This is a genomic window from Bacillus sp. MAG717A, from assembly GCF_036884855.1.
Taxonomy (GTDB): Bacteria; Bacillota; Bacilli; order Bacillales; family Bacillaceae; genus Bacillus; species Bacillus safensis.
In genome coordinates this window covers 3,212,334-3,443,019 of sequence record NZ_CP145733.1, presented here as the reverse complement: position 1 = coordinate 3,443,019, position 230,686 = coordinate 3,212,334, and the positions used below count along the sequence as shown (strand labels likewise).

General features: G+C 40.9%; 212 protein-coding genes and 9 pseudogenes (1 of these 221 running past the window's edge). 93 read left to right on the top strand and 128 right to left on the bottom strand.

The annotated features are described in order from the left end of the window. On the top strand, positions 1 to 362 hold the 3' portion of the coding sequence (locus V6Z54_RS17860; RefSeq protein ID WP_269103494.1) for a hypothetical protein. The gene continues 256 nt to the left of window position 1, outside the view; the window shows 362 of its 618 coding nt (coding positions 257-618); the start codon falls outside the window, past its left edge; its stop codon occupies positions 360 to 362. A 67-nt stretch (positions 363 to 429) separates the two neighbouring features. Here V6Z54_RS17860 and V6Z54_RS17855 read toward each other — a convergent pair whose 3' ends face one another. Continuing rightward, positions 430 to 1,188, bottom strand: coding sequence for an N-acetylmuramoyl-L-alanine amidase (locus V6Z54_RS17855; protein ID WP_041084765.1), 759 nt, complete (start codon positions 1,186 to 1,188; stop codon positions 430 to 432). A gap of 320 nt (positions 1,189 to 1,508) precedes the next feature. On the opposite strand from V6Z54_RS17855, the gene spoVK reads away from it, so the two are divergent. From spoVK to glnA, 5 genes are all read left to right on the top strand, one after another. Further along, entirely contained in the window at positions 1,509 to 2,468 is a 960-nt protein-coding gene (gene spoVK / locus V6Z54_RS17850; protein WP_024424083.1) for a stage V sporulation protein K, read from the top strand. A gap of 121 nt (positions 2,469 to 2,589) precedes the next feature. Continuing rightward, positions 2,590 to 3,861: a GTPase HflX gene (gene hflX / locus V6Z54_RS17845; protein WP_269103489.1), complete on the top strand. Its 1,272-nt coding sequence runs from the start codon at positions 2,590 to 2,592 to the stop codon at positions 3,859 to 3,861. Between the two features lie 6 nt (positions 3,862 to 3,867). Further along, on the top strand, positions 3,868 to 5,148 hold the full coding sequence (locus V6Z54_RS17840; RefSeq protein ID WP_269103488.1) for an aminotransferase class I/II-fold pyridoxal phosphate-dependent enzyme: 1,281 nt from the start codon (positions 3,868 to 3,870) through the stop codon (positions 5,146 to 5,148). A gap of 90 nt (positions 5,149 to 5,238) precedes the next feature. Next, a complete protein-coding gene (locus V6Z54_RS17835; RefSeq protein ID WP_039178801.1) occupies positions 5,239 to 5,649 on the top strand; it encodes a MerR family transcriptional regulator in 411 nt (136 codons plus the stop codon). A 60-nt stretch (positions 5,650 to 5,709) separates the two neighbouring features. Continuing rightward, positions 5,710 to 7,044, top strand: a complete 1,335-nt coding sequence (gene glnA / locus V6Z54_RS17830; protein WP_025093273.1) for a type I glutamate--ammonia ligase — start codon at positions 5,710 to 5,712, stop codon at positions 7,042 to 7,044. A gap of 251 nt (positions 7,045 to 7,295) precedes the next feature. Here glnA and V6Z54_RS17825 read toward each other — a convergent pair whose 3' ends face one another. Then, a complete protein-coding gene (locus V6Z54_RS17825; RefSeq protein WP_257218371.1) occupies positions 7,296 to 7,523 on the bottom strand; it encodes a hypothetical protein in 228 nt (75 codons plus the stop codon). A gap of 429 nt (positions 7,524 to 7,952) precedes the next feature. Between V6Z54_RS17825 and V6Z54_RS17820 the strand changes: the two genes are divergently transcribed. The 18 genes and pseudogenes from V6Z54_RS17820 (at position 7,953) to V6Z54_RS17735 (ending at position 22,344) form a co-directional block, all read left to right on the top strand. Then, entirely contained in the window at positions 7,953 to 8,420 is a 468-nt protein-coding gene (locus V6Z54_RS17820; RefSeq protein WP_338527558.1) for a hypothetical protein, read from the top strand. 177 nt (positions 8,421 to 8,597) lie between these two features. Continuing rightward, a complete protein-coding gene (locus V6Z54_RS17815; RefSeq protein ID WP_305960466.1) occupies positions 8,598 to 9,083 on the top strand; it encodes an SMI1/KNR4 family protein in 486 nt (161 codons plus the stop codon). Positions 9,084 to 9,562: 479 nt separating this feature from the next. Then, the gene (locus tag V6Z54_RS17810) at positions 9,563 to 9,745 is read left to right on the top strand and encodes a hypothetical protein (protein ID WP_041084758.1); all 183 of its coding nucleotides are present in this window, start codon (positions 9,563 to 9,565) and stop codon (positions 9,743 to 9,745) included. Positions 9,746 to 9,836: 91 nt separating this feature from the next. Beyond that, positions 9,837 to 10,106 carry a structural protein gene (locus tag V6Z54_RS17805; RefSeq protein ID WP_241768876.1) on the top strand — a complete coding sequence of 90 codons (270 nt, stop codon included), beginning with the start codon at positions 9,837 to 9,839 and terminating at the stop codon, positions 10,104 to 10,106. A gap of 228 nt (positions 10,107 to 10,334) precedes the next feature. Then, positions 10,335 to 10,499 carry a hypothetical protein gene (locus V6Z54_RS17800; protein WP_157840085.1) on the top strand — a complete coding sequence of 55 codons (165 nt, stop codon included), beginning with the start codon at positions 10,335 to 10,337 and terminating at the stop codon, positions 10,497 to 10,499. Between the two features lie 482 nt (positions 10,500 to 10,981). Next, positions 10,982 to 11,350, top strand: coding sequence for a nuclear transport factor 2 family protein (locus V6Z54_RS17795; protein WP_041084757.1), 369 nt, complete (start codon positions 10,982 to 10,984; stop codon positions 11,348 to 11,350). Positions 11,351 to 11,936: 586 nt separating this feature from the next. Next, a pseudogene (locus tag V6Z54_RS17790) lies at positions 11,937 to 12,844 on the top strand (phage minor head protein). Positions 12,845 to 12,886: 42 nt separating this feature from the next. Next, positions 12,887 to 13,561 carry a hypothetical protein gene (locus V6Z54_RS17785; RefSeq protein ID WP_052468173.1) on the top strand — a complete coding sequence of 225 codons (675 nt, stop codon included), beginning with the start codon at positions 12,887 to 12,889 and terminating at the stop codon, positions 13,559 to 13,561. 5 nt (positions 13,562 to 13,566) lie between these two features. Continuing rightward, positions 13,567 to 14,109, top strand: a pseudogene (locus tag V6Z54_RS17780) (XkdF-like putative serine protease domain-containing protein); the annotation flags it as partial. 295 nt (positions 14,110 to 14,404) lie between these two features. After that, a complete protein-coding gene (locus tag V6Z54_RS17775) occupies positions 14,405 to 14,617 on the top strand; it encodes a hypothetical protein (protein ID WP_338527557.1) in 213 nt (70 codons plus the stop codon). A gap of 244 nt (positions 14,618 to 14,861) precedes the next feature. Next, positions 14,862 to 15,479: a hypothetical protein gene (locus V6Z54_RS17770; protein ID WP_131245214.1), complete on the top strand. Its 618-nt coding sequence runs from the start codon at positions 14,862 to 14,864 to the stop codon at positions 15,477 to 15,479. Between the two features lie 336 nt (positions 15,480 to 15,815). Next, positions 15,816 to 16,661 carry an SMI1/KNR4 family protein gene (locus tag V6Z54_RS17765; RefSeq protein ID WP_041084755.1) on the top strand — a complete coding sequence of 282 codons (846 nt, stop codon included), beginning with the start codon at positions 15,816 to 15,818 and terminating at the stop codon, positions 16,659 to 16,661. A 533-nt stretch (positions 16,662 to 17,194) separates the two neighbouring features. Next, positions 17,195 to 18,286, top strand: a complete 1,092-nt coding sequence (locus V6Z54_RS17760) for a Rap family tetratricopeptide repeat protein (protein ID WP_041084754.1) — start codon at positions 17,195 to 17,197, stop codon at positions 18,284 to 18,286. A gap of 2 nt (positions 18,287 to 18,288) precedes the next feature. Further along, positions 18,289 to 18,423, top strand: coding sequence for a hypothetical protein (locus tag V6Z54_RS17755; protein WP_269103477.1), 135 nt, complete (start codon positions 18,289 to 18,291; stop codon positions 18,421 to 18,423). Between the two features lie 124 nt (positions 18,424 to 18,547). Continuing rightward, positions 18,548 to 20,476 (top strand): T7SS effector LXG polymorphic toxin, encoded by a 1,929-nt coding sequence (locus tag V6Z54_RS17750; RefSeq protein WP_338527556.1) that lies wholly within the window; start codon positions 18,548 to 18,550, stop codon positions 20,474 to 20,476. Between the two features lie 3 nt (positions 20,477 to 20,479). Then, complete coding sequence (locus V6Z54_RS17745; RefSeq protein ID WP_041084752.1) at positions 20,480 to 20,965, top strand: immunity protein YezG family protein; 486 nt, start codon at positions 20,480 to 20,482, stop codon at positions 20,963 to 20,965. Between the two features lie 170 nt (positions 20,966 to 21,135). Continuing rightward, positions 21,136 to 21,864: pseudogene (locus tag V6Z54_RS17740) on the top strand (DNA/RNA non-specific endonuclease); the annotation flags it as partial. A 3-nt stretch (positions 21,865 to 21,867) separates the two neighbouring features. Continuing rightward, positions 21,868 to 22,344, top strand: coding sequence for an immunity protein YezG family protein (locus V6Z54_RS17735; protein ID WP_075611430.1), 477 nt, complete (start codon positions 21,868 to 21,870; stop codon positions 22,342 to 22,344). 65 nt (positions 22,345 to 22,409) lie between these two features. On the opposite strand, the gene V6Z54_RS17730 is transcribed toward V6Z54_RS17735, so the two are convergent. Further along, positions 22,410 to 22,871: a macro domain-containing protein gene (locus V6Z54_RS17730; protein ID WP_075611431.1), complete on the bottom strand. Its 462-nt coding sequence runs from the start codon at positions 22,869 to 22,871 to the stop codon at positions 22,410 to 22,412. A gap of 202 nt (positions 22,872 to 23,073) precedes the next feature. Here V6Z54_RS17730 and V6Z54_RS17725 point away from each other — a divergent pair, with 202 nt between their 5' ends. Next, positions 23,074 to 23,619: a GNAT family N-acetyltransferase gene (locus V6Z54_RS17725; RefSeq protein ID WP_338527555.1), complete on the top strand. Its 546-nt coding sequence runs from the start codon at positions 23,074 to 23,076 to the stop codon at positions 23,617 to 23,619. Positions 23,620 to 23,760: 141 nt separating this feature from the next. After that, positions 23,761 to 24,342 carry an undecaprenyl-diphosphatase gene (locus V6Z54_RS17720; RefSeq protein ID WP_041085115.1) on the top strand — a complete coding sequence of 194 codons (582 nt, stop codon included), beginning with the start codon at positions 23,761 to 23,763 and terminating at the stop codon, positions 24,340 to 24,342. A 50-nt stretch (positions 24,343 to 24,392) separates the two neighbouring features. On the opposite strand, the gene V6Z54_RS17715 is transcribed toward V6Z54_RS17720, so the two are convergent. Next, positions 24,393 to 24,764, bottom strand: a complete 372-nt coding sequence (locus V6Z54_RS17715) for an iron chaperone (RefSeq protein WP_338527554.1) — start codon at positions 24,762 to 24,764, stop codon at positions 24,393 to 24,395. Positions 24,765 to 25,368: 604 nt separating this feature from the next. Between V6Z54_RS17715 and V6Z54_RS17710 the strand changes: the two genes are divergently transcribed. After that, on the top strand, positions 25,369 to 26,481 hold the full coding sequence (locus V6Z54_RS17710; protein WP_041109178.1) for a tetratricopeptide repeat protein: 1,113 nt from the start codon (positions 25,369 to 25,371) through the stop codon (positions 26,479 to 26,481). A gap of 715 nt (positions 26,482 to 27,196) precedes the next feature. Here V6Z54_RS17710 and V6Z54_RS17705 read toward each other — a convergent pair. Both V6Z54_RS17705 and V6Z54_RS17700 read right to left on the bottom strand, forming a co-directional pair. Then, a complete protein-coding gene (locus V6Z54_RS17705; RefSeq protein WP_041085119.1) occupies positions 27,197 to 27,892 on the bottom strand; it encodes a YoaK family protein in 696 nt (231 codons plus the stop codon). Positions 27,893 to 27,958: 66 nt separating this feature from the next. Then, positions 27,959 to 29,791 carry a DNA ligase D gene (locus tag V6Z54_RS17700; RefSeq protein ID WP_338527553.1) on the bottom strand — a complete coding sequence of 611 codons (1,833 nt, stop codon included), beginning with the start codon at positions 29,789 to 29,791 and terminating at the stop codon, positions 27,959 to 27,961. A gap of 115 nt (positions 29,792 to 29,906) precedes the next feature. Here V6Z54_RS17700 and V6Z54_RS17695 point away from each other — a divergent pair, with 115 nt between their 5' ends. Further along, positions 29,907 to 30,755, top strand: a complete 849-nt coding sequence (locus tag V6Z54_RS17695) for a Ku protein (RefSeq protein ID WP_041085121.1) — start codon at positions 29,907 to 29,909, stop codon at positions 30,753 to 30,755. A gap of 23 nt (positions 30,756 to 30,778) precedes the next feature. On the opposite strand, the gene V6Z54_RS17690 is transcribed toward V6Z54_RS17695, so the two are convergent. Next, entirely contained in the window at positions 30,779 to 31,222 is a 444-nt protein-coding gene (locus V6Z54_RS17690; protein ID WP_041085122.1) for a DUF2188 domain-containing protein, read from the bottom strand. A 160-nt stretch (positions 31,223 to 31,382) separates the two neighbouring features. Here V6Z54_RS17690 and V6Z54_RS17685 point away from each other — a divergent pair, with 160 nt between their 5' ends. The 4 genes from V6Z54_RS17685 to V6Z54_RS17670 all read left to right on the top strand — a co-directional run bounded on the left by V6Z54_RS17685 (position 31,383) and on the right by V6Z54_RS17670 (position 34,335). Then, positions 31,383 to 31,856 (top strand): VOC family protein, encoded by a 474-nt coding sequence (locus V6Z54_RS17685; protein ID WP_052468202.1) that lies wholly within the window; start codon positions 31,383 to 31,385, stop codon positions 31,854 to 31,856. Positions 31,857 to 31,904: 48 nt separating this feature from the next. After that, on the top strand, positions 31,905 to 32,318 hold the full coding sequence (locus V6Z54_RS17680) for an Rrf2 family transcriptional regulator (protein ID WP_025093258.1): 414 nt from the start codon (positions 31,905 to 31,907) through the stop codon (positions 32,316 to 32,318). A gap of 101 nt (positions 32,319 to 32,419) precedes the next feature. After that, on the top strand, positions 32,420 to 33,271 hold the full coding sequence (locus V6Z54_RS17675; RefSeq protein ID WP_041085123.1) for an SDR family oxidoreductase: 852 nt from the start codon (positions 32,420 to 32,422) through the stop codon (positions 33,269 to 33,271). A gap of 155 nt (positions 33,272 to 33,426) precedes the next feature. Then, positions 33,427 to 34,335: a DMT family transporter gene (locus V6Z54_RS17670; protein ID WP_075611434.1), complete on the top strand. Its 909-nt coding sequence runs from the start codon at positions 33,427 to 33,429 to the stop codon at positions 34,333 to 34,335. A gap of 12 nt (positions 34,336 to 34,347) precedes the next feature. Here the strand turns inward: V6Z54_RS17670 and V6Z54_RS17665 are convergent, their stop codons facing one another. After that, entirely contained in the window at positions 34,348 to 34,539 is a 192-nt protein-coding gene (locus tag V6Z54_RS17665) for a hypothetical protein (protein WP_041085125.1), read from the bottom strand. Positions 34,540 to 34,649: 110 nt separating this feature from the next. Here V6Z54_RS17665 and V6Z54_RS17660 point away from each other — a divergent pair, with 110 nt between their 5' ends. The 7 genes and pseudogenes from V6Z54_RS17660 to V6Z54_RS17630 all read left to right on the top strand — a co-directional run bounded on the left by V6Z54_RS17660 (position 34,650) and on the right by V6Z54_RS17630 (position 44,349). Further along, entirely contained in the window at positions 34,650 to 36,866 is a 2,217-nt protein-coding gene (locus V6Z54_RS17660; RefSeq protein WP_338527552.1) for an RNA ligase, read from the top strand. A gap of 64 nt (positions 36,867 to 36,930) precedes the next feature. After that, positions 36,931 to 37,639: pseudogene (locus V6Z54_RS17655) on the top strand (DUF421 domain-containing protein). A 228-nt stretch (positions 37,640 to 37,867) separates the two neighbouring features. After that, a complete protein-coding gene (locus V6Z54_RS17650; protein WP_039178892.1) occupies positions 37,868 to 38,446 on the top strand; it encodes a TetR/AcrR family transcriptional regulator in 579 nt (192 codons plus the stop codon). Between the two features lie 21 nt (positions 38,447 to 38,467). Continuing rightward, on the top strand, positions 38,468 to 41,611 hold the full coding sequence (locus V6Z54_RS17645) for a bifunctional cytochrome P450/NADPH--P450 reductase (RefSeq protein ID WP_338527551.1): 3,144 nt from the start codon (positions 38,468 to 38,470) through the stop codon (positions 41,609 to 41,611). Positions 41,612 to 41,806: 195 nt separating this feature from the next. Continuing rightward, positions 41,807 to 42,715: a trypsin-like serine protease gene (locus tag V6Z54_RS17640; RefSeq protein ID WP_041085128.1), complete on the top strand. Its 909-nt coding sequence runs from the start codon at positions 41,807 to 41,809 to the stop codon at positions 42,713 to 42,715. A gap of 257 nt (positions 42,716 to 42,972) precedes the next feature. Continuing rightward, a complete protein-coding gene (locus tag V6Z54_RS17635) occupies positions 42,973 to 43,353 on the top strand; it encodes a NucA/NucB deoxyribonuclease domain-containing protein (RefSeq protein WP_241768888.1) in 381 nt (126 codons plus the stop codon). 147 nt (positions 43,354 to 43,500) lie between these two features. Then, positions 43,501 to 44,349: an STAS domain-containing protein gene (locus V6Z54_RS17630; RefSeq protein WP_039178899.1), complete on the top strand. Its 849-nt coding sequence runs from the start codon at positions 43,501 to 43,503 to the stop codon at positions 44,347 to 44,349. Positions 44,350 to 44,381: 32 nt separating this feature from the next. Here the strand turns inward: V6Z54_RS17630 and V6Z54_RS17625 are convergent, their stop codons facing one another. Further along, a complete protein-coding gene (locus V6Z54_RS17625; protein WP_041085130.1) occupies positions 44,382 to 44,924 on the bottom strand; it encodes an IseA DL-endopeptidase inhibitor family protein in 543 nt (180 codons plus the stop codon). Positions 44,925 to 45,221: 297 nt separating this feature from the next. Between V6Z54_RS17625 and V6Z54_RS17620 the strand changes: the two genes are divergently transcribed. After that, positions 45,222 to 45,671: a hypothetical protein gene (locus V6Z54_RS17620; protein ID WP_041085131.1), complete on the top strand. Its 450-nt coding sequence runs from the start codon at positions 45,222 to 45,224 to the stop codon at positions 45,669 to 45,671. A 45-nt stretch (positions 45,672 to 45,716) separates the two neighbouring features. On the opposite strand, the gene lexA is transcribed toward V6Z54_RS17620, so the two are convergent. Then, the gene (lexA, locus tag V6Z54_RS17615) at positions 45,717 to 46,337 is read right to left on the bottom strand and encodes a transcriptional repressor LexA (protein ID WP_024425129.1); all 621 of its coding nucleotides are present in this window, start codon (positions 46,335 to 46,337) and stop codon (positions 45,717 to 45,719) included. A gap of 159 nt (positions 46,338 to 46,496) precedes the next feature. On the opposite strand from lexA, the gene yneA reads away from it, so the two are divergent. The 6 genes from yneA to V6Z54_RS17585 all read left to right on the top strand — a co-directional run bounded on the left by yneA (position 46,497) and on the right by V6Z54_RS17585 (position 50,912). Continuing rightward, on the top strand, positions 46,497 to 46,808 hold the full coding sequence (gene yneA, locus V6Z54_RS17610) for a cell division suppressor protein YneA (RefSeq protein WP_024425130.1): 312 nt from the start codon (positions 46,497 to 46,499) through the stop codon (positions 46,806 to 46,808). A 17-nt stretch (positions 46,809 to 46,825) separates the two neighbouring features. Continuing rightward, positions 46,826 to 47,473, top strand: coding sequence for a recombinase family protein (locus tag V6Z54_RS17605; RefSeq protein ID WP_073979991.1), 648 nt, complete (start codon positions 46,826 to 46,828; stop codon positions 47,471 to 47,473). Between the two features lie 69 nt (positions 47,474 to 47,542). Then, entirely contained in the window at positions 47,543 to 47,773 is a 231-nt protein-coding gene (locus V6Z54_RS17600) for a DUF896 domain-containing protein (protein WP_024425132.1), read from the top strand. A 187-nt stretch (positions 47,774 to 47,960) separates the two neighbouring features. Beyond that, positions 47,961 to 49,964 (top strand): transketolase, encoded by a 2,004-nt coding sequence (gene tkt, locus V6Z54_RS17595; protein WP_041085134.1) that lies wholly within the window; start codon positions 47,961 to 47,963, stop codon positions 49,962 to 49,964. 198 nt (positions 49,965 to 50,162) lie between these two features. Beyond that, positions 50,163 to 50,609, top strand: coding sequence for a sporulation inhibitor of replication protein SirA (gene sirA / locus V6Z54_RS17590; protein ID WP_338527550.1), 447 nt, complete (start codon positions 50,163 to 50,165; stop codon positions 50,607 to 50,609). Between the two features lie 84 nt (positions 50,610 to 50,693). Beyond that, positions 50,694 to 50,912, top strand: coding sequence for a YneF family protein (locus V6Z54_RS17585; RefSeq protein WP_003212379.1), 219 nt, complete (start codon positions 50,694 to 50,696; stop codon positions 50,910 to 50,912). 263 nt (positions 50,913 to 51,175) lie between these two features. Here V6Z54_RS17585 and V6Z54_RS17580 read toward each other — a convergent pair whose 3' ends face one another. Further along, complete coding sequence (locus V6Z54_RS17580; RefSeq protein WP_008343814.1) at positions 51,176 to 51,343, bottom strand: aspartyl-phosphate phosphatase Spo0E family protein; 168 nt, start codon at positions 51,341 to 51,343, stop codon at positions 51,176 to 51,178. A gap of 215 nt (positions 51,344 to 51,558) precedes the next feature. Between V6Z54_RS17580 and V6Z54_RS17575 the strand changes: the two genes are divergently transcribed. Together V6Z54_RS17575 and V6Z54_RS17570 are read left to right on the top strand one after the other, a co-directional pair. Further along, complete coding sequence (locus tag V6Z54_RS17575) at positions 51,559 to 52,266, top strand: cytochrome c biogenesis protein CcdA (protein WP_073979990.1); 708 nt, start codon at positions 51,559 to 51,561, stop codon at positions 52,264 to 52,266. Positions 52,267 to 52,360: 94 nt separating this feature from the next. Continuing rightward, a complete protein-coding gene (locus tag V6Z54_RS17570) occupies positions 52,361 to 52,843 on the top strand; it encodes a CcdC protein domain-containing protein (RefSeq protein WP_024425136.1) in 483 nt (160 codons plus the stop codon). Between the two features lie 21 nt (positions 52,844 to 52,864). Here V6Z54_RS17570 and V6Z54_RS17565 read toward each other — a convergent pair whose 3' ends face one another. The 4 genes from V6Z54_RS17565 to sspO form a co-directional block, all read right to left on the bottom strand. Continuing rightward, positions 52,865 to 53,293, bottom strand: coding sequence for a DUF2621 domain-containing protein (locus V6Z54_RS17565; RefSeq protein ID WP_024427086.1), 429 nt, complete (start codon positions 53,291 to 53,293; stop codon positions 52,865 to 52,867). A gap of 262 nt (positions 53,294 to 53,555) precedes the next feature. Continuing rightward, on the bottom strand, positions 53,556 to 53,957 hold the full coding sequence (locus V6Z54_RS17560) for an Hsp20/alpha crystallin family protein (RefSeq protein ID WP_338527549.1): 402 nt from the start codon (positions 53,955 to 53,957) through the stop codon (positions 53,556 to 53,558). A 102-nt stretch (positions 53,958 to 54,059) separates the two neighbouring features. Beyond that, positions 54,060 to 54,206, bottom strand: a complete 147-nt coding sequence (locus V6Z54_RS17555; protein ID WP_003211331.1) for a small acid-soluble spore protein P — start codon at positions 54,204 to 54,206, stop codon at positions 54,060 to 54,062. A gap of 16 nt (positions 54,207 to 54,222) precedes the next feature. Then, positions 54,223 to 54,369, bottom strand: coding sequence for a small acid-soluble spore protein O (gene sspO, locus V6Z54_RS17550; RefSeq protein WP_039178922.1), 147 nt, complete (start codon positions 54,367 to 54,369; stop codon positions 54,223 to 54,225). Between the two features lie 220 nt (positions 54,370 to 54,589). Between sspO and acnA the strand changes: the two genes are divergently transcribed. The 7 genes from acnA (at position 54,590) to V6Z54_RS17515 (ending at position 59,387) form a co-directional block, all read left to right on the top strand. Further along, positions 54,590 to 57,319, top strand: coding sequence for an aconitate hydratase AcnA (gene acnA, locus V6Z54_RS17545; protein ID WP_039178925.1), 2,730 nt, complete (start codon positions 54,590 to 54,592; stop codon positions 57,317 to 57,319). A gap of 66 nt (positions 57,320 to 57,385) precedes the next feature. Then, on the top strand, positions 57,386 to 57,889 hold the full coding sequence (locus V6Z54_RS17540; protein WP_041085136.1) for a TlpA disulfide reductase family protein: 504 nt from the start codon (positions 57,386 to 57,388) through the stop codon (positions 57,887 to 57,889). Between the two features lie 75 nt (positions 57,890 to 57,964). Next, the gene (locus V6Z54_RS17535; RefSeq protein ID WP_003211002.1) at positions 57,965 to 58,090 is read left to right on the top strand and encodes an FbpB family small basic protein; all 126 of its coding nucleotides are present in this window, start codon (positions 57,965 to 57,967) and stop codon (positions 58,088 to 58,090) included. A gap of 51 nt (positions 58,091 to 58,141) precedes the next feature. Next, positions 58,142 to 58,285 (top strand): acid-soluble spore protein N, encoded by a 144-nt coding sequence (locus tag V6Z54_RS17530; RefSeq protein ID WP_008357830.1) that lies wholly within the window; start codon positions 58,142 to 58,144, stop codon positions 58,283 to 58,285. Between the two features lie 14 nt (positions 58,286 to 58,299). Then, positions 58,300 to 58,542: a small acid-soluble spore protein Tlp gene (tlp, locus tag V6Z54_RS17525; protein WP_024427090.1), complete on the top strand. Its 243-nt coding sequence runs from the start codon at positions 58,300 to 58,302 to the stop codon at positions 58,540 to 58,542. Between the two features lie 107 nt (positions 58,543 to 58,649). After that, entirely contained in the window at positions 58,650 to 59,072 is a 423-nt protein-coding gene (locus tag V6Z54_RS17520) for a thioesterase family protein (protein ID WP_024425143.1), read from the top strand. A gap of 3 nt (positions 59,073 to 59,075) precedes the next feature. Continuing rightward, positions 59,076 to 59,387 (top strand): hypothetical protein, encoded by a 312-nt coding sequence (locus V6Z54_RS17515; protein WP_039178934.1) that lies wholly within the window; start codon positions 59,076 to 59,078, stop codon positions 59,385 to 59,387. Positions 59,388 to 59,426: 39 nt separating this feature from the next. Here the strand turns inward: V6Z54_RS17515 and V6Z54_RS17510 are convergent, their stop codons facing one another. Beyond that, positions 59,427 to 59,714, bottom strand: a complete 288-nt coding sequence (locus tag V6Z54_RS17510) for a HesB/YadR/YfhF family protein (protein WP_024425145.1) — start codon at positions 59,712 to 59,714, stop codon at positions 59,427 to 59,429. Positions 59,715 to 59,812: 98 nt separating this feature from the next. Next, entirely contained in the window at positions 59,813 to 60,394 is a 582-nt protein-coding gene (plsY, locus tag V6Z54_RS17505; RefSeq protein WP_024425146.1) for a glycerol-3-phosphate 1-O-acyltransferase PlsY, read from the bottom strand. A 156-nt stretch (positions 60,395 to 60,550) separates the two neighbouring features. Between plsY and V6Z54_RS17500 the strand changes: the two genes are divergently transcribed. The 3 genes from V6Z54_RS17500 to parC all read left to right on the top strand — a co-directional run bounded on the left by V6Z54_RS17500 (position 60,551) and on the right by parC (position 65,790). Beyond that, on the top strand, positions 60,551 to 60,964 hold the full coding sequence (locus tag V6Z54_RS17500; RefSeq protein WP_041085137.1) for a CoA-binding protein: 414 nt from the start codon (positions 60,551 to 60,553) through the stop codon (positions 60,962 to 60,964). 417 nt (positions 60,965 to 61,381) lie between these two features. Beyond that, on the top strand, positions 61,382 to 63,349 hold the full coding sequence (gene parE / locus V6Z54_RS17495; protein ID WP_039178939.1) for a DNA topoisomerase IV subunit B: 1,968 nt from the start codon (positions 61,382 to 61,384) through the stop codon (positions 63,347 to 63,349). 2 nt (positions 63,350 to 63,351) lie between these two features. Next, positions 63,352 to 65,790, top strand: a complete 2,439-nt coding sequence (gene parC / locus V6Z54_RS17490) for a DNA topoisomerase IV subunit A (protein ID WP_041085138.1) — start codon at positions 63,352 to 63,354, stop codon at positions 65,788 to 65,790. A gap of 54 nt (positions 65,791 to 65,844) precedes the next feature. On the opposite strand, the gene V6Z54_RS17485 is transcribed toward parC, so the two are convergent. The 3 genes from V6Z54_RS17485 to V6Z54_RS17475 form a co-directional block, all read right to left on the bottom strand. Next, the gene (locus V6Z54_RS17485) at positions 65,845 to 65,970 is read right to left on the bottom strand and encodes a hypothetical protein (RefSeq protein ID WP_254966705.1); all 126 of its coding nucleotides are present in this window, start codon (positions 65,968 to 65,970) and stop codon (positions 65,845 to 65,847) included. 43 nt (positions 65,971 to 66,013) lie between these two features. Further along, positions 66,014 to 66,349 carry a hypothetical protein gene (locus V6Z54_RS17480; RefSeq protein WP_039178946.1) on the bottom strand — a complete coding sequence of 112 codons (336 nt, stop codon included), beginning with the start codon at positions 66,347 to 66,349 and terminating at the stop codon, positions 66,014 to 66,016. Between the two features lie 194 nt (positions 66,350 to 66,543). Further along, positions 66,544 to 67,716 carry an MFS transporter gene (locus V6Z54_RS17475; RefSeq protein ID WP_041085139.1) on the bottom strand — a complete coding sequence of 391 codons (1,173 nt, stop codon included), beginning with the start codon at positions 67,714 to 67,716 and terminating at the stop codon, positions 66,544 to 66,546. 849 nt (positions 67,717 to 68,565) lie between these two features. Between V6Z54_RS17475 and V6Z54_RS17470 the strand changes: the two genes are divergently transcribed. Then, positions 68,566 to 69,285, top strand: a complete 720-nt coding sequence (locus tag V6Z54_RS17470) for a DUF421 domain-containing protein (RefSeq protein ID WP_041085140.1) — start codon at positions 68,566 to 68,568, stop codon at positions 69,283 to 69,285. A 193-nt stretch (positions 69,286 to 69,478) separates the two neighbouring features. Here the strand turns inward: V6Z54_RS17470 and V6Z54_RS17465 are convergent, their stop codons facing one another. Then, positions 69,479 to 70,144 carry a TrkA family potassium uptake protein gene (locus V6Z54_RS17465; protein ID WP_035700953.1) on the bottom strand — a complete coding sequence of 222 codons (666 nt, stop codon included), beginning with the start codon at positions 70,142 to 70,144 and terminating at the stop codon, positions 69,479 to 69,481. Positions 70,145 to 70,274: 130 nt separating this feature from the next. Between V6Z54_RS17465 and V6Z54_RS17460 the strand changes: the two genes are divergently transcribed. Continuing rightward, positions 70,275 to 71,612 (top strand): TrkH family potassium uptake protein, encoded by a 1,338-nt coding sequence (locus tag V6Z54_RS17460; protein ID WP_218677493.1) that lies wholly within the window; start codon positions 70,275 to 70,277, stop codon positions 71,610 to 71,612. A gap of 63 nt (positions 71,613 to 71,675) precedes the next feature. Here V6Z54_RS17460 and arsC read toward each other — a convergent pair whose 3' ends face one another. From arsC to V6Z54_RS17445, 3 genes are read right to left on the bottom strand one after another with little or no spacing between them, the layout of a single operon-like run. Then, positions 71,676 to 72,095 (bottom strand): arsenate reductase (thioredoxin), encoded by a 420-nt coding sequence (gene arsC / locus V6Z54_RS17455; RefSeq protein WP_338527548.1) that lies wholly within the window; start codon positions 72,093 to 72,095, stop codon positions 71,676 to 71,678. A gap of 14 nt (positions 72,096 to 72,109) precedes the next feature. Continuing rightward, the gene (locus V6Z54_RS17450) at positions 72,110 to 73,408 is read right to left on the bottom strand and encodes an arsenical efflux pump membrane protein ArsB (RefSeq protein ID WP_041085144.1); all 1,299 of its coding nucleotides are present in this window, start codon (positions 73,406 to 73,408) and stop codon (positions 72,110 to 72,112) included. Between the two features lie 12 nt (positions 73,409 to 73,420). Next, the gene (locus V6Z54_RS17445) at positions 73,421 to 73,735 is read right to left on the bottom strand and encodes a metalloregulator ArsR/SmtB family transcription factor (protein ID WP_073980004.1); all 315 of its coding nucleotides are present in this window, start codon (positions 73,733 to 73,735) and stop codon (positions 73,421 to 73,423) included. Between the two features lie 239 nt (positions 73,736 to 73,974). On the opposite strand from V6Z54_RS17445, the gene V6Z54_RS17440 reads away from it, so the two are divergent. Together V6Z54_RS17440 and V6Z54_RS17435 are read left to right on the top strand one after the other, a co-directional pair. Then, on the top strand, positions 73,975 to 74,298 hold the full coding sequence (locus V6Z54_RS17440) for a metalloregulator ArsR/SmtB family transcription factor (protein ID WP_034325125.1): 324 nt from the start codon (positions 73,975 to 73,977) through the stop codon (positions 74,296 to 74,298). Positions 74,299 to 74,358: 60 nt separating this feature from the next. Next, a complete protein-coding gene (locus V6Z54_RS17435) occupies positions 74,359 to 75,657 on the top strand; it encodes an NAD(P)-binding domain-containing protein (protein ID WP_269103446.1) in 1,299 nt (432 codons plus the stop codon). A gap of 376 nt (positions 75,658 to 76,033) precedes the next feature. Here the strand turns inward: V6Z54_RS17435 and V6Z54_RS17430 are convergent. Then, positions 76,034 to 76,278: pseudogene (locus V6Z54_RS17430) on the bottom strand (aldehyde dehydrogenase family protein); the annotation flags it as partial. Positions 76,279 to 76,284: 6 nt separating this feature from the next. Here V6Z54_RS17430 and V6Z54_RS17425 point away from each other — a divergent pair. Further along, positions 76,285 to 76,545 (top strand): annotated as a pseudogene (locus tag V6Z54_RS17425) (MFS transporter); the annotation flags it as partial. 116 nt (positions 76,546 to 76,661) lie between these two features. On the opposite strand, the gene V6Z54_RS17420 reads toward V6Z54_RS17425, so the two are convergent. From V6Z54_RS17420 to V6Z54_RS17300, 25 genes and pseudogenes are all read right to left on the bottom strand, one after another. After that, positions 76,662 to 77,375, bottom strand: a complete 714-nt coding sequence (locus V6Z54_RS17420) for a lactate utilization protein C (RefSeq protein WP_338527547.1) — start codon at positions 77,373 to 77,375, stop codon at positions 76,662 to 76,664. After that, positions 77,375 to 78,799 carry a LutB/LldF family L-lactate oxidation iron-sulfur protein gene (locus tag V6Z54_RS17415; RefSeq protein WP_338527546.1) on the bottom strand — a complete coding sequence of 475 codons (1,425 nt, stop codon included), beginning with the start codon at positions 78,797 to 78,799 and terminating at the stop codon, positions 77,375 to 77,377. Before V6Z54_RS17415 ends, V6Z54_RS17420 begins: the two co-directional genes overlap by 1 nt. A gap of 21 nt (positions 78,800 to 78,820) precedes the next feature. Then, positions 78,821 to 79,537 carry a (Fe-S)-binding protein gene (locus tag V6Z54_RS17410; RefSeq protein WP_338527545.1) on the bottom strand — a complete coding sequence of 239 codons (717 nt, stop codon included), beginning with the start codon at positions 79,535 to 79,537 and terminating at the stop codon, positions 78,821 to 78,823. 258 nt (positions 79,538 to 79,795) lie between these two features. Continuing rightward, a pseudogene (locus V6Z54_RS17405) lies at positions 79,796 to 80,267 on the bottom strand (L-rhamnose isomerase); the annotation flags it as partial. Next, positions 80,260 to 80,505, bottom strand: a complete 246-nt coding sequence (locus V6Z54_RS17400) for an FGGY family carbohydrate kinase (protein WP_338527544.1) — start codon at positions 80,503 to 80,505, stop codon at positions 80,260 to 80,262. The pseudogene V6Z54_RS17405 and the gene V6Z54_RS17400, both read right to left, overlap by 8 nt. A 25-nt stretch (positions 80,506 to 80,530) precedes the next feature. After that, positions 80,531 to 80,701 carry a hypothetical protein gene (locus tag V6Z54_RS17395; RefSeq protein WP_306745606.1) on the bottom strand — a complete coding sequence of 57 codons (171 nt, stop codon included), beginning with the start codon at positions 80,699 to 80,701 and terminating at the stop codon, positions 80,531 to 80,533. Positions 80,702 to 80,839: 138 nt separating this feature from the next. Then, positions 80,840 to 81,808, bottom strand: coding sequence for an AraC family transcriptional regulator (locus V6Z54_RS17390; protein WP_041085152.1), 969 nt, complete (start codon positions 81,806 to 81,808; stop codon positions 80,840 to 80,842). Between the two features lie 282 nt (positions 81,809 to 82,090). Continuing rightward, the gene (locus V6Z54_RS17385; RefSeq protein WP_041085153.1) at positions 82,091 to 82,954 is read right to left on the bottom strand and encodes a sugar phosphate isomerase/epimerase; all 864 of its coding nucleotides are present in this window, start codon (positions 82,952 to 82,954) and stop codon (positions 82,091 to 82,093) included. Between the two features lie 28 nt (positions 82,955 to 82,982). Next, entirely contained in the window at positions 82,983 to 84,152 is a 1,170-nt protein-coding gene (locus V6Z54_RS17380; RefSeq protein WP_041085154.1) for a Gfo/Idh/MocA family oxidoreductase, read from the bottom strand. Continuing rightward, on the bottom strand, positions 84,153 to 85,103 hold the full coding sequence (locus tag V6Z54_RS17375) for a TIM barrel protein (RefSeq protein ID WP_218677487.1): 951 nt from the start codon (positions 85,101 to 85,103) through the stop codon (positions 84,153 to 84,155). A 17-nt stretch (positions 85,104 to 85,120) separates the two neighbouring features. After that, entirely contained in the window at positions 85,121 to 86,404 is a 1,284-nt protein-coding gene (locus V6Z54_RS17370) for an MFS transporter (protein WP_041085156.1), read from the bottom strand. Positions 86,405 to 86,580: 176 nt separating this feature from the next. Beyond that, on the bottom strand, positions 86,581 to 87,438 hold the full coding sequence (locus V6Z54_RS17365; RefSeq protein WP_041085157.1) for an AraC family transcriptional regulator: 858 nt from the start codon (positions 87,436 to 87,438) through the stop codon (positions 86,581 to 86,583). Between the two features lie 47 nt (positions 87,439 to 87,485). Then, a complete protein-coding gene (locus V6Z54_RS17360; protein ID WP_041085158.1) occupies positions 87,486 to 88,667 on the bottom strand; it encodes an MFS transporter in 1,182 nt (393 codons plus the stop codon). Between the two features lie 37 nt (positions 88,668 to 88,704). Continuing rightward, positions 88,705 to 90,162 carry a CoA-acylating methylmalonate-semialdehyde dehydrogenase gene (locus V6Z54_RS17355; protein WP_338527543.1) on the bottom strand — a complete coding sequence of 486 codons (1,458 nt, stop codon included), beginning with the start codon at positions 90,160 to 90,162 and terminating at the stop codon, positions 88,705 to 88,707. Between the two features lie 15 nt (positions 90,163 to 90,177). Continuing rightward, on the bottom strand, positions 90,178 to 91,179 hold the full coding sequence (gene iolC / locus V6Z54_RS17350; RefSeq protein ID WP_338527542.1) for a 5-dehydro-2-deoxygluconokinase: 1,002 nt from the start codon (positions 91,177 to 91,179) through the stop codon (positions 90,178 to 90,180). Positions 91,180 to 91,181: 2 nt separating this feature from the next. Then, positions 91,182 to 92,009 carry a 5-deoxy-glucuronate isomerase gene (gene iolB, locus V6Z54_RS17345; protein WP_041085161.1) on the bottom strand — a complete coding sequence of 276 codons (828 nt, stop codon included), beginning with the start codon at positions 92,007 to 92,009 and terminating at the stop codon, positions 91,182 to 91,184. A 26-nt stretch (positions 92,010 to 92,035) separates the two neighbouring features. Continuing rightward, entirely contained in the window at positions 92,036 to 93,961 is a 1,926-nt protein-coding gene (iolD, locus tag V6Z54_RS17340) for a 3D-(3,5/4)-trihydroxycyclohexane-1,2-dione acylhydrolase (decyclizing) (protein ID WP_338527541.1), read from the bottom strand. Between the two features lie 51 nt (positions 93,962 to 94,012). After that, positions 94,013 to 94,768: a DeoR/GlpR family DNA-binding transcription regulator gene (locus V6Z54_RS17335; RefSeq protein WP_338527540.1), complete on the bottom strand. Its 756-nt coding sequence runs from the start codon at positions 94,766 to 94,768 to the stop codon at positions 94,013 to 94,015. A 34-nt stretch (positions 94,769 to 94,802) separates the two neighbouring features. After that, the gene (gene fba / locus V6Z54_RS17330; RefSeq protein ID WP_338527539.1) at positions 94,803 to 95,678 is read right to left on the bottom strand and encodes a class II fructose-1,6-bisphosphate aldolase; all 876 of its coding nucleotides are present in this window, start codon (positions 95,676 to 95,678) and stop codon (positions 94,803 to 94,805) included. A gap of 480 nt (positions 95,679 to 96,158) precedes the next feature. Next, positions 96,159 to 96,395: a hypothetical protein gene (locus tag V6Z54_RS17325; RefSeq protein WP_338527538.1), complete on the bottom strand. Its 237-nt coding sequence runs from the start codon at positions 96,393 to 96,395 to the stop codon at positions 96,159 to 96,161. Positions 96,396 to 96,431: 36 nt separating this feature from the next. Continuing rightward, positions 96,432 to 97,535, bottom strand: a complete 1,104-nt coding sequence (locus V6Z54_RS17320) for a threonine synthase (protein ID WP_338527537.1) — start codon at positions 97,533 to 97,535, stop codon at positions 96,432 to 96,434. Positions 97,536 to 97,606: 71 nt separating this feature from the next. Continuing rightward, positions 97,607 to 97,981, bottom strand: coding sequence for a RidA family protein (locus V6Z54_RS17315; protein WP_338527536.1), 375 nt, complete (start codon positions 97,979 to 97,981; stop codon positions 97,607 to 97,609). Beyond that, positions 97,978 to 98,643, bottom strand: a complete 666-nt coding sequence (locus V6Z54_RS17310) for a helix-turn-helix transcriptional regulator (RefSeq protein WP_269103437.1) — start codon at positions 98,641 to 98,643, stop codon at positions 97,978 to 97,980. The genes V6Z54_RS17315 and V6Z54_RS17310 overlap by 4 nt, the downstream gene beginning before the upstream one ends. 142 nt (positions 98,644 to 98,785) lie before the next feature. Further along, positions 98,786 to 99,466, bottom strand: coding sequence for a TetR/AcrR family transcriptional regulator (locus V6Z54_RS17305; RefSeq protein WP_338527535.1), 681 nt, complete (start codon positions 99,464 to 99,466; stop codon positions 98,786 to 98,788). Between the two features lie 42 nt (positions 99,467 to 99,508). Further along, positions 99,509 to 100,677, bottom strand: a pseudogene (locus V6Z54_RS17300) (NAD(P)/FAD-dependent oxidoreductase). A gap of 211 nt (positions 100,678 to 100,888) precedes the next feature. Here V6Z54_RS17300 and V6Z54_RS17295 point away from each other — a divergent pair. Further along, positions 100,889 to 101,077 carry a hypothetical protein gene (locus V6Z54_RS17295; RefSeq protein ID WP_039178972.1) on the top strand — a complete coding sequence of 63 codons (189 nt, stop codon included), beginning with the start codon at positions 100,889 to 100,891 and terminating at the stop codon, positions 101,075 to 101,077. Positions 101,078 to 101,149: 72 nt separating this feature from the next. Here V6Z54_RS17295 and V6Z54_RS17290 read toward each other — a convergent pair whose 3' ends face one another. The 3 genes from V6Z54_RS17290 to V6Z54_RS17280 form a co-directional block, all read right to left on the bottom strand. Next, positions 101,150 to 101,497: a DoxX family protein gene (locus tag V6Z54_RS17290; protein WP_338527534.1), complete on the bottom strand. Its 348-nt coding sequence runs from the start codon at positions 101,495 to 101,497 to the stop codon at positions 101,150 to 101,152. A 116-nt stretch (positions 101,498 to 101,613) separates the two neighbouring features. After that, positions 101,614 to 102,039: a MarR family transcriptional regulator gene (locus tag V6Z54_RS17285; RefSeq protein ID WP_041085171.1), complete on the bottom strand. Its 426-nt coding sequence runs from the start codon at positions 102,037 to 102,039 to the stop codon at positions 101,614 to 101,616. A 68-nt stretch (positions 102,040 to 102,107) separates the two neighbouring features. Then, a complete protein-coding gene (locus V6Z54_RS17280) occupies positions 102,108 to 102,680 on the bottom strand; it encodes a TetR/AcrR family transcriptional regulator (RefSeq protein WP_041085172.1) in 573 nt (190 codons plus the stop codon). A 182-nt stretch (positions 102,681 to 102,862) separates the two neighbouring features. On the opposite strand from V6Z54_RS17280, the gene V6Z54_RS17275 reads away from it, so the two are divergent. Both V6Z54_RS17275 and V6Z54_RS17270 read left to right on the top strand, forming a co-directional pair. Continuing rightward, positions 102,863 to 103,789, top strand: a complete 927-nt coding sequence (locus tag V6Z54_RS17275; RefSeq protein ID WP_073979514.1) for a DsbA family protein — start codon at positions 102,863 to 102,865, stop codon at positions 103,787 to 103,789. An 11-nt stretch (positions 103,790 to 103,800) separates the two neighbouring features. After that, positions 103,801 to 104,118, top strand: a complete 318-nt coding sequence (locus tag V6Z54_RS17270; RefSeq protein ID WP_338527533.1) for a monooxygenase — start codon at positions 103,801 to 103,803, stop codon at positions 104,116 to 104,118. A gap of 309 nt (positions 104,119 to 104,427) precedes the next feature. Here the strand turns inward: V6Z54_RS17270 and V6Z54_RS17265 are convergent, their stop codons facing one another. Continuing rightward, the gene (locus V6Z54_RS17265; protein ID WP_338527532.1) at positions 104,428 to 105,573 is read right to left on the bottom strand and encodes a choline esterase; all 1,146 of its coding nucleotides are present in this window, start codon (positions 105,571 to 105,573) and stop codon (positions 104,428 to 104,430) included. Positions 105,574 to 105,775: 202 nt separating this feature from the next. Here V6Z54_RS17265 and V6Z54_RS17260 point away from each other — a divergent pair, with 202 nt between their 5' ends. Beyond that, entirely contained in the window at positions 105,776 to 106,543 is a 768-nt protein-coding gene (locus tag V6Z54_RS17260; protein ID WP_338527531.1) for a pentapeptide repeat-containing protein, read from the top strand. Positions 106,544 to 106,584: 41 nt separating this feature from the next. Here V6Z54_RS17260 and V6Z54_RS17255 read toward each other — a convergent pair whose 3' ends face one another. The 7 genes from V6Z54_RS17255 to V6Z54_RS17225 all read right to left on the bottom strand — a co-directional run bounded on the left by V6Z54_RS17255 (position 106,585) and on the right by V6Z54_RS17225 (position 113,409). Continuing rightward, complete coding sequence (locus V6Z54_RS17255) at positions 106,585 to 107,007, bottom strand: cytidine deaminase (RefSeq protein WP_041085177.1); 423 nt, start codon at positions 107,005 to 107,007, stop codon at positions 106,585 to 106,587. 112 nt (positions 107,008 to 107,119) lie between these two features. Further along, entirely contained in the window at positions 107,120 to 107,392 is a 273-nt protein-coding gene (locus tag V6Z54_RS17250; RefSeq protein WP_041085178.1) for a DUF2651 family protein, read from the bottom strand. Positions 107,393 to 107,550: 158 nt separating this feature from the next. Next, positions 107,551 to 108,471, bottom strand: coding sequence for an alpha/beta hydrolase (locus tag V6Z54_RS17245; RefSeq protein WP_041085179.1), 921 nt, complete (start codon positions 108,469 to 108,471; stop codon positions 107,551 to 107,553). 29 nt (positions 108,472 to 108,500) lie between these two features. After that, positions 108,501 to 108,902, bottom strand: coding sequence for a MerR family transcriptional regulator (locus V6Z54_RS17240; RefSeq protein WP_039178999.1), 402 nt, complete (start codon positions 108,900 to 108,902; stop codon positions 108,501 to 108,503). A gap of 156 nt (positions 108,903 to 109,058) precedes the next feature. After that, positions 109,059 to 110,522 (bottom strand): family 1 glycosylhydrolase, encoded by a 1,464-nt coding sequence (locus V6Z54_RS17235; protein WP_175297145.1) that lies wholly within the window; start codon positions 110,520 to 110,522, stop codon positions 109,059 to 109,061. 24 nt (positions 110,523 to 110,546) lie between these two features. Further along, on the bottom strand, positions 110,547 to 112,448 hold the full coding sequence (locus tag V6Z54_RS17230; protein ID WP_338527530.1) for a beta-glucoside-specific PTS transporter subunit IIABC: 1,902 nt from the start codon (positions 112,446 to 112,448) through the stop codon (positions 110,547 to 110,549). A 118-nt stretch (positions 112,449 to 112,566) separates the two neighbouring features. After that, complete coding sequence (locus V6Z54_RS17225) at positions 112,567 to 113,409, bottom strand: PRD domain-containing protein (protein ID WP_041085182.1); 843 nt, start codon at positions 113,407 to 113,409, stop codon at positions 112,567 to 112,569. A gap of 343 nt (positions 113,410 to 113,752) precedes the next feature. On the opposite strand from V6Z54_RS17225, the gene V6Z54_RS17220 reads away from it, so the two are divergent. Next, entirely contained in the window at positions 113,753 to 114,061 is a 309-nt protein-coding gene (locus tag V6Z54_RS17220) for a DUF4870 domain-containing protein (protein WP_041085183.1), read from the top strand. Positions 114,062 to 114,117: 56 nt separating this feature from the next. Here the strand turns inward: V6Z54_RS17220 and V6Z54_RS17215 are convergent, their stop codons facing one another. From V6Z54_RS17215 to V6Z54_RS17135, 17 genes and pseudogenes are all read right to left on the bottom strand, one after another. After that, complete coding sequence (locus V6Z54_RS17215; protein WP_218677477.1) at positions 114,118 to 115,521, bottom strand: HAMP domain-containing sensor histidine kinase; 1,404 nt, start codon at positions 115,519 to 115,521, stop codon at positions 114,118 to 114,120. Between the two features lie 2 nt (positions 115,522 to 115,523). After that, on the bottom strand, positions 115,524 to 116,231 hold the full coding sequence (locus tag V6Z54_RS17210; RefSeq protein WP_041085185.1) for a response regulator transcription factor: 708 nt from the start codon (positions 116,229 to 116,231) through the stop codon (positions 115,524 to 115,526). Between the two features lie 140 nt (positions 116,232 to 116,371). Further along, entirely contained in the window at positions 116,372 to 117,637 is a 1,266-nt protein-coding gene (locus V6Z54_RS17205; protein WP_041085186.1) for a glucuronoxylanase, read from the bottom strand. Between the two features lie 35 nt (positions 117,638 to 117,672). Then, positions 117,673 to 119,214, bottom strand: a complete 1,542-nt coding sequence (locus V6Z54_RS17200; protein WP_073979519.1) for a glycoside hydrolase family 43 protein — start codon at positions 119,212 to 119,214, stop codon at positions 117,673 to 117,675. Between the two features lie 225 nt (positions 119,215 to 119,439). After that, positions 119,440 to 120,900 carry a CoA-acylating methylmalonate-semialdehyde dehydrogenase gene (locus V6Z54_RS17195; RefSeq protein ID WP_064498531.1) on the bottom strand — a complete coding sequence of 487 codons (1,461 nt, stop codon included), beginning with the start codon at positions 120,898 to 120,900 and terminating at the stop codon, positions 119,440 to 119,442. Positions 120,901 to 121,213: 313 nt separating this feature from the next. Further along, the gene (locus tag V6Z54_RS17190; RefSeq protein ID WP_041085189.1) at positions 121,214 to 122,545 is read right to left on the bottom strand and encodes an alpha-glucosidase/alpha-galactosidase; all 1,332 of its coding nucleotides are present in this window, start codon (positions 122,543 to 122,545) and stop codon (positions 121,214 to 121,216) included. Positions 122,546 to 122,576: 31 nt separating this feature from the next. Then, a complete protein-coding gene (locus V6Z54_RS17185; protein WP_073979520.1) occupies positions 122,577 to 123,407 on the bottom strand; it encodes a carbohydrate ABC transporter permease in 831 nt (276 codons plus the stop codon). Then, positions 123,407 to 124,339, bottom strand: a complete 933-nt coding sequence (locus V6Z54_RS17180) for a sugar ABC transporter permease (RefSeq protein WP_075612386.1) — start codon at positions 124,337 to 124,339, stop codon at positions 123,407 to 123,409. The genes V6Z54_RS17185 and V6Z54_RS17180 overlap by 1 nt, the downstream gene beginning before the upstream one ends. Before the next feature lie 30 nt (positions 124,340 to 124,369). Further along, a complete protein-coding gene (locus V6Z54_RS17175) occupies positions 124,370 to 125,626 on the bottom strand; it encodes an ABC transporter substrate-binding protein (protein ID WP_041085191.1) in 1,257 nt (418 codons plus the stop codon). 218 nt (positions 125,627 to 125,844) lie between these two features. Further along, a complete protein-coding gene (locus V6Z54_RS17170; RefSeq protein ID WP_059375300.1) occupies positions 125,845 to 126,885 on the bottom strand; it encodes a LacI family DNA-binding transcriptional regulator in 1,041 nt (346 codons plus the stop codon). Positions 126,886 to 127,070: 185 nt separating this feature from the next. Further along, entirely contained in the window at positions 127,071 to 127,763 is a 693-nt protein-coding gene (gene alsE, locus V6Z54_RS17165; RefSeq protein ID WP_041085193.1) for a D-allulose 6-phosphate 3-epimerase, read from the bottom strand. A gap of 17 nt (positions 127,764 to 127,780) precedes the next feature. Then, positions 127,781 to 129,043 (bottom strand): PTS ascorbate transporter subunit IIC, encoded by a 1,263-nt coding sequence (locus V6Z54_RS17160; RefSeq protein ID WP_041085194.1) that lies wholly within the window; start codon positions 129,041 to 129,043, stop codon positions 127,781 to 127,783. Positions 129,044 to 129,068: 25 nt separating this feature from the next. Then, positions 129,069 to 129,335, bottom strand: a complete 267-nt coding sequence (locus V6Z54_RS17155; RefSeq protein WP_039179043.1) for a PTS sugar transporter subunit IIB — start codon at positions 129,333 to 129,335, stop codon at positions 129,069 to 129,071. 15 nt (positions 129,336 to 129,350) lie between these two features. Continuing rightward, a complete protein-coding gene (locus V6Z54_RS17150) occupies positions 129,351 to 131,387 on the bottom strand; it encodes a BglG family transcription antiterminator (protein WP_073979522.1) in 2,037 nt (678 codons plus the stop codon). Between the two features lie 310 nt (positions 131,388 to 131,697). Continuing rightward, on the bottom strand, positions 131,698 to 132,138 hold the full coding sequence (locus V6Z54_RS17145; protein ID WP_338527529.1) for a rhs-associated protein: 441 nt from the start codon (positions 132,136 to 132,138) through the stop codon (positions 131,698 to 131,700). Positions 132,139 to 132,166: 28 nt separating this feature from the next. Beyond that, positions 132,167 to 132,334, bottom strand: a pseudogene (locus V6Z54_RS17140) (transposase); the annotation flags it as partial. A 106-nt stretch (positions 132,335 to 132,440) separates the two neighbouring features. Then, positions 132,441 to 133,403, bottom strand: coding sequence for an HTH domain-containing protein (locus V6Z54_RS17135; RefSeq protein WP_338527528.1), 963 nt, complete (start codon positions 133,401 to 133,403; stop codon positions 132,441 to 132,443). Positions 133,404 to 133,507: 104 nt separating this feature from the next. On the opposite strand from V6Z54_RS17135, the gene V6Z54_RS17130 reads away from it, so the two are divergent. Further along, positions 133,508 to 133,987, top strand: coding sequence for a GyrI-like domain-containing protein (locus tag V6Z54_RS17130; RefSeq protein WP_338527527.1), 480 nt, complete (start codon positions 133,508 to 133,510; stop codon positions 133,985 to 133,987). Between the two features lie 21 nt (positions 133,988 to 134,008). After that, positions 134,009 to 134,473, top strand: a complete 465-nt coding sequence (locus tag V6Z54_RS17125) for a hypothetical protein (RefSeq protein ID WP_041085199.1) — start codon at positions 134,009 to 134,011, stop codon at positions 134,471 to 134,473. A gap of 435 nt (positions 134,474 to 134,908) precedes the next feature. Here the strand turns inward: V6Z54_RS17125 and V6Z54_RS17120 are convergent, their stop codons facing one another. The 4 genes from V6Z54_RS17120 to V6Z54_RS17105 all read right to left on the bottom strand — a co-directional run bounded on the left by V6Z54_RS17120 (position 134,909) and on the right by V6Z54_RS17105 (position 138,268). Continuing rightward, the gene (locus tag V6Z54_RS17120) at positions 134,909 to 135,328 is read right to left on the bottom strand and encodes a hypothetical protein (protein WP_218677465.1); all 420 of its coding nucleotides are present in this window, start codon (positions 135,326 to 135,328) and stop codon (positions 134,909 to 134,911) included. Between the two features lie 131 nt (positions 135,329 to 135,459). Continuing rightward, the gene (locus V6Z54_RS17115; protein ID WP_058838694.1) at positions 135,460 to 135,822 is read right to left on the bottom strand and encodes a hypothetical protein; all 363 of its coding nucleotides are present in this window, start codon (positions 135,820 to 135,822) and stop codon (positions 135,460 to 135,462) included. Between the two features lie 30 nt (positions 135,823 to 135,852). Next, a complete protein-coding gene (locus V6Z54_RS17110; RefSeq protein WP_338527982.1) occupies positions 135,853 to 137,511 on the bottom strand; it encodes a T7SS effector LXG polymorphic toxin in 1,659 nt (552 codons plus the stop codon). A gap of 337 nt (positions 137,512 to 137,848) precedes the next feature. Next, positions 137,849 to 138,268, bottom strand: coding sequence for a MarR family transcriptional regulator (locus V6Z54_RS17105; protein WP_052468215.1), 420 nt, complete (start codon positions 138,266 to 138,268; stop codon positions 137,849 to 137,851). A 171-nt stretch (positions 138,269 to 138,439) separates the two neighbouring features. Here V6Z54_RS17105 and V6Z54_RS17100 point away from each other — a divergent pair, with 171 nt between their 5' ends. After that, positions 138,440 to 139,960: an MDR family MFS transporter gene (locus tag V6Z54_RS17100; protein WP_073979971.1), complete on the top strand. Its 1,521-nt coding sequence runs from the start codon at positions 138,440 to 138,442 to the stop codon at positions 139,958 to 139,960. A gap of 37 nt (positions 139,961 to 139,997) precedes the next feature. Here the strand turns inward: V6Z54_RS17100 and V6Z54_RS17095 are convergent, their stop codons facing one another. The 5 genes from V6Z54_RS17095 to V6Z54_RS17075 all read right to left on the bottom strand — a co-directional run bounded on the left by V6Z54_RS17095 (position 139,998) and on the right by V6Z54_RS17075 (position 144,593). After that, positions 139,998 to 140,867, bottom strand: coding sequence for a class II fructose-bisphosphate aldolase (locus V6Z54_RS17095; protein ID WP_269104287.1), 870 nt, complete (start codon positions 140,865 to 140,867; stop codon positions 139,998 to 140,000). A gap of 2 nt (positions 140,868 to 140,869) precedes the next feature. Next, positions 140,870 to 141,328, bottom strand: a complete 459-nt coding sequence (locus V6Z54_RS17090; protein ID WP_106025088.1) for a fructose PTS transporter subunit IIA — start codon at positions 141,326 to 141,328, stop codon at positions 140,870 to 140,872. Positions 141,329 to 141,343: 15 nt separating this feature from the next. After that, positions 141,344 to 142,759 (bottom strand): PTS fructose transporter subunit IIBC, encoded by a 1,416-nt coding sequence (locus V6Z54_RS17085; RefSeq protein ID WP_041085414.1) that lies wholly within the window; start codon positions 142,757 to 142,759, stop codon positions 141,344 to 141,346. A 12-nt stretch (positions 142,760 to 142,771) separates the two neighbouring features. After that, the gene (gene pfkB / locus V6Z54_RS17080) at positions 142,772 to 143,686 is read right to left on the bottom strand and encodes a 1-phosphofructokinase (RefSeq protein WP_073979968.1); all 915 of its coding nucleotides are present in this window, start codon (positions 143,684 to 143,686) and stop codon (positions 142,772 to 142,774) included. A gap of 130 nt (positions 143,687 to 143,816) precedes the next feature. Further along, positions 143,817 to 144,593, bottom strand: a complete 777-nt coding sequence (locus V6Z54_RS17075; protein WP_024425669.1) for a MurR/RpiR family transcriptional regulator — start codon at positions 144,591 to 144,593, stop codon at positions 143,817 to 143,819. 159 nt (positions 144,594 to 144,752) lie between these two features. Here V6Z54_RS17075 and V6Z54_RS17070 point away from each other — a divergent pair, with 159 nt between their 5' ends. After that, entirely contained in the window at positions 144,753 to 146,159 is a 1,407-nt protein-coding gene (locus V6Z54_RS17070) for a phospholipase D family protein (protein ID WP_338527526.1), read from the top strand. Positions 146,160 to 146,166: 7 nt separating this feature from the next. Here the strand turns inward: V6Z54_RS17070 and V6Z54_RS17065 are convergent, their stop codons facing one another. From V6Z54_RS17065 to V6Z54_RS17055, 3 genes are read right to left on the bottom strand one after another with little or no spacing between them, the layout of a single operon-like run. Beyond that, positions 146,167 to 146,652 (bottom strand): DMT family transporter, encoded by a 486-nt coding sequence (locus V6Z54_RS17065; RefSeq protein ID WP_338527525.1) that lies wholly within the window; start codon positions 146,650 to 146,652, stop codon positions 146,167 to 146,169. A 21-nt stretch (positions 146,653 to 146,673) separates the two neighbouring features. Beyond that, entirely contained in the window at positions 146,674 to 147,354 is a 681-nt protein-coding gene (locus V6Z54_RS17060; protein WP_073979966.1) for a cyclic nucleotide-binding domain-containing protein, read from the bottom strand. 13 nt (positions 147,355 to 147,367) lie between these two features. Beyond that, complete coding sequence (locus V6Z54_RS17055; protein ID WP_073979965.1) at positions 147,368 to 147,793, bottom strand: DMT family transporter; 426 nt, start codon at positions 147,791 to 147,793, stop codon at positions 147,368 to 147,370. Positions 147,794 to 148,004: 211 nt separating this feature from the next. Between V6Z54_RS17055 and V6Z54_RS17050 the strand changes: the two genes are divergently transcribed. Further along, a complete protein-coding gene (locus V6Z54_RS17050; RefSeq protein ID WP_338527524.1) occupies positions 148,005 to 149,432 on the top strand; it encodes an aldehyde dehydrogenase family protein in 1,428 nt (475 codons plus the stop codon). A gap of 69 nt (positions 149,433 to 149,501) precedes the next feature. Here V6Z54_RS17050 and V6Z54_RS17045 read toward each other — a convergent pair whose 3' ends face one another. Then, on the bottom strand, positions 149,502 to 149,900 hold the full coding sequence (locus tag V6Z54_RS17045) for a DUF3221 domain-containing protein (RefSeq protein WP_241768893.1): 399 nt from the start codon (positions 149,898 to 149,900) through the stop codon (positions 149,502 to 149,504). A 260-nt stretch (positions 149,901 to 150,160) separates the two neighbouring features. Here V6Z54_RS17045 and V6Z54_RS17040 point away from each other — a divergent pair, with 260 nt between their 5' ends. Then, a complete protein-coding gene (locus tag V6Z54_RS17040; protein ID WP_041085397.1) occupies positions 150,161 to 151,981 on the top strand; it encodes an assimilatory sulfite reductase (NADPH) flavoprotein subunit in 1,821 nt (606 codons plus the stop codon). 33 nt (positions 151,982 to 152,014) lie between these two features. Next, positions 152,015 to 153,733, top strand: a complete 1,719-nt coding sequence (gene cysI / locus V6Z54_RS17035; protein ID WP_041085396.1) for an assimilatory sulfite reductase (NADPH) hemoprotein subunit — start codon at positions 152,015 to 152,017, stop codon at positions 153,731 to 153,733. A 28-nt stretch (positions 153,734 to 153,761) separates the two neighbouring features. On the opposite strand, the gene V6Z54_RS17030 is transcribed toward cysI, so the two are convergent. The 10 genes from V6Z54_RS17030 to V6Z54_RS16985 all read right to left on the bottom strand — a co-directional run bounded on the left by V6Z54_RS17030 (position 153,762) and on the right by V6Z54_RS16985 (position 165,876). Further along, positions 153,762 to 155,696 carry an AMP-binding protein gene (locus V6Z54_RS17030; protein WP_338527523.1) on the bottom strand — a complete coding sequence of 645 codons (1,935 nt, stop codon included), beginning with the start codon at positions 155,694 to 155,696 and terminating at the stop codon, positions 153,762 to 153,764. A 13-nt stretch (positions 155,697 to 155,709) separates the two neighbouring features. Next, the gene (locus V6Z54_RS17025; RefSeq protein WP_269104280.1) at positions 155,710 to 157,233 is read right to left on the bottom strand and encodes an acyl-CoA carboxylase subunit beta; all 1,524 of its coding nucleotides are present in this window, start codon (positions 157,231 to 157,233) and stop codon (positions 155,710 to 155,712) included. Between the two features lie 18 nt (positions 157,234 to 157,251). Beyond that, a complete protein-coding gene (locus V6Z54_RS17020) occupies positions 157,252 to 158,034 on the bottom strand; it encodes an enoyl-CoA hydratase (RefSeq protein ID WP_073979962.1) in 783 nt (260 codons plus the stop codon). A gap of 12 nt (positions 158,035 to 158,046) precedes the next feature. Further along, positions 158,047 to 158,955: a hydroxymethylglutaryl-CoA lyase gene (locus tag V6Z54_RS17015; protein WP_073979961.1), complete on the bottom strand. Its 909-nt coding sequence runs from the start codon at positions 158,953 to 158,955 to the stop codon at positions 158,047 to 158,049. Between the two features lie 11 nt (positions 158,956 to 158,966). Beyond that, positions 158,967 to 159,182: an acetyl-CoA carboxylase biotin carboxyl carrier protein subunit gene (locus V6Z54_RS17010; RefSeq protein ID WP_039179120.1), complete on the bottom strand. Its 216-nt coding sequence runs from the start codon at positions 159,180 to 159,182 to the stop codon at positions 158,967 to 158,969. Continuing rightward, positions 159,179 to 160,528 (bottom strand): acetyl-CoA carboxylase biotin carboxylase subunit, encoded by a 1,350-nt coding sequence (locus V6Z54_RS17005; RefSeq protein ID WP_338527522.1) that lies wholly within the window; start codon positions 160,526 to 160,528, stop codon positions 159,179 to 159,181. Before V6Z54_RS17005 ends, V6Z54_RS17010 begins: the two co-directional genes overlap by 4 nt. 8 nt (positions 160,529 to 160,536) lie before the next feature. Further along, positions 160,537 to 162,171 (bottom strand): AMP-binding protein, encoded by a 1,635-nt coding sequence (locus V6Z54_RS17000; protein ID WP_073979959.1) that lies wholly within the window; start codon positions 162,169 to 162,171, stop codon positions 160,537 to 160,539. A 45-nt stretch (positions 162,172 to 162,216) separates the two neighbouring features. Further along, positions 162,217 to 163,359 (bottom strand): acyl-CoA dehydrogenase family protein, encoded by a 1,143-nt coding sequence (locus V6Z54_RS16995; protein ID WP_041085379.1) that lies wholly within the window; start codon positions 163,357 to 163,359, stop codon positions 162,217 to 162,219. A 144-nt stretch (positions 163,360 to 163,503) separates the two neighbouring features. After that, positions 163,504 to 165,045 carry a family 10 glycosylhydrolase gene (locus tag V6Z54_RS16990; RefSeq protein WP_338527521.1) on the bottom strand — a complete coding sequence of 514 codons (1,542 nt, stop codon included), beginning with the start codon at positions 165,043 to 165,045 and terminating at the stop codon, positions 163,504 to 163,506. Between the two features lie 24 nt (positions 165,046 to 165,069). Continuing rightward, entirely contained in the window at positions 165,070 to 165,876 is an 807-nt protein-coding gene (locus tag V6Z54_RS16985) for a tyrosine-protein phosphatase (RefSeq protein WP_073979957.1), read from the bottom strand. A gap of 149 nt (positions 165,877 to 166,025) precedes the next feature. On the opposite strand from V6Z54_RS16985, the gene V6Z54_RS16980 reads away from it, so the two are divergent. Beyond that, positions 166,026 to 166,790, top strand: coding sequence for a DeoR/GlpR family DNA-binding transcription regulator (locus V6Z54_RS16980; protein WP_041085376.1), 765 nt, complete (start codon positions 166,026 to 166,028; stop codon positions 166,788 to 166,790). Between the two features lie 16 nt (positions 166,791 to 166,806). Here V6Z54_RS16980 and V6Z54_RS16975 read toward each other — a convergent pair whose 3' ends face one another. Beyond that, positions 166,807 to 167,385: a hypothetical protein gene (locus V6Z54_RS16975; RefSeq protein WP_041085375.1), complete on the bottom strand. Its 579-nt coding sequence runs from the start codon at positions 167,383 to 167,385 to the stop codon at positions 166,807 to 166,809. Between the two features lie 125 nt (positions 167,386 to 167,510). Between V6Z54_RS16975 and V6Z54_RS16970 the strand changes: the two genes are divergently transcribed. From V6Z54_RS16970 to V6Z54_RS16945, 6 genes are all read left to right on the top strand, one after another. Beyond that, positions 167,511 to 168,644, top strand: a complete 1,134-nt coding sequence (locus V6Z54_RS16970) for a sugar diacid recognition domain-containing protein (protein ID WP_338527520.1) — start codon at positions 167,511 to 167,513, stop codon at positions 168,642 to 168,644. A gap of 78 nt (positions 168,645 to 168,722) precedes the next feature. Further along, entirely contained in the window at positions 168,723 to 170,132 is a 1,410-nt protein-coding gene (glcD, locus tag V6Z54_RS16965) for a glycolate oxidase subunit GlcD (RefSeq protein WP_338527519.1), read from the top strand. Further along, entirely contained in the window at positions 170,129 to 171,472 is a 1,344-nt protein-coding gene (locus V6Z54_RS16960; RefSeq protein ID WP_338527518.1) for a (Fe-S)-binding protein, read from the top strand. The genes glcD and V6Z54_RS16960 overlap by 4 nt, the downstream gene beginning before the upstream one ends. Before the next feature lie 71 nt (positions 171,473 to 171,543). Then, the gene (locus tag V6Z54_RS16955; protein ID WP_338527517.1) at positions 171,544 to 173,028 is read left to right on the top strand and encodes a spore germination protein; all 1,485 of its coding nucleotides are present in this window, start codon (positions 171,544 to 171,546) and stop codon (positions 173,026 to 173,028) included. Positions 173,029 to 173,040: 12 nt separating this feature from the next. Beyond that, positions 173,041 to 174,141, top strand: a complete 1,101-nt coding sequence (locus V6Z54_RS16950) for a GerAB/ArcD/ProY family transporter (protein WP_041085367.1) — start codon at positions 173,041 to 173,043, stop codon at positions 174,139 to 174,141. Further along, a complete protein-coding gene (locus V6Z54_RS16945) occupies positions 174,138 to 175,238 on the top strand; it encodes a Ger(x)C family spore germination protein (RefSeq protein WP_338527516.1) in 1,101 nt (366 codons plus the stop codon). The genes V6Z54_RS16950 and V6Z54_RS16945 overlap by 4 nt, the downstream gene beginning before the upstream one ends. A gap of 6 nt (positions 175,239 to 175,244) precedes the next feature. Here V6Z54_RS16945 and V6Z54_RS16940 read toward each other — a convergent pair whose 3' ends face one another. The 3 genes from V6Z54_RS16940 to V6Z54_RS16930 all read right to left on the bottom strand — a co-directional run bounded on the left by V6Z54_RS16940 (position 175,245) and on the right by V6Z54_RS16930 (position 176,606). Beyond that, complete coding sequence (locus tag V6Z54_RS16940) at positions 175,245 to 175,481, bottom strand: hypothetical protein (protein WP_231120125.1); 237 nt, start codon at positions 175,479 to 175,481, stop codon at positions 175,245 to 175,247. A gap of 177 nt (positions 175,482 to 175,658) precedes the next feature. After that, a complete protein-coding gene (locus V6Z54_RS16935) occupies positions 175,659 to 176,216 on the bottom strand; it encodes a hypothetical protein (protein ID WP_338527515.1) in 558 nt (185 codons plus the stop codon). 159 nt (positions 176,217 to 176,375) lie between these two features. Further along, on the bottom strand, positions 176,376 to 176,606 hold the full coding sequence (locus V6Z54_RS16930; protein WP_039179160.1) for an excisionase family DNA-binding protein: 231 nt from the start codon (positions 176,604 to 176,606) through the stop codon (positions 176,376 to 176,378). Between the two features lie 324 nt (positions 176,607 to 176,930). Between V6Z54_RS16930 and V6Z54_RS16925 the strand changes: the two genes are divergently transcribed. Next, entirely contained in the window at positions 176,931 to 177,533 is a 603-nt protein-coding gene (locus V6Z54_RS16925; RefSeq protein WP_041085362.1) for a DedA family protein, read from the top strand. 38 nt (positions 177,534 to 177,571) lie between these two features. On the opposite strand, the gene V6Z54_RS16920 is transcribed toward V6Z54_RS16925, so the two are convergent. Further along, a complete protein-coding gene (locus tag V6Z54_RS16920) occupies positions 177,572 to 178,393 on the bottom strand; it encodes a uroporphyrinogen-III synthase (protein ID WP_041085360.1) in 822 nt (273 codons plus the stop codon). A gap of 142 nt (positions 178,394 to 178,535) precedes the next feature. Here V6Z54_RS16920 and V6Z54_RS16915 point away from each other — a divergent pair, with 142 nt between their 5' ends. After that, positions 178,536 to 179,156, top strand: coding sequence for a GPR1/FUN34/YaaH family transporter (locus tag V6Z54_RS16915; RefSeq protein ID WP_024425703.1), 621 nt, complete (start codon positions 178,536 to 178,538; stop codon positions 179,154 to 179,156). A 36-nt stretch (positions 179,157 to 179,192) separates the two neighbouring features. Here V6Z54_RS16915 and V6Z54_RS16910 read toward each other — a convergent pair whose 3' ends face one another. Further along, entirely contained in the window at positions 179,193 to 180,212 is a 1,020-nt protein-coding gene (locus tag V6Z54_RS16910) for an LLM class flavin-dependent oxidoreductase (RefSeq protein WP_073979952.1), read from the bottom strand. Positions 180,213 to 180,395: 183 nt separating this feature from the next. On the opposite strand from V6Z54_RS16910, the gene V6Z54_RS16905 reads away from it, so the two are divergent. Then, a complete protein-coding gene (locus V6Z54_RS16905) occupies positions 180,396 to 188,060 on the top strand; it encodes a hypothetical protein (RefSeq protein WP_338527514.1) in 7,665 nt (2,554 codons plus the stop codon). Positions 188,061 to 188,080: 20 nt separating this feature from the next. On the opposite strand, the gene V6Z54_RS16900 is transcribed toward V6Z54_RS16905, so the two are convergent. The 9 genes from V6Z54_RS16900 to V6Z54_RS16860 all read right to left on the bottom strand — a co-directional run bounded on the left by V6Z54_RS16900 (position 188,081) and on the right by V6Z54_RS16860 (position 200,774). Continuing rightward, the gene (locus tag V6Z54_RS16900; RefSeq protein WP_041085605.1) at positions 188,081 to 188,641 is read right to left on the bottom strand and encodes a CatB-related O-acetyltransferase; all 561 of its coding nucleotides are present in this window, start codon (positions 188,639 to 188,641) and stop codon (positions 188,081 to 188,083) included. A 64-nt stretch (positions 188,642 to 188,705) separates the two neighbouring features. Beyond that, the gene (locus tag V6Z54_RS16895) at positions 188,706 to 190,073 is read right to left on the bottom strand and encodes an MATE family efflux transporter (protein ID WP_338527513.1); all 1,368 of its coding nucleotides are present in this window, start codon (positions 190,071 to 190,073) and stop codon (positions 188,706 to 188,708) included. A 25-nt stretch (positions 190,074 to 190,098) separates the two neighbouring features. Then, on the bottom strand, positions 190,099 to 191,583 hold the full coding sequence (gene dacB, locus V6Z54_RS16890; protein ID WP_073979183.1) for a D-alanyl-D-alanine carboxypeptidase/D-alanyl-D-alanine-endopeptidase: 1,485 nt from the start codon (positions 191,581 to 191,583) through the stop codon (positions 190,099 to 190,101). Positions 191,584 to 191,709: 126 nt separating this feature from the next. Further along, entirely contained in the window at positions 191,710 to 192,684 is a 975-nt protein-coding gene (locus V6Z54_RS16885; protein ID WP_041085612.1) for a pectinesterase family protein, read from the bottom strand. A gap of 88 nt (positions 192,685 to 192,772) precedes the next feature. Then, a complete protein-coding gene (locus tag V6Z54_RS16880; protein ID WP_041085614.1) occupies positions 192,773 to 193,474 on the bottom strand; it encodes a DUF421 domain-containing protein in 702 nt (233 codons plus the stop codon). Between the two features lie 66 nt (positions 193,475 to 193,540). Beyond that, on the bottom strand, positions 193,541 to 193,864 hold the full coding sequence (gene nirD, locus V6Z54_RS16875; RefSeq protein ID WP_041085616.1) for a nitrite reductase small subunit NirD: 324 nt from the start codon (positions 193,862 to 193,864) through the stop codon (positions 193,541 to 193,543). Between the two features lie 23 nt (positions 193,865 to 193,887). Beyond that, the gene (nirB, locus tag V6Z54_RS16870) at positions 193,888 to 196,299 is read right to left on the bottom strand and encodes a nitrite reductase large subunit NirB (protein WP_269103416.1); all 2,412 of its coding nucleotides are present in this window, start codon (positions 196,297 to 196,299) and stop codon (positions 193,888 to 193,890) included. Between the two features lie 69 nt (positions 196,300 to 196,368). Then, on the bottom strand, positions 196,369 to 198,528 hold the full coding sequence (locus V6Z54_RS16865; protein WP_073979186.1) for a molybdopterin oxidoreductase family protein: 2,160 nt from the start codon (positions 198,526 to 198,528) through the stop codon (positions 196,369 to 196,371). Then, positions 198,525 to 200,774 carry an FAD-dependent oxidoreductase gene (locus V6Z54_RS16860; RefSeq protein ID WP_338527512.1) on the bottom strand — a complete coding sequence of 750 codons (2,250 nt, stop codon included), beginning with the start codon at positions 200,772 to 200,774 and terminating at the stop codon, positions 198,525 to 198,527. The genes V6Z54_RS16865 and V6Z54_RS16860 overlap by 4 nt, the downstream gene beginning before the upstream one ends. Positions 200,775 to 200,944: 170 nt before the next feature. Here V6Z54_RS16860 and V6Z54_RS16855 point away from each other — a divergent pair, with 170 nt between their 5' ends. After that, complete coding sequence (locus tag V6Z54_RS16855) at positions 200,945 to 202,147, top strand: nitrate/nitrite transporter (protein WP_075611505.1); 1,203 nt, start codon at positions 200,945 to 200,947, stop codon at positions 202,145 to 202,147. Between the two features lie 60 nt (positions 202,148 to 202,207). Here the strand turns inward: V6Z54_RS16855 and gltD are convergent, their stop codons facing one another. Beyond that, positions 202,208 to 203,692, bottom strand: a complete 1,485-nt coding sequence (gene gltD / locus V6Z54_RS16850) for a glutamate synthase small subunit (protein WP_039179183.1) — start codon at positions 203,690 to 203,692, stop codon at positions 202,208 to 202,210. Positions 203,693 to 203,708: 16 nt separating this feature from the next. Further along, a complete protein-coding gene (gene gltB, locus V6Z54_RS16845; protein WP_338527511.1) occupies positions 203,709 to 208,280 on the bottom strand; it encodes a glutamate synthase large subunit in 4,572 nt (1,523 codons plus the stop codon). Between the two features lie 153 nt (positions 208,281 to 208,433). Here gltB and V6Z54_RS16840 point away from each other — a divergent pair, with 153 nt between their 5' ends. The 3 genes from V6Z54_RS16840 to V6Z54_RS16830 all read left to right on the top strand — a co-directional run bounded on the left by V6Z54_RS16840 (position 208,434) and on the right by V6Z54_RS16830 (position 212,989). Next, positions 208,434 to 209,336 carry a LysR family transcriptional regulator gene (locus tag V6Z54_RS16840; RefSeq protein ID WP_034280677.1) on the top strand — a complete coding sequence of 301 codons (903 nt, stop codon included), beginning with the start codon at positions 208,434 to 208,436 and terminating at the stop codon, positions 209,334 to 209,336. A 94-nt stretch (positions 209,337 to 209,430) separates the two neighbouring features. Beyond that, a complete protein-coding gene (locus V6Z54_RS16835; protein WP_073979189.1) occupies positions 209,431 to 211,167 on the top strand; it encodes an ABC transporter ATP-binding protein in 1,737 nt (578 codons plus the stop codon). Then, complete coding sequence (locus tag V6Z54_RS16830) at positions 211,160 to 212,989, top strand: ABC transporter ATP-binding protein (protein ID WP_338527510.1); 1,830 nt, start codon at positions 211,160 to 211,162, stop codon at positions 212,987 to 212,989. Before V6Z54_RS16835 ends, V6Z54_RS16830 begins: the two co-directional genes overlap by 8 nt. Before the next feature lie 49 nt (positions 212,990 to 213,038). On the opposite strand, the gene V6Z54_RS16825 is transcribed toward V6Z54_RS16830, so the two are convergent. Further along, positions 213,039 to 213,866: a MerR family transcriptional regulator gene (locus V6Z54_RS16825; protein ID WP_041085635.1), complete on the bottom strand. Its 828-nt coding sequence runs from the start codon at positions 213,864 to 213,866 to the stop codon at positions 213,039 to 213,041. An 87-nt stretch (positions 213,867 to 213,953) separates the two neighbouring features. On the opposite strand from V6Z54_RS16825, the gene V6Z54_RS16820 reads away from it, so the two are divergent. Next, positions 213,954 to 214,517 carry a GNAT family N-acetyltransferase gene (locus V6Z54_RS16820; RefSeq protein WP_073979204.1) on the top strand — a complete coding sequence of 188 codons (564 nt, stop codon included), beginning with the start codon at positions 213,954 to 213,956 and terminating at the stop codon, positions 214,515 to 214,517. A 68-nt stretch (positions 214,518 to 214,585) separates the two neighbouring features. Here V6Z54_RS16820 and V6Z54_RS16815 read toward each other — a convergent pair whose 3' ends face one another. Genes V6Z54_RS16815 through proC form a run of 3 tightly spaced genes read right to left on the bottom strand, consistent with a single transcriptional unit; the run spans position 214,586 to position 217,855 of the window. Continuing rightward, positions 214,586 to 215,854: a glutamate-5-semialdehyde dehydrogenase gene (locus V6Z54_RS16815; protein WP_073979191.1), complete on the bottom strand. Its 1,269-nt coding sequence runs from the start codon at positions 215,852 to 215,854 to the stop codon at positions 214,586 to 214,588. Positions 215,855 to 215,872: 18 nt separating this feature from the next. Next, positions 215,873 to 216,991, bottom strand: a complete 1,119-nt coding sequence (gene proB, locus V6Z54_RS16810) for a glutamate 5-kinase (protein WP_041085641.1) — start codon at positions 216,989 to 216,991, stop codon at positions 215,873 to 215,875. 27 nt (positions 216,992 to 217,018) lie between these two features. Beyond that, a complete protein-coding gene (proC, locus tag V6Z54_RS16805) occupies positions 217,019 to 217,855 on the bottom strand; it encodes a pyrroline-5-carboxylate reductase (protein WP_258954555.1) in 837 nt (278 codons plus the stop codon). A gap of 431 nt (positions 217,856 to 218,286) precedes the next feature. Here proC and V6Z54_RS16800 point away from each other — a divergent pair, with 431 nt between their 5' ends. Together V6Z54_RS16800 and V6Z54_RS16795 are read left to right on the top strand one after the other, a co-directional pair. Beyond that, entirely contained in the window at positions 218,287 to 219,483 is a 1,197-nt protein-coding gene (locus V6Z54_RS16800; RefSeq protein WP_041085645.1) for a cytochrome P450, read from the top strand. Positions 219,484 to 219,614: 131 nt separating this feature from the next. Further along, positions 219,615 to 221,657: a molybdopterin oxidoreductase family protein gene (locus V6Z54_RS16795; protein ID WP_041085647.1), complete on the top strand. Its 2,043-nt coding sequence runs from the start codon at positions 219,615 to 219,617 to the stop codon at positions 221,655 to 221,657. A 41-nt stretch (positions 221,658 to 221,698) separates the two neighbouring features. Here V6Z54_RS16795 and V6Z54_RS16790 read toward each other — a convergent pair whose 3' ends face one another. The 3 genes from V6Z54_RS16790 to xylA all read right to left on the bottom strand — a co-directional run bounded on the left by V6Z54_RS16790 (position 221,699) and on the right by xylA (position 225,339). Then, positions 221,699 to 222,382, bottom strand: coding sequence for a glycoside hydrolase family 11 protein (locus V6Z54_RS16790; RefSeq protein ID WP_024422656.1), 684 nt, complete (start codon positions 222,380 to 222,382; stop codon positions 221,699 to 221,701). A gap of 84 nt (positions 222,383 to 222,466) precedes the next feature. Next, positions 222,467 to 223,966: a xylulokinase gene (gene xylB / locus V6Z54_RS16785; RefSeq protein ID WP_305960227.1), complete on the bottom strand. Its 1,500-nt coding sequence runs from the start codon at positions 223,964 to 223,966 to the stop codon at positions 222,467 to 222,469. A 35-nt stretch (positions 223,967 to 224,001) separates the two neighbouring features. After that, positions 224,002 to 225,339 carry a xylose isomerase gene (gene xylA / locus V6Z54_RS16780; protein ID WP_041085654.1) on the bottom strand — a complete coding sequence of 446 codons (1,338 nt, stop codon included), beginning with the start codon at positions 225,337 to 225,339 and terminating at the stop codon, positions 224,002 to 224,004. A gap of 210 nt (positions 225,340 to 225,549) precedes the next feature. On the opposite strand from xylA, the gene V6Z54_RS16775 reads away from it, so the two are divergent. Then, on the top strand, positions 225,550 to 226,710 hold the full coding sequence (locus V6Z54_RS16775; RefSeq protein ID WP_041085656.1) for an ROK family transcriptional regulator: 1,161 nt from the start codon (positions 225,550 to 225,552) through the stop codon (positions 226,708 to 226,710). A gap of 46 nt (positions 226,711 to 226,756) precedes the next feature. On the opposite strand, the gene V6Z54_RS16770 is transcribed toward V6Z54_RS16775, so the two are convergent. The 3 genes from V6Z54_RS16770 to csaA all read right to left on the bottom strand — a co-directional run bounded on the left by V6Z54_RS16770 (position 226,757) and on the right by csaA (position 230,625). Continuing rightward, positions 226,757 to 228,364, bottom strand: a complete 1,608-nt coding sequence (locus V6Z54_RS16770) for a glycoside hydrolase family 43 protein (RefSeq protein ID WP_338527509.1) — start codon at positions 228,362 to 228,364, stop codon at positions 226,757 to 226,759. 24 nt (positions 228,365 to 228,388) lie between these two features. Further along, positions 228,389 to 229,780 (bottom strand): MFS transporter, encoded by a 1,392-nt coding sequence (locus tag V6Z54_RS16765; protein ID WP_041085660.1) that lies wholly within the window; start codon positions 229,778 to 229,780, stop codon positions 228,389 to 228,391. 512 nt (positions 229,781 to 230,292) lie between these two features. After that, a complete protein-coding gene (csaA, locus tag V6Z54_RS16760) occupies positions 230,293 to 230,625 on the bottom strand; it encodes a chaperone CsaA (RefSeq protein ID WP_338527508.1) in 333 nt (110 codons plus the stop codon). Between the last annotated feature and the right edge of the window lie 61 nt (positions 230,626 to 230,686).

Here is a 230,686-nt window from a genome sequence, read left to right as displayed (position 1 = left end):
CTCGCTTACATCATAAGTTATCTCTTGGCTTTGGGGGGCATATGAATTTCGTTGAAGGAAAAAACTTTGCTGAGATTCTAAAAGAAAATACGGATCGTGAGCTGGACGAAGAACTTTCAATTCAAGAAGAAGACAAACTTGAAATGAAAACCCTTGGATTAATCAATGACGATGACAACAGTGTCGGCCGTGTGCACATTGGACTGTTATCAGCGCTTGAACTATCTCCCGGTGCTCAAGTAGAAGTAAAAGAAACAGATCAAATCTCAGGAAAATGGATGAAAACAGCCGATTTGAAAAAGCCTGAATACTTCGATCGTCTTGAAACATGGTCTCAATTTGTCGTCAATATCCTAGCGTAAATAAATACACAACAAACCGGCTCAGCAGAAGACTTGAGCCGGTTTGCTTCGTTACAACAGCTTCAGCTTATTGGAAAACGAATGCGTCGTGACCGGCCTGCTTCAATCTTGCGACGAGGTCATCTGCATTTTGCTTTGTACGGAAAGCCCCAGCCTGTACACGGAACATACCTCCGTCTAATACAACAAATGCGTCAAATCCTTTGGATTTAAGTGTGGCTGCTAATTCATCTGCATTGGCTTTCACTTTAAAAGCTCCAGCCTGCACTTTATAAAGATTACTTGCTTTTTTTTTCAATTGAAAGGCTTCTTCTAGACCAGTCGCATGAGCGCGAGCGATGCCTTGAAGGAAGGTTGCGTTGCGGAGCTTATTAGCATCGGCTGTCGTATCAATGAAACCATTCTCTGTTAAAATAGCGGGCATAGAAGTTTCTCGAAGAACGTGGAAGTTCGCAGTTTTCTTGCCGCGGTTAGCAAAATCAACTGAGCGGACAATTTCATCATGAAGGGCGTTGCGATACGTGGTGGTCGGTGCTGAAACGCCAGGATACACATAGCTTTCAAACCCTGTGCCTCCGCCAGCATTAATATGAATAGATACGAAATAGTTAGCTCCCCAGCTGTTTGCTGCATTCGTACGCTGGGACAAAGTGACGGATTGGTCAGTTGAACGACTTAAGCGGACAGAAACCCCATCATATTCACTAATCAAAATGTCTCTCAGTAAAATCGCGATTTGAAGTGTTATATTTTTCTCCAAAAGTCCATTAGCACTAGCTCCAGAATCTGTTCCTCCGTGGCCAGGATCAATAAAAATTTTCACCATCTATTCATCACCTCGTCTTTATTTTATGAGAAAATAGAAGAATTGCCTGTACAAAATGCGGAAATCATTGAGACTCTTTTCTGCATCATTTGTGATCAAAAAGCTACATTTTTCTAAGAAAAAGCAAATTGTTGGTTTGTCCGCCCAAACGGGATGAATACAATGGAAATAGCACATCATTTCCTGGGAAACCGCAGAAATCCCTACAATATTCGGTATCTCGGGTCATTTTGACAGCAAACTTGGGCTTAAGCGGGCGATTGTCACGATTACAGCTCCACCCGAATAGAATAAAGAGAGAAGAGCGAGAGGTGAATACGTTGGAGCGAGCTGTCACATATAAAAACAACGGCCAAATCAATATTATACTTAACGGACAAAAGCAAGTATTGGTTGATGCAGACTCAGAGGCAGAATACCTAGAAGCCTTGCAGAAAAATGAGGCAAAACACAGCATCTTACGGGAAATAGAGCGTGAAATGAACAGCCTTGTCGGTATGGATGAAATGAAACGAAACATAAAAGAGATTTATGCTTGGATTTTTGTTAATCAAAAACGGCAGGAACAAGGGTTAAAGGTAGGAAAACAAGCGCTTCATATGATGTTCAAAGGGAATCCTGGCACAGGGAAAACCACAGTTGCAAGACTTGTCGGGAAGCTTTTCTTTGAAATGAATGTGCTCTCAAAAGGTCATTTAATTGAAGCAGAACGCGGTGATCTTGTTGGAGAGTACATTGGTCATACAGCGCAAAAAACAAGGGATTTAATAAAAAAATCACTAGGCGGTATTTTGTTCATTGACGAAGCCTATTCTCTTGCACGCGGAGGAGAAAAGGATTTTGGAAAAGAGGCGATTGATACCCTTGTAAAACATATGGAGGACAAACAGCACGAATTCATTCTAATTTTAGCTGGCTACTCCAAGGAAATGGATCATTTTCTTTCTTTAAACCCCGGTCTGCAATCAAGATTTCCAATCAACATCAGCTTTCCTGATTATACAGTCGATCAACTCATGGATATTGCTAAACGAATGATGGCGGACAGGGAATATGTTTTTACCCAAGAAGCCGAATGGAAGCTGCGGGATTATTTAATGCACATTAAAAGTACCACAAGCCCGGCAAAATTCAGCAATGGCCGGTTTGTGCGAAACACCATTGAAAAGGCCATACGAACCCAGGCGATGAGACTGCTTCTTGTGGATCATTATGATAAAAAAGATTTGCTGACCATTAAAAGTCACGATCTTCAAATGAAAGAGGATACGCCTTCTTGAAATGGCGTATCCTTTTTATAAAGAGTCACTAAAATAAACCATCCGAATAGTGGTATACGTGTGATCTGTTTGGTATGATGGTACTACTGAAAACTTAAGTACAGAAAGGAAACAACTGACGTTGAATGAACATGAAATGACTGAAAAAGCGATCCTTGTCGGCTGTCAATTGCCGCATGTAACGGATGAACGCTTTCAATACTCAATGGAAGAATTAGCTTCCTTAACCAAAACGGCTGGCGGTGAAGCTGTCAGCGTGATGACGCAGAAGAGAAATAGACAAGACAGCGCAACGTATATCGGTAAAGGGAAAGTAGAAGAACTTGAGGTGCTTTGCGAGGAACTTGAATGTGATGTCATTATTTTTAACGACGAGCTTTCTCCAAGCCAGCTAAAAGCTCTGGCGACTGCTTTAGATGTAAAAATTATTGATCGTACGCAATTGATTTTAGATATCTTTGCAAAAAGAGCGCGTACAAGAGAGGGGAAGCTGCAAATAGAGCTTGCCCAGCTTCAGTATGCCCTGCCGAGATTAAGTGGACAAGGGATCAGCCTCTCAAGACAAGGAGGCGGAATTGGCGCAAGAGGTCCAGGTGAAACAAAACTTGAAACAGACAGACGCCATATTCGAAACCGCATTCACGAAATTAACGGGCAATTATCTGCAGTCAAAGAACACCGAACAAGATACCGGGAACGCCGAAAGAAAAATGGTGTGTTCCAAATTGCCATTGTCGGGTATACGAATGCCGGAAAATCAACTTTGTTTAATCAATTAACAGAAGCAGATAGTCATGAAGAGGATCTGCTGTTTGCGACACTTGACCCAATGACACGTAAGATGACATTAGAATCTGGCTACAGCGTGCTGATTTCGGATACAGTTGGCTTTATCCAAGACCTTCCGACCACACTGATTGCCGCATTTCGTTCCACCCTTGAAGAAGTGAAGGAAGCCGATTATTTGCTTCATGTCATCGACTCTTCTAATGAGGATTATGAAGGACACGAACGAACGGTTCATGAGCTTTTAGAAGAATTAGAAGCGGACCGTATTCCGATGTTGACTGTTTATAACAAGGAAGATCAAATCAGACCAGATTTCATCCCATCTTCAAAGCATCGCCATATATTAATCAGTGCTAGACGCAAAGAAGATGTAAAAAGGTTAAAAGCGGATATTATGGCTGAGCTGAAAAAAGCCTTTTTAAAGCCATATCATGTGAAGATTCCAGCGTATGAAGGGAAGCTCATCTCCGCATTAAAATCAGAAACGCTTGTGGAATCACTAGACTTTCAAAAAGAAGCAGAAATTTACGACATCACCGGATATAGTGGTGAGGATCAGACCATCTTAGGTCAAATCAAGAAGTACATGTTGGAAAGGAATTAAATCAAGATGTTTCACACATTAAAACATGGCAGTATTTTAGAAAAAGCAGCAGAAGAAACAGAACAAGAGATTTTACACGTACATCAGCAAATTGATCAAACGAGCGAACAAAATGAGTGGCGGGTGCTTGAAAGCTATCGAAAGCACAAAGTCAGTGACTCTCACTTTAATCCAACAACTGGATATGGGTACGATGATATGGGGAGAGACACGTTAGAAAAGATTTATGCGGACGTCTTCGGAGGAGAAAGCGGCCTTGTCCGTCCGCAGATCATTTCCGGCACACACGCGATTTCCATTGCTTTATTTGGGGTGCTGAGACCTGGCGATGAATTGATCTACATGACGGGAAAACCATACGACACGCTAGAAGAGATTGTCGGGATTCGCGGAAAAGAAGGGACAGGCTCATTAAAAGACTTCCAGATTGACTACAAAGCCATTGATTTGCGTCAAGATGGATCAGTCGATTACGACAAAGTAAAAGAGTCGATTTCTTCTAAAACAAAAGTCATCGGCATTCAGCGTTCAAAAGGCTATGCGTCAAGACCATCCTTTACAATAGAAGAAATTGAGCAAATGATTTCATTTGTGAAAGAGATAAATGAAGAAATCATTGTGTTTGTAGACAACTGTTATGGTGAATTTACTGAATTACAAGAGCCGTGTCATGTCGGAGCTGATCTCATGGCCGGTTCACTCATTAAAAACCCAGGCGGAGGTCTTGCCAAAACAGGCGGCTACATCGTTGGAAAAGAAAAATGGGTCGAAGCTTGCTCTTATCGAATGACATCTCCGGGCATCGGCAGTGAAGCGGGTGCATCGCTGTATGCCCTTCAGGAAATGTATCAAGGCTTTTTCTTGGCGCCGCATGTTGTGGCTCAAAGCTTAAAAGGCGCAGTATTTACGGCTCGTTTTCTTGAGAAGCTCGGATTCCAAACAAACCCAGCATGGAATGCGAAAAGAACGGATTTGATTCAATCTGTCGAATTTGGAGATCCTAAAAAAATGATTGCGTTTTGTCAGGCAATCCAGTATGCATCTCCGATTAACAGTCACGTCACACCACATGCAAGCTATATGCCGGGCTACGAGGATGATGTCATTATGGCAGCGGGCACGTTTGTACAAGGAGCCAGTATCGAATTGTCAGCCGATGGTCCAATCAGACCGCCTTATACTGCCTACGTGCAAGGCGGTCTCACGTATGCCCATGTGAAAAATGCGATTTGCAGTGCTGTCGATGCCTTATTGGATCAAGGTTTTATTGAAGTGCCTGCTCAATAAAAAAACCATGTTAATATTCCTAACATGTTGTTGACACATAATATAACATGACATATAATAAATTTAAGCAAAGAGGAGGAGACAGTTGAGATGAGTGATAACATTCGCCGCTCAATGCCTTTATTCCCAATTGGGATTGTCATGCAGCTAACAGAATTATCTGCAAGACAAATTCGCTATTATGAGGAAAATGGTTTAGTATTTCCAGCAAGAAGTGATGGAAACCGCCGATTATTTTCTTTTCATGATGTTGATAAATTACTAGAAATTAAAAACCTCATCGAACAAGGTGTAAACATGGCAGGAATCAAAAAACTTTTTGCCAAAGCTGAGGCAGAAAATCCATCGTCTGATAAAAAGACGGAGGAAAAAACCACAGCTAAGCACAACTTGTCAGATGATGAACTCAGGAAGCTACTGAAAAAGGAACTCATTCAGGCTGGACGTTTCCAACAAGGAACGACCTTTAGGCAGGGGGATATGTCAAGGTTCTTCCGTTAACCAATTAGCAAAAGCATTGCTATACACATTTTACCTTTTGTAGGGGAGGAGTTTTACGAAATGGCAAAGTACACAAGAGAAGATATCGTAAAATTAGTAAATGAGGAAAACGTAAAGTACATCCGTCTGCAATTTACAGACATTCTCGGAACAATTAAAAATGTTGAGATTCCTGTGAGCCAGTTAGAAAAAGCTCTCGATAACAAATGTATGTTTGACGGTTCATCTATTGAAGGATTCGTACGTATCGAAGAATCAGATATGTACCTATACCCAGATCTAAACACATTTGTTATTTTCCCTTGGACAGCAGAAAAAGGTAAAGTTGCACGCTTTATTTGTGACATTTATAAGCCAGACGGGACACCATTTGATGGAGACCCGCGTAACAACTTAAAGCGTATCTTAAAGGAAATGGAAGAACTAGGATTTAGTGATTTCAACCTTGGACCTGAGCCAGAATTCTTCTTATTTAAATTAGATGAAAAAGGCGAGCCAACGCTTGAACTAAACGATAAAGGTGGATACTTTGACCTTGCACCAACAGATCTAGGTGAAAACTGCCGCCGTGATATCGTTCTAGAACTTGAAGAAATGGGCTTTGAAATTGAAGCATCTCACCACGAAGTAGCACCAGGACAGCACGAAATTGATTTCAAATATGCAGGCGCAATCCGTTCTTGTGATGACATTCAAACATTCAAACTCGTTGTTAAAACCATTGCGAGAAAGCACGGTCTTCATGCGACATTCATGCCAAAACCATTGTTCGGTGTAAACGGATCTGGTATGCACTGTAACCTATCATTATTCAAAAATGGTAAAAACGCATTCTTTGATGAAAAAGCAGATTTACAATTAAGCGAGACTGCTAGACACTTTATCGCAGGTATCGTCAAGCACGCAACAAGCTTTACAGCAGTCACAAACCCAACGGTTAACTCATACAAGCGTCTTGTACCTGGCTATGAAGCACCTTGCTATGTGGCATGGAGTGCACAAAACCGCAGCCCATTGATCCGTATCCCGGCATCACGCGGCATCAGCACACGCGTAGAAGTGCGCAGCGTAGACCCATCTGCAAACCCATACCTTGCACTAAGCGTATTACTTGCAGCAGGTCTTGACGGAATCAAAAACAAACTAGAAGCACCAGCACCAATCGACAGAAACATCTATGTCATGGACAAAGAAGAGCGTCTTGAAAACGGCATCGCTGACCTTCCTGCAACACTTGCAGAAGCACTCGAGCTGCTGAAATCAAACGAAGTCATGATCAACGCACTAGGCGATCACCTATTCGAGCACTTCATCGAATCAAAAGAAATCGAATGGGATATGTTTAGAACCCAAGTACACCCATGGGAACGCGATCAGTATATGTCTCAGTATTAAATTAATAATAAAAACCCCTTGGAGCCATTGGCTTCAGGGGGTTTTGTTTTTGTGGTTTTTTCTAATATTTCAAAATGAAGAAGCCGCCACCCACAATTCACTTACAAAAAAGGTGTCTTTGAAATTTCACCGAAGGTCTCAGAAAAGTATTCAAAACTTTGCTGAAATTGATTGGTACGAAGATATGAGGGTCCCCCTCCAATCTCTTAGAAATTTTTAAAACTAACCTTGATATTTGCCTGTCCAAGCCATCACCCTTTTATGCATCTTTTAGGACGAAGGATACCGAGACCGAAACATTTGATAGATTCTTTTTGTGTATTGGTTTTTAGGTGTGTAGTTTTCAGCTCAGCTTGAGGAGTTATTACCTTTTGACTCATGTTGCTGTCTGTATTAGAAGTTGAAGCGAATGCAGGAGATGCAGAAACAAGTAAAGCAAAGGATAATGCGGAACAAGTTATAACTTTTTTTAATTTCATATAAAACACTCCCTTGTTTATTTCAACATTCCTAATTATCCTATATTTTATAAAAAATTCAAGGTAAAATACAAATGATTTTTAGAGTTTGATAGATTATAAGAAAATTTCAATATGAACTTTCAAGGAAGGGTAGGATGAAATCTGAACATTGTGTTTAGTGCAAGGATAGTAGGGATCAATGAGAAGCAAGTCCGTAATGCTCTGATCAAGGAGCTGAAGGTTCATAAGGCGCTGAACGTGAAGGAGGAAAACAAAAAGGAACAAGAGACAAACGATGCGACAGGCCTATTTCCTTCTCTTAGAAATCAGGAGGTTTAAATGAACTAAGGTGCGGCAAATAGAAAGAGCACTTGAAAACAGCCTAGATGAAATTGAGCAAGACATCATATTGTATTTATTATGAATAAATTGGAAAAAAGTATCCGAATGAAGAAATTTGCTTATTCGATTTTCTTTATGGTTTTTCTGTTGACGGCATGGTTTTGGACAAGTGATGCTGAATCTAGTCAATCAAAGGACGGTATCACAACATACAAAGAAACACATGTACTAGAAGTTGACGAAAATGGACATGTAAAAGAAATACAGAGTAAATCTGATGTAATTGATGAAGCGAGACAACAATTTAAAAAACAACCTCATGCTCCACCCCAACGAAATATGCCAATGGGTGACACCGTAGTACTGCAACCATCCACCAAGAATAAGAATACTAATAAGATTCTAGGTGCTAATACTAAAGCTGCTAACACAATTGTTATTGATACAAGGTTTAAGTTAGATCAATTGAAACAGTCAATTACTTACAATTCTACAATTCGTAGCATTATAGGAAAAGCGAAGCCAGTTATTGTAATTGTAGATAACACTCTATTTGTAGGAGATGCGAAATAAATATATCAGATGGTATATTGGTAAATACGGCGATCCTAAATGGGATTGGTCTGATTTAGACATTCACCATGTTATTCCTTTAGAATATGGTGGAGATAATAAAATGGGTAATTTATATGCACTCACAAGAACACTGCATCAACAAGAGGTGAGAGGATATAGATAGAAGGTGAAAGATTGAGTAGGATCGTGCAGATATTAGAAAAGCTTGAAAATCAATTAGATGAGAAGAACATCATCAAATTCTCGGTAGACGGGGAAGTCTATGAAAAGTGCTGTACCTTTAATGCCCCAGCCGATCAAGAAAATATAAAACAATTTGAAAAGAAACACCATGCATTGCCTGACGATTTCAAAGAGTTTTTATGTCTACATAATGGCGCAAGAATATTTGAAGACATAGTTTTTGGGAACAAGGTGGGTGGAGGATTACACATTTTCAGTTTAGAAGAAATCGAATCCGAGTTGTCTAATGATTTTTTTGATCAGGTTGATGGAACAGCTATTGCTGCTCTTTTTGAAGGGTGCTACTTGATGATAAATAAGGGAAATTCCAACCTTTATCTATTTGAAGACGGTTTAGAATATAGGCTGCTTGATGTAGATTTTGAAACTTTTCTTCAGAAGTATATTGATTCTAAAGGCGATGCGTTTTGGGAATAATAGAACCAAAGTGTCCATGTTTATGGGCACTTTTTTTATTTGTAATGCCGAGAAAAAACCGAGGAAAAGCCGACAAAAAGGGGGATAAAAAGGGGACCTTTTTTCCTAAGTGGATCATCGTATGATAGAGACAAGCAAAACAAACGTGAATATTTTGTCCAGAAGGAAGAACCTGCGGACGCTGATCATTGAGCACTTTAAGTGCCTTGATTGGTGTCCGCTTTTTTTATTGGGAGATGCGTCTTTCCCTTATCAATGGCGTATCTGGATACGGAATAAAGGTGTTGAGGAATGTGGCCATACGAGAGGGACATTCTGAGCCTGGATAGCAGCTGGTCTGCGGCAGCCGTATCGAGGACAGTTTTTCATTTTAATTGATGATTGGCTGTACTTGGCATCCTCTCGGAGTGTAGTCATCATTCAAAATCTATTTAAGCGAATAGCGTAAGGTGGTGCTTATTCGGCAAGGAGCGAGTGAAATGAAGATCAGGGTTTCTGTTTCTAAAGAGACATTAAAGCAATTTAAAAGCATTGCTCCTGGTTCTAATAGAAAGAAGGAGAACGATGCTGATCCCATTACGAATAGGGAGTGGGAAGAAATCATGGGAACGAGACGCGAAACGTACCAAAGACAAGGCGGCCGTATCCGGAGGAAACGATGATTTGATGGGAACAGTCGTCTTTTGGGTGTATGGCTGCGGGTGCTTTGGTGAGGGATAGGAGCGCAAAAATATAAAAAGGGAGATGATGAGCATGGCATCAGGATTTGGAGTGTCGGCGAACCCGACAAAAGCGAATCACAAAATTGGAGAGGATAAGGTCGTACGAATTGCAGTACAAAACCACAATGACTTTAGTGCTGGTTCCAACCTTATTCCACAAAGAAGGGTTAATGGAAAGTGGGAGACAATTAAAACAAATTCCCCGAACCCCCTTAACCCAGGTGAAAAACTTTATGATCAATTTGACATCAAAGAGTCATCTGGTAACAAAAAAGTACTTATCGCTTTAGAGTGGATGTAGAACGTTACGACAAAAAGGGCAATCATGTTGCAACTCTTGGAACATTCTACAATAGCGAATTTTACATTAAATAGATCCAATTCAGTGAACACCTGAAAATTTCCAAATCACCTCCGATATATGTTTAGGAGGTGATTTCTTAGGAATGAAATTAACGAAACCAACGAATTTACATCATTTGAACAGAGTAAATACATCGGGATTTATTTGAAACAATTTGGGGAAAAGATGCATAAAGCAACTATTAATCAACAAACAGCATTTAAAGAGAAAATAAAAAAGCAGTATAATAGAAAAGAGATTCAAATGCTTTTGGGTAGGACTGAAGATATTATAGAGAATAAGAAATCTAGTAAGCATTACATTGATGCAACAAATAAACCTAATAATTGACTAGACTTTACTAGAACGATTGGTATTATTAGCTTGTCGCTCCCTTGAGGAGTGTGGATTGAAAGAAACTATATCCTTAAAGTTAAGAAGAGCCAATGATGTAATTATCATTGGCTCTTTTCTTTTAACGGAATTTAAGTTACCTAAAATCCGAATGGGATAACAGAATTTAAGTTACCTAAATAAAGGGTGTGTCCTTTACAAGAGCACCCCTTTTTCGTATAGGCGAGGGGCTTGGCACGCCCCCAAGCTTAAACGAGAGCGCGGCAGCTTCACATTCTCCTTATACATTATAATAGGTGTACTTAGTGTACTTGGTACACCGCTAATATAACAAGGCTTTAAAGTGCACCAATAAAGTGAATGAGTGTAGAATGACATAAATTCCAACCAAGAACTTTTTTTTATTTTGTTCATTTTGATATAATAGATTCAAAACACTAGTTAAGAACTGCGCTTAATTAAAAAATAGAGGAGTACTTATGAAAGAAGAAATTATAAAAGAATATTTCTTTATGTGGGTAACTAGAGATTTTAAGTTATTAGATACGTATTTTTCTGATGATATTATCTACCGCGAATGTTATGGAGCAATGTATGTGGGTATAGAGGAAGTCCATTTGTGGATCAAAAAAATGTTACTGAAGCAAGTTGTCTTAGAATGGAAGATAAAAAATATTCATCAAGTAAATGATACCTTATTTTTTGTAGAATGGTTTTTTAAAGCAAAAGAAGAACAACTTTATTCATTTGATGGTATATCAATGATTAGATTTGATGGAAATAAAATCCGATTAATAGAAGAGTATGAAGCTAAACATGAAACTTTTAGACCATGTAAGATTGATTAAAGATGTCCAGGGACAAGAACATCAATCACATGCACTTAAAACTGATACGATGTGAGGTTAAACACGGTTGAGGGATACTCCGTATGAATGGTACAGAAAATTGTCCAGGGACAAATTTGCTCCGTTTATTAAAGATTGTCGAGGGGCAAGAACATGGTCCCCATTGAAGTCGCTATTTTAGCGGCTTTTTATTTTATCGGTACAAGTTCTTGTCCCGATTGCCGGAATGCGAAAAGAACATGTTACTATTGCCAATTAGTCATAAATCTAATCGTTAAAAGTTGGGTATTTTGTGTCATTTTGGTAGGAAACTTTGTGTCAATGTACATGAGCTTCACATTCAGGAGGCTTCATATTCTATTATTTTGAAACAGCACTTTTTTCAATCATGTCTTTTTTATTTGGAAGTATGATGAATCATGGTATCACTATAGTTGAAAAATTTAATGTACATGCGCCTACATTTATGATCTTGTATGTTTCTTTTTTAACTTTGGGAATTTGGAAAATGCAAAACTTTGTTGATAGAAAAGAGAACAAAGTTTTGATTAGATATAAACGATTACTACAAGAATGTTTAGATTAAATTCCAAATAGAAGTTTTAAATAAGTATCGGACACTTTTGTACAAAAAGCGGAGGAAGATGAGGTCAAGGAACTCAAAGCAGCGGTGGCTGATTTCCCTGAACTGGAGGATATCCCACTACTTTGGTGGAAGAGTATGAGAAAATCACCGCTAAATTGTTCAGAATGCAACGCAGGACGTTTTTAAATGCTTTGAATGGTTTTATATCCAAAGACGATTCAGAGACGTTAGAATCCATTCTGGCTTTTTTTAATGATGATCTATTCACTTCAGATGAGTTTGCAGAGCTATTTGGAAAAGAAACGGCTGTCTTTCTAACACTTACCGTCACGCAGTTGGCCGAGAAGATCATGAATTCCATCGATGCAGATATTCCATTCAAGGTTCTATCTGAAAGAACAGAAGAGTGGATTGAATCATGGTCACAAGAGTTGGCGCAGCTTATGAAGCTGAAAACTCATGAAGCTATTGAACAAACGTTGAAAGAGGGTATAAAAGAAGGTCGCTCTATACAGGAGATTGAATTGGAGCTGAAGGACCTTCCTGAATTCAGCCGGAAGCGCGCACGTGTCACAGAAGTGTTAACTGCATCATCTGTCGCTCAACATGAATCCTACGTCCAATCCCCGGCTATAACGGGGAAGAAGTGGAAGCACAGCGGAGGGAAGAAGAATCAGTCCAGAGAAAGTCATGTGCAACTCGATGGAACGATCATCCCTCTCGATGAAGAATTTGAAATACCAGGCAGCGGAGAGCGGTGCATGTTTCCGAGAGATACACAGCTCACGCCAAAAGAACGAGTAAATTGTCATTGTGCGGTTGGCCCTGTGGTTGATCCTGTTATTCTCGGCTTATCAGCTGAGGAAAAAGAAGAGATTAGAAGAAGAGTCTTACAAAACATGGAATGAAATAGTATAATATCCTCATCACTTTTAGAATGAGGGGAACTTATGAATTGGTTGGAATTCTTTTCAAAGCTAGTTGACTCTATAATGTGGCCTATAGCAAGTATAGTTATTGTTTTTGCTCTGAGAGGCAGTGTTAAAAAGATTATTGAAGGGAGACTTTTTAGTTTTAAAGTAGGGAATGTTGAAATTAATTTTGATAAACTTTTGGAACAAGTTAATGAGAATTTAGATGAAGGAAATACAACTGACGAATTAGAATTAGCGAATAAAAAGGAATCTTCAGAAGAAACAGAGGAAAACTCTAAAAAAGATTTAGTGGAAAGAATAAAACAGAGAGATTTAAAAAGAGAGCAGAGGGAATTAGAAAAAGAACAGAGAAAACGAATACAAGAATTAATTTCAGAAGATCCCAAAAAAGGAATTGTATTTTCTTGGAGAATGGTTAAAAAAGAATTATTGAAACTTGGTGTTAAGAACGGTTTAACTGATATTGGATATGTTAATACAACCGATATTTTTTATTCTTTAATAAAGAATGATGTTATATCTAATAGATTTTATAGTGCTCTTGCAAATTTAAGTCAAATCGCAATTATTGTAAATATGAAAAAAAATGATTATGAATGGACAGAAAAAGAGGCTGAATCATTCCTTACGAGTTGCATGAGTGCTGTTCGAAGATTAAGAGATATTAATTCAGATTATGAAAGGAGGTGAATGAATTGCCACGCGAATTGATAAATGCGAAGATCACACACGTTTCATACGTGGACAAGGCTGCTAATCAAAAGCAGTTTTTTTTCGTTAAGTCGGAAAAACAAAATGACTTTCAAAAGGAAATCAAGGTCATTGCGAAAGCTGATGATGCACAGCGTCTTGTGTACGGTATTGTATACGAACCAAACGTAGCTGATGCACATGGGGATTACATGACACCGGCGGAGATTGAAAAAGCCGCTCATGGGTTCCTGATAGATGCACGTGAGATTGATAAGCAGCATGATTTCCAAGGCGGTGTCGGGGAAGTCGTTGAATCGTACATTGCTCCGTCTGACTTTGAAATGGGCGATGAGCTTATCAAGAAAGGATCGTGGGTCCTTGTGACGAAGGCTTCCGATGAAATTTGGGAACAGATTCAAAAGGGCGAGATCACCGGATACTCAATGGCCGGAACAGCAGACATAGGAAAACAAGAGCGTGAGCCAGCTTCTGATGAGAAGGGGCTTTTTTCTTTGCTCAAAAACTTCTTTCTATCAAAAGGAGAAGTAAAGAACAGATATGACAAAGGCCGCATGCGTCGTGAGTTTTGGGCGGCGCAAGATGCGCTGAATTCCGTTTTGTATAAATGGGATTCTTACGACGATGAAGACTTAGAGACTGATCCTGAACACACAAGAGATTTTGCTTACTGATGACTTAGCGGGGATCCAAACTGACCCAACTGAAGAAGTCATAAAAGCTGGCCGAAAGTTTTCAGCAGCTAATTTGAATGAACTAAAAAATGCTAGAGCCGCTATCGACAATCTGTTGAGTCAAGCGGAAGAGAAGGAGGAAGAAGAAGTGAACAAAGAAAATCTGCAAAAGATGCTAGATGACACAATTGCACCGGTTGTAAAGCGTCTGGAGGACCTTGAAAAAGGCGAAGGCGAGCAGCAATCTGATCCGCAAGAAAAACAAATTGATGAAGAGGTCGCAAAAGAAATGGCCGCAGCTGTAGGTATGTCTAGGTCACAAGTTGCAAATAATTTGGATCGATATTCAGCGGTTGAATAAGCAACAGAATTGTATCGATGTATCAAATATAGGCTATACGAACTTCTCATTCTTTTAAGGAAACAAGTGGTTAAAAATTTCCGATTAAAAAATTGAAATGATTGATAAAGTAGTACTTCATTATAAGTACAAATACTGGTAGAATTGAGCAAGCAAACCATAAAATACAACTGAGTTAGAGCAGTATAGCCAATATTCGAAAATAATTAAAATATGAGGGAGAAATTTAATGGAGTATGTATTAATGGAACCACCAATTATAATGGAATCCTTTGAAACTTTATCAAAAAAAGAGGCTAAAATTCTCTTCGATTGGTTTGTTAATCAGATACCACTACGGATTGAAGTTTTGAAAAATGTTACTAATGGAGAGGTGGACTTTAATTTCACCCCCGAGTCACTTATAGATATCTATAGTTGGTTTTTATCTCAGGTGGAGATTTATGAACTATCAGAAGAAGAGATTGGTAGAGAATTAGAAGAATTAAGGCAATACCCTAATTTTATTTATGAAGATGAAAAAAAGAGCTTATTGGCTAATCCAGTTGAAATTGCAAAAGTGGACTATGCAATAGCAATGGATATTGGTATATATTATGGGGAAACCATTAGGATAAACTATCCGCAAGTGAAGTGGACATACTTTACTAAGCCTAAATCACATTCCTTTTTAAACAAGCCAGTATTATATTTTAATGATGCAGATGATGACATGATATCTTATGAAAGAGAACCAATCGATCTGATGTTTGTTCTTAATCAAAGAATAAAAAGAGGCGAGATTACAGATCACAGTCTGTATGAACTTTATCAGTACGATGTGAATGAAATTCTCGGTATCTTTGAGGATCCTGAAGATTAGAAAAAAGGGCAGCTTCTGGCTTGTAGATTGCTTCTTTTAGTAAATTGATAAAAAACGAACGGCTAACTTAAAGTTAAAAACGCCATTCTCTTTTCTCATTTTTCCTTTTCAATTCTTCATTTGCTAGGAGGTTTTTGCCTACTTGCCTAACAGTTTTCTCATCTTTACCTGTTTTTCAGATCATCAATTGTTGCATTCTTACGGAAGCGACTCATATTATAAATAATTCGATAGATCTTTCTTTCGAGATCAGACATACAATCACCACCAAAAATAGTTCAACAGAATATATGTTCGTAAGAGGGTTTTGTTAAATGACACTAGGAGGAAAAAACTTTGAAATCTTTTTGGGAAATAGACGATGAAGATTACTATACGTTAAAAAAGATCAACGCAGAAGAAGTAGCGAAGGCTGAAAAGAAACTAGGAGTCACTTTGCCAGATACATATAAAAAGCTCATTTTAGAACAGAACGGTGGTTATATTGTTCATAATGCTTTTCCTACAAGTCATCCTAACTCATGGGCTGAAGATCATATTCAATTTAATCATCTTTTGGGAATTGCAGAAGATGAGGGGATTATGGATAGTGCCTATTTAATAAAAGAGTGGGAGCTGCCAGAAGGGCTTGTTTTGATTAACGGGGATGGCCATACTTGGGTAGCTATGGATTATCGAAAAACGAAAGAGAATCCTGCAATTCATTATTTTGATGTTGAGATGGAAGAAGACTTTAAATTAGCAGATTCCTTTGATGAATTCATTGAGGGCCTTTATACAGTTGAGTACGCTGTTGATGAGGAAGCAACAGAGGTTGAATATGAGCTTCCTGAAGTTTATTTGAGTAAAGAGGAATTCGAAGCCATTTTAAAATTGGATGAGCCTCATACATATGACATTTATAAACTTGAATGTTATCCGATGTTAGAAATAAAAGATATTGAGTGGTTTTTCAAAAAGCTAAGGGACTATATTCCAAGTGTTAAAGATGAACTTACTCTACATGAAATAGCTTCGAGTATTGATTCTCTTCTCTTGCAAAATCAAAAACGAATGCCAAAAAGTGTAGAGCTAATAGAAATTTTACAACAAATTATTAAATTTTTAGGAAACCACGAAATGCCCGAAGTTGTGAATGTTTCAGAGCATCTTGCTATGAAAGTAGAGGAGTTGAGTTCCTGAATTCAAATGTAAGTGTGGAATTAGTGAATGTCTAGAATATATAAAGACAGGTCATACTAGTGGAAGATGGTATCAAAAAATATTGAACGGAAAATACCCATGGGAACGCGATCAGTATATGTCTCAGTAATAACAAAGCAACCCCCTTGGGGCCATTGATTACAGGGGAGATTTGGTCAAATTATATTCACAAAAAAAGAAAACGAGATGTAAATCTATGTTCAAAAAGAGAATTCTAAAGAAAATGTTTTAAATTTGTTTCTAGGCTACTAACTTCAATATCACTTCTTATTTGTATTATATCCTTTAGAAAACTCTGTTACTTCTTGTGTTACAGGATACCTATGTTTAATTCTCTACTGGCATGTCGTTCCTCTTTTAAAGCACTCTACATAAAACATACCTTTTATAGATAAGTATGTTTGCATTTTGCGGGATACCGAAAACTTTTAAAATGAACACCTTGTCTTTACATATGTTGTAAATGTCGTGTTAAAATTATACAAAGGAGATGATAGCAAGGGGGTAATGGGATGTCGAATTTGATTTCTTCTGTAGATGTAGCAAACACGCTCAACAAATGGTATTTACATATTAAAAAGAGGGAAGTTTCACAAGCAGTAGAGCTGAGGGATGAGATTCAAGAAATGTTAGGCGAAATGGAAGAAAATCAAGATGTGTTACTCTATTTCAATATTCTTGATTACAGATTTAAGGTACTGATGGAAGATTTAGTGGGGCAACCAACAATAACAGAAAGTGAAAGAGTCAAAACAGATGACATGCTAAGGTTTTACTTTTATCTTTTCAAAGGTATGTATGAGAGTGCAAAGAATAACTATTCAGAAGCCCTAGTCCTATTCAGAGTAGCTGAGAGACAGTTGGACAAGGTACATGATGAAATTGAAAAGGCTGAGTTCCATTATAAAATTGGCACACTCTACTATTTCAATAAGGTCACGCTCCTTTCCCACCATCATCTACAAACAGCAAAGGACATCTACAAAGGTCATGAAGGCTACAGCATACAGACCATAAACTGTAAGATGTTGTTGGCACTGAATTTGATTGATGACGGTAGACTAGACAAAGCTGAACGAATGCTTTTGGATTGTGTCGATAGACTGATTGAAAAGAAAGATAAGAGATTGTTAGCGTTGGCTTATTATGATTTGGGATTTCTCAAAATTCAGGATGACCACCATATAGAAGCAATTGAATATTTCAACAAAGCAATTTCCGCAGATGATCTAAAACAGTCAGCTCCTGTTTCATACTTACAATGTGCGTATGAATTTGCAAGATCAAGCTACAAATCAAATCAGTTCGATCAGGCAATAAGTTGGGTTGCTGAGGGGAAAAACTTCTCTAAAGAACAGCAGAACACAAACTTTATGTTGAAATTCAATATCCTTGAGAAATGTTATACAACACCTCAGGAAAGCTATGAAGATATCAAGAAAGGGCTATGTCTTTTGGAAGAAAGAAAAGCATATGTTGATATAGAGGCTTTAGCTCCTGATGTTGCCTCCATTTATAAGAAGTTAAATCTTTATGAAGAAAGTAACTACTTCTTGGAATTGGCTTTAAAATCTTGTACGCTAATAGGAAAGGAGGTCATATGATCATGAAAAAAATAATGATGATGATTACTACTGCTTTGCTATTATGTGCAATTCTTGGAATGCCTGCTGGACAACAAACTCAGGCAAATGCTAAAAATGAGGTAGTGTTGCTTTTCTCTAGAGGTGCAGGATCATAAAAGGGATAAGATTTAATCCACCACTACGGAGATAATTGGATAAAAAACGATAAAGTGGATTAAAGTGTAAGACTCCTTATGGTATTCTAGTAAAAGAATATTCCATAAAAGGAGTCTTTTTTATATGAAAATATTAGATACTCCATCTTTACTGTCAGCTGTCGAACAAAGGTCAATAGTCTATCAGGAGCTTCGAGACGAAATGCAGCATGTGAAAAAAGCATTAAAAAGTGTGTCGGGATTAGGTGATGAATTTACTGGAAAAGGTGCGGACAATATCAAAGCCTTTTATGAGGATCTTGCACTTTACACAGACACTTATCTTGACTTTATCGATATGCAAAAAGCGTTTTTAGATGGTGTAAAAGGAAAGCTTGATGATGAATCGTTAGGCGGGAGTACATTTATTGATGAGCATTTCTTAGACGCTCAACTGAAACAAGGGATTCAGAATAATAAAGATATGGTCAAGGAACAAAAAGAAGCCCTATCCACTATTTTTGATGACATCAGTGATCTCATAGAACTGAATGTATTTTCAAGTAAAGAGGTCAATGAACATTTAGACGATGCAAACAAAAAAAGAAAAGAGGCAATTGATGCAGTACATAAAATAGATCATGAGCTAAAAACAGAATACGCAAAATCAGAAGCGATCGAAAAACACCTTGCCACTTTTTATGCAAAAATGATGGCTGCTACAGGAAAAGGAAAAAATGCGCAGCCCATGTATTACGATGCAAAAGCATTTCATGAGACAGATGTGTACAAGAATCATGATAAAATCGATGCACAGGTGAAAACATATTTAAAAGTGAAAAAAGAAGAAAAAGAGAAACGAAGAATCAAAGAATTGAAAGAAAAGCTCAACGATCCTTCGTGTATATCAGAAGAGAAATACTTTGAGATTGTAGACGAAATTGGATATGAGAATCTTTCTTACGATCAAAAAATGTATTACAGCCAGCTTCTCCAGATCAAAGCGCAGGAAGAAGCATCAGAGGGGTTCGTTGATGTTGTAAAAGGTGCAGCAGTTGGTCTATATGATGTAGCCAAAGATACAGTAGTTGGCATCTATGATCTTGTGACAGATCCTGGAGGTGCCGTTGAATCGGTCGTAACGGCTGTTTCCCATCCAATTGAAACATCGAAAGTGATTGGAAAGTCGATTTCAGATTCATTCCAAAAAGAAGTCATTAATGGTGATGCATATTCTCGATCGCACTGGTTCGCCTATGCCACTGGCTCTCTAGCAGAAATCGTCTTTGGGTCTAAAGGGGCAGGTGCCATTACAAAAACGGGGACAACTGCAGCTAAAACGACGGTGAAGAAAGGGCTTGAACAAGGAGCAAAATCATTAGACAGAGTCTCTATTCCGAATCTATTGCCATACTCACCAAAATTTCAAATGGCAGGTGGCCCGAAGCTGCCGTATAACGTGTTTGACGGAGAAAATCTCAAAAATAAACTCCTCTCTATGGCAAAGCGTCTAGACAACAATTCAGGATACGGAATCTCTAAGACAGGCAGACGATTACCAGCACCAAAATCACCACCGACTGTTGTTAGCTATGGAGATCACTATGTGAGATGGAAACGTAAAAAAGTATTAAAACCAAATGTTGTTTATTCAACAAAGCAAGGCTACACCTACACAACCGATCACTACGGAAGAATTGTCAAAGTCGAAGCAAGTGATTTAAAATACGGAGAGGTCAAAAGAAACCAATATGCCCAATCCAATTCAGGAAAGCCTGATCGATTACTGGATGATGACGGAGGTCATTTAATTGCGTCTATTTTTAAAGGATCAGGCGATATTGATAACCTACTTCCAATGAATTCACAAATTAATCGAAGCGGCGGGAAATGGTACAACATGGAACAGGAATGGTTGGCAGCTTTGAGGAAAAATCCGCCTGAGACTGTTTCAGTTAATATTGAACCTGTCTATATGAATGATTCATTAAGACCTGATCGTTTCATTGTTAAATATTCAATAGCAGACGGTGATTTTAAAAAATCAATTATTAAAAATCAAAAAGGTGGATAAAAAATGGAACTAGAGAAACTAGATACTCTATATGGTGAAATTGCACGAACTATTAATGAAATGATACCAAAAGAATGGAAAGAAGTGTGTTTATATGCGGAGATACTCGACGATTCTGCAGAGATTAATTTTTATTATAGATTAGTAGGTGAAAATGAATATCGTTACTCACATAATATACCTGAAGATCATAATGTAAGTGAATCAATCTATAACGAGTATTTAATAAAATTACATGATTTATTTGAAGAGCTACAACAAGCGTATGAATTAATTAATTCAGAAAAATGGACAAATCTAACTCTAAAATTAGATGCAAATGGAAAATTCTCTTTAGACTTAGACTACGAAGATGTATTGAACCAAGGAATGTATTCATCAGAAAGGGAAGCAATTTGGGCATACGAGCATCTAGGGATATACCCAAAAAGAAAGTCACTTAGAGAATTTCTCGAAGAATATATAAAAAATAAAGAAGAAAACAACTAACACATTGCCCTCCAAATTTAAGGAGGGTTATTTGTTGTTGAAGAAGATGATGAAAGTGATACAGGAGCTTTTGGAATCTTACTTAGTGATGTTTTCTTGAAAGTGTTAAAGGAGAGAGGTTAAAAGACACTCTCTATTAGGGTGTCTTATTTTTATTGGCTATTTTCTGTACGGTGAAGAAAGGGCTTGAACAAGGAGCAAAATCATTAGACAGAGTCTCTATTCCGAATCTATTGCCATACTCACCAAAATTTCAAATGGCAGGTGGCCCGAAGCTGCCGTATAACGTGTTTGACGGAGAAAATCTCAAAAATAAACTCCTCTCTATGGCAAAGCGTCTAGACAACAATTCAGGATACGGTATCTCTAAGACAGGCAGACGATTACCAGCACCAAAATCACCACCAACTGTTGTCAGTTACGGAGATCATTATGTGAGATGGAAACGTAAAAAAGTGCTAAAACCAAATGTTGTTTATTCAACAAAGCAAGGCTACACCTACACAACGGATCACTACGGACGTATTGTCAAAGTCGAAGCAAGTGATTTAAAATACGGAGAGGTCAAAAGAAACCAGTATGCCCAATCCAATTCAGGAAAGCCTGATCGATTACTGGATGATGACGGAGGTCATTTAATCGCGACTATTTTTAAAGGTTCCGGGGATATTGATAACCTGCTTCCGATGAATTCACAAATTAATCGTAGTGGTGGGAAATGGTATGAGATGGAGCAGAAGTGGAAAAAAGCATTAACGGCTGACCCGCCAAAGCATGTAGAGGTTAAGATTGAACCTGTCTATATGAATGATTCATTAAGACCTGCAGAGTTTCTTGTAGAATATAAAATCGGAGACCAAAAGAGATTTAGAACTATTAAAAATATGCCAGGAGGTTGAAGTATGGAAAAAATAGAAGAAAACTATAAAGAAATAGCAGAAATAATAAATGAAATGATTCCTGTAGAATGGGATAAAGTTTGGATGTATGCAGAAATCGTGGATGATTCGTCAGAAGTGAATTTTTATTTCTGTAACCCAGGCAGTGAAGAATTGATATATGGTCATAATATTCCCGAAAAGTATAGTGTTAGCAACTCTATTTATAAAGAGTTATTATTAAAACTTCTCCATTCTTTTGAAGATTTAAAAAAGGAATATGTAAAAAGTGGATTCGGAGATTGGTCGACAGCAATTTTAAAAATGGAGCAACCAGGGAAACTCTCGATTGAGTATGGATACGAAGATATTTATTCATTAGGCATTGATGGTGATCAAAGAATAGCAGTTTGGGAATATGAAACGTTCGGATTTTTACCCGACGATGAAGAAGATAAAGAAGCCGTATTAAATTATATAAAAAATAAAGACGATAACTAACTCAGAATACCCTCCGAATTAAGGAGGGTATTTGTTATATATTTTTTATAAGAAACTCATTTCCATTATCTAAACCGATAAACGGTCACCTCACAATCACCTAGTACTTCTTCCATCATCTCTTCAACAATCGTCCAATCGCCGCCTGCCAAGCCGCAGCCAATCCCGTATGGAATGGCGATGGACGTTTGGTTTTTCTCTTCAGGTGAATGTGTCACTGTATCCTTTAGGTGTTGAAAGCAGCTGCGTAATGCATCGTAGTCTGTTTGCTTTCTTGTTCTTCCATACCCAGCTTGGGCAAATAAGTTGGCAATTGTTTTTCCATCTTTTGTTGTAATGAGTTGAATGGAGCTTAACAAGTCATCTCCTTGTTCTGTACATAACTGTTTATAATCTTTGTACACATTCGGATATTTGCTTTTGATCTGTTTCGCTAATCCAGCGCCCATGACTCCTTTACAGTTCACCTGGTGACAAATGATGTCTTCGCTTGCCTCTAATATATTACCGTCTACCGTTTTGATCATATGCAGTAACCCCTTTTTGATAAAATGCAAACCTATGTTCTATTATAACAGTTATGATCATGTGATTTAAGAGCCAAAATGTTTTTGATGGGTTTATTTGTAGACACTTCAACATGATCTGATTGTCAAAGTTGATACATGTCGTCTAGAATATGGAGAGGCTGAAAACGTGAAATCAAGCAGAAACAGTGAGGGGTAACATATGAATCTATTAGAAACGAATCGGTTAATTCTTAGACCGTTTTGCGATGAAGATGCGGCAGGAATGCTTGAGTACTTGGCTCATCCAAGAGTCAATTGTTTTTTTCTCGATGATCAAATCTCTACATTGGAGGAAGCGGCCGCTAAGGTGCAAGAGAGAAAAGAAGATCACTCATATGTAGCAGTTTGTTTAAAAGAAAGAGGGAAGGTTATTGGTGAATTGTTTCATTTAAAAGAGGAGCCTGATACGTATTCAATTGGCTGGAATTTTAATGCAGCATATGAAGGGAAGGGATATGCGCGTGAGAGTGCTGAAGCATTCTTATCCTATTTATTTTTAGAAAAGAGAGCAAGGCGTCTTTATGCCTATGTAGAGGATGATAATGTCCGTTCACAGACATTATGTGAGCGATTAGGCATGCGGAAAGAAGGCCTTTTTCTTGAGTTTATTTCATTTACGAACCATGAAGACGGCACACCTAAATATGAAAACACATATCAATATGCTTTGCTAAAAAAAGAATGGGCGCAACATCACTCTCGTTAAACAAGTTAGTACATGATGTTCAAGTGACAGCAAAGTGACAAACCTGTCATATGATTCCATGGTTTGTTCGTTCGATCGATGGAGGCAGACATCTCATTTCAATTATCCTTATCATAAATCAAGTAAAAAGGATGAAATGAGATGCGGGGATTTAATGAAGATTTATTTAGGTGGGTGAATCAGCTTAGTATTGATTATGGTTCCTTGAATCCGATATTTATTGGACTAGCTGAATATACAGTGCTGCTGGCAGCACTCATGTGTCTGTTTGTATGGTTTCAAAATCGCAGCAGGTACAATAGGGCGATGGTCGTTTCTGCTGGACTGACCTTCATATTGGCAGAGTTACTTGGGAAAATCGCAGGGGTGTTTTATTTCAATCAGCAGCCCTTTGCAGAAATGAGCCACGTCAATCTTTTGATTCAAAAGGAAGTGAATAACTCGTTTCCGAGTGATCATACCATCTTTATTTTTTCGATTTGCCTGATCTTTTGGCTGTTTCATAAACGCCATTTTTATTGGCTGATCATTGCGTGTGCTGTTGGATTTTCAAGGATTTGGGTAGGTGTTCATTATCCATTTGATGTCTTCGCAGGAGCTACTATAGCGTGTTTAACAGCCGCCGCCGTTGTATATTTGCCGATATTTCAAAAAAGTGTTAATTCCATCTTATCATGCTATGAATGGGTTGAACAAAAATTGATAGGGAAGAGAACAAAATAACATGCAGCAGTAAAATACCCCGATCTGTAAAGCTGAGATCGGGGTACTGTTTATTTTCGCCAAAACGTTGAACAATCCGCTTTGTCTTTGATATTAAATTCAATGATTTTTTTCAGAAGAGGATAATCAACTGGCAAGCTTTCTTTCATGCGAAACATCTTTTTTCCATGATCGTACCCAGCTCGTACAATGTCAGCTGAAAATTGATCAATTCCTTTTCCTTCTGGTGCGACAGAAATGTGATGTTTTGCCACGCTAAACCCAATAATAAATGTGCCTTGATCTGTGAACATAGGCTGATTCCAAGCAATTCTTGGCTCTAATTGAGGGAATGTGTCTTCTACCCATTGTAAGATGTCTTGAGTGCGCTGCTTCAGCTCGGGGTTACCGATGTTGCTGATATATTCTTCAAACACATGCATGATGTTTATCCTCCATTTCCATCGACCTCATAAGCCTCAGACGGGATTCGAACCCGCACTCCTTTCGTAAGCATAGGCTAGGGGCAACACGCTTCCCTACGGAATTTCACCGACAGGAATTTCACCTGTCTCAGCTCATGTGCTTTTCGGTGCTTCTGAAACCCTTGCCTTGCGACCCGCCAGCTACAATTTGTTTTACGGCGCTCTTCCCTTCTAGAGCTACTGAGGCGTGTAAGTGATTGATCATATTATATAAAGAAACTGGATAAATGAAAAGCTGCGCTGATCATTAGTTTACTGATCATTAGGCGAATCGCACAAAATAGTCTTTGAAATGATGCGGTATTAATCATCATAAGATTAGAAAGCCCTAACAATGGGCTTTTTTCATTTCATCTCGAGATGTTTATTTTAAAAAAAGGCGGAATTTTTCCGCAAATATCATTGACTAGGAGAAAGAAACGCACTTTCAATGGAAACGGTTATTGAAGATTCAAGTGATTCATATTAAAATGATGTCAAATGGACAAATTAGCAATTGCTAATAGAAGTTCCATATTTAGTGAAATCATGTGCTGCAGCTGAAGGTGATTGGGGGTGTAGAATGAGCAAAGTTCCTGTTGCGGAATTGGCATCATTATTAAATGACTGGAACATGGAAATCAAAAAAGATCATGCAGATGAGGCAGAACGGTTATTTGCCAAAGCGAAACAAGCGGTAGAGGAAATTGACGATGCGGATATCCTCATATACTATTCTCTTCTTGAGAAAAGACATCACATTCTTATGTACAATTTAAGAGGGCAAAAGGGCAATGTTTCAACGAAAAGTATAGAGGGTCATTATGGAAAAAAAGAAGATGACCTGTCTAATCGTCTTGCCTATTATTTCGATTTCTATGAGGGTGTGTATGAGCAGCATCAAGGTAATTATGAGGTTGCATTGCAAATGTATCAAAGTGCTGAAAAGCTCTTAGATAAAATTCCAAGTGAGATAGAACGTGCTGATTTCGATTTTAAAGTGGCATGGCTTTACTACCGGCTTAGTCATATCATGCTCTCATTAAGCTATATCCGCAGAGCGCTCCACGTCTATAAGCGGCACAAGCAGTATGAAAGAAGAACGGCCCTTTCATACTCTCTTATAGCAGCGAATCTAACAGAGATCGGCCGGTATGAAGAGGCGCTTGAGAATTATCGTCTGGCGGAAGAGGTTTTGACAAGCGAGCAGGATGATTTTATGCTGGCTCAGCACCATCACAATGTGGCCATTTTATATTCATTTTGGAACAAACCGAAGGAATCGATACGTCATCTTGAAAAAGCACTGTCCCATCAAGAGTATTATGATTCAGATTTCTTTTTCCATTCTACGTATCTGATCAGCCGAGAACTCTGTGTGATTGGTGAAAAGCAGCGTGCAAGCCAATATATAGAGGCTGCATATGCCAGAATAAAGGATGCTTCGCATGAAGTGTTTCAGCTAAAAATAGGCATCGTACATGATCTTTACTTAACGCATGCGCCACAAAGATTTCAGCAAATTGATGAGAAATTAAGAAAGTTAGAAGAGAAGAATGAATATCATGAAGTAAAAGAGCTATCACAATTTGCAGCAAAATATTGTGAAAAGCAAGCACTTTATGAGCAGTCTGTTTTTTACTTGAACAAAAGTTTAGAAGCGGATTTACATATGAAAAGAATGGGGTTGATTTAAGATGAAAACAGGATTAAAAGTATTATTCGTTGTCGGTTTAGCGGTCGCTGCGACTGTTCTATCGCAAGACGTTGCGGGTTCATTCGAAGTTGCAGAAAAAATCATTGGTGGTTAATACCATGTATCTCTCGCCCTTGTTGATATCGTCAGCAAGGGTTTTTTGCGTTTTTAATAGGCTCTTCTTATTAAACGCTGCAAGAACGTTTAATAAGAAGAATTCGCAACAAAGGGGGTGTGCAAATTTATTACCTGCTCCATTATTCTAAATAAACATAGGGCAGAGCAACAAGTTAAAAAGGTCACTTTTCTTTGCTTAATTTAATTTTTTGCAGGACTTTTCATTCAAATTTTATCAAATTGGTCTAATGTACATAGAAGGAAAAGAAAAAGTAGGAGCACTGCCCTTTTTGTCATGCATATGATGAGATAAGGTCTGATTTGAAGGCAGGTGATTGTATGTATCCACGGGTTTATGGAGGTTTTCATGGAGGCGGTTTTAGCGGAGGAGCAGTGGGCCCTCATATTGGCTTTGGCGGGTATTATGTGAGCCCTGGAGTGTTCTCTGGTTTAGGAGGTTACCCCGGATATGGGGGATTTGGGACGTTTTCTGGATATCCATATGGTTCTACGTTCATCATGGGACGCCCTCCTGGTTTTTATGTAAGGAGTTATTAGTGTAAGATCACAATCATTGAAATAGCCTTCTAAAGAGAGGCTATTTCAATTGGTGAAAGTGCTTCAATCCAGCTGTTATCACAATGATACCTAGGATGATGATCGGCAGCCAAATGATGATAAACGGGTCGTAACGATCTGTGTATGCAGCTAAAGCCGCACCAAGGCAATAGAAGACAATAGAGCCTATTCGCATCAAGCTGACAAGCTGGATAGGAGCTTTTCTTTTTTCCCTGTATGATATGCGTTGAGCTGCATCTTCAAATAGATTAGCGAGTGTACTCGTGAGAACAGTTGTGGAAATGCCAGCAACATTCAATTTACGAGCGGCTGCTGTCTGCATGCCCATGGCCATACTTAAAAGGATGATCAGCATAAAGTAAGCACCTTGTGTATAAGGGAAAATGGTCATGAGAGCAAATAGAAGCAAAATCATCACTTCTATGATAAAAATGCGTGTCACGGCTTTTGGCCAAAACGTTTTCTCATGTTTCCCGCCTACCACAACTGCAAGTAAAACCCCTAAAACGAATCCACTTAGAGCAATGATGGAATGAAGAGCTGTTAGCTGCAAGGAGCTTCCTGCCGCAATGCCAAGCAGCACAATATTACCTGTCATATTGGCTGTAAACACATGCCCTAGGCTTAAATAGCCAATTACATCCACAATTCCTGCGGAAAGACATAAGAAAATCAAAGCTGTATTTCGAAATGAATGTGCGGTCAAAATCGTCATTCCTTTCTTCCTCTCTAATGAATAAGTGTAAACTTCATGACCGCGGATGTCCATCTGATGAGAAGGTCACATGTGTGCAAGCTGATGTAAGACTTGTCTAAAAGCATCATCATTCACAAGGTGCCTCATGCGGCGGAACGGATCACCTTTTTCCTTTAAACGCTCTATAACTGCTGGCATCGTAAAAAGAGAAGGATGAAGCTCATCATGATAGAGTTCGTCCCATTCAAGCGGTGTCGCAACAAGTCCAAGCTCATTTCCTCTCGGGGAATATGGAGCGATAATTGTTTTTCCAGCATCATGCTGAATGTAGTCTAAATACAAGCGATTGCCGCGATTTTTCTTAAGACGTTCCAGAGTAAATAGATCCGGTGCTTGCTCACATAAAAATTGGCATATAAACGAAGTGAATTGTCTTGTTTCTTCGTATGTGAAGGCATTTTTCTTTAAAGGAATATAGACTTGAAGCCCTTTACCTCCGCTTGTTTTAATAAAGGCTGTGAGAAAAAGTCCGTCTAAAAGCACTTTGATTCGTTTAGCAGCTTCGATGGCTAGATGAAATTCATTTACAGATGGCGGGTCCAGATCAAAGACGATTTCTGTCGGCCGATCCGTATCTCTTGTTTCAAAAGGGATATGAAATTCCATCGCCAGCTGGTTGCCAAGCCAAAGAAGCGTACGAGGATCATTACAGACCGTGTAAGAAATATCATCAACTTCATCTGTCAAAACAAAATCCGGCGCATAATCAGGAGTTGACTTTTGATAAAAGAATTCGTCTCCAGTGCCATGTGGATACCGAATTAAAGTAAGACGCCTTTCGCGTAAAAAAGGCAAAAGATAGGGAGCCACTTGTCTTAAATAAAGTAAGTAATCTGCCTTGTTCAGTTGAAGGGCCGGGACAATGGGTTTCTCAGGGTGAGTGACGTCTATAACAGCAGGGAGTGGATACAGCTGTTTGAGCATTTGCTGAAATGTACATGCTGATGGATCCGCATCCAGTAAAAAGGAAGAAAAACGCGGCTCTCTTAACGCCGATCCATCAAAGGATATACACGCAATGCTGGCAACGATAGAAGGAGGGATTTCATATGTTGATCCTCCTGTTAACTGGCCCTTTGTCTGAAATAGCGTGCGCAGTGTTTGTTCTTCTTCTTTAGAAAATCCATGCTTGAATTGGACAACCTCGATGAGAGCTGAATCTTGATAAATGGAGCCTTGGAAATAGCCATTTTCTTTGTCAAAACGGGTCACAATGACAGACACATAACGCCAGTTTTTCATTTTCAACCATTCTTTTGAACGAGTATTGTCATGCCATTTACTCGTCTTTTTTTTCGCTACTAACCCTTCTGCTAAATACATTGTCATCAAGTTTTTCATGTATTCAGAGTCTGGGTCTGTAAGAATGACCTGCAGAAGGGAAGGGTGCTCCAGCTGAACTGATGAAGGGAGCTTTGCGTCTTGGAAAACTTGCTGCAGCTGATTTTTTCTCTCCGTCAACGGTAAATCAACGAGAGGTTTCCCTTTACATCTTAATAGATCAAACGCAATGAAATGACATGGAAATCGTTCAGCCTGTCTTTGGATGGCTTCTTTGTTTTTCAGCCGGCCTCTTTGCTGAACCTTCGCAAATTCACTTTGCTGTTCACTTAGTAAAAAGACCAATTCTCCGTCAAGTGTCAGTGGTAAAAACGGAGCAAATTCGTCTCTTAATTGTTCGCACTGATCCATCACTTCAGGAAATTGCTCATTTAGCTGTTTTCCGGTCCTGCTTTCTAAACGAATCTCGTCTTCTTCCCATACAAGAATAGCCCGAAAGCCATCATATTTTAATTCATACACCCAGTCTGCACCGGCAGGTATATCATGTGCAGGTGTTAATCGCATAGGTTTCATTGTGCATGTCACTTCCTTATATCATGTGTTCTTAGAGTGGGATGAAATTTTCAATCACATACATAAGTCTGATGAAAACATTACATAGTAAGGAGAAAAGAACGGAGGAAGCGAGATGCATACAGTATGGAAAGGCGGTATTAGTTTCGGATTGGTCAATATTCCAGTCAAACTGTTTACCGCTACAGAGAACAAAGACATTAAATTAAGACAGCTGCATAAAGAGTGTCACACGCCCATTAACTACAAGAAAGTATGTGACAATTGCGGTGAAGAAGTAGCGCCGGAACAAATTGTGAAGGCGTATGAATATGCGAAAAATAAATTTATTGAATTGGATGATGAAGAGCTAGAAAAACTGCGAAAAGAAAATGAAGAAAAAGCCGTTGAAATCATTGATTTTGTAAAGATTGAAGAGATTGATCCAATCTATTATGAAAGAAGTTATTTCTTATCACCGGATACCGGCGGAGCGAAGGCTTATTCATTATTAAGAAAAGCTTTAGAGGAATCGGGGAAAATTGGTGTGGCAAAAATTATGATCCGCTCAAAGGAGCAATTAGCGATCGTTAGGTGCTATGAACATATTTTGCTGATGGAAACCATTCATTTCCCTGACGAAATTAGACAAGTATCAGATGTACCGAATATTCCCCAAGAGGAGAACATTGTCAAGAAAGAGTTAGATACAGCGCTCCTTTTAATCGAGCAGCTGACCACAACATTCGATCCAGCGGCATATCAGGATGAATACAGAGAACAGCTGATGAATTTAATTGGCGATAAAATATCCGGAGAACATACCGTTCAACCTGAAACGACAGGTAAAAAAGATCCTGCATCCAATGTGACTGATTTAATGGCCGCACTACAGGCATCAATCGACCGATCAAAACCAGCCAAAGCGAAAAAAGCAGCGCCTAAGAAAAGAAAAACACCAACGAAAAAAGAAAAGAATGCATAAAATAAGACCGCTGACGAGCGGTCTTATTGCGGGTTTAACACATCCTGAATCTTCCCATCTTTTCGGTGAATGACAACGGATGTTCCTTTATTAGCTGAAATCTCTTTTGCCCGGTCAATTGCTTCTTGTTTTGTTTCTTTGACCTCACTTGCTCGTTTCGCTTTCTCTGTTTGAACCGCCCAGCCTTCCTCGTGTTTTACTACATGCTGCGCATGATCCATGAGCTCTGGTCTTGCGGAGCTGCTGCCTTCAGAAGGTTTGACAGAACCATGAGATAAGAAATTCTCTACCTCTTTCTCCGTTGCGTTCTTTTTCCACTCTTTCGCTTGACTAATTGCAATTGGAATGGCTCTATTTTCATCATAGCCTTCCTGAATCATTTTATTGGCAATCTCAAGCGCTTTTTTTCGAATGACGTTGTCTAATGATTTAAATGAAGCTGGATAATCGTTCATCGTCCAAGGCATATGGACCGCTCCTTTCTTTTATTTGAACATCTTCCCCCATCTGCAAAGGGTCAAACATACAAGGTCTCTCAAACTAATGTTAGGGATAAAATACATCGTTTTGCTGAGGCAGAATATCATCAACTCCTGCAGAATAGAAGGTAGAAAAGGAGTGATTTTGATGATGATGAAAGGTTTATATGAAGCACATTTACCTGTGAGTGACTTGAAGGCATCTATTGCGTTTTATGAAAAATTGGAATTGACACTTGCTCATGAAAATGAACGAGTTGCTTTTTTATGGATTGAGAAAGGAAAGAGCTGGCTTGGCCTGTGGAAAGTAGATATGAACCATTTTCCATACCATCCCTCGACTCGGCACGTTGCCTTTCAAATTACAACGTCTAGTATCGAACAGATCAAGACTTGGCTGATCGAAAGAGGCATCAGCATTCACCCAATGTTTGGTTTTTCAGAAGAAAAGCAGCCTTTAGTTCTCGATAATCCGCCGCAATTTCATGCAGCGATCTATTTTCTTGACCCAGATGAGAATCTGCTTGAATGCATTGCTCCGCTTGAACTTGATACAGGAGAAGACTACGATATCATGACATATCAGGATTGGGAACGAAAGAAAAATCCGTTTATTGATTGACAAAATCACTTATTGTAACTATATTGATTACAACGGTGGTGAAAGATTGTGAAACAAATTAGCAGCAGGTATCCAATTGCTGTTCATATTGTGTCATTTATTGCAGGTGTTCCAAAAGAGTGTACTAGTGATTTTATTGCAGAGAGCGTGAATTCAAATCCAGCCATTGTTCGAAAAATGATGGCAATGCTCAAACGGGCGGGTCTCATTGAGATTCGCCGCGGTGTGGGCGGTGCTTATTTAAAAAGACCGGCTGAGGATATTACGCTGTTAGATGTGTACCGCGCTGTGGATGTAAGCGAAGATGAAGAATTATTTAACTTTCATCAGCCCGTCATCGCATGCCCGATTGGTCAAGCGATGGACACGAGACTTCGGCATGAACTAAAAGAAGCACAAGCTGCACTTGAGAATCACCTCAAGCAAGTGACAATTCAGCAATTATTAACAGAGGCGGAATAAAAAAAGCTCGTACTTTGGAGCTTTTTTACACCTTTGTTGTAACCATTTTGATTATAACGAATGTACATCACCGTTGAACGAAAAATGAGGAGGTCAAACAAATGAAATTATTAGTAACAGGTGCAACAGGACAACTTGGATCGCTCGTCGTCAAGCATTTGCTCACAAAAGTACCGGCTGAACAAGTTGCAGTCAGTGTTCGAAATCCGCAAAAAGCAGCACATTTGAAGGATGCTGGGGTGGATGTACGCCGTGGAGATTTTACTCAGCCAGACACCCTGACATCAGCATTTGAGGGCATTGACCGTCTGTTGATCATTTCAACGGCGGATGGAGACCGCGTGCAGCAGCATAAAGCGGCAATCGAAGCGGCGAAAGCAGCAAATGTGAATTTTATTGCTTATACAAGTGTTGTCAATGCAAGAGAGAGTCAGCTTGTCCTTGCAAATGACCATGCCAAAACAGAAGAAGCCATTTTGGCCTCTGGCATTCCTCATGTATTTTTAAGAAATAACTGGTATGTTGAAAACGAAAAAGATACGATTCTGGCGTCAGTCAGCGGCGCACCATTTTTAAGTCCTATTGGCGAAGGAAAGGTTGGCTGGGCGACAAGAAATGACTACGCAGAAGCGGCAGCAAATGCGTTAACACTTCCAGTACATGATCAGGAGATATATGAACTGTCAGGACCTCTTCGGACGCATAGTGAACTTGCACAAATTGTCAGCAAGGTGAGCGGAAAAGAAATCAAAGTAGAAAAAATAGATGTAGACACATTTGGAGAATTTTTAGCTTCAAATGGTGTACCAAAAGAAGCAGTCCCATTTGTCAAAGCCATTCAAAGCGGCATACGTGATGGTGCATTAGCTGTCGAAAGCCAAGATTTCGAAACATTACTAGGACGGCCGTTAACACCTATTGAAGAAAGAATTCATGAATTGATTTCAAAATAAACATCAAAAACGCCCTATAAAAGGGGCGTTTTTTTTCATCCAAAAAGCTCACACCAGTTTAAAAAAATCATCTTGCCACTAGGTGAATGGACATAGTAAGATGACGACATACAAGATGAACTGTTCAACTACTGCTGATGTAAAGGAAGCTGTTAATGGAAATGAAGACAACTACTCAAACGAAATCAATTGCACTACCTCTTGTGATTTCAATTATTGCCATTTCGTTTTCTGCAATCATTGTGAAATGGTCAAATGCACCTGCTGCTATTTTAAGTATGTATCGAATGATCTTTGCGGCGGCTCTCATGCTGCCATTTATTCTGCCAAGAAAAAAAGAATTTCTCTCAATAAAACGCAGAGACTGGTTTTTCTTATGTATGTCAGGCTTCTTTTTAGGCCTCCATTTTGTGCTGTGGTTTGGCTCACTGAAGCTGACGACAGTGGCAAGCTCTACCATTATTATCGCTCTACAACCGATGGTGTCCTTATTAGGCGGATTCCTCATTTTCCGTGAACGAACGACGATGTCTGCTCTATTGACGATGTGTGCAGCGATCGTTGGTGCCCTCATGATAGGCTGGGGAGATATTGGTCATAGTAAGGAAGCCATCTTAGGAGATATTTTATCCTTTTTGAGTGTGATCGCTGTTGTTTGTTACTTGTTAATAGGTCAACAGGCTGTAAGAAAAATATCTCATTGGATTTATAGTTTTTGTGTATTTGGTTTTGCCGGTCTTTTTTTAATTTTATTCAATCTGCTTCATCAAACCCCTTTTATAGGTTATCCGGCTAAAGAATGGGGGATCTTTTTATTGCTTGCTATCATTCCCACTATGTCTCATGTCATTAATAATTGGCTTTTAACTTATGTTAATGCGACAACTATTTCAATGAGTATTCTAGGGGAACCTGTTGGGGCAACGATCCTTGCTGTATGGCTGCTTGGAGAGAAAGTCACGCTGTTTCAAATGCTTGGCGGTCTGCTTGTTCTTTTAGGTGTCTTTTTCTTTTTGATGCAGCAGCGTCAAGGAATCGTGATGAAAACAAAAAAATCCGGTTAACTCCCGGATTTTTTACTCTTTTAGATCGTTTTTTTCAATTACTTTGTTTAATCTTGCCTCGATTTTTTTCAATTCCATTCGTTTTCTTCTAATCATGCGAAACGCGATGACAATGATTGTCACAATAAAGGCAATGAACAGAAGAGAGAACACTTGAAATAGAAGATCTCCCATGTTGAATGCCATATTCTCTCCATTAAACATACGTAAAACCTCCTTTTCTATCTATATATTACCATAATCAATAAAAGATTGAGATTTATCCATAATTTATCTATAATAGGTAAAATATCACTCATTAAAGGAGAACCAATATGAGAACTTTAGTCCTTTTACGAGGTCTCCCAGGCGTAGGTAAATCAACATGGATCAAAGAACAAGGCTTAGAGCCTTACACTTTATCAGCGGATCAAATCCGGCTGTTAACCCAGCCGCCGCAGCTATCAGTCAATGGGAAACTAGACATTTCAAGCAAGCATGACCACAAAGTTTGGTCTTTATTATTCGATTTACTCACAGCCCGTATGGAGCGCGGAGACTTTACTGTGATTGATGCGACACATATTTCAAGCAAATCAATTTCTCAATATAAGTCTTTAGCGACATCGTATCGTTATAGGGTGTATGTCGTCGATTTCACGCAGGTGCCCCTTGAGACAGCTCTTTTACAAAATCGCTCACGTGAATCTCACAAAGTGGTGCGTGAATCTGTTTTGTATCAAATGAACGAGCGGTTAAAAACAGAAAAGGTCCCGTCATGGGTGACTGTTTTGAAGCCGGAGGAATATCCTCAAGTGATGACCTATCAGCCTCGATCCTTTGATCAATATGAGGCCATTCATGTTTTCGGAGATATTCACGGTTGTTACACCGCACTTACCACTTATTTGCAAGGAGATATCAAAGAAAACGAACTTTATATCTTTGCAGGTGACCTTCTTGATAGAGGAATAGAAAACAAAGAAGTATTAGAATGGATGCTTGCCCATAGAGAATGCCGGAATGTCATCGTCATTGAAGGCAATCATGATCAGCATTTATACCGGTTTGCACATGGTGAAAAAGTCAGAAGCAATATGTTTAACAGGCATACTGCGCCTGAACTCGAAGCAGCAGACTTTGATTTAAAAGAAGTACGAAAGTTTGTTAGAACCTTTCATCAGCTTACTTATTTTACGTACCATAATCAGACATTTCTTGTTACCCACGGGGGGCTTGCTCATTTGCCAGAAGAGCTTCTGCATGTCTCAACACAGCAGCTCATTCACGGCGTAGGAGAATATTCAGATGACATTGATCACTTGTTTGTTCAAAACACGGCTGGGCTGGATGTCATCCAAATTCACGGTCATCGCAATTTATACAGACTGCCAATTCACGCAGCGGAAAGATCTTATAACCTAGAAGGTCAGGTTGAATTTGGGGGGCAGCTGCGGGTGTTGAAAATCACGGCTGAAGGGATTGAGACTCATGAAATTGACAATCCAGTCTACAGGGCCTCTGAGAAAAAACAATCAGCTGCTGTTCAGCCAGATATTTCACTGGATGATTTTTTAGCTCATTTAGATCAGCATGAATATGTACAGGAATTAAAGCTTCCGCACCATATTTCATCTTTTAATTTTACGAAAAAGGCTTTTAGTGAGCGGCAGTGGGACGATGTGAATGTGAAGGCAAGAGGTTTGTTTGTCAACATGGTTTCAAAGCAGATTGTGTCTAGAAGCTACAATAAATTTTTTAACATTGATGAGCGTCCGGAGACAAGAATGCAGCATTTAGTGAACCATCTACAATTCCCTGTCACCGTATATGATAAAGCAAATGGATACTTAGGAACTGTTGGGTATAACGAAATGGAAGATGAATTGGTGTTTACGTCCAAATCGTATACATCACATGTGAAACAAAATCAGCATGCTTCCTGGGTCGAAGAGCTATTTTATAAGACCTTCGATGACGTGCAGGCTGACTACATCAAATCATACGTCCGTGACCACCATGTATCTCTTGTGTTTGAAGTCATTTTGCCAGAAAAAGATCCGCATATTATCACATATGAACAAGATCAACTCATTTTACTCGATATAGTGAAGCGGCAGTTAAGCTATGAAAAAGCACCATTCGCTGAAGTGAAAAGATTAAGAAAGCAGCTGGGAATATCCAGCAAGCAGGAAGTGGCTGTTTTCCATGATTGGACGTCTTTTTATAAATGGTACCAGGCGGTCTCTCATGATGACACAATTAAAGAAGAGGGATATGTCATTGAGGACGCTCGCGGCTTTATGACCAAACTCAAGCTCCCTTATTATCAATTTTGGAAGCAGATGCGCGGGATCAAGCAGCGCGTTGCAGAGAAGCGTTCCTCGCAAAAATATATGCATGCTTTGCAAACAGCGGAGCAAGCTAAGTTCTATACGTGGCTTCTTGAGCAAGAAGCAGATCAAGTGAGGAATAGCTCAATTATTGAACTGCGGTCACAATTTGAACAAAGCAGTACTGCCCAATTGAATAATGATGAAATAAATGCATAGTCTAACAAAGAGTCTTTTCTAAGGAAAAGGCTTTTTTTGATGCAAATGAAGGGTGGACACTTGCATGTCTGAACATATTGAAGTGATTCTTCGGACGATGTTTGCTTTTGCGATTTTATTTGGAGGAGCACGTCTTTTAGGGAAACAAACCATTGCGCAAATGAATATTTTGATTTTATAGCAGCCATCAGCTTAGGTTCAATTGCTGCAAACCTGGGGTTTAATACAACGCTGCCGCTACAGCACACAACGATTTCCTTTGTGTCACTTGTCATGATTATTTAAGTGATTTCCCTGATTGCATTAAGAAGCCGGAAGATGAGAGGGCTGATGGCTGGTAAACCAACTCTTGTCATACAAAATGGAAAAATTCTTGAAGGAAATATGAAGGGAATGAGATATACCCTTGATTATTTAAATCAGCAGCTGAGAGAAAAAGACATCTTTGATATTAGTGAAGTTGAATTTGCCATGATTGAAACAGATGGGCATATGTCAGTGAAAAAATACCCTTCGTTTGAAAATGTCACACGGAAGGATCTTCATTTATTCATGAAGGCAGAGCGTTACATGCCGATTGAAGTCATCATGGACGGGAAACTCATCCAAAAAAACATACATGAAAATCATTTAACAGAGCAATGGATAGAAGAAGAGCTTAAAAAAGGCAGCTGTCCTTAAAGGACATTGTTTATGCTGTCCATTCAAGTAATGGAAGCTTATATATTGATACATATGACGACCACATTCAGTCTCCAATCGATCAGGAATGAATGTGTAGTGCTGATGACACCTACATGACACACATTTGACAATCTTTATAAGTCCTTTGGCTGTCATCTGACTAGGTATCATTTCTCAATTATTATTATTTTCAGAAAATGTGGTGACGGAGTAAAATAAGTGTGTTTAAGTATAAATAGATGAAATTGAAATATTAATATAATATACCGCAAGCGGAATGAACGTTCATTCCTATATTTTTATAAGGAGGGGATGAAATGCCAGCAGTGACTGATAAACAAGAACAGATCATGAAAGCTTCGCTGGAGCTATTTATAGAACGAGGCTTTGATGGCACCACAATGCCGATGATTTCAAAAAGAGCAAACGTCGGAGCGGGCACCATTTACCGTTATTTCGACAGCAAAGAGGCACTCGTCAATATTTTGTACCAGCGCAGCCTCTCAGCATTTATCGAAAAAATGAACACAAACAGTCCGGATCCAAAGGTAAGTATTCGTGCGTACTTTAAGCATGTATTTTATTGCTTGGTTTTGTTTACAAAGGAGAATCCAAGCGGGCTGTATTTTTTAGAGATTGATAAACGGTCCCATTACTTAGACGAAACGAGCAAAGAGAAAATGCAGCATTTGTTACATGAGCTGTTCCTTATCTTTGAAGAAGGGAAAAAGGATGGAATTCATCCAAACCTCTCCGGCAGAACCATTTTATCGATTGTATTTGGTGCTTTTGTGCAGCTGCATAAACAAATTCTTGCAGAAGAAATAGAGCCAACAATTGAATTTTTAGAGGAGATTGAGCAATGTTTATGGCGCGCCATCAGCGTTGCATCATAAAGAGATAAAGGGAGTGGGCATATGAAGCAAACATCAATCATTCCAAAACCAAAAACATACGGACCTTTAAAAAATATTCCTCATATAAAAAAGGGGGAGCTTTCTCAAACTTTTTGGCGGCTGGCAGATGATTTAGGACCAATCTTTCAGTTTGAATTTTCAAATGCAACAAGTATTTTTGTTTCCAGCCATGAACTTGTCAAAGAAGTATTTGATGAGAGCCGTTTTGATAAATACATTGGGACTAGTCTCAGTAAAGTAAGAGCATTTGCAGGAGATGGGTTATTTACGAGCTGGACAGAAGAACCGAACTGGAGAAAGGCTCATCAAATCTTGATGCCGGCATTCAGCCAGCAGGCCATGAAGGGCTATCATGAGATGATGCTCGATATTGCCACACAACTCGTACAAAAATGGCAAAGAACAGGCCGCGATGAAGAAATTGTCGTAGCTGAGGATATGACAAAGCTGACTTTAGATACGATCGGTCTTTGCGGTTTTGATTTTCGCTTTAATAGCTTTTATAAAGAAAATCAGCATCCGTTCATTGAAAGCATGCTAAAAGGCTTAAATGAAGCAATGGAACAGTCGAGCCGATTGCCAATTGCCGATAAACTCATGTTCAAAAGAAGAAAAGAATTTGATCAACATGTCGATTTTATGAAACAATTAGTAGATGACATTATTCAGGAACGAAAAAAACAAGATAAAACAGGCGATGATTTACTATCCCTTATGCTGCATGCAGTGGACCCTGAAACAGGTGAACGTTTATCTGATGAAAATATTCGTTATCAAATCATCACCTTCTTAATTGCAGGGCATGAAACAACAAGTGGACTGCTATCCTTTGCGATTTATTTCTTACTAAAGAATCCAGAGAAATTAAAGAAAGCCGTCCAAGAAGCAGATGAGGTGCTGCAAGGCGGATTGCCGACATTTAAACAAGTGCAAAAGCTAAGCTACTCTCGTATGGTGTTAAATGAAGCCCTTCGCCTCTGGCCTACGGCGCCTACGTTCTCTCTTTATGCGAAAGAGGACACAGTAATCGGGGGAAAATATCCGATTCACAAGAATCAAAGTGTCTCTGTTCTGCTCCCTAAATTACACCGTGATCCAGCGGTATGGGGCGAGGATGCTGAAGAATTTAAACCAGAGCGGTTTACGCATCCTGAGAAAATCCCGCAGCATGCTTACAAGCCTTTTGGGAATGGACAGCGTGCATGTATCGGTATGCAGTTCGCCCTGCATGAAGCTACGATGGTTCTCGCGATGGTTCTGCATAATTTAGAGTTAATTGATCACACATCTTATGAGCTTGATTTAAAAGAATCTCTGACGATTAAACCAAACGATTTCAAAATCAAGGTGCGGCCAAGGAAGCAGCAATTCTTTATGGCACCACCGAAAGAAGAACCGAAAAAAAGCAACCAATCTGGTGAGTCAAAAGTGCCGAGTCACGGTACACCGCTGCTAGTTTTGTACGGATCGAATCTTGGCACAGCAAAGCAAATAGCGAACGAATTGGCGGAAGACGGGAAAGCAAAAGGATTCGATGTGACCACTGCGCCGCTTGATGAATATACACGCCAATTGCCAGATACAGGTGCTGTCCTCATCGTGACCGCTTCATACAACGGATATCCGCCTGACAATGCGAAGCAATTTGTGGATTGGCTGGCGCAGGATGAGGAGCAGGATTTATCAAACGTGACATTTGCGGTCTTTGGATGCGGAGATCGAAACTGGGCGAGTACGTACCAGCGGATCCCCCGTCTGATTGATGAGGCCCTTGAAAGCAAAGGAGCCAAACGTGTAGCTGATTTAGGAGAAGGTGATGCAGGCGGTGATATGGATGAGGATAAAGAAATCTTCCAGAAAACTGTCTTCGAACAGCTTGCAAAAGAATTTAAGCTCACCTTCCAAGAAAAGGGGAAGGAAAAACCAAACCTATCAGTTGCTTATACGAATGAGCTAGTGGAGCGTCCTGTAGCTAAAATATATGATGCCTTTTCAGCTGTTGTACTGAAAAATGAAGAATTACAATCAGAAAAAAGCACGAGGCAGACAAGACATATTGAATTGAAATTGCCTGCTGGAAAAGCATACAAAGAAGGGGATCATATCGGGATTGTACCGAAAAATAGTGATGCACTCGTTCAGCGTGTGACCCGCCGCTTTAAACTAAATCCAGAGCAGCATATTAAGCTTTCATCTGAGAAAGAGGCAAGTCATTTACCATTAGATCAGCCGATTCCAATCAAAGAATTACTCGCCTCGCATGTTGAGCTTCAAGAGCCTGCGACACGTACACAGCTAAGAGAGCTCGCAGCACATACGGTATGTCCGCCTCACCGCGTGGAGCTTGAACAAATGGCTGGTGAAGCATATCAAGAAGCCATTTTAAAGAAACGAGTAACCATGCTGGATTTATTAGATCAATATGAAGCGTGCGAGCTGCCGTTTGTACACTTTTTGGCGCTTTTACCAGGTTTGAAACCGCGTTATTATTCGATCTCTAGCTCGCCTAAGGTAGAAGAAGAAAAAGTCAGTATCACAGTAGCAGTTGTAAAAGATAAAGCGTGGAGTGGCAGAGGAGAATATGCCGGAGTTGCCTCAACCTATTTATGTGGTCTAAAAGAAGGAGAAGAAGTAGCCTGCTTCCTGCATGAAGCGCAAGACGGCTTCCAGCTGCCTCCTTCATCAGACATACCGATGATCATGATCGGACCAGGTACAGGAATTGCTCCATTTAGAGGATTTGTTCAGGCAAGAGAAGTGTGGCAGAAGGAAGGGAAGCAGCTAGGCGAAGCCCACTTATATTTTGGCTGCCGTCACCCTCAGGAAGATGATCTATATTTTGATGAAATGCAGCTTGCCGCGCAAAACGGAGTTGTCCATATCCATCGTGCTTATTCTCGTTACGATGAGCAAAAAGTATATGTCCAGCATTTGTTGAAAGAAGACGGCGGCATGCTCATCGAATTGCTTGATCAAGGAGCTTATCTGTACGTGTGCGGAGACGGAAAAGTCATGGCCCCAGATGTAGAGGCTACACTAATCGATCTCTATCAAAAAGAGAAACAATGCTCGAAGGAAACAGCTGAAAATTGGCTGACAGCCCTTGCAAATGACAATAGATATGTAAAAGATGTGTGGAGCTGACAAAGAGGAAAGACCGCCAATTAGGCGGTTTTTTTCTGTTCACATAGAAAGAGATCGATAGAATTGAAGGTTGGGAAGATACAAAACACCTAATTTAAAAATGAAATATTTTGTAAAAAATAAGAATATTCTCTCATTTACTCCAATATGAAACAATCGTATGATTTTTGATATAGGACATAAAGGAGGAATATGATGAAAAAGGTGAAAATGTTACTCCCTTCTCTTCTCGTTTTTGGTGCTTTAAGTGTGCCTAGTTTTGCCCATGCCACATCGGATTCAGTACTAACGTCTGATTATGACATGGTGACTTCTGATGGAAAAGTAATTTCTTCAAGTGATTTCCACAATGATACGAAAGCCCCCTCATCCTTTGACAAAGTGGATGATCTTTCTTCTACTGTTGGCGAAAAAGTAAAACCACTATCAAAATATTTAAAAGATTTTCAAACAAAAGTCGTCATTGGAGACGATGGTAGAACCAAAGTAGCAAATACAAGAGTAGCACCATACAATTCGATTGCTTATATTACATTTGGCGGCTCCAGCTGTACGGGAACACTCATTGCTCCTAACAAAATTTTGACAAACGGACACTGCGTATATAATACGGCATCGAGAAGCTATAGTGAAAAAGGAACCGTATATCCTGGTATGAATGATAGTACTGCGGTGAACGGTTCAGCAAAAATGACTGAGTTCTATGTGCCAAGCGGGTATATTAATACTGGTGCAAGTCAATATGACTTTGCCGTCATCAAAACCGATACGAACATTGGCAATACGGTCGGCTACCGATCCATCCGCCAGGTGACAAACTTGACTGGGACAACCATTAAAATCTCAGGATATCCTGGTGATAAAATGAGATCGACTGGCAAGGTGTCACAGTGGGAGATGTCGGGTCCTGTGACGAGAGAAGATACGAATCTAGCATACTATACGATTGATACATTCAGCGGAAATTCAGGTTCTGCCATGCTAGATCAGAACCAGCAAATCGTTGGAGTTCATAACGCTGGGTATTCAAACGGAACGATGAATGGCGGTCCAAAAGCGACAGCTGCCTTTGTTGAGTTTATAAACTATGCGAAAGCGCAATAAAAAATAGAGCTTGTTTCCTTCATAGGGGACAAGCTTTTTTGTATGAATCGATTTAATAGAGGATTCATTTTTTACCTGTGGATTTGAGATTGAGAGCTTCATCAATTTTTTCACATGTCATTCGCGAACCACTCATACATTAAAATGTCACATTTCCTTTAAGTCAAAATCATGCTTGAGATGGATGAGGAGGTCACGCGCTTTTGAAGATGAAAAGAGCCTGGATCGCTGCTGTCGCCTTATGTTTTGTGATATGGATGGGTATGTTGTTAGGTGGATTTGGAGAGAAGCAGGCAGCAAAAGGGGCTGATCGATATGATTATGTCGTTCAATTTCCAAAGGAAAGGTACCCTGAAACAGGCAGTCATATTCAAGAAGCCATTCGAAAAGGGCATTCAGATGTGTGTACCATTGATCGAAATGGAGCAGATGCCCGCAGGCAAGAATCATTAAAAGGGATTCCGACAAAACCTGGCTTTGACCGGGATGAATGGCCAATGGCGGTTTGTCTTGAGGGAGGAAAAGGCGCAAGCGTTCAATATGTCAGTCCATCTGATAATAGGGGAGCAGGCTCATGGGTCGGACACCAAATCAGCGGATTTCCTGATGGGAAAAGAATATTATTCATTGTGAAATAAATCTAGAAAGAGTCTCCTTAGAGTGGGAGGCTCTTTTTGTTTATCATCAGAGCGTATCCGAGCTGGCAGGGAAAAAAGATTCAGTGGTACAATCAATCTATAAGGTACAAAGACTGACAAGAAGAAAATGTGAAGGGACATTTACTTATGGATAAGAACCGTGCATTATACGATTTTTTTATGCAGCATGCAGAGAAGCTGACTGAAACATGGTATGAATCAATTGAGGACGATGATCCAGAATCGATATATCGTTCAACAGATTCCAGCATCATTGCAGAGCTAAAACGGCAAAATCAAGATTATTACCAGCATTTTATACGAGCTATTATTGAAGACAAGACATATTTACATACTGAATTTAAAAAGTGGTCTGAGGATTTAGCCAGTGACCCGAAGCATTTAAATACACCATTAGATTATGTCGTAAGAGAATACATGTCTAATCAAAGAGTCGTTCTGCATTACTTAAAAGAATTTATTAAACAGCGTCAAGGTGACATTGATATTGACCGCATTTTTTATTGGTATGATTTAATTTCCGAAGCGTTTAATATTTCAATCCATGTGTTTATCCAGCAATATGTGAAAAATACAACGAAGAAGCTTGTGGCTCAAAGAGATATGATTTATGAATTGAGTTCACCGGTGATTGTTTTAAAAAGCCAGATTGCGTTGTTGCCTTTAGTAGGTGATATTGACACAGCGAGAGCAAAGATTATTTTAGAAAATACGCTAAAACAGTGCTCGCAAAAAGGGGTTCAGCATTTATGTATTGATCTATCTGGTGTTGTCATTATTGATACAATGGTGGCTCATCAAATCTTTGATCTTGTCACATCACTTCGGTTAATTGGAGTAGAGACGACCATTTCAGGAATTAGACCAGAAATTGCTCAAACAGCAGTACAGCTCGGGCTTCCTTTTAATGAATTCCGCACGGCATCATCACTTGCTCACGCGCTGGACCGCATGACTGAATTTTCTCCAATATAAAAACCAGGCCGATGAGAGGCCTGGTTTTTTATTTAGATGACAGCGTCAATTTGTGTGACTTTCCAATCTTTTTGTACTTTTTCGTACGTAACAGTTCGTTTTACTTTGCGTCCATCAAGTGTTGGGACAGTAAATTCATATGTGCGGACTGTTTGTTTCTTAGAAACAAGTTTAGGTGTGGCTTTTTCCCAATTGAGCATGTTGTCTCCGTCACCGACTGGAACAGCCATTTTGCCTTTATGAACAATGAACTGATAATCTTTTAAACCATGTTTGATGGCATCTTGAGTGAACACCTGAGATAGGTAGCTGTTTAATTTTTTCTTTGTATCAAATGTTTTAGAAAGATAGTTGTATGTCATATCTTTATAGGTAAATGATTTTAATTTGTAATTAGAATGTTCTTTAACTTTGTAGCCTGACATTGCACTCCAAAAGTGTTCTCTTGCATCAAGGGCAATATGTAACGCTTCTTTATTTGTCAAAGCGGCTGATTTCTTGGAAGCGGCCAATGTTGTAGTTTGTAATGAGATCATAAGCATAATAGCAGTTAATAAAACAAATAATTTTTTCAAGGCAATTGCCTCCTTTTCTCAATGAAAACTTCTTATGTTACAAATGTTACAATAATTACAGTGATATTACAAGTATTAAATCTAAATGATTTTTATTTCTTATGTTTCTAATTATATAACGTTTGAGGGAGACAAAAAGTTTTCATTTTTTTTTATTTTTCTTCTTAATGATTATTTAACCGTTCTAAAGAAGAACGAAACGTCTTTTGGAAAAATTTCTATTTAGACGTTTAACACACTTTTTTTATTTATGACATATACTGTCGTGATGAATGTCTAAAGAAAGTGGTGTTTATTATGTATCATCCGTATGAAGGTGTGTGGAATGGGTACTCATATGATAGGCAGATGCAAGGATTTCCCTCTGTTGGTATTCCTCAAGGTGGAGGGTTTCCTGGGTTTCCGATCGGAGGAGGAGGTACTTGGCCAGGGCAAGGTTCAGGCGGACACTCAGCACCGCCGGCACCGCCGCAGCATATCATTTCGCAGTATCAGCAAGCACTCTCTCAGCCACAAAGTATGCAGTCCCTTATATCTGGGCAAGGTGTTGGCGGAGGCCATCAAACTGTACAATTTGCAGCGGGATGTAATAGAAGATGGACAATTGTGCTTTTGAGAAACGGTCAAGTATTTTTAATGTATATCCTTTCTTCACAGCCATTTGGTCGAACTACTGGCTTTATATGGCCGAACTTTACATTTGGTTCCTTCCCAAGTTCAAGTATTCTTGCCTATTCTTGTGCATAAGAAAAAGCCGGTTCTCATCAGCAGCTGATGAAATACCGGCTTTTTTTAATGAATATTTCGAAATACGCCAATCACTTTACCTAGTATACTCACATTCTGTAAAATAATCGGTTCCATTGATGGGTTCTCTGGCTGTAATCTAAAGTGTGTATCTTCTTTATAAAAGCGTTTCACTGTCGCTTCATCTTCCTCTGTCATGGCGACAACAATATCTCCATTGTTAGCGGTGCTTTGCTGACGCACAATGACATAGTCCTTGTCCAAAATACCTGCATCAATCATACTTTCTCCCATAATTTCAAGCATAAATACTTGTTCATCTGGTGCTGCAAAAGTCTCTGGAAGAGGGAAGTATTCTTCTACATTCTCAACAGCTGTAATAGGAAGGCCGGCCGTTACTTTTCCGATGACTGGAACGTTCATTACAGCACTCTTTGGAATATTCATTTCTTCTTCATCAAGTACTTCGATCGCTCTAGGTTTTGTCGGGTCTCTTCTAATTAAGCCCTTTGTTTCTAGTCTAGCTAAATGTCCATGGACCGTTGAACTGGATGCTAGACCGACAGCTTCTCCAATTTCACGGACGGATGGGGGATAACCCTTGCTTTTTACTTCATCTTTGATGAATTTCAGGATATCGAGTTGTCTTTTTGATAGCTTCGTCATCTTTTGCACCTCAAAACGTCAATTTTAAAGAAATTATAGCATGTTTTTCCTAATAGTACAAACATAGGTTCGAAAAAAACGTTTGACAGAAACGTTTGTTCGTATTTATAATGAGTGACAGAAAGAGCGAACACATATTCTGTTAGGAGAGATGACATTATGAGGTTAAAAGAATCTATTATTTTTATTGGGGTATTCTCATTCATCGTTGGCATATTTCTCTCACTTATTGCAGTCACAAGCCATAATGATTCAAATCAGTATGTTAAAATAGAGGTTCAATCAGGTGATACTCTTTGGGGGTTAGCTGATCAAGTAAACGACAGCAAATCAATCGACAAAAATGCATTTATTGACTGGGTGACAGAACACAATGATCTTGCTTCAACTGAAATCCAGCCTGGAGACATTCTTGTCATACCCGTCAAAAAAGAGCATCCAGTCGTATATCAACTTGCAACAGTACAGTAGAAAGGTCGATTTTAGACATGAACGCAATCATTTATGCGAGAGTAAGCACTGTCAAAGAAGAGCAGGAAACCTCGCTGAAAAGACAAGAAGAAGAACTGCTAGCGTTAGCTGCCATGCACAAGATGAATGTGGTCAAAGTCATCAAAGAAAAAGCGAGTGGATATGATCTAGATCGTGATGGTGTGTTTGAAATGCTTGCTGCACTGAAGGAAGAGTCAATCGATGCCGTTCTGATCCAGGATGAAACTCGTCTTGGAAGAGGACAAGCAAAAATTGCACTTCTTCATTGTCTATTTAAAGAGAACGTAAAGGTATACAGCGTGTTTCATAGAGGAGAGCTTGAGCTTTCAGAAGCAGATGAAATGGTCATTGAGATTGTAGGAGTCGTAGAAGAGTATCAACGGAAAATTCATAACCTGAAAATCAAGCGGGGAATGAAAAGGGCAGTTGAGCGCGGATATCAGCCTGAACTGAATTTAAGGCAGCAGGACCATGCACCTGGCCGTGAGCGTATTGAAGTGCCGATTTCAGAAATTGTTCGATTAAGAAAAAACAACATGACATTCGCCGAAATTGCCGCCACTCTTCAGGCATTAGGTTTTGACATTTCAAAAGCAACGGTGCATAGAAGGTATCAAGAATATGAAAAAGGCCTTACCACCTAAAGCGTGATTTGTTGTCAAAATGATTGATATTTAGTAGTATGTAGAGAAAATGCTTTAAAGGAGTTTGTCATGATTTCTAAAGAACAGCTTGCAAGAATAAATGAGCTTTCAAAAAAGTCGAAAGAGACCGGTTTATCAGACGCTGAAAAAACAGAACAAAAGCAGTTGAGAGAAGAGTATTTGAAAGCTTTTCGTTCTTCTATGAAAAATACACTTAAAACTGTCAAGATTGTTGATCCTGAAGGAAACGATGTAACACCAGAAAAATTAAAAAGAGAAAAAGATCAGAACCTTCATTAAGGCTGTGATTTCTTGAATTTTGAAAAGATGGGAAGGATATTCTCGTCTTTTTTCATATTTGCATAACTTTTTAGGTGATCGATAAACTAAATGTGACAAAATCCTTCTTTTTCAGCGTGAAATAGTTGTGAAAAAAGGACAGTAGATTTATGATAATGGTGTACACAAGATACGGAAGGGGATTTATATGGAAACGATTGAATTGAAATCTATTGCAACAATACGTACTCTCTCCATAGACGCAATTGAAAAAGCGAATTCCGGTCACCCTGGAATGCCGATGGGTGCTGCACCAATGGCGTACGCTTTATGGACGAATCACTTAAACGTAAGTCCGCAAAATCCAAATTGGTTTAACAGAGACCGCTTTGTTTTATCTGCGGGACATGGTTCTATGCTTCTATACAGCATGCTTCATTTAAGCGGATACAATCTGAGCATCGACGATTTAAAACAATTCCGCCAATGGGGAAGCAAAACACCTGGACATCCTGAATTTGGACACACAGAAGGCGTAGATGCCACAACAGGTCCTTTAGGCCAGGGAATTGCTATGGCAGTAGGAATGGCACTTGCAGAAAGACATCTTGCGGAAACGTATAACAAAGACAACTTTCAGGTTGTAGACCACTATACATACAGCATTTGCGGAGATGGAGACTTAATGGAGGGAATTTCCTCTGAAGCTGCTTCACTTGCTGGTCATTTAGGCTTAGGCCGTTTAATCGTTCTTTACGATTCAAATGACATTTCTTTAGATGGCGACTTAGATCGTTCATTCTCTGAAAATGTGAAGAATCGTTTTGAAGCGATGAACTGGGAAGTTCTTTACGTGAAAGACGGCAACAACATCGAAGAAGTAACAGCTGCTATTGAAAAGGCGAAACAAAGCACAGATAGACCTACATTAATCGAAGTGAAGACAACGATCGGTTTCGGATCGCCAAACCGTGCGGGAACGTCTGGTGTGCATGGTGCACCGCTTGGCAGCGAGGAAGCAAAGCTTACGAAGGATGCTTACTCTTGGACGTTTGAAGAAGATTTCCATGTACCTTCTGAAGTGTACGATCATTTCAAAGAAGCTGTCAAAGACGCTGGACAGAAAAAAGAAGCAGCTTGGAATGAGCTGTTTGCGCAATACGAAAAAGAATATCCAGAGCTGGCAGCACAGCTGAAGCTTGCGATTGAAGGAGAGCTTCCTGAGAATTGGGATCAAGAGGTTCCAGTTTATGAAGCAGGTTCAAGCCTTGCCTCCCGCGCATCTTCAGGTGAAGTGTTAAATGGCATTGCGAAGCAAGTACCTTTCTTTATTGGCGGATCTGCTGACCTTGCTGGATCAAATAAAACAACGATTAAAAACACGGATGATTTCGGAAAAAATAATTATGCCGGCAAAAACATTTGGTTCGGTGTCAGAGAATTTGCAATGGGTGCGGCGCTCAATGGTATGGCACTTCACGGCGGTCTTCGTGTATTCGGCGGAACATTCTTTGTTTTCTCAGATTACTTAAGACCAGCGATTCGTCTTGCTGCCTTAATGGGACTTCCAGTCACTTACGTCTTTACTCATGATAGTATTGCTGTTGGTGAAGATGGTCCAACACATGAACCGGTTGAACAGCTTGCTTCACTGCGTGCGATGCCTAACCTTTCCGTTATTCGCCCAGCAGATGGAAATGAAACAGCTGCAGCGTGGAAACTAGCTGTATCTTCAACGGATAAACCGACTGCACTAGTTCTTACTCGTCAAAACCTTCCAACGATTGACCAGGCACCAGAGAAGGCATATGAGGGAGTAGAAAAGGGTGGATACGTTGTGGTTGAAGCAGCTGATGCACAGCCAGAAGCACTTCTACTCGCTTCAGGATCTGAGGTTGGTTTAGCCATTGAAGCGCAAAAGGCACTTGAAAAAGAGGGCATCCGCGCATCTGTTGTCAGCCTTCCTGCATGGGATCGCTTCGATCAGCAGTCAGACGAATACAAAGAATCCGTTCTTCCTAAAGCAGTACGTGCACGTATTGCAATTGAAATGGGTGCTTCACTTGGCTGGGAGCGTTACACTGGTCTTGATGGTGACGTGATTGCAATTGATAAATTTGGCGCTTCTGCACCAGGTGAAACCATTATCGAGAAATACGGATTTACTGTCAGCAATGTAGTCAGCCGTGTGAAAGCGAAGCTGAATAAATAAACGAACTCCAAGCATCATGCTTTTTTGCTAGCTGTTTGCAGAGCATTTTCATCCGCTCTGCAAACTTTTTTCTTTTTTCTTGTTTTTTTGACAAAACTAGTTTCTTCTTGCTTCATATATAGACAATTCTTTCTTTCACATTTTTGTATAATACAAGCAATAAACGAGATTGACGAAATGTGAAAGGAAGGGATAGACATGGAACGCCATTATTATATTTATTGGATTGAGGATGAATTTGCACATCACTATTTTGGCAGAGAATCGATTTTGTTTCATTTGTTTGAGTCGTTACACTGGACGAATCGCACCGACGATGAGTTAGTTATGCTTGTGAAGCAAGTGGATTATGTGACGAAACGAATCCCTGCTTTTCATATGCACCAGCGTCTCATGAATAACTTAACGAACATTCACTATACACAAATAGGCTCGATTTACAGCGCTTCCTTACCAGATGGAAAAGGAACCGCAGCATTTATTATAAAAGACCGGTATATCCAAATGTCTGCCACTGGCAGTTATGAGGCAGAAGCGGTGTTTTTTGAAGTGCTGAGAAAAATCAGCCCTTGTTTTCTTGCGATGGACTTTAGTTCAAAGAAGCACGGGTGGCTTAATCCATTAAAAGTGAGGAATTTTGTTTAAAAAAATAAAATTGAACGTGAAATGTTGTATAATAGCCTTTTGTTTAGTACACTTTATACGAGACAACATGAAGGAGGAAGAATTATGGATTTATGGGTTGTCATCCTTGTAGGCGTTGTTGCACTGCTTGCAGGAGTTGCACTCGGATTCTTTATTGCTCGTAAGTATATGATGAGCTATTTGAAAAAGAATCCACCGATTAATGAACAAATGCTTCGAATGATGATGATGCAAATGGGCATGAAACCGTCCCAGAAGAAAATCAATCAAATGATGAAAGCCATGAACAACCAAGCGAAATAATACGTACGATATTATGATCATAGATGGAACATGGTTATAAAGGATGGACAAGCTTTGTCCTTTCTTTATTCAATTCACCTTCATCAGACGCTTAAAACCACTGTACTTGCATGAATGAAGCAGGGAAAGTGGTTTTTATTATGGCGTCAAGCAGCATGTGAAAAAACAAAAAACCCCTATCTCAGAGGTTTTTGTTTCGTTTATGGTCACACATATCAACTGTTCTAAAAATGGTGCGGCATGATTGATATCATGAAGTATGATTAGTTGGCTGAGTTTGAGTGTAAGTGTCGTTGATATTGTAAGAGGAGATGATCTAGCTGCTGGCTATGTTCGATGGTCACTGTTGATGTCATCCCATTATGCAAGACAACTTTCATCAGCTCTTCTCTTTTTTCTTCAATTTGAGTTAATAATGATGTTTTTACCAAAGTCATGTTCCTTTCATGCAAATCTTGATAAAAAGAATCGATTCTATTATATCCATTTTAAGGTTTATTTTCAAATTTAAAGGATTCATTTATCTTGATGTCAAATTAAATTATATAAGGTTTTAAGAGAATAGACCATCTTTATTGAGGTGATGTAAAAAAAATGAAATGATTTTGTCATCTCTTATTGTATATTGTAAGAAGGGGGTGTTCTTTTGACAGATTTGAATTATTTTTTAGCATTTGGAGCAGGTTTTCTTTCTTTTATTTCACCGTGCTGTCTGCCGCTTTATCCAGCGTTTTTATCTTATATTACGGGCGTTAGTATAGATGAAGTGAAATCTGAGAAGGTGATGCTGAGAAGAAGAAGTCTGCTTCATACTTTATTCTTTTTAGTTGGGTTCTCTATTATATTTATAGCGATTGGCTTTGGGACATCGTTTGTCGGGAAGTTTTTTGATGATTACCATCAAGCGATTCGTCAAATTGGAGCCATCCTCATTATTTTCTTTGGTTTTATGACTCTTGGCATTTTCAAGCCTTCTTTCCTCATGGGCGAAAAGAGAATACAGTTCAAAAATCGTCCTGCTGGTTTTCTCGGATCCATTCTTATCGGAATGGGCTTTGCCGCTGGATGGACACCTTGTACAGGACCTATTTTATCCGCTGTCATCGCACTAGCCAGTAACAATCCTGGGTCGGCAGTGCCCTATATGATTGCGTATGTCTTTGGATTTGCCGTCCCGTTTTTTATTCTTTCCTTTTTCATTACGAAAATGGCTTGGATCAGAAAGCGTCAGCAGCACATTATGCGAATTGGCGGAATCATTATGATTGTGGTAGGGATGTTGCTGTTCTTTGATCTTCTGACATGGATTATCATCATGTTTTCATCATTGTTTGGCGGCTTTACAGGCTTTTGAAATCGGTTTCTACAGTCGCGGCGAATGGTTTTTTTTCGTCAATTGGAGTATATTATACATAGGCTGACCTTAAAGAATAAAGGAATGATTTGATATGATGATCTTAATCTCTTCTATAATTGCGGTATGTATGGCGGTAGCCGTCATGTTTATTCGCATTAAGTCATCTGCAAAACCTGCAACGGCGAAAAAAATTATTTTACCTCCTATTTTCATGAGCACTGGCGCACTGATGTTTTTTGTTCCTATGTTTCGGGTAACTGGAGCTGAATTTCTAGAAGCGATCACAGTGGGGATGTTTTTCTCCATATTTTTAATCAAAACATCGAAGTTTGAAATCAGGGGCAATGACATCTACTTAAAACGGTCAAAAGCATTCGTGTTCATTCTCATTGGACTTCTTGTCCTTCGTATCGGGATGAAGACCATCCTAAGTTCTTCTATTGATTATGGTTCATTAAGTGGGATGTTTTGGATTCTTGCCTTTGGCATGATCGTGCCTTGGCGGGTTGCCATGTATTTGTCGTTTAGAAAGCTGTCTAAACAATTAGATCCGCAGCAGATTCAAATGAATTAAACCTCCTTTTAATAAAGGAGGTTATTTTAATAACGATTCATATGGCGAGTGATCAATGTTTTTTTCTTGAAGGCGCTTCAATAAAAACTTATGATCCCGCTTTGGTGTAGCCATAATGTAGCCGCGAATGATTAAGTCTAAATTAATGCTGGCAGCCTGTTCTTTTAATGCCAACTCACCAATTTTACCTGCAATTTTTTCTTTGGCAACATCTCTAAACAGCTCTGGAACAGGTAATACGAGTTCATTTAACAGCTGTTTGTCCTCATCCCGCCATAGGTGAAGGCTCTTTTGAATATATTCATCCTGCCAATCAAGCTCTGATTTCCCATCTTCCTTTGGCAATCGTTTTAAAAATTTGCGAAACATAAAAAAGCCACCGATTGCGAGTAATCCGATCATCACTGTACCCCAAAATAAAATGAACCACAAAAACCAGCCGCTTAACATGTTCTCACTCCTTATACCCCTTATCTCTCTATTTTATATTACATGAAGAGAGGATAGAAGAAAATAACAAAAATGTATGTCTATTATCTCTATAAACGCCCTTTTTCATTGATAGCCGCCCATTTACTAGAATGACCCAATCCGATTAGTAGAAAAAGAATACATTATTGTATAGCGACTCTACTATTTGGCCATGGTGGTTCGCAAAAGGTATTGACTTGAAACGAACGGGAAGAGAGCCCACCTATATGAAGGTGGGCTCTTAATGTTTGAAGTGCGGGATTTGAAAGGAAAATGCACCGCTTGGATGGTCGGAACATTTTTTAATTTTTATCGATATGATTTGGTTTTCATAATCTGTTGCAATGTCTTTGTCGTTTAAATAAAAAGGGAGTATCACGCTTTTTTCAACTGGCTGTTCGCCTTCACCTTTTGGCTTTTGTACTGTGTAAGTCAACGTCAGCTCATGTCCAGCGAAGGTCAGCTTTACATCAGTGATCGATAAAGTGGAGACATCGATTTCGATAATATAATCACGGCTTGTTTCATAAAGATCAATTGGGAGGTGTTCATCATACCAGGCAAATGGATCATCCATTAAAACATTGAGCCAATCATCTATTTCAAGAAAATCAGAGGAATTCGATTGCTTTTCATTCTCCATAAACACTCCTCCATCACATCTCATAATAAATCATATGATGAAAATGGAAATGTGTGAAAGACCTAAAACATCCCGTGTGGTCACGGGATGAGAGGGGAATGATTACATATCATGATGAGAATTGTGCTTTTGTCTTGTATGGTTGCGGTTTTTCACTTTTTTACTGCCTGATAACGGCTCAGGCTGACCGCCTTGATGCTCCTTAGGAGAGTTTTGACGGATGTCTTTCCCTGTGTTTTTATTCGTCATGATGTTTGGCTCCTTTTTATTGATTCTTTTTGCGTTTTTTATTGTTTTGTCTTTGTTCTTCTGTTAAAACGAGTTGATCATCTTCCGTATAGCCTGCGCCATTACCTTGGCTTTTGGCTGCGTTCATGCCGTCAATGACATGATTTGCTTTGCGTTTTGTCATGTTCTTTCACCTCATTTATAGTATGAACCCGATGCGCTTCGTTTATGAAGAGTAATCATTTCCTAATGATAAGTTAAACTTATTGAATTTAATAAAAGCATTGTTATTTACTTATGTATGAATTTGTTTTAAGATGAAATTGTGAGAAAATTGTGGTGAAATACGACGATTTTTCTGAGAATTGAAATTGATCTTGATCATCAAAAGGGGGATTTTGGACATGTCGAAACAGCAGCAAGTCGCTAAACAAGACGCTTTTCAATCTAGAAAAACGTTTTCGACAAATGGGAAAACGTATCACTATTATTCGTTAGAAGCACTAGAGAAACAAGGAATCGGAAATGTTTCTAAGCTGCCTTATTCCATTAAGGTACTTTTAGAATCAGTGCTTCGCCAAGTAGACGGTAGAGTGATCAAGAAGGAACACGTTGAAAACTTGGCAAAATGGGGAACTGCCGAGGTAAAAGAAATTGATGTTCCATTTAAACCTTCTCGTGTTATTTTACAAGACTTCACCGGTGTACCAGCCGTCGTTGACCTTGCTTCTTTAAGAAAAGCAATGGCAGATGTAGGCGGGGATCCGGATAAAATCAACCCTGAAATTCCAGTTGACCTTGTTATTGACCACTCAGTACAGGTTGATAAAGCTGGAACTGAAGATGCATTAAACATTAACATGGATTTAGAATTTGAACGTAACGCAGAGCGTTATAATTTCCTTAGCTGGGCAAAGAAAGCGTTTAACAACTACCAAGCTGTTCCGCCCGCAACAGGAATTGTTCACCAAGTGAACTTAGAGTATCTTGCAAGTGTTGTTCATGCGATTGAAGAAGATGGCGAGATTATCACTTACCCAGATACATTAGTTGGAACTGACTCTCATACAACGATGATTAACGGTATCGGTGTACTTGGATGGGGCGTTGGCGGTATCGAAGCGGAAGCTGGTATGCTTGGTCAGCCTTCATACTTCCCAGTACCAGAAGTTATTGGTGCTAAATTAGTTGGAGAGCTTCCAAACGGAACGACTGCAACTGACCTTGCATTAAAAGTCACACAAGTCCTTCGTGAAAAAGGCGTAGTGAACAAGTTCGTTGAGTTCTTCGGACCTGGTGTTGCTCAATTGCCATTAGCAGATCGTGCAACAATTGCGAACATGGCGCCAGAATACGGTGCTACTTGTGGATTCTTCCCAGTAGATGAAGAAGCGCTTGCTTACCTTCGCCTTACTGGACGTGATGAAGAGCAAATTAATATCGTTGAAGAATATTCTCGTGCAAATGGCTTATTCTATACGCCAGATGCAGAAGAACCAATTTTTACTGATGTTGTGGAAATTGATCTTTCTAAAATTGAGTCAAACTTATCTGGTCCTAAACGTCCACAAGATTTGATTCCACTTTCTCAAATGAAAGAGACGTTCCATAAACACATCGAAAGCCCAGCTGGTAACCAAGGGTTTGGCTTAGATAAATCAGAGCTTGATAAACAAATCGAATTTGATCTTGCAAACGGTGAAAAAGCCGTGATGAAGACAGGTGCGATTGCGATTGCAGCGATTACGAGCTGTACGAATACATCGAACCCATACGTGTTAATCGGAGCAGGTCTTGTTGCGAAGAAAGCTAGTGAGCTCGGTATGAAAGTGCCAAACTACGTGAAAACGTCACTAGCGCCAGGTTCTAAAGTTGTAACAGGATACCTTGTGAATTCAGGACTTCTTCCATATTTAAGAGACCTCGGATTTAACATTGTAGGTTATGGCTGTACAACTTGTATCGGAAACTCAGGACCGCTTGAGAAAGAAATTGAAGATGCTGTCTCTGAAAATGATCTGCTGATCACTTCTGTTTTATCAGGTAACCGTAACTTTGAAGGTCGTATCCATCCACTTGTGAAAGGGAACTACCTTGCATCTCCACCATTAGTTGTGGCTTATGCACTTGCTGGTACGGTAAATATTGATTTAACAAAAGATCCTATCGGTGTCGATAAAAATGGCGAGAACGTTTATTTCAATGACATTTGGCCATCAATGGACGAAATCAACAGCGTTGTTAAAAGCACTGTCACACCTGAGCTATTCCGTTCAGAGTATGAAACTGTTTTTGACAACAATGACCGCTGGAATGAAATTAAAACGACGGATGATGCATTGTACAAATGGGATGAAAATTCCACATACATTGATAACCCGCCATTCTTTGAAAACCTATCAGTTGAACCTGGTAAAGTTGAACCGCTTAAAGGCTTGCGCGTAGTTGCGAAGTTCGGTGACTCTGTCACAACTGACCATATTTCTCCTGCTGGAGCGATTGGTAAGGACACACCTGCGGGCAAATACTTGCAAGAAAGAGGCGTGTCGCCTAGAGACTTTAACTCATATGGATCTCGCCGTGGTAACCACCATGTCATGATGAGAGGTACTTTTGCAAACATCCGTATTAAGAACCAAATTGCACCAGGAACAGAAGGCGGTTATACAACTTACTGGCCAACTGGTGAAGTGACATCCATTTATGATGCATGCATGCGCTATAAAGAAGATGGAACAGGTCTTGCGATCTTAGCAGGTAAAGATTACGGAATGGGTTCTTCACGTGACTGGGCTGCAAAAGGAACAAACCTTCTTGGAATTAAATTTGTTCTAGCTGAAAGCTTTGAGCGTATCCACAGAAGTAACCTTGTCTTCATGGGCGTACTTCCTTTGCAGTTTAAAGACGGAGAAAGTGCAGAAACTCATGGTCTAACAGGAACAGAAACATTTGAAGTTCATGTTGACGAAACAGTTCGTCCGCGTGATCTCGTCACTGTGAAAGCAATTGACACAGATGGCAACGAGAAAACATTTGAAGTGGTCGTTCGCTTTGACAGTGAAGTTGAAATTGACTACTATCGTCATGGCGGTATCCTTCAAATGGTACTTCGCGAAAAATTGGCAAGCAACTAATACAGCAAAGAAGAGAAGGCGATTCAACAGCTTTCTCTTCTTTTTTAAAATAGTGGAGGATCAATCATGTGGAAAAAAGGAATGGCAAGCGCTGTTTTACTTGTGTTGATTGGTTTACTTGCATGGAATTTATTTGGGCCAAAAGAGCCCGCAATCGGTCTTGAAAAAGGAGATCAAGCCCCTGATTTCGAACTAAAAACCCTTGACGGCAAAACCGCCTCGTTATCTGATTACCGAGGGAAAAAGGTGCTCGTCAATTTCTGGGCGACATGGTGTAAGCCGTGCAGGACAGAAATGCCGGATCTAGACGCAATCAGGAGCGAAAATGACGAAGTTGAAGTACTAGCGGTGAATTTGACGACCACTGAAAAGAGTGTGGATCATGTGGCAGCATTCACAAAAGAATTAAAGCTGAGCTTTCCTGTTTTATTGGACCAAAAAGGCATTCAAGCAAGATATCAGGTGCTTTCATACCCAACGACCTACATATTAGATGAAAAAGGACGCATCATGTCTGTGAAGCATCAAATGCTGACTAAAAAAGAAATTGAAAAAGAGCTGGATCTATAATTGATTCAGCTCTTTTTGCTTATTTTCCAAATGTTTTGGCGAAAATGTAATCATACATATATGGAGGTGAGTGGAATGAGAAGAAGAAAACGACGCACATTTGAAGAGCTTGTGCTTGAAAATAAAAAAGAATTATTAAGCAATGAGGAATTTTTAAACCAGCTCGAAGAAAAGTTGGAAGAACGATTTAGACAAAAATAAGTCATGAATTATCCGTTTTCGTTCATCCTAAAGAAGAGGGAGGGATGAATAATGGGTAGAGAGCATGATAAACAAGCGCAGTTTACACCAGACCATTTAGGGACAAAACCTGTAGCATACAAACGGAATAAAGGTAAAAAGATGCATAATAAATCAAATGAACAGCCTGATGTGATACAGACGAAGGGCGAATAAGGAGGGGAATCATCATGAATAACGAGTCATATCAATCCAATCCAGATGATCGTTCTGATAATGTTGAAAAGCTGCAAGATATGATCGAGAACACACTTGACAATATCGATGAATCTGAAGCAGCGATGTCCGTTTCGACAGAGACAGAAAAGCAAATGATCAAACAAAAAAACGAAAACCGCAAAATGAGTATTGACGCGATGCGTTCTGAGATCAAGGACGAAGAAGCAGCAAGAAAGAATGGCTATACCGAATAAACCAGGGATTCCTGGTTTATTTTATTGCCTCTTTTTAGAAGAACCATTTGGAATGTGGTAAAATGGCAGAGACAGACCTTAGGTTTTGATAGGAGAGCGATGAAAACGTGTATGTATCCAAAAAAGAAATAGAAGTCCGTTATGCAGAAACAGATCAAATGGGCATCGTATATCATGCCAATTATTTAATCTGGATGGAAGTCGGCAGAACAGCATTGATTAAAGAATTAGGGTTTTCCTATGCGCAGCTAGAAGCAGACGGTGCTCTTGCACCTGTTATAGACTTGCAGGTTCAATATAAAAAACCATTGCTGTATGGTGAAACAGCAACCGTTCATACATGGATTGAAGAATATAATGGTGTCAAAACGGTGTATGGCTATGAAATTCAAAAACCTGATGGACAAACAGCGATTACAGGGACAACCTCGCATATTTGTGTAGATAAAGACACCTTTAGACCTATTCAATTTAGAAAAGCTTTTCCTGCTTGGCATAAAGTATATGAACAGTCGAAGAAGCAGGTTTAATTTATGGCTTTTGGTATTAAACGAAGCGATTTAAACGCTTGGAAAACAGCTGTCCAGGAAGGAAAAGTTGCTTTTTTAACACACTACTGGCTCGATGACCGTTTTCCAAATGCCAATACCGTCACAAAAGCAGCCTGTCAGGATATGAAGCGGTTAGTTGAGTGGGGAGAAAGACATGGACTAAAAAAAGAATGGATTCATGACCGGGAAGGGTTTCCTCATTTTGACTTGATCGGTGAGCCGCAAAAAAGAATTCTGCAAAAGGAACGGTCTTTAGGAAACATTCAAGAGTATGGGCTGTATATTGAGGTTTAAAACAAAAAAGATACCCGAGGGATGAGGTATCTTTTTTGTTTATTCATAATGAAATTCTGGTTCTTTCACGGACTCGTTATAATCAATATGCAGATCATGGTTGTCAAAGTACCAAATATCACTTTCCTCAATAAAGAAAGTAATACCTTCTATTTCAGCAGTTGCGCCGGCATTTTGAGGTTCATCTTTTGCGACGCCGAGAGAAAAGCCTTTTTGAACATTACTGCACCCGCCATATCTCACAAAAAAGCGAACTTGATCACCTTTTTCTAAATCTAATTCATCCTTGTACCAATTGAGTGCATCTTCTTTTATTGTTAATTTCAATGTGATCGCCCCTTTTTGAAGTCATGCTGTTTTTTAAAATGCAGGATGCAAAAATAGCTTTTCTTTACTTTTACCACATATTTAAATGAATGAAACGGCTAGAGCCATTTGATTTTAGGTTCAGTTTTGTTGAGAATTCGTTTGAGGTTGGCGATGTGTCTGTAAATCACAAAGCCAGCAAGAACGGCAACAACAATGATTAAGAATAGGTCTTTGGTGAATATGCTGTAAATGAATGTATAGATACCGGTCAGCATAGATGATAGTGAAACATATTTACTAATGTATAAAAATAAGAAAAAAGCAGCGATCATCGTGATAAATAGGAATGGGGCATAAAATAGCAGCACACCGCCTGATGTAGCGACTGCCTTTCCCCCTTTAAATTTTGCAAAGACAGGAAAGCTGTGACCGATAACAGCAGCAACTCCTGCTAATAAGGGATGGATGTCCAGCTGCATGAAAAAAGGTAAAGCTGAAGCAAGCGTCCCTTTTAGGATATCAGCAGTAATCACAATAGATCCTGCTTTTACGCCAAGTGTACGAAATGCATTCGTCGCACCTAGGTTTCCGCTGCCGTGTTCACGAATATCGATTCCCTTTGCAGCTTTCCCGACAATGAGACCGGATGGAATACTGCCGAGAAGATAAGCCAAAATAAACATCAAAGCAATTAACATCTGCATAACTCCTTTATATTCTCCCTCTTGTCTTACATTTTAACATGATCTTGTGAAAAACATGGGGAACTTTTTTTGAAAAAATAAGAAAGCAGATGGATTCAGCTTTGTTTTTAAGCATAAATTCGCTAAAATAGAGGAAAAGGGAGTGTCTGGATGAACAATCCTACGAAAGAAGAAATTGGCCGTATATTAAAGAGCAGTAAACGAATTGCTGTTGTTGGATTATCAGATCAACCGCACCGGACGTCTTATATGGTGTCTAAAGCGATGCAGGATGCCGGTTATGAAATCATCCCAGTGAATCCAACAATCGATGAAGCACTCGGTGTGAAAGCAGTCGCTTCTTTAAAAGACATAAAAGAGCCTGTTGATATCGTCAATGTCTTTAGACGTTCAGAGTTTTTGCCAGAGGTGGCAGAAGAGTTTCTCCAAATAGACGCACCTGTTTTTTGGGCGCAGCAAGGCATATATCACGATGAAGCGAAAAGGCTGATTGAGGAAAATGGCAAGGTCGCCATCATGGATTTATGTATCAAGGTGGCTCATGCGATGACAAAAACTCATTAATTCGTCAAAAATCCTTGGTTTTTCAAGGATTTTTGCTTTTTTGTTGCAGAAATATATTTGCGATTCTAGAAGAAAGCGATAAAATAAGGCGACAGGGACATATCGGCGGCCTTGCATATCGAGAAAAAGAGCGATAAGATAAAAATAGAACATTTGTTCTGTTTTGCTAAAACCATCATATGATTGCATTTGGCTTATGAAACAGTCTTGTTTATAATGGACTTCTAGTTCTGATTGCAGAATGTAGAATGATTCTCATAGCTGTGCAAAAGAGCATGTATTGGTGAATCCCACATGCATGGTGATGATGCAGCTTATTAAAGTGGACAGTAATGAGCAGCATGATCATCATTAAAATCTAGAGAGATCATTTGATGATTAGCCGGTTATGTTTGTTAGTGAAAGGGGATTAAGCATTTGGTTAAAAAGCAGCAAGTAGATTATAACGATGATTCTATTCAGGTGCTAGAGGGGCTTGAAGCGGTCCGTAAACGTCCAGGGATGTATATTGGATCTACGGATTCACGCGGTCTTCATCACCTTGTCTATGAGATTGTAGACAACTCTGTCGATGAAGTGCTCGCTGGCCATGGAGATCATATCATTGTCAAAATACATAAAGATAACAGCATTTCCGTCCAAGATAAAGGTCGGGGAATGCCTACTGGTATGCATAAGCTTGGAAAACCGACACCTGAGATCATTTTAACGGTCCTGCACGCAGGCGGAAAATTTGGTCAAGGTGGATATAAAACAAGTGGTGGACTTCACGGAGTTGGGGCATCGGTTGTGAACGCGCTGTCAGAATGGCTTACTGTCACGATTGAACGGGACGGATTTATTTATCATCAGCGCTTTGAAAACGGCGGTAAACCTGTCACATCACTTGAAAAAGTCGGAAAATCGAAAAAAACGGGAACACTGATTCATTTTAAGCCGGACCCAACCATGTTCAGTGTTACGACCTATAATTTCGATACATTATCAGAGCGTTTAAGAGAATCTGCCTTTTTATTAAAAGGGTTAAAAATAGAGCTGATCGATGAACGGCATGATGTACAAGAAACGTTTTATTATGAGACAGGCATTGAAGCCTTTGTTGCTTATCTAAATGAAGAAAAAGATGTTCTAAGTGAAGTCGTCTCATTTGAAGGAGAGCATCAGTCCATTGAAGTAGATTTTGCTTTTCAATTTAACGATGGCTACTCGGAGAATATCCTTTCCTTTGTCAATAACGTCAGAACAAAAGATGGCGGAACACATGAGTCTGGTGCCAAAACGGCCATGACGAGAGCCTTTAACGAATATGCACGCAAAGTGGCTCTTTTAAAAGAAAAAGACAAAAATTTAGAAGGCACTGATATTCGCGAAGGACTATCTGCTATTATTTCTGTCAGAATTCCTGAAGAGTTGCTTCAATTCGAAGGGCAGACAAAAGGAAAGCTTGGGACAAGTGAGGCTCGTTCAGCTGTTGATGCTGTTATTTCTGAAAAACTTGCGTATTTCCTTGAAGAAAACCGGGAAACAGCCACTCTTCTTGTGAAAAAGGCGATTAAAGCGCAGCAGGCAAGAGAAGCTGCTAGAAAAGCCCGTGAAGAAGCGAGGAGCGGCAAGAAACGTAAAAAATCTGAAGCAACGCTGAGCGGAAAATTAACACCAGCCCAATCTAGAAACCCAGCAAGAAACGAACTATATCTAGTAGAGGGTGACTCAGCGGGCGGGTCAGCAAAACAGGGACGTGACCGTAAATTCCAAGCGGTTCTGCCACTGCGCGGAAAGGTCATCAATACTGAAAAAGCAAAGCTTGCTGATATTTTCAAAAACGAAGAAATCAACACCATTATTCATGCAATTGGTGGAGGCGTCGGTGTCGATTTTAATGTGGAAGACATCAATTATGACAAAATCGTGATCATGACAGATGCGGATACGGATGGAGCGCATATTCAAGTGCTTCTCTTAACATTCTTCTACCGCTATATGAAGCCGCTGATTGAGCATGGCAAAGTGTTTATTGCACTCCCGCCTTTATATAAAGTCAGCAAAGGCTCAGGGAAAAAAGAAATTATTGAGTACGCATGGTCTGATGAAGAAATGGATGACGTATTGAAGAAAGTTGGAAAAGGGTACACGATTCAGCGCTACAAAGGGTTAGGTGAAATGAATGCCGACCAGCTATGGGAAACGACAATGAATCCAGAATCGAGAACACTTGTCAGGGTCAAAATTGATGATGCTGCACGTGTGGAACGCCGCGTCACAACTTTAATGGGTGACAAAGTAGAACCACGCCGTAAATGGATTGAAAAGAATGTCGCCTTTGGACTTGATGAGGAAAGCAACATTCTTGAAAATGAAAACTTGTCGCTAGCTGAGGAGGTTTAAACATGGCACAACAAGAACGATTTCATGATTTACCATTAGAAGAAGTAATCGGCGACCGGTTTGGGCGCTATAGTAAATATATTATCCAAGACCGTGCGCTTCCAGATGCACGTGATGGTCTAAAACCTGTACAACGAAGAATTTTATATGCGATGTACGCAGAAGGAAATACGCAGGATAAAAACTTCCGTAAAGCCGCTAAAACAGTCGGTAATGTGATTGGTAACTATCATCCGCACGGGGACTCATCTGTTTATGAAGCGATGGTAAGAATGAGTCAGGAATGGAAAGTACGAAATGTGCTGATTGAAATGCACGGAAATAACGGGAGTATTGATGGAGATCCGCCTGCTGCCATGCGTTATACGGAAGCAAGGCTGTCTGCTATTGCCTCAGAGCTTTTAAAGGACCTAGACAAGGAAACGGTCGAATTTGTCGCAAACTTTGATGATACAAGCAAAGAGCCAGTTGTATTACCAGCGATGTTCCCAAACCTTCTCGTGAATGGATCAACAGGGATTTCAGCTGGGTATGCGACAGATATCCCGCCGCATCACTTGGGAGAAGTCATTGATGGCGTTATTAAACGAATCGAACAGCCGCATTGTACGGTTGAGGATTTAATGACGGTCATCAAAGGGCCAGATTTCCCAACAGGCGGTATCATTCAAGGTGTAGACGGTATTAAGAAGGCGTATGAAACAGGAAAAGGGAAGATCATGATTCGCGGCAAAGCGGAGATTGAAACCATCCGCGGCGGACGCCAGCAAATCGTGATCACAGAAATTCCTTACGAAGTGAATAAAGCCAACCTTGTCAAAAAGATGGACGAGTTCCGAATTGAGAGAAAAGTAGAAGGTATTTCAGAGGTCCGAGATGAAACAGACCGTACTGGGCTTCGAATCGTAGTAGAGCTGAAAAAAGAAGCAGATGCAAATGGTGTGCTGAATTTCTTATATAAAAACTCAGATCTGCAAATCCCATATAACTTTAATATGGTAGCGATACATAACCGAAGACCGACCTTAATGACGCTGACAACTGTACTTGATGCATATATTGCCCATCAAAAAGAAGTGGTGACGAACCGCTCAGCGTACGAGCTTCGAAAAGCGAAGGAACGCCACCATATTGTCGACGGCTTAATTAAGGCACTTTCCATCTTAGATGAAGTCATTGCCACAATCCGTTCCTCTAATGATAAGCGAGATGCAAAGAACAACTTGATGGCGAAATATGACTTTACAGAAGCACAATCAGAAGCGATTGTTTCACTCCAGTTATATCGTTTAACGAATACAGATATTACGCAATTAAGAGACGAAGCAAGAGAGCTTGATGTGCGCATCGCAGAGCTTGAAGACATTTTAGCGAACGAGAAAAAGCTGCTGAAGGTCATTACAAACAGCCTGAAAAAGCTCAAAAAGACATATGCTGATGAGAGAAGATCCGTCATTGAGGAAAAAATCGAAGAAATTAAGATTAACCTTGAAGTGATGATTGCATCTGAGGATGTTTACGTGACAGTCACGAAGGATGGTTACATCAAACGAACAAGCCAGCGCTCCTATGCTGCCTCTAACGGTAAGGACTTTGGTATGAAGGATACTGACCGTTTGATTCATCAGTTTGAAATGAATACAACGGATGTACTTCTGCTGTTTACGAATAAAGGAAGCTACATTTATTGTCCTGTTCACCAGCTGCCAGATATACGCTGGAAAGACATGGGGCAGCATATTACGAATATCATTTCGATTGATCGCGAGGAATCAATCCAAAAAGCCATTCCAATAAAAGAATTTGATGAAACGTCATATCTTTTATTCTTTACTAAAGGCGGAATGGTGAAGAAAACAGAGCTTCTTCAATATAAAGCGCAGCGTTATTCGAAACCGCTTGTCGCCTTGAATCTAAAAGGTGACGATGAACTCGTAGATGTTCATGTCACATCAGGACAGCAGGAATTGTTTATTGCAACGAAAAATGGTTACGGTTTATGGTTTGATGAAGAAGAAGTAAGTGTTGTTGGACCGAGAGCGGCAGGTGTCAAAGGTATCAACTTGAAGGAAGGGGACGAGGTAGTCTCTGGCCAGATCATTGATCCGAAGAACGATGTCCTTGTGCTCACAACACAAAGAGGGGCAGTAAAGCGAATGAACCTCTCTGAATTTGATAAAACATCAAGAGCGAAACGCGGAGTTCTTATGCTGAGAGAATTAAAGAAAAACCCGCACCGTATTGTAGCTGTGATCGCTGCAGCGCTGCACGATACACTTGAGATAGATACCGAAAAAGGTACAACGATTCCACTTGATATTTCTACTTTAAGAGCAAATGACCGCTATAGCAATGGATCATTTATTGTAGATGAGGAAGAGCAGGGAGAAGTGACTCATGTCCTTCTGACACCTGAACGTGCACCAGATGACAATAAATAAGCAAACGAAAACCCCCTGCGACTGGCAGGGGGTTTCTTTTTATATACAGGTCAATTAGCTCTCGTGGTTGCCAAACATGCTTGTAATAGCGTGCACTACTTCGATTCCTTGGTAGACGAAAAGAGAAAGTGAAGTGACAGAGAATAGACCTAGAATGAAAATTCTTAAGAAAAATAACATCGTGTAAAACCTCCCAATTTTTGTTTTGATTTAGATGGTTGGGTTAAACACGAGCTTGTCGGAAATAAGAAGATTGATAGAACACTGCAAGTAAATGCTTCTTTTTCCGGTCAAATCGATCAGTATGAGTGATGCGTGCAAATCCAGCTGTCATACTGCCAATAATCAGCAGTGCTGTAAATGCGGCAAATACTGCGCTCACATGTTTTTGTTTCTTTTCATCGCCCATTGTCTGGACGATTTTCATTTCATGTGATTCTTGATCGGCAACCACCTTCGCATGATGGTATACCTGAACGGAATGAGGCATTGAGAACAAATGAAAACTTGCAAGTGCTATGCATAAAACACCTAATTTTAATAGCATATTTTTTTTCATTTTTCTCACCCCTTCCTGGTTATTTTCATGATCTTACCACGTTTTCAGTTATTTGAAAAGTCTTATTTTTTTACTTTCCCTCTTTAAAAAAGCGATAAACATCACGACATCTATAGGACTGTTTCACTTCATGAAAGGTTTCAATTTTATTTTTTAAATTTAAAAAAAGTGCCATGATCAAGGATCAGACACTTTTATTGAGCTTGTAATGAATGTGGTTTTGCTACAGCTTTAGTAAAGATTCCTGCAATACATATGGCAAATAGAACAAAGATAAAGGCATGAAGCAGTCCAACTTGATTAGCAAGTAGCCCTAAAATAGGAGGGCCGGAAAGGGAGGCTGTGTAACCTGATAAGGTCACAATACTAACACGTTTGACAGCGTACCGGCTATCATCGCCAGCTGCAGAAATGGTCAGCGGAAAGCCTAAAGATGCGCCAAGTCCCCATAAAAAGATCGATATCATACATACAACAAGTGAAATCTTTAAAATGACTAAGAATAGTCCGGCAGCTGCTGATAAAATGGCCACTCTTAGCAATAACACTCTGCCAAAACGATCAATCAATCGTCCGCTGATCAGTCTGCCGCTAATCATGCCGCATAAAAACAAAGCATAGATGACCGTACTCATGGAATGTGAAACTTGGTAGCCATCCACCATTGCAAGTGGAATCCAATCATTGGCCGAGCCTTCGACAAACGCAAGACATAAGGCAATCATCGCAAGAGATATCGTACGTTTGTTCAGCCATGCTGTTTGAGCAGGCTCAACTGTATCTGACTGCTTCTCATGCTGATCTTTTCCTGTCCCATGCGGGATAAATCGTGTACAAATCAATATGCTGAGGAAGAATAGAAGGGCAATAGCGAGAAGGTGCATCAATACAGAAACCCCTAGATGGATAAAAAGAATACCAGCACCTGCTCCAATTAACGTCCCAATGCTAAAGGAAGCGTGCAATATTGGCAGAATGGTTTTCTTGATGCTGTACTCAATCTCTGTTCCTTCTAAGTTCATCGCTACATTACACATACCAGAGCCTGCTCCAAAAAGAAAAAGACCAGAAGTGACGACAAAGATAGAAGAGAAGGTTGAACCAATTGCAAGGGTAGTAAATCCAAGGAACATCAAAAAAGCACTGATCTCAATCGCCACTCGGCCGCCTTTTTTTCGGACGAATACATTTGAAAGAACAAGCCCAACAATTGAACCAACAGATAAACCGAGTAAAATAAGTCCCATTGTTCCTGTGTTTGCTTGTAATAAATCTCTAACTTCCGGTGTCCGTGAAAACCATGTAGAAATGGAGATTCCAGACATCGTAAAGATCACAATAATTGCTTTATACCACTTTAATTCCATCTAATCCCTCACATTTAAAGATATATATGTTATTGAACAAATCTACTCGATTATAAATGAGACTTGCTGATTCGTAAATAACAGGAGGGAGGAACGTGATGAAAAAATGTTGGCCAAAAGAAATTTCTTTTAGTGAGAGGAGTGAAATTGATGGACACTGATTAATGAGCATTTTTCAGATGTTTTGACATATTAGAACGTTAAAAAGCATTGATTTGGTAAACACAATCCAACATCGACCTGAGCTATAATGAACGATTGATAGCAAAGCTCATAGCATCTGGCGCTGTTGTGACAAAAAACGTTACTGAGCAATGGTTTATCACTGTGAAATCCTGTGAATATTATCAAAGCATGTTATCAGATGAATTAATAAAAAAATGGATTTTTTCTTTCTTGTCTCAATAAGATAAGTATACTTAGTTTTGAGACAAAGGAAATCCATTTTTAGTTTAACTTCCTAGAATATATATTATGTAAACTAAAAAGAAAATATAAAGGTGAATTTAGATCAATTATTTTATACCCTTCTTTCTTTCTATACATGTTTCCAATGATAATTACGCCTTTTACTTGCTTGAACAGCTCCCTTGTCTCTATGACAAAAATTCAATCATGTTCTTTCCTCCCATCAGTGGTCTTCATTATCAAAGTTTATTTACATGAAATCTGTATCAATTTACCATGATAAAAAAACGTTCTAACCATAAAATAAGAACTCTCCTTACCATTATCCAAAAAGTTAAGAAAGGTTGTTGAGTGATTGAAGATGAAAAACAAATTGATCATTCCAAATATCGCCTCATCTACTAGAGAATTGGGGCTTAGATACAATGGTGATAATAAATAATGGAAACATTAATGGAAATCTTAAAGGTGTATGGAAGGATCATTACTATCATCCCCTGTCTTTTAATTATGACATTGTTTATGGGAAAACGGGCCATCGGAGAAGTGCCTGTATTTGATTTCTTGATCATTATTGTACTTGGTGCTGTGGCAGGGGCAGATATCGCTGATCCGGATATTCCTCATGTGTATACATTTTTATCAATAATAGCTATAGGGGTCTTACAAATTATTGTATCAAAATTGAAATTAAAACACCGAGCTTTTGGACGAATGATAACATTTGAACCAACTATTGTTATCCGAAATGGTGTTTTTATTGTAGGAAATCTAAAAAAAATCCGATATTCCTTAGATAATGTCTTACAAATGTTAAGAGAAAAAGATATTTTTGATGTAAATGATGTAGAGATAGCCTTAATCGAACCAAATGGGAAACTAACGGCTTTTAAAAAACCACATAAATTGACTATTACTGCAGAGGATTTAGGAATTAAAAAAGCATCTGATAATATTGCTTATCCTGTTATTATTGAAGGTAACATAGAAAATCAGATTCTCACTCAATTACATTTAAATGAACAGTGGCTTATTCAGGAGTTACAGAAGAAAGATCTGAAAATGGGTGATATTTTTTATGCATCTGTTAATGCGAACCATGAATTGCACGTATCATTAAATAGTCACCACAAATCCTTTAAGCCTGAGATAAATCATTAGTCTAACTTTTTTGTATATCCAGTACTGCTTGTAGAAATTCTCCAATAGCAATTAATCATCACTCCCCTTCACCCTGTAAACGTTTAAAAGAGCGATGTGCAATGTCGTATGCTACGACATCATAAGTCCTCCAAATAGGCTTTAGGCGAACTCCATCGCCCCGTTCACAGATGTATTGGACTTAGGGTGATAATTAACCTTGTAATTCATTTCTTTCAAAACGAGCGATATCTTTCATTGCTCCAATTACAATTAAGATATCGTTTTTCTGAATTTGTTCATGAGCAAGCGGGGAAATAATCACTTCTTTCCCTCGTTTGATAGCTACAATATTGATTTGATATCTTGCTCTAATATCAAGGTCAAGTAATGACTGATTTTCTAAATGGCCGTTTGCTTCAACCTCAATTAGTCCATATTCATCAGATAACTCCAAGTATTCGATGACATTATTTGTAATGATTTTATGCGCGATTCTTTTCCCCATATCTCTTTCTGGATGAACAACTCGATCGGCCCCAATTTTATTTAGTAACTTTTCATGGTAGTCGTTTTGTGCTTTTACCGTTACCAGCTTAACACCAAGTTCCTTTAATATAATGGTTGTTAAAATACTAGCCTGGATGTTTTCACCTATAGCCACTATGACATGATCAAAGTTTCGCATTCCTAAGTTTTTCAATACGGCTTCATCTGTTGAATCGCCAATGACTGCATGCGAAGCGATTTGCGCATATTCGTTTACACGATCTTCATTTAGATCTATAGCTAGCACTTCAAGTCCCTCTTCACTTAATGCTTTACATATACTTCCCCCGAAACGACCTAACCCGATAACAGCAAATTCTTTTTTTGGCATTTTAATGACTCCTTTTGTTGTCGATCAAATCTTTTCTCTATTTAAATAAAAACATCATAGATAAACATTCCTATCCCTATTCGTTATATAATAACATTAAAATTTCAAGTGAGTGAAAGTAGGATAGGAAATGTTTAAATACGATCATTTTTTAAAGAAACCAGTAAAATTAACGCCTCCTCAAATTTTATTGTTTGGATTTTTGACGGTCATAGTGATAGGGGCTTTTATTTTAACTCTACCAATCTCCACTGTTGAATCCATCTCAATCATTGATGCTTTCTTCACAGCTGTTTCCGCTACAACCGTTACAGGTTTAGCTGTGGTTGATACTGGAACAACCTTTACTTTATTCGGACAAATTATCATTATGCTGATGATACAAATTGGTGGGCTTGGTTTTCTAACTTTAGCTGTCATGGTCATTTTGTTATTTGGTAAAAAGGTAGGTTTACGAGAGAGATTATTGGTTCAAGAGGCTTTTAATCTGACAAATATAGGCGGTATTGTACGTCTTATAAAGGTTTTGTTTATCTTTTCAATAACATTCGAGTTAATGGCTACGTGTATATTATCATTTCGGTGGATACCGGAATATGGTTTTTTTAAAGGGATGTATATCAGTTTATTTCATGCCATTTCTGCTTTTAATAACGCTGGTTTTTCTCTTTTTTCAAATAGTTTGATGGACTATGTACATGATCCACTAATTAATTTGACCATCACCTTCCTGTTTATCATTGGTGGTCTTGGATTTACAGTGATATTTGACATTTGGAATAAGCGGAGATTTAAATTGTTATCAATCCATTCGAAACTGATGATCATAGGAACCCTCATAACAAATGGTGTTGCGCTTTTACTCATCTTTTTAATGGAATTTGGAAACCCACATACTCTAGGTTCTATGAATCTTCTTGATAAATTTTGGGCCTCTTATTTTCAAGCTGTAACACCAAGAACTGCGGGTTTTAATTCGCTTGATATAGCACATATGCATGAAAGCTCTTTAACTCTTATGATGCTTCTTATGTTTATTGGTGCGGGAAGTGCGTCCACAGGAAGCGGGATTAAGTTAACAACGATGATGATCATTTTGATCTCTGTCCTGCATTTTCTGAAAGGGAATAAAGAACCGGTTATCTATAGACGTACAATAAAACATGATGTAGTTATTAAGGCATTATCTATTAGTTTTATCAGTTTATGTTTTGTGTTTATCACTATTTTTTTATTGACTATGACTGAAAAAGCTCCTTTTATTGATATTGTCTTTGAAACTTTCTCAGCATTTGGTACGGTAGGTCTTTCAATGGGGTTGACTCCGGATTTAACGTTTTTAGGTAAGGTTATTCTGGCGATCCTTATGTTTATTGGTAGAGTAGGTTCTCTCACCATCGTATTTATCTTTATGAAACGAACGAGAAGCCCAATACGTTATCCTGAGGGAGAAGTATTTGTCGGTTAAAGTTAAAATAAACTTTAATGGATTCACCATGCTGAAGGTGAATCCATTTTTCATTATAAGAAGTTACTTTCCAGTCTCGGCAAACTGTTTCAATCGATCTCCAATTTCATCTCTTACCCTTTGGAAAAATGACCACTTCTCTTCTTCTGTTCCTTCTGCTTTTGCTGGATCATCAAAGCCCCAATGGACACGTTTGACATGAGGTGGAGTCATCGGGCATTTATCAGCTGCGTCACCGCATAGTGTTACGACCAAGTCAGCGTCATTTAATATCTTCTGATCAATCAGGTCAGACGTTTGATGAGAAATATCAATCCCTATTTCATTCATTGCTTTTACAGCATTCGGGTTTAATCCATGAGCTTCAATACCAGCGCTATAGACCTTCCACTCATCTCCAAGATGTTTTTTAGCCCAACCTTCAGCCATTTGACTGCGGCAAGAATTACCGGTACATAAAAAGTAAATTCTTTTCTTTGACATGTTGATCGTCTCCTTTAATGTATAATCAATAGCCAGAAATACAAAGCTAAAAGTGTAATGAATAGTGTTGGTACAGTTAAAATGACCCCTATTCTGAAATATGTCCCCCAGGAAATCTTCACACCTTTTTGAGAAAGAACATGAAGCCACAGTAGTGTTGCTAAGGAGCCAATGGGCGTAATTTTTGGTCCTAAATCAGAACCAATGACATTTGCGTATATTAACGCTTCTCTCATCATTCCCTGTGTATCGGTACCGGATATAGCTAATGCATCGATCATGACCGTCGGCATATTATTCATGACAGATGAAAGAATCGCTGCGATAAATCCCATACCAAGAGTTCCTGCAAATAAACCTTGATCTGCTACAGCTTGAATCACGCTTGAAAGAGCATCAGTAAGCCCTGCATTTCGCATGCCATAGACAACAACGTACATACCTATGGAAAAGAAAACGATCGCCCACGGTGCTTCTTTTAAAACGCTTTTTGTTTGAACAGCAGGGCTTTTTTGTGCAATGGCCAAAAATAAAATGGCAATCACACCAGCTATGACCGATACAGGTATAGATAAAAATTCGCTTGTAAAATAACCAATCAACAAAAAAGCTAATATATACCAAGATAATCTAAACATCTTTGGATCTTTTATTGCTTCACTCGGGTGTTTTAAATCATTCATATCATAGCGTTTAGGTATACTCTTTCTAAAGAAAAGGTACAGTACAGTGATACTCGCAAGCAATGAAAAAAGGTTTGGAACAACCATTCTGTATGCATATTCAATAAACGTAATGTTAAAATAGTCGGCTGTTACAATGTTCACTAAATTACTAACGACAAGGGGCAGCGAAGTTGTGTCTGCAATAAACCCACTCGCGATAATAAAAGGGAATACTATTTTTTCATTGAAGTTTAATGCTCTGACCATGGCTAAAACAATGGGTGTCAAAATAAGTGCTGCACCATCGTTTGCAAATAAAGCAGCGACGATTGCACCAAGGATGGTCACATACACAAACATACGCAGCCCACTGCCTTTTGCAGCTTTTGCCATATGCAATGCTGCCCATTCAAAAAAGCCAATTCGATCAAGTATGAGTGAAATGACGATAATGGCGACAAAAGCTAAAGTCGCATTCCAAACAATGCCAGTCACGGTGATCACATCGTCAACATTCACAACACCTACGATTAATGCTAAAATAGCTCCTCCACAAGCGGACCACCCTATGGATAAATTTTTTGGCTGCCAAATAACCAATACCAAAGTTAACAAAAATATGATTAATGATAAAACGGCAAAACTCAAACCCATCCCTCCTTACGAACAAGAAATGTTTGTTGCTTTATGTTGTACACTTTTTAAAAGGTCATCTTCTTTATCAATTTGATTTAAGATGATACGAAGCGTCTCAAATTCTGGACACAGTGTATTGATTGAATAATAACGCCACTGCCCTTTTCTGTTTTCATGAACAAATCCAGCTTTTTTTAATTTTCGTAAATGCTGACTAATCGCTGGTTGACTCATTTCGAACATATCTACCAGTTCACAAACACAATATTCTTTCTCCAAAAACAATTTCATCATGATCAGTCTTGTTTGATCACTGAGTATTTTTAAACAATTCGACATATGTGTCACACCAATTGAAACATCTGCAGTCACAATGATTACCCCCTCTTTTCAACTATTGGTGTCGGTCCCTGTTATCAACTCCTTCAACAGTATATAACTGAAAACTTATATAATCAATTGATTATATGAATTTAAACAAAAATTTATTCTCGTGAAAATTATCGATTGATTTTCTTTTTAATTTATTTTATGATTTATTCATCAAAAAAAATTGATTAATGAAAAAGGAGAATTCTATGTCCCTTTCCTTTCCCTTAGAAAATAAACAGCTAGTGGATACATTTGAGCATTACGAACTGAAGTTCAAAGCATTATCTGATAAAAAAAGGCTGCATTTATTAAACGTTCTTTGCGAAAACGGCCCTACTTGTGTTTGTGATCTAATTGAGCAATTTCAGATGACACAATCTAAATTGTCATATCATTTAAAAATCTTATTGGATGCAGATTTAATCACAAAAGAAACAAGAGGTACATGGAGCTATTATTCATTAAATGAAAAAGAAGTGAATCATTTACTTTCACCAGAGCTATGTTGCTTATTTCGCCCTTCTTGCTAGGAAGGGAATTATTTTTAATTAATTGATCAAAAAAATTTGATTTATAAGGAGCTACATAAAATGAAAGAAAATTTACCAGTAGTTATTATTGGCGGCGGCCCAGTTGGTATTGCTGCAGCTGCACATCTTATTAAAAGAAATGAATCTTTTCTCTTGTTTGAATCAGGCAAACAAATTGGGAATCATTTTTTAGATTATGGACATGTACGCCTGTTTTCACCATGGGAGTTTAATATTGATCAAGCTGCAAGGGAATTGCTAGAAAAACACCAGATCCCCCTTCCTTGTAAAGATGAACTCCCATTAGGAAAAGAAATTGTTACCCAATATCTAAGACCACTAACTGAACTACCAGAAATGAAGCCACATATTTATTTAAATAGCCCAGTTCTCCATGTTGGCAAAAAAGGTGTTGATAAAGTCAAAACAAAAGACAGAGATCTAGTGCCTTTTATCATTCGAGTGAAATTAAATAATCAAGAAGAAAAAACTTACGAGGCAAAGGCAGTTATAGATGCCACTGGTACGTGGAAAAACCCTAACCCAATAAATGCTGAAGGGATTATGACAGAAAATGAAAAAAGAGTTGCTGATCGAATTTATTATGGCATTCCTGATATTTTAAATCGCGATCTGATTCGGTATCAGAATAAAACAGTTGCAGTGGTTGGCAGTGGGCATTCTGCTGTTAACTCTTTGCTCGAGCTGGCAGAGCTAAAAGAGACATCAAAAAACACAGAAATCATATGGATTTTAAGAAAGCGGGATATTAGTGAGGTATTTGGAGGAGAAAACAATGATCAATTGCCTGCAAGAGGTCAATTAGGTATTAGATTGAGACATATTTTAGATAATGGATTAGTAAGGGTATTCCCTTCAATGTTGATTCAAAATATTGAACAAACTTATAATAGCAAATTAAAAATCATTGGCATCCAGAATAAAGAAGAAATAACAATTGATAATTTAGATGAAGTGATTGCGAATACTGGAGCAAGACCTGACTTTAAATTCCTAAGAGAAATTCGCCATACATTTGATTCAGCATTAGAGTGCGTTTCTGATTTAGCCAACCTGATCGATCCTAACATACATAGTTGCGGTACTGTAAGACCACATGGAGAAAAAGAATTGAGACAACCAGAAACAAATTTTTATATCATTGGTTCCAAAAGTTATGGAAGAGCACCTACATTTTTATTAGCCACCGGTTATGAGCAGGCTCGATCTGTTGTTGCTTATATGACTGGTGATAAAGAGTCTGCTGAGCGTGTAGAACTTAAGTTACCTGAAACGGGTGTTTGTAAAGTTGCTTTAAAACCTAAAGTTGTGAAAACGTCTTGTTGTATTGATGGATAAATAAAAAGCAGGTAATATTTTTTCCATCGCCATTACATCAACATAATGATTATCGATTCTCCCTTGTTCTTTGAATATGCTACCCCATCGATTTATATAAACTTTGTCCTAATTCATTTAATGGGAAGTTGAATAAAACAATTTTATGTATTTGAGATTTAACTGCTTCTTTATATTAGATAAGAGTCCCTTACCAATCCCTTTCCCCCTTTGATTACGGCTGATATATAGATAAATCAGCAACCCCCACTTTCACTTAGGGATGAAAAAGACCAAAAGAGTTTAATCTTTTGGTCTTTAATACGCGTCTCATTAAATGATAAAACAGCTGTTTATTGATAAATCCTATGGAATATTAAGTTATCTTTCTCTTATCTTATTTTTTGTTTGGGTTATGCTGCATATAAACAACATGAGTTTGTAAAAATTCTTCTAAACCGTGTTTACCATCTGCTCCGCCAATTCCAGATTCTTACGACCCGCGTGGAATCCCTGAATGGCTTCAAAGTTTTCACGGTTAATGTATGTTTCACCGAATAGTAACTCATTTGCAGCACGCATCGCTGTATCTAAATTCTGTGTAAAGATAGATGATGTTAGTCCGTATTGGCAATCATTCGCAGGACTGCAGCTGGTTTTGGTGCTCAAGCATTTTATGGTCTTTGGTCAAGTGAGTTATTTCATACAAAATACCGTGCAAAGGCACAAGGATTCCTTTTTTGTACAGCGCGTGTAGCCGTCGGCCTTATATCACTTGTAATTCCAACGATGATTTCTACATTTATGATTGGGTTCCTAGTAATTGCTGCAATTATTGGATTAGTAATGGCACCAGAAACAAGAAGAAAGTCATTAAAAGAAATTGAAAAGGAACGATACAGCGCTTAAGAGAATATACTAAAATAAGAAAATAGCCAAGCTTTCTTTGAGAAGCTTGGCTATTTTTTTCTGCTCTCCCCTGCTTTAATTAAACCAACAACTTTTATCTTTTTCTCCAACCATCCTCAGACAATTAAATAAAAAGCTTTTAAAGGTCCATGCACACCCACGACCAAATTCATTTCGATATCTGCAGAATTGCTTGGTCCCGAAATAAAGTGAATACAAGAAGCAACAGCTTCTCCCTTTTCCACACGTTGGTTTAGGTCAAAGACAGCCTGTGTAATACGTGCCACAATCGTTTCACGCGGGATAATTGTGACATAGACAGTTGGCAAAAAGTGAAGTGCTCGCCCTTGTCCCTCATGAGTTTTTACAACAATTGTTCCTGACTCCGCAAGTGCATAGTCACTGAATGTAATACCAAAATTGGCTTTTTCGGCGAGGGAATGATTCGCTTCACGTCCTTTTTTTGAATCCCATACATTTACCTCTATATTTTCTGCCGGCCATTCTTTTTCAAGTAAATCTGTTAAGCCATATTCTTTAAAACGTGAGTCTTGGGTTATCATCACAGGCCCCCCGCCATGTTCAGAAACAATTTTCTTTAAAGATTCAGCTAAGTGATCTTTTGTTGTTTCAAAAACAGTAGTATGAATTTTGCTGCAGTGCTCTGTGAATGCAGCGATTAACTCTTTTTCTGTATAACCTTTCATTACATCCCAGTTTACGTTATTCTTCCATTCTGGTCGTACAACACCACTTATTCGTCTTTCACGTCCCAGTTGTTTAGCCACATGATTTAAAAAAACTTCCTGATTTTGAGCTGTTCCTCTCATTATTTTCCCCCACCTTTTTTATGATCATCAAACCAGTCTCGAAAACGTTCTTTACTTGGTGCTGGAAATTCTCGAATTTCAGTCCAATTTTTTAATGGGCCAATTCCTTTGGAGACGCGATCTCCAGATACAATGGGCATCATAGCTGTAGGTGCCATTTTTGTACCTAGTTTGTATAGAGCAGCAGATGATGCTCCCATTCCAAACATTTTCATCGCGAGTTTCTCAGCAAGAGGAGCACGTCCTTCTTTTTCAACAATTACTTGACGATGTTTTAAAAGTAGTTCGTGTAGCGGAATTTTAACTGGACAAGCATCAGTACATGCTGCACAAAGAGTTGATGCATATGGCAGTTCTTTATAATCGTCATATCCACCTAATAGTGGACTTAATACTGCACCAATTGGCCCCGGATAGATAGAGCCATAAGAATGTCCTCCGACATGACGATATACTGGACATACATTAATACATGCTGCACAGCGGATGCATTGTAATACTTGCTGGAACTCAGACCCTAAGATTTCAGAACGGCCGTTATCAACAACAACAAGGTGAAAGTCTTCTGAACCATCTGCCTCTTCTTCATATTTAGGCCCTACTGTCGTAATGTAACTAGTTAATTTCTGCCCTACTGCACTTCTGCAAAGCAACCCAACGAGTACATCCAGCTCCTCCATTGTCGGTACAAGACGTTCCATTCCCATTACAGCAATTTGTGTTTTAGGAATGGCTGTTACAAGGTCTGCATTTCCTTCATTGGTCACTAAACAAATTGATCCTGTATTTGCAACGGCAAAGTTACAACCAGTAACACCGATTTCTGCTTCAAGAAATTTTTCGCGCAGGATTTTACGAACAAATTTTGTCATTTCGTAAGGATCCTCCGACTTTCCATAACCCAGCTTTTCTTGAAATACATCACGAATTTGTTCTTTTTTCATATGAAGAGCTGGCGCTACGATGTGGGAAGGTGGTTCATGATCATCAACTTGCAAAATGTATTCGCCTAGGTCACTTTCTACTACTTCACAACCTATGTCTTCTAAAGTTTTATTCATTTCGATTTCTTCGGTTACCATTGATTTGGATTTAACGACTTTCTTGGCTTGTTTATTTTCTGCAACTTCCTTAATGTATTGAGCAGCGTCCTCTTTTGTTTTCGCAAAAAAGACATGTCCCCCACGTTTTGTAACATTTTCACTTAATTGCATTAAGTAATAATCTAAGTTCTCCAGCGTGTGTTGACGGATTTGCTCGCCTAAATCGCGCCATTCTTCCCAGTTCCCAAGCTCTTCACTAGCTGCCAAACGACGTGTATACAGGCGTTCTTGAGCTGTAGACACAGCTTCACGCATTGTAGAATCTTGGATTCCTTTATCGATACGTTCATTAAATTTTTTATCACTAATTTTCATGCTCATGCCTTGTTCCCCCCCCTCGAATTAACGGCTATTTAATACCTCTGCAATATGCAGTACTCGCGCTGCTTTTCCTAAACGTTCTATTCGTCCTCCAATATTCATCAAACATCCACAATCTGCACTAATTAAATAGTCCGCACCTGTCTGCTCAACACTTTCTACTTTTTCGTCTACCATTTGTTCAGATATTGACATCATTTTCACAGAAAAAGTTCCACCAAATCCACAGCAATTTTGGGCGTTAGGAAGGTGCTCAACTTCTAATCCTTTTACATTAGAAAGCAGCGTAAAAGGTGCTTCCTTCACACCTAACAAACGTGTCATATGACAAGATGTATGATAGGTCGCTTTCCCTTTTAAACGTGCCCCTACATCTGTAACTTTTAAAACCTCTACAATAAATTGAGTTAGTTCATACGTTTTCTCAGCAAGACGTCTAGCTCGCTCCTCCCATTGAACATCTCCTTTGAATATATGTGGATATTCGTGGAACATCGTTGCACAAGAACCAGAGGGAGTCACTACATACTCTACATCTTCAAACGTTTGAATCATATTTTTTGCTGCTTGCTTGGCTTCGGCAACATAGCCACTATTATAGGCGGGCTGACCACAACATACTTGTGATGTAGGAAATGATACTTCACAACCAAGACGTTCAAGTATCTCAACTGTTGCCTTACCGACATGCGGCTGGAAAGTATCAATTAAACATGTAATAAATAAGCTCACTTTCATTTTCGAAACCTCCTCTTAACTAATATTTAGATTTACCTGGTCGGCTGATGACTGAAAAGTAAAAGCAGGTCCCTCTCTGTTTTGTATGTGAGATTGAATAGGCCCCTTCTCATTGTCGCATTTCAATTAACCCCATAGCACATATATACTAGAAAATAACCTATTAATCCTTGTAATATAAACAGGGGTATTGATCTATTAGACCCTCCCCCTGACTGAATCTCTTTGTAAATTTACTAGTTAGCTCTTCATGATTTTTTAGGCTAAAACAGAGTTTCTTTTTGTTAATACATCTTGCTCATATTGTTTCACTTCTTCCAGCCATGTTTCTTTTACAGGCACGCCCATTTTTTCACAATAGTAATCCCAGATTGCACCAAAAGGATACGTTTTGAATTCCTCTATTAATGCTAATCTTTCTGTAAAGTTTCCATCTTCCTGTAACTGTTTTAAATGTTCATTTGGTATTAACATTGCATATAGTAAATATTTAATCATGTTTCTTGTTCCAATTGTCCATGCTGCAACTCGGTTAATACTTGCATCAAAGAAATCAAGGCCAATCATCACTTTATCCAATGCTTGATTTTGAACAATTTCGAGACCAATTTCACGTAACTCATCATCCAGCGTCACAACATGATCACTGTCCCAGCGAACAGGACGAGAAACATGAAGGGCAAGCTTGTCACTGTAAAGCAGCATATTTGTTTGATACAGTTTCAGTCGGCCGGATGATTTTGTTTGATTGAATAAAGTTGATAAATCGTATTAAATTTTTGAAATTGAATTCCTGTCTCTAGATACAGACGTTCCTTCATGAATGTTTTAAAAACCTCATCCATCATCCCGTCTGTTCTCGAATCGCGATAGGCAACAAAATCTGTTAAAGGTTTGTTCCATTCATCTAGTAAAACAAAGTCTACTACCCATGTATCAATACCGATACTTTCTGGAGATAACCCCATTTCACTACATTGATGATTTCCCTTTTTATTTCTTCAAATAATCGATCAAGCTCCCAGCAAAACTGTCCATTTTTATGACCATTTTATTCTCGAAACGGTGGATTTCTTTTAGATTTAAAAGTCCATCTTTAAGATGACCCGCTATTAATCTTCCACTAGAAGCACCAATATCAACCGCTAAACAACATTTCTTCATTTTAATGACCCTTTTATAAAAGCGTTTGCTTACGTATTTATAATAAGCCAGCTAAAAGGAGAAAATAATGTCTAAAATTAATTATTTATTGTCCTTATTTGCAATTGTTTAAAATAAAAAAGAACTCTTAGCAGCATCTTATTTTTTTGCTAAATGTTCTCTAAATAGCTTTGGTGTCTGATGATATTTGTTTTTAAAAATCCGATAGAAATAACTTACATTATCATATCCAACTTGATCTATAACAGAGGCAATTGGCATATCTGTACTTTCAAGTAACTCTTTCGCTTTATTTAAACGTTTTTCTTGAAGTAATTCTTTAAATGTATAGTTGGTAGCCTTTTTAATCTCTTTACTTAAAGCATAATCGGGCTGTCTTAATTTTGAGGCTAATTCATTCAGTGATGCACTCTGGAAATGTTCATCAATATACTTTAATGATTCAACAATTAAATAATGTTGTATAGGATAGTCTTCTGTATGTTCGGCCTTATCAGCGTGTTTAATTAACTCCACAATTAAAAGACCCATATACAATTTAATGGTGGATTCAGACATAAAAGCAGGAGACATAATTTCAATCATCATTTTTTTTATTAATTCTTGAATGCTTTCTACTTCTGAAACTTTAAAGTAAAGGAATTGTCCATTTTGAGTACTGTTATATAAACTATTAATTAAGAAGTTACTAATTCTATTTTCAGTCGTTAAAAACGAAAAGATAAAATCGAAAAAATTAGGTAAAATGATAAAATTAATAATAATGTCTTCTTCTGCACAAGCTTGAGTTTCATGCTCAATATGCTGGTTTAAAAATAACAGCTCCCCTTGTTGCAAATTTATTCTTTGATTCCCTACTTTTTGGTTATACTCTCCATTGTAAACATAATTAATCTCAATGTAGTCGTGTTTATGTTTAGGAAAATCCACAAAGCGTGTATGTTTTCGAACCGTAATCATACTCTCTTTACTGAGAAATTTTTGACTTTCTATAATAAAATTAGACTGATTGGTATAAATGTCTTTATTTATCTCTCTTCTGTTTTGTAGAATCAGTTCCTCTTCATCTGTTATCTTTAATAATTGATTTAGAAGATCATGTTGCATAGGTTTCTCCTTTGTTTATAATCTTACTTCATTGTTTATTAGACTTCTTCACCCAAAGCCCACATACCTTTTTTCTTTTATAGAGTCTAACTCCTTGCTTATTAAAAAAAGACTACTTGAAGTAGTCTCCGTCTCAGCTTGTAGACTTTATCTACAAGCTGAAAGGAAGGACATTTCGTCCTTCCTTTCTTTTACCTGTTTGAGGTTATGTTTTTGCACCATCAATATATAGCTTATTCGGGTAAATTATCAATGAACTTTAACGGTCTTATAATCCTTACTTTAAATATGCAAACCTTGTTTAATCGATTTTAAAGTGATCTCATTCGACCATTCAGGACGGTCTGGATAAGCAAAAACCGCATTTGTGACAATTCCATCAAATTTCATTTCTCTTAATTTACGATACAAAGCGTCGAAGTTAATTTCCCCTTCCCCAGGGTTTAAGTGTTGATGAATGGTTACATTTGCATCAGGTGGATTTATGATATAGCGCAATCCAAAAGCTGCTTTATGATTGAGGGTATCCGCAATTAATACGTGAGCAAGAAGATCTCCAGCTTCCTCTAAATGTTTTGCGACATCACCGATCCCATCATCATAGAAAAAAGCATGGGGAACAGAATAGACTAGCTTAATCCAGTCTTTATCTAATGCTCTAATCATACGAATGGCTTCAGTGTTTAGTTCGATAAAATCATTAGGATGAGATTGGATGTTTAACTTGATGCCCTCTTGTTCAAATATAGGCATCAGCTCATCCATCGATTTCAAAAAAGCTGCTTCACTTTCAACAGGTCTGCTTTTATCACCACTGAACTCACTATTCATTAGATCCACTTCTAATTCTGAAGTAATCTCAATGCATCTTTTCCAATTCTTCACTGCTGCTTGTCGTTCTTGTTCATTTGGTGAAGACCATTGCTGGACAGGTAAAACAGAGGATATTTTCACCCCCGCATCTTTGCAGAACTTTTTTAAATCTTTGATCAGTTGTTTGTTCACCTTTGGATACTCATAAAACCAAATGAAGTCTTTACGAGGAGATAGCTCCACATATTCATAACCTAGTCGTGCTACTGTATCAATGGTGTCTTTTAGATTTGTATTGTCTCGATAATGTGATGGATCATAAACCAATCGCAATGATAAAACTCCTTTCTATGATATGAATTTAAATATAGTCAACCCAAACAGCGCCATTATTTGCTGAGCGCACGCAATTTTCTACCCATCTTACTCCCTCTACGCCCGCTCGGATATCTGGAAACCATATTTCGCTTGTACCTTTAATACCTAGTCGTGTATTATCCATCGCTTTTGCGAATCTTGCATATAAATTTGACCAAGCTTCGAATAACCCTTCAGGATGTCCACCACCAATACGATCCTCTTCTAAGGCTAGTGGGTGCAGGTAAGGCATACCTCTTTCTAATATTTGTGCCGGTTCTCCTTGAATTTCGTATCGAAGCTGGTTAGGTTGTTCACTCCACCATTCAATGCTCGCTTTGGAGCCTACAATTCTAATCTTTTGACCGTGCATAGATCCTGCATTTATCGCTGAAGACCATACCGTTCCAACCGCTCCATTGTCATATTTCATGATTGTATAGGCATTATCTTCTAAAGGAGCACGCTCTTTGATAAAGCTTTGCCTTGTACACATTAACTTTTCTATTTTTAAGTTTGGTAACATAATTTCAGATAAAAACAGCGGGTGGGTACCTAAGTCTCCTAAAACATAACTTGGTCCAACCATTTTAGGATCTACACGCCATTTTGTGCTAGCGTTCTTCTTTTCTACTGCCTCTGAGTGAAACCCGTGTGCAAATTGCATATTGACAAGACGGATGTCTCCTAATTTCCCTTCCTCAATCAGCTGTCTTCCTTGTTCAATCATTTGATGGCCGGAATAACCATATGTGATGCCAACAATTTTATTCTTCTCTTCTGCTAACTTTAATAGCTCTTCGGCTTCTTGTGTTGTAAAACAAAGAGGTTTTTCACAAATCACATGAAGATCCGAAAGTAGTGCAGCTTTACAAATTTCATAATGCGTACCATTTGGTGTGGCAATCGAGACAGCCTCAATACCGTCACTTCTTTTTTGTTCTTCTTCAAACATTGTCTGATAATCTGAGTAACATCGTGAGGGGTCGATATGTAGGTTGATTCCAAAGGATTGTCCTCTTTCTGGATCAATATCAAATGCCCCTGCAATCAACTGAAAGTTCCCATCTCGTAAAGCGGAAGATCTATGAATATACCCAATTTGGCTCCCGCGTCCTCCGCCGACCATCGCCCAACGAATGGGACGCTCGATTATTTTTTCACCATTAATCATTTAACGATTCCTCGCTTTCAATTCGTTTGCAAAACCAAGTTTGTTCAGAAAATCTACACTTTGTTTGACATCTTCTAAGCTTGTATCAGCATCTCGCGGGTCACGTTCTTGTTCAAACGTCACGTATCCTGCATAGTTTAGTTCTGTTAATAGATGCCGAATTTTATGATAGTCTATGACTCCTTGACCGATTGGGCACATGACTCCTTTAGCACATGCTTCAAAAAATTGTGTGCGCTCTTTCATGACTTGGTGATACGTGTCTAAATGAATATCTTTAAAATGCAAGTAGTCTAATCTGTTCGCACATCGTTCGATCCATTCGATAGGGTCCATTTTTGAATAGTATAGATGACCAGTGTCTAAACACAGACCTGCTGTTTCATGAGGAATTTCATGTAACAACCTATTGATTTCATCTTCAAACTCAATGTAACCACCTGCATGAGGATGAATCACAGCCCGGACTCCGTAGTTATTCCATGCATGTTCTGCAATCTTTTTAATATGCTGGATCATCTGTTTCCATTTCTGTTCTGATAAACGAGGAGCCTCTTCCGGCCTTCCTGCATGTTTATTCCTCTCTTCGTGCCCCCAGTCGATGACAACTAAATAAGGGGCTTGATACTGATGATGTTTTAATGCAGGGGCTGCGGGTAATTTGGTTATAAAAGAGCAGATATCGTCCACTTGTTTTATGAGATTTTCAATATTTTCTTGATCTACTAAATTGTCAAAAATAGTACCTGCTATAATCGTTAAATCCAATTCTGTTAAAACCTTTGTGACTTTTGGTATGTCAAAAGGGATATATCCATAAGGTCCTAGTTCAATTCCATGGCAACCAGCTTGTGAGGCTTCATTTAAGACTCTTTCCCATGGAGGAAGGTATGGATTTTTCGGATCATCAACACCCCAGCAGCAAGGGGCACCTGCAATTTGAATAGACATAGACATTTCTCCTCGCTTTATGGTGTTTTATCTAACACATTCATTTGTATTGCTGTCTTCTTTTTGTTTTGTTCTAACTCCTCATGAGTTTTCAAAAATGTTGTTAAATATCCGCTAAATAAATATAAGGCTGCAAAGATGAGAATGACGCCACTTGTTCCTAACGGCTCTATAAAGAGGCTGACAATGAATGGTGCGACAAACACGCTTAAACCAGATCCTAGATTGTGTACAGACATTGCGGCTCCTCTGTCTTTTGCTGGAGCCATAGAAGGGATTAGCGCCGTAATAGGTACATAGCCCGCTAAAAAAAATCCAAATAAACATGAGATCAATATCATTCCGATTAAACTGTGACCAATTATCATCGGGGCTATATAGATGGCGATGGTCGATAGAGCACAGCCTACACATCCAAACCAAATGATCGTTTTTCTCCATCCGATGCGATCTCCAATAAAACCAAATAATAAGTTTGATAAAATATTCACAACGAAAATGGATGACCAAATTTGTAACCATTCTTCAGTTGAGTAACCGTATTTTATGAGATAACTAGGTAAAAATATGGCAAATCCATATTGACCTAATGTTCCGATTATTTTGACTATTGCACCTACCGCTAACCTTGGACGCTCAAACATATAAAATATTCCGCTTAATAGCTCCTTGATAGAAGATTGATCTTTTGTATTTTGTTTCACTTCATCTTTTGTTAGCACAAGTGCGATAATGGCTCCTATCAAAACAAAGAAGATACCTGTGTATAATACATAAATATGACCTATAATAGGTATCGCTATAGAGGAATAAAATGGCCCTGCAACATTTAATCCGCATGTAAATACGAACCAAAACCATCCTACGGCTCGTGCCAATATTTTTTGCTCTGCCCGATACGTGATCCAAACGATAAATGAATAAGCAAACAGCGGGTAGCCTACACCTCTTAACACATATGTAACGAGCATAACAGGGTAGTTCAAGTTGGAAACACCTAGAGCGATAAAAGGAATAGAAGATATCGTAAACATGATAAATCCAGCCCACATCACTCTTCTAATTCCCCAAATTTGAGCTAAGACCCCTGATACCCAAGCAGCTATTCCGACAGCTAAACCATATGCCGCAAATAATTGAGCAGACTGTGTGACGGATAGTCCCCTTTCAACTAAATAAGGTGACAGCCAACCTTGTTCCAATCCATCTCCAATCATGAAAAGTATCATGCCAAGATATCCCCATCTTAGCGAGTATGGAATACCTATTTTAGTGAAAAAAAGCTTATTTTTTTCACTCATTTTCTTCCCTCCTTCACAAAAGAAAGCGCATACAATATGTTTGTGTATTTATTATAAATCTCAAAAACATTTTGTTCCTTCAAATTATTGTTTAAATGTATTGGAGTTTCGTCATATTTATCGTTATTTTCATCAAAAACCTTCACGATCTTGTGTTAAAAATAGTCTAGTTTCATTTAAACACCCCGCCATAATTGACGATATTTTTTAGGAGATATGCCAATCAGTTTTGTAAATAAAGATGTGAAATAGTTTGGATTATCATACCCGGTCATACCGGCTATTTGTGTAACGGTAAAATTCGTGTTGATTAGCAGCGATTGAGACTCACCAATCCGTCGACGAATGATATACTGAATTGGTGAGAATCCAGTGTGTTTCTTAAATAAATGGGCAATATAATAAGGGCTAGCATTCATTTCTTTTGCTATAGAAGAAAGTGTGATATTTTCAGCATAATGAAGATCAATATATGATTTGATTTTTAAGAATAGAGAGCAGCAGACTTCTTCTGTCATAAGCGGTTGTTCTTTAGGGATGGTTAACAGCAATGAGATAAGAGCGGATAGTAAATAACTACATGTTTCTTGGTGACCAGGTTGATTTGTTTTGACCTGGAAAAGGATCATCTCTAATAAAGTTTCTATTTGATGAGCTTGATCCCCGCAGTTCCATACACACGACATTGATTCAGGTACTAAGTGATTCTCTGGTAAGCCTGGGCACTTAACATTTTTCATTCCTACGCAGTAAACACTCATTCTAGATGTTTGATCCATGTACTCGTCATGCAAAACATGACTATTATATATTAAGATATCTCCTTCTTTGACATCATATATGTTATTGCCAATCAAGTGCCTTCCTTTACCTTTTTTGATAAAAACAATCTCTAACATTTGCTTATGCATATGCATTGTTCGCGGTAAATTAGTGTGCTCTTCATTGGCATGACAAACATAAACGAGTTCTGGTAATGTTTGATCTAAACACTTGGAGGAAGTAGCTTGTTGATGTACTAAATATTGTCCCATGGATTCATCTCCCCTATATGATTTGTGATTATACCTACAAGAAAACTTTATATTTTGCCAATGCTGTCATGATAAATATTATGTTTCATCGCTTTGCTTTTCCATCTCGCAGCAAGTAATGTAGCAATTCCACCTAGCAAGGCAGCAAAGTAAAAACCTGCACTAAGCCCAAACCAAGAGTTGAAAATTCCTGCGATAAAGGGTCCTCCAAAAATTCCTATTGCATAGATCGCTTGATATGCACCAACAACCGTTGATTTCATGTGATCAGAAGCTGACTGGTAACACATACCTAATAATAGAGGGAAAATAAAACCTAATGATAGCCCCATCATCGCTTGTATGATGTAAAAAATAGCTGGCTGAGTGGTGATAGGCATTGTAAAAATACACATTGTGGCAAACATAAATGAGCCGATTAAAACCATCCATTGTTTTCTTATCGAAGAAGCGATTTTACCTATTATTAAAGGTGCGATTGCATGTGGAATCATAAAAGAGAAAGTGGTCAATCCTAACTGGCTTTTAGGAATACCAATACTTAATGCATAAGCTGATGTAAACCCAAACGTTGTAATAAAAATCATAGCGTGTGCCAAAATGGATAAAAACGATAGTTGAAGAAGCGTTTGTTTCTTCAAAGTGAATAAGAGCGATTTCAATTCTATTTGACTACGACTCCTAGAATGTTTTGGTTCAGATATAAACAGCAGTAAAACAAATGCAAGGATACAGAGCAAACTACCAAGAAAATATGGTGCATGCCACCCCCATTGACTTACTAAATACCCACTCAGTCCCATTCCAAGAAGTTGTGCAAATACGACAATAAATGAAATGAGATTCATTGCTTGATTAGATTCATGTTCATGGTAATAACTTGCATACATCACAGTAAACACGACCCAGGTTGCGGCCGCTAATCCAGCGAAGCAGCGGGCAATTAAAGCAAAAACCAAATCTTCTGTTAAGAAAAATATGAGGCAACTGATCGTGCTGGCTAAAATTCCGAGCAGAATAAAAGGTTTTCTTATTTTCATATAATCCGCTAATATCCCTAATGGGAGTCTGCATAAAAGCTGCAGGAATCCATAGCTGCTTAATATGAGACCGATTAAGAGATAGTCACCCCCTAATGTCTCCAAATAGGGGGATAAAACGGGCACATATAGAAATTGTGAAAACCAAAAAATGAATGAAATAATGGAGAATATCACTTTATTTTTCATGATTCATTTCCAACTTGTGATCAATGCATCGTTTAAATCAATAACGTGCAGTAACCATTTTTTTCCTTGTGTAAAATTCAACCCCATCTGTACCATTTGCATGAAGGTCTCCATAAAATGATTCCTTCCAACCAGAGAATGGGAAGAATGCCATTGGAGCTGGAACCCCAACATTAATTCCAAGCATACCTGCTTCAATTTGATCTCTAAATGTGCGAACACTTGCGGCGCTATCAGTATATAGACAAGCTCCATTTGCAAATTTTGAGGCATTTGCAAGTTCTATTGCTTCATTCAGTGATTTTACTCGCACAATGGATAAAACGGGTGCAAAGATTTCATCCTGCCAAATTTTCATTTCTTGTGTAACATGATCGAAAATCGTTGGGCCAATAAAATATCCTTCATCATTCGTAATGTCGTCTTTTCGTCCATCTCGAATCATATGTGCCCCTTCATTTATTCCTTGCTCGATATATTGAAGTGTACGTTCTTTATGTCCTTCACGAATAACAGGCCCTAAAAAAACATTGTCATCCATACCGTTTCCAATCACGATTTTGTTCGATTCTTCAACTAATTTTCCAATGAATTGATCAGCAATTTCCTCTTGCACCGCAACAACAGCTGCTGCCATACATCTCTCTCCAGCAGAACCAAAAGCTGCTCCAATAATTTGTTTAATAGCACCATCTAAATCCGCATCATCTAATACGATGGAATGGTTTTTTGCGCCGGCAAGAGCCTGCACCCTTTTTCCATGCTCTGTTCCTTTTTTGTACACATATTCTGCTACTGGCTGTGAACCAACAAATGAAATTGCTTTGACCTGTTTGTGCTCAATTAGTCCATTTACTACATCATGAGCACCGTTCACAATATTGAGCACCCCTTTTGGTAATCCTGCTTCGACAAATAATTCTGCAAGTCTTGCTGCTAGAAGTGGTGTTCTCTCTGATGGCTTTAAGACGAATGTATTTCCGCAAGCAATCGCCAATGGAAACATCCAGCAAGGAACCATCATCGGAAAGTTAAAAGGCGTAATACCACCAATAACACCGATTGGATATCGATACATTCCAGATTCAATGCCTGTTGCTATGTCAGGAAGCTGTTTCCCCATCATTAATGTCGGTGCACCCGCTGCAAATTCCACACACTCAATCCCCCGTTGAACTTCACCACGAGCTTCAGTTAAGCTTTTTCCATTTTCTAAAGTTACTAGTTCAGCGAGTTCATCCCAATTTTCTACGAGCAGCTGCTGATATTTAAAAAGAACACGGGCTCGTCTAGGTACAGCTGTTTTTGACCATGTTTGAAATGCTTCATTCGCAGCTTGAATTGCGCGTTCAACATCCTCTTTTGTAGATAATGGAACTTCAGCAATCACTTTACCAGTTGCAGGATTGAAAACAGATTCTGTTTGACTGCTTACGGATTCAAGCCATTCTCCACCAATATAATTCTTCACTGTTCTTATTGTTGTTTTTGTCATCATGTTCTCCCCTTTTTAAAGTAGAATTTCTTCTGCTGTTTTCATGAATGATTCAATTTCTGAAACAGATGGCATAGCCTCTGAGGAGCTGTGCTTAGAGATGACAATGGAAGCAGATGCACTTCCAAAACGCATCGCTTCTTGTAATGTCATATCATTTAGTAATCCATAGATAAGTGCTGAAGCATAGGAATCTCCAGCTCCGAATGTTTTGAGTACTTTCGTTTTAAAAATGCCGCTTTGTTGAGAAAGACCGTCTTGAGTATAAGCAATTGATCCTGAACCGCCGTGTTTAATAATGACAATTTTCGCGTGATGGTCGAACCATTTTTTAGATGTTTTAGCGTCATTAGATGGTCCGTCGGAGGTCAATTTTTCCATCAAATCAAACTCTTCTCTTGTACCGATGAGTAAATCGGATTTCTCGGCTGCTAGATTGTAGTAAATCGCTGTTTCTGCTTCTGAATTCCACGTATACGGTCGATAATCTAAATCAAAGATGACGTTGACTTGATGTTTCCTAGCATAATCAAGGGCGACGAAAACGGCTTCTCTTGATGGACTTTTTGCAAGGGCTGTTCCTGAAATGAGTAAAGATTTAGCATTTTTAATGTAGTTTTCCGAAACATCGCTTACTTCTAATTTAAGATCGGCCACGTTGTCACGGTACATTAAAATACTACAGTCTTCAGGACTTTTAATTTCTGTGAAGGCAAGCCCTGTCATAGCTCCGGTCTGGTCAATCGATATTCCCTCTGTATCGACATGATTTTGTTTGAGGTATTTTGTAGCAAAACGTCCCATTTGATCATTGGCTACTTTTCCAATGAACCCTGTCTTCATACCAAGCCTTGACAGACCAATCGCAATATTTGCAGGAGAGCCGCCGACATATTTTGTGAATGTGAGGGTCTCTTCCATTGGACGATCAATTTCATTTGCATTTAAATCAATACACAATCTCCCGAGCGCAATGACATCTAATTTTCTATCTTTTTTAAAAGTCAAATAAGACATGGTCATTTCCCCCTGCTTTCCGATAATTTGTGCTCCATTACCCATTCATGCTCTTTGCTGTTTTGAAATTTCCAAGTGCGGACTGGTCCAGCCATTACGTTTAAGTAATAGCTTTCATAACCAGGAGGCGCAGCAACAGGATGATAACCTTTTGGTACAAGAACGGCTTCTTCATTTTGAACAGACATTATTTCATTTAAAGATAAATCATCTGTATACACTCTTTGGAGAATAAAACCATGCTTTGGATTGACTTTATGATAATATGTTTCTTCTAAATAAGATTCATAAGGTAAGTTGTTTTCGTCGTGTTTATGAGGCGGATAACTTGACCAGTTTCCCTCAGGTGTAAATACTTCCACTACTAGTAAGTGATCTGCAGGAGCTTGTTCTGGTAAAATATTATGAACCTGTCTAGAGATGTTGTCTGCTCCCCTCTGTTCAACACCAACTTGAGCTGGAGTAATCAGGCGAGCTGGAAAAGTTCCTTTACCCGGTGAAGAACAGATCGCAATTTCAACATCAGTGAGAGCGTCAATCGTGAATTGATCATTATTTGGCACATAAATGGAATAAGGTGGTGTTTTTTCAAATACATCCATCCTTTGACCAACATGCTCCCATTTTTCTAACTTGGTTGAAATGTGAAGTTTCCCAGATAAAATCACAATACACACTTCTTGATCGTTGGTTTGCTTTTGAAGCGTTTCCCCTTGGGATAGCTTATACACTTCAAACCCAATGTATTTCCATCCTGCTGATTGCGGGGTGATACTTAATACCTTTCCATCTGAATCACGTTTATATGGTGGAACAATTAATTCAGGCATCTATTTTCCTCACCTTTCTGTTTTATTTAATATTTTCTTGCCTTTTCTAATTGTTTTTCTTTCAATTGATAGGCTTTTTTGACTGAATCTTGCTGAGTTACTTCTGAAATTCCTACATGCCACCAAGATCCATAGCCATCTGTCATGGTTTTTGGTAAAACTTTCACATCAATTAAAGTGCTAACCGTTTGTTTTTTTGCATCTTCAATGGCAGCCTTGAGTTGGTCCAAAGTATGTACTTCATACGTTTTTGCTCCGTATCCAGCGGCAGACTGAGCAAAATTGATTCTCAAGATATCCCCATCTAATTGCCCTGTTTGCTGATTGCGTGCTCGAAATTCAGTAGCAAAACTGTTAATTCCATGATCCATTTGTAAATTGTTAATACATCCAAAGCCAGAGTTATCAAAAAGGATAATGTTTATTTTCAATCCTTCTTGGAGACTTGTCACCAATTCACTATGAAGCATTAAATAGCTGCCATCTCCACTTAGGGCATATACCTCTTTCGTCGGTTCAGCTATTTTCACTCCCAGTGCAGAAGCAATTTCATATCCCATACATGAATAACCATATTCTAAATGATACGTATTTCTTTCTTTGGCCACCCACATTCTCTGTAGATCCCCTGGAAGACTGCCTGCTGCACAAGTAATAATAGAATCTTCCGATATCCATTCATTGATATGTCCAAGTACAGTCGTTTGAGGTAATTCAGTATTGAGACTATTTTTATATTCTTCTATCTGCTGTTGATCAAAATGTCCTTTTATTTCTGGTACGAAATCTTCACCTGTAAACTGGATGTCCTTTAAGCGAGCAAGTTCTTGATCCCATTCTTTTTTCGCCTGCTGGATCTCATCTGTATATGCAGCACGGTATCCATCTAATGCTGTCATGAGCGCCTCTAATCCCGATTTTGCATCAGCAATAATTTTTGTGGCTTCTAATTTGGAGGCGTGGAATTCTGATAAGTTGATCGTTAGAACTTCTGTTTCAGGATAGAACAATTTAGATGAAGTCGTAAAATCCGTGAAGCGTGTGCCAACACCTATGATGAGATCGGCATTTTGGGCGATATCATTTGCCGCTTTATTTCCTGTAACACCAATCCCTCCAATGTTTAATGGATGGGTACTTTCAATTGCACTTTTTCCTGCCTGTGTTTCACTAAATGGGATATGGAAAGTTTCTGCAAAATGACGAAAGGTGTCGGCTGCTTCGGAGTAACGTACACCTCCCCCTAAAATCAGAAGAGGTTTTTCTTTTGATCGAATAAGAGATGCGGCGGCCTCTATACTTCTATTCGATGGTTTCTGGCGGTCAATATAATGCACACGTTCTTTAAAGAAATGAAGTGGATAATCCCATGCTTCTCCTTGGACATCTTGAGGAAGACAAATGGTGACGGCTCCTGTATCTGATTGATCCGTTAAAACTCGCATGGCACTAATCATAGCTGACATTAACTGTTCGGGCCTTGAAATACGATCCCAATACTTACTAACTGAGCGAAAAGCATCGTTTGTGGAAAGCGTTAAATCATGAGTTTGTTCAATCTGTTGTAAGACTGGATCTGGTTGTCTAGTTGCAAAAACATCTCCAGTCAGAAGAAGAAGTGGAATTTGATTAGCTGTTGCTGTAGCAGCAGCAGTGACCATATTAGCTGAACCAGGACCTACCGAGGAAGAGCACGCGATAATTTGCCGGCGGTTGCTCTGTTTTGCAAACGCCGTAGCAGCATGTGCCATTCCTTGTTCATTTCTCCCTTGATATACTTTGAGATTTCCGGGATCCTCCTGTAATGCTTGACCAATCCCTACGACATTTCCATGTCCGAATATAGTGAAAACGCCTTGAACAAAAGGTGTTTTTTTTCCGTCAAATTCAATAAATTGTGCATTTAGAAATTTGACTAATGCTTGACTCATCGTTAATCTGATAGATTTCATACATTACCACTCCTTATTGTGTCATTTTAGTTTACAAGATCATGTTTTCATCTAATCCGTAACAATTAATTTCACGTTGTTTGTTTGCATCCATGTTTGATACCTTTCACTTAATTGTTTATCGGTAATCACATAATTTACAGCATTTAATGTGCAATAGGTCACCATCGCTTGCTTATCAAACTTTGTATGATCGACTAAAAGAAAAACTTCTCCCCCTTTTTTGACAACTACTTCTTTCATGCTGCTTTCAACAGGAGAAGAGTTTGTCACACCATTTGTGATGGAGACACCAGTTGATGCCATGAATACTTGATCAAAATTATATTGGTCTATCACCCTAGAGATGGAATGGTCAGAAAAGGATTTCGTTTTTCTTTCTAAAAAACCACCTGTCGAAATGATCGTTAAATTATGGAAAGGAATTGCTTGGAAGATAAAGTCCATATTATTAGTGACAATCGTAAGCGTTTTTTGGTGGATGTAATGGATCATTTCCAGTGTAGTTGTTCCTGAGTCTATAAAAATAGTATCTCCGTCTTTCACCATACTTGCTGCCACTCTAGCAATCGACTGTTTTGCTGTTTGGTTTTTGATTTGTCTATCATCAAAAGATTCTAAGCGAGCGAGTTTAAAAGCAACACCTCCATAAACCTTATGAAAATGACCTTGTTCGACTAATTTTTGTACATCTCTTCGAATGGTATTTTTCGATACTTCGAACGTGGTCACTAAGTCATCAAGAGACACACATTGATGTTCTATGACGTATTGTTTTATTCTTTCAAGCCTTTTGTTTTTTAGCATGATTTTCTTCCTTTTTAAAACTAAATTAACGTTGTCATTCGCTGTGTACTCTCTGCTGAGAGCCAAACTCCCTTATTTTTTCTTTTACAACGCTCTTAATCGCTTGCTGGCCTGGCGTTAAGAGCGTTTGTGGATCATAAGTCTCTTTATTTTTCATGAATGTGTCACGAGTAACAGCCGACCATGCTTGAGTACATTCTGTATTCACATTTATTTTTGCATGACCAAGTGCAATTGCTTTTTGGATAAGTGGTACAGGAATGCCTGATCCCCCATGAAGTACGAGTGGAATCCCAACCTTTTTGGATATGTACGCCATTTCTTTAAACCCTAATTTTGGCTCCCCTTGATATGGTCCATGGACTGATCCAAGTGCTGCTGCCAAAGCGTCTACATTTGTTTCTTCAACCAATCGAATACATTCAATCGGATCTGCGTAGCTCACATTTCCAATCAGTCCATCCTCCATTCCACCAACAGTACCGACTTCTGCCTCAACAGATACTCCTTTCGATTTGGCATACTCTACAACTTTTTTTGTCATTTCTATATTTTTTTCAATAGGAAGCCGTGAACCATCAAACATGACTGAGCTAAAGCCTGCATCAATTGCAGCTTTACACCTTTCAACACTCATTCCATGGTCTAAATGTAGAGCAACCGGAACTGTGGCAGCCATGTCTTCAACTAATCCATTTACCATCCCTACAATCGTTCGAAACCCACCTAGAAATTCTATGAGTCTATCAGAGGCAGCTAAAATAATGGGTGATTTTTCTTCTTCAGCTGCCTGTAAGATGGCTTTTGCCCATTGAAGCCCATTGATGTTAAATTGGCCGACAGCATAGCCGGTATTTCTTGCCTCAAAGATCATAGTCTTCATTGGTATTAATTCGGAATGAATATACATTTTTCTTAATCTCCTTATCAATTTAAAATCAATGATTGCGCACTTTTGAGCCAGTGGAGTGAAGTTAGCAAACAAAAAAATGTGTATACTCTCTGAAACCACGCATAGGTTTTTAAAACTTAGTGGCTACATAAGTGGTTAACATTTGAGTATTTAATGTGTATTTGTGAGTAACTTTTGGTTAACTATAGCTACATCATAATGTTAAAAGCGCTTTCAGTCAATCAATTATTAGAAAAAACAAAAAATAAAAAGCTGAGTTCTTTAAACAACCTTCTTATTCAAAGCCAAAACCTCATAAAAAAGCTGCCGAATTTATCGACAGCTACTTACATATTTATATTGATGAGCTGCCATATGACAACATATCCGCTTCCTATATAAATCCCAATACCTCATTTTGTTCATGCGCTAGTTCCATTCCCTCTGCTAGATAGAGAGCGTTCATTTTATCTATATCATCATCTGGCCAATTCCGGATCAGTTGACGCAATCTCGCAGCGACGGTCTGACAAACACCTGGTGATAAGTAATATCAGAATCGGGTTGTTCCAGCAATGGGATGATGTCGTCATGGTAGTTTTTATAGGGTATTTCCCCACCAAACCCCTCCATATCATCTAAATTCATACCAATACTAGCTGCTAACCTTTTTCTAAAATCATGGAAGTCACTGTATGACCAATGTGCCTCGCAATGAGTAAAATCCAATCCCATGAAGCATTCCTCCGCTTTCAAGTTGTATTCTACGGGTTATTTTGACTTAATCCCTGCCCCGCAAAGAGGAATGACGATGGTTTCTTTTGATTCCTTTTTATATTTCAAGTAGCCGGCAAAATTGACTGCAGATGTCACTTCTACATAAAATCCTTTCTCACTTAGTTTAGAGCGTGCATTCAATATCTCATTTTCTTCAATATCTATAAATGTACCATTGGTATCTTGTACAGCTTCTAGAATTTGTTTGGAGCGCGCCGGGGCAGCAATGGCTATCCCTTCTGCTAAGGTCCCTGTATTCGTAACAGGCGATGCTGATTCCTCCTCGTTTTGATAAGCTTTCACAAGAGGTGCACAGTTTTTCGCTTGTATGGCAATGATTTTCGGTATTTTATGAATCAAACCATTTTCAAATAACTCTTTAAAGCCATAATACGCTCCTAGAAGGAGAGTACCATTTCCAACCGGAATGATTAAAGCATCTGGTGCTCCTTTTACTTGTTCATAGATTTCATAGGCGTATGTTTTTGTTCCCTCAAAAAAATAAGGATTATATACATGGCTTGCATAAAAAACGTTTTCGTCGTCTACTGCTTTTTGGGCTGCAGCAGCAATGTCCTCGCGTGTACCACGAATTTCTTTAATCGTTGCTCCATGGGCTTTTATTTGAGTGACCTTTTTAGGTGAAGTTTCATCGCTTAAATAGATGTCACATGCAATCTTGCAACGAGCTGCATAAGCGGCAATCGCTGTTCCTGCATTCCCGCTGCTATCCGCAATGACTTTTGATACCCCTAATTCCTTTGCCTTTGTCATTAAAACAGCAGCTCCTCGATCTTTAAAGGAGAGTGTAGGCATCATATAATCAACTTTTACATAAGTATTTGGCTCATTCAGATCTAAAAGGATTAACGGAGTTTGACCTTCACCCATTGTTACAGATTCCCAGGTCTTAGACCCCTTTGAAAAGGGCATGGTTTCAACATAACGCCATAATGAGTTTGGATAGTCATCCCAAGCCGCCATGTCTATTTTAGGGGTATCTTTCACCAGGTTTAATACGCCATTACAATCACATTTCCATAGAGTTGGTGTCATCTCATACTTTTTCCCACAATGGTTACAAATCAATTGATTCATCATCCATCATCCCTTCGGATAATTTTTTATGCAAAATATATTTTTTTATATATCTTAGGCAAAAAAATATTCTAAATATAAGAAATAGCATCAATTTCAATTTTGAAACCGAAATGTAATTCATTCGTTGGTACAACAGTACGTGCTGGTTGGTGTTCACCGAAAAATTCAGTGTAAACCGCATCTACTTTGTCCCAAAGTTCAATATCAGAAATGTATAATGTCATACGCAAAATCTTTTCTTTATTACTTCCAGCCGCTTCTACAATCATCTCCACATTTTTAAGCGCTTGTAATGTCTCTTCTTCAATGGGGCCGAATTCTTTTTCTCTCGTTTCAGGATTGATGGCAAATTGTCCTGAAACATAGACCGTGTTTTGATGAATGGTTGCGAATGCATAGTGTCCGTTGGCTTTTAGATTCCCTACCTCAAGGATGCTTTTCATTTCGTTTCCCCTTCATTCGATTTATGTTTGATCTCATCCAAATAGCTATAGACAGTGACTTTAGAAATTCCTAACATAGATGCGACCTTCTCAACAGATCCTTTCATTAAAAAGATTCCTTTTTCATCCATGAACCTTATTAATTCAATTTTTTCATAGCGTTTCATGACTGGGTGGACACTGTTTTGAATGATTTGTTGAATCAATTGATCTACGATTTCTTCCACATTTTCAAGATCATCATTTGTAGTTGTTTCATTCTCTTGAACTTCAACTTTTGTAGAAAGAAAAGTATCCATAAATTGCTGCATTTGATTCAATGCTTCAACATCAAAATTGATACAGAATGCCCCGATTACCTTTTGCTTCGAATCACGAATTAATGAAGTCGAAGAACGAATGGAACGGTTGTCTTCGGTTTTAAATGTATACCCAGCAAGATAATCTTCTTTAAAATCTTCTGATTGTAAAACAGTCTTTACCAAATGATCAAAAGATTGACCGATTTTTCTTCCCGTCACATGATGATTGACTGTAAACATGACAGATGCTTGAGGGTTCGTTAAATCATGAATCACTACTTCACAATTTGGTCCAAACATTTTTGCCGTAGATTTTGCTAAAGGAATATAGCTCTCTAATAAATTCTTTATATTTTCCATGCCTAAGCACCTCATTTGTTTATTCCACTATATTGTATAATTTTTTATATATAAAAACAATATATAGATTTTTTTATATATGCTGAAAAAGTGGAGAAAATATAAAAAAGCAGCCATTGACTGCTTTTGCTTTTGCTCCTTTCTAATTGACTTCTTGCTGGATTCCATACAAAATGACTTCAATTCCCCACCTGAACCGTTCCATTGATACGGTATCACCTGCAAACATTTCTTCTTTCAGTCTATGGATGAAAGGAAACCGCGTTTTGTCTGCATCATGAAATGCTTTTTTTGTATCTGAAATCTGCGAAGAGCCATGTTTCTTCCAAGAGACCTTTTCGTATGCTACGGAAGATACGTATAACAGTAGCAGGTCTACTCCCCATGCAGCAGATGTAGATTTGATCCCACCTTCATGCAATGCAGCGAGAATATGTTCGGTCAACTGTAAAAAGTTCGTTCCTTGTGGGATGGTGGAAAGAGAAATTTCAGCAAGACCAGGTTTTTCGAATAACAGTAGGAAATAAGTATGCAATATGTCAAATAACTGTTCTTTCCATGTGCCATTCACTGAATCTGGATAAACCATTTGGCCAAGACCATAATCCAATACGTAAGCACTTAGTTCTTGAAAATTGTTCACGTAGACATACAAGGATGCAGGTCCCGTATCTAATGCTTTAGCCACCTTACGCATACTCATGCCCTCTAACCCTTGCTCCTTTAAAAGCTCATAGGCGGTTTTCACAATGAGTTCACGGCTTAAGGGCTCTTTTGCCGGCCGAGACCGACGACTTATAGTACGACGATTTGAATTGTTCATAATCTCTTTATAACATGTCAAAGTCAAATAGTAAATTGAGCATCAATCACCGTTTTCTTGAAAAGAATTCATCATTTCAGCAAGCTTGACCGCAGCGTTTTTTGAAAAACATAGTTTTAAACTTTTCTCCGATTCATGAGCTTTCTCCGATGAATATTCGTACATCATGTCTTCGTATTCTTCTATAGCCTTTTCGATATGATGAGGATTTCGGACAATCGCAAGTGCGAGTTCCATTGCATCAAACATCGCCATGTTTACGCCCTCCCCTGCGAATGGTGACATGACATGAGCTGCATCACCGATAAGCGTTACTCCTTTATGGCGATTCCATTTAAAACCGACAGGAAGCGTATAAATCCGTCTTGGAATGATGGCATCTTCTGCATAACGAATATAATTTTTCAGCTGATCGTCCCAATCATTGAATAACTCTAATAATTGTTCTTTTGCTTCTTTCGCTTGATGAAAAGGAATACCACAAGCCTCAATCCAGTTACGTTCTACCATAAGGCTTGCATACACTTTTATTCGTCCATCCCCGTTTAACTGACCAATCAGTCCTTTGTGGTCTGCTAAAGCAAACATCTTCCCGCGTTTATTAAATGCAGCTAAATCAGGGTGGTTTACCTTTACGTTGAGGATATTCAGTTCCAGCATCGTAAGTCCGGCGTATTCAATATCAATATCTGTTAACAGAGGACGTACACGAGAAAAAGCACCATCTGCTCCAATTAAAAGATCAACTGTCTCGACAACTCCGTTTTCAAAATGAAGCTCCGTCATGCGTTTTCTAATGAAATGCAGCTTTCTAGTTTATATCCATATTTGATGTTTTCAGCATCAATTTGATCTAACAGCAGTTCGCACAAAATACCACGATCAATTTCAGGGCGGGTGCCTTTTTGATCTGGTTCCGTTTCTTCATCTAAATAAATTTTTCCTGACTTATCAAGTAAGCGGAAATCTTCTCCTTCATAGCGTGCGTTCCTTTGAAATTCCTCATAAATTCCCGCTTCTTTTAAAGCTTTTTGGCCTGTTTCTTCGTGAATATCCAGTGAGCCCCCTCTTTCTAGACTCTTGTCATACACCTCTCGTTCATAGATGGTTGTTTGTATACCGTAATTTTGTAGTATTAAGGCGAGCGTTAGCCCCCCAGGTCCTCCTCCAATGATAGCGATTTGCTTTTGATCCTTAGATAATGCCGTCATCGTATGCATCTCCTCTTCTTTATGAAAATCGTTTAAAGCCACATCTCATTTATATTATAACGAACACCGTTCGTTAAGAACAGTGTTCGTTTAAAAAAGTTTATTTTACGAGTGCTTTAATGAAAAGAAAGCAATCGACCGTTACCATATGATACACTCCAAATATGATTTTTTTTCGATTGTTTTCATTCTGAGTGTAAGAGGTGTTTCTATGAATAAATTACTAGCAATGTTGATATTAGGATTGAGCTTTAGTGGTGCCGCTCTCATTCTTTCTGTCCCTTTGTTATTCAAGTCCAAACTAGAACAATCTGAGCTCGTGTTTGCTGCTGGATCAGCGGGCGCTTTTGCAGTATTTGCTGTCTCATGCTTAGTTCTTCGAAAACAATTCAATCGCTAAAAAACCTAAACATCATCCACCATTAGAATAGTGGAGATTTGTTTAGGTTTTGTGACTTACCTTGGTATGAACTTAAAGAATGTGGTACAAGCTGATCCCAATACTGAGAGCGAATAACACAAGTGCCGGGATTGCTTTTTTAAAGGGATCTTTGGCCAATACGATCAGAGTAAGTGCAGCTGCCAGCATCGTGCCTCCTAACAATAAGCCTGATAATATTGCGATTGTTGGCATCCATATGCCGATCAGCATTCCAGCTGCGCCTATGAGCTCAAAGGCTCCGGTTAAAACATTAAAAAAAGCAGGTAAACCAAATCGTTTGAACTCTTCTGCCATTTTCCCTGATATAATTTTCGATCCTGTTACAAAAAAGAAAGCGGCCAATATGATTTGCAGAATAAGTATGAAAATCGTGATCACATCTTTCTAAGTTATTTGACTGAAACACTCAGTCCAAATGGACAAATTTTCAGCTGATGCAATTTATATGTCATAGCATATATTGGGCATAAATAGTTCGTTACAGATTAGACATTTCAAGATTCATAGTGTGAATGAAATAATTTGTTTAAAAGTAATTTTAATTGTTGAATCTCTTCATCGTTTAATTGCTTTGTCACCGTTTGATGTGCATCCATGACAACAGGAAGAATGGCCTTTTTGACCTCGTCCCCTTTTTCCGTTAAAAGCAGGTGATGTGAGCGCCGGTCTTGCTCATTATAGATTTTTTTGACAAGCCCTTTTCGTTCCATAGACTGGATCATTCTGACGACAGTGGTTTGATTTTTATCAATTCCTTCTGCCAATTCTTTTTGAGTAGTCCCCTTTTCACTACTCAGAATGCTAATAATACTCCATTGTTCAGGCGTGACACCGTAAGGCTTTAACCTGTTCGTAAAATAATTTGTCATTTTGAGATCGGTACGATGAACGAGATAGCCGATTAAATCTTGTAAATCCATGTAAACACCCTCTATGAAATTTATATGCTATAGCATTTATATTAGTGGAGCATTTGAAAATTGTCAAATCATCTATCTACTTGTTTAAAATCAATCCCTGACAAGATATATGGCACTGCTGATTTGATAAACTCCTCTGATGATACGTGCGAACTATTTTTTCTCCACTCAACAGAAGCTCCGTGAATTCCCCAGCTTAAAAAAACAGCTGTGACCTTCAGAATTTGCTTTTCAACATTTGTATATTGATGGATTAATAATTGATAAAAAATAATTTCAAGCTGTTCCCTCACAATAGGAGCAAGTTCAGTTTCATATTCTACTTGGCAGCGGTTATGCAGAGATTGTTGAAAATTCGTTAGTGCTTTAAAAATATTGATAATCGTATCTTCATCTAGTTTACGATTATTGAAATTAATACTTTCTAAATTAATCGATAATACTTCTGATAGTGTTTTATCCAGCAAATCGTATTTATCCTCAAAATGATAATAAAACGTCGCTCGGTTGATCATGGCTTCTGCCGTAACATCTTTGATCGTAATATCCTTAAATTCCTTTTTCGATGAAAGTTGAATAAATGACTCCATGATTAACTTACGCGTTCTCAGAACCCGAGGATCTGTCTTTGGCTGCGTCATCTTATCCCTCCTCCTTTTTCAACACATCTATCAATCTGTTGCATAAACAACAAATTGAAGAAATTATTGGTTTTGGTCTCACTCATTGTGTCTTAAGATCTAATTGTAAAGTAAATCATTGCTTGATTCAAACAAACTGATAGGGAATAGCGTTCCTACAAAATTTGAGGAGGTAAATGAAATTGAAAAACAATGAGATGTTTTGTGATATAGAAACAGGTGTATGTGGTGTAGGTGAAGAAGAGGATATTCAGGTCATTGATTTTCAGCAACCTAAAAAAACAATAACGCTCTATTATGTAACAGATCCGATTTGTTCGCATTGCTGGGCAATTGAACCTGTGCTGCGTCGATTTAAAGAGCAATATGGACATTATTTTCATTTTCAGACTGTGTTGGGTGGACTGTTAGAGAAATGGCATGGCGGTCCAATTGATCCTGCAAACGGGATTTACAAACCTGCTGATGTGGCTGGTCACTGGAGAGAGGTTGGAGAACATTCTCGCATGCCAATTGATGGGTCCTTAATGATTGACAATCCTGTTCAATCTTCCTACCCGCCCTCTCGCGTGTTCAAAGTGATTCAAAAACATCATGATGATGCACTAGCCTATACTTTTTTACGCCGTGCGAGAGAAGCGCTATTTGCATTCAATCAAAATATATCTGATGTCGCAGTGTTGATTGACATCGTCAACGACCTTGGACTTAACGGAGATGTGATTGTCCATGAAGCGGAGCTGCCAAGCGGCCAGGAATTATTAAATCAAGATTTTACTCTAGTTCGAGACCTTGGTGCTAGAGGTTTCCCAACGATCATCTTCGTCAACGAAGAAAATAAAGGAGTCAAAATCACGGGTGGACGCTCATTTGAAGTCTATGTTGAAGGATTAAAGCAAGCTTTAAACACTGAAGAACTTGAACCGAAAAAACGCCCAGCTGTTTCTACCCTGCTCGAAAATGAAAAACTTCTATTTTCTAAAGAAATTGAAGTAATGTACGATGTTGACCAATCAAATGTACGGTCTTTTATGGAGAAAGAACTTCCGCAGCAGCAGTATCAAATGAAAGATGTGCTGGGGGAACTGTATTTTACAACTTCAACATAAGGAGAATGACGATGCCACATTTATTACAGGTGGATTTTAAGATGAAGGGCCCTTTCGGTGATGAAATGGCAAAAGAGTTTTCTGATTTAGCGAAAAGTATAAATGAGGAAGACGATTTCATATGGAAAATATGGACGGAGAATCCGGAGAAGAATGAGGCTGGCGGAATCTACTTATTCGAAGCAAAAGAAGCAGCTGAAAACTATCTTGAGATGCATTCTAAAAGAATCACTAGCTTTGGAATAACAGACATTAACGCTAAAATCTTTAACATTAATGCTCCTCTTACTCATATCACAAAAGGTCCATTAAAAACTCATCAAGGTTGACACACGAAAAAAAGAGCGGCTGATGGCTGCTCTTTTTTTCGTGTGATTTCATCGATTCATCCACTTTACATGTTCTTTTTTCTCTTCATTGACGACGAGTTGAAAGATTTCAGGTCTTGAATAATGCCCGACTACATCAAAGTCGATTGGAATAATAGGAGTGTAAAATGAACAATATAAAACACGTGCTTTGAAGGCTTTTTTTAAAATCGTGGCGGATATATATTTTGGGGATCAGAAATAGAAACAAATATTTTTCCATGGAGAAACAAAAAAAGCCTAATTCTCAAGGCTTTTTTTCATTTTAGATCACTTTCTGCTCGTTTTCTTAATCAAGTCCACGCCATCGTATGATAGACTTTCCACATGTACAGGCTTTTGCAGAATGTAATGATCAAAAAACGTCCTTGTATAGTCTGTGATAAGATTCCTCATCTCCATCGCATTCCGTTTGCCTCTCAGTTCTTCGTTTACACCGGTAAACACGATGTCGCAATAATCTAAATGTGCAGCATGATTAACAGAGAAATAATAGGTTTCCATGCTATTGTTTGCGCCAATGATTGCATTCATATGATAGTTAGGCTCAGAAAAAAGCAGCAAAAAGGTTTTTTTCAGGTCGCTGTCAAGAAGACCAAATGCACCGCTATCGAGGCCAATCCCACAGGCAAATCGGTCGTCATCCCGGCAAACAATCGCTGTCGTAGGCCCTCCGTAAGAATGTCCGATTATGCCCATGCCGGCGTCAAGCAGCAATCTGCCATTAAAGATGGAATTGAGTTCCCCGGAGTCTAGTTTGTAAAGATAATCGGCTGCATACTTTACATCCTCTGCCTGTAATTCACTATATTTCGTTAACGGATGAAGTATTGGCAGTGTAAGGACGTTACGACATGTCTCAATGGCAGTTTCAACGTCTGGCCGCATCGTCATCTGACCAGCCAGCGCCATCATGTCTGGATCTTCAGAAAACGCCATAATGACATCTGAAAAATCCTTTGATACATTAAACAGACGCCCATCTTTACGCTTATACATCGTGCTGTTTTGATGACCGATACTGACGACAACATCCCCCATGCTTGCAAGGTCTGTACAGATCACAGTCCCCCATTCTGGAGAGCCGCCCCCGCCGCAAACATAAAATAACACTGGATAGCGTTCTTCTTTCCCGGAAAGAGCCAGGTCGTCGTAACAATGCGTTTGGATATCGATAGAGAAAAAATCCTTTTCCTTCATATACTCAGTGACAAGCGTCTGGTCATGCAGCATTTCGTATACTTCAGGAAACATGTACGTTGATGGGGTCTTCACTTCATTGCTATCAGACGGATAGTATACAAATGCGGTCAGTTCTCTTTTTGAGTGATCAGATGCCGTGTACTCAAAATCCATCTGTGTGCGCCCGGCAGTATAGCCGCCGATTGGTTCTGGGAATGCGTCATATCTTTTCATTCTTTTGTCCCCTTATGATTTAAAGTGAGTGTGAAAGACACATTGCAAGATAAGCGCCTTCAAAACGATGACCGCTCTCTTTATGTTTCTAGCTTTGTGATATAATAACTTGTCAATGCCAACCGCTTAGTGAAACAGAAATGAACTTGCTGGAAGGTATTCATCCTTGTAAAAAATTCTGAAGAAAAGATAGGTGATCACAATGAGAAGGCTTGAGTCTGGTATGTCAGTAGACAATGAAATATTTTCTGATATTGTCAGGTATGAACACGAAACGATAAGCGGATCGACGATCAACAACTCGAATGTTCATTCACCTATATTTTGGAGCTGTCACCTGCGACATCTTATATTTAATACGTGTGATCTGACGAATGCGAGATTTTTTGCAGCTAGTACAGTTGAGCATAGTACTTTTATTCTTTCCGATTTGCGCTCTGTTGGGGTTGCTAGGGGCGAGGCTGTTTTTAAGAATTGCGAATTTTCCTCCTGTGATATGAGAGGAATGACATTGGAGAATGCTGTGTTTATCGACTGTACATTTTATCAATGTAGGTTTAATGACCGCATTTTACAAGCAGCGAATATTGTTCATTGTACCTTTACCGGTAAGCTAGTGGATATAACGTTTGAAGGAAATGGTAAACAAAAGCTGATCGCCAATTTTGAAAACTGCATTCTTGACGGTGTTCGCTTTATAGGCTGTGACCTGTCGCATTGTATTCCGCCAGCTTCCAAAAACCATCTATATGTTGAAAAGGTCTCCGCGCGTGTCAAACAGGCATTGCTGAAGATAAATCATGACCCTCATCTTTCTGACGAGGATCGGAAAGTACTGGTACGCAGCCTGCGCAAGCTTGAGCATATGGAACAATATATTTTTAACACGGTGCATATGGAGAAAATACATGGGGCTGATTTTGTGGAGCGATTTTTCAGTTATCTGGATTGTAACAAAGAGAACGCTTGATGCTTGCTGCGTCCCTCTTCCTGCTAAGTCTAGGTCGTACATCAACTTCGAGTATATTTGAGTGGAATCAGTTCCCCGATTTTCACTTTGACTAGTTCGCCATCTATTTCTAAGATGACAAAACATTCTGGTCCGAAATCTGAAATGAGCTCTCTGCAGATGCCACAAGGGCTTACGACCCTCAATCTTCTATCGTCTTCATCTGAATATGGATGCCGAACGGCAACAATTGTATCAAAATCTTTATATCCATTCGATAAAGCACTGCCAATTGCAATGGCTTCTGCACAAACCGTTACCCGTCCGATATACGCTTCTATATGAACAGCCGAGATCATTTCTCCTGTTTTCATGCGGATAGCGGCTCCTACATGGTGTTTATCCTCTTCATAAAGGCTCGTAATCTTCTTTTTTGCTTCGTCTATTAACTCTACATCTTTTGAAGTAAGATTAAATGTGTGCATGGTGTCCCCTTCGCCCTTCTATGCTCGTTTTGAATATACTGATCTATTATACCAAACTGAAGAAGAGTTGAATGGAACCAAAAAAAGCTGATTTTTGTGAATAGCTTTTTCGTTACGCTCTTTTATAGCGGGCATACATATAGCGAATGATTTTTGTGATGACAGAGGTACACATGCATAAAAAGGTCATCAACACGACCCAATACATATTTGACATGTCAAACCCAGTATAGGCAAATATGAAAATAGTGGAGGCGGCAAATGTGATGATAAGAACGATATAAACTCGCTTAAAGATGCAGTAGCCAACAATCCCCCAAATCAAAGATAATAAAGGCAATGTAAATAAGATCAGCGCCATAGGATGAAGAAAGAAAACACTCATCAAGTCACTCTCCTTTTTGAACCGGTGAAGAACCGAATATGTACCATATTAATAGGAAATTCGTGCGTTGTAAACAAAAAATGGAAAAAGACTGCTTTAAGTAAGCAGCCTATTTTTTCGAATATTTAAGTCAGAGCATTTTGATGTGTGAAAAAGACCTAACTATTTATCACCTGAATGATTTTTTCCTGAGCATCTTGTGCCTCAGGGATTGGCATGACAACAAACACATGCAACATTTCTGGATAAACAAAGGTTTTCATGTCAATTCCTTGTTCTGTTAGCTTTTCATCAAGCTTTAGTGCATCTGGATATAAAATATCATGTGTTCCAATAAAATGAGTGATCTTCCCAAGACCATGAAAGTCCCCATGAATTGGACTGATTAATGGGTCAGTTACCTTTTTATCTGCTGCCCACATTTTTGTAATGACATCTATTCCTTCTGGCGCTAGAATGGGATCTTTATCGGCATATTCAGATATAAGGGGATTGCTTAAACTCATATCAACACATGCAGATAATAAAATAATATCCTTCGGCTGCGGCAGACCTTCCATCTTTAAGAGATGCGCCAGGCCAAGTGAGATATTTCCGCCCGCTGAATCTCCCATAATTGTTAATTGATCGGTACTCTCAACCGTTTTTAGTATTTCTTTATATAGATTTAAGATTTTTGGATAGGTATCTTGGTAGCTATAATGAGGTAATTTAGGATATATAGGAGCGACCACTTTGGCATTAAGGGATTGAGCCATTTTATCCATGTACCACCAATGGAAATTAAGAGGCTGATTTACCCAAGCACCACCATGTATATAGAGAATCACCTTTTGCTTTTGCGACATTTGGTTATTCAATGTGAAAACCTGCATTCCTTCGAAAATTTGCTCCTTTATTTCACTCACTAATTTCACATCATCTCCGATTGCATAAGGCTTAATATTTTCTATTTGAGTTAGAAAGCTTTTGGTTTTTTCGACACTAGCAAAACTCTCTTTATTACTTTGGGACGTGAATAATGTTTCAAATTGAATACTTTCTTCAGAACGTTCTCCGTTAAAAATTTCGACACTCATTTTATTTTCTCTCCTTTAAGCAGATATGTTTATTCGTCATCCTCATTCATCACACGAAATGATTTGAGATACACTTGTACTTCTTTCTCAGGAGTCTTTAATAAGTTAGATAAAAGGTCTTGAATGAGGCGCAGGCTTTTAATTTTCTTTTCAATTTCTTCATGTTTATGTTTTACAATTCTTTTTAAAGTATCTAGTTCTATGTCTTGACTCAGCATTTCCAATATTTCTTTTATTTCCTTTAGTGAATAACCCAATGATTTGGCATCTTTGATCAATTGAATTTTCACAATGTAATCTTCTGTGTATAGTCTATAACCGTTCGAACGGCGTCTCGGGACAGGTAAAATGTTGTGTTCTTCATAGTAACGAATTGCGGCAGGGCTTATTCCAGTTTGTTTGGCAAGTTCACCTCTAGTCATCAACTCCATTGTTACTCCTTTTTCGTGATTTTGTTTTACTATAATTACATTATAAAGGTTGAACTATACTTCAAGGTCAAGAGATGTTTTCGTGAAAAATAAAACACCATCGCTTGAGCCCGTTAAGGCGCCCTGAGATGGTGTTTTTCATCATTCAATCTGCTTTTATAGGTCTTCTCCATTTGATGCAATTACATTTTTGTACCAGAAAAATGAATTTTTACGGTAACGATTCAGTGTACCATTTCCTAGGTCGTCTTGATCCACATAGATCAAACCATAGCGTTTAGTCATTTGAGATGTTCCGCAGCTGATTAAGTCAATACAGCCCCAAGGTGTGTATCCCATTAAGTCAACACCTTCTTTTACTGCTTCTTTCATCTGTTCAATATGTTTTTTCAAATAATCAATTCGATAATCATCGTGGATTTTTCCATCTTGTGTCAATGTATCTCTTGCGCCAAGTCCATTTTCACAAACAAATAAAGGCTTTTGGTATCTGTCATACAGTTTAATTAATGAAATGCGCAGACCCATTGGATCGATCGGCCAATCCCATTGTGATAATTCCAAGTGTTCATTTTTAATTGGGCTGTCAAACGTACCCGCTAGCTCAGCGGCATCTTCACGCGCTTCTGCTACGTGTGACATATAGTAGCTGATCGCAACAAAATCAACAGTGCCCTCTTTCAAAATTTGTTCATCCTGCTCTTCAATATCCAGCTTGATTTGATTATCAGCAAAGTATTTCACCATGTATGTTGGATATTCGCCTCTAGCTTGAACATCAGGATAGAACATATTCAATTGATTCGATTTAACTGCCTGCAGCTGATCCTCTGGTTTTGTTGTTTTTGCATAGGCTTCAATTTGGTTAATCATACAGCCAATTTGGACATCTGGAATGATTTCCTTCGCTGCCTTCACTGTTAATGCACTTGCCACAAATTGATGGTGAGACGCTTGGTAAGCAGCCTGTAATTTATGGTCTACTAAATCCTCTAAAATGCCAGCACCTGTATAAAGACTATTGAGGTTCATATTCATTTCATTAAACGTAATCCAATATTTCACTTTGTTTTTATATCTTTCTAAAATCGCACGTGCGTATTTTTCGAACAATGGGACAAGCTCTCTACTCATCCATCCATTATATTTCTCTGTTAAGGTAATCGGCATTTCATAATGAGACATCGTTACTAGCGGTTCAATTCCATATTTCGCACATTCATCAAATACTTTATCGTAAAAAGCTAACCCTTCTTCATTCGGCTTGTTCTCTAAACCTGTTGGAAAGATTCTTGCCCATGAGATGGACAAACGAAAGACTTTAAATCCCATTTCTGCAAACAGTGCGATATCTTCTTCATAACGATGATAAAAATCAATTCCGCGTCTTTTTGGGAAATCAAATGCATCAGGATTTTCCTTGTATTTGTTTAGTTCAGCTGAACTAACATCGAATGTAAAGTTGTTTACTTTTCCTTGTGCATAGGGATCTTTATATGCCGCGAAGTCTGAAGTTGAAAGCCCTTTCCCGCCTTCTAAATATGCGCCCTCTATTTGATTGGCAGCTGTTGCGCCACCCCATAGAAAATTATCTGAAAAACCTTTTTTTAATTCTTTCATTTCAATCATCCCTTCTATTTATGATTAATGAATGAGCATTAAGAGTTTATTTTCTCCTGCGTTGACATAAGAGTCACCTGTATGGATGACATCCAGGTACTTCGAGGAATTAGTGACGATAATAGGTGTCACGACATTTAATTCTTTTGATTGAATTCCTTCTATATCAAATGATAATAAATGATCCCCGATGTTGATTTCATCTCCTTCTTCCACCAACACCTCAAAGAATTGACCATTTAGGCTGACGGTATCAATCCCTACATGTATTAATAATTCAATCCCATCATCTGAAACCAAACCTATTGCATGTTTAGTAGGTGTAACGGTTACTACTTTTCCGGAAAACGGCGCTTGTACCACCCCCTTATCAGGCATAATCGCTACTCCCTTGCCCATCATTTCACTTGAGAAGACGGCGTCATTGACTTCAGATAAAGGGACGACCTGACCAGTTATAGGTGCTTGTACTTCATAAGGGTTTACTTGTCTGGCAGCTTGTTGATTGACTGCATTCTCTGGATTTTCAGATGACTTTTTCTGTTTTTTCGGCTGATCTTCATCTTTTGTAGCAGGTTCCTTGAAACCAAGGAACATAGTGACAAGCAGTGAGACCAAAAAGCTCAGCGCTATTCCAATTAAAGCGAGCTGGAAATTGTTTGTGCCTTTCATAATGTAGGTTGGCAGAGATGTAATACCTGGAATTGAAAATGCTGTCGTTTTGACTGAAAATAAACCATAAAAACATCCGCCAACTGCGCCGCCAATTAATGAAGCATAGAAAGGCTTTTTCAATCTCAGTGTGACTCCATAAATGGCTGGTTCTGTAATACCAAAGAAACTCGGAAGCAATGTTGATATTGCCAAAGACCTCGTTTCTACTCGTTTCGTGCGAATGATGACACCTAAAACTGCGCCTGCTTGTGCCATATTGGCAATAAAGTTCATCGGAAGCAGCATGACATCGTATCCAACTTTTTCAAAGCTGGCAAACGTGCTAGGGAAGAATGCGTAATGCATCCCAGTTAGCACAATTAAAGGCATGAGGCCTCCCATTAATAAACCTGCAATCGGTCCAGCAAAATGGAATAAAGAAGTGAAAAAGATCTCTAAATACTGACCGAAAACGTTTCCAATAGGCGCTATGAAAGCTAGTGTAAGAGGCGCTGTGATCATTAAGCTCAGTACCGGTGTAAATACGATGCTTAAGGATTTTGGAATGACTTTCGTTATCCACTTATCAATAAAGCTAAGTAGCAGTACTCCTAAAATAATCGGTAAAACGGAAGAAGTATAATTATTTAATGGAATACTCAATCCTAAAAAACTAAGTGGATCTGCCCCTTTTGCTGCCCCTTCCACCATCGTCGGATATAATAAAATCCCAGCGAGTGCCATCGCGAGAGATTCTCGTGTTTTAAATTTCTTCGCTGCAGAATAAGCAATGAGGAAAGGTAAAAAGTGAAAGACAGCATTTGAAAAGATTTGTAGTACAGCATAGGTAGAGCTTTTTTCCGTCAGCCAGCCTAAACTAACGAACAAGGCCATGATCCCTTTAATCAATCCACTACCAACAATCGCCGGCAAAATCGGTGTGAAAATTCCGCTAATGACATCGAATACGACTTCAATTGGATTCATTTTTGACGTATTTTTAGCAGTAGAAGAATCATTGCTGCTGTCACCAATCAATTGGTCGATTTCCTCATAGACTTCTGCAACTTTTGCTCCAATAATGACTTGGAATTGACCGCTTTGGAATTGCGCTCCGAGCACTCCATCTACTGTTTTCAGTTCATCTACTTTTACCTGTTTTTCATCGTTGATATTAAATCTCAGCCTCGTAATACAATGCCAGCTTTGAGATATATTGCCGGTTCCGCCGATTAATTTGATAATTTCTTGCGCCAATTCTTTGGTGTTCATGTCTTCACCCCTTCATTTTCACAAAAAAAACCTAAACAAAATCCACCATTAGAAAGACCATTCTTCTAAATGGAGATTTGTTTAGGTTAATGCTTTTTCATAACACGCCTAAAAGAAATCAAGTATTCTGTTGATGTTTCTTTGTGATTCTTTCAATATGAATGACTAGAAAAACAAGTTCGTCTTCTGTGACATTCCAATTAAATTCACGTTTTAACATTTCTTTAATAATCAAACCGCATGCATAGCTCTTCATATAACGATCCTGAATTAATTCTTTTAATGAATCATCCATCTGCTGAGGCGGTTGATTTGTTTCTTGTCTGACAATAAAATATCTCAAATGAGTGATAAACCTCGAATAATCTATCGATGATTTATCTAATACCATCTCGAAAATGTTTTGAATAATCTTAACGATTTCTTTCGTGAGATGGGTCATTTTGATCGTATCTCCCATAGACTGACCATCTATTTGAGCGTTTACAAAATGAAGGGCAATGAGTGAGGCTTCTGTATCTTCAAAAGTAATCCCCATCATTTTTTGAATAATTTTAAGTGCTTTTTTCCCAATTTGATATTCTTGAAAATATAGATGTGGAATTTCCCATACGATCGGGTTCTCATATTCCATTTTTTCTTGATGCCTTTGAATAGAAAAGGTAAGATGATCAGATAGCGAAAACAGCATGCTGGAACCTAATTTTTTATTCAACATCTCTTCGCCCATATGAATGATTTTTTCAGTTAATAAAAGAATATCTGTTGGGATAGCGGCAAGTTGAGATTCTAATGGAGACGTCTGATCAGAATAAAATGTCTTACTGACAGCGCTCTCATCAAGAGTATCACCTTTTTTCTTCTTAAAGCCTATTCCGGTACCAAAAACAACTACTTCATTTTGAGTGTCTGTTAGAGCTAATACGATATTATTGTTTAAAACTTTAACGACGGTGAACATCTTCATCCCACCTTACCTAAAACTGCTAAAAAAAGCATAAAAAAACACCAAAATCTCAGCAAACAACGTACAAATGTACAACATGTTTACCTGACTTGGTGGTGCCTGATGATATCAGTAACACTCCTGCATCGGTTACGACTTTATTGTAAACACAGGATAAACCAAAGTCAACTATTTTTTTCGGTAAAATAGATTTAAATACCTATATTATAGTATGTCGCTTATAAATTATTTTAAAAGGTAAATAAGTTTAAGGTTGCTGTAAGGTTCGGATTAATACAGGTTAAGGTTCAGGTAGTACAATGGGTTTGTAGTTAATAAATCATAGAGGTGAAACGTTGTGAAAGGAAATAAAGTCTTGTCTTCATTATGTTACTTCAGTATCTTTTTCGCACCATTTTTGTTCCCAATTATCGTCTATTTCTTAGGTCAGGACGACGTGAAATATCATGCGAAAAAATCATTATGGACGCATATTATTCCTTATTTGATTTTTGGTATTGGCATCCTTGGTTCAGGTTTACTTGGTATGAAAGATATCAGCCATGCGGGGCCTTTCTTAATTGCGACATATGCAGTAACATTCCTTGTTGCTATCTACTTCTTCATTTGGAACATTGTGAAAGGCATCAAAGTGTTTTCAGAATAAATAATAGATGAAAAAAACGGTTCTGTTGTTGATCAGAACCGTTTTTTTGTATGTTTTCATGCTGGTAGTTGGATATCAATTGTTGTTCCTTTCCCTACACTGCTGCGGATTGTGATATCCCCGTCGTGCTTGACGATAATATCCTTTGCAATGGCCATCCCAAGACCAGAGCCTGCATGCGAAACTTCTGTATTCGTCCCTCTGTAATAGCGGTCAAACACTTTTTCCAGCTCTGCCTCTTCTATTCCTCTGCCGTTGTCTTTAATCGTAATAAGGGTTTTTTCTTTTTGTTCAAGCTGTACAATGATCGTCACATCAGGATCATTGTGAACGAGGGCATTTAAAATCAGATTGGTGACCGCTCTTCGAATGAGGATTTTATCAATATTCAGCATGAGCTTGTCTTCATTCGTTTGAAGCTCAATCGTCTGATCGGCATATCTTGAATCGTTTAAAATATCGATTAACGTTTCCCGCAGCAGTGACACAATGTTGACCAGCTCTTTATTGAGCATGACGCCGTTATTTTTCAGCCTTGTTGTTAAATTTAGATCCTCCATGACATCTTTGATATACAATGATTTATTCTCAATGATGCCCGCGTAATGTCTAATGTCTTGCTTTGAAAGAGGATACTTTGGATCTTTCATGATTTCTGCATAGCCTTGAATAGAAGCTAGCGGCGTTTTGATATCATGTGAAATATGGCTGATCCATTCTTCCCGCATTTGCTCTAGTTTGTCTTTTTCTTTTTTGCTTGAAGCGAGCTGCTCTGATAAGTGATTGACATTATAGAAGACATCTTTATAAATTCCTTTAGCAGGCAGATTTGTCGTGTAATCTCCGTTTGCCAGCCGCTGGATGCTATGAATGGCACGGCCGAGCGGTTTTGTGAGCTGCCGGCTGAATAAGTAACCAATGAGTAACGCTATGATGGCATCAATTGATAATAAAATCATCGTCCCGATATTGAATCTTGTTACTAAGTCCTTCGTGTCAAACGAGAATAGGTATTTTCCGATGGAAGGGTCTTTAAATCCGATAAAGTAGCTGTATTCTTTGCCTTTTACTTTTTTTCCGCCAGCATAAATGGTCGATAATAATTGCTTATCTTTATATTTATGTAAGTTCACGATTTCTATCGGTGTATATTTGTTCTTTAATCCTTTAGGTGCCCGTGCATGATACACATCTTGGCCATTTTCGTCTAAAATTTGAATCCATGCATTCTGTTGTTTTAAGGCTTTCTGCCCTTCTTTGTTTACGGAAATTCCTTGATCAGAAAAAGAGACATATTGTTCAAATGATCTTGTGAAGGTTTCGGGTGTATTTTCCTCGTTATGCTGGCTGTTTGCCTGAAGTACGAGCCAAATCATAAATCCGAATAAGTTGATAAAGACCGTGATAATGGTCACGATAATGACAGAGACCATATACCTGCCTGTTAATCGCCATTTCATCTTTACGCATCCTTTACAACAAATTTATAACCAAGCCCTTTGACGGTGACGAGAAACTTTGGTGTTGACGGAGTATCCTCTATTTTTTCCCGAAGTCTTCGGATATGAACCATCACCGTATTGTCAGAACCGAAGAAGTCTTCCCCCCAAACGGTTTGATAAAGCGTTTCTTTACTGATGACGCGGTTCGGATGCTGCAAGAAGTAGGTCATCATCAGAAGCTCTTTTGGTGTGAGCTCAATGACCGCACCATTTTTAGTCAGTTCTGCTTGCTGCTCGTTTAACTCAAACGGCCCTTTTTTGATCACTGGATCGGCTTGAGTTGACTGCAAGTATGAGATCCGTCTCAGCTGCGCTTTCACCCTGTAGGCGACTTCCTTTGGGCTAAACGGTTTTGTAATATAGTCATCCCCGCCGATGGCAAGTCCCACAATTTTGTCTGATTCCTCTCCCTTTGCTGATAAAAAGATAATCGGAACATGGGAGGTCTCTCTGATTTGTCTGCAAATATCATAGCCTTCACCGTCTGGCAGCATAATATCAAGTATGACAAGGTCGGGTTGTTCTTGATGAAATTTTGCAAGCCCATCACGGGCAGTTGAAGCAGTTATGACGCGATCAATGCCTTCTCTTGTTAATACAGTGTTAATTAATTCCAAGATTTCTTTTTCGTCATCGATCATTAATACTTTGCTTTGAAGCTTTGGCATACATTGATCACTCTCCTGAAGTCATTGCCATTATTATACCCAATGTAAGTACAAAGTGAAAAAATCAACTTCCTATTTGCATAAAAAAAGCCAATTTTCTTTTGAAATGAGAAAATTGGCTTTTGGTGATTCAATTCATTTTAGCGTTTGACCACAAATGTTGTCACACTTTGAGCCGGGAGATGAGCCCAAAATTGATTACCTGATATATTTAAGTCTGTACCAGGCTGAAGGTTGCTGTTGCTGCTTGTGATCCATCTTGACGCTTGTGAAGCAGTTCCATTTTGCATCACAAAGTGCTGATTGACTCCTGTATTGTTTTTGTTAATCGCGACAATGACGACCTGATTGTTTCCTTTATAGGCTGATACGAAAACATTCGGTTCAGGACTTTTCGTTGCATCAATTCTGACGTATCCTGGGCGTACAAACTTGGAGAAATGCGCCATGTTATAACCGCGTTTGCTGATCAGGCCATCTTCTTTCATAGGACCGTAGGATCTGCGGATGTACCACCAAACATATGCCTGAAAGTCCCCCTCTACCATCGAATGGTGAATATGCTCTGAAACTCCTAATGCTTCAGGCCAGCGGTCCGCTGAATTGTTATCGCTATTCGGGTAGTAGACCTCTGTCATCCAAAGCTCCTTTCCCCCTCCTTTTTGTTTGAAAAGAGGATATGGAAGCTGGCTGATTTGGGTTCCGTACAAATGGGCTCCGAGAATGTCCATGTTTCCAAGCGCCTGCGGATCGTTTAGGATAGGATCTGATATATTTTTAAGGTATTGAAAGGATTCTGGCGCGATCACGCGGGCATTAATGGAGCCAGCATTTTCTCTCATGAAACGCAGGATTTCCTGAGGAGTCCACCATGTCCATTCGTGTGCATAATCGGGCTCATTTTGTACAGATATAGCATAGAGATTGACGCCATTATTTTTCATATACGTCACAAAATCGTTCAGATGCTGAGCATATGCGGCGTATTGATTGTATCTGAGCCGCTTTGCAGATGTACCATTCCGGTTGAATGTCTCTACCATATTGCTTGGAGGATTCCAAGGTGAAGCGATCACCAAAGCTCCATGCTCTATTGCTCTTTTGGCAGTTGCGACCTCTCTGTGCCAATTATTTCTGTTCTCATCTACAAAAATTCTTAGAATGGAAAATCCTAATTGATTCTGTCCATTGCCAAAGGCGGTTTCCCTTTGAGGTGCGGTCAAATCACCAATCCAAGCCGGATGGTTCATTCCACCAAAGCCGCGAATCACTTGTCTTTCCGCATTGATATTAATATTGGCATCTGCTGCTGAAACCTCAGTGACGCCAGGTCCGATAAACATGACAGACAGCATAGTGAAGCAGATCAATAAAGTACAGATTGGTTTTTTGATCATTGACATCAAATTCGTCCACTCTCCTATCATCTTGTCTTTCCTAGTTACCTTTGAGTAAACTGCCATGAATCAAATTGAAATAGGTTTGCACCTGTTCCAGTAAAGACAAAAAATACGTTGTGCACGCCTGCTGCTCCGTTTACTGCCGTTTCTACTTCTCGCCAGTTATTTGTTCCCCCTGTGGAAGGGACATTCAGTGTTCCGACGAGTCTGCCGTCAGGACTTCCGAGGCGTACTTCTATTTTCCCGCCTGCATTTGATGCTACATTCGCTTTAAATGTTCTCGCACCGTTTGATCCGAAATCGACGTTACTGACAGCCACCCAATCTCCGTTTTGAATGTTTGTGACATGCTGGTTATTGACCGGTCCGCCTGGAGCTGAAGATGCCTCTGTTAAAATGCGTCCATTCCAAGCAAATGTTTCAGCTTCTACACGCTGATAAGGATTCAGATTGGAAAGCTGTTTAACCCCTTCAAAATTGGCTGCGACCTCTCGAAGGGAACCGTCACCATTATGCACAAGCTTATTAATATGCGGAGATCTGTAGCCTTTTCCTGATCCGTATAAAGCAGAGCTGACCGTTTGGGTATGATACACGACATACCACTCATTTTTAAAATTGAACACAGCATGATGGTTGTTACCGCCTCCCCCGAAAAATGCACCCGGATTTTTCAGGAAGTGCCCTCTATACGTGAAGGGACCCATCGGACTTGAGCTCGTCATATAACCGATCTCACCAGGTGGTTTATCTGCTGGGTGGGAGCCGCCAAAGTTGATGCAATAGGAATAGTAATAGGTTCCGTTATACTTATGCATCCCCGAATCTTCAAACATAAAAGGAGCATCAATGGTTGATGCGCTGCCTACCACACTTGTCATATCAGGTCCTAGTTTTAGAACTCTTGCTGTTTTAGGATTCGCCCATTGTCCCTGCGTTGGATTAGAACCGCCTGGAACACCTCCGCCGGCATATAGATAACCAGTGCCGTCATCATCTACAAAAACGGCAGGATCAAAAAGCCATACAACCCCGGACATCCCTGGTGTATTTGGCGTGACGAGTGCTTTTCCGATAGGATCTGTCCATGGACCGATGGGGGAGTCTGCTGTCAGAACGCCAATCCCTCCGCCGCTGTTCGCGAAATAAAGGAAAAATTTATCCTTCCCATTGATTTTTTTCACCGCTGCTGATGGAGCCCAGGAAGCACCTGCCCATTTGGCAATTCCTTTGCCGCCATTTGCTCCATTTGCCCCAGCTACTGGAATCGCGCCATGATCTGTCCAGTTCACCATATCTGCTGAAGAGATGACAAAGACCCTATTCAAATTGGCAAAAGAATTATCCTTAATCGTTCCGTTGCTGTGATATTCATAGTCATCACTCGACATATAAATGTACACTCTTCCGTTATAGGTGAGCGCAAATGGATCAGCGCCCAAGTGGTGGTCTATGAGCGGGTTGGCATTTCCTACACGTTTTGCAATTGTTGTGCTTGCCGCACTCGCATCATATACCGGTAAAAAGCTCAGTACCAAAGCAAGAATCAATAAACCAACGCCGCACTTCATCCTCGTCCTCATCGTTTCATTTCCTCCTGTTTTCATCTTCCTAATATTGGGGTTTAGGCCCAATTTCAAAATATGTTGAGAGGTACTGATGAAGAATGAATATAAAGAATGATTTCTAGTGTAAATCCTTGCAGTAATCATGATGAAAACCCTTACTTTTTGACTAGAAGACAACAAAAAATGCAGTCTCCCATGCTGGGGCTGCATTTTTTCTTCTTATGATTCATTGCATATAGCTTACATATAACGAGCGGTGACCATTTTCTTTCTTGTGTAAAACTCCACTCCGTCTGTTCCATTGGCATGCAAGTCCCCGTAGAAAGAATCCTTCCAGCCGGAAAACGGGAAGAATGCCATTGGTGCGGGTACACCGATGTTTACACCGAGCATGCCCGCTTCGATGTTTTCGCGAAACTCTCTTATGCTTGATGCACTGTCCGTATACAGACAGGCACCATTCGCAAATTTTGATTGATTGGACAGGTCGATGGCTTCTGCTAATGAAGAAACACGGACAATTGATAAGACTGGGGCGAAAATCTCGTCCTGCCAAATTTTCATTTGATTTGTGACATGATCAAAGATCGTCGGTCCGACGAAATACCCTTCTCCATTTGTTTCGTGGTCTTGCCGGCCATCACGAATGAGGCTTGCTCCTTCTTCAATCCCTGACTGGATGTATTGAAGCGTTCGTTCTTTATGTTCCTTTCGAATGACTGGTCCAAGAAAGACGTCTTCATTAATCCCGTTTCCAATGACGAGCTCGTTTGATTCATCCACTAATTTTTGAATCAACTCATCAGCCACTTCTTCTTCCACTGCGACAACGGCTGCAGCCATGCAGCGCTCTCCTGCTGATCCAAAGGCAGCCCCGATGATTTGTTTCGTTGCCGCGTCTAAATCCGCATCTTTAAGGACAATGGAGTGATTTTTTGCGCCTGCAAGTGCTTGGACACGTTTGCCATGCTCCGTTCCTTTTTTATAGACATATTCAGCGACTGGCTGAGAGCCGACAAATGATATGGCTTTGACCTTTTGATGTTCAAGCAGGCCGTTGACGACATCGTGAGCTCCATTGACGATGTTGAGAACACCTTTTGGAAGACCCGCTTCTTCAAACAGCTCAGCTAACCGTGCCGCAAGAATAGGAGTTCGTTCTGAAGGTTTTAAAACAAATGTATTTCCGCAGGCAATGGCAAGCGGGAACATCCAGCATGGAACCATCATTGGAAAGTTAAATGGCGTAATGCCGCCGATGACGCCAATGGGATAGCGGTACATGCCTGATTCAAGTCCAGTCGCAATATCTGGCAGCTGTTTTCCCATCATTAACGTCGGTGCGCCCGCAGCAAATTCCACACATTCAATCCCGCGCTGCACTTCTCCTTTTGCCTCTGTTACACTTTTTCCGTTTTCAATCGTTACGAGTTCAGCCAGCTCATCCCAGTTCTCAACGAGTAACTGCTGGTATTTAAATAAAATGCGTGCACGCCGGGGAACAGCAGTTTTAGACCAAGTAGTAAACGCTTCCTGTGCTGCTTGTACCGCACGTTCAACATCTGTTTTTGTTGAAAGCGGCACTTCCGCGATGATTTCGCCAGTAGCTGGGTTATACACTGATTCTGTTTGACTTGTTTCTGCCTCAATCCATTGTCCGCCAATATAATTTTTCAACATTTGTACATCTGTTTTGGTCATGTTCCCTCTCTCCTCTTTGTTAAAGAATGTCATGCTTAAAGGGTGTGTATGTATCGTCATTGTCTCATCTAACGGGCATTCATCTGTATACACTCTTTGTCAAATCAAACGGCAGTTTTGGTTTACGTTGTGATCATCTGGTTTGTTTGTGACATATGACACGAGAATGCCAAAAATTCATGATGTTTTTTGGTTAACTGTTGGTTAACTTCAGAAAAATCATAATATGAAAATGGCCCTCAGTCAATCCTCTTTTTGCTTCATAAGAAAAACCTGATGCGCTGTGCATCAGGTAGAGGCTGGTTCATTGATATTATTTGGTTGATGCGGCATATTGATTTGGTTCTATATAATTTGGCAGCATCTCTCCATGTGCTTCAATGAGTTCATCACATAATTTAATGGTGTCATCAATTGATAATTCAGCGCTTGTGTGTGGATCCAGAAGAGCCGCTTGATAAATGTGTTCTTTTTTACCGCTGATTGCTGCTTCAATGGTCATCAGCTGTGAGCTGATATTCGTTCGATTGAGTCCAGCCAATTGTTCAGGTATTTCTCCGACATAGCATGGCATGATGCCGCTTCGATCTGCGACACATGGTACTTCTACACAGGCTTTTTCAGGCAGGTTGTCAATGAGCCCGCCAGTGTTTAGAACATTTCCGCCAAATTTAAAGGGAACGTTCGTTTCGATCGCTTCAATGATACGTGAACCATATTCTTTAGAGCGGGTATGTGTGATCTGTGTGTTTCCTACAAGGTCATGCTTCATTGTATTCCAATTGTTGATTTGTTCCTCGCAGCGTCTCGGGTATTCATCAAGCGGAATGTTAAACTGACCGATTAGTTCAGGGTAGCGTGATTTGATGAAATATGGATGGTATTCGGCATTGTGCTCTGAGGATTCTGTGACATAGTAGCCGAATTTATCCATTAGTTCAAAACGAACCATATCATGATGCCGCAATTGCTGCTTTTCTTTTGCTCGTCTTTTGATTTCTGGATACAAGTCTTTACCATCCCGTTTTACCTCTAATAACCATGCCATATGGTTAATGCCGGCGATTTTTTCTTCAATGCCTTCATGTTTCATTTCAAGAGATTCAAATAGGTCCTTTGTACACACCTGCACACTATGACAGAGACCAACTGTTTGAACCTGAGTATAGCGCAGCATTGCACCTGTCAATGTGGCCATAGGGTTTGTGTAATTTAACAATAAAGCACTTGGGCAAACCTCTTCCATATCCTTTGCAAAGTCAAGCATGACAGGAATGGTTCGAAGGGAACGGAAGATGCCACCGATCCCTACCGTATCTGCAATCGTTTGTCTTAATCCATATTTTTTAGGTATTTCAAAATCAATGATTGTACTTGGCCTATAGCCTCCAACTTGGATGGCATTGATGACATATTTCGCATCCTTTAAGGCTTCTTTCCGGTTTTGATAGGACTGGATGGTCACATTTGCACCGTAATTTGCTTTTAAATGCCGTAGCATCGTTTCTGATTCTTTCAGCCGGTTGTGGTCGATATCATATAATGCGAATTCAAAGCCTGCAAGGGCGGGAACAAACAGACAATCTCCTAATATATTTTTAGCAAACACGGTACTCCCTGCACCGATAAATGTAATTTTAGACATAGACGACTCTCCTTTTTACATCCATATTGGGCTAGCCTTTGATAGACCCTTGTGAAAGCCCTGCGATAAAATATTTTTGTAAAAGTAAAAACATCGTAACCATTGGCAGCATCGCAATGAGGGCAGCTGCACCAACGAGCTGGAGCTGATGCTGATTTTGACCAAAAAAATGGGATAAGGCGACCGTGAGTGTATGCATCTCTTTATCTTGCAAAAAGAAGATAGCAAATTGATAGTCGTTCCAAATATACACGCAGGCAATGATTAATACAGAAGCGGTAATGGGCTTCAGAAGCGGAAAAACGACAGTGAAAAAAACTCTGAGTGTCCCTGCTCCATCAATACGGGCAGCTTCTTCAAGCTCCTTTGGAATTGTCGACCGGATAAAGCCTGCGTATAAGAAAATCGTCAGCGGCAAAAAAGCAGCCACATTATTTAAAATAGCAATTTGATAGGTGTTCATCATCCCGATTTGAACGACCATTTTATAGAGCGGGACAAGGGCTGTGAGCGGCGGAATGACCATAATGGCAATAAATAAAACATAGACTGCTTTATTCAGCTTGGTGTTCCTTCTTGCAAGCGGATAGGCTGCAAGAGATCCAAACATAATGAGCAATACAGCAGAGCTGAACGTAATGATCACTGTATTCAAAAAGGACTGGCCAAGCTGAGCCTCTGTCCATGCTGTGCGGAAGTTTTCAAGATGCAGCGCTTTTGGAAACAGCCATTTTGAACTAAAATCTCCTATCCCCTTTAATGATGTTGTCACCAAAATATAAAATGGAATGAGGTGCAGCAATGTGATCAATAGTGCTAGGACGGAGTACCATCTTTTCTTGCGTTTATAGGCGTTATCCATCACACCTCGGTCTCCTTTCGTTTGAAATAAATCAGCGCTGCGACACTAATGACAAGGATGATGAGCGCCATGAAAACCCCTTGCGTCGCTGCATAGCCTGCATCCTGACGCTTGAAATACAGATCATACATAAAGGTCGACATAGATTGGGAGGAATCTCCAGGACCGCCGCCTGTGAGTGCTACAATGACATCAAAGAGCTTGAGCCCGCCAATGACATTTAGCACAACATTAATGGTGATCGACGGCATAAGCAGTGGCAATGTGATCCGTCTGAATTGCTCGAGGCTCGATGCCCCGTCTAATTGTGCCGCTTCGTAATAATCCTTAGGAATACTTTGAAGTCCTGCTAAATAAATGATCATCGCAATCCCAACGAATTGATATGTGTTGACGAGCACAATGATCCATGTGTTTAATTGCGGGTTGCCGAGCGCATTCATTTGATCAAATCCCAAAAGCGTCACCACATCATTTAAAGCACCGCCTTGGTAAGCAAACACAAAATACCAAATATAGCCCATCGCAATCGGGCTGATCATGACAGGTAAATAGATGACCGTTCTTGTGATGGCTTTCATCTTTAAGCTTTGATTTAATAAGAGCGCATATCCAAGTCCGATGATATTTTGTAAGATGGTGCTCCCAATTCCATAGAAAAGCGTGTTTTTGACAACAAGCCATGTCGCTTGATCATGAAGCAGCCGCTCATATTGCTCAAGACCAATCCATTGATAAGTTTGTGAGAAACCGTTCCAATTCGTAAAAGAAAGCTGAATGCCGTTCAAAAAGGGATAAATGATAAAGGTACTGACGACGAGAACAGCTGGCATGTACATCCACCAAAGTGATGAATTGTGGCGTTTTTGTATCTTTTGTTTTGGTAAAGAGGTGAATGCGGCTGGCTGCTTTGCTTTTGTGATGTCATTCATTGGCTTCACTCCTGTTTCAGCATCCATCAGCTATTGTTTTTTCAGACGCTTATATTCCTCTTCCATTTTCTTTGACAACTGTTCTGGTGTGATGGAGCCTGCTAATAATTCTTGCCCCGTTGTTGCCATGACCGCCCACATTCCGCTTGGTAAGTATTTTCGATCGAAATACGGTTCAATCTTCACCTGTTTGTATTGATCGTAAAATGTAGAGTAATAGTTTTTCGCTTTCACTTGTTTTAGAGCTGTTTCAGAGGATGTACCCTCTGCGATTTTTTTTGCGTTTTCAGGCTTTGCTAAAAAATCGATGAATTGCTTTGCTTCTTTTAGATGCTTAGAGTCTTTCCAAGCAGCGACAGTAAACCGTTCTCCTCCAATCCAGCTTTGATCATCTCCCTCATGAATGGCTGGAACAGGCATCGTGCCTACTTTGATCGATGAATTCAGCTCTGTTGCTTCAGGTCCTAGGGATCCTCCGACAAAGGTGAAGGCGATTTTGTTTTGCGCCATGAGTTCCGGTGCTTGAGAGAGTTTCGCTGTCAGGACATCCTTGTTTAAAAGGTCTTGATCCTTCAAATCTTTCATGAATTGTGCAAGCGGTGTATAAAGAGACCAATCAAATGATCCGTTTTCAAGTTCCTTTCCGTATTGATGCTTTTGATCGGTGATTAATAAAGGCGTCGCCAGCTCATCAAAGACTTGGGCAATATTTGAGTTATCTCCTCCTGGTATCCAGAGCGGCACAACATCTCCTTTGCTTTTTTCTTTCACTGTCAGCAAAGCCGATTTTAGTTCATCAAGTGTTCTAGGAACTTCAATGCCATATTCCTTTAATAGATTGGCATTAAAGCTAAGCCCGTCTTTTGCTTGATTCAGTGGATAAGCGTACACTTTGCCATCTTGGTCCTTTAAAATTTGGTCGAGTGAAGGATCAAGATGTTTGACCCAATCCATCTCTTTTAAATCAGCCACATACTCGCTATAGCGCAGTTTGGCCCAGCCATGTGTATCAAAAAGATCTGGCATATCGTTTGCCCCCATTTTGACGCGGATCATATCTTCATAGCTGTTGCCTGGGAAATTGGCATCGATTCGAATGTGTTGATGCTCCTTTTCAAACTCACGAATCACTTCTTCAAACGCTTTTCTTTCCCCGCTGTTGCTCATCGTTGAAAATAGCGTCAAGGTGACCTTTCCATTTGCTTCAGAAGAGCCGTTATTGCCGCAAGCAGACAAAATCATGGTCAAGAAAATGGCTGCAGTCAGCAGCATGATTTTTTTATTCATGGTTTCCTCCTTTTGATCACTGAAAATTCAGACGATAATCGGTAGAATTCATGCAGTTGCGGAAACAAAAGAAGTCCATTATACTGGAATCCTATTCTTTTCAAAGAGATAAGAGAGCATACCGGCAGGCTGCCTTGTTCTTAGCATGATCTGGCCATCATGCTAAGCAGCTTGTTTTCTGCTTTTTTGTCTCTTTTTTATTTGCTGAAATCTATGGTTCACCCCCTTTCATGGATGAGACATGTACTGCCTCGCTCGATGAGTGTTGTTGGCACGACGACTTTTAGAGGAAGTTTTCTTCCGTTTATTCTCTCAAGCAAAAGCTTCAGACCAACTTCCCCCATTTCTTCTGTATATACTTTGACGGTCGTAAGCGGCGGGCTTGAAAATGATGCGGCTTCAATGTCATTAAACCCAACAATGGATACATCTGAAGGAACGTGTAGGCCGGCTTCATGGAGAGCGCGCATTGCCCCGATTGCCATAGAGTCACTTCCAATGAAAAAGGCTTGCGGCAGTTTTCCCTTTTTGATAGCTTGCTGCATAAGCGAATAGCCTTCTTGCATGGAGTATTCACCAATGTGGATGTCTTCCATATGAAGAGCGCCCGCTTCCTGCATTCTTTTCATAAACGTCGTTTGTCTTTCGTCCTCAATCACAGCATTGCCTTCGAAATAATGCTCTCGCTCTTTCCCGCCAATATAGCCTAGATGTGAATAGCCAAGAGATTGCAGATGACGAATGGCGCGATCTGCCGCTCTGACAAAATCCACATGTACACAATCATACAAATCTTCATCTGCATAATGATTGATAAAAACAATGTGTTCCATTCGATTTGTCATTTTTTCAACCGTATCGGGGCTGATTCGTCCAATGACGATCAAGCCGTCAATATCCTTTAGCATCGCCCCTTTATCCATGCTTCTTAGGCGAAAGGTATGGAGAGTAGACAGGCCTTGTTTGGCATATTCTTTTTCAATTCCTTTTCGAATCGATGAAAAAAAGGGATCATTTAATTCTTCGTCAATGGATTGAGCGACAACGATACCGATGACTGGGGATTCAGATGGGCTTTTTTCTTCTGCTTGATCGGCTTTTCTTGCTCTCACTGGGGTATAGTTTAACTTCTTAGCAATGTCGAGGATGTTTTGTCTCGTTGCATGTGAAACGGCAAGTGTTTGATCGCCATTTAACACACGGGATACAGTGGAAACGGACACTTTTGCATCATGAGCAATATCTTTGAGTGTGGTCATAGGCAAACTCCTCATCGTTATTTGACTAAATATTTACTAAAGATATTTGAAGGATAACATATTAATGAAGCGTTTTCAATTGTAGATTTGCGATTTTTATTTTGTTTTTGGGTAAGTTTTGGTGAGTAAATATTGTTTTAGTAAAATTGCGTAAAAAAAGAGGATGGGTTTCATCCTCTCTTTTACTAACGTGATTCGATTGAAGCTGTTTCTTTTGCAAATATTTGCTTCATTGTTTCCCAAGCAGTGTCGAGTTGTTTATGAAGTCCAAATAAACCTGAGGTGCCGATGATGTAGATCTCATTTCCAGCCTCAGCAAGTAGCCGGAACGTGCTCTCATTACAAGAGCCGTCTACTTCAATTGAAAACGAGTATCCTCCATGTTTTTTGATATCTTTCACCTGTTTAATTTTCTGAAGCATTTCTTTAATAAAAGGCTGTCCGGCAAAGCCTGGATCGATCGTCATGATCGTCACTCGGTCTATTAAATGAATAAAGGAATCTAATGCTGCAACTGGTGTGGCGGGGTTTAAAACAAAGCCAACCTCACATTTTCTTTGGTGAATATGCCGGATGATTCGAAAGGCATCTTTCTGCACGACTTCTGGGTGTAAACAAATCATCGTTGCGCCTGCATCAATACACGCATCGATTAAAAATTCCTGGGGGTGTTCAGCCATTAGATGAACATCAATCGGTAAATTTGTCAGTTTCCGAAGCTGTTCAATGAAAAAGGGTGATAACGTCATATTCTTCACATAATGCCCATCCATTACATCGACATGGTACCGGTCTGCTCTCGTGTTGAGAAGATGAATTTGTTCACGGAAGTGCGTGAGATCCATGCACATCAGTGAAGGTGAAAAAGTGGCTGTCAATCTCAGTCTCCTCCTTTTTACAGCTGAAATAAAAACTTGATCAATCCAATTAAGATTCCGATGATACCAAAGTCTGTATCTCCAAACGTTGTCCCTTCAAAGCCGAGGGTTCCGAGCACAGGTAATAAACAAGCAGGTAAAAAGGAAAGAAGCAATCCATTTACAAAGGACCCAGCGACAGCACCTCTTACCCCTCCTGTTGCATTGCCATACACTCCTGCTGTAGCACCGCAAAAAAAGTGCGGGACAAGACCAGGGACAATGACAGTTAAACCAAACAAAGGTAAAAGAAAAATGGATACGATGCCTCCTGCAAAGCTGCATAAAAAACCGATAATGACCGCATTTGGCGCAAATGGAAAAACGGTTGGCGCATCAAGTGCCGGCTTTGCTCCCTTCACGAAACGATCGGCAATCCCTTTAAACGCAGGTACGATCTCGCCAATGGCCATCCGTACCCCTGCTAAAATAATGTACACACCAGCAGCAAACGTAATCGCCTGAATGAGAATGAAGACAGCGAAGTTCGTGCCACCGCTAATTTGTTCTATAAAAGGAATTCCTGCAAACGGTGCAATCGCAAAGAACAGCAAAGCCATCGTAATCGAAATGGCAACAGATGTATCTCTTAGAAAACCGAGTGATTTAGGCACTTGAATGGTTTCCGTTGATTTTTCTGGAGAACCAACCCATTTGCCGATCATTCCCGCAGTAAAATAACCGAAAGTACTGAAGTGTCCGAGCGCGAGATCATTGCTTCCGGTGACTTTCCTCGTAAACGGCTGAAGGATTGCGGGTGCAATGACCATAGCTGCACCTAATATCATTGAACCAGTTGAGATGAGCAGCCACCCGTGCATGCCGGCTGTTGAGAGAACGACGGCGAGCATAGCCGCCATATACAACGTATGATGCCCAGTCAAAAAGACGTATTTAAAGGGTGTGAATTTTGCCAGTAACAAATTGACCAGCATACCAAAAATCATGATGAGTGCTGTCTGTGTACCGAATTCCTTTTGAGCAATAGCGGCCATAGCATCTGTATTTGGGACAACCCCTTGAATGTGAAAGGCTGCTTCAAACATCTTTCGAAAAACCCCGAGTGAATCAGAGACGACTGTAGCGCCCGCCCCTAATATTAAGAAACCCATGGTTGTTTTCAAGGTGCCTGACACAGTATCTGCGGCTGATTTTTTCTGCAAAAGTAAACCGGCTAGAGCAAATAAACCGATGAGAATGGCAGGTGTGCCCAATATATCGTTCATGATCAGTTCTATCATGATGTGAATCCCCCTTTTTCATGACTTAAATGTGTTGACGAAGGACGTCCTTAATGGCTTTCTGGTCTAACAAATTATTTAAGCCAGCCACATTTCTTGTGCCGTCATTTAGCTGGTCAATAATATCAGCTGCGCCGATATAAAGATCTGCTTGTTCATTTTTACTTGTACTGAGATCGGTATGATCCACTTCAGCTTTAAGACCTAATTCTTCTAATGCTTTTTTTACATTCATTTCTACAATAAAGCTGCTTCCTAACCCGTTTCCACACACAACAAGAATTTTTTTCATTGTCTTTTTCCTCCTTTATACTTGTGAAAATTGATCAATTAATTCTTGAACCGATGCTAAATTTTCTGCTTCAATCAATTGTTTCGTGCGTTTCTCTTCACTTAACAGCATGGTTAGCTGTTTGAGTGCTTTCAGGTGGCTCATGCTGTCAATAGCGGCTAACACAATGACAAGACGCACCTGCTTTTTGCCATCTTTTGAAAACGAAATGGGCTGTTTGAATGACATGAGTGTCATGCTCAATTTGTTCACGCCATCCTCCGGTCTCGCATGTGGAATGGCCACTTGTGGTGCAATGACAATATAAGGACCATTTTGATGAACAGACTGAATCATGGCTTCTACATAACTTGGTTTAATGGCATTTTGATCAAGTAAAGGCTGCGCCGCTTTTGTTATCGCCTCTTGCCATGTGTCTGCTGTTTGGTGGAGCTTGATGGTTTGTTCTGTTAATAAATCGTTTAACACTGGGTTCCATCCTTTCTGATAGGATACATATGTGGGATGAAGCAGCTCCTGAATGTCACGAAGCAGTGCTTGTTTATTTTGTACGATGGTATGCTGCTGAATGATATTGAATAAAGCGTTTACATGCTGCTCGTCAACCTTCGTTTCTAAGCCTTTCCCGTATTGAAGTAATGTTTTTTTCTCATAGGCAGTTAAAATAGGATGAACGAGATGAACTGGTTTTCCTTTAAACGAAATAGGTGTTGTGGTCACAACGAAATCTGCATCAACGGCTGCTAATTCTTCATATGCACGCTTTGATAACAGCCCTCGTACTTCGATGTAGCCGATTAATTCGAGAAGCTGAGTTTTCAGCATGTAACTTGTGCCGATTCCTTCTCCGCAGACAATGTAGACAGAACGCTTAACAATGGATGAAATTCCTTCTCTTCTCATCCAGCTGCCAAAATGCATGGCGAGATATGCAATTTCATGGTCACTCAGCTTTGAACATGCCGCCTTTTCTAAATGGCAGGCAACTTTTTGAGTGATTTCAAACACTTCTGGCTGTGCTTTTTTTATAGACTCCGTCAGTTCGTTGATTATGCCAATGTGATAGATGAGCCTGTAATAAGCTGGAATTAAATGCATTGTTAAGTTTTGCTCCAATGCTTTTGGTTCTTGAAAGGAAATACAAGCATATCGCTGAAAGTCAAATATCATTTGTCTGGCGATGGTGCGAATGAGATGTTCTTCTGGTTTTTTAATTGATGGAAGTTTTTGTTTTTTGGCACTGAGCCATAGGGTGCTAAGAAAATAGATTTCATCATCATGAACAACGAGACTGGCCTCTTTTTGAATCTGCGCCATGAAACGAATAGCCGCCAAGCATTCCTCTGTTTCCTGCAATGTTCGCTTTTCTTCGTTTGAAATGTGTACAGCATGCCCCAGCTTCATCCGCTTGAAGTAGAAAAAGAGATCCAAAGAGAGCTGATCCAGCATCTCATCTGCAAATTCAAGCTTAAGTTCTTGTTCTGACTGAAGGAGGAGATGGTGTACCCGTTTGGATGAAATAGGTCCCTTTAACCAAAATGACGGAAACGTTTTTTCGTTTTTTATCATTGTGCGAATGAAATGTATATAAGGTTTGAGGGCCAATCGAATGGCCCTTTCGTCTCCTGAAATCACATAGCCGCTTGCTGCCTGATAGCGGAGTGTGATCTCCTGCTTTGAAAGCGCCTCTTTTAGCTGTTTCATATCCTCGAGCAATGTATTTCGGCTCACCTTTGTCATCTTCATAAAATCATCAATTCTTAGGGAATGCTCGCTACATGCTATGGATAAAAGCAAGATGGCCCTTCGTTCCTTTTTACATGGTTCATAATCGTGACCAACAAGAATGGTGTCAGCTTTTTGAATAATGATTTCTTTCTCAAGAGGATTTAAATAATAGCCTAGTTGGTCTTTACGCTGCACACCACTAAGCTGATGAGTTTCCAGCCAGCTGTTCATTCGTTTGATTTCAGCGTAAACGGTTCGAGTCGAGACATTCATCCGATTCTGTAAATCTTCTATTGATAGATAAGATGTCGTGTGAAGCAGCATAGATAATAAAGCAGTGCCCCTTTTGGTTAAGTACAGTTGGAATTCCTCCTTTCTTCCCTTTGCTTATAAGTCTAATCAACTCACATGCGTCAAAGAAGTCCAAATGTCTTCAGCACGTGCTGTGCAGCGATTGTGTGTTCTTTTCATAAGAAAAACACACAATTTGAGTGTGCTTTCAGGCAAAGAGTCCTTTGTCTTTTTTTAAGTGTTTGAGGACCAATAAACACAAAAAACCTTGAATGATATAAAGCCAGTCAAGGTTTTTTCACTTCTTATCATCTTTTATTTTTCCTATAGGTGACGTTTAAAATTATTTTTTTTTTAAACTAAATCCGAAATCCAAATCGTTTTCAAATGAAATACAAATACACCAATCACCTTTTAATGATATAAAGTAGTGGTGTTGTGGGATATTTAAAAAATAGACTAGTAGCTCTTCTAAATGTTTTAATTCAAACTGGTACCCAAACTCTGTAAGGTTATCCCCTATGTAAATTACTTGTAAGTTATTATCTAAATATTTGTCTTTTAATTCAGTTATAAATAGAAGAGTATCAGGAAGTAAAGATTCATTATTTGAGCTCTTACTATGATGTTTCTTCGTTTGTAACCAATTTATTTTCGAACTACCAAATGCAAATTTTTGTTCTATTAAATCTAAATAAATTTCTGGATTTTTATGTACTTTGACACTTTTAAGAAGGTTTTTTAATTCCAAATCCTTTATTAGACCTTCATCATAAGAAATCAATAAAATTAACCCCTTTATCTAAAATGTATTTAACTGCATTCTTATCAAAATTCATAGGAATCGCTGTTCCATCATTTGTCGCATTCATCATTTCGGCTTACAATGCCATTGTAGTTTGCTGCTCTGTCTCTAACAAAGAATATTCACCTTTTAAATTTTGATCGAGTTTTATTAAATCTTTAACCGTTTTCTTCCGCAGCTGAGATCTACAGAAGATGGAAGTAAGATTGGTGGTTCATTGAGATTTTATTCGAAATACGACTCACCTTCATGTATCTAATATGAGGTCTAACCAGCATTGATTATGGACAATATAGGAGTAGTCTCTCTTGTAAACTTTCCAAGATTTCTACAGGCATTTCCCGGACCTTGATATCATCGCCTAGGAAAAATATCCAATTTGTTATTTCGGTTATTTCTTCTGAATGATTAACATTGATAAAAGTTTTTAAAATGGCTGTAGTTTGGTAAGGATTCGTATAAGAAATTGACATTTTGAAAGGATGGTATTTTTTGAACTGTGCAATTGCCTTTGGACCAAGTTCAAGGACAAGGTTGATTACTTCCTCCTGCTTACTTAGTTTTTCTAAAATCTTTTTCCTGCTTAATCTATTTTTTGAAGAGTATGGTTCTACATCTGTGAGATTGTCGACAGGCAAAATCCGTTTCTTCTCTTCCTTGACATCAAAGCCTTCAATCAACCACAGGCTTTTTTCACGATAAAGGTTCAAAAGGTAAATAGGATAGGACTTGATCACTTTCTCCTCTCTCATGGTAATCAGTAAATATCGATCCAAAATAAGCAGTTGGATTAATTTTTCTAACATGGGGTGAGGGAGATCGGACAAATCAAGCAAATCAGGATTATTCGGGTTGGTCCCTTCAAATAGCAAAAGGCGATTTAACAGAACAAGGTCATCTTGCTGGGTTTCAGAGATGAGTCCTAGTAATTTTTCAGCTAAAGACTGGCGACTCTTTAAATAAGGGAGTTGTTGGTTTCTCGTGGCCATAAAGGCAATAAAAAGAGCTTTAATCTCATTATCGGTAAAACGGACAGTTGGCAGGACAGAATTGTTCATCACAAAATATCCTCCGTCCCTTCCTACTTCTGCGACAAGTGGCATCCCCATAGCTTCAATTTCTCTGATGTCTCTAATTGCTGTCGAACGAGAGATATGAAATTCTCTCATGATTTCAGTAATTGTAAAGTTGGCGCGGTTGTTAATATACCGCATGATGGTATTAATCCGTTCAACTTTTTTCATCTGGTCCTCCTAAACAGTATCATTTTTTGACATGGTTTAAGCCTATTATATATTTATCAAGTGAAAAAAACATTTGATCAATTCACCAGAAGGAAGTGTTGAATATGGCAGAGTATATACTAGAAGAAAAAGACAGCTTTCACGTGTTAGGTATTGGAACTGAACTTAAGAGTCATTACACAGACTATGCGGGCATAACGAAGGAAAAAGCAGACTTTTGGCAAGCAGTCAACCAAGAAGGTAAGCTTGACACCTTAAAAGCCATTGCCACAAATGACTATATTTTTATCGTAAACGAAGCGGTAAATAATAAGCTGATGCATTATGTCGGGGTCATGACAGAGGAATCGTTACCAGAAGCGGATAGAGTGATTCAATTTCCTAAAGGGGAATATCTAATCGTTAAAGGGAAAGCTAAAACCGCTGATGAATTGCATCAAACGCTTACTGGCATTGCATTTGGTCAAGTCTTGCCTGAAGCAAAGAATTTTGCCTATGTTGGTGGACCAAATGCAGTGGTAGAAATGGGACAGCGTAACGACTTATTACTTGGTGAGATGTGGATTCCTGTTGTACGGAAATAACAAGGATATGGAGGGATAGAAATGGCTTATATCGTTGATTTTAAACATGTGTCTACGATTGGTTTAGAGTCTTCACCTGTAGCAGAAGCACTTGCTGGCTTACGAGCTAATGAGGCTCGTTACTTTATGAACAAATATAAGCATGAATTTACAGTATTACCTGCCAGCGATAGTCAGGAGACCCTTGATTACGTGAACCGAGTGTTAAAAGAAGAACGTGAACTAGAGTTTGCAGCCAAACCTTTAGAAACGGCAAGTTTTCAAGTAGAAAATATCAAATGGACCTACGTCTTTTATGAGGATGGTCTTGCAATTAACGTCCTGTATACAGTGGATGACCCGAAAAAACGTGCTGTTGGTTTTAAGCTTTCTGAAGGGATGGAAGTACCAAAGGAATTAGAAGGAAAATTTAAATTTGCTAGGCAGAAGTCTAAACTAGCTGGAACGATTCGTGGGTCATTCTTTAAAATTAAAGGGGAATATTGAGTTGAGAAACACTTTCTTCACTCGAATTTGTGAATCTGATTGAACAAATAAATTAAAATAATTTCCACCTTCTAAACAGAGCAGCATTCTCTATGCATATTAGAGGATGTTATTCTGTTTATTGTACCAGCCTTATTTTCTTATGAAGAAGTTCGCCGTTAAAGTGGCTTGTCTGATTAACATCTATACTTTTTTCAAAGGAATTTCTCATCTTCAAAGAAAAAGATGTAAAGTATCCCTCATTCAAAAAACACTCACTATAAAAGCTGTGAGTGCTCATTTTGGCTTGTCTCTATCATACGTGACCCACACAGGAAAAAGGTCCTCATCTCCCTTTTTGTCGGTTTTTTCTCAATTTGAAGTCCAATAACACAAAAAACCTTGAAAGGCATTAAGCCAATCAAGGTTTTTTTGCGTAATATCATTAAAAATGAACTAATTTGAATTCATTTTTGAAAGAAAGTCTTGAAGAACTCCTTTTACTGGTGAATTCGTAGTAGTAGCCACTACATGATTTACACGTTCTAAAATTTGAGGTTGCTTCAATATCAATTTCTTGCCTTCTTCAATTGGGAAACTTCTCAAAGTATCAATACAAATCTCAAATAATTCGTTATCATTAGTATTCAACAAATCTATTAAAATATTTAACTCATATTCATTGCACTCATTATCCAGACAATAAGCGATTTTACGCTGCCACTCTATTGGTTTATTAGGCACCTGATTTGATAGTTCCTCCCAGTCGTTTAGGCTAAAATCAGAGAGTATCTCACGAGCAATCAAACACCCGTCATCATACCATGAATCTACTGTTGTATCAGCAGATAAAAGATTATCTAATTCTCTAAACATATAGAGTCCCCTAATTATGAAATTACTCTGAGAACACATTCGAGTACCTACAGCCTCAAAAATTGATCAAAAACGAGTAAAACTGAAGAAACTAGCGATGTTAATTTGTTAGTAAATAAGTATCTATTATTTTATTTCCACCAGTTGGATGTAATTTCTTTCAAATGAAATTCTATAAAATCAATCACTTTGGTATAGTCATCCGAGCTGAATTCCTCAATAGGATTGTCCCAATCTGTATTTTTAACTATTAGAACAAGGTAGTTACCATCAGAAGATAAATCAGGATACCACCCTAAATCCAATGTTATTGATGATTTCTCATGATAAAGTTGTAATAAACTTTCAGTGAACATAAACCATCTATCATCTTCTGCTTCTAACTTTTTAGGGTCAATTTCCCTAAAATTATTATAACGTACAATCCAACCTTCAGTTATTCTTAAAGGGTGAATGTTTACTTCGGGAATATCAAGTTTCACATATTTTCTCATCATCATCTGACCTCTTTGTTAATATTCTAGTTATTTTATTCCTAATTTATTTAAATATTTAGTTAATCTGTCTCCAGCAATCGGGTGGCCGTGATACACATTTCCACTCGTCAGTTCTCCCCTAATCCAACTAGTAGATTTACCATTATCATAACCAACAATTTTACCTGTATCATAAATGAAATAAAAATTATTGTTGCCGTTATCAATGATATGCCCTTTTTGAAGAGCCTCTTTTTCTAAGACTTTATTATTTATTTCAGGCAGGTATTGAGCATTTCTTTTCCCTGTCTCACTAAAACGTTTGGCTTCTTCAGCAGTCCTAGCCTTTAAATGTTTATTATCATGATGAGAATATACTGCATTATTTATCTTAGATCTAAAATCTTTTCTACCATAATAACTTTTATGAGCAATTTCATCATGCCTTTTTGAGATATTAGGTATACCTGTACTCTTTACCCCCATCTTACCTTGAAAACCTTTCGCTCCAAATGGCAAAAGCATTCCCAGCGCCGCATTCATACTCGCTTCCTGCTGTTCTTTTGAGATCTTGTTTCCAAACATATCGCGGCCTGTGATTGCTTCGCTGAAGCCGTTGGTGGCGGTGAGGCCATATAAGCCTTTTTGAGATGCTTTCAGGGCGTCAAAGGATTTTTGTGATGTCTTGTAGATGTCGACTGCTCTGACTGCAGCTGATGTGGCTTGGGTGGTTTTATAGACAGCTTTTCCGCCTTTGAAAATGCGGCCTGCCCAGCCGACGATCGGGATGTAGCCTGCTGCTGCCATGCCGCCTGCGGCGACTCGCTGTCCTGCGGTGAGTTCCTCGCCTGTGATTGGATCAATGCCTGTTGCGGCACGTTTTGCATCGTTCACACCTGTCAGTTCATTGACGATATTTCCACCGTAATCGAGCGCTTTTTCATACCAAGGACGGTTGGCGAGGGCTTCTTGTTCCTTTGCAATCTCGCGGGCTTCTTCTTGTTCTTTTTTGATTTTCAGATATTCAGAAGTTTGCTTTTCAATATCACTTTTTGCCTTGTAGATTTCGCTATTTTGATACGCTTTCTTATCAAAATTCATAGGCGAAATCGCTTTTCCGTCATTTGTCGCATTCATCATTTCAGCGTACAATGCCATTGTAGCTTGCTGCTCCGTCTCTGACAAAGCATATTCATCTTTCAAATTTTGATCAAGCTCTCTTAGTTCTTTGACCGTCTTTTTTCGTTCATCTTCCGCATCTTCTATTTTCTCATCAAAGGTTTGACTATCAAATACTTCTAGAGAAATGAGATCATCAATATCTTCGAAAATCGTTTTGAGTGCCTTTTTTTGATCCTTTACAATGCTTTTGGCATTTTTAATGCCCATATGTACTGCGTTATCTAAAAAGTGTTCTTCTACAAAGGTATCGCCGCCAAAGCTCGTATCATCAAGTGTCCCAGAAACACCTTCATGAAAGGCTTTTTGCTTATCGATGAAGCTGATAAACATGTCTACATTTCCGGCGAGCTCTTTGTAGAAGCTTTTAATGTTATCGGCACCTTTCCCAGTAAAATCATCACCGAGGTTGGCAACACCTTGTAATGCCTTTTTTAAATCTACCATTTGTTCGCGGAGTTCCTGATAGTGTTTTGCCCTTGTGTCCATGGCACTTGTTAGTGCTTTTGCATCAAGTATCTTCCCCAGCAGAATTCACTCCTTCCTATTCATTGACAAGGTCAATTTTACCAATACAAAGTTTGTCATTAAATAGGCATTAAGATACAAAAACAATACTGATTATGTAAATGAACATTGTTTCAATTGAAAAGCAAACTATAGAATTCATTAGCTCCACTTTTGTCATAACAATTATAATGTAGTTTTTAGAACAATCTTTTAAATAGAACATTTTTTTGAGCTACTCCATTATAAAAAAGTGTTATAGAGCACTTTTATGGTAAGGAAGATGTCACTAGTCGAGGCAATCCCTACATGAATTAGGAATGCACTTAGAAAAAGCACACCCGCATCAGTGTACTTTTTACGTTTTAGACTTAAGCAATTGAAGTTCTTGCTCCATGATATCTGCTGCTTCAGTTATAAATTGAATAATTAAATCTAATTCTTCTGGTTTGTATTCATTTGTGAGTTCCTTCGTTGATGTTGATAAGGATCGAAAGAGTTCTTTCACCTGTGATTTCCCTGCCGTTAATGGAACGATGATAACTCTTCGTTTGTCCTTTGGGTCCTTTGCTCTTTTGGCGTAGCCCGCTTTTTCAAGGCGGTCAATAAGAGCTGTGACTGCACCGGAGCTAAGACCTGTTTTTTCACTTAATTCCCCCGCTGTAAGTGGGCCGAGTTCGTTTAATAGATCGGCGGATTTGAGATCTGTTGGAAAAAGGCCGAGCGATTGAGCGGCTGCTTGGTGGAATAAAACGGTTCGTGTGGCGAGGCGCCTCATTGTATGGATGATCTGGGTTGCTCTGTCTTCAGCCTCGTTCTTTATTGACAACTTGTTCTCCTCCCTTTAAAATCAATTTATCTTGATCATCAAGATAAATGTTCTCTTACTTTAATATTTAAGTTGATCATAGCAAAAATAAGGAGAGAACGTAAGCAGGAGGTAAATGAAATGAATCATGTGGATAAAGGCAAGGCATCCACTCGCTTTGTTGTCATCGGTTTGCTGTTAGGTATTTTTATGGCAGCGATGGACAATACCATTGTTGCAACAGCGATGGGAAGTATCGTAGCAGATTTGGGCAGTTTTGATAAATTTGCTTGGGTGACGGCTTCTTATATGGTGGCAGTGATGGCGGGAATGCCGATTTACGGAAAGCTTTCTGATATGTATGGTCGAAAGCGTTTTTTTCTGTTTGGACTTATTTTCTTTTTAATTGGATCAGCACTGTGCGGTATCGCACAAACGATGGATCAGCTCATTATTTACCGAGCCATTCAAGGGCTTGGAGGCGGTGCCCTTCTTCCAATCGCATTTACGATTATCTTTGACATCTTCCCGCCTGAAAAGCGCGGAAAAATGTCTGGTATGTTTGGTGCAGTCTTTGGTTTATCAAGTGTACTCGGACCGCTCTTAGGTGCTATTATTACGGATTCGATCGGCTGGCATTGGGTTTTCTATATTAATGTGCCGATTGGTATTGTCAGTGTCTTCTTGATCGCCAGATATTATCAGGAATCGCTTGAACATCGTAAGCAGAAAATCGACTGGTCAGGTGCTATTACACTTGTCGTTGCGGTTGTCAGCTTAATGTTCGCCCTTGAGCTTGGCGGTAAATCTTATGCTTGGGATTCGGTGCAAATCCTCACACTTTTTGCTGTGTTTCTTGTGTTCGGTACGATCTTCTTTATTGTTGAGCGTAAAGCGGAGGAACCGATTATCTCATTTTGGATGTTTAAAAATCGATTATTTGCGACATCTCAAATTTTGGCGTTTTTATATGGCGGGACATTCATTATTCTTGCTGTGTTTATTCCTATTTTCGTGCAGGCGGTGTACGGTGAATCTGCAACAAGTGCAGGGTTTATTTTAACACCGATGATGATTGGATCAGTCATTGGCAGTATGATTGGCGGAACGATGCAGACGAAAGTGCCTTTCAGACGTCTTATGACCATTTCTGTCATTTCATTTTTCGCTGGGATGCTGCTGCTTGCCAATATGTCACCAGATACAGCAAGACTGTGGCTCACACTCTTTATGATGATATCAGGCTTTGGGGTCGGGTTCAGCTTCTCCCTTCTGCCGTCAGCTTCAATGAATGATCTTGAGCCGCGCTACCGAGGCAGTGCAAACTCGACCAATTCATTTATGAGATCACTTGGGATGACGCTTGGTGTCACGATTTTCGGGACGATTCAAACCAATGTGCTGACAAATCGTTTAGCTGATGCCTTTAGTGGAATGAAAGGAGCCCCTTCTCAAATAGGCGATCCACAGGCTATTTTCCAAGAAGGTGCCCGCTCACAAATTCCGACTGATATTTTAAATAAAGTCATCGATGCGATGTCACAAAGTATTACGTATGTATTTTTGCTTGCTTTATTCCCGATTGCACTTGCGGCGATTACAGTCGTATTTATGGGAAATGCACGAGTACGTACATCAAATGAAATGAAAGAAAACGATTAATGTGAAAAAGCAGAGCTGCAATCGCTCTGCTTTTTTCTTATTGATATAACGGATGGGCTTTGCCCTCACTGCCAACGATTCGTATTTTCGATTTGACCATGTCTTTTGCTGCTTGTTTTGCTTTTTGTAAATACATACGCGGATCTAAGCTTTCAGGTTCATTTGAGAAATGATCACGTATGGCCTCGGAGTATGCATTTTTCAATTCAGTTGAGACATTCACCTTTGCCATACCAAGTGCAACGCATCGCTTCACATCCTCATCCGGTACAGCAGAACCACCGTGGAGAACAAGTGGTACATCGACCAGGTCCGCAATTTGTTCAATGCGGGCAAAGTCAATATCCGGCACCCCTTTATAAATGCCATGGGCAGTACCAATCGCAGGCGCTAAAGTGGGCACCCCAGTTTCTTCTACAAATTGACGGCATTCTGATGGAATGGCTTTTTCAGCATCCTTTTCATCAACGACGATATCATCTTCGACACCGCCTACCTTGCCTAATTCTGCTTCAACGTTCACCCCTACTTTTAATGCGAGGTCCACAACTTCTTTTGTACGGCGTACATTTTCTTCATATGAATGCATCGATGCATCGATCATAACGGATGTATATCCGGCCCTGATACAGGTGAGAATCACATCAAAGTCTGTGCAGTGATCGAGGTGAAGACCGATTGGGATTTGATATTGATCAGCCGCCGCCTTCACTGTATCTGCAATCGCTTTTGCGCCAAGAGATTGAACCGTTCCAACCGTTGTTTGCAATATCACAGGTGACTTTAATTCTGCTGCCGTTTCGAGTACCCAATAGATACTGTCAAAGGAGTGTACATTGAATGCCACAATTCCGTATTTTTCTTTTTTCGCAGCCTCAAGCATTGGTGTTGTTGAAAGTAAAGGCATGATCAAACATCCTCTCTAGTTAAAATATCCGCTTCTAATACAGCAAGCATGTCTTCATTTGTTCTTGTTTCCAGCAGTTTTTGACGTTTCGTTTCATCCATTAAGCCTCGTGAAAGGGCAGAAAGAGCCTTTAAATGAGTCGTACCTGCTTCACTTTTAGGAATCAATAAGGATAAGAAGAAAAAGCAAGGCTTCCCATCAAAAGCGTCCCATTCAATGCCTGTTTCCGTGCGGACGATCACAAGTGCTGGTTTTGTGATGGCTTCTGTTTGTGTATGCGGAATGGCAAATCCATCTTGAAAACCGGTTGTACTCAGAGCTTCTCTTTCCGCTAAGCCTTTTTTGACTTCCTCTGGTGAGGTGCAGATACCTGCTTTGTAGGCAATGTCAGCAATGGCTGCGAACACGCCAGCCTGTGAAGAAGCTGTTTCGTGAAGATTCATATAGATATGTTCCATTATTTCTCTTCCTCCCTCTTAAACTGCGGGTTTGTCTATTTTTTTACGGTAAAGTCCGTATAGAATCGCACCTACAATTGATCCGATTAGTATGGAAAGCACCCATTGGAATGCACCTGTGACAACTGGAAGGACAAGGAATCCACCGTGCGGAGCTGGAACCTGTACGCCAAACAAATATGTCAATATAGCAGAGATGGCCGAGCCAAACATGATAATTGGCAGGACAACGACTGGGTTTTTTGCCGCAAATGGGATGGCTCCTTCTGTAATATGTGTCGCCCCCAGAATATAGTTGATTGCCCCAGCATTTCGTTCTTGTGGCGTGAAATGTTTTCGGAAAATAGTTGTAGCAATCGCAATGATAAGTGGTGGTGTGATACATGCTGCAGACACACCTGCCATAAAGTAAAGGTTGCCCTGTGCAAGTAAAGCCGTTCCTGTCACATAGGCTGCTTTGTTAAATGGTCCGCCCATATCAAATCCACACATTGCTCCCACAATTAAGCCTAAAAGCAGCGGATTTGTGGATTGTACAGATGAGAGAAAATCCATTAAGGAATTATTTAGCCCTGTGATTGGAACCAATAGCGGGGTCATGACAGCCCCAATTAAGAAAATACCGATGACAGGATAGATGAAGATCGATTTTAATCCATCAAGTGATGCTGGTAATTTTTGAAGCAAGAATTGAAGCAATAAAATGATATATCCTGCTGCAAAACCTGCGATTATACCGCCTAAGAAGCCAGCACCTCCATCATTTGCAAGGAGCCCTCCTATAAAGCCGACGACCATCCCTGGGCGTCTTGCAATTGAATCAGCGATAAATGCTGCTAAAATTGGTACCATTAAGCTGAAGCCAAGTCCTCCAATGCTTTTCAAATAGGCAGCAAACGGATGATACGTTTCATGCTTAGGATCAGCAGAGTAGATTCCGAATAGGAAGGAAATAGCTATTAAGACCCCGCCTCCAACGACAAATGGTAGCATGTGCGATACACCGTTCATTAAGTGCTTATAAATGGTGTGTATCCATTTATTTGCCGACTTTTGTTGAGAGGATGAAGGAGCAGATGGTTTCTCTGTTCCAGAAGCTCTTCCTTTCACTTGATGAACGGGAGCATCTCCATTGATAATGCTCTGAATCAGCTCAGTAGGTGTGCGAATGCCTTTGGCTACAGGCACTTCAATCAGTGGCTTGCCGTGAAAACGGTCTGTATGCACATCTTTGTCGGCTGCCACAATAACTCCATCTGCTTCCATAATGTCTTGATCAGTTAAAGCGTTTTCAATTCCTACTTGACCATGCGTTTCGACTTTAATGTCGACCCCTAGCTGCTCAGCAGCGATTTTTAATGCTTCAGCTGCCATAAATGTGTGTGCAATACCTGTTGGACAGCCGGTTGCAGCGACAATTTTTTTACGGCTCATGTGTATTCCCCCTTATATCTTCTGAATGTGTACTTGCTCAATCAATGAATCAATGTCATGTAAATCACTTAAGCCTTTCGAAAACGCAGTGGATGCTCCCGTCGCAATGCCGTAGCGTAAGCATTCTTCAGGTGAATGTCCTTCAAGCTGTTTACTAAGAAAAGCTGCGAGCATCGCATCTCCAGAACAAGCTGTGTTTACGACAGTGCCTGCTGGTGCGTTTCCTTTAAACACTGCGTCCTTCGTAATGAATAAAGCTCCTTCCTCGCCTCGGGAAATAAGCACTTGCTCTGCACCCATCTCAATGAGTTTCTCTCCTGATTGAATGAGTTCTTTTTCTGACAAAGGATGTGTTTTGCCGAAAAAAGCAGCAATTTCTTCTTCATTCGGTTTTAATAAGTACGGCTTGTATTGAAGCGTCTCAAGAACCGCTGCAGAGCTTGTGTCTAAAATGAACTTGACCTTCTGTTGATGGCAAATAGCTGCTACTTCTGAAAAAATGCTGGCAGGAACGCCTTTTGGCAGACTGCCTGACATGATGAGGATGTCCCCCTGCGGGATAGCTGCAATTTTCTCACGAAAGGCGTGAAGCGCTTTTTCTTCAATTGCAGGGCCCTGATTCACGAGCTTGTATTCTTCTGTCGTATTGATAAAAACATTAATGCGTGTGATTCCTTCAACCGAGATAAAATCGGTCTGAATGGAGAGATCCTTTAAGGATTGTTCAATATAAGAGCCTGAAAACCCAGCGATAAATCCTAATGCGGTGCTGGTGAAGCCATATTTCTTTAGCATAATCGACACGTTCACGCCTTTTCCATTCGGCTGATAATCTTCATCTTCTGTGCGATTGACTGCATTTGCCCGCATTTCTTTCAATGCAATATATAGGTCAATAGCAGGATTTAAGGTGCAGGTATAAATCAATTGGTTTCACCTTCTTTCTTTTCTCTAAAGAAAGTATCTCATACGATTCAGTGAAAATGTTTTCAGAATGTGTAAAGGTTTTCATGAGAAAAAGCCTTCCAGATCAAAGTCTCGAAGGCTTTCTTATTGGTTATTTCATTCGGATCACATAGGCATCGAGTAAAATGCGGGCAATGACATGGAGAGACAGGCGGGATCTGACTTCATAATCTGGGAAAAAAGATTGTTCCCCTTTATATCCGACTAGTGTCATATCTGATATTTTGCTTAATGTAGAATCTATTCTTGTCGTGACAGTAATAGTTGTGACTTGCTTCATGCTGAGGTTTTGACAAGCTTCAACGAGCTCAGCTGTTTCGCCATTTAATGAAACAAAGATGGCAAGCTCACTTTTTTCAATGTCTCGCGATTTTAGCCGAATGATATTCGGATCGTCGTGTACTTCACATGTTTTCCCGATGAGCTGTAATTTGATGGTCATCTCTTTGGCGATCATTTCTGAGAAACCTCTGCCGAAAATATAAATTTTGTCTGCATTATGTATTTTTTGAACGGCATCTTCAATTTGTCCAATACTTTGCAGCTGTATCGTTTTTAAAACCTCTTCTTCATTTTTCCGAATCGCTAGTTTGATGTCTTCATCAATATTCTTGAGTTGGTCGCTTGCATCTGTCATTTTCTTTTCTTGTTTTAATCGATATTTAAAGGATGTATAGCCGTTATAACCAATTTTTTTCATCAGTCTGACTATTGTGGCAGTCGATACATTGGCTCTTTCGCTTAAAGTGACAATGGATAAGGTGGAGATATCCTCTAAATGCTGGTGAATATAATTGAGTAAATAACGTTCTGTTTCACTTAACGTTTGATATACATCGCTTGGGATGTTAAATAATGATTCGTTCAATTCGATTCCCCCTTACTCATTTCATACTATAATTAAATGCCTGATAAAAACAAGATGATTCTTTTGTCATGTATTTAGGTGAAAGGCGAAAATGAGTGAAATTTTATTTTTGACATAAACTAAAGAAAAGTTGTGTCTATGTGAAAGGAGCTGATCCGTATGCTTCATCTTTTGTTTTACCTGATCCTTCTCTATGTCGTTTATGTCTTTTTGACAGCATTTGTTTTGTTTTATTTACCGATCCAAAAAACATGCAAAGAACATTGTATCTATAAAGCCTCTTCCATCTCAGGAGACGATCAGGGCACAAATCAAGTGATGCTTCTTGACGATGGATTTGAGTCTGGCCAGGCCAGAATTCAAATGATTCGTGAGGCGAAGAAAATGATCCGCCTTAGTTATTATTCCATTCAAAAGGGAAAAACAGCCGAATGGGTACTAGGTGCTTTAATTGAAGCAGCTGATCGAGGGGTAAAGGTTCAGCTGCTTTTAGACGGCATCTGCCACAGTTTGCGTGGACCGCTGAAGCATTTACAGTATGCCGTGGCTAATCACCCGAACATGGCCATTCGTTTTTATGAGCCCTTTCGGTTATTTAAGCCATGGACGTGGCATAACCGCCTTCATGATAAGCTGCTGCTGGCAGATGGCCGAGTGGCTGTGATGGGCGGAAGAAATATAGGTGATAAATACTTTGCAGATCAGCCTCCGAAAGATTTTGCATTTGACCGCGATGTGCTGCTTTATAACGACAAAAAAGGAAAAGTATTAGATGAAATGGAGCAATACTTCGTTTATTTATGGAATCATGACTTTACGAAAAGAACAAATGCTGTGTTCTCCAAACAAAAAGCAAAAAAAGGCTTAAAACTAAGAAAGAAATTGCTTAGATCCTATTGGGAGGCAGTGCGCACGAAAGAACCTTTTGTGATGTCGTCCTTTAATTGGGCAGCAGACGGCACATCAGTGAAACAGATTGCATTTTTTACAAATCCTGTGGAGCGCTTCAATAAGCGTCCTCTTGTGCTCAAAAAACTAAACGATCTTGCTCACCGAGCAAAGCGTTCTGTGCTCATACAGACGCCTTATATTATCCCGACACGACCCATGAAAGACGGCCTCACTCCATTAGCTAGCGAGATTCAAACGACAGTTGTCACGAATTCCCTTACAGCGACGCCAAATCCGTTAGCTTTTGCAGGATATTTAAGCACGAAAAAGGAACTGATGAAAACAGGTGTTCATTTATATGAATATGAAGGTCCATATTCTATTCACGCGAAATCAATGGTGATTGATGATTATTTAAGTATCATCGGGACATATAATTTAGATGCGAGGTCTAGTTTTTTAAATACAGAGTCGATTCTGGTCATTGATAGTGCCCCGTTTGCGCTATCACTTACTCAGTCAATAGAAAGTAAAATGGCCTATAGTATTCTCGTCGCAAAGGACAAAGCAGCCTATAAAGCGGGGGCCTATGGGCAGAAAAAAAAGCCTTTGATGAAAAGGCTCCTTTTAAATGGTTTATCCGCGATAACCGTTTTATGGCGGCGGTTGATTTAAAGGGCAGCTACTCTTGTGGCAGCCCTTTTTCTTCTGATTGATCCTCTTCTACTGACTCTAATTTGGTCAATTTAAACACCAAAATCCCCGCAACAATCACAATGACACCTAATAGTTTTGCGGGAGAAAATTCCACTTTCTCTAACCCAAGCCAGCCAAGCGAATCGAACAAAAGCGCGGAACCTAGCTGTGAGATCAGGACAATTGAGATTCCATAAGTCGGACCAAGGCGTTTGATGCTTTGAACGAGACAGATGACTACCCCTACTCCAATGGCTCCGCTAATCCAGTACCACGCTTCCATATGTCTTAATTGAAACATGCCGGTTCCTTCTAGCAAAAGACCCATCAAAAGTGAAGCAATAAAGCCCATACCTAGAACGAGAGTTGTCGTTGACCAAGAGCCTGTCTGCTCATTGACCTTACTGTTAAAAATGGTTTGTAAGCTGACGAGTGCGCCAGCCGTGATGGCTAATCCTATTCCTATGATCATGTCTGAATCCCTTCATTTCTTCTATTCATAAATGTTGTGTTCTGCTATTTCTAAGAGCCCTTTCCGGTCAAGAATCGTAATCTCGCCTCTTTGCCTCTCTATCAGCCCTTTTTCACAGAATTGCTGAATCACCCGGTTAATATGACGGTAGCTTGTACCAATTAAGCTCGCCGCATCAGTAAGACGAAGTGCGTTCACGTTATTATCGCCTGTTAATACGGACAATAAGTAGCTCGCAAGCCTGACCTCTACAGGATATAAAAGGTGGAAGCTCAAATCGTTTGATTTCGTATAAAATTTGTTTGTGATGCCCTTTAGTAAAAAGGTTAAAACGCGGGGGTCATCCTTCGCATGGCGCATGAGCGCTTGATGAGAAATCCTTAGCATATGTACTTCTGTGACAGCCTCCACTGTATTGACCATATCTGTCTGCTGAACGTATTCAATATCTCCAATGGCTTCAAGAGGATGTTTAAAACAAAGAATAAAGGTCTTTCCTTCCTTTGTGGTGGTGAAAATCTTTAATTTTCCTTTTACTAACAAGTACAAGTGCTCCCTCTGATCTCCCTTTGAACAAATCAGCTCACCTTGCTCATAGCGCCATAAGCTGACATGTGATATGAGTTTCTGATGAAAGACGTTTTCTAATTGATGTGCCTTGAGATAAGAGGAAAATAGACATTCATCATGAAGATATTCCATCTGACACCCTCCTTTATAGCTTTAAAATGATTACACCCGAGATCATCAATAGAATTCCTGCATAATGCGGCCATTTCATTTTCTTCTTCTGTACACCAAACCATCCTTTTGCATCGATTGCAAAGGTGAATGCAAGCTGAGCAATGAGTAAAGCAGCGATGGTCAGTGTGACACCAATCATTTGAATTGCAGTGACTTCATTAAAAATAATAATGGCTGCAAATGCGCCGCCTACTATATAAAGCGGCTGCACCTTTCGATATTCTCGAACGTGTCCGTCACGTACGATCAGTAAAATGATAAGTGCGATCATAAAGCCGGTCAGCTGCGTGATAGTTGCCGCCTGCCATGTCCCGATATCCTGGCTGATTCTTGCGTTTGCTACGCCTTGCAGTGTAATACAAGCGCCTCCTAATAAAGCGAAAATAACACCTTTCATTCGTTCAAATGCTCCTTCTTTTTCAGTCTAGTTCCATTAAAAGATAGATGCCCTAATGTTGAAAAGGACATATGTCCCACTTTGCGTATTATATCAGAAACTTTTTCTTTTACAGTTGCATCGTTTTAGATTTTTCACAGTGGGTACAGTTTTATATCACCTGAAAACAGAATATTGAATGGAATCACATATAAAAAGGAGACATGTCAGAATGAGAAATCAAGAGAAACATTTTATTAACGGAGAATGGATCGCATCAACAGGAAACGAAACGACAGAGGTTATCAATCCTGCTACAGAGGAAGTCATTGGCACCATTAGTTTAGGTACAAAAGAAGATTTAGATAAGGCAGTCAAAGCTGCTCGTGCTGCCTTCCCTTCTTTCTCAAAAACATCTCGAAATGAACGCGTAAAGATGCTGGAAAACATTGTGCGCGGCTACGAAAAGCGTAAGGATGAACTAATAGAAGTCATGACACAAGAGCTTGGTGCACCGCTTAAAGTATCAGAAGAGGTTCATTACAAAATGGGACATGAACATTTTTCTAAAGCAGCGGAAGCACTTAAATCTTATACATTTACTGAGGACCGCGGCGGGCATACCATTATAAAAGAAGCGATTGGTGTCAGCGGATTGATTACACCTTGGAATTTCCCAACGAATCAAACATCACTTAAAATCGCAGGTGCCATTGCAGCAGGTTCACCAGTCGTCTTAAAGCCTGCGGAAATTACACCTTTTGCCGCAATGATTCTTGCAGACATCATTGATGAAGCAGGCGTACCAAAAGGAGTCTTCAACCTAGTAAACGGAACTGGTGACGTCATTGGTGATGGCATTAGCTCACATCCTGATATTGACTTTGTTTCATTTACTGGATCAGGTGCTGTCGGCTCTAAAATAATGGAAAATGCTGCAGACAATATTAAGAAAGTAGCTCTTGAGCTTGGCGGGAAATCCCCTCTTATCGTCTTAGATGATGCAGATGTGGATGAGGCAGCCGAAACAGCCGTTCATCATATTGCGATGAATACAGGCCAAGTGTGTTCCGCAGCCACACGTGTGCTGATTCCAGAATCAATGAAAGACGCATTTGAAAAAGCGCTGCTGAATGCCCTGCCGAAGTTTACAGTTGGTGATCCGCGAGAAGATCACTCCACTGGCCCGCTTGTCTCCAAAAAGCAATGGGATACCGTGCAGTCTTATATTGAAAAAGGAATTGAAGAAGGTGCTAACCTGCTTGCTGGGGGAACTGGGAAGCCGGACGGACTAGACAAAGGATATTTTGCCAAGCATACTATTTTCACAAATGTGAAAAATGATATGACCATTGCGCAAGAGGAAATATTCGGACCCGTCATGAGTGTGATCACATATCAAGACCTTGATCATGCCCTTGAGATTGCCAATGATACAGTGTACGGTCTTGCTGGCTATGTGGTTGGAAAAGATGAAAAAACATTAAAATATGTAGCTGAACATATTCGTGCCGGTCAAATTACCATTAACAATGCCGAAACAGATTACTTTGCCCCGTTTGGCGGCTTTAAGCAATCTGGTATCGGAAGAGAATGGGGAGACTTCGGAATCGAGGAATATTTAGAAGTGAAAGCTGTGATGGGACTTCCAACAGCATAATTTGAGAAAGGAGAAAAGCCTTAGGGTTTTTCTCCTTTTTCATGATAGAAAGAATCTGCCCCTGCTCCCCTACTTATCCATCATGATGTGATATTTTTTGACCGTTGCTTTAGGAGGAGCCGATTCTTGTAACTCATCAAACCAAACCTCAATCGTTTGACCCTGTGACAGCTTTTTAGAATCTACTTTCGTTAAGTCGATTATGATGAGATCGTCTTTATACTTATCAATAAGAAGTTGTGTATTCAATGAATCATCGCTTTTTAGAGGCGTTCTATTATTTATAAGAAGTAAATTTGTTTCCCCTTTACTTAGCAGTACGCCTTTTTTTGAAAAAGATGCTGTTGTTTTACTCTTATTGTATGAATCCTTTATATTGTCCTTTGGAGAATTGCACGCTGCTAATAAAATGAGAACAATCAAGAAGACAAGCCGAAAACATTTTCTGTTTTTAAATTTTAGCTGCATCAACTTTCATACACCCCTTTTCAATTGCTTACGATCGCTTCTTCATTCTAAACGGCCCCTTTTTCTTAAGGTGCTTTATACAGTTAAGCGATTCACCTTCAAGTTCCTTCACCTTGCAAAGGTATTAGAAATCTTAATCATGACAATCAATATTATATATTTTACTTAATGGCAAACTTTCGGTAAAGTTCAAATTGAACCTATATATATAATTCCTATCGAATTAATCTATGTTTATATTCCTTGTGAGGTGGATATCGTTGCAACTTCATGTATTGAACAGTCCGTTTAGTCAGCAGCAGGCAGAACTGCTTAATCAGCTGCTTCCGACTTTAACAGATCAGCAAAAAATTTGGCTTACCGGTTATTTATCAGCACAGGCAGCTTTAACCGGATTAGAAAATACTGCCCAAACCCCTTCTCCTTCTGCTGCAGCACCAGCGCAGCCTGTCAGCAAAGATGTGACCGTGCTTTATGGCTCGCAAACAGGCAATTCTGAAGGGTTAGCAAAAAAGACAGCGCAGCATCTAGAAGAGAAAGGTTTTCAAGTGACGCTCTCTTCTATGTCAGATTTTAAACCAAATAGTCTGAAAAAAATAAACAATTTACTGATCATCGTCAGCACACATGGTGAGGGAGATCCGCCTGATAATGCCCTTTCTTTCCATGAATATGTTCACGGCAGACGTGCACCAAAGCTTGATCATTTAAGCTTTTCTGTCCTTTCACTTGGCGACAGCTCCTACGAATTCTTCTGTCAAACAGGTAAAGAATTTGATGAGCGTTTAAAAGAGCTTGGCGGAACGCGTCTTTTTGATCGAGTGGACTGTGACCTTGATTATGATGAGCCGTTTTCTGAATGGCTTCAAGGGGTGGCATCTTCACTTAGTGAAGGCGAAGCCGCAGCAAACCCGCAGGAATCAGCGGAAGCAAACACTCAAACAGCTGCATCTGAATACTCAAGAACAAATCCTTTTTATGCTGAAGTGCTTGAAAATATCAACCTAAATGGCCGCGGCTCTAACAAAGAAACCCGTCATTTGGAGCTTTCTCTTGAAGGATCAGGACTTGTTTATGAGCCAGGTGACAGCCTTGGTATTTATCCAACAAATGATCCTGCGCTTGTTGATGAACTGATCACAACATGCGGATGGAATGCAGAGGAAACCGTCACCGTTCATAAAAACGGCGGCACGCTTCCTTTAAAAGAAGCACTCACCTCTCATTTTGAGATTACCGTATTAACAAAACCTCTTCTTCAAAAGATGGCGTCCTTCACAAAAAGCGAAGCCTTGCAGGCCCTTTTAGAAGAAGGAAGCGAAGAAAAGCTGAAAGCGTATATAGCAGGAAGAGATTTAGTAGATGCTGCTCGTGATTTCGGTCCTTTTGAAGGAACAGCGGCAGACTTCACTGCGATTTTAAGAAAGATTCCTGCACGCCTTTATTCCATTGCAAGCAGCCTTAAAGCAAATGAAGAAGAAGTTCATTTGACGATCGGTGCTGTGAGATATGATGCTCACGGACGAGAACGTCAAGGTGTCTGCTCAATCTTATGTGCGGAGCGCTTAGAGCCAGGTGATAAACTGCCTGTTTATATCCAGCACAATCAAAACTTTAAGCTTCCCGAAAACCATGATGCACCGATCATTATGGTGGGACCAGGCACAGGTATCGCCCCTTTCCGTTCATTTATGCAGGAGCGTGAGGAAGTCGGTGCAGATGGAAAGTCATGGTTGTTCTTCGGTGATCAGCACTTTGTGACGGATTTCTTATATCAAACCGAATGGCAAAAGTGGTTAAAAGATGGTGTGTTAACGAAAATGGATGTGGCTTTTTCAAGAGATTCAGAGGAAAAAGTATATGTCCAGCACCAAATGAAGAAACAAAGTAAAGAATTATTCGAATGGCTGGAGCAAGGTGCCTATGTATATGTCTGCGGAGATGAAAAACATATGGCGCATGATGTTCATGATACCCTTCTATCAATCATCCAAGAAGAAGGTGCGATGAGCAAAGAGAAAGCAGAAAGCTATCTAGCCAACTTGCAGCAGCAAAAACGCTATCAGCGTGACGTATATTGATTGAATGCTTGAGAGAAAGGAGCTTTTACTTACATGGTGAAGACAGCATTAACAGCGCCGGATGGACCTCCGAGCGACGTAGAAGAAATCAAAGAAAAAAGTGATTATTTACGGGGTACATTAAAAGAAGTGATGCTTGATCCGATTTCAGCGGGTATTCCTGATGATGACAACCGCCTGATGAAGCATCACGGCAGTTATTTACAGGATGATCGTGACCTGAGAAATGAACGGCAAAAACAAAAGCTTGAGCCTGCCTATCAATTTATGCTGCGCGTCCGCCTGCCTGGCGGAATTGCTACATCCAAGCAGTGGCTTGTGATGGATGAGCTTGCTCATAAATATGGAAACGGTACGTTAAAGCTGACAACTCGTGAAACCTTTCAGCTTCACGGTATTTTAAAATGGAACATGAAAAAGACCATTCAAGACATCCATTCCACTATGCTCGATACAATCGCTGCTTGCGGCGATGTGAACCGTAATGTCATGTGTACGTCAAATCCCTATCAATCAGAAGTACACCATGATGTATACGAGCTCGCCAAAAAATTAAGTGATGACCTGCTTCCGCAAACAAGAGCGTATCATGAAATTTGGCTTGATGAGGAAAAAGTAGCGGCAACGCCTGATACAGAGGTTGAGCCGATGTATGGTCCACTTTATTTGCCAAGAAAATTCAAGATTGGTGTGGCGGTCCCTCCTGCTAACGATATTGATGTTTTTTCGCAGGATTTAGGCTTCATTGCGATTATTGAAAATGATCAATTAGTTGGCTTTAATGTTGCGATTGGCGGCGGAATGGGCATGACGCATGGTGATACAGCGACCTATCCTCAGCTTGCAAAAGTGATTGGCTTTTGTACACCGGAACAAGTTGTAGAGATTGCCAAACAAGTGATCACCATTCAACGTGACTACGGAAACCGTTCGGTGAGAAAAAATGCCCGCTTTAAATATACAGTGGACCGTCTCGGTCTTGAGAATGTAAAGGAAGAGCTTGAACGCCGCCTAGGGTTTACCCTTTTAGACGCAAGAGATTACCACTTTGATCATAACGGTGACCGCTATGGCTGGGTAAAAGGCATCAATGGCAGATGGCATTATACGATGTTTGTAGAAGGCGGACGCATCACGGATTACGATGATTATCCGCTGATGACAGGCATTCGTGAAATCGCAAAGATTCATACAGGTGACTTCCGCTTAACAGCGAATCAAAATTTAATGATTGGAAATGTCACAACGCATAAAAAGAAACAAATCGAGCAGCTCATTCAGGAGTTCGGTTTATCAGCTGGCCAGCAGCACTCGGCACTGCGCCGCAGTTCAATGGCCTGTGTTTCTCTTCCAACATGCGGCTTAGCGATGGCAGAAGCAGAACGCTACCTCCCTCGCTTAATTGACAAAATTGAAGAGATTGTCGAAGAAAATGGCTTAAGTGATAAAGAAATCACGATTCGTATGACTGGATGTCCAAATGGATGCGCCCGTCATGCACTTGGTGAAATTGGCTTTATCGGGAAATCACCTGGCAAATACAATATGTATCTTGGCGCTGCTTTCGATGGCAGCAGATTAAGTAAACTGTACCGAGAAAATGTTGGAGAAGAAGACATTTTAAACGAGCTTGGCTCTCTTCTCCCCCGCTATGCAAAAGAACGCGAGGAGCATGAACATTTCGGTGATTTTGTAATTCGGGCAGGAATTGTAAAAGCAACAACAGATGGCACGAATTTTCATGTGCAATAAAAAAGACAGGGATCTCTCCTGTCTTTTTTTATATACTTTGTTTCCTTTTCAAGTATTCGCAAATGCTTTTGTACACCTTCGGATTGTCTAAAGAAGATAGATCGGGTGAAGGCAGCTGCTCATACGCGCCTTTTAATAAACGCCGGACGATTTTTCCGTTTCTTGTTTTCGGTAAAGCTGAAATGAGATGAATTTCCTTTGGAGTGAGCGCTTTCCCCGCATATGAACCAACATGAGTTTTAAGCTCTGGAATGAGTGCTGCTTCTTCGAAAGAATGTGAACTGGCCACTATGAAACAAACTAGTGCTTCTCCCTTCACCTCATCCTTTACTCCAATCACAGCAGCCTCATGTACGGCTGGATGCCCGACAAGAATGGATTCAATTTCAGCTGGACCGACACGTTTGCCTGCTGTATTAATGACATCATCCGATCTGCCTGTGATATGGAATGCGCCATCCTCTGATTGCATCACCCAATCACCGTGTGTCCACACCCCATCAAATCGTTTGAAATATGTGTCTTCATATCGCTCTGGATCTTTCCAAAATCCACATGTCATACCGACCCATGGCTTTTTCACAACAAGCTCCCCTACCTCATTCATAACGCTCTGTCCTGCGTCATTAAACACATCTGCCGCCATTCCTAAGATTGCCGCATTAAAAAGGATCGGTTTGATTGGACGAAGCAGCGTACTTCCTACAATACCGCCAGAAACCTCTGTTCCCCCTGAGTAATTTAAGATCGGAATGTACTTTTGACCAATTATGTCAAAAAGCCATTGCCATGGCGCTTCATTCCACGGTTCACCTGTAGAAATGATGGCTTTGACATGCGGCAGCCCAATGTCTGCAAGGTTTTGCTGCATCACAGATCGAACGAAAGTTGGTGAAAGTCCAAAATGGGTGACTTTTTGCTCGTGGATGAATGACCAAAGATGCTGTTCATTTGGATAATCGGGGGCGCCGTCATATAAAACAATTGCAGCTCCATTGATCAAGCCGCCAAAGACAAGAAATGGCCCCATCATCCATCCCATGTCTGTGAGCCAAAACAAGCGGTCTCCTTTTGCAACGTCCATACAAAGACCGGCATCAAAAGCCGCTTTTACAGGAAAGCCTGCGTGTGTATGGACAGCCCCCTTTGGTGTACCGGTTGTTCCAGACGTGTATAAGATCATAAGAGGAGCTTCATTTGAAAGATAAGTCGTTTTATTCATTGGTTCTTCTTTTAACAAATCGTTTAGCTGAATATCCTCTTTATATCCAGTAGGAGAGGAAGTGTGTACAATGACTGTTTTGACCGTTTTGGTTTTGGCGATCGCTTCTGCCGCACATTCACGCATGTTGATCGTCTTTCCCCGGCGCGTCACGCTAGAGCCTGTGACGACAATGGTTGCCCCCGATGCACGAATACGTACGGCAAGAGGCTCGCTTCCATAGCCAGAAAAAACTGGGCTAAAGATGACACCAACCTTTGCAAAGGCAAGCATGACGGCAGCTGTTTCCGGAAGCATCGGCATATAAATGACCGCCACATCTCCTTTTTGAATTCCCTTCTTCAAAAGACCAGCAGCGAGACGATTGACCTTTTCCTGAAGTTCGAGAAACGTCCATCTACTTTCTTCTCCCGCTTCATTTCTCCAAATCACGGCTGGTTGATGCTGGGTTTCTTCATTCTCTGCCCATTTGTCAACAGCCGTTTCGACCACGTTGAGCCGGCCGCCTTTATACCAATTGGGCCACATGAATGAATCTTGGCCTAAAACGGCTTCATACGGCTCCTTCCACACGATGCCGACCGCCTTTTCAGCTTCTCTCCAAAACCAATCGGTATGGTCGATACTAGCTTGATAGAACGCATCGTAAGTAGAAAAACCAAGTGAATGCATCCATTTGTAAAGACGTGTTTGTTTCATCATCTGCTCTTCGGGGATCCACGCTGGTTTTTGGTTCATCATGAGGCCGCCCCCTTTAGACCGGATAAACCGGGTGTTTTCGTCTTGTAAATGTCATTTCTTTAGCGGTATAGGCTTGTAATCTATGACAAAGCTCATCTCGCAAAAGGTCAAACGGGATGACACCATCGACAATCATTTCTGAGGCAAGCTCATATATATTCATATCTTCCTGGTATTCCTTGCGTTTTTCTTGTATAAATGCCGCTCTCTCTTCGGCAGGCAGTTCAGCAATTTTATTCGCATAGACAGCATTTACAGCGGCTTCTGGCCCCATGACAGCAATTTGTGCTGATGGAAGTGCGAGACAGCAGTCCGGTTCAAAGGCTGGTCCTGCCATTGCATATAAACCTGCACCATATGCTTTACGAACAATGACGGATATTTTCGGAACGGTTGCCTCTGACATGGCGGAGATCATTTTCGCCCCATGCCTAATAATCCCTGCTTGTTCCACTTTTGTTCCAATCATAAACCCCGGTATATCCGCAAGAAAAAGGAGTGGAATATGAAAGGCGTCACATAGCTGAATAAACTTGGCGGCTTTGTCAGCCGAGTCATGGAATAATACGCCGCCTTTTACCCTCGGCTGGTTGGCAATAAGACCGACAGGCTGACCATTCATGCGGCCAAAGCCTGTGATCAGCTCTGCGGCAAATAGCTGTTTGATTTCAAAAAATGATCCTTCATCAATGAGTAAATCAATAAGCTGATACATATCAAAAGGGGTATTCTGCCCTTTAGGGATGAGATCTTGAAGGGTAATCTCTGATGGTTTAGGTGCTTTTGCGGCTGCCAGTTTTGGTTTTTCTGTATAATTGGCAGGCATGTAAGTTAAATAGGTGCGAGCGATTTGAATGGCTTCCTCTTCTGTTTTTGCTAAAATATCGCCGCATCCAGAAATGCTGCAATGCATTTTTGCTCCGCCCATTTCTTCAAGTGATACTTTCTCTCCAATCACCATTTCAGCCATTCGCGGTGAGCCTAAATACATTGAGGCATTCCCTTCGACCATGACGACGATGTCACAAAAAGCAGGAATGTAAGCACCTCCGGCGGCAGAAGGACCAAATAGTAAACAAATTTGCGGAATACGTCCAGACAGCTTTACCTGGTTATAAAAAATGCGGCCTGCACCTCTTCTGCCTGGAAACATGGCGATTTGATCGGTGATTCTAGCACCCGCAGAGTCGACTAAATACAGCATCGGACAGTTGAGTTTTTCGGCTGTTTCTTGGATTCTAATGATTTTTTCTACCGTTTTGACGCCCCATGATCCTGCTTTGACGGTAGAATCATTTGCCATGACGCAAACCGTCTGCCCATTCATCCGCCCCGTCCCTGTGACAACACCATCTGCTGGTAAATGTTCATCTTGACACTCGGCAAACATGGCATCCTCAATGAAAGAATCCTCATCTAATAACAACTGAAGGCGGTCACGTACGAACAATTTTCCTTTTTCTTTGTTTTTTTGATGGTATCGCTCGGCCCCGCCTTTCAGAATCTGCTGTTTTTTCTGTTCATATTCTTCAATCATACCCATTCCCCTTTCTTACTACCTGCCTCTGTATTGAGGCGTGCGTTTTTCTTGGAAAGCTTGAAGACCTTCCGTTCGATCTTCTGTGTCAATGAGCCGTAAATAGGCTTCGTATTCCTTCGTTAGACCTGTATGCAAATCGTAATCAAGGCTTAATTGAATCGCTTGTTTCGCTTCTTTTAAGGCAAGCGGACCATTTTTGATGATTTGTTTTGCAAGAGAAATGGCTTCATTCATGAGGGAATCTCCTACAGAAATATGCTCAATCAGCCCGATTTGAATGGCTTCTTCTGCTTGTAATGATGCGCCTGTGAAAATAAGTTCTTTTGCTTTACCGAGTCCAATGAGGCGCGGAAGCCGCTGCGTCCCTCCGGCTCCTGGTATGATAGCTAGTCCTGTTTCTGGCAGGCCGAGTCTGGCTCCGGCTCGTGCGATGCGGAGATCACAAGCGAGCGCGAGCTCAAGTCCTCCGCCAAGTGCGTGTCCGTTCATTACTGCAATGACAGGTACAGGAATGGATTCAATCTCGATAAAGGTTTGCTGAATTGAAAGAACAGCGCCTTTTGCTTCTGCTTCTGTCATCAATCGTCGTTCTTTTAAATCTGCACCAGCGCAAAAGACTTTTGAACCGGCTCCTGTAATGAGCAGACAGCGGATGCTTTCATCGTGTTTGATTTCTTGAATGATTTGATTGATCTCCTCGAGCATTGTAGAGGATAGGGAATTCGCTTGTTCTGGCCTGTTTAAGGTCATGATGCCGATCTGTTCATCTTGTATTGAAAAATGGACCAATGATGTCATGTTATTCATCCTTTATGAAGTAGTCTGAGAGTGAAAAGCGCGTAAACAGTGACTAGGCAGGGTTCGATCTACTTTTGCTTCAATCCATTCTGCCGCTTGAATTAATGCAGGAAGGTGAATATTTGTCTCAATTCCTAGTTTTTGAAGCATATGCACCACATCTTCTGTCGCCACATTTCCGCTGGAGCCAGGTGCATAGGGACATCCGCCCAGTCCCCCGCTGGAGGAGTCAAATATCGTGATTCCGGCTTTTAATGCCGTATAAATATTGGCAAGAGCCATCCCCTTCGTATCATGAAAATGGAGAGCGATTTTATCAGCAGGAAAACGTTCAAGTAAAATGTCTAAGCGCCTTTCTACTTGTAGCGGATGGGCTTCACCGATGGTGTCACCGAGAGATATTTCATCAATGCCATAAGAAAGCAAAGTATCCGTTAACCGCAGGACTTGATCTATTGGCACTTGTTTTTCATACGGGCAGCCAAATACGGTGGAAATATACGCGCGTGTGTGTTTTCCTGCTGCTTTTAAATCAGCTGTCATTTGTTTGATGATAGGAAGTGTTTCGTGGATGGATTGATTCATATTTTTCTTGTTGTGTGTTTCACTCGAAGAGATAAACATAGCGCCTGTGTCAAGATTGGCTTCAAAAAAATGAGCTAAGCCTTTTTCATTGGGAATGAGTGCTGCATAGGTGATGTCGTCTTTTCTGTTTAAGGATTGGGTGAGTTCTTTGGCATCTTTTAAGGCTGGAACCCATTTTGGATGAACAAATGATGTGACTTCAATATAAGGGAGCTGGGCTGATGCGAGCAGATCTATCCACGTTCGCTTCTCGCTTGTGTCCAGCCAGACTGATTCATTTTGCAGTCCGTCCCGCGGGCCGACCTCCCTGATAAGCACACTCTTTGGTAATGCCATCTGGCTCCCTCCTATTCTGTCAGTTCTAAAAGAACCTCTCCTTCATCGACAAACTCCCCCTCTGCCTTATGCACTTTGCGGATGATCCCGGCCTCTTCAGCAACGATCGGAATTTCCATTTTCATTGATTCTAAGATGGCAACCTCCTGTCCTTTTTGCACTTCATCGCCTTGTTTCACAAGAAGCTTCCACAAGTTTCCGGCCATTTGAATCGTGACAGTTTTCATGAACGGTTTCCCTCCCTTTTTTTCATGAGAAAATCGGTTGTGATGCTGCCTTGTAAGAAGGCAGAAGATCCGGCCATTTCCCTTAAAAGCGGTAAGTTGGTTTTGATCCCTTCTATTTCATATGCTTGTAATGCCCCTTTTAATCGTTCTATTGCAAGTTTTCGTGTATCACCGTAAACGATCATTTTCGCAATCATTGGATCGTAAAAAGGGGTTATAATGCTTCCCTTTGTCACACTTGACTCATGACGTATATACGGAGCTTCAGGCGTAGAAAGCCGAGATATCGTTCCTGGTGAAGGATAAAAGGTGACGGGATCTTCTGCATAAATTCTAACCTCGATGGCATGCCCGATTTGATGAATATCCTTCTGATTAAAGGAAAGCGGCTCACATGCAGCGATTTTCAGCTGCTCCTCAACAAGGTCAATGCCTGTAATTTCTTCTGTGACAGGGTGCTCTACTTGTAATCTCGTGTTCATTTCTAGAAAATAAAATTGTTGATGCTGATCGACTAAGCATTCAATCGTTCCTGCATTTTCATACCCAATCGCTTTGGCTGCTTTGACGGCCATCTCCCCCATCTGACGTCTCACCGATTCATCGAGACAGGCGGCTGGTGCTTCTTCAATGATTTTTTGATGTCTTCTTTGGAGTGAACAGTCTCGCTCAAATAAGTGAACCCCATGACCGAAGGAATCAAAAAGGACCTGAATTTCAATGTGCCGCGCGTTTTCAATGACCTTTTCCATATACAGCGTCCCATCGTTGAAAAAGCTTTGTGCTCTTTTTTGATTCCCTTCAAAAGCCCTGTACAGCTCATCATCATTTTGCACGAGCTGCATGCCAATTCCTCCGCCCCCGCTTGATGCCTTCAGCATGATCGGATAACCGAGTGACTGCGCTTGACTCACTCCTTCTTCTGCATCATGCAGTGGAGCTGAAACGCCTGGTACAATGGGGATACCTGCTTGAGCCATTGTTTTTCTTGCTTCAATTTTATTCCCCATTCGCTGAATGACTTGTGCGGATGGTCCAACAAAGGCCATACCTTCGCTGCGGCAGCGTTCTGCAAAGGCCGCGTTTTCTGATAAGAGGCCATATCCTGGGTGGATGGCATCTGTATTTGTCTGCTTGGCTACACTAATGATTGCTTCCATGTTTAAATAGCTTTCAGATACTTTCGCGCCTCCAATCAGATAGGCGCTGTCTGCTTCTTGCACATGAAGTGCATGCTGATCTGCTTCTGAATAAACGGCAACGGTGTGGATCCCGAGCCTTTTACACGTTCGAATAATTCGCCTAGCAATTTCGCCTCGATTGGCAATCAGTACTTTTTGAAACATCGCTGCCTTCACTCCTTTATTAGATCAAGCGCCTGTTTTTTCAGACGAAATTTTTGAATCTTCCCTGATGCGGTCATCGGATATTCGTCAGTGATGAAAAAATATTTAGGAATTTTGTAGCGCGCCATTTGCGACTGACAATAGCTGGTGAGTGTCTCAATCGTTACCGCTCTACCTTGCTTGAGCCGAATGAATGCGGCGGCTTCCTCTCCATACGTCTCGTCAGGTATACCAACAACCTGTGCATCAAGAATGTCCGGATGAGTATAAAGAACGTCCTCAATCTCTTTTGGGTATACATTCTCCCCGCCTCTAATGATCATATCTTTCAGCCGTCCTGTGATTTTCACATAGCCGTCCTCATCCATCTCTGCTAAATCACCAGTATGAAGCCAGCCGTCCTGATCAATCACTTCATTTGTGGCTTCTTCATTTTTATAGTAGCCTTTCATCACATGATAACCTCTTGTACACAGCTCGCCTTGTTCTCCTCTTCCTACTTCCTCCGGCGTGCCCGGAACGGTGATTTTCACTTCGATGTGAGGAAGCGCCCGGCCGACCGTTTGAACCCGTCTTTCAAATGAATCATCCGTTCTTGTTTGGGTAATGACAGGAGAGCTTTCAGTCTGTCCGTAGGCAATCGTGAGCTCCTTCAGTCCCATTTGTTCAATGACGGCTTTCATCACATGGGATGGGCAAAGAGATCCTGCCATAATGCCCGTTCGTAATGTGGACAGATCGTATTGGTGAAAATTCGGATGGTCGAGCTCTGCAATGAACATTGTCGGGACGCCGTGAAGGACGGTGCACTTCTCTTTTTCCACGGTTTGAAGGACTCGCTCTGGGTGGAAGGATTCAACCGGAATGATCGTTCCTCCTTTTGTGAGGCAAGCAAGCACGCCAAGAACGGATCCAAAGCAATGAAAGAAAGGAACGGGGATACACATTCGATCCTTTTGGGTGAGCTTCATACAATCTGCGATTTGGCTGGCATTGCAGACGATGTTTGTATGGCTGAGCATGACTCCTTTTGGATAGCCGGTTGTGCCTGAAGTATATTGCATATTAATGACGTCATCTGGCGCAAGCTCATCCATTCGTTTCTCCCACTCATGATCCTCAGTTCTTTTAGCAGCAGCTTGAATACTGTTCCAGCTGTGCATGCCTTTTGGCGTGTGCTCGCCAATATAGACGACACTTTTTAAATAAGGAAAAGATGAGGAGGTGATCTCGCCTTGATGAGCGTTTTGAAGCTCTGGTATGAGTTCTTCCAGCATTTTGACATAGGATGTCTCTTTAAAGCCGTCCACGATAAACAGCATGCAGCTATCAGAATGCTTGAGTAAATAGGCGAGTTCCTGTGCTTGAAAATTCGTATTTACGGTGACAAGAACGGCTCCGATCGACGCGCAGGCAAATTGCAGCATGAGCCATTCAGGTACATTGGGCGCCATGATGGCGATATGATCCCCTTTTTGAACCCCTAATGCCATAAGACCTTTCCCTGTTTCCTTGACTTCTCGATAAAACGCTTCATATGAATAACGTAATGAACGTTCTGGATACACAATGGCTTCATGTGCTGGATGCTGCTCCCTTTTCTCTTTTAAAAGGGAGCCGATTGTCTGTGGATGAATCGACATGATGGCTTTCCTCCTCCATTGATAGTAAGCGTTTTCATTATCGGATTACGCTAACAGTTGTCTTGCGATGACTAGACGCTGAATTTCAGAGGTCCCTTCTCCAATTTCCATGAGCTTTGCATCTCTCACTAGCCGTTCTACACCACATTCTTTCATATAGCCTGTTCCTCCGTGAATTTGGACAGCATCAAGGCTTGCTTTTGTCGCCATTTCAGAAGCAAAAAGTTTGGCATAAGCAGCTTCTTTTGTAAACGGCTTGCCGTGATCTTTCAGCCAAGCGGCTTTCCAAACCATTTGTCTGGCGAGTTCTATTTGCATCGCCATATCTGCCAGCTTAAACTGAATGGCTTGGAAGGAAGAAAGGGTTTGCCCAAATTGCTTTCTTTCCTTTGCATGTGAGAGCGAAGCATCTAGTGCAGCTTGTGCGATGCCAACTGATAATGCAGCAATTGAAATACGTCCTCCGTCTAATGTATATAAAAATTGCTTAAAGCCTTTTGCTGGGTCTCCTAAAATATTCTGGGCTGGTACACGTACACCGTCTAAAATGATTTCTGCTGTATCTGAACCGCGCACGCCCATTTTGTCATATGGATTTGTAATGGACAGCCCTTTTTGCCCTTTCTCCACAATGAAGGCGGAGATGATCGGGCGGCCGTGTTCATCATGATCCGTGACAGCGGTGACAATAATGGTTCTGGCAAAATTGGCGTTTGTGATCCAGCACTTCTCCCCGCTGATGACATATTCTTGTCCGTCTTTGACTGCTTTTGTTTTCGTCCCTTTTGCATCTGATCCTGCGTTTGGTTCTGTTAAACCGAAGGAACCAAGTGCTGTCCCAGAAGCCAGCGGGACAAGGTGGTCCATCTTTTGGTTCTCTGTACCGAAGTAATAAAGCGGGCTTGCGCCTAAGGATACGGCTGCCGCATAGCTAAGACCTGTACTGGCACACTGTTTTCCTATTTCTTCTACAGCGAGTGCATACGATATCGTATCTCCTCCTGAGCCTCCGTATTTCTCTGGAAAGGGGATGCCCATAAAGCCGAGCTCCCCCATTTTTTGAAACGTTTTGGCTGGGAATACGGCCTGTTCATCAATCGTTTGAGCGTGTGGTGCAATTTCTGCTTTGGCAAAATCTTTGACCATCTGGCGGATCATTTGTTGTTCTTTCGTTAATTCAAAATCCATCTTGCTTCCCCCTTTGGCTCTTTTCTATCATATTTATTAATCAAGCAGCTGCTTCATGCCAAGCTTGATTGAATTCAGAAAATTAAAACAAGAATAATAGAAAAAAAGCATGAACGAAAAAAATCCTCATTCATGCTTTTTTCGTTATTTTACTATTTTTGTAGAAGGCTTGCTTTCGTGATGAAGACGATTAAGAGCCGTAATCTTATAAGTATCAATCGTCTTTTGATTGATTGGTAGGTCTTTAATCGTTGTGATGGCGCCTTTTTCTTTTCTAACTGTTTGCACCAATTCATATGTTCCTTTATTTGTCAATCGATAGACTGCATAATAGGATACGGTAGAATGTGGATCATTTTTGATTTGCAAAGCCGCACCATCCGCTGTCTTTTTCACAGATTGAATGATTGGTTTTTTAGGCGCTTTCTGATGAAGCCAAGGCATTTCTGGAATGAGAGCTGGTTTGCGGTATGACTCTTCTATCAATCGATCCTTTACATTCAAAGGGTTGCGATTGAGATCCTTTAAGCTGAAATGCATGCTTCCCTGCACGAGCTGTGACTGCCTGTTCAGCTCAATCTGCCTAAAATATTCTTCCGGGTCAGACCAAGCAGGATCACTGTTTTGATTAATTTTATATGCCGCCTGACCAATATACAGGTGAACCGGCTCCCCTTTCACCTCATTTGACCACCATTTCGTCAGCACGTCATAAGCGGCAGCTTGAAAACCGATGCTCCAGTAAATTTGCGGAGTGACATAATCAATATCGTGCTGCTGAATCCACTCTCTTGTATCAGCATACAAATCATCGTAGTTGGTCATTCCTGCAGTGGTGTTTGAACCAGTCGGGTCATCTTTTATGTTGCGCCAAACCCCGAATGGACTAATACCAAATTTCACATAAGGTTTTTCTTTCTTAATGGTGTCATTGATTTGCTTCACCAGCTGATTCACATTATCTCTTCGCCAATCTTCTATATGTGTAAAAGCTTTTTTCCCATATGTTTCATATGTTTCTTGATCTGGAAACGGCACACCGGCTATTTTATTCGGATAAAAATAATCATCCATATGCACTGCATCAATATCGTAGTTTTTCACAACTTCTTCTATGCCGAGGGCAATGAAGTCCTGAGCTTCAGGGATGCCAGGGTTGTAATATAGCTGATTACCGTAGGCAATGGTCCATTCAGGATGTTGTCTTGCAGGGTGATCAGCTGATAAACGGCTGAGATCAGTATGATTCATCGTGATTCGGTAAGGATTAAACCAAGCATGAAATTCAAGGCCGCGTTTATGAGCTTCTTCTATCATAAACTCAAGCGGATCATACCCAGGATCTTTCCCTTGCGTTCCAGTCAAATACTCTGACCACGGCCCGTATGCTGAAGGATAAAAAGCATCTGCTGTTGGTTTAATTTGCATAATGACGGCATTCATATTCATCGCTTTGATCTCGTCTAACAAACGAATGAACTCTTTTTTCTGCTCTGCTACGGGCATCCCCTTCTTTGAGGGCCAATCTAAGTTATAAACCGATGCAATCCATACCGCGCGCATTTCTCTTGTGCTCTCAAGCTTCCCTTTTGGCACTGGACGAGCTGCTAGACTGCTAGAAGGAATCAATAAGAATACAAACATTAACATCAGTGTTAGAACTGTCATACTGATCTTTTTCAGCATGTTTTGCATCACCTCATATTCAGTTTATTCCGCTTTTTGTGATGGAATGCCAGCAGATGGTGTAAGCAGAATGTTTTTCATTTGATTGAGCTGAGCTTCAGGGACTTTGCAGGCTTCAATTAAATACCTCTCTGCACTCCCGTATGTCTCCAGCATTTCGTGCAGCACATCTTCAAGATAATCTTGCTGCACACCGACAAGCGGCTGAATTTGTTCTTTTGATACCCGGTATAAACTCATCAATCGGACAAATCGTTCCTGTCTTCTGACAAGCATTTGCACGCCTTCATTAGAACGCATGTATTCACTTAAAACGACAGTCAGCGGTACACCTGCTGTTAACTGAATCAGGGCAGATAAAAAACCTGTACGGTCCTTGCCGCTCGTGCAGTGAAGCATCAGCGGATAATGGCTTTGATCTGAAAGCAGTGTGAACAGCTGCCGAATCTCTTCTTTACGCTCAGTGAGCATGCTTTGATATAAATCTTTCATGATCGGTGTAAATGAGAGAGACTTCCCTTCTGTTACCAGCATACGAAACATGGTCCATTTACTCGGCATCTTACTGTCAGGCTGCATCGGAATATGGACGATTTTGTCGTGTTCCTTGATCTTTGGTGGATGTGATTTACGTTCTGAGGTTGTACGGAGGTCGCAAACAGTTTGAATCCCGAGTGTTGAGAATATCTCGATGTCTTGTTTCGTCAATCGAGATAAGTCTGCGGATCGATAAATCATTTCCTCTTTGATCACCATCCCCTCTGCTGCTTGAAGTCCCCCTACTTCTCTAAAATTCGCAAGCTTTGAAAATGGGTTGTTTGATTGATTCATAGAAGTAAAAGTCCTTTCTGGTTTCGTTCTTTTTTCTATCATACGCTTTTATATCAAAGGAGAAAAGAGAATCAATTGACCTAATCCATGTAAGAGAATTTATTGGTATAATGGAAAAAGGACATTCGGATTGATTGGAGATATGAAGTATGATAAAAACAAAACGGATTCAGCAAATCAAAGAGTATGTGTTTGACCGGGAATCTGCCTCACTTGATGAGCTTGTGGCGCATTTTGGTGTCTCAAAAAACACGATACGCCGAGATGTACAGGCATTGGTCGAGTCTGGCGTGCTCAAAAAAGTGTATGGCGGAGTGGCTGTGAACCACTCAACGTTAGTGGTGTATCAGGAGCGAAAGATCCGTCAGCTCAGTAAAAAGCAATTGATCGGTCAGACGGCTGCCGCTTTTGTGGAAAACGGGGATATGATTTTTATTGATTCTGGTACGACAACGCTTGAGATGCTCCCCTATTTGACTGAGAAACAGGTGACCATTGTGACCAATAATGTGGATTTCATTACACAGGCGATGCCTTATGAAAATCTCACCATCTTTTCCACTGGCGGGATGCTTGAAAGAAAAACGAATTCTTTCGTTGGCTATCAAAGTGTAGAGCGCTTAAAAGCTTACAATGTCAATAAAGCCTTTATCGCGTCAACTGGTTTATCCATTGATCACGGCGTCACGAATTCGTCTCCGCTTGAAACCGATATTAAAAAGACGCTTGTTCAAAAAAGTGCCAAAACCTTTTTATTAGTGGATGATAGCAAATTCGATCATTACGCCTTGACCACGTTTTGTGATTTGCACGAGATTGATATCGTCGTGACCAATCAGGAGCCAAATGAAAATTATCTTCAATATGGAAAAGAGCATGATGTGCGGTTTGTCACGCCTTCATCAAATGAATAGATAGACAAAAAACGGCTCAGGAATTTGAGCCGTTTTTTGATTCATTGATTTCAAGCTGTATGATCATACGGAATAAAAATCGATACACGGCCGAGATGACGTCAATGAAAGCCGTATCTTCGTGGATATCCTCAAGCTCAAGAAGCTGCAAATTCACATCAAATAAGCCATCTTGTCCATTAAATTGAAGCTGAGCACCATTTAATGGCGATAGCAAGTCCTTTAGAATATTCGTGTCTTTCTTAGGACGTTTGAAACCGAATAACACGGTATACGTTTGAAACACTTCGTCCCATTCAATTGCCAAGCCATCTACTTTCACGACATCAAACCACTTTGATTCGATATAAATAAATTCTTTTTGATGTTTTTTCACATATGTAAGCGGTGTGTTTAAAAATGAGGCGTTTTCTGTTTGAATCATGTCCTCTGATTCCTTGTCTACACGCTCTATATATACATCGCCAAAGCGTGCTTCTTCTTTTATTCTCGCCCCTTCTAAAGACCAATTGCGGTGCGCCGCTTCATCATATTCGAAATCTGTCAGGGCTTGCCCTTCTTTCAGTAAGTCTTGTAAGCGATTTTGCAGTGACATGGCTATGTCTCCTTTCTTCTCCTTCATGTGCGTTTATTATTTTAGCATAACTCAGGAAAAGAAAGATATGTCCTAGCATATGATGGTATGATAGTGTCAAAAGAAACATCTCGGAGGGGTACATTTTGCTCACAATGACACTGGCAGAAAAAATCGTAGACGAGGTTAAAAAGGTGCTGACTGAGGAAATCATCATCGCACAAACGAACGGCACCATCATTGCAGCAACAGATCCAGCGCGCATTGGACAATTTCATGAAGGAGCGTATCTGACATCTTTTGAAGGCCAGAAACGAATTCTCACAAAGGATGACCAGCAGCACATGAAAGGCGTCAAAGCCGGTATTAATCTGCCTATTTATTTTAAGCAGGAGGTCATCGGAGTCATTGGGATGACAGGAGATCCTGTACATGTGTCTCCTTTTGGCGAAATATTAAGAAAAATGACCGAGCTGCTCATTCATGAACATGAATTTTTTCAAGAAACTGAAACGGATGAACGTCAGCTCGAAGCGTTTGTGTTCGACTGGCTCCATCTGCCAGAGACAGCGATTGATCTCACTGAAAAAGCGTCACGACATCAGCTTGATATCAACAAGGAGCGCGCAGTTGTTCTGATCGATTGTCAGGATGAATCGTTTATGAAGCAAAATCAATACAAAAAATTGAAGGAAACGCTGCATCTCAACAGCCAGGAGATCATCGTCCGCTGGGGGCATGGCCGCTTTTTACTCATGCTGCAAACAACAGCAGATGATCGTAAAGCCTTGCAACAGCGCCTTTTTCACATCCGTGCCTCCCTTGCGGCGCGGAGCACGCCAGGAGTTTTGATTGGGGCGGGAAAACCAGCAGCCGCTCATTTGATGAAGCAATCCTTTCAACAAGCCTTTCGAGCATTAAAAATGGCACATGCTGATACGCCGATTGTATTTGATGAAGATTTAACGCTCGAACTTTTTATGGAGGAAGTGAGTCAGGAAACAAAAGAAGTGTTTCTTGATCGAACGATCGCCCCTCTTCTCCCCTATCCTGAATTAGTGAAAACATTGCGGGTACTCATGACCTCAGATTGTTCACTGAAATATATCGCAGAAGCGATGCATGTCCATATCAATACACTGCATTACAGGCTAAAACGAATCCAAGATTTAACGACACTTGATCCAAAGCGCATGCAAGATGCCATGCTCTTTTATTTAGCCTTCATGCTATTAGATGATGATCCAAAAAAACGAAGCAAACAGCCCGATATTTTGTAGAATCGTCCATAGGCATGAGGCGATTCTTTTTTTATACTGAAAGAAACGATACGTCTCATCAATAGGAGTTGAATGCGTATGTTACATTCTGAATTTTTAAATCAATTAAAAAAGATTGTTGGCGCGTCTTACGTACAGGACAGTAAAGCTGATCGTCTTGCCTACTCTTATGATGCAACACCAAATTTTCAGCAGATGCCAGATGTCATCGTAAGCCCGCACGCTGCTGAGGAAATCCAGCAAATTGTCCGGCTCTGCGCCTCATATCATATACCGATCGTGCCAAGAGGATCAGGAACGAACCTTTGTGCAGGTACATGTCCTACACAAGGCGGACTTGTGATGCTGTTTACAAGAATGAACCAATTAATAGAAATAGATGAAGAAAACCTGACAGCAACGGTTCAGCCTGGTTTGATCACACAGGAACTCATTCGCCAAGTAGAGGCAAAAGGGCTCTTCTATCCACCTGATCCAAGCTCTATGAAAATCTCTACATTAGGCGGAAATATTAATGAAAATTCAGGTGGTCTCCGGGGCTTAAAATATGGCGTGACAAGAGATTATGTACTTGGACTTGAAGTGGTGCTGCCAAACGGTGACATCATTAAAACAGGCGGCAAACTTGCAAAGGACGTGGCCGGGTATGATATGACCCGTTTGTTCGTAGGTTCAGAAGGAACGCTCGGGATTGTCACTGAAGCCACGCTAAAGCTTTTGCCGCTTCCAGAAACAAAACAAACGATGCTTTGCTTATATGAAAGTTTAGAGGAAGCCGCCGCTTCAGTGTCGGCGATTATTGCAGAGCGTATCATCCCCGCCACATTAGAATTTATGGATCAGCCGACCCTGGAAGTTGTTGAAGACTTTGCAAAAATCGGTTTGCCGACGGACGTTCAAGCGGTGCTGTTAATCGAACAGGACGGCCATCCTGAGGCGGTTTCTCGTGATATGCAGAGCATCGCAAAAGTATGCCAGCAGAATGGAGCAAAAAGTGTGAAGATCGCTCATTCTGAAGAAGAGGCAAATGCCCTTTTAACAGCGAGACGATCTGCTTTATCTGCCCTCGCCCGGTTAAGCCCGACGACCATTTTAGAAGATGCCACAGTCCCTCGGTCTGAAATTGCCAGCATGGTGCGAGCGATCGAAGATATTGCGAAGGAGTACAAAGTGAAAATCTGTACATTTGGTCATGCAGGTGATGGGAATTTGCATCCTACTTGTGCAACAGATGCAAGAAATGAAGAAGAAATGAAACGGGTGGAGGAAGCCTTTCAGGCCATTTTTGAAAAAGCCGTCTCACTTGGCGGCACCATTACGGGTGAACACGGCGTGGGTCTTATGAAAGCCCCTTACTTGGAACTAAAGGTCAAAAAAGAAGGCATTGCAGCAATGAAAGCGATCAAACAAGCGCTTGACCCAGAAAATATGATGAACCCTGATAAAGTGTTTGGTAAAGCCGCAAGAAAGCGGGTGGTGGTCTCATGAGTTCCTCTAAACAAACAGAGATTCAGCAATCATTTCAGCAGCAAATGGACGAAAAAGAGCTGCTCAATTGCATGCGCTGCGGCTTCTGCCTTCCTTCCTGCCCTACTTATATTGAATCTGGGCAACAAGAAACACACTCTCCCCGCGGCCGAATTGCTTTAATGAAGGCGGTTAGAGACGGCGTCATTGAGCCAGATGAAGATATCGAGCATTCACTGAATCTTTGTCTTGGCTGCCGTGCATGTGAGCCGGTCTGCCCTTCCGGCGTTAAATATGGCCGGTTACTTGAGGATGCAAGAGACATCATTCAGCAGCACAAAAAACAATCAATCCCTGTCAAACTTGTGAGACGTGCAGTATTCAAAGGACTCTTTCCTTCACAAAGCCGAATGCGGCAAGCGGCAGGACTTCTTCGATTTTATCAAACATCTGGTCTGCAAACAGCCGCCCGTAAAACTGGTATGCTGAAGGTGCTTCCACCGCACTTACGACTGATGGAACAGGCGCTTCCAACGGTGCCGCGTCAACAAAAAAGCCGTTTGTCGGAATATAAAGCCGCAGGCCCAGCTAGAAAACGTGTCGCCTTTTTTACTGGCTGTTTAATGGATACCGTTTTTTCCAGTACAAACGAAGCGACCATCCAGCTTTTGCAGCTGGCAGGCTGTGACGTCATCGTCCCTCCTATTCAGACGTGCTGCGGAGCGCTTCATGGTCATAGCGGAGAAAAAGAGCAAGCGAAACAGCTAGCAAAGCGGAATATTGAAGCATTTGAAAAGATAGATGCAGATGCCATAGTCATGAATGCGGGCGGTTGTGGTGCTTTTTTAAGTGATTACGATCATTTGCTTCACGATGATCCGGATTTTCAAAAGCAAAGTGAAGCCTTCTCAAAGAAAATTACGGATATATCAGACATTTTAGTGGAGCTGGAATTTCACCGCCGCATGCCGCTTGCTTTGCCAGAGCAGGTCATCACCTATCAGGATTCCTGTCATTTGCGGAACGGAATGGGTGTACAGCATGCGCCAAGGGTGCTTATGAAGGCCATTCAAGGCGTATCATTTAAAGAAATGAAGGATGCCGATCGGTGCTGCGGCTCAGCTGGCATTTACAACATCTTGCAGCCAAAGATGTCGATGCAAATTTTAGATCATAAAATGACAGAAGCAAGGGAAACAAAGGCTGCTGCCATTGTTACGTCTAATCCAGGCTGTCAGCTGCAAATGGCAGCAGGCATCAAACGCGCGGAGCACTCGCCGACCATGCGTGCCGTCCATCTAGCTGATTTATTATTAGAAGCCGTTCAATATGGAAAAAAAGCGTCCAGCCCATCAAGCTGAACGCTTTTTTATGCATATCTTTAGACAATTGGTTGGATAATAGAGGAAAATCGCCGAAGGAGCTGGTTCAAATGCTGAAAAAAAACAAACAACAAAAGGACCCGAATTCAGTATTTGAAGCATTGTCACGTTCTGCTGATTTTACAAATGAGCTGTCTCGAAATGGAGATTTTTTGTATAGGATTTCCTTTTTTCGATCTTTAATTAATGGACATCTTCTACACGAACAAATTCTCCCCTCCCTCAAACAACTGCACCTGACACCTACTCTTGAAGAGCTTAAAGAACAAATTCCCATTGAGCAGGCTGTCATCACGAACGATCTCCAAAAAGTGGAAGAAGCCCTTCACCGGGGCAGCATTGCTATTAGACTTGAGACAGACTGGGGCAAAACGCTTCTATTGCCGATTGAAGAAAAGAAAGGCAGACAAGTAGGTCCGCCCGAGATTGAATTTGGCATTATCAGTGCACAGGAAGCATTTGTGGAGGTTTTAGATACCAATTTAAATTTGGTCAGGCGGCGGCTGCCGACGCCTAACCTAAAAGTTGAGGAAAAGACGATTGGTACGCTCTCTCAAACAAAAGTAGCCGTGTTATATATTGAAGAAATCGCTAACCCGGAAAACATCGAAACGGTTCTTCAGCGAATTGAGGACGTTGATTATGATCAGATTTTAGATGCGAATTACCTCGCTCAAATGCTTTATGATGTGTCCAATACGATTTTTCCGTTGTTTTTGAATACAGAAAGACCCGACCGTGTGTCATCAGGTTTATCAGAAGGGAAAATTGCCATATTAGTGGATGGCTCGCCTCATGTCTTGCTTGCCCCGACTATTTTACTTGAGTATTTTTCCACTATGGAAGACTACAATATGTCGTGGATTGCGGCTTCTTGCTTTAGGCTGTTACGCATATTTGCTGTGATATTTTCCATTTTTGCGACACCTTTATATGTCGCCGTTTTAACCTTTCATTATGAGCTGATTCCAAAGGATTTATTAGAAACCATTGTATCCTCGCGCTATCTTGTTCCATTTCCTCCGATCATTGAGGCACTATTTTTAGAGACTTCGATTGAATTACTAAGAGAAGCAGGATCAAGGCTTCCGGCTAAAGTCGGTCAGACGCTCGGGATTGTTGGAGGGATTGTCATTGGACAGGCGGCTGTAGCAGCAGGCTTAACGAGCAATATTTTACTCATTATTGTTGCCCTGTCTGCTCTCGCTTCATTTGTCACGCCTATTTACAAAATGGGCAGTACCATTCGGCTGCTGAGATTCCCTTTTTTACTCGCAGCACAGGTTTGGGGCGCATTAGGCATTGCTGTGATGGGATCTTTTCTGCTCACCCATTTAATGAAATTAACTTCAATTGGCCGCCCATATTTAGAGCCTATTTTTCCAATGCGCCTTGCTGATTTAAAGGGCAGTTTGATTCGTCCTCAGCTCCGTTTTTTGAACAAAAGGCCGGAAAATTTACGACCGCAAAATGAAACCATCCATCGCTCTAAGCCAAAGCAAGGCCGCAAGGGGAAAAATGATTTTTATGAATAAGGAAGTGAAGGCATGAGCTCTTCTTCTGTCAAAGAGAAATTTCAAGTATCCCCTTATTTTGTGTTTTTTCTCATCAATGCCAATCAAGTTGGTGTCAGCATTTTAAACTTTCAAACAAACCTTGTTCGTTCTATCAATAATGATGGATGGATCGCTATTTTGATTTCTGGCATGAGCGTCAATGTGATGATCTTTTTAATGTACTTGATGTTTCAAAAGGCACCTTCGGATGAATTTGGTGATATCACGCAATATGTATTTGGCAAATGGATTGGGCAATTATTCAACATTCTTTATATCTTATATTTTGCTTCTTTGTCGCTGACCGTTCTTATCCATTACATGGATGTGATCCATGTATGGCTGTTTAAAGAAATCCCTGGTCTTTTGTTTGCATCTGTACTGCTGCTGCTTGTGTATTACATTCATACTGGCGGCTTTAGAACCATTGCTGGCTGGGCATTTTTTAGCATTGTACTGACGTATTGGATGACGTTTATTTGTTTTTATGCCATGAAATATAGTCACATTCGTTTCATGTTCCCAATGTTTGATCATACATTTTCGCAAATGCTTGTGGGAGTCAAAGATGCATCCTTATCCATGTTTGGTTTTGGCACGCTGCTTGTCTATTATCCCTTTATTAAACAAGCTCAAACATCTCAAAAATTTGCTCACATGGGGGCATTATTTACGACATGCTTAAACTTGCTCACTTTTCTCGTCTCTATTGCGTATTACTCAAGTGCTCAGCTCAAATTAACAAAATGGCCGACACTAACGTTAACAAGCATTGTGAAGCTTCCGTTTATCCAGCGCTTTGAATTTATTGAAGTGTCTCTTTGGCTGCTTCTGATCATTCCTAATATCACGATTCCATTATGGGCAGCGAGCCGAATGGCAAAAAAAATGCTTCATACGAGCCAGCGCGTCACGTTCATCGGGCTCAGCATCCTCATTCTGATCATGTTTTCGTTTTTTGCCAGTGCAACTTCTTTTGAAACCTTTAATCAATGGGTGGAATTTAGTGGATTCATTCTGATCTATGGATTGATTGTCTGTATGGTCATTGGACTGATGCTGAAAAAAAGGAGGGGGAAAAAACGAGCATGAAACGTTATATACTTACGGGCCTCATGTTGTGTAGTCTTTTGTTAACCAGCTGTGCAGAGCCCCGCCTTTTAGATGAATTAAATATCTCCCAGGCGGCGGGATTTGATTTAATAGAAGACGGAGAAATGAAAGGCTTCTTTGTCTTCCCTGTCTTTAAAAGTCAAGAGCAAGGAAGTTATCAAATATTAAGTGCAAGGTCAAACACCATTAGCAATATTCAATTTCTTGTATCAGAAAAATCGCCTTTTCCAGTCGTCATGGGCCAGGTACTCGTTATTTTAGTCAGTGAAAAGTTAGCAAAAGAAGTCGGCATGATTGATTTAATGAATTACATTTACCGTGATCCTATTATTGGTTCACGCCAAGTGTTTGCAATTGTAGGCGGAGAAGTGGAAGAGTTATTATACACAAAAATGAATCAAACGAACTTAAATATAGGTGTATATCTCTCTGATCTGCTCGCCCAAAATATGCGAAATGGCAATGAACCTGTCACCAATCAGCATATTTTTATGAACCAAATGCTAGCAAAAGGAGTCGATGCATACCTCCCTTACATCAAGAAAACAAGCAATGGCATTAAGATCACAGGAGTCGCTCTGTTTGATCATGAAAAAATGGTCAGTCATATACCTGGAAAAGACACGTTCACATTTAAAGCGATGATTGAAAATCATAAAAATGGCATCTATGAGTTTCAATTGGCAGATCAAGCAAAGACCCATGTCGTCATAGAAAATATCAAATCTCATGTGTCTTACCGAATCAAACCAACGAAAAACCTAACAAAGAAGCCTCATATCATGATTGATATCAAGCTGAAAGGCGAATTAAAAGAATTCATGAAGTCCAAAAAAATTGATAAACCTTCTATATTGGACCATGTTGAAAAAGAAGTAGAAAAACGTGTCGCTCAGCAAGGACAAGACCTTGTTCAATCCTTTAAAAAGCAAAACATAGATCCGCTTGGGCTGGGCCTTAGGTATAGATCAAAAGACAAAGCAGTGACACCAGAAAAATGGAAGGACATTTATCCTGATGCAGATGTACAAGTTAAATGCCACATGAAAATTGTTCAAACGGGAGTCAGCCAATAAAAAGGCTTATTCAAATATGTCTTGTTTGTTCTCCAAGATTTTCGACACTTTCATTTTGACTCGTGGAACGCGATCTTTTTGATGATATTCATTTAAAATCTTCTCTACTTCATTTTTATCAGTTTTAAGGATTTTAGGTGAACATTGTTCCACTAGGACCGGTCTATTCCCTTTTGCACAGTTTGCCATTGTATCTAGTGCAATTAAGCTGAAAGGTCTTCCTTTGTTTAGCCAAGATTTCATTCTCTCCCAGGTTGGGTAGCTGACGGCTGCCAGCCTTCCCCACTGATCGTGAAAATGAGTACAGGCTGATTCCATCCAATCCAATATGTTGTGAGAACGAAAACGGTGCAGGCAAATAAATGCTGCGATCGGCCTTTCTTTTTCACTGACCGATTTCAATTTCTCTAGAATAGGTTGTCATCCTTCATCTACTGGCAAACTGCTGGCGGCTGCCCACGAAAGTGGATAAAAAAATTCTTCATCAGCTTGATCCAAAAGTTCCCTTACCCACCCAGCAGCAGATGTACCTAACACATCAGCTGCGATTTCTAACATTCGTGATTTCACATCGGCATGCTCCGTTTCATAAAACCTGCTTTGAACAGCATCCAAGATCTTTTGCTGATCGTGCTGTTTCAGAGCATCGATGACATCATCCTCAAGAAGCCATCTAGTGATTGAAAAGTCTAATAAAGACACCAAATCACGCCTAACGCCTTGTAATGTTGGTGCTTCAGCGTTTTTGGTGATGACAACATCCTCCTCTAATTGGTAAGCCTGTCCGTCCTCTCCATAAAAATCATCGTGCAGTAAAAATTGTTTAGGAGAATGGAGAACAGCTAGGTGATACCATTCAATAGGCCGTAATGAATAGGTCAGTAATCTTTCATGGCATTGATGGCATAATTGATAAGGCTGTTTCGGTTCATCAGATGCTTCTACAACGTTCATTTCGTTTTTTTTGACAGGCTTCACATAAAGTAGTTGTCCCCACTGTTTTAGCTTCCTTTTACTGGAAATGCAATGTCGTTCTGCTTCTTTCATCTTTCATTCGAGAAAGCATAAGGTGAAATAAAAATCATTCTTTCTATAACCGCGGCCATTCGTCCATGTTGAATCAATTGAAAAGATATTCTAATCTTCATCCTTTACATCGGGGTCTTCCGGAATCGGTTCATTTAAGATCTCTTGGACGAGCTCTTTATATTGTTCGAGCTGCTTTAAATGCGTTTGAAACTGCCCTTGATAAATGAGATAAGATTCTCCGTCAAATACGTAACGGATCTTTTTTTGCTGAATTAATTTTTCAATATACGCTTCTGATACTTCCAAGTATTCAGCTGTTTCTGCGATTGTTAAATACATGCTTGTGCACCACCCGTTCGTTTCATCTAACAAATTATATCATGATCTGCTGAAAAAACGGATGCAGCCTATTCTCTTTTCTGGTGGCCATTCTTCATATAGCAAGTAGATCGTCTAGATGCCGGCAAATATGGTATGATAAAATCTGCTAGATAAGAGCTTGCCAACATAGACTTGGTGAAAAAGCCCGGTTCAGTGGTGTCTTTATGAGCCGCAAGCCATGCTGGCATATATAGAAAGCATACTCATGAGAAAAGCAAAACAAGCATAGGCTCTTATAAGGATGCTTGAAGAAAAATCGTATTTAAAGGCAGAGTGAAATGAATGGGAACCTTTTTTAATGAAATTTTGACCTGGCTGACAAGCCTTGGTTATGTAGGTGTAGCACTAGGGCTGATGATTGAAATCATTCCGAGTGAAATTGTACTTGCCTATGGCGGATATATGGTGTCAACAGGCACAATTGGTTTTGTAGGAGCTGTGATTGCCGGCGTCATCGGTGGTACGCTCGCCCAGTGTTTTATTTACTGGATCGGTCTGTACGGCGGACGACCTTTTTTAACAAAGTATGGAAAGTATTTATTCATCCATGAACATCATATCGCGACTGCAGAGCGCTGGTTTGATCGGTATGGAACCGGTGTAGTCTTTACCGCGCGCTTTATCCCTGTTGTTCGCCATGCCATCTCGATTCCTGCGGGTATTGCCAAGATGCCTTTTTTAAAATTTGTTCTCTTGACAGGATTAGCTGCCATCCCTTGGTCGATCCTATTTATCTATCTTGGCATGCAGCTTGGGACAAAATGGGATCATATTCAAAGTGTTGCTCATACTTATACAACCCCTATTATGGTCATTGCTATTGTCCTGATTGTTCTCTATTTTGTACTCAAAAAAATTCGGACGAATCGAAAACGGACAATCTAACAAAAACGCCTTTCACTGATCTGGTGAAAGGCGTTTTTTTATATGTGTGCTGATTGTTTTTTCATATATTGAGATAATTCTATAATCATTGCACCCATTCTCTCAAGTGATGGAGCAAGAATTCGGTCTATTCCTTCTTCTTTTAAAGCTTCAGCAGTGACTTTTCCGACAGCTACTGCCAGCACGTCCTGCTCGAATAATGCTTGCAATTCTTCTTTTCTGCCCCATTCTGCGGCTAGTTTGAAAAAGGCGTGAACCTGGACAGCGGTTGTAAAACAGACGGCATGAACTTGTCCATCTTTCATTTCTTGCAGCAGCGTTTCAGCAGCCTCTGGTTCAGGAGGTGTGTGCTGATATGGTAAAAGCGGCAAAACATCTGCCCCCTTGTCATGTAAAAACTGAATGAGAGCTGGTGCATTTTCACCATGAAGCTGAACCATTACACGTTTGCCTTGAAACTCCTTGTCTTCAAGTTTTGAAATTAAGTCACGAACCGTACCGTCTTCATCAGAGACCTCCGGGTGAATCCCGCGTTTTTTCAGCGCAGCAAAGGTTTTGTACCCTCTTGAAGCAATATGGGCATTTGATAGAATGTTCATAAATTCATTACCAAGCTGCAGCTCTTCTGCACTCTCAATCAATGTATCTGTACCGATGCCTGTTGTTAAGATCACCCAGTCGGCCCCTCGTTTCACAAAGGTCTCTATGCCTGGCTTTAATTCCTCTTTTGCTAAAAATACGGTTCCTTGAAGAGAGCGAATAACGGCTTGTCCTCCTTGCTTTTCGACAAGTGTACGCATTTCTTCTGTTTTTCTCGTTCCACAAATGGCAATCGTTTTTCCAGATAAGCCTTTACTCATATTATCCCTCTTTTTCTATCACATTTGATATGTATTAAATATAGATTTATTTGGAAGACGATGCAAGTGTCTACTAAAAAAGAGCTTGACGTTTCTATCGAATTCGAGTATCTTTTGTAAGTGCAAATTGTAGGAGGTCATTATGGAAAAACAGAATGTTCAAGCAATTCGATTATCAATTGCAGACCCAACACCACTTGGTTTGTTTGGTTTAGCAATGGTGACGCTCGTTGCGTCCTCACAAAAACTAGGAATCACAGATGGCACTTCCCTTATTTTACCTTGGGCTATCTTCCTTGGAGGAATCGCGCAGCTGATCGCGTCCATACAAGATTCAAAGCATCATAATATTTTTGGAGCCACTGCTTTTGGCGCATTCGGTCTTTTCTGGATGGGCGTTGGAACGACTTGGCTCATTCAAGCCGGCGTTTTTGGGAAAACGCTTGCGGGAGCAGCAGATCCAAAACAGCTAGGCTTTGCGTTTATTGGTTATTTGATTTTCAGCTTGTTTATGACGATTGGTGCAATGGAAACACATAAAGTGTTATTTTTGATTTTCGTCTTTATTGATTTCTTATTCATTGGTCTTTCCCTTAGCACGTTTGGTGTGATGTACGATGTGACTCATACCATGGCAGGTATTGCAGAATTGATCATTTCCCTGCTTTCATTTTATGGTTCTGCAGCTGTTGTGCTTAATACACATTTTGGCCGTATTGTTCTGCCAATCGGACAACCATTTCGCATTTTTACAAAAGCATAAATAAAAAAGAACTGCGCTGTGCAGTTCTTTTTTTGTTTATTTTTCTTGTGCCTCTTGAAAGATCTCCCCGATGATTTCATACGAACGCATTCTTTCTTGATGGTCAAACATATCCGAATTAATCATCACTTCATCTGCTTGAGTAGCTTCAATAAAGGCTTCTAATTCTGTTTTCACCTTTTCTTTATCCCCGATGATAGTCGAGCTTAATTGTTCATCCACCATCGCCTTTTCATATGGACTCCAAAGACCGTCCATGCTCTCGACAGGTGCCTTCAGTTTTCCTGGTGTGTTGCGAATAAGACTTAAAAACCGCTGATAATGAGAGGTTGCCAAATATTCAGCCCGCTCTGTTTGATCTGCAGCAAAAACCGTCACACCGACCATTGCATAAGGCTCTTTTAACACATCAGAAGGCCTAAATGACTGTCTGTACAACTCTAACGCGGGAATTGTATTTTTAGGTGAGAAATGTGCTGCAAAGGCAAATGGCAATCCAAGTTCTCCTGCAAGTCTGGCGCTAAAACCACTTGAACCAAGGAGCCAAATTGGAATGTCCAGGCCTTCTCCTGGAACGGCTCTTACATGTTTTTTAACCTGACCGGTCGGCTTGAAATATTGACGAAGTTCTTCAAGCTGCTCAGGGAAATCTTCTCCGTTATGAAGATTACGTCTAAGCGCTCTTGCTGTTAACTGATCCGTCCCTGGTGCTCGGCCAAGACCTAAATCAATTCTCCCCGGATACAATGTCTCAAGTGTGCCAAATTGTTCGGCAATGACAAGTGAAGAGTGGTTTGGCAGCATAATCCCACCAGATCCTACTCGAATTTTTTCTGTTCCTCCCGCAATATATCCAATTAAAACGGACGTTGCAGAGCTCGCAACCCCTTCCATGTTATGGTGTTCTGCCAGCCAGTATCTATGATAGCCCCACTTCTCCGCTTTTTTTGCTAAATCCATGCTACGCTCAAAAGATTCTTTAATGGTGCCGCCTTCTGTCACAGAGGATAAATTTAAAACGGAATAGGTTTTGCCCTGTAAAACTGATTGACTCATAAATGATGTCCCCATTTCTGTCAAAAATCATACTATTTTTATACTTTCAACACCATAACATAAATCCATGAAAGATTTAAATAATTTGATTCGATGATTTTCGAAATGATGATTTTCTAGGTTTTACTTCCAATTTGAGAATTTGCACATAGAATGAAATATCAATTCTAGGAGATGGGCAATTTGTACAATCAATTCGAACACAAATGTCCCTTTTGCGGTAAATACCATGAACAGCCTCATTACAAAAGATCACGTCATGACCGTCCTCGAAAAAAAGACTGTCCATTCATTAAACAAGAATATTTAAAACAAAATATATCTCAAGGGAATCAACCTTGCCACATTGCAAAAGGAAAAAAACAATCAAAACCAAATCAAAGATCTGGACCAAGAGGCCCGGCAGGCCCAGCAGGTCCCCCTGGACCAACCGGGCCTACTGGACCTGCTGGCGGGTTAACCGGCGCCCTTCCGTTTAATCCCTCACAATCACAAAATTACGATGCAGGGCAAGTGGTCACGTTTGATGGCAGTACTTACATTGCCAATGTTGACGCTCCATCAGGAATACCAGGACTTTCCCCCGACTATACCCTTTTGGCTGCTTCTGGAGAAACAGGTCCTACTGGCGTGACTGGTAGCACTGGAGATACCGGACCTACTGGCGCAACGGGTAGCACTGGAGATACCGGTCCTACTGGCGCAACGGGTAGCACTGGAGCTACTGGTTCTACCGGGGCTACAGGTAGCACTGGACCAACAGGTCCTACTGGCGCCACGGGTAGCACTGGAGATACTGGCCCTACTGGTGCCACAGGTAGCACTGGAGATACTGGCCCTACTGGTGCCACAGGTAGCACTGGAGATACTGGCCCTACTGGTGCCACAGGTAGCACTGGAGATACTGGCCCTACTGGCGTCACAGGTAGCACTGGAAATACTGGTTCTACCGGGGCTACAGGTAGCACTGGACCAACAGGTCCTACTGGCGCAACGGGTAGCACTGGAGATACTGGTCCTACTGGCGTCACAGGTAGCACTGGAGATACTGGGCCTACCGGCGTAACGGGTGTCACTGGAGATACTGGTTCTACCGGGGCTACAGGTAGCACTGGACCAACAGGTCCTACTGGCGCAACGGGTAGCACTGGAGATACTGGTTCTACCGGTGCGACGGGTGTCACTGGAGATACTGGTTCTACCGGTGCGACGGGTGTCACTGGAGATACTGGTTCTACCGGTGCGACGGGTAATACTGGATCAACCGGACCTACTGGCGCAACGGGTAGCACTGGAGCTACTGGTCCTACCGGCGTAACGGGTGTCACTGGAGATACTGGTTCTACCGGTGCGACGGGTGTCACTGGAGATACTGGTTCTACCGGTGCGACGGGTGTCACTGGAGCTACTGGTTCTACCGGTGCGACGGGTGTCACTGGAGATACTGGTTCTACCGGCGCAACGGGTAATACTGGATCAACCGGACCTACTGGTGCCACAGGTAGCACTGGAGCTACTGGTTCTACCGGCGCAACGGGTAGCACCGGAGCCACTGGACCTACTGGCGCAACGGGTAGCACTGGAGATACTGGTCCTACTGGCGTCACAGGTATCACTGGAGATACTGGTTCTACCGGTGCGACAGGTATCACTGGAGATACTGGTTCTACTGGCGCAACAGGTATCACTGGACCAACAGGTCCTACTGGGATCGGATTAAGTGGTGTTGAAGCTTATGATCCTGTAATGGCACCAACATATTCAGTAGGGCAAGTGGTCACTTATGGTGGTGGTACTTATCTTGTGGATTTTGCACCACCTTCAGGTACGCCAGATACGTCACCAGATTACACACTTTTAGCAGCACCGGGTGAAACCGGTCCTACTGGCGCAACAGGTATCACCGGATCAACTGGTTCTACCGGTGCGACGGGTGTCACTGGAGATACTGGTTCTACCGGCGCAACGGGTAATACTGGATCAACCGGACCTACTGGCGCAACGGGTATCACTGGAGCTACTGGTCCTACCGGCGTAACGGGTGTCACTGGAGATACTGGTTCTACCGGGGCTACAGGTAGCACTGGACCAACAGGTCCTACTGGCGCCACGGGTAGCACTGGAGATACTGGCCCTACTGGCGTCACAGGTAGCACTGGAGATACTGGCCCTACTGGTGCCACAGGTAGCACTGGAGATACTGGCCCTACTGGTGCCACAGGTAGCACTGGAGATACTGGCCCTACTGGCGTCACAGGTAGCACTGGAGATACTGGTTCTACCGGGGCGACGGGTGTCACTGGACCAACAGGTCCTACTGGCGCAACGGGTAGCACTGGAGATACTGGGCCTACTGGCGTCACAGGTATCACTGGAGCTACTGGTTCTACCGGGGCTACAGGTAGCACTGGACCAACAGGTCCTACTGGCGCAACGGGTAGCACTGGAGATACTGGTCCTACCGGCGCAACGGGTAATACTGGATCAACCGGACCTACTGGCGCAACGGGTAGCACTGGAGATACTGGTTCTACCGGGGCGACGGGTGTCACTGGAGATACTGGTTCTACCGGTGCGACGGGTATCACTGGAGCCACTGGACCTACTGGCGCAACGGGTAGCACTGGAGATACTGGTTCTACCGGGGCTACAGGTAGCACTGGACCAACAGGTCCTACTGGCGCAACGGGTAGCACTGGAGATACCGGACCTACTGGTGCCACAGGTAGCACTGGAGATACTGGCCCTACTGGCGTCACAGGTAGCACTGGAGATACCGGACCTACTGGCGCAACGGGTAGCACTGGAGATACTGGTTCTACCGGGGCGACGGGTGTCACTGGACCAACAGGTCCTACTGGCGCAACGGGTAGCACTGGAGCTACTGGGCCTACTGGCGTCACAGGTATCACTGGAGCTACTGGTTCTACCGGTGCGACGGGTATCACTGGAGCCACTGGACCTACTGGCGCAACGGGTAGCACTGGAGATACTGGTTCTACCGGGGCAACGGGCATCACCGGAGCTACGGGACCTACTGGCGCAACGGGTAGCACCGGAGCCACTGGACCTACGGGTGCCACAGGTAATACTGGAGTTACTGGACCTACCGGCGTCACAGGCATCACTGGACCTACGGGTCCTACTGGCGTGACAGGTATTACTGGGGCAACTGGTTCTACCGGCACTACGGGTAGCACTGGAGATACGGGACCTACTGGCACCACAGGTAGCACTGGAGCTACTGGTCCTACTGGTGCAACAGGTAGCACTGGAGCTACTGGGCCTACCGGTGCGACGGGTGTCACTGGAGATACTGGTTCTACCGGCGCAACGGGTAATACTGGATCAACCGGACCTACTGGTGCCACAGGTAGCACTGGAGATACTGGTTCTACCGGCGCAACGGGTAGCACCGGAGCCACTGGACCTACTGGCGCAACGGGTGTCACTGGAGATACTGGTCCTACTGGCGTCACAGGTATCACTGGAGATACTGGTTCTACCGGTGCGACAGGTATCACTGGAGATACTGGTTCTACTGGCGCAACAGGTATCACTGGACCAACAGGTCCTACTGGGATCGGATTAAGTGGTGTTGAAGCTTATGATCCTGTAATGGCACCAACATATTCAGTAGGGCAAGTGGTCACTTATGGTGGTGGTACTTATCTTGTGGATTTTGCACCACCTTCAGGTACGCCAGATACGTCACCAGATTACACACTTTTAGCAGCACCGGGTGAAACCGGTCCTACTGGCGCAACAGGTATCACCGGATCAACTGGTTCTACCGGTGCGACGGGTGTCACTGGAGATACTGGTTCTACCGGCGCAACGGGTAATACTGGATCAACCGGACCTACTGGCGCAACGGGTAGCACTGGAGCTACTGGTCCTACCGGCGTAACGGGTGTCACTGGAGCTACTGGTTCTACCGGGGCTACAGGTATCACTGGACCAACAGGTCCTACTGGCGCAACGGGTAGCACTGGAGCTACTGGTTCTACCGGTGCGACGGGTGTCACTGGAGCTACTGGTTCTACCGGTGCGACGGGTGTCACTGGAGATACTGGTTCTACCGGCGCAACGGGTAATACTGGATCAACCGGACCTACTGGTGCCACAGGTAGCACTGGAGCTACTGGTTCTACCGGCGCAACGGGTAGCACCGGAGCCACTGGACCTACTGGCGCAACGGGTAGCACTGGAGATACTGGTCCTACTGGCGTCACAGGTATCACTGGAGATACTGGTTCTACCGGTGCGACAGGTATCACTGGAGATACTGGTTCTACTGGCGCAACAGGTATCACTGGACCAACAGGTCCTACTGGGATCGGATTAAGTGGTGTTGAAGCTTATGATCCTGTAATGGCACCAACATATTCAGTAGGGCAAGTGGTCACTTATGGTGGTGGTACTTATCTTGTGGATTTTGCACCACCTTCAGGTACGCCAGATACGTCACCAGATTACACACTTTTAGCAGCACCGGGTGAAACCGGTCCTACTGGCGCAACAGGTATCACCGGATCAACTGGTTCTACCGGTGCGACGGGTGTCACTGGAGATACTGGTTCTACCGGCGCAACGGGTGTCACTGGACCAACAGGTCCTACTGGCGTAACGGGTAGCACTGGAGATACTGGTTCTACCGGTGCGACGGGTGTCACTGGAGATACTGGTTCTACCGGTGCGACGGGTATCACTGGAGCCACTGGACCTACTGGCGCAACGGGTAGCACTGGAGATACTGGTTCTACCGGCGCAACGGGTAATACTGGATCAACCGGACCTACTGGCGCAACGGGTAGCACTGGAGCTACTGGTCCTACCGGCGTAACGGGTGTCACTGGAGATACTGGTTCTACCGGGGCTACAGGTATCACTGGACCAACAGGTCCTACTGGCGCAACGGGTAGCACTGGAGATACTGGTTCTACCGGCGCAACGGGTAATACTGGATCAACCGGACCTACTGGCGCAACGGGTAGCACTGGAGCTACTGGTCCTACCGGCGCAACGGGTAATACTGGATCAACCGGACCTACTGGCGCAACGGGTAGCACTGGAGATACTGGTCCTACCGGCGTAACGGGTGTCACTGGAGATACTGGTTCTACCGGGGCAACGGGCATCACCGGAGCTACGGGACCTACTGGCGCAACGGGTAGCACCGGAGCCACTGGACCTACGGGTGCCACAGGTAATACTGGAGTTACTGGACCTACTGGCACCACAGGTAGCACTGGAGCTACTGGTCCTACTGGTGCAACAGGTATCACTGGAGATACTGGGCCTACCGGTGCGACAGGTATCACTGGAGATACTGGTTCTACTGGCGCAACAGGTATCACTGGAGCCACTGGTCCTACTGGCGTCACAGGTATCACTGGAGATACTGGTTCTACCGGTGCGACGGGTGTCACTGGAGATACTGGTTCTACCGGTGCGACAGGTATCACTGGAGATACTGGTTCTACCGGTGCGACGGGTGTCACTGGAGATACTGGGCCTACCGGGGCGACAGGTATTACTGGAGATACTGGTTCTACCGGTGCGACAGGTATCACTGGAGATACTGGTTCTACCGGTGCGACGGGTGTCACTGGACCAACAGGTCCTACTGGCGTAACGGGTAGCACTGGAGATACTGGTTCTACCGGTGCGACGGGTGTCACTGGAGATACTGGTTCTACCGGTGCGACGGGTATCACTGGAGCCACTGGACCTACTGGCGCAACGGGTAGCACTGGAGATACTGGTTCTACCGGGGCAACGGGCATCACCGGAGCTACGGGACCTACTGGCGCAACGGGTAGCACCGGAGCCACTGGACCTACGGGTGCCACAGGTAATACTGGAGTTACTGGACCTACTGGCACCACAGGTAGCACTGGAGCTACTGGTCCTACTGGTGCAACAGGTATCACTGGAGATACTGGGCCTACCGGTGCGACAGGTATCACTGGAGATACTGGTTCTACTGGCGCAACAGGTATCACTGGACCAACAGGTCCTACTGGGATTGGATTAAGTGGTGTTGAAGCTTATGATCCTGTAATGGCACCAACATATTCAGTAGGGCAAGTGGTCACTTATGGTGGTGGTACTTATCTTGTGGATTTTGCACCACCTTCAGGTACGCCAGATACGTCACCAGATTACACACTTTTAGCAGCACCGGGTGAAACCGGTCCTACTGGCGCAACAGGTATCACCGGATCAACTGGTTCTACCGGTGCGACGGGTGTCACTGGAGCTACTGGTTCTACCGGCGCAACGGGTAATACTGGATCAACCGGACCTACTGGCGCAACGGGTAGCACTGGAGCTACTGGTCCTACCGGCGTAACGGGTGTCACTGGAGCTACTGGTTCTACCGGGGCTACAGGTAGCACTGGACCAACAGGTCCTACTGGCGCAACGGGTAGCACTGGAGATACCGGACCTACTGGTGCAACAGGTAGCACTGGAGATACTGGCCCTACTGGCGTCACAGGTAGCACTGGAGATACCGGACCTACTGGCGCAACGGGTAGCACTGGAGATACCGGACCTACTGGTGCCACCGGTTCAACTGGATCAACCGGTCCTACTGGCGCAACAGGTATCACTGGCACAACAGGTATCACCGGATCAACTGGTTCTACCGGTGCGACGGGTGTCACTGGAGCTACTGGTCCTACTGGCGTCACGGGTATCACTGGAGATACCGGACCTACTGGTGCCACCGGTTCAACTGGATCAACCGGTCCTACTGGCGCAACAGGTATCACTGGCACAACAGGTATCACCGGATCAACTGGTTCTACCGGGGCAACGGGCATCACCGGAGCTACGGGGCCTACTGGCGCCACGGGTAGCACCGGAGCCACTGGAGCTACTGGAGCTACTGGTTCTACCGGGGCAACGGGTAATACTGGAGCTACTGGTTCTACCGGGGCAACGGGTAATACTGGATCAACCGGACCTACTGGCGTAACGGGTATCACTGGAGATACCGGTCCTACTGGCGCAACGGGTATTACCGGAGCTACTGGTCCTACCGGCGTAACGGGTGTCACTGGACCTACTGCTCCTACCGGCGTAACGGGTGTCACTGGAGCTACTGGTTCTACCGGGGCTACAGGTAGCACTGGACCAACAGGTCCTACCGGCGTCACAGGCATCACTGGACCTACGGGTCCTACTGGCGTGACAGGTATTACTGGGGCAACTGGTTCTACCGGCACTACGGGTAGCACTGGATCAACCGGACCTACCGGCACCACAGGTATTACCGGGGCTACCGGAGCTACTGGTCCTACCGGTGCCACAGGTATCACCGGAGCTACTGGCCCTACCGGCGCCACAGGCATTACAGGTGCAACTGGACCTACTGGCGTGACAGGTGTTACGGGTGTCACTGGGGCAACCGGAACAGGTGGTTTTACAGATACTGCACTTTATGCTGCTAATAGTTCTGGACCTACCATTGTTACTGTAGCCAGTGGAACGAATATTCCTCTGCCAAACTTTCAAAACATTACTGGTTTTACAGCAAACGGCACAAGTACTGTTTTTACCGTTCTGCAAACTGGTAAATATTATATTACGTATCAAGTCAACACCACTACAGCTCTTTTGATTAATACACGTTTGCTTTTAAATGGAACAACTACTGTTTCTGGTTCTGTTCAATCACCTGTTATCTCCACTTCATTTATCAACAACACTGTTATTGTTAATTTAACAGCTGGTAATACCATTTCACTGCAGTTTTTTGGGGCGGTTGTTACAGCTATTTTAGTTGGTGGAGGTGGTGCTGCAGGAGCAGCCTTGACCATTATACGGCTAAGCTAAACGAAAAAAGAAAGGCTTTCTCAGCCTTTCTTTTTTATATCTTCTATTAAAGTTATACAACGTTCAATATCATGAGACTGCAAAAGGTGAAAAATAGATTGGATGATTGAAAACTCTAAATTCCACCATTCTAATAACTGCAGTTTTTTGATTATTTCGGATGAAAATCGATATTTCATGAGCTGCTGGGGATTTCCTGCGGCTATTGCATATGGAGGCACATCTTTTGTGATCACACTATTTGCTCCGATCACGGCCCCGTTGCCTATACATACTCCGGACATAATCGTCGCACCATATCCAATCCATACGTCATGTCCAATATGAACATCCCCCTTCGATTTTGGGTGTCCTTTAATATGTGCAGCTTCTTTGAAAATTTGATTAAATGGATACGTTGTGACCCAATCTGTACGGTGTTCCCCGCCTAGAAAAATTTTCACTTCGTTCGCGATGGAACAAAACTTCCCAATATGTAATGTCGTCCCTTCCCCCCATGTCAACACTTGGAAATCTGGTCCGGCATAAGAAAAGTCACCAATATTGTGCGAGCTTAGTTCACTTCTTTGATTCAAAAACATAGAAGATCCGGCCTCCTTAAAAGTGATAGATCTTCGTATGTATATGCTGCTTTACACCTTTACATTATGATTGAACAAGCGATACAATTTGTTTTTTCTTCCATACGAGCTGATAGTAGCTGTATTGGAGGAGTAAGTTAACAAAAAACGCAGCAGGGTAGCCAATCCATATTCCTTTAATGCCAAGGGATGTATAGTGTGATAGCACATAAGCGACTGGTACTTCTACAAGCCAAATTGAACAAATACTAAAGATCGTTGGCCAAAGAACTGTCCCACTTGCTCTCATTGTGGCTGCAACAATTTGGGCCGTTCCAAAAATGAGATAGCTCCATAGTGTAATGACGACCAAACTATATGCAATGTCTATCGTCTTAGGATCTGTTAAAAAGATAGATAAAATCTGCGGTGCAAAAATATAAACGAAAATAATGATACATCCGCCTATGGCGAAGTTAAGTCCTAACCCAATTTTAATGACATCTTTCAGTCGATTCATATTTCCTGCACCAATGAATTGTGCTGCAAAGATTGAGACCGCAATGCCAATACTCACTGCCGGCATCTGCACATAACTCACGACTTGATTGACAACACCATAGGCAGCTGTCGCCTGCGATCCATAATCGTTGACGAAAGAAATAACGGCAATTTCTGATAAAGAAATAAGGATCATATTAATGCTTGATGGGATACTGAGCTTTAATAACGTTTTTAATAGATCCCCTTTCATCAATAAATGCTTTCTCACCGATGCATCAATACGAAGCGGATGCTTTGTCTTATATAAGTAGATATGTAGAATGATAAACGTCACAATTGTTGAAATCACAGAAGCATACGCAGCGCCATATAAGCCGAACGCCGGCAGTCCCAGCCAGCCAAATAATAAAATTGGCAGCATCAGAATATTCGTTGCCGTACTAATCATTAAGAAATAAAAAGGTGTTTTCGAATCCCCTGTTCCCCGCAAGAATGTTGTATAAACAAAATAAAGAAATAAGATCGGCATTGAGATAAATAAAATTCTGGCATAAGCCGCACTTTCCTCCACGATATTAGCAGGTGTTCCCATGAGGTTTAAGATGTCTGTTGCGAAAAAACCTCCAATGATCGCTAAAGATACGCCGATCAAAAAAGTGAATGAAAGCGTTGTACCAATGATTTCTTTTAATTTCTGTTCATTTTTTGCTCCATAGGCCTGTCCAATAAGGATCGAGCTTCCTGATCCAATTCCAATGGAAAAAGAAACGAGTAAAAAGAAAAGCGGAAAGAATGCAGAAATGGCAGCTACTGCATCCTCTCCAATCCATCTTCCGACAAGAACAATCGACACTAATTGTCCGATCGATTGCAAAATATTGCTTAGCAAAAGCGGGATGAGAAAAATGGACATGGATTTTACTAAAGATTGATTATTATCTAACGTCATGATGGTTCTCCTTCTCTCTCTAAATCTAAAGATTCTCAGCTAATATGCTGACAATACGGTCTTCTATCTCTTTCCCTTTTTCGTCATCAATAAGGTGATTTAACAAGATGGAAAAAGCGAGCGTTTTTCCGCCCTGCGTGTCAATATATCCAGATAGTGTGCTGACCGTTGTTAACGACCCTGTTTTTGCACGTACTTTTTCTAGTGTAGCTGGTTCTTTCAATCTGTTCCTTAACGTGCCCCCCACCATTCGTTCACTTACCCCTGCTAAAGGGAGCGCATGTTCATAGGTTTTAAACCATCTTTCCTTTTGAATGTTTGTCAAAAATAAAGTGAACTGGTTAGCAGAGACAAGGTTAATAGGTGATATCCCTGATCCGTCACGCAAAACTGTAAGCGAAGGATCGATGCCAAACGCAGGAAGCCGTTCATTCATGACGTCCAGCCCAGCTTCAAAGCTCCCTTTGTTCTTCACTTTTTTACCTAGTTCCTTTAGCAAAATTTCTGCATGTGTATTGTTGCTTAATTTCATCATAGGAACGAGCAGCTCTGATAATGGCATCGATGTATGGGAGGCGATTTTTTTGGCTTTTTTAGGAACTTGTTTTGCTTTCAGCGATCCTTTTACTTGAATCCCTTCCGCCTTTAACGCTCGTTTCATTAAGTCTAAAGCATAGGCGGCCGGATCCGATAAAGCTACCCATTGTTTAGATGAGCTTGCTTTAACCGGAATGGTTCCAGTCAACGTAATCTTGTTAGTTCCGTGAGAGCGCTTAAAAGAAATTTTCTTATTTTCGCCTTCTGGAACTGTTTTTACTTGATTGATGACTTGAGCGACATCCGTCTTCGGTATCATCTCATATGCGGCTTTCTGTCCTACTTTTTTCCCTGGTTTTACTTCGAGAATCACGGTCCCTGCATCATAATCTTGATTCGGTGAAGCCGTGAGAGCAGAAATTTGTGCACCGTAATATTGATCCTCATCACTCCAAGGAAGATCAATGGAGTATCTCGTGTCATCAAACCAAGTGTCATCAGCCGCAAGCTGTCCGCGAATGGTATGTATTCCGGCCTTTTTGACTTGTTTGGCAAGTGCCGCAAAATCCTCCTCTAATAAAGTCGGATCGCCGGTGCCACGAAGATAAAGGCTGCCATGTAGCGTTTTCTTTTGAATGGAACCATCCATCCAGATGTCTGTAGGGAATGTGTGTGTTTCTCCAAGTATATCAAGTGCGATGGCTGATGTGAGCAGTTTCATATTAGAAGCAGGAGTAAGACGAATATCGGCTTGATGTTCATAAAGAAGAGAGGTGTCAGAAGTATCGCGGACGCTGATGCCAGAGATCGCGCCCTCTAAATCGGGTGCTGTTCGTATGAATTCGTCTAAAGCGGTCATCCAAGCCAGTGAATCGTCACGAGCTGTGAGCTGTTCATCTTTCGCTGAAAAAGGAATAAATAAAATCGACAGGATACATATTTGTAAAAACATGAGCTTTGATAAACGCTTCACGCAATTCCTCCTTTTTGTTGCAGCAAATTTTAGAAGAATATGTTCATTATACACAAAAGAACGTTTGTTCTCAAAGGTTTTTTAAACAGAAAAGTCAGCTTTCTTTGACGAAAACTGACAAGCCCTTTACCTCTTTTCTGGATTCCAGCCATCGGCTCCGCCAAGAACTGCTTGAACCGTGATCTGACTTGCTTCGTTATTGGTTAAAATAGTTGACCATTTTACGCGGTTTGCTGGACTGCTCCCCGCTCCTGTCGATCCAAATTCTTTATACCTGGCCGTTCTTTCATTGTCACGGTTATCCCAGTTATGCCATCCCACTGCTTTTATATGGTCATCCATTTTTGTATGAAGGAATGTCACAGCCGAATAAGGTCTCCACGGACGTCCTAAATAAACCGATTGCGCAGCTGCCGCTCCCTTTTTCAACGTAGAATCTATGAATACGTAGCCGTACCTTTGCGCTTCTGTTGTGGATGCTGCAGTAATATACCCATTTCCAAGACTTTTTATTTCAGCTCTTTTAAACACAGCGGTGGCTGATCCAAAAATAAAATCGACCGTGCCCTCGATATAGCAGTTTTCATAATATTGCCGCCCTGTGCCTGTTGCATAAAGTGTATCTTGATAACCTAACACACGTATTTGTTTGAACACAGCCCGGTCGCCAGACACATACAGCGCCACAGCCTGACCAGCATGTCTTCCAGCTGTATTTTGGAAGGTAATATTTTCTGCATAAAAATCGTTTGCACGAATCATTGTGCTTGAGCTATTTGTTGTACTGCCACTGCTTGCATTTGTATCATCATACGTAAGGATCGTCTTGTGCTGGTTTTCGCCTATAAAGGATACGTGTGGCTTATTTTGCGGAAGTAAAATTTTTTCTTTATATACGCCATTTTTAATATAGATCGTTGCCGGTTGTTGATTGTTTGCTGGAATCGCATCAATGGCAGACTGAACGGTGCGATATGACCCGCTTCCCTTTTGATCAACGACAAGGACGCGGTTATGCCCGGCTTCTGCTGCTTGAAGTGAAGGGGGGTCAAAAAGAAATAAAGACAAGACCATGACAATCCATACGTTTCTATATTTCATCACATATCTCCTCCTCTTTTTGTGAACGTTTTCATCAAACGTTCTTTTTGATCCTATTCCATACACGCATAAAAAAACACCCACGTTTTTATGTTGTGGATGTTTTTTTAGACTTTTCATATTGCATCGCATAAATCCCTTCATCTTCAATCCATTCACAAAATAGAACGTCTCGATAAGAGGAAATATGCTGCTTTTTTAATTGCTTATTCAGCCAGGATTCATCAAAGCCGGCTTCTTGTAAATCATCTTTTAAAATTTCGCCGTCAATAATAAACGTTCTAGGCAATTTGACTTCTTTTTCCTTCACGTTCACATCTTCTGCTGTGGCTGGTGCGTATTTCATTTTCGGAAGAACACTGACAGAGCCGTCAGTTTCCAAAATGGCATATTCAATTTCATTCAGGGCAAAATGGCCTTTTGCCCGAACCAGTGTCTGCAGCTGATTGATATCAAGCATATTCTTCTTCAACCGGTTGTAGTGAATCTTCCCCTTATCAATCACAAGCGTAGGTCTTCCTTCTAAAAACGCACGAATGGATTTAAAGCGCTGTGAAAGCCATTCAACTGTATAAATGAGAACGCCCCATACCGCAACAGCAAATAAAATGTGCTGAATCCTGACTTCCGGATCAAAAATGGCGTTTCCGACCATTTCACCTAAAATCAGTGCAGAAATAAAATCAAACGGCGTGATTTGTGCAAATTGTGTTTTCCCTAATAATTTTGTAATAAAAAATAAAGCAAAAAATCCGATTAAAAGTTCAATTAAAATATTAACGAACGGCACAAAGATTCCTTCCTTTCATGCTGCATTTATATACAGCATATACATGTAAGGAAGGTTCTAAACCATTTATGAAGGCAATAAAATAAACACATTGTCCCCTTCAACTAATGTTTCAAAAGTTTTAACGCATCCGTGATCTGGCGCTTGAACGTTTCCTGACGAAAGATCAATCTTCCAATCATGCATTGGACAGAAAACATGGTTCCCGCTGACCATCCCTTCAGCTAAAACGCCGCCTTTATGAGGACAGCGATTTTCAATGGCTTTGAACTGCTTATTAGAGGTTTGAAAAACAGCTAATTCAAGTGTACCGGCGTCAACTGTTTTCCCTAGCTGGAGCGGAAAATCTGATAGGGTGCCAATGTGAACTTTAACAACCGAAACTGTCATATGATCTCATCCCTTCAATTAGTTTATACGGAAGCCGTCGCTTTTTGAAATAATTGTCTCGTGTCTTTTTGACTCTCACGAAGTTCCTGCCAAGGCTCTTCATATGTTGAAAGTGCAATGTCCAATCTTTTGATTAAGGCTGCTCGTTTTTTATCATCTAGGAGCACTGATTGAATGTGATCTAACCCAAGTCGTTCAACCCAAGCAGAGGTTCTTTCTAAATAATTTGCTGTTTCTCTGTAATATTGCAGGTATGCTGCAGCCATTTGCTCTACTTCTTCTGCTGTACTGACCTTCATTAATAAATCTCCAGCCCGCAGGTGTGTGCCGCCATTTCCGCCGGCGTACAATTCAAAACCTCCATCAATTCCCACAATGCCGAGGTCTTTAATTCCAGACTCTGCACAGTTTCTAGGACAAGCAGAGACGGCCATTTTTACTTTATGTGGTGTCGCAAGACCTTCAAATTTCTTTTCAAGTGCAATTCCAAGAGCCATGGAGTCTTGCGTGCCGAACCTGCAAAATTGTTCTCCAACACATGTTTTGACCGTTCTTAAAGATTTTCCATATGCATAACCCGATGGCATATCCAAATCCGCCCACACTTTAGGTAAATCTTCTTTTTTGACTCCTAGAAGGTCGATACGCTGACCGCCAGTCATTTTCACAAGCGGTATTTCATATTTGTCGACGACATCGGCAATTTTTCTCAGGTCATTTGCATTGGTAACGCCGCCGTACATTCGCGGAACAACCGAATAGGTGCCATCGTTTTGAATATTGGCATGCATGCGTTCATTTACAAAGCGTGAGCTCTTTTCATCTTTGTACTCAAGTGGATGAAGCATGCCTAAATAATAATTCAGTGCAGGGCGGCATTTTGAACAGCCTTCCTCTGTCTCCCAGTCAAGTACATTCATCACTTCTTTGACATGCTGCAAGCCTTTTTCTTTGATTTCATGAATGACTTCATCTCGTGAAAGAGTGGTGCAGGCGCAGATGGTTTCTTTTTGTGCTGTTCGGTTTGCATCCTCACCTAGCGTATGCCAAAGAATCTCTTCGACAACGGGCTGACAGCCTCCGCATGATCGTGAGGCACTTGTACATTGCTTGACTTCCTGAAACGTTGTTAAGCCTTCTTTCTGAATGGCTTCCACAATCTGCCCCTTTGATACGCCATTACAGCCGCAAACGATATGGTCGTTTGCCATGCTGTCAATCGTGCTTTCTTTCGCCGGATCATTCGAGGTTAAGACAGATACCTTCTCCATATCCGACATATCTACTCCTTCTTTAATGTACGAAAATAAACGAGGTCCGTCGCTTGTTTCTCCAAACATGACAGCGCCTACTAATCTGTTTTGCTGGAAGACGAGTTTTTGATAGATGTCTTTTTGTTCGTCAAAAATCTTAATCGCTTTTTTCTCATCGTTTTCAATAAAGTCACCAGCTGAAAATACATCAACTCCTGATACTTTCAGCTGTGTTGACAGAACAGAGCCTTCATATGGAGCGGGGTTTAAGCCGCATACATGCTTGGCAAGTACATTTGCTTGATCGTATAAAGGAGCAACTAATCCGTACGTTTGTCCCCTGTGTTCCACACATTCTCCGACGGCATAAATGCCCGGTACACTTGTTTCCATAAAATCATTGACGATAATCCCACGGTTCACTTCAAGCCCGCTAATTTCTGCAAGCATTTTACTTGGTTTAATTCCCACCGCCATGACGACTAGGTCTGCCTCAAGTGTAGTGCCGTCTGAAAATGATAAACCTTCTACTCTTGTATCTCCTAAAATCTCATTTGTCTGTTTTCCTAACAGGAATTTCATACCCTGTTCTTCTAATGCTTTTTGAAGAAGCTGGCCTGCAATAGGGTCTAGCTGGCGTTCCATTAAATGAGAGCCGAGGTGAATCACATTTACTTCCATGCCTAAGTTTAATAGACCGCGTGCTGCTTCCAGCCCAAGAAGTCCGCCTCCGACGACTGCTGCTTTTTTGTACATAGTAGAGGCATTGACCATTTCCTCAGTGTCTTGCAATGTACGAAAAGCTGTCACGCCTTTTTTGTCACTCCCTGGAATTGGCAGGATAAATGGAAGTGACCCTGTTGCTAAAATCAATCGGTCATAATGCACGATCCGTCCTTGATCACTGGTGACTGTTCGGTTCTCTGTATCGATCTTCACAATGGTCTCGTTTATAAACAGCTGAATATCATGCTTTTGATACCAGTTCCAATCGTTTAACGTAATATCTTCGACCTTGGTATCCCCTTGAAGCACTTTCGATAAAAGAATTCGGTTATAGTTAGGATACGGTTCAGTCCCAAATACCGTCATGTCGAATCGTTCGCCATCTGTTTTTAAAATGTTTTCAAGGCTTCGAATGCCGGCCATACCGTTCCCCACTAATACGAGTTTTTCTTTCATGAAAAAACACCCCTCATGTGATCATTTTTTAGAAAGTACCATAATCTAAACATAGATGGAAAATACATGTTAAAATTTCTCACATAGTTTTTCATTCACGTAGGCTGACAGCTGTACAGGACAATATTTAAAGCCTGGCATTTTACTGTGCGGATCTAGTTGATCATCGATTAATTGATTAATTGATTGATGTTTGCTCCAGTGAAATGGAACAAACACGGTATCTTTTCGAATGGTGTCTGATATGCGGCATCTGACGATGGCACTTCCTCTTATTGACTTGATGGTCACGAGCTCCCCGTGCTGAAGTCCATACGTTTTCGCTGTGTCAGGATGAAGCTCTGCATATGCTTCAAACTGTCTGGCAACAAGAGAGGTGCTCCTTCTTGTTTGAACGCCTGTTTGGTAATGAGCCATTACCCTGCCGGTCGTTAAATAAAGAGGGTATTCTTGACTGACGGGTTCCTTTGCAGCTTTTTTTCCGTGTGTGACGACGGCAAACTTCGCTAAACTGTCAGAATGTGAGAATGCATGTTCAAATAATCTTTCAGTTCCCGGGTCTTCTAAATGAGTACAAGGCCACCTTATGCCTTGTTCCTTCCTTAGCCTTTCATAGGTTATGCCTGAATAATCAGCCTTTGCACCTTTCGTTACGGCTCTTAATTCCTCAAATATCTCTTCTGCGGATGAAAAGGTAAAATGGCTTCCTTTGCCTAATACAGCTGCTATTTCACAAATGATTTGCCAATCGTGTTTTCTTTGGTATTTAAGTGGATATGTTGCTTCTCTAAGCGTAACGCGCCCCTCTACGTTTGTCACGGTACCTTCATCCTCTAAATATGACGAAGCAGGTAAAATTACATCTGCCATTGCAGCTGTCTCAGACATAAATAAATCTACGGCAACAAAAAAGGACAAGTTCTTGATGGCTTGCTGAATCAAGTGCGCGTTCGGCCCTGACTGGACAGGATTTGAGCACATTAAAAAGAGTGCTTTGATCTCACCTGCCTGCATTTTTTCAAACATCTCAAAAGCAGACACGCCCTTTCCTGGGAGTTCTTTTTCATCAATGTTCCATCGTTCAGCCATTTCTTTTCTGTGAGCAGGGTTTGAGATATCTCGATATCCTGGGAGCTGATCTGCTTTTTGCCCATGCTCTCTTGCTCCCTGGCCATTTCCCTGGCCGGTTATTGCGCCATAGCCGCATCCGAAGCGGCCGATCTTCCCAGTAACAAGCAGAATATTCAGGAAATTACGCACAGAGGCTGTTCCGTCTATTTGCTGCTCAATGCCTCTTGCTGTAAAAATCATACCTGTCTTTTCTTGCGCGAATTTCCTTGCTATTTTCTGCATCACATCAATCGTCACGCCAGTTTGCTCAGCAATGTCTGGCAGGGAGATGTGGGAGATGTGCTCCTTTAATTCTTGGAAACCTGACGTTCGTTGATGAATAAAAGATTCATCGATTAAATGTTCATACAGCATGATGTGCAATATGCCGTTTGCCAGTGCAGCATCTGACCCTGGTTTTAGGCTGACGTGTAAATCGGCTAATTGGGCTGTCGGTGTTTTGCGCGGATCAATGACGATGAGAAATGTCCCGTTTTTTTTCGCCTCTTCGATGTAGGGCAGGAAGGTTGGCTGACATTCCGCTATATTCGTTCCGACCAATATCAGCACTCGTGCATGCTTGATGTCGCTTAGAGGAAAGGTCAGACCACGGTCAAGTCCGAATGTTTGATTTGCGGCAGTTGCTGCCGAAGACATACATAGTCTGCCGTTATAATCGATGTATTTCGTTTTCAGCGCCACTCTTGCAAATTTCCCGAGTAAGTATGCTTCCTCATTTGTAATTGATGCGCTTCCGTACACACTGATCACATCATGGCCATGCGACAGCTGAAGGGATCTTATGTTTGCTTTGATTTCTTCGAGTGCCTCCTGCCATGTCGCTTTTACAAATTGTCCGTTTCTTTTGATCAGCGGGTGATTCAGGCGATCTTTATGAAGTGCGTGCTGGTGTGCATGCTGTCCTTTCATACAAAGCCTGCCGTGCGTTGTTGGATTGTGTACGCCAATCGTTTGATAGCGTGTTCGCCCTTCCACATGCTGCTCAATTAACTGCATTTTGCACTGCATACTGCAAAAAGGACATTGGGATGAAAACACTCGCTTTTGTTCTTCTTGCTTTGATTTTTGCTGGGCATATTGTAAAAAAGATTGACTCATACCTTCACATCCTTTTGTCTTACATTTCCTTGACTGCTTTGGTCAAATTGCGCACAGAGCACGTCTCTTCTTTCCTCATCAAGTAATTTTTCTCGAATAGAAATGTTTCCATTTCTGGAAAGCCAATCGCCAATGGATTCTTGAAAGTAAGCATTTTTTCTATACTCTTCAAGCAGCGCTTTAAAAAAAGGAATAAGTTCACTTGAATGAGGCAAGGTGTAAAAAAGCTGGCCTCCTATATAAATATTCCATTCACCCAGCTGTTTCTTCAGACAGATGTCATCAATTAGGGCAAGTTTACATGAGCAGGAAGCGCCGATGATATGAATGGAGGTGACTGCTGGTAAAAGTGTATCTTCTACTTGTCTTTCCAGCTCCATCACAAGTGACGTGACAGCTGGATCGTTGCAGTCACATGAAAGGATATGAGATAGTCTTCTTTTCTCATTAGGCATAATTGGCCAATGGTTTTTGACGATTTGTGCCGCCTGTTTTGACACACCGGTGAGCCGTATTCGTTTATACTTTGTCAGTTCTGCCTGCTCAATCAGTCTGTTCTCTAACAAAGACGTAATGATCTTCAAAAAATCCAGATCAAGCCGGCCTCCATATAATTGTGGAATCAACATGTCTTCCTGATCAGCAGTGCTGATTTTTTCCACCGATCCTTGAAATTGCTCGAGATAGTATTGAATGGCCGGTCGGCAGATGCCGCAGCCGTGATTTGTTTTCCATTGAAAATGTCTTCTTATTTCTTCAGCATTCACCGGCTGCTGCTTTTTAATAAACGAAAAAATGGTCTGCTCATCTACTTCTGTACATGGACAAAGAAAGACATGCGATTCCGTTTGTTCATGTGATGATAACTGGCAGCAAGCACGTACGAGTTCTTGACAGCCGCCGCACCCGGTTGCTGCCCCTGTCTGTTTTTTCACTTCTTCTAAATTTGTCAGCTCATGGATCGATATGCTATTTAAGATGGCCCCTTTTGTAACGTTTTGACATTGGCAGACGAGGTCTTCCATTTTTAATGAATCTAGTGGGGATGGCTGCTTTTCATGAAGGGATTTCATGACCACACTTTTATCACGTCCCACTTTCACATCTTGCAAAAGCTGATCGGCATTCTCCAGCTCTCCGACGAATAAAATACCTGCCAGCGCCTCACGTTCAAAGACGAATTTTTTATACACTTCTTGCTCTTCATCTAAATAAGTCACAGCTGACGTAAATGGGGAATGATGTTCAATACATCCAGCAGAATAAATCGGCATGTCAGGGACTTTTAATTTTGTTGAGTAAATGGGCTGAGGTGTATGTGTGATTTTTTTTCCTAAAAGATGCTTAGCGAGCACACATGCTTGTTCATAAATGGGCTGAACAAGACCGTGCACCATCCCTTTGTGCTCTGCACATTCTCCAATCGCATAAATATTCGGGATATTTGTCTCCATCACGTCATTGACGACAATGGCTTTTCTCGTGTGTATGCCATGATTCTCTGCAAGCTGTATATTCGGACGGATACCTGTTGTAAAAACAACAAGATCAGCATCGACGATGTCGCCATTTTTCAATAGAACCCCTTCTACTCTTTCGTCTCCTAAGCATGCAATGGTATGGGCATTTGTTTTCACCTGAATGCCTTTTCGCATGAATTGTCGAAGTAATAATCCGGCAGCTGTTTCATCTAATTGGCGCTGCATGAGCCGCTCCATATGATGAATGATGGTGGTTTCCAGCCCCGCAATTTGCAGACCAGCTGCCACCTCCACACCAAGCACGCCGCCTCCGATCACTGCAGCTCGTTGATATCGCATTGCATCCGCACAAATGGCCTCATAATCATCAATTGTACGAAAAGCGTAAATCCCTTTTTTGGACACCCCCTGAATAGGAAGAAAATTCGGCGATGAACCTGTTGCGATGATGAGCTTGTCATAGGGGATTTCCCGGCGCGCATCTGTCATGACACACTTTCGATTTGTATCGATATGTACAACTGATTCTCCTTTGTACAATGTGATGTCATGCGCGGTGTACCATTCTTTTTCCTTTAGTTGAATTCCATCTAACGATTCCTTTTTTTGTAAAATTGATGAAAGTTTTATTCGATTGTAGGCAGAGTGCTTCTCTTTTCCAATGACTGTTATGGCATCGTGTTCTGGCTGCTTTTGAATGACCTCTTCGATACATTTCATACTCGCCATGCCGTTTCCAATAAACACAAGTTTGCGTTTTGCCATCTGAAATCAACCTTTCTAAGCCTCTTGCTCCAACACATTGTATGGATTGATTATGGCACACACTTGTAAAAAAGTGTTTATTCATGTCAATTTTTCTCACATAATACTTTCATTAAATAAGTGAACTCGCTATCTTTAAGTCAGAAAATTCAAAATGCAGGAGGCGTTTTATGAAACTCTCAGAACTAAAATCAAGTGGTCATCCTAAGACATTGTTTGGTTCCTTTTTATATTTCGATGTGAGCTTTATGATCTGGGTTTTGTTAGGGGCGCTGGGTGCTTTTATTGCGCAAGATTTTACTTTATCCACTGTAGAGAAAGGCATGATTGTTGCCATTCCGATTCTATCTGGTTCTTTTTTTCGGATTGTGCTTGGTTTATTCACCGATCGAATAGGACCTAAAAAGACAGCAGTAATGGGAATGCTTTTAACGACCATTCCGCTCATTTGGGGGTTTGTCGCTGGTACAACCCTTTCGGAGCTCATACTGATTGGGATTTTGCTTGGAGTAGCAGGAGCAAGTTTTGCTGTTGCTTTGCCAATGGCAAGCCGCTGGTATCCTCCTCACTTACAAGGAGTAGCTATGGGGATTGCAGGCGCCGGGAATAGTGGAACACTGATATCCACATTATTTGGTCCAAGGCTTGCGGAGATTTACGGGTGGCATGCCGTAATGGGGCTCGCTCTGATCCCGTTAAGTCTTGTCTTTTTGTTTTTTATTTTCACTGCAAAAGATGCACCAAATCAGCCCGCTCCTCAGCCGATTCGGTCGTACTTTTCAGTATTTCAAGTGAAATCGACATGGTTTTTCTGTCTGCTTTATGCGATCACATTCGGAGGATTTGTTGGGCTTTCCAGTTTCCTCAGTATTTTCTTTGTGGATCAATATGGGGTTTCGAAAATTCACGCTGGTGATTTTGTGACCCTTTGTGTGGCGGCAGGCAGCTTCTTTCGGCCTGTTGGCGGTCTCATTGCCGATAAAATAGGTGGAATGAAAGTGCTGCTTGGATTATTCGGAATCATCGGCATCTGCTTAGGAGGAGTGAGCAGTCTTCCAGCTTTACCAGTGGTCATTGCGCTTTTATTTGCCGGGATGATGTGTCTTGGGATGGGGAATGGCGCTGTTTTTCAGCTGGTGCCTCAAGTATTTCATAAAGAAATTGGGATTGTGACCGGAATTGTTGGGGCTGCTGGAGGCATTGGCGGATTCTTTTTACCTAATATTCTAGGCAGTTTAAAAGAATTGACTGGCTCGTATACGTTTGGCTTTTTGACCATTTCCCTTTTTGTTCTAGTTGTCTTTCTCTGTTTAGTTGTATCGCAGCTTAAACGTAAAAAAGTGTTGATCAACCATACCATTTCTGAATCATAAAAAGCCATGACCACACGTTGGTCATGACTTTTCTTTATATTGTAACACCCTTTGTTTGACCTATTTTGGCAGAACCGAACTCCCCATTAAATAACGGTCTACCTCGTGCGCCACTTGTCTGCCTTCATTAATTGCCCAGACAATCAAGCTTTGCCCGCGTCTTGCATCTCCCGCTGCAAATACGCCTTCTACATTTGTTGTATATTCCCCATACTTTGCGTCAATGCGATTGTTTTTGCTGTCCACGCCAAAGTGTTTCACAAGCGGCTGTTCAGTTCCCTCAAAACCAATTGCAATAAAGACGAGCTGAGCAGGCCATACCTTCTCTGTCCCTGGAATCTCATGAAATTCAAACTTACCTTGTTCGTTTTTCACCTTTTCCATTTGAATGGTATGAAGCTCTTTTAATTTCCCATTTTTATCTGCCACAATTTTTGTGGTTTGAATTGAATATTGACGCGGATCTTCTCCGAATTTTGCTTGTGCTTCTTCATAAGCATAATCCAGCGAGAATACATAAGGCTGTTCTGGCCACATGTTATCCCCTACACGTGTATCCGGAAGCTTTGGATGCTTTCCGAATTGAACAACACTTTTTGCTTTTTGGCGAAGTGCAGTTGCGACGCAGTCAGCGCCTGTATCTCCTCCGCCAATCACAATCACATCTTTCCCTTTTGCGTCAATAAAGTTTTTGTCTTTGAATCCTGAATCAAGCATGCTTTTTGTTGCGAGTGTTAAATAATCCATTGCAAGGTGAATGCCTTTTGCTTCCCGGCCTTCGATCAACAGATCACGCTGCTTTTGTGCACCTGTACAAAGGATAACCGCATCAAACTGCTCTTTCAGTTCGTCGGCAGTGATATCCACGCCGATTTCTGTGTTCGTCACAAAGTCAATGCCTTCTTGTCTTAGAAGTTTGACTCTTCGCTCGACCACTTCTTTGTCGAGCTTCATATTCGGAATGCCGTATGTCAGCAGTCCGCCAAGGCGGTCAGAACGCTCGAATACTGTAACAGCGTGTCCTGCTTGGTTTAATTGATCAGCACTTGCAAGTCCTGCTGGTCCTGAGCCGACAATGGCAATTTTCTTCCCTGTACGGCTTGAAGGGATTCTTGGCGTGATCCATCCATTTTCAAAGCCTTTATCAATGATCGTGCGTTCGATATTTTTAATCGAAACAGCTGGATCATTAATAGCGACTGTACATGAACCTTCACAAGGCGCAGGACATACTCTCCCAGTAAACTCAGGGAAATTATTTGTTTTTTGCAGTCTTTCGAGCGCTTCTTTCCATCTTCCGCGATAGACCAGGTCATTCCACTCTGGAATTAAATTGTAGATCGGGCAGCCAGACACGCCGCCCCTGATCTCCATACCAATTTGACAAAACGGTGTTCCGCAATCCATACATCTAGCGCCCTGTTTCTTCAATACGTCATCTGTATAAGGAGCTGAATATTCTTTCCAGTCATTTTGACGAGTGAGAGGGTCACGTTCATTTGGCTTTTCTCTTTTATATTCCATAAAACCTGTTGCTTTGCCCATTGTCCTCTCCCCTTTCTTAATGAGCGAGGGCTGCTTTTTGCCCGTTTGCCGTTTCTTGATTTTTCGGTTTTGTATTTGCTTCAAAGGCAAACATCACCGCTTCTTCATGACTGAGGCCCGCTTGTTTTTGTTCTTCAATGCTTTGAAGCATCATTTTGTAATTTCTCGGAATGACTTTGATGAATTGATCCTTTTCTTGCTCCCAGTTTTCAAGAAGTGCTGCTGCTTTTGAGCTGTTTGTATAATCAAGGTGTTCCTTGATCATTTGCTTCACTTCTTGTTCTTCTTCATGATCTGTGAGCTTTTCAAACATGATCATTTCCATGTTGCACATTCTTTTGAACTGTTTGGCATCCGATGTATGGATGTAAGCCACACCACCAGACATACCTGCACCAAAGTTTTTCCCAACGTCTCCTAAAATGACGACACGTCCGCCAGTCATGTATTCACAGCCGTGATCTCCGATTCCTTCAACAACCACATGTACACCTGAATTACGAACAGCAAATCGTTCACCAGCACGTCCGTTAATATAAGCTTTTCCGCTAGTTGCACCGTAAAATGCGACGTTTCCTACAATGACGTTTTCATGTCCATTTTGTACAAAATGATCAGACGTTTTAACAGCAATTTTGCCTCCTGAGAGTCCTTTGCCGATATAGTCATTTGAATCACCTGTTAAATAGAGAGACATACCTTTTGGCACAAATGCGCCAAAGCTTTGTCCAGCTGAACCAGTGAATCTAAGTGTGATGGTATCCTCTGGCAAGCCCTCTTCCCCGTAGCGCTTAGACACTTCACTGCCAGTGATGGTTCCGGCCACACGGTTGATATTGCGAATGCTCAATGATAGATCAACTGGTGTTTGATGATTTAGCGCCTCTTGTACATAAGGAAGGATTTCATTCATATCCAGCGATTCATCAATTTTATGATTTTGCGGTGTTCTGAATGTCCGCGCTCCTTCTGGCTGATAAAGCAGTGTTTCAAGGTTTAGCTGACCTGCTTTCCAGTGAGCTTTTGCTCGTTCACTGACCGCTAGAACGTCCGTACGTCCGATTAATTCATCCATCGATGTAAACCCGAGTTCCGCTAAGATTTCTCTTACTTCCTCTGCAATAAACATCATGAAGTTCACAATGTGATCAGGGTCACCCATGAATTTTTTGCGGAGCTCTGGATTTTGTGTAGCAACACCGACCGGGCAAGTATCTAAATGACATGCTCTCATCATCACGCAGCCTAGCACGACAAGTGGAGCTGTCGCAAAGCCATACTCTTCTGCTCCTAAAATCGCAGCCATGACAACGTCGCGGCCAGTCATTAACTTTCCGTCCGTTTCAAGAACAACTCTCTCGCGAAGACCGTTTAACACAAGGGTTTGATGCGCCTCTGCCAATCCAAGCTCCCAAGGAAGTCCTGTGTGTTTAATACTCGTTTTCGGTGAAGCTCCTGTACCGCCGTCATAGCCGCTAATGACAATGACGTCTGCAGTTCCTTTTGCTACACCTGCTGCAATCGTGCCAACGCCTGCTTTAGATACAAGCTTGACACTGATGCGTGCATCACGGTTTGCGTTTTTCAAATCATGAATCAGCTGTGCCAAATCCTCGATGGAATAAATATCATGATGCGGCGGTGGTGAAATTAATCCGACACCTGGCGTAGAACCACGTACATCGGCCACCCAAGGATACACTTTATTTCCTGGCAGCTGTCCGCCTTCTCCCGGCTTTGCCCCTTGCGCCATTTTAATTTGCAGTTCATCTGCATTGACTAAGTAATGACTTTTCACACCAAATCGGCCAGAAGCGATTTGTTTAATGGCGCTTCTGCGGTCATCACCATGTTCATCTACTGTAAAGCGGGCAGGATCTTCTCCGCCTTCTCCGCTGTTACTTTTACCGCCAATTCGGTTCATCGCAATTGCAAGTGCCTCATGCGCTTCTTTACTTAAAGATCCAAATGACATGGCACCTGTCTTAAAGCGGCGTACGATGGATTCAGCAGATTCCACCTCTTCCAGACGAACCGGCTTTTGTTTTGGCTGAAATGCAAACAAATTTCGGAGGAAGCCGATTCTTTCTTCATCCGCTGCCTTTGTATATTGTTTAAATAGGTCGTAATCTTCATTGCGGCATGCCCACTGGAGCGTGTGGATCGTCTTTGGATTAAAGGCATGGTGCTCTCCATTTTTTCTCCACTGGAATTCACTGCCTGATTCAAGTGTCTGGTCAGTTGCTCCTTGGTACCCTGCTTCATGACGAAGTTTTGCCTCATGAGCAATGGTGTCAAGATCAATCCCACCAAGCTGAGAAGCTGTTCCTGTGAAATACTCTTGAATGACATCTTCACTAATCCCGACTGCTTCAAATATTTGCGCGCCTCTATAGCTTTGCACAGTGGAAATCCCCACTTTGGACATGACTTTGACGACACCTTCTGTCACGCTTTTACCAAACTTTGTAACAGCTTCATCAAAGCTGATCGAAATCGCTTCGTCTGCAATCAGCTGTTTGTATGTTTCATAGACAAGGTAAGGATGGATCGCATCTGCCCCGTAGCCAATCAGTGCGGCAAAATGATGGACCTCTCTCACCTCTCCAGATTCAACGATCAGACTGACCTTTGTCCGCAGACCTTGACGCACAAGGTGCTGATGTAGTGCACTTAGCGCAAGAAGTGGTGGAATCGGTACTTTTTGTTCTGTCATTTCACGATCTGAAAGGATTAATAAAGAGACGCCTTCTCTAATCGCTTTTTCCGCCTCTTCAAACATCGCATCCAGTCCGCGCTTTAAATCATCGGTGAAAAGTGTATGAATGGTTTTGCTTTTAAAGGCATTATGAACAATCGTTTTCAAGCCGTTAAATTGGCCGCTCGTTAAGACCGGTGTATAAAGTTTAATTCTTCGGCATGAATATTCATTCGGATGTAAAATATCGCCTTCGGCTCCTAACCAAGTCATGGTTGATGTCACTAGCTGCTCACGAATGGCATCAATCGGCGGGTTCGTGACCTGTGCGAACAACTGCTTGAAATAAGAAAACAGAGACTGCGCACGATCTGATAACACAGCAAGCGGTGTGTCACTTCCCATTGAACCAATTGGGTCCTTGCCTTCCTCTAGTAAAGGAATTAAATACTTTTGAATGTCCTCGTACGTATAATGGAACGCACGCTGACGTGTCAACAAATCATCCATTATACTAGAATTTTCTGAATTTTCTTCCGAGCGATTGACGTGAACCATTTCTTCATCGAGCCATTTTTGATAAGGAAGTTCATTCGCAATGGTCGATTTCACTTCTTCGTCAGAAATAATTCGTCCTTCTTCTAAATCAATGAGCAGCATTTTACCAGGCTCAAGACGATCTTTGTACTTAACATCTTCTTCATTTGTGTCAATTACACCAACCTCAGAAGAGAAAATGATATGATCATCATTTGTGACATAGTACCTTGCCGGTCTTAATCCGTTTCGGTCTAAGATGGCCCCGATTTGTTTACCGTCCGTAAAGGAAATCGCTGTTGGTCCATCCCACGGCTCCATGAGAGAACTATGGTATTCATAAAATGCCCGTTTCTCTTTCGACATGTGCGTGTTTTCCGTCCAAGGCTCAGGAATCAGCATCATTGCTGTATGAGCAGGTGTACGGCCTGCAAGCACAAAGAATTCAAAGGCATTGTCTAAAATGGATGAATCACTTCCGTCTGCATTCAGCACTGGCAAAATCTTGTCTAAATCGTCTCCGAAGGCTTCAGATACGAATTGTTGTTCTCTTGCTCTCATCCAATTGATGTTTCCTCTTAATGTGTTGATTTCTCCGTTGTGAATTAAATAGCGGTTTGGATGGGCTCTTTCCCATGTAGGAAATGTATTTGTACTAAATCTTGAATGAACAAGTGAAAATGCAGAAACAAATGTTTCATCCTGTAGATCAAGATAAAAAGCATCGACTTGATCTGATGTTAAAAGCCCCTTGTATACGATGGTTTGACTCGACAGGCTGACAAAATAAAATTGTTTTTCCTCTTTTGTTCCCCAGTTCTCAGCCTGTTTACGGATGACATATAATTTTCTTTCAAATGACAAACGGTCTGTAATGTTGTCGTTTGCTCCGATAAAGACCTGTCTCACAACCGGACAGCTCTTCGCTGCGACAGTACCAATTTTCCCGGCATCGACAGGAACCGTTCTCCAGCCAATTAATGTTTGGCCTTCTTGTTTAATGAACCCGTTGATTTTCTGTTCGATGGCTTGACGCGTTTTTTCGTCATCATCTTTTGAAAAGAAGACCATTCCTACCCCGTAACGGCCCTTTTCTGGAAGTGCAAATTCTTTGCAGTTCTTTCTAAAGAAAGCGTCTGGCAGCTGTACCATTAAACCAGCACCATCACCTGTATACGGATCACTGCCTTGCCCGCCGCGGTGATCAAGCTGGCACAGCATTTGTAATCCCTTTTTGACGATGCTATGTGTCGCCTCCCCTTTTAAATGGGCGTACAGTCCGATTCCACATGCATCATGTTCAAATTCAGGACGGTAGAGACCTTGTGGTTGTGGTAGTTGATTATAAGTCATCGTTTCTCTCCCCCGTTTAAAAGATCCGTTTTTTCACAGTAATAAAATCTCACAAACTCTGTAACTTATTTTAAGTTTTCAAATTAATATAAACAATATATAATTTAGATCAAAACAATCTCTTTTTGAGATAGATGGGTGTGAAGTGCAAAAATGGAGCTTCGTCAGTTACGTTATTTTGTAGAAGTCGCAGACCGTGAACACGTGTCAGAAGCGGCTGAAAACTTACATGTTGCCCAATCTGCCATCAGCCGGCAGATTGCGAATTTAGAAGAAGAACTTGGAGTGGCCTTATTCGAACGAGAAGGACGAAATATCAAATTAACGAAGATCGGCAGACAATTTTTAGATCATGTCAGAACTGCACTAAAAGCCATTGATTACGCAAAAGAGCAAATTGATGAATACTTAGATCCGCACAAAGGAACGGTGAATATTGGCTTTCCTACAAGTCTAGCAAGCCAAGTGCTCCCTTCTGTCATCTCTGCTTTTAAGCAGGAATATCCAGAGGTCGATTTTTTACTTCGTCAAGGATCCTATAAGTTTCTCATTGAAGCCGTTAAAAATCGTGATATCGATCTTGCCTTTTTAGGACCTGTACCGACAAACGATTCTCAAATAGAAGGAAATATTTTGTTTTCTGAAAGCATTTATGCCCTTTTACCGGTTAGCCACCCCTTTAGCGGACAAAGGAGCATTCATTTAAGTGATTTAAGAAAGGATCATTTCGTGTTATTTCCTGAAGGGTATGTGCTGAGACAAATTGCGGTTGATGCTTGCAAGCAGGCAGGCTATGAGCCTACCATTTCATCTGAAGGAGAAGATTTGGATGCCATAAAAGGTCTCGTATCGGCAGGTATGGGCGTTACTTTATTACCCGAAAGTGCCTTTTATGAAACAACACCGCGATTTACAGTGAAAATTCCGATCGATTTCCCTCAAGTGAGACGAACGGTTGGCATTATTGCATCTAAAACGCGAGAAATGTCTCCTTCTGCCCATGATTTTTATGTGTTTGTGAAGGATTTCTTTTCTAAAATTGAACAATATAAATAATTCACTAAAACAAGACATTTCATTTGTAGAAATAATCCCTCTTTGTATATGATGAGTTACAGAACAAAAGACTATATGGAAGAAAGGTATTCGTATGAAATCAATTTTATCATTTTTAAAGCCTTATCGGCTGTCCGTTGTGTCCATTGTCATTCTCACCTTTTTAAGCAGTATGCTCCAGCTGTATTTACCGACGTTAACAGCAGATATCGTTGATGTCGGTATCGTCCAAGGAGATATTGCTTACATATGGAAGGTTGGCGGCTGGATGGTGGCATGTTCTTTACTCGCCATTTTGCTCACCATTTGGAAGTCTTACTTGTCATCAAAGACAGCTCTTGGCTTCGGCCGTGATATGAGAAGACAGCTGTTTGTGCATGTCGAACAATTTTCATTAGAAGAATTTCAAAAGATCGGCACGTCTTCCTTTATTACTAGATCAACAAATGATGTGAAACAAGTCCAAGATGTGACGATCATGATTTTACAAATGATGACGCGGGCCCCGCTTATGCTTGTGGGCGGAATTATTTTGGCTGTTTCCAGGGATGCTGTCCTGTCTCTTATCTTTTTAGCAGCCCTCCCCCTTCTTGGAGGATTTATCTATTTAGTGTCAAGAAAAGCCATTCCGCTATTTGGCCAGCTTCAGAAAAAAACAGACCGGCTGAATTTAATTATGCGAGAATCTCTTTCAGGCATCCGGGTCATTCGTGCATTTAACCGTGTAGATGATGAAAAGGAGCGATTCCAAGAAGCTAACACGTCCTATAAGGATACTGGCCTTAGAGTCAACCGATTAATGGCTTACTTGTTTCCATTTATGCTGATCATCATGAACTTCACGAATATCGGTATTGTCTGGCTTGGTGCAAACCGAATTGATGCCGGAGAAATGGAAGTTGGTAATCTCATTGCCTTCATTCAATATGCGATGATGATTTTAATGGCACTGATTATGCTGTCGATGAGCTTTATTATGGTCCCAAGAGCACAAGCATCAGCTAAACGTATGAATGAAGTGTTAAACATGGAACCAAAGATTAAAGACAAAGAAGAGTCTATGACTGAGCTTCACGAGCCCGCCCACTCCATTCGCTTTGAGGATGTGTCATTTTATTACTCAAATGCAGAGAAACCGGCCGTTCAAAACATCACGTTTGAAGCCAAAACTGGCGAAACAACAGCCATTATCGGAAGTACGGGTTCTGGGAAAACTACCCTTCTCCAGCTGATGACGCGTTTTTATGAAGTGACAGAGGGCCGGATTACATTAGATGGTGTAGACATTAGAGAGCTGCCTCAGGAGAAACTGAGAAACCAAATGGGCTATGTCTCTCAAAAAGCTGTTTTATTCAGCGGAACCATTGCCGACAATGTGCGTTTTGGCAAGCAGGATGCAAGCGATGAAGACGTCTGGCAGGCGCTGCGAACCGCGCAGGCCGAAGAATTTGTTTTGCAAAAAGATGGCGGAATTGAAGGAGAAATTGATCAAGGTGGTTCCAATCTATCCGGCGGCCAAAAACAGCGGCTTTCCATTGCAAGGGCGCTAGTGCGAAAACCATCATTCTATCTGTTTGACGATAGCTTTTCAGCACTTGATTACAAAACAGATGCCAAGCTGCGGGCATCATTAGAAGCAGAAAAAGCACATGCAGCCCTCATCATTGTCGCTCAACGAATCAGCACAGTGAAGCATAGTGATAAAATCATTGTACTTGATGAAGGAAAAATAGCAGGTATCGGAACACATGAACAATTAATAAAGGATAATCTTGTGTACCAAGAGATTGTCGCATCACAGGAAGGTCAGGAGGTGAGCGAGGATGAGTAAGAAAATGTCTTCCGGCATGGGCCATAAAGGCGCCCACCCTAAAGGGCCAGCCGCAAAACCGAAGGAATTTAAGAAAACACTGTTTCGGTTGACAGGCTATTTAAAACCAAGAAAATTTCAGCTGATCATCGTCTTTATTGCAGCAATTGGTTCAACTGTCTTTAATGTCATTAGTCCAAAGCTGCTTGGGGATGCCACCTCTTCCCTATTTGACAGCTTTACGAATGGAACAGCTGTTCAATTTGATGTCATTTCACGAATACTTTTGCTGCTTGTCGTCCTGTACGTAGTTGCTTCTCTCTTTTCATTCGTTCAACAATATATCATGGCCGGTGTCTCTCAACAGACCATTGCTGAATTACGCCAAGAAGCAAATGACAAGCTCACACGTCTCCCCCTTCGTTATTTTGATAAAACAACCCACGGGGACACACTAAGCCGTGTGATGAATGATATCGATAATATTAATACATCGCTTCAGCAGGCGCTCACCCAAGTGATTACATCTGTTATTACAGTGATTGGAATTGTCGTGATGATGCTTTTCATCAGTCCCTTACTTACGTTGCTTGTTTGTTTGACGCTGCCACTCAGCCTGTTTGCGATTCGCGGCATTACGTCATTTTCTCAAAAGCATTTTAAAGCGCAGCAAAAAGAGCTTGGGACGATCAATGGCCATATTAATGAGATGTTTACAGGACATCAGACAGTTCGTGCGTATGGCTACGAAAAGAAAGCAATCGATACATTTGATCAATTAAACGAAAAGCTGTATGAATCCTCAAGGAAAGCGCAGTTCATTTCTGGTTTAATGATGCCAATGATGACCTTTATCGGGAACCTTGGCTATGTGGCAGTCAGTGTAGCCGGCGGGATTCTTGTCATTAACGGGAATATTCGTGTCGGGGATGTTCAGGCGTTTATACAATACACCCAGCAAATGTCTCAGCCGCTTGTGCAAGCATCAAGTGTCGCAAACTTAGTTCAATCAGCGATCGCTTCTGCTGAAAGGGTCTTTGAAATCCTTGATGAGGAAGAAGAAAGTACCGAAGAAGATGCGGCGATTGATCTTGCTTCACTCTCAGGTGATGTGAGCTTTGAACAAGTTCAATTCGGATATGAAAAAGATCATCCAATTATTAAAGATCTTAATTTAGATGTGCAAGAAGGACAAACAGTTGCCATTGTCGGACCAACAGGCGCAGGAAAAACAACCATCATCAATCTTTTAATGCGTTTTTACGAGCTAGATCAAGGCTCCATACGCATTGGCGGTGTCAAAACAACTGATCTCAGCCGTCAGCAAGTACGAGAATTATTTGCGATGGTTCTTCAGGATACGTGGCTCTTTGAAGGAACGATTTACGACAACATTGCCTATGGCAAGCAGCACGTTTCCAAAGAGGATGTCATCAAAGCCGCCAAACATGCCTATGCGGATGATTTTATCCGCACGCTTCCAGATGGATATGATACACTCTTAAAAGAAGATGCCGGCAACCTGTCACAAGGTCAACGCCAGCTGTTAACCATCGCCCGTGCCATTTTATCTGATCCAAAGATCTTGATATTAGATGAAGCAACAAGCAGTGTGGATACACGGACAGAGATGCATATTCAAAAAGCAATGAATGAATTGATGAAAGGCAGAACGAGCTTCGTGATTGCACACAGACTTTCAACAATTAAGGATGCAGACCTCATTTTAGTCATGAAGGATGGAAGCATCATTGAAAAAGGATCGCACAGCGAACTTTTAAAACAAAAAGGCTTCTATGCAGATTTATATATGAGTCAATTTGCCGAAAATCAAGTTGGTTAACATCAAAAAAGAGGGTAAACACGCATGTCACATGCTGTCTACCCTCTTTTCAATTGTTATCTGCTCGCTTCTTCACTTTTACACTGAGCTTCGTTATATACTCTGCTTCATCTTTAGACATGAGCGAATGAAGTAAATACTCCTCAAATACATCTCCATCCAGCAACATGCCCTCTTTCTCGATTTCATCTAATAAATGCGAATAAGCAGACTCAATCTCATCATATGTTCCTTGATCATATATCACCGCATAGATCCCACCAGGTTTTTTCACTGCCCCCGGTCCATCCATTCGGCAGAACAGTTGATCTGACTGATGATAGTGGCGCTTACGAAACTGTTCCTTTTTTAAGACAGAACCATTTGCCGCAGCCCCTTTTATGCCAACTTCCTTTAGAAATTCCCCTACAATACGTGATATTTCTTCTACAGGTGTATTTAAATCGATCGGGTTTGAAGCACTTAGTATGACTGGTTCTTCTGGCAGCTCTTGAAACAGGACCTCTCCTATTTTCACAGTTGATAATTCATGCGTTGTCTCGATCACCCGCATAAGAAAAGCTTGGATATCTTGCAGCTTTTCAATCTCTTGTTTGACCCTTTCTACTTGGTCGGCCGCTAGGCTTTGCAGTCTTTCGCGGGAAGGTTCTGTGAAATATTGTTTTAACTCTTTGATCGGAAATTGAACAGCTCGCAAGGATTGAATCGCAATAAAATGGTCAAATTGCTCAAGTGTATAGTAACGGTATCCATTTTCATGAACACCAGCCGGCTTAAATAAATCGATTTTATCATAATACAGAAGCGTATCTTTTTTTACATCAAATAGCTTGGCAAATTCTCCAGTGAAAAACGTTTTTTGCACATCATTGATCATGATGAAGGCTCCTTTCTTGACTATGGAGTAACTCCATACTTTATCATAACATGCAGAAACACCACTACGCAGGGAAAGGATAAGAAAATGAACAAAATAACTCAACATGAAGTGACATTAGCACAAGCAAATAAAGAGGATTTCCCTTCTATGAAAAAAGAGCTTCAGAAAGCTTTTACAGCTGGCGTGATCGACGCATTTGGCGATGCGCAGGATGGACCGTTTCCGCCAGATGCAGTAATTGATGAATCTTTTTATTCGAATGAACACATTGTTTATCATATTATGCTAAATGGTGAAAAGGCAGGCGGTGTTGTCATCAAAATCAACCAAGAGACACATCACAACTCGGTTGATTTGCTATACATCTCCTCATCCTCTCACGGCCGGGGTATTGGTCAAGCAGCATGGAAAGCCATCGAGGCGCAATATCCAGAAACAATTGTATGGGAGGTTGTGACCCCTTATTTTGAAAAACGCAACATTCATTTCTATGTCAATAAGTGCGGCTTTCAAATTGTTGAATTTTATCACTTACACCATCCAGACCCAAACGCACCTCGTGAAGCAGATCAGGGCAATGAGACTCTAGCACCTGAGGAATTTGAATTTTTTAAATTTGAGAAGGTGATGAAGAAAAACGGTTCATAAGGATGATAACATGCATTATAAAGTTAAAAACACTACCTCATAAAAAGGTAGTGTTTCTTGAATCTTTTCTAGCTTCTAATCTGACCGTCGCCACATAGAAGCAGCTTAGTTGTCGTGAGTGCAGGAAGTCCCATTGGCCCTCTTGCGTGGAGTTTTTGAGTCGAGATGCCGATTTCAGCTCCATAGCCAAGTGCGCCGCCGTCTGTAAAGCGAGTCGATGCGTTATGATAAACAGCCGCCGCATCGACTTCGTTTAGAAACGTGAGTGCATGTTTTTCATCTTCTGTCACGATGGCTTCTGAATGTTTTGTGCCGTACTGATCGATATGGCTGATCGCTTCCTCGATTGAATCGACTACCTTCACTGCAAGATCAAGACTTAAATACTCATCTGTCCAATCCACTTCCCCAGCAGGAACCGCATCTGAAAAGTAAGACTCTGCTGCCTGATCGCCATGTACAGTGACACGGTGCTCCTGCAAAGCTTCATTTAATGAGACTGCATTTTCTTTCAGCCAATCGCGATGAATAATCAGCGTCTCAAGTGCATTACATACAGCCGGACGATTCGTTTTCGCATTGATCACAATCTCAATAGCTTTTTTCACATTCGCGGTTTGATCAATAAAGATATGGCAGTTTCCTGTCCCTGTTTCAAGCACTGGAATAGTGGATTCCTCCACCACTGTTTTGATTAAGGAAGCTCCGCCTCGCGGAATTAACACATCGATCCATTCTTTAAGTTGAAACATCGCCTGAACCGATGAACGGTCTGTTTGTTCAATCAATTGCACCGCATCACGAGGAATTGTTGTTTGATCCAATGCTTCATGAATCACACTGACAATGGCTTTGTTGGAAGAAATAGCGGAGGAACCGCCTTTTAAAATCACTGAGTTGCCTGCCTTTAAGGCAAGGCCTGCTGCATCGACAGTGACGTTCGGTCTCGCTTCATAGATCATCCCGATCACGCCGAGCGGTACTCTTCGGCTTTTCACATGTAAGCCGTTATCAAGAGTCCATTCATCCAATATTTCTCCAACAGGATCTGTTAATCTCGTCACGAGCCGCAAACTTTCAGCAAACTCATGAATTCTTTCTTCATTTAACATTAACCGATCTAAGAGTGCCTCTGAGAAGCCCTTTTCTTTCCCAGCATTTAAATCCTTTTGATTCTCCTGTAAAATGAAGCGGCTTTTTTGCTCTAACGCTTCTGCCATTTTAAGCAGCGCGTCATTCTTTTCCTCTGTCTGAAGTAAACTTAGTTTTTTTGAAACGTACTTTGCTTTTTTCGATTTTTCTTTGACCGATGTGACAACTTCAGCTGTCAGTGTCATGGAATTCCTCCCTTTTGGTTAACAAACTGGAATCGATAAATCTAAATGACAAACAAATGCTTCAAGATCGACGACATGAACGATTTCATCTTGTAACAAGTCACTCTTACGTGCGAGTTCATCTGACGCATAATTCACAATGCCAAGCCCTATTTCTCTTCCATCTTGATCTAAAATACGGACGACATCGCCTTTTTTAAATGAACCTTTCACACTGACAATCCCATCAGAATCAAGACTTCCCTCTCGGTGCAGGAGAAATTCCTGTGTTTTCTCTTGAACCACGATCTCACCCTTTGGTCCAGAATGAAAGGCAATCCACTGCTTTTTATAGTTCAGCGGCGCTACATTTTCGTCAGCGGTAAAATAAGTGCCGTCCTCTGTCCCATTGATCGCTTTGTCTAAAATGTGAGGCGTATCTGCTTTTCCTAAAAAGCCATTGATCCCTGCGGCCATTGATATTTTAAAAGCATCGAGCTTTGATTTCATTCCGCCTGTACCCACGCTGCTGCCTGCGTCTCCAGCAGCTGCTTCGATGTCTTCTGTAATGTCAGTGACTTCAAGAATTCTCTTTGCATTTGGATTTGTATGAGGATTATCTTCATACAAGCCATCAATATCAGATAAAATGGCAAGGAAATCCGCATCAATTAAGCCAGCTACTTTTGCAGACAATGTATCGTTGTCTCCAAACTTCAACCGATTGATCGTCACTGTATCATTTTCGTTAATAATTGGGATGATGCCTCGATCTAATAACACATTCATTGTGTTGCGCACATTTTGATATCGCGTTTCATCAGAAAAATCACTTCTTGTGATTAAGAGCTGTGAGGCAATATAACCGTGTGATAAAAATAAAGTAGAATATGATTCCATTAAAAGCCCTTGCCCAATTGAGGCAGATGCCTGCTTTTCCGGCAGTGTTTTCGGTCTATCGATAAATCCTAGTTTTCGGTAACCAGCTGCAACCGCACCAGATGAAACCAAAATGACTTCGTGTCCTTCATCTTTCAGTTTCACAATTTGATTGACGAGGTTTTCTAGTTTTTTCAAACTAATCTCACCTTGAAAGCTAGTAAGAGAGCTGCTTCCGATTTTCACAACAATTCGTTTTCTCTCTTTATCTGCGTACACCTTATCACTCCTGCATCTGAACTCTATTTATATAGATACTTTTTGTTTTTGCTGATTGCTTATCTCTTTTGATCGATTGGCAGCATGTTTGACAGCCTGCTTGATCGCTTCTCCTCCGCCAAAATCATCTAATGCATTCAGTCCAGCAGCAGTTGTTCCATTTGGTGACGTAATTTTCTCTCTTAGGACTGAAGGGTTTTCCTCTGTTTCTTGGAGCATTTTTGCCGCACCGAGGAGTGTCTGCGCGCCAATTTGGCGAGACAATTCCTTTGATAAACCTGCCTCTTCCCCTGCTTCTTCGATTCTTTCCATTAAGAAATAAAAGTAGGCGGGCCCGCTTCCAGCAATTCCAGTGAAGATATCCATTTGCTCTTCCTGAATGGTATAGACTTCGCCCATTTCAGATAAAAGAGCCTGACTTATGCTCATATGATCGTTTTTCACGTATCGTCCAGCAGATAAAGCAGTCGCTGATGCCCCGATTGTACTTGAGGTATTTGGCATGACCCTTATTACAGGCTGACCTTCGTGCAGCATGTCTTCAATATACGATAGCTTAACACCTGCAAGGACAGACATGATGAGCTGCTCTGACTGAATACGAGGTTTTAATGATTCAAGTGCTGCTTCAGCATCCTTTGGCTTCATGGCCAGGATCAACATATCCATTTCTTCAAAAGGAAATGAATCCATTTCGGCTGTTTGAATTCCGTATTGTTTCGTTAGTTCATTCAATCGATGTTGATTTTGTCTGTTTGTTGCGTAGATTTGGCCTAGCGGCATCTGTCCTGATCGCACAATCCCTGCAATCATTCCTTCCGCCATAGAACCTGCTCCAATGAAAGCAACTTTCTTTTGATCAATGATATTGACCCTCTCCCTTGTTCGCTTTTTGTTCGCGTTTTTCGCACGTTAGTAATCGTAACATGATGAGAAATCGTGTCAAGAAAGAGCCAGCGCTTTTCAAAAGTCCCGAATGCATGGCGGACAGCTTGCTGCAAGTATGTTAGCCGTGTTTTTCAAATACAGTGATTTAGATCAAAAGAACTATAATCATTTGAATCATAGGACCCTTTCATTCGACTGAATTCATCATTTTATTTTTGGTTTCGGTGACTTCAATTCTATTTTTTAGAAAGCGCTCTCATTTTAATGACTTTCTATTTTCCTATATGGTGAATGTGCTTGAATCTTTCGATTAGACTATTGACATATTTTAGAAAACATGTCCGTTGAAATGATTTTTTACTGGTGATACCGTGAAAGAGAAATCATGTGAAAAAGGAGCGTTCATAATGAAAGTGAAAGAAAACTATGTCAATGTGATTCCAATGAAAGAAATCCGTTCTACCGATGACCTTCTTTTCCCATTCCCTATTTACAATGAGCTGCGTGCAGAAAGTGATATTAGATTTGATGAGACAAGAAAGTGCTGGGATCTCTTTCGATATGCGGATATCCAGTCTGTTCTAAAACAGCCTAAAGTGTTCTCTTCACAGCGGGGAAGAAGCACGTCTAAAACAAGTATTTTAACGATGGATCCTCCAAAACATACAAAGATGAGAGCGCTCGTGAATAAAGCATTCACTCCAAAAGCGATCAAACAATTAGAAGATAAGATCAAAGACCTGACACATGATCTATTAAATCATGTCAAGGATCAACGTACCTTTGATATCGTGCAAGATTTAGCAGCGCCCCTGCCAGTGATGATCATCGCTGAGCTTCTCGGTGCAGAGGTGCAGGACAGAGAGCTGATTAAAAAACATTCTGATGCCCTTGTGGCAGGTGCTAAGGATGAATCAAAAGAAGCCATTCAGGCTGTTGTAGATATGCAAAAACGCGCTGAAGAAGAGCTGTCCATTTATTTTACTCATCTGATCAAAAAACGAAAAGAAACGCCTGCGGGTGACTTGATCTCGCTTCTCATTCAAGCTGAAATCGATGGAGAGCGTTTAACAGAGAATGAACTGCTTGGCTTTTGTATTCTATTACTTGTTGCAGGCAATGAGACAACGACCAATTTAATAACCAATGCCGTACGACTGCTGACAGAGCAGCCGCATATCGCTGAATCCGTTCGACAGGATCCCTCTCTTATTCCTCAATTAACTGAGGAAACGTTACGGTATTATCCACCTGTTCAAGCCATTGGTCGAATCGCCGCAGAGGATGTTGAAATTGCTGGCGCACGCATTGAAAAGGGAGACTACCTCATCGGCTGGGTTGCTTCAGCAAATCGGGATGAACAGAAGTTTGAAGATCCAGATACGTTCCGGCTTGACCGGAAATCAAATCCGCATATGAGCTTTGGGTTTGGCATTCATTTCTGTCTCGGTGCACCGCTTGCCCGGCTTGAAAGCAACATTGCGCTTGATGTTTTACTCCACACGTTTCAAGATATCACCTGCGTAACAGATCAGCTAAAACCTATTCAAAGCACGTTTGTTTTTGGGGTAAAAGAATTTCCTGTACAAGTCACCCGTTTTTAAAAGTCCCTTTTTCAGGGGCTTTTTTTCATTTTCTTCAATTCATCATCTCTTTCTTACCTTCCACCTCCGAACATGCTAAAATAAAGTCCATACAAAGCGATAACGGAATGCAGAAAGGAAGCCGAAAACTCATGACCGATTATACAGCGATGAAAGACGGAATTTTCAAATCAGTTTGTTCGTTAGATTGCCCGGATCAGTGCGGTCTTTTAATACATAAAGAAAATGGAAAGATCGTGAAAGTGCAGGGAGATCCGGACCACCCTGTCACACAAGGAAACATATGCAACAAAGTGCGTAATGTCACAGCCCGTTTATACGATGAAAAAAGACTGACCACTCCTTTAAAACGTGTTGGCCGAAAAGGCGAAGCACAGTTTGCGCCGATTACGTGGGAAGAAGCCATTGAAACCATTCGTCAAAAATGGACAAAGCTGATCGAAGAAAAAGGGCCAGAAAGCATTCTGCCTTACAGCTTCTATGGGAACATGGGCAATCTCAACGCAGAAGGAATGGACCGTCGCTTTTTTTATCGTCTTGGTTCAAGTCAGTTAGACCGGACGATCTGTCAGTCAGCGGGAACGACTGGCTATAAATATACAATGGGTGCAAGCATTGGGACAGACCCTGAAGACACCATTCATACGAAACTATTTATCTTTTGGGGCATCAATGCCGTATCGACCAATATGCACCAAATCACCTTGGCACAAAAAGCGCGAAAGCAAGGAGCTAAGATTGTCGTGATTGATGTTCACAAGAACCAAACCGGCCGGATGGCAGATTGGTTCATTCCGCTTCGACCTGGTACTGACAGTGCGCTTGCCCTTGGCATCATGCATGTCCTTTTTAAAGAGGAACGTACAGATGAAGCCTTTTTAGAGACTTACACGGTCGGCCATAATGAGCTGCGCGAGCATGTGAAGCAGTATGATCCAGACACAGTTGAGCGAATCACGGGTGTCCCTAAGGATGACATCATGACACTAGCTAGAATGTACGCTGAGACATCACCATCTCTCATTCGCATTGGGAATGGTTTGCAGCACCATGATAATGGCGGGATGAGTATTAGAACGATTTCCTGCCTCCCTGCCCTGACTGGTCAATGGCTGCACAAGGGCGGCGGAGCGATGAAATCAAACTCTTCTTTTCTTAGCTATAATGAAACAGCTCTTCAGCGGCCGGATTTATTAAAAGAACGCACGCCTAGATCATTTAATATGAATCAGCTGGGCAGCGTGCTGACAAGCGCAGAGCCTTCCGTTGATTCTCTCTTTATCTACTCGTGCAACCCAGCAGTTGTAACACCTGAAGCGAATAAAGTCAGAGAAGGTTTGCTGAGAGAGGACTTATTTACAGTGGTTCATGATTTATTCTTAACAGAAACAGCGGCGTATGCAGACATTGTTCTGCCGGCGACATCTGCCTTTGAAAATGAGGATTTCTATACATCATATTGGCATCATTATATTCAAATTCAGGAGCCAGTGATAGAACGCTACGGAGAAAGCAAATCTAATACTGAAGTATTCCGCCTGCTCGCTCATGCGATGGGCTTTGAAGATCAAGCCTTCCGAGAGACAGATGCTGAGCTCATGGAACAAGCTCTTCATCATCCAGAAAATCCGCATTATGAGGACATTTCATACGAAGCATTAAAAGAAAAGAAATGGATCAAAGCAAAGCGTGGATCTTTCGAGGAATTAAAGCTTCAAACCCCAAGCGGGAAAATTGAGCTTTATTCTGAACAAATGAAAAAAGACGGGTATCCAGCACTTCCAACCTATGTGCCCCTTTATCAGGAAAGCGATTATCCGCTTACCTTTATACCGGGGCCGAACCATAATTTTTTGAATTCCACCTTCTCACTTCATGAAAAGCATCAAAAGCTTGAGAAATTTCCGAAGCTTCACATGAATGAACAGGATGCAAAGGAAAGAAAAATTGAAGATGGTGACATGGTCCGTGTGCTGAACGACCGAGGAGAGTGTGAGCTTGTCGTGTCAGTCGGTCAAAATGTTTTATCTGGTGTTGTGGTCAGTCAAGGATTATGGGCAGATCAAAAAGGCAAAAAGCATTTAGTGAATGGATTAACACCTGATCGATTGGCAGATATGGGCGGCGGCGCGACGTTCTTTTCTGGAAGAGTGGAAGTTGAAAAATTATCATAGAAAAAAGCCAGCCGTTTGTTGCTGGCTTTTTTCATATGCTTTTATCGAATCATCAGCTGATTCGTCATGACATTCGCACTTCCGTTGCTTCGATAGCCTTCTACAGTTAATGCTGTTTCATACATTTTTCCCATTGGCATGCCTAAGCTTTCCCATTTTTTAAAATGCTCACTGACGGAGACAGTTCCGCTTGTGCGTTTTGTTTGACGTACACTCCAATATTGTTTGAAGGTAGCATCTCCAATGATAGAAGGCTGATTGACACGCAGCGTTTCATATATGTCATATGTGCCTCCATCGGCATAAAATGATCCTTTATACGTTCCTGTTGGACGATATGTGCCCCATGACTCAACAATGTAGTATTCAGCTAATGGAGATTGTGTCCAGCCATAGACACATAAATAGGAATTCCCGCCCGGGTTAAAGGCTGCGTTGTAGTTGATGGAGATGTTACCAAGTTGATGATGAGTTTTAGTGGAATCAAACTTCTTTCCTTTTCGAAATAAGGCATTTCCGATATTGTTCCAGCTTGCACTAAATGCCCCGCCGTTATTGAGAGTCATTGAGGTATTTCCGTAATCCTTCCATAATTCAAAATCGTATCCGCTGTGTGTACCTATCCTATTATCATAAATCGTTTCCGCATGAGCTGGCACAGCCGTCAGTGTCAGCACAAATCCAATACACATCACAAACAACAGCCTCAATCTTTTCAAATTCATTTTCCATTCCTCTCCTTTTTTCATTCGTATTGTTCTGTCATCCCTAAGATGAAAAACCCATCACCTCCTTTCATGCACTTTCTGCTAGATGGAACGATACGGCTTTAACCCGGCATGGATGTCTTTTGTTTGTGTATAAATCCTTTGATACAAATGAAATAAATCGGCATATACTTCTGCATGCTGCTGATTTGGCTCATAAACAGCGGCTTGATGGATCAATTGATTAGCACATGCTTCAAGTGACGGATACCACCCGCAGCCAACCGCGGCAAGCATGGCTGCACCTAATGCAGGCCCTTGTTCATTTTCTAACTGGATGACGTCAGCCTGAAAAATGTCTGCTTGCATTTGAAGCCATGTCCGGCTTCTTGCACCGCCGCCAATGGACACAATAGAATCTATGTTTTTTCCTGCCTGCCGGAATAATGCGATAGATTCATTTAGCGAAAAGGTAATTCCTTCTAACACAGCTCTGACAACATGTGCCCTTTCATGCCTGCTGTCTAATCCAATCAAGCTGCCGCGAATGATCGAATCCGCATGAGGTGTTCTTTCCCCGACTAAATAGGGAGTAAAGAGCAATCCTTTCGCTCCTGGCGCTACATGAGCCGCACCTTCTAAAAGTGATTGGAACGATTCCTCAGGAGCTAGTAAGTGTTTTGCCCAGTTAAGACTATATCCCGCTGAAAGGGTGACGCCCATTGTGTAAAAAGCGTCTTTTTTTGCATGATGAAACAAATGCAAATTCCCCTGAAGTTCCCTTTCATGATCTTCTTCATAGGAGAGAATGACACCCGATGTGCCGATGCTGCATAACGTGCGATCAGTGGATAAGATACCAGCACCAATTGCTCCGCAAGCATTATCTGCCCCGCCGGCAAAAACCTTCACGCCCTCTTTCATCCCAACATCACGTGCAATGTGCGGCAAAAGTGTACCAACCTCCGCATCTGATGTGACAAGCGGCGGGCAAATATGAGGAGAAATATCAAATGCCTGACAAATCTCCTCACTCCACGTCTGTTCACCGATATTTAACAGCAAAGTGCCAGCCGCATCAGAATAATCAATATGGACAGCGCCTGTTAAACGAAATCTGACATAATCTTTTGGGAGTAAAAACATGTCGATTTGTTGATCAATATGTGGTTCATGTTCCTTTACCCATAGTAATTTAGGCAGTGTGAATCCTTCTAACGCCTGGTTTTTTGTGATCTTTTGCAGCCGGTCCCCCAGCTTTTTTGTCATGTGTTCACATTGTGCTGTCGTTCGTGTATCATTCCATAAAATTGCAGGGCGGAGTACTTCGCGAGATTCATTTAATAGAACCAGCCCATGCATCTGTCCGGAAAAGCTGATGCCCTCTACTTGCCTTGAATGAACAGGCTGCTTTGCCATCAGTTCTTTCATCACAGCTATTGTCTGCTCTACCCAATCCTCGGGATGCTGCTCACAATATCCCGGTTTCTCTTGAATGAGGCGGTACGGCTTAGAGGCTTCGCAGCACACCTTTCCGCTCTCATCGACTAATATCGCTTTGACTCCGCTCGTTCCAAGGTCAATTCCCATCACATACTTCATGTTTTCACTCCTTCAAAACAGGTCCGCCCCTTCAATTAATCTTCTAACAAGTATTGATTTAAACGGGCTTTCAGCTGTTCCTCTCTTCCCGATTCGTTTCTGATCAAAGGATGTTTCAGCGCATATTCTTCTAATGTATGAAAGTTTGCCTTCCCTTCTGAAATGTCAAGTCCAATTCCTTCAGAAAAGCTGCGATACCGGTGCTTTATCACATCTTCAAACACACGATCTTCTATGAGTCTATGAGCGACCCGCAGTCCCTTTGCGAATGCATCCATTCCGGCAATATGGGCATATAAAATATCGTCAAGTTCAAAGGAAGCTCTTCTCACTTTTGCATCAAAGTTGAGACCGCCAGCCCCTAACCCGCCATTTTGCAAAATTTCATACATGGCAAGAGTAGTGGCATACAGATCAGTTGGAAATTCATCTGTATCCCACCCAAGAAGCGAATTGCCTTGGTTTGCATCAACAGAACCGAGCAGCCCATGAATTCTTGCGACACGCAATTCATGCTCAAACGTATGGCCAGCGAGTGTCGCATGATTGGCTTCGATATTTAATTTAAAATGAGAATCTAATCCGTATTGCTTTAAAAAGGCGATGGATGTCGCTGCATCTGTGTCGTATTGATGAGTAGTTGGCTCCTTTGGCTTTGGCTCAATTAAAAATTGACCTGTGTACCCAATTTCTTTTGCATAATCAACAGCCATATGCAAGAAGGCCGCCATGTGATCAAGCTCTCTTTTCATATCTGTATTGAGCAGCGTATCGTACCCTTCTCGTCCACCCCAGAAAACATAATTTTCTGCACCAAGTTCTTTGGCGGTTTCGATGCCTTTTTTGACCTGTGCGGCCGCATAGGCAAAGACATCTGCATGACAAGATGTCGCAGCACCGTGTACAAATCTAGGATGCTTGAACATATTGGCCGTGTTCCACAGCAGCTTTACTCCGCTTTGCTTCATGTATTCTTTCATTCTTTCTAAAATGATGTCTAATTGTTGATTGGTCTCTTGAAGCGTCTCTCCCTCTGGCGCGATATCGCGGTCATGGAATGAAAAATACGGAACATCCAATAGGTCAAAAAGTTGAAAAGCGACTTCCAATCTTGCTTTTGCTAAATCCATTCCGCTATAGGAGTCCCATGCTCTCCGCATCGTGCCCGTTCCAAACATGTCAGTTCCATCAGCGGTTAATGTATGCCAATAAGCGACTGAAAAACGCAGGTGGTCTTTCATTGTTTTTCCGCCAATCACTTCGCTTGGATTATAGTATTGAAAAGCGAGTGGATTTTTTGATTGTTTTCCTTCATATTGAATTTTGCCGATTCCTTCTAAGCTGTATAACGTTTTCATATTTGATTTGGCCATTCTTTATTCCTCCTGATTAAACTTTGTAAGTTGATTCAACAAACTAATGAACAATCTATGAGAAAATCACTTTGAATTTTCCATATTTTTTAGTTTTTTAGAAATATTTTCGTTATAATAAAGTTAAAATCATCTATCTTACTGAATACATGCTGAAAAAAGCAGCTCTTCTCAACTTAATCTAAAGACGAAACAAATGGAGTGGATAACGTGGATATCGCTGATCAGAACTTTGTAAAAAAAATAAATCAAAAACTATTATTAAAAGAAATTCTCCAGCATGCGCCCATTTCGAGAGCAAAACTATCTGAACGCACTGGATTAAATAAATCGACTGTTTCTTCTCAAGTAAGTACGTTAATGAAGGAACATCTTGTTTATGAAATCGGTCAAGGTGAGTCTAGCGGCGGGAGAAGACCGGTTTTACTGATGTTTAATAAACGTGCTGGCTGCTCCATCGGGATTGATGTTGGCGTTGATTATGTCAATGGCATATTAACAGACCTTGAAGGGTCCATTCTTTACGAAGAGCAGATCAAGCTCCCACCCAGTTCTCCTGATGTGACGATACGTAAATTAATTGAATTAATACAGCAGCTCATCACACAAATGCCCTCTTCCCCATACGGGCTCATTGGCATTGGCCTATGCATACATGGTTTAGTGGATACAGGTGAAAAAATCGTGTTTACGCCCCATTCCAAATGGAAAAATGTTGATCTGAAAACCACGCTCCAAGACACATTCCAAGTACCGATCTTCATTGAAAATGAAGCAAATGCCGGTGCATATGGTGAAAAAATCTTTGGTGCCGCTAAACATTATGACCATTTGATCTATGCAAGCATTGGCACTGGCATCGGGATCGGAATCATCATCAATCATCATTTATACAGAGGAGCGTACGGCTTTTCTGGTGAAATGGGACATATGACGATCGATTTTAATGGACCAACATGCAGCTGCGGGAACCGTGGGTGCTGGGAATTGTATGCATCTGAGAAAGCCTTGTTTCAGTCTCTTCAAACAAATGGTCAGCATATCTCCCATCAAGAACTGGAACAGCTGGCCAAGTTAAATGATATGAGAACGCTCAATGCCCTGCGCAACTTTGGTTTTTACCTTGGCGTCGGTCTCACAAACGTCCTTCATACCTTTAACCCGCAAGCCATTATTTTAAGAAACAAAGTGATCGAATCACATCAGACGGTTCTACATGTGATTGGGGAGGAGGTATCCTCGCGAATGGATACGCAATTCAGCTCACAGGTAGAGCTGCTCCCCTCATCATTAGGACACAATGCACCAGTATTGGGGATGACATCTCTTGTCATAGAAGCTTTCCTGCAAGATGCCACCCTCACAACATGACCTCTTTTTCCAAAAAAGACAGCCCGTAGTAGCGCGTTGTCTTTTTTTATTCATCTTTTTCCTCATAGCGAAAATAGTGAAAATCAGCAGGCAGACGCTCGCCGCTCGTATCTTGACACTGCATACCGACAAATGCCCCTGTAAAAAATCCCCCACCTCTAATGAAATCATCGGATAAATGGATGGATTCAAGCGGCACATCAATTTCTTTCCACTCTTTTTGATCAAAAGAATAAGAATATTTATATGTCTCTTTCTGTACAGTCACTTTTAAATAGACATAAGTGACCTCGTCTGGAATGATGATTTTATGTGTCAATGGCTGAGAAAAGGCAAGGTTTTCACAGACAGATAGCTCAAGCGTGCGCCCAAGTTCCTCATCATATGTCACCTGAAGTGCTGTCCAGTTTTCCGTATTATAATAATTCACAAGACCAGCGGCTTGCTGAAAGTTTTCTGGGAAGAACGAAACAGCTGTCTCTGCTTCAAAATAAAAGCTTTGCCAGCGCCTTGCAACAAAAGCTTGGGTAAACTTAGACGTTAAAGATTCGTGACCGAATAACCTTAAATGCTGAGGTTTCTCCGTTAACGAACCAATCTGATCAGTAAACGGAATTCTTAATGTTTGGAAGTGTCTATTTAGTGTTGATTCTTTAAATTCATCGACTGTATGATAGGTTGGTGCAAAAACCTTTTCTTCGATCTTTGGCGCTTCAACCTCAAGCGTCCCCTCTTTTCCGCCTACAACATAAGGCCAGCCATCCTTCCATTCTAGCTTTTGTATGGCTGTTTCTCTTCCTAAAGGGCACCACCCTCTCTGTTGAAAAATAGATTCCTTGCTTGATTGAATCGGGCGACCAGTGAGATGAGCGAGATACCATTCATTTGTATGCGTTTGAACGATTGAAGCATGCCCGCATTTTTGAAGCGGATGTTCAGGCGTATGGAAGGCACTTAAAATCGGGTTATCCGGATGAACCTCATAAGGCCCTTCAATATGCGGAGAGCGGGCGATCGTTGCCGCATGCTCATACCTGGTACCTCCTTCTGCCGTTAATAAATAGTAGTAGTCACCGATATGATACAGATGCGGCGCTTCTGTCAGTTTAATCGGTGTGCCTTTAAAAATGACCTTCCTTTGACCGATGAGCTTCTTTTCAGCCACACTATATTCCTGCAAGGCAATACCTGCAAAGGAATGGTGCTTTTCTCTATGATCCCACAGCATATTTAAGACGTATTTCTTCCCGCTTTGATCATGGAATAAAGATGGATCAAACCCGGAGCTGTTGAGCCGGATCGGTTCACTCCAATCGCCGTCCACTTCGCTCGCCGTGACCAAATAATTATGACCGTCTTTAAATGGACCATCCACTACTTTGATATCTGAATAAATAAGCCAAAATTGCCCATCGGCATAGCTTAAGCACGGTGCCCATACTCCGCCAGAATCAGGATTCCCCTTCATATCCAGCTGCGAGGTTTTTTGCAAAGGACGCGCAGCAAGGCGCCAATGGACGAGATCCTTTGAATGATAAATTTGCACCCCTGGAAACCATTCAAATGTAGAGACAGCCATATAATAATCTTCTCCTACACGGCAAATACTTGGGTCAGGGTTAAACCCTTTGAGCACTGGATTGGTAATCTTCATTGAACTTCCTCCTCTTTCAGAGACCTACATTTTAAAATCGTCCATATGATCGATATATACCTTGTCTCTGTTCTCAAGCTCCCGTACGACTTTTTTATGTTTTTCTTCATCTAGGTTATAAAAATTAATATCCACCATCGCTAAAATCAGTAAGCATACAGGAATCACCGTTGTCGTGATTAAAATGCCCAGTAATGCTTCTGGTGTTTGCATTTGATTCGCAATATAGCCAAAGCGATCGAGTACAAGCCCTGGCACAATCCCGCCTAATGCCATCCCAAATTTAAAGAAGAATCCGATGATGGCATAGATGAGCCCGCCCATCCTTTTCCCTGTTTTATATTCGCCATATTCAACGGTTTCAGGAATGAGCGCCCACATGTAAGCACCGGCTGTAATACTTCCTGCAGCTGCAACGAGCCTGAAAATAAGTATTAAAGTGATTTGACTCGGCGGTATCACAAGTAATGCAAGAAGTCCTACAATATTCAGCAATAATGAATAATTCAGCAGCTTTTTCTTTCCTAACAGCTTGTGCAGTTTTGGAATAAACGGCAGCACCATTAAAGCTGGCAGACTGCCAATGAGTCCGTACCATTTCACTAAATCTTCTCTGCCGAGGTTATACGTCACATAATAGATCCCAACAGAGTTGCTGATCGAGTTCACGCCAAAAATAATAATAAAGAAAATGCTTAATACAACAAGCGGACGATTCACACGTAACTGGACAAAGATATCACTGAACTTAATTTTTTCCTCAGGCTTTTGAAGCGTGACACGTTCATTCGTGCTTTTAAAACAGAAAATAAGTAATGCACCGCCAAGAACGCCGAGAAAAGCCATCGTCATCTGCCAGCCGAGAGCTGTATTTCCAGTTTTATCACTCAAAAAAGTCGCAAGAAAGGGAACAAAAAAAGCAACAACTAGACCTCCGAGATTAGCAAAAAGCATACGAACAGACGTAATACTGACAACCTCTTGGTTATTTCTTGTCATTGCGGATGTTAAAGCACCATAAGGAACATTGATGAATGTGTATGTAAGCGATAAACCAACATACGTGATGTAGGCATAAACGAGTTTACCCATTTCAGAAAAATCAGGTGTCGTAAAGCAAAGGATGGCGAGTACCACAAAAGGAAACGCACCGAATAACAAATAAGGTCTGAACCTGCCAAAACGGCTGTTCGTTCGATCCACCAATGCACCAATAAACGGATCTGCAAGCGCATCAATGGCGCGAACAACTAAAAACATCGTCCCTGCTGCCGCCGCTGATAAACCATACACATCTGTATAAAAAAATAATAGATACGTAGAGACAGTTGCATAAATTAAGTTACATGCGAAATCTCCTGAAGCATATCCCACTTTTTCAGACATACGAATCTTTTTTAAATTCTCACTTACCATGAGCTTTCTCCCTTCTTCTCTTAGCCTCTTCTAATGAACAGATGATGGAGGGCAGCAGCAGTCAATGCAATGAATATAAAGCGCTTTCAATTTGTTGTAAAAATGAAGCTGAACATCTAATCCTTCAGCTTAGCCCACATACGCAGCAAATGATTTGAATGACAGAATCATCCCCTTTAGTAGTCGGATCATTACTTAAAACTCATCTTAGTTTATCGACTAAACAAACTAAGATGAGTTCATTTTATAAAATCTGATCTGACTTTTCAATATTTTTCGAAAAAATAATCCAAATAATTGATTTCTTGTCAGTTTTCTGCTGAAATGACGTGAAAAAATGAAGTGAATCATTTAATGGTTGCAATTCAGCTCATCCCATGCTATATTTATCAAGCGATGAGCTGAATTGTGTAAGTCGGGTAACATGTCTCCTTGAGACACACACGAATGTGGCGTGTGGTTATTCCGCCTCAATACGCAAAAGACATCTTCTCAGGAAGATGTCTTTTTTCTTATCCTATTTTTGTCCCATTTTCTACAGGCTCATCTGTTGCTAGTAAAACTACGTCTTCTTTTGACGGCATGCCCCCTAATACAAGCACTTCTGATTTGAACCCTGCAATTCTTCTTGGCGGAAAATTGACGACTGCTACGATTTGCCTGCCAATGATATTCTCAGCTGTATACCGTTTTGTCAGCTGAGCACTGGATTGCTTTACACCAATCTCTTCACCAAAATCAATCTTGAGTTTTAATGCAGGTACTCTTGCCTCTGCAAAGAATTCTGCTTCGATAATCGTCCCAATACGAATATCTAACGCTAAAAACTGTTCAATATCTGCCATCTGATTCTCTCCTCTTCATTCAAGGGTAAGTTCATTTACTAGAGTCATCTATTGGTTTTTT

Bases quoted from the DNA above. Each gene is read 5' to 3' on its own strand.
- V6Z54_RS17855 (WP_041084765.1), bottom strand. From the start codon at position 1,188: ATGGTGAAAATTTTTATTGATCCTGGCCACGGAGGAACAGATTCTGGA.
- V6Z54_RS17840 (WP_269103488.1), top strand. From the start codon at position 3,868: ATGTTTCACACATTAAAACATGGCAGTATTTTAGAAAAAGCAGCAGAA.
- V6Z54_RS17835 (WP_039178801.1), top strand. From the start codon at position 5,239: ATGAGTGATAACATTCGCCGCTCAATGCCTTTATTCCCAATTGGGATT.
- glnA (WP_025093273.1), top strand. From the start codon at position 5,710: ATGGCAAAGTACACAAGAGAAGATATCGTAAAATTAGTAAATGAGGAA.
- V6Z54_RS17825 (WP_257218371.1), bottom strand. From the start codon at position 7,523: ATGAAATTAAAAAAAGTTATAACTTGTTCCGCATTATCCTTTGCTTTA.
- V6Z54_RS17820 (WP_338527558.1), top strand. From the start codon at position 7,953: ATGAAGAAATTTGCTTATTCGATTTTCTTTATGGTTTTTCTGTTGACG.
- V6Z54_RS17810 (WP_041084758.1), top strand. From the start codon at position 9,563: ATGAAGATCAGGGTTTCTGTTTCTAAAGAGACATTAAAGCAATTTAAA.
- V6Z54_RS17805 (WP_241768876.1), top strand. From the start codon at position 9,837: ATGGCATCAGGATTTGGAGTGTCGGCGAACCCGACAAAAGCGAATCAC.
- V6Z54_RS17800 (WP_157840085.1), top strand. From the start codon at position 10,335: ATGCATAAAGCAACTATTAATCAACAAACAGCATTTAAAGAGAAAATA.
- V6Z54_RS17795 (WP_041084757.1), top strand. From the start codon at position 10,982: ATGAAAGAAGAAATTATAAAAGAATATTTCTTTATGTGGGTAACTAGA.
- V6Z54_RS17785 (WP_052468173.1), top strand. From the start codon at position 12,887: ATGAATTGGTTGGAATTCTTTTCAAAGCTAGTTGACTCTATAATGTGG.
- V6Z54_RS17770 (WP_131245214.1), top strand. From the start codon at position 14,862: ATGGAACCACCAATTATAATGGAATCCTTTGAAACTTTATCAAAAAAA.
- V6Z54_RS17760 (WP_041084754.1), top strand. From the start codon at position 17,195: ATGTCGAATTTGATTTCTTCTGTAGATGTAGCAAACACGCTCAACAAA.
- V6Z54_RS17755 (WP_269103477.1), top strand. From the start codon at position 18,289: ATGAAAAAAATAATGATGATGATTACTACTGCTTTGCTATTATGTGCA.
- V6Z54_RS17750 (WP_338527556.1), top strand. From the start codon at position 18,548: ATGAAAATATTAGATACTCCATCTTTACTGTCAGCTGTCGAACAAAGG.
- V6Z54_RS17745 (WP_041084752.1), top strand. From the start codon at position 20,480: ATGGAACTAGAGAAACTAGATACTCTATATGGTGAAATTGCACGAACT.
- V6Z54_RS17735 (WP_075611430.1), top strand. From the start codon at position 21,868: ATGGAAAAAATAGAAGAAAACTATAAAGAAATAGCAGAAATAATAAAT.
- V6Z54_RS17730 (WP_075611431.1), bottom strand. From the start codon at position 22,871: ATGATCAAAACGGTAGACGGTAATATATTAGAGGCAAGCGAAGACATC.
- V6Z54_RS17725 (WP_338527555.1), top strand. From the start codon at position 23,074: ATGAATCTATTAGAAACGAATCGGTTAATTCTTAGACCGTTTTGCGAT.
- V6Z54_RS17720 (WP_041085115.1), top strand. From the start codon at position 23,761: ATGCGGGGATTTAATGAAGATTTATTTAGGTGGGTGAATCAGCTTAGT.
- V6Z54_RS17715 (WP_338527554.1), bottom strand. From the start codon at position 24,764: ATGCATGTGTTTGAAGAATATATCAGCAACATCGGTAACCCCGAGCTG.
- V6Z54_RS17710 (WP_041109178.1), top strand. From the start codon at position 25,369: ATGAGCAAAGTTCCTGTTGCGGAATTGGCATCATTATTAAATGACTGG.
- V6Z54_RS17705 (WP_041085119.1), bottom strand. From the start codon at position 27,892: ATGACGATTTTGACCGCACATTCATTTCGAAATACAGCTTTGATTTTC.
- V6Z54_RS17700 (WP_338527553.1), bottom strand. From the start codon at position 29,791: ATGAAACCTATGCGATTAACACCTGCACATGATATACCTGCCGGTGCA.
- V6Z54_RS17695 (WP_041085121.1), top strand. From the start codon at position 29,907: ATGCATACAGTATGGAAAGGCGGTATTAGTTTCGGATTGGTCAATATT.
- V6Z54_RS17690 (WP_041085122.1), bottom strand. From the start codon at position 31,222: ATGCCTTGGACGATGAACGATTATCCAGCTTCATTTAAATCATTAGAC.
- V6Z54_RS17685 (WP_052468202.1), top strand. From the start codon at position 31,383: ATGATGATGAAAGGTTTATATGAAGCACATTTACCTGTGAGTGACTTG.
- V6Z54_RS17675 (WP_041085123.1), top strand. From the start codon at position 32,420: ATGAAATTATTAGTAACAGGTGCAACAGGACAACTTGGATCGCTCGTC.
- V6Z54_RS17670 (WP_075611434.1), top strand. From the start codon at position 33,427: ATGGAAATGAAGACAACTACTCAAACGAAATCAATTGCACTACCTCTT.
- V6Z54_RS17665 (WP_041085125.1), bottom strand. From the start codon at position 34,539: ATGTTTAATGGAGAGAATATGGCATTCAACATGGGAGATCTTCTATTT.
- V6Z54_RS17660 (WP_338527552.1), top strand. From the start codon at position 34,650: ATGAGAACTTTAGTCCTTTTACGAGGTCTCCCAGGCGTAGGTAAATCA.
- V6Z54_RS17650 (WP_039178892.1), top strand. From the start codon at position 37,868: ATGCCAGCAGTGACTGATAAACAAGAACAGATCATGAAAGCTTCGCTG.
- V6Z54_RS17645 (WP_338527551.1), top strand. From the start codon at position 38,468: ATGAAGCAAACATCAATCATTCCAAAACCAAAAACATACGGACCTTTA.
- V6Z54_RS17640 (WP_041085128.1), top strand. From the start codon at position 41,807: ATGAAAAAGGTGAAAATGTTACTCCCTTCTCTTCTCGTTTTTGGTGCT.
- V6Z54_RS17635 (WP_241768888.1), top strand. From the start codon at position 42,973: ATGGGTATGTTGTTAGGTGGATTTGGAGAGAAGCAGGCAGCAAAAGGG.
- V6Z54_RS17630 (WP_039178899.1), top strand. From the start codon at position 43,501: ATGGATAAGAACCGTGCATTATACGATTTTTTTATGCAGCATGCAGAG.
- V6Z54_RS17620 (WP_041085131.1), top strand. From the start codon at position 45,222: ATGTATCATCCGTATGAAGGTGTGTGGAATGGGTACTCATATGATAGG.
- lexA (WP_024425129.1), bottom strand. From the start codon at position 46,337: ATGACGAAGCTATCAAAAAGACAACTCGATATCCTGAAATTCATCAAA.
- yneA (WP_024425130.1), top strand. From the start codon at position 46,497: ATGAGGTTAAAAGAATCTATTATTTTTATTGGGGTATTCTCATTCATC.
- V6Z54_RS17605 (WP_073979991.1), top strand. From the start codon at position 46,826: ATGAACGCAATCATTTATGCGAGAGTAAGCACTGTCAAAGAAGAGCAG.
- V6Z54_RS17600 (WP_024425132.1), top strand. From the start codon at position 47,543: ATGATTTCTAAAGAACAGCTTGCAAGAATAAATGAGCTTTCAAAAAAG.
- tkt (WP_041085134.1), top strand. From the start codon at position 47,961: ATGGAAACGATTGAATTGAAATCTATTGCAACAATACGTACTCTCTCC.
- sirA (WP_338527550.1), top strand. From the start codon at position 50,163: ATGGAACGCCATTATTATATTTATTGGATTGAGGATGAATTTGCACAT.
- V6Z54_RS17585 (WP_003212379.1), top strand. From the start codon at position 50,694: ATGGATTTATGGGTTGTCATCCTTGTAGGCGTTGTTGCACTGCTTGCA.
- V6Z54_RS17570 (WP_024425136.1), top strand. From the start codon at position 52,361: ATGATGATCTTAATCTCTTCTATAATTGCGGTATGTATGGCGGTAGCC.
- V6Z54_RS17565 (WP_024427086.1), bottom strand. From the start codon at position 53,293: ATGTTAAGCGGCTGGTTTTTGTGGTTCATTTTATTTTGGGGTACAGTG.
- V6Z54_RS17560 (WP_338527549.1), bottom strand. From the start codon at position 53,957: ATGGAGAATGAAAAGCAATCGAATTCCTCTGATTTTCTTGAAATAGAT.
- V6Z54_RS17555 (WP_003211331.1), bottom strand. From the start codon at position 54,206: ATGACGAATAAAAACACAGGGAAAGACATCCGTCAAAACTCTCCTAAG.
- sspO (WP_039178922.1), bottom strand. From the start codon at position 54,369: ATGACAAAACGCAAAGCAAATCATGTCATTGACGGCATGAACGCAGCC.
- acnA (WP_039178925.1), top strand. From the start codon at position 54,590: ATGTCGAAACAGCAGCAAGTCGCTAAACAAGACGCTTTTCAATCTAGA.
- V6Z54_RS17540 (WP_041085136.1), top strand. From the start codon at position 57,386: ATGTGGAAAAAAGGAATGGCAAGCGCTGTTTTACTTGTGTTGATTGGT.
- V6Z54_RS17535 (WP_003211002.1), top strand. From the start codon at position 57,965: ATGAGAAGAAGAAAACGACGCACATTTGAAGAGCTTGTGCTTGAAAAT.
- V6Z54_RS17530 (WP_008357830.1), top strand. From the start codon at position 58,142: ATGGGTAGAGAGCATGATAAACAAGCGCAGTTTACACCAGACCATTTA.
- tlp (WP_024427090.1), top strand. From the start codon at position 58,300: ATGAATAACGAGTCATATCAATCCAATCCAGATGATCGTTCTGATAAT.
- V6Z54_RS17515 (WP_039178934.1), top strand. From the start codon at position 59,076: ATGGCTTTTGGTATTAAACGAAGCGATTTAAACGCTTGGAAAACAGCT.
- plsY (WP_024425146.1), bottom strand. From the start codon at position 60,394: ATGTTAATTGCTTTGATGTTTATTTTGGCTTATCTTCTCGGCAGTATT.
- V6Z54_RS17500 (WP_041085137.1), top strand. From the start codon at position 60,551: ATGAACAATCCTACGAAAGAAGAAATTGGCCGTATATTAAAGAGCAGT.
- parC (WP_041085138.1), top strand. From the start codon at position 63,352: ATGGCACAACAAGAACGATTTCATGATTTACCATTAGAAGAAGTAATC.
- V6Z54_RS17485 (WP_254966705.1), bottom strand. From the start codon at position 65,970: ATGTTATTTTTCTTAAGAATTTTCATTCTAGGTCTATTCTCTGTCACT.
- V6Z54_RS17480 (WP_039178946.1), bottom strand. From the start codon at position 66,349: ATGAAAAAAAATATGCTATTAAAATTAGGTGTTTTATGCATAGCACTT.
- V6Z54_RS17475 (WP_041085139.1), bottom strand. From the start codon at position 67,716: ATGGAATTAAAGTGGTATAAAGCAATTATTGTGATCTTTACGATGTCT.
- V6Z54_RS17470 (WP_041085140.1), top strand. From the start codon at position 68,566: ATGGAAACATTAATGGAAATCTTAAAGGTGTATGGAAGGATCATTACT.
- V6Z54_RS17465 (WP_035700953.1), bottom strand. From the start codon at position 70,144: ATGCCAAAAAAAGAATTTGCTGTTATCGGGTTAGGTCGTTTCGGGGGA.
- V6Z54_RS17460 (WP_218677493.1), top strand. From the start codon at position 70,275: ATGTTTAAATACGATCATTTTTTAAAGAAACCAGTAAAATTAACGCCT.
- arsC (WP_338527548.1), bottom strand. From the start codon at position 72,095: ATGTCAAAGAAAAGAATTTACTTTTTATGTACCGGTAATTCTTGCCGC.
- V6Z54_RS17445 (WP_073980004.1), bottom strand. From the start codon at position 73,735: ATGTCGAATTGTTTAAAAATACTCAGTGATCAAACAAGACTGATCATG.
- V6Z54_RS17440 (WP_034325125.1), top strand. From the start codon at position 73,975: ATGTCCCTTTCCTTTCCCTTAGAAAATAAACAGCTAGTGGATACATTT.
- V6Z54_RS17435 (WP_269103446.1), top strand. From the start codon at position 74,359: ATGAAAGAAAATTTACCAGTAGTTATTATTGGCGGCGGCCCAGTTGGT.
- V6Z54_RS17420 (WP_338527547.1), bottom strand. From the start codon at position 77,375: ATGAGAGGAACAGCTCAAAATCAGGAAGTTTTTTTAAATCATGTGGCT.
- V6Z54_RS17415 (WP_338527546.1), bottom strand. From the start codon at position 78,799: ATGAGCATGAAAATTAGTGATAAAAAATTTAATGAACGTATCGATAAA.
- V6Z54_RS17410 (WP_338527545.1), bottom strand. From the start codon at position 79,537: ATGAAAGTGAGCTTATTTATTACATGTTTAATTGATACTTTCCAGCCG.
- V6Z54_RS17400 (WP_338527544.1), bottom strand. From the start codon at position 80,505: ATGGGGTTATCTCCAGAAAGTATCGGTATTGATACATGGGTAGTAGAC.
- V6Z54_RS17395 (WP_306745606.1), bottom strand. From the start codon at position 80,701: ATGAAGAAATGTTGTTTAGCGGTTGATATTGGTGCTTCTAGTGGAAGA.
- V6Z54_RS17390 (WP_041085152.1), bottom strand. From the start codon at position 81,808: ATGCAACATGATCTTCTAAATCAATTATTAAAGATAACAGATGAAGAG.
- V6Z54_RS17380 (WP_041085154.1), bottom strand. From the start codon at position 84,152: ATGATTAATGGTGAAAAAATAATCGAGCGTCCCATTCGTTGGGCGATG.
- V6Z54_RS17375 (WP_218677487.1), bottom strand. From the start codon at position 85,103: ATGTCTATTCAAATTGCAGGTGCCCCTTGCTGCTGGGGTGTTGATGAT.
- V6Z54_RS17370 (WP_041085156.1), bottom strand. From the start codon at position 86,404: ATGAGTGAAAAAAATAAGCTTTTTTTCACTAAAATAGGTATTCCATAC.
- V6Z54_RS17365 (WP_041085157.1), bottom strand. From the start codon at position 87,438: ATGGGACAATATTTAGTACATCAACAAGCTACTTCCTCCAAGTGTTTA.
- V6Z54_RS17360 (WP_041085158.1), bottom strand. From the start codon at position 88,667: ATGAAAAATAAAGTGATATTCTCCATTATTTCATTCATTTTTTGGTTT.
- V6Z54_RS17355 (WP_338527543.1), bottom strand. From the start codon at position 90,162: ATGACAAAAACAACAATAAGAACAGTGAAGAATTATATTGGTGGAGAA.
- iolC (WP_338527542.1), bottom strand. From the start codon at position 91,179: ATGTCTTATTTGACTTTTAAAAAAGATAGAAAATTAGATGTCATTGCG.
- iolB (WP_041085161.1), bottom strand. From the start codon at position 92,009: ATGCCTGAATTAATTGTTCCACCATATAAACGTGATTCAGATGGAAAG.
- iolD (WP_338527541.1), bottom strand. From the start codon at position 93,961: ATGAAATCTATCAGATTAACGATGAGTCAAGCATTAGTCAAATTTCTA.
- V6Z54_RS17335 (WP_338527540.1), bottom strand. From the start codon at position 94,768: ATGCTAAAAAACAAAAGGCTTGAAAGAATAAAACAATACGTCATAGAA.
- fba (WP_338527539.1), bottom strand. From the start codon at position 95,678: ATGTATATTCATTCCGAATTAATACCAATGAAGACTATGATCTTTGAG.
- V6Z54_RS17325 (WP_338527538.1), bottom strand. From the start codon at position 96,395: ATGGGATTGGATTTTACTCATTGCGAGGCACATTGGTCATACAGTGAC.
- V6Z54_RS17320 (WP_338527537.1), bottom strand. From the start codon at position 97,535: ATGAATCAATTGATTTGTAACCATTGTGGGAAAAAGTATGAGATGACA.
- V6Z54_RS17315 (WP_338527536.1), bottom strand. From the start codon at position 97,981: ATGAAAAGCATCCTTGAGGTAGGGAATCTAAAAGCCAACGGACACTAT.
- V6Z54_RS17310 (WP_269103437.1), bottom strand. From the start codon at position 98,643: ATGGAAAATATAAAGAATTTATTAGAGAGCTATATTCCTTTAGCAAAA.
- V6Z54_RS17305 (WP_338527535.1), bottom strand. From the start codon at position 99,466: ATGAACAATTCAAATCGTCGTACTATAAGTCGTCGGTCTCGGCCGGCA.
- V6Z54_RS17295 (WP_039178972.1), top strand. From the start codon at position 100,889: ATGAATAAATTACTAGCAATGTTGATATTAGGATTGAGCTTTAGTGGT.
- V6Z54_RS17285 (WP_041085171.1), bottom strand. From the start codon at position 102,039: ATGGATTTACAAGATTTAATCGGCTATCTCGTTCATCGTACCGATCTC.
- V6Z54_RS17280 (WP_041085172.1), bottom strand. From the start codon at position 102,680: ATGACGCAGCCAAAGACAGATCCTCGGGTTCTGAGAACGCGTAAGTTA.
- V6Z54_RS17270 (WP_338527533.1), top strand. From the start codon at position 103,801: ATGCCACATTTATTACAGGTGGATTTTAAGATGAAGGGCCCTTTCGGT.
- V6Z54_RS17265 (WP_338527532.1), bottom strand. From the start codon at position 105,573: ATGAAAAGATATGACGCATTCCCAGAACCAATCGGCGGCTATACTGCC.
- V6Z54_RS17260 (WP_338527531.1), top strand. From the start codon at position 105,776: ATGAGAAGGCTTGAGTCTGGTATGTCAGTAGACAATGAAATATTTTCT.
- V6Z54_RS17255 (WP_041085177.1), bottom strand. From the start codon at position 107,007: ATGCACACATTTAATCTTACTTCAAAAGATGTAGAGTTAATAGACGAA.
- V6Z54_RS17250 (WP_041085178.1), bottom strand. From the start codon at position 107,392: ATGAGTGTTTTCTTTCTTCATCCTATGGCGCTGATCTTATTTACATTG.
- V6Z54_RS17245 (WP_041085179.1), bottom strand. From the start codon at position 108,471: ATGAGTGTCGAAATTTTTAACGGAGAACGTTCTGAAGAAAGTATTCAA.
- V6Z54_RS17240 (WP_039178999.1), bottom strand. From the start codon at position 108,902: ATGGAGTTGATGACTAGAGGTGAACTTGCCAAACAAACTGGAATAAGC.
- V6Z54_RS17235 (WP_175297145.1), bottom strand. From the start codon at position 110,522: ATGAAAGAATTAAAAAAAGGTTTTTCAGATAATTTTCTATGGGGTGGC.
- V6Z54_RS17230 (WP_338527530.1), bottom strand. From the start codon at position 112,448: ATGAACACCAAAGAATTGGCGCAAGAAATTATCAAATTAATCGGCGGA.
- V6Z54_RS17225 (WP_041085182.1), bottom strand. From the start codon at position 113,409: ATGTTCACCGTCGTTAAAGTTTTAAACAATAATATCGTATTAGCTCTA.
- V6Z54_RS17215 (WP_218677477.1), bottom strand. From the start codon at position 115,521: ATGAAATGGCGATTAACAGGCAGGTATATGGTCTCTGTCATTATCGTG.
- V6Z54_RS17210 (WP_041085185.1), bottom strand. From the start codon at position 116,231: ATGCCAAAGCTTCAAAGCAAAGTATTAATGATCGATGACGAAAAAGAA.
- V6Z54_RS17200 (WP_073979519.1), bottom strand. From the start codon at position 119,214: ATGAGGACGAGGATGAAGTGCGGCGTTGGTTTATTGATTCTTGCTTTG.
- V6Z54_RS17195 (WP_064498531.1), bottom strand. From the start codon at position 120,900: ATGACCAAAACAGATGTACAAATGTTGAAAAATTATATTGGCGGACAA.
- V6Z54_RS17190 (WP_041085189.1), bottom strand. From the start codon at position 122,545: ATGTCTAAAATTACATTTATCGGTGCAGGGAGTACCGTGTTTGCTAAA.
- V6Z54_RS17185 (WP_073979520.1), bottom strand. From the start codon at position 123,407: ATGGATAACGCCTATAAACGCAAGAAAAGATGGTACTCCGTCCTAGCA.
- V6Z54_RS17180 (WP_075612386.1), bottom strand. From the start codon at position 124,339: ATGAATGACATCACAAAAGCAAAGCAGCCAGCCGCATTCACCTCTTTA.
- V6Z54_RS17175 (WP_041085191.1), bottom strand. From the start codon at position 125,626: ATGAATAAAAAAATCATGCTGCTGACTGCAGCCATTTTCTTGACCATG.
- V6Z54_RS17170 (WP_059375300.1), bottom strand. From the start codon at position 126,885: ATGACCACACTCAAAGATATTGCTCATGATGCAAAAGTGTCCGTTTCC.
- V6Z54_RS17160 (WP_041085194.1), bottom strand. From the start codon at position 129,043: ATGATAGAACTGATCATGAACGATATATTGGGCACACCTGCCATTCTC.
- V6Z54_RS17155 (WP_039179043.1), bottom strand. From the start codon at position 129,335: ATGAAAAAAATTCTTGTTGTGTGTGGAAACGGGTTAGGAAGCAGCTTT.
- V6Z54_RS17150 (WP_073979522.1), bottom strand. From the start codon at position 131,387: ATGCTGCTTCACACGACATCTTATCTATCAATAGAAGATTTACAGAAT.
- V6Z54_RS17135 (WP_338527528.1), bottom strand. From the start codon at position 133,403: ATGAAAAAAGTTGAACGGATTAATACCATCATGCGGTATATTAACAAC.
- V6Z54_RS17130 (WP_338527527.1), top strand. From the start codon at position 133,508: ATGGCAGAGTATATACTAGAAGAAAAAGACAGCTTTCACGTGTTAGGT.
- V6Z54_RS17125 (WP_041085199.1), top strand. From the start codon at position 134,009: ATGGCTTATATCGTTGATTTTAAACATGTGTCTACGATTGGTTTAGAG.
- V6Z54_RS17120 (WP_218677465.1), bottom strand. From the start codon at position 135,328: ATGTTTAGAGAATTAGATAATCTTTTATCTGCTGATACAACAGTAGAT.
- V6Z54_RS17115 (WP_058838694.1), bottom strand. From the start codon at position 135,822: ATGAGAAAATATGTGAAACTTGATATTCCCGAAGTAAACATTCACCCT.
- V6Z54_RS17105 (WP_052468215.1), bottom strand. From the start codon at position 138,268: ATGAGGCGCCTCGCCACACGAACCGTTTTATTCCACCAAGCAGCCGCT.
- V6Z54_RS17100 (WP_073979971.1), top strand. From the start codon at position 138,440: ATGAATCATGTGGATAAAGGCAAGGCATCCACTCGCTTTGTTGTCATC.
- V6Z54_RS17095 (WP_269104287.1), bottom strand. From the start codon at position 140,867: ATGCCTTTACTTTCAACAACACCAATGCTTGAGGCTGCGAAAAAAGAA.
- V6Z54_RS17085 (WP_041085414.1), bottom strand. From the start codon at position 142,759: ATGAGCCGTAAAAAAATTGTCGCTGCAACCGGCTGTCCAACAGGTATT.
- V6Z54_RS17070 (WP_338527526.1), top strand. From the start codon at position 144,753: ATGCTTCATCTTTTGTTTTACCTGATCCTTCTCTATGTCGTTTATGTC.
- V6Z54_RS17065 (WP_338527525.1), bottom strand. From the start codon at position 146,652: ATGATCATAGGAATAGGATTAGCCATCACGGCTGGCGCACTCGTCAGC.
- V6Z54_RS17060 (WP_073979966.1), bottom strand. From the start codon at position 147,354: ATGGAATATCTTCATGATGAATGTCTATTTTCCTCTTATCTCAAGGCA.
- V6Z54_RS17055 (WP_073979965.1), bottom strand. From the start codon at position 147,793: ATGAAAGGTGTTATTTTCGCTTTATTAGGAGGCGCTTGTATTACACTG.
- V6Z54_RS17050 (WP_338527524.1), top strand. From the start codon at position 148,005: ATGAGAAATCAAGAGAAACATTTTATTAACGGAGAATGGATCGCATCA.
- V6Z54_RS17045 (WP_241768893.1), bottom strand. From the start codon at position 149,900: ATGCAGCTAAAATTTAAAAACAGAAAATGTTTTCGGCTTGTCTTCTTG.
- cysI (WP_041085396.1), top strand. From the start codon at position 152,015: ATGGTGAAGACAGCATTAACAGCGCCGGATGGACCTCCGAGCGACGTA.
- V6Z54_RS17030 (WP_338527523.1), bottom strand. From the start codon at position 155,696: ATGATGAACCAAAAACCAGCGTGGATCCCCGAAGAGCAGATGATGAAA.
- V6Z54_RS17025 (WP_269104280.1), bottom strand. From the start codon at position 157,233: ATGATTGAAGAATATGAACAGAAAAAACAGCAGATTCTGAAAGGCGGG.
- V6Z54_RS17020 (WP_073979962.1), bottom strand. From the start codon at position 158,034: ATGACATCATTGGTCCATTTTTCAATACAAGATGAACAGATCGGCATC.
- V6Z54_RS17015 (WP_073979961.1), bottom strand. From the start codon at position 158,955: ATGGCATTACCAAAGAGTGTGCTTATCAGGGAGGTCGGCCCGCGGGAC.
- V6Z54_RS17010 (WP_039179120.1), bottom strand. From the start codon at position 159,182: ATGAAAACTGTCACGATTCAAATGGCCGGAAACTTGTGGAAGCTTCTT.
- V6Z54_RS17005 (WP_338527522.1), bottom strand. From the start codon at position 160,528: ATGTTTCAAAAAGTACTGATTGCCAATCGAGGCGAAATTGCTAGGCGA.
- V6Z54_RS17000 (WP_073979959.1), bottom strand. From the start codon at position 162,171: ATGTCGATTCATCCACAGACAATCGGCTCCCTTTTAAAAGAGAAAAGG.
- V6Z54_RS16995 (WP_041085379.1), bottom strand. From the start codon at position 163,359: ATGGATTTTGAATTAACGAAAGAACAACAAATGATCCGCCAGATGGTC.
- V6Z54_RS16990 (WP_338527521.1), bottom strand. From the start codon at position 165,045: ATGCTGAAAAAGATCAGTATGACAGTTCTAACACTGATGTTAATGTTT.
- V6Z54_RS16985 (WP_073979957.1), bottom strand. From the start codon at position 165,876: ATGAATCAATCAAACAACCCATTTTCAAAGCTTGCGAATTTTAGAGAA.
- V6Z54_RS16980 (WP_041085376.1), top strand. From the start codon at position 166,026: ATGATAAAAACAAAACGGATTCAGCAAATCAAAGAGTATGTGTTTGAC.
- V6Z54_RS16975 (WP_041085375.1), bottom strand. From the start codon at position 167,385: ATGTCACTGCAAAATCGCTTACAAGACTTACTGAAAGAAGGGCAAGCC.
- glcD (WP_338527519.1), top strand. From the start codon at position 168,723: ATGTTACATTCTGAATTTTTAAATCAATTAAAAAAGATTGTTGGCGCG.
- V6Z54_RS16960 (WP_338527518.1), top strand. From the start codon at position 170,129: ATGAGTTCCTCTAAACAAACAGAGATTCAGCAATCATTTCAGCAGCAA.
- V6Z54_RS16955 (WP_338527517.1), top strand. From the start codon at position 171,544: ATGCTGAAAAAAAACAAACAACAAAAGGACCCGAATTCAGTATTTGAA.
- V6Z54_RS16950 (WP_041085367.1), top strand. From the start codon at position 173,041: ATGAGCTCTTCTTCTGTCAAAGAGAAATTTCAAGTATCCCCTTATTTT.
- V6Z54_RS16945 (WP_338527516.1), top strand. From the start codon at position 174,138: ATGAAACGTTATATACTTACGGGCCTCATGTTGTGTAGTCTTTTGTTA.
- V6Z54_RS16940 (WP_231120125.1), bottom strand. From the start codon at position 175,481: ATGAAATCTTGGCTAAACAAAGGAAGACCTTTCAGCTTAATTGCACTA.
- V6Z54_RS16930 (WP_039179160.1), bottom strand. From the start codon at position 176,606: ATGTATTTAACAATCGCAGAAACAGCTGAATACTTGGAAGTATCAGAA.
- V6Z54_RS16925 (WP_041085362.1), top strand. From the start codon at position 176,931: ATGGGAACCTTTTTTAATGAAATTTTGACCTGGCTGACAAGCCTTGGT.
- V6Z54_RS16920 (WP_041085360.1), bottom strand. From the start codon at position 178,393: ATGAGTAAAGGCTTATCTGGAAAAACGATTGCCATTTGTGGAACGAGA.
- V6Z54_RS16915 (WP_024425703.1), top strand. From the start codon at position 178,536: ATGGAAAAACAGAATGTTCAAGCAATTCGATTATCAATTGCAGACCCA.
- V6Z54_RS16910 (WP_073979952.1), bottom strand. From the start codon at position 180,212: ATGAGTCAATCAGTTTTACAGGGCAAAACCTATTCCGTTTTAAATTTA.
- V6Z54_RS16900 (WP_041085605.1), bottom strand. From the start codon at position 188,641: ATGTTTTTGAATCAAAGAAGTGAACTAAGCTCGCACAATATTGGTGAC.
- V6Z54_RS16895 (WP_338527513.1), bottom strand. From the start codon at position 190,073: ATGACGTTAGATAATAATCAATCTTTAGTAAAATCCATGTCCATTTTT.
- V6Z54_RS16885 (WP_041085612.1), bottom strand. From the start codon at position 192,684: ATGAAATATAGAAACGTATGGATTGTCATGGTCTTGTCTTTATTTCTT.
- nirD (WP_041085616.1), bottom strand. From the start codon at position 193,864: ATGACAGTTTCGGTTGTTAAAGTTCACATTGGCACCCTATCAGATTTT.
- nirB (WP_269103416.1), bottom strand. From the start codon at position 196,299: ATGAAAGAAAAACTCGTATTAGTGGGGAACGGTATGGCCGGCATTCGA.
- V6Z54_RS16865 (WP_073979186.1), bottom strand. From the start codon at position 198,528: ATGAGTCAATCTTTTTTACAATATGCCCAGCAAAAATCAAAGCAAGAA.
- V6Z54_RS16860 (WP_338527512.1), bottom strand. From the start codon at position 200,774: ATGGCAAAACGCAAACTTGTGTTTATTGGAAACGGCATGGCGAGTATG.
- V6Z54_RS16855 (WP_075611505.1), top strand. From the start codon at position 200,945: ATGAAACTCTCAGAACTAAAATCAAGTGGTCATCCTAAGACATTGTTT.
- gltD (WP_039179183.1), bottom strand. From the start codon at position 203,692: ATGGGCAAAGCAACAGGTTTTATGGAATATAAAAGAGAAAAGCCAAAT.
- gltB (WP_338527511.1), bottom strand. From the start codon at position 208,280: ATGACTTATAATCAACTACCACAACCACAAGGTCTCTACCGTCCTGAA.
- V6Z54_RS16840 (WP_034280677.1), top strand. From the start codon at position 208,434: ATGGAGCTTCGTCAGTTACGTTATTTTGTAGAAGTCGCAGACCGTGAA.
- V6Z54_RS16835 (WP_073979189.1), top strand. From the start codon at position 209,431: ATGAAATCAATTTTATCATTTTTAAAGCCTTATCGGCTGTCCGTTGTG.
- V6Z54_RS16830 (WP_338527510.1), top strand. From the start codon at position 211,160: ATGAGTAAGAAAATGTCTTCCGGCATGGGCCATAAAGGCGCCCACCCT.
- V6Z54_RS16825 (WP_041085635.1), bottom strand. From the start codon at position 213,866: ATGATCAATGATGTGCAAAAAACGTTTTTCACTGGAGAATTTGCCAAG.
- V6Z54_RS16820 (WP_073979204.1), top strand. From the start codon at position 213,954: ATGAACAAAATAACTCAACATGAAGTGACATTAGCACAAGCAAATAAA.
- V6Z54_RS16815 (WP_073979191.1), bottom strand. From the start codon at position 215,854: ATGACACTGACAGCTGAAGTTGTCACATCGGTCAAAGAAAAATCGAAA.
- V6Z54_RS16800 (WP_041085645.1), top strand. From the start codon at position 218,287: ATGAAAGTGAAAGAAAACTATGTCAATGTGATTCCAATGAAAGAAATC.
- V6Z54_RS16795 (WP_041085647.1), top strand. From the start codon at position 219,615: ATGACCGATTATACAGCGATGAAAGACGGAATTTTCAAATCAGTTTGT.
- V6Z54_RS16790 (WP_024422656.1), bottom strand. From the start codon at position 222,382: ATGAATTTGAAAAGATTGAGGCTGTTGTTTGTGATGTGTATTGGATTT.
- xylB (WP_305960227.1), bottom strand. From the start codon at position 223,966: ATGAAGTATGTGATGGGAATTGACCTTGGAACGAGCGGAGTCAAAGCG.
- xylA (WP_041085654.1), bottom strand. From the start codon at position 225,339: ATGGCCAAATCAAATATGAAAACGTTATACAGCTTAGAAGGAATCGGC.
- V6Z54_RS16770 (WP_338527509.1), bottom strand. From the start codon at position 228,364: ATGAAGATTACCAATCCAGTGCTCAAAGGGTTTAACCCTGACCCAAGT.
- V6Z54_RS16765 (WP_041085660.1), bottom strand. From the start codon at position 229,780: ATGGTAAGTGAGAATTTAAAAAAGATTCGTATGTCTGAAAAAGTGGGA.
- csaA (WP_338527508.1), bottom strand. From the start codon at position 230,625: ATGGCAGATATTGAACAGTTTTTAGCGTTAGATATTCGTATTGGGACG.